Raw genomic sequence first — 175388 nt, forward strand, 5'->3', positions numbered from 1 at the left:
GCGCGCATCATGATGCGCGCAGGTCACGTGTCACCTATGTCTCCGAACACCTGTTACCCATGTCTCCGGTCTGTACATCCCGCTGAGGGGAGAGGGAACACACGGTTGTGTTGTGCTGTCGCCTTACGGCCGCGCCAGCTCCTTTTCTCCCGGCTTCACATACATCGAATTCCTCGGCTGCGCCAGCACGCGCCGCACCATCGGCTCGAAGAACGACAGCGGCAGCGTGTCGTAGTCCGTCATGAAGGCGGCACCGTCGTACTTGCGGCAGAACTCCGCGGTGCGCTCGAACAGCTCGGGCTGGCTGCGGTATTGCTCGCGCAGGTTGCGGTCCAGGCCGAGGTGATGGAAGAAGTAGTAGCCCTGGAACACGCCGTGCTTTTCCACCATCCACAGGTTCTCTGGGCTGACGAATGGCTTGAGGATGGCGGCGGCAATGTCGGGATGATTGAAGCTGCCGAGCGTATCGCCGATATCGTGCAGCAGCGCGCAGACCACGTATTCCTCGTCCTGGCCGTCGCGGTGCGCCAGTGTCGCGGTCTGCAGCGAATGCGTGAGCCGGTCCACGGGGAAGCCGCCGCAATCGCCATCGAGCAGGCGCAGGTGCGCCAGCACGCGATCCGGCAGCGCCCGCGCGAATGGCATGAATTCGGCGGAGATGGCGGCCCAGTCCTCGCGGGTGCCGTGTTCCATATGGCTGAAGGTGGCGCGTGCAGGCGCGTGGGTGTCGCTCATGCGGGTCTCCTTTGGTGGCAGCGTGCGCGATGGCCGCGCATCGTCTCGCCGTGTTTTGCAGGCATTGTGGCATCCGCAGCGGCGCTACACTGTCAAAAAGCTAACAATGTGCCGGCATATTGCGGCGCACCACCAAGCATGCTGATCCGTCCTTTCCGCCCGGAAGACCAATCCTGCGTCATTGCCTTGTGGCAGGCCTGCGGCCTGACCCGTCCGTGGAACGACCCGCAGCGTGATATCGCGCGCAAGCTGACCGAGCAGCCTGAACTGTTCCTGGTCGGCGACATCGACGGCAAACCCGTCGCCACTGCCATGGTGGGGTTCGACGGGCATCGCGGCTGGGTCTACTATCTGGCGGTACAGCCCGGCCTGCAGGGCAAGGGCTACGGGCGCATGCTGATGGCGCATGCCGAGCAGTTGCTGATCGAGCGGGGCTGCCCCAAGATCAACTTGCTGGTACGCGCAGGCAACCGCGCCGTGATCGATTTCTACGACAAGCTGGGCTATGCGCCCGATGAAGTGGTCAGCCTGGGCAAACGACTGATTCCAGATATTTAGCGGGCACGCCGGACCGACCTCAAGGAGACAACATGACTTTCCACGGAAGCTGCCACTGCGGCGCCATTGCCTTCGAAGTGGAGGCCGACAGCATCCCCAGCGTGATCCGCTGCAACTGCTCGATCTGCCGCCGGCGCGGCCACCTGCTGTGGTTCGTGCCGCGCGCGACGTTCAAGCTGGAAACGCCGGAGAGCAATGCCTCCACCTACCGCTTCAACACCATGAAGATCGCGCACCGCTTCTGCCCGGTGTGCGGCTGCGGTCCGTATGCGGACGGGCAGGACAAGGACGGCAAGCCGATGGCCGCGGTCAATGTGCGCTGCCTGGACAATGTCGACCTGGACAGCCTGAAGGTCATCGACTACGACGGACTGCACCACTGAGGCCGCCATGTTCCGCATCCTGGGCATCGACCACCTGGTACTGCGCAGCGCAGACGTTGACGCGCTGCGGCGCTTCTATGTCGAGGTGCTCGGCTGCAGTGTTGAGCGCGAGCAAACCGAGCTGGGCCTGACGCAGCTGCGCGCGGGCAGCGGACTGATCGACCTGGTCGCGCTCGACGGCCCGCTCGGCCGCGCCGGCGGCGCCGGACCGGGAGCGCAGGGCCGCAACCTGGACCATTTCTGCCTGCGCATCGACCCGTTCGATGCCGACGCGGTGCGGGCGCACCTGGCGCGGCATGGCGTGGACGCCGGCGAGGTGGCGCAGCGCTTCGGCGCCGAAGGCAAGGGACCGTCGCTCTATGTGAGCGATCCGGACGGCAACGTGGTCGAGCTCAAGGGACCGCCTGTTCCGGTGACCGCACAGTAACGTGCGTGTCCCGCGCGCGGAGTGCGCGCGGGATCGCTACAATTTCCGACTGGCCCCACGCGCCGCCGTCCATGGCGACCACCCCGCTGGGCCCGCCATGACAACAATAGAAGCCAGCTCCGACGCGGACGCCGCCAGCACCGCCCCAGACGCCAGCCCGGCACGCACCGGACCCGCGCACCCCGCCACGCCGCCGCGCCGGCTGGTCTGGATCCTCGGCCTGACCGAGACCATCTCCTGGGGCACGCTGTTCTTCGCCTTCACCGTTTTCATCGACCCCATGATCCGCAGCCTGGGCTGGTCCAAGCCCTTCCTGGCGGGCGGCTATTCGCTGGGGCTGCTGGTGTGGGCGCTGTGCTCGTTCGCGGTGGGGCGGTTGCTGGACCGCGCGCCGGCGCGCAAGGTGATGGGCGCGGGCTCGGTGCTGGCCGGGCTGGGCCTGCTGCTGTGGGCATGGACGCCGTCGCAGCCGGTGTTCCTGCTGATGTGGGTGCCGATCGGGCTGGCCATGGCGACCACGCTGTACGAGCCCGCCTTCGTGGTACTGCGCCAGGCCTATGGCGACCAGTATCAGAAGCCGATCGTGGTGGTCACGCTGATGGCCGGCTTTGCCAGCACTATCTTCGTGCCGCTGGCGCAATGGCTGGTGATCCATCTGGGCTGGCGCCCGACGCTGATCGGCTTCGCCGCGCTCAACCTGCTGGTCTGCGCGCCGCTGCACGCGCGCATGCGCTACGCGCTGCATCCCACTTATTCCGGCATGACCCCCGCCGACGGCCAGGCCGGCAGCCGCGACATTGCCCGCGCCACGCTGCGTCAGCCGGTGTTCTGGGCGGTGGTGCTGGCCTTTACCGCGACCGCGGTGGTGGCCTCGCTGCTGGGGGCGCACCTGATCCCGATGCTGACCGAAAAGGGCATGCCGGTGGCGCAGCAACTGGTGGTGGCCGCGCTGATCGGCCCGGCCCAGGTGGCGGGCCGCATGCTGATGATGCGCGCGGGGGTGCGCCACCCGGTGCGGCTGTCGCTGCCGGTCTATGCGCTGATGGGCGCCGGGCTGCTGTGCTTTGCGCTGGGGCACGGCGCCTGGCTGATGGTGGCCGCGGTGCTGTACGGCTGCGCCAACGGCGTCAACACCATGCTGCGCGCGATGGCCATGCCGGAACTGATCTCGCGCCATCACTACGCCACGCTCAACGGCCTGATGATGACGCCGGTGCTGCTGATGCAGGCCGCCGCGCCGTGGCTGGGCGCGCTGCTGTGGCGTGCCGCCGGCGGCTACTGGCTGATGCTGTGGGTGATGGTGGCGCTGGCGCTGGGCGCGCTGCTGGCCTTCGGCTACGCGCTGCACCGGCGCGGGCTGCTGCGCGTGGATGCCGCCAGCCGGTAGCGCGGCGTTGTCATACCCGCCTCGCGCCGATGCGGGACAATGACGGCTTTTGCAGGGGCACCGCCGCCCCCCCTGCCGCACCCTCCCATGCCTGAGCCGCATTCCCCGACCGCTTCCGCGCCCTTGCCGGCCACGGTGTCGCGCGCCACGCGCGGCACCATGGCGCTGTTCTTCGTCAATGGCGCCACCTTTGCCACGTGGGGCGTGCATATTCCCACGATCAAGGCACGCTTCGGCCTGTCCGACGCGATGCTGTCTCTGGCGATGCTGGCCGTGGCCGGCGGCGCCATCCTGGCGATGGGCCCGGTCGGGCGCTGGGTGGCGCGCGCGGGCAGCGCGCGGGCGTCGATGACGGGCGGGCTGCTGTTTGCGCTGGCCACGGTGGCGATCCTGGCGATGCCATCGTTCTGGCTGCTGCTGCCCGCGCTGGTGGCGTTCGGCATGGCCAATGCCGCCTTCGATGTCGCCATGAACGCACAGGCGGCCACGGTCGAGGCCAGCCGCACGCGGCCCGTGATGTCGGCGCTGCACGGCATGTTCAGCCTGGGCGGCATGGCCGGCGCGGGTGCGGGCGGCCTGGTGCTGTCACTGGACGTGGCGCCGCTGGCACATGCGGCGATGATGGCGGGCGTGACCGCGGCGGTGGCGCTGGGTACGCTGCCCGGGCTGCTGGCGGACCATCCGGTGCTGCCATCGGCGGCCCACCATCGCGACCACGCGGTGCGCGCGCTGTGGCTGCTGGGCCTGCTGGCGTTCCTGGGCCTGGTCGGCGAAGGCGCGATGTACGACTGGACCAGCGTCTATATGCGCGACGTGGCGCAGGCGCCCGATGGCTGGATCAGCCTGGGCTACGCTGCGTTCTCGGGCGGGATGGCGTGCGGACGCTTCGGCGGCGACCGCCTGCGCGCGCGCCTGGGCGACGGCGCCACGCTGACTGGCAGTGCCTGGCTGGGCTTTGGCGGCATTGCGCTGGCGCTGCTGGTGCCGCTGCCGCTAGCCGCGCTGGCAGGCTTTACGCTGATGGGGCTGGGCGCGGCCAATATGGTGCCGATCTTCTTCGTTGCCGCGTCGCGGCTGCCGGGCGTGGCGCCGGCCGAAGCAATTTCGCGCGTGGCGCGCTTTGCCTACCTGGGGCTGCTGCTGGGGCCGGTGCTGATCGGCGGGGTCGCGCACCTGGCCAACCTGCGCATCGGGCTGGCGCTGGTGGCGCTGACCATGGGCTGGATCGCGCTCGCGGGCGCGCGCTCGGCACGGCGCTACCTGCCGGCGCGCGCCGGCACGCCGGCGGCACAGGCCCCGGCCGAACGGTAACGCGCGTCAGGCCGCCGCGCGCAGCGGTGCGCCGGCGCCCAGGCCCTCGAACACGAAGCTGTCCATGGCGAGCACGCCATAGGTCACCTCATCGGCAACCCGCGACACGCTGGCCGGCGCCGGCCCTGCGCCACTGGCAGCCTGGGGACCCAAGGCCGCGCCCAGCGCCACGAAGAACGGCAGCAGGTGCTCGTCGGTCGGGTGCGCGCGGCGCGCATACGGCGCCTGGGCGCGGTAGTCGGCAATGCGGCCGGTATCGCCGCTGGCCAGGGCCTCGTCGAGGGCATCCGCCATCCAGCCGCGGAAGGCTTCCACATATGGCTCGGCCTGCGGCCCATGCTGGTCGCGCCGGCCGCCGCCAAACACTTCCTGCAGGTTGTGCGTGAAGCTGCCGGAGGCCAGCACCAGCACGCCCTCGTCGCGCAGCGGCGCCAGCGCGCGGCCGATCTCGATCTGCGTTGCGGGCGACAAGTAGGGGTTCAGCGCCAGTTGCACCACCGGCACGTCGGCATCCGGGAAGAAGTGGCGCATCGGCATCCAGGCGCCGTGGTCCAGCGGGCGTTCTTCGTCCTGGCCGACAAACCCGGCACCGGGGACCGCTGCCGCCTCGACCAGGGCCTTGACCCGCCCGGCCAGCGCCGGCGAACCCGGGGCGTCGTAGCGCAGTGCGTACAGCTCGCGCGGGAAGCCGCCGAAATCGTGCCAGGCTTCCTGGCGCTCGCGGCTGGTGACAGCCAGCGTGCTGTAGATCCAGTGCGCCGAGATCACCAGCACCGCGCGCGGGCGCCGGGTGCGCAGTTGCCCGCCCAGCGCATCGAAGGCGGCGCCGGTGGGGCCGGGATCGATGGCGAGCATCGGGGAACCGTGGGAGATGTAGAGCGAGGGAAGCATGGCAGGACCACCTTCAAACTGTTTGTGTACCTGCATCGAGTTTGGCAAAGATCCGCGCTGGGCACGGGCGCCATTTGCGGACACGTCGTGCAAAAAAGTTGAACGGCCGGGCCCAGCGTGGCGTGGCGCACACAGCGCCTCGGTCACCGGCAACGCAGCCAGGGGCGATCGGCCTATGATGCAACCGTGAGCCCCCGGCGGTGTCATCCGGCGGGGCTCCTGCAACGCCTTGATGCCACCGGCACGCCCCGCGCGCCATGTGTGGCCGGAGACTTCGGTGGTACCGCGCATCCCGCGCCGCCCCGGGCGGCACCCTCCCTTCCTGGCCCACTGGTGGCAACCGGGCGTCTACGGCAGCGTGCCCGCCGTCGCCCTGTGGATCCTGGCGCGCCTGCCGGCCGGCTTGCTGGCATCCCTGGCCGGCACGCCCGCTGCGGCAACCTGGCTGAACCATGCCGGCGACACCGTGTTCGTGACCGGCTGGGCCGCCAGTGCGCTGCTGCTGTGGCTCACGCGCCGCCGGCCGGCGCCCACCCATCCAGCCATGCCGGCTACGCCGCCCTCCCCGCCCTCCGGACCGTCGACCCGCCGCCATCCGGCCGCCTGACCGGCGCCGCGCCGATTTAAGGCGGCAGCAGTCCGATCTGAAAGATTTCGCGCGACGCTCCCTCACTATCCTGCGTCGCTAGAATGCGCGGGAGATTGCCGCACGGCAGCGCGCTGCGGCACTGACTGCACAGAGATTGTCCATGTCCGCACGCCAGCGACACCGACGGTTCCACCCCGCGCCTAGCCGCCGCTCGCGACCCCTTTGGCGGACGGCCCTGGCCGCCATAGGCGCGGCGGCGCTGCTGGCCGCCGGCGCGGCACATGCCCAGGGCGCGCCCGGACTGCGCCTGGCCGGGGCCAATGTGCAGCGGCACGCCAACGCGGTGCTGTCGCTGATGGCGTACTCGGTGGTGCCGGACCTTACCTCCAGCTCGCTGTCGATCAACAACACCAGCACCGACGATCCCGGCATCGTCATGTCGCAGCTGGGCGGCGGCTTCACCATCAGCAAGTCGTTCCCGCTCTACCTGGAAGGCGCCATCGCCTACAGCCGCTACGATCCCACCTTCGTTGCCACCAATGGCGCCGAATCCCGCGCCATCCCGACCCGCTGGAACACCTTTTCCGGCACCATCGGCGTGGGCTGGGACTTTCCGCTGACGGCCAACAAGGAACTGGTGTTCCGGCCGATCTTCAACGCCTCGCTGGGCAATGTCTCCAGCGACCTGTCAATCGGCAAGTTCGCGGTCGAGCAGGTCACCGATCGCCAGCTCAACTTCCTCGACGGCGGCAGCCTGAATGCCTACGGGCTGGGCGGCTCGGTGATGCTGGACTGGGAGCACTACCGCGAGAACTACGAGATCGACGTGGAACTGCGCTACACCAATATCCACCTGCAGAGCTTCGGCGGTACGTCCAGCGCGGTCACGGGCACGGCCACGGCGCAGACCGCCAACCTGTGGGCGCGCTGGCGGGCGCCAACCGGGATGCATGCGTTCGACCGGCCGGTACGATACGTGCTTGAGCTATCACATTCACACTACCTTGGCAGCCAGGCCGGCATCCTCGGCTTCAACTACCTGACCACGCTCGGCACCGGGCTGGAACTGGACACCAGCGCGCACGAGGTCTTTGTCACGCGGATCCGGGCGGTGCTGCGCTATGTGTTCGGCAACAACGTGTCGGGCGTCTCGCTGGGGCTGGCGGTCAGCTTCTGAGCGCGTTCACGGCGGTTCAGGGGCGGATGGAAAATTAAGGAATCGCTTAATATCACGGTTTCCCCGCCTTTCCGACGCTTCATGACCGCGACTACCGCCCCCATCCCCGACATTTCAGCCGCCACCCGACGAAAGGCGATCATCGCCGCGACCATCGGCAACGGCCTGGAATGGTTCGACTTCACCGTCTACAGCTTCTTTGCCGTCATCATCGCCAAGCTGTTCTTCCCGACCGGCGATGACCTGACCTCGTTCCTGCTGACCGTCGCCACCTTCGGTGTGGGCTTCTTCATGCGCCCGGTCGGCGCCATCGTGCTGGGCGTCTACGCCGACCGCGTGGGCCGCAAGGCGGCGCTGACGCTGACCATCTTGCTGATGGCGCTGGGCACGGCCATCATCGGGCTGGCCCCGACCTACGACCAGATCGGCCTGTGGGCACCGGCGCTGATCGTGTTGGCGCGCCTGATCCAGGGCTTCTCCGCCGGCGGCGAGGTGGGAGGCGCCACCGCCTTCCTGATCGAGCACGCGCCCGACGCCGAGCGCGGCGCCTACGCCAGCTGGCAGCAGGCCAGCCAGGGCATCTCCTTCATGCTGGGCGCGGCCATGGGCGCGCTGGTCACCAATGGCCTGTCGCCCGAGCAGATCGATGCCTGGGGCTGGCGCATCCCGTTCCTGTTCGGCCTGCTGATCGGCCCGGTCGGCATGTATATCCGCTCGCACCTGGACGAGCCGCCCGAGTTCGAGGCGCGTCAGGCCGCGCGCAAGGCCGCCAAGGTCAAGTTCTCGCCGCTCACGCAGGTGCTGCGCGACCACCCGCGCGAAGTGCTGGCCGGCCTGGGCGTGACCATCCTGTGGACGGTGTGCACCTACGTGCTGGTGTTCTATATGCCGTCGTACGCCAAGCAGCAGCTGGGCCTGCCGCTGGGCGCGACCTTCAAGTCGACCGCGCTGTGCGGCGCCATCATCCTGGTGCTGTGCCCGCTGATGGGCATGCTGTCGGACCGCATGGGCCGCAAGCGCATGCTGGGCATCGTGGCGCTGCTGATCGGCGTGCTGGCTTATCCGCTGTTCCACTGGCTCAATGTGTCGCCGAGCACGCAGACGCTGCTGCAGGTGCAGATCGTGCTGGGCATCCTGCTGGCGGCCTTCACCGGCCCGGCCCCGGCGGTGCTGGCCGAGCAGTTCCCGACCGAGGTGCGCTCCACCGGGCTGTCGCTGGCCTACAACTTCGCCGTGACCATCTTCGGCGGCTTTGCGCCGCTAATCCTGACCTGGCTGATCGAGTCGACGCAGAACAAGCTGGCGCCGGCTTACTACGTGATCGCCGCTGCCGTGGTGAGTTTTATCGCGCTGGTGTTCATGCACGACCGCACGGGCAAGAAGCTGGCCTGAGCCGTCCGCGCCAGTTCCAGGCAAGAAAGCCAGCCGCGAGGCTGGCTTTTTTGTTGCGCGCGGGCAGCCCGTCTAGCCGGCTTCGTCCTCGTCCCGGTGGATATTGATCACATGCCGAGCCTCGAAGCACAGCGGCATGCCCGGGTTCATCTCGTCGGTGCAATACGGCTGGTTATCAAGCTCGCCGGTATAAAGGCTGCCCTCGCGCCCGGTGACGATGACCCACATCCGCTCCACGTGAACCTCTTCGCTGCCCGTCTCGTCCGCGACCAGGATGCGGAAGATCAGCTTGACCAGCTGGCCGGGTGCGAGTTCATCACGCTCCTCGCGCGGCGGCATCCAGAAGGTCTCGGGATGGGCGGCGGCGATGGGCTCGGCGTCGTCGAGCTCCCATCCGTCTTCGTCCAGGGTTGTCAATCGCATGTCCATTTTCAGCCTTCCGCAATCTCTCAGGTGCGGGCATGATCGCAGCAAATGCGCCGGTCGGCGAGAGCCTGGCCGGCGTGCGGGACTTTCAACAGGGAACAGGTACCCATGACAAGCAAGAAGGAAGCAGCGGTGCGCTGCGGCTGGTGCGGCACGCTGGAGGACTATTGCCACTACCACGACACCGAGTGGGGCTTTCCGGTCGCCGACGACCGCCGGCTGTTCGAGAAGCTGTGCCTGGAAGGCTTCCAGTCCGGCCTGAGCTGGCTGACCATCCTGCGCAAGCGCGAGGCCTTCCGCAAGGCGTTTGCCAATTTCGACATCGAAAAGGTGGCGCGCTTCAGCGAGCGCGATATTGCGCGCCTGCTCGGCGACGCCGGCATCGTGCGCCACCGCGGCAAGATCGAGGCGGCCATCAACAATGCGCAGCGGGCCCGCGAACTGCTGGAGACGGAATCGTCGCTGGCCGCCTACTTCTGGCGCTTCGAGCCCGATCCGTCCAGCCGGCCCAGGGTGCTGACACCCGAGGTGCTGCGCACCATGGCGACTTCGCCGGAATCCACGGCGCTGTCAAAGGACCTGAAGAAGCGCGGCTGGCGCTTTGTCGGTCCCACCACCATGTACGCGCTGATGCAGGCGATGGGGCTGGTCAATGACCACCAGGAAGGCTGCACGACCCGGGCCGAGGTGCTGGCTGCACGCAAGGTGTTCAAGGTGCCGCGCTAGCGTTGCGTGGACGTATACCCGGCGCGCGCCAGGTATACGCCGGCGCACCAGCGCCATGGCCCGCGTAAACGTCAGGCCAATGCGAACGGCGCAACGGTCCTGTCTATGTCTTTAATATTGTTTACGTATGTAAACATAGTAGTAGTAGGTAAACCAGGCATCAGGCCGTGGATAAGTCACCTTTCTCCTTTCGGCTCAGGGACTTGCAGCAAAGATAACCACCGCGGGATAACCCTGATTCGCCGGGATAGCGTGGCAGTCACGTATACGTCAGCAGTGCGGGCGCCGCAGTTATCCGTATACGTCCCACAAGGCACCCCCAGGCGGGGCACAGCTTGTCCGGCCGGTTATCCCCAGCAACCGGCAAAGATGTCCACAGGCCGGGCTCAGGCAGCGCTGGCCTGGCTGCTCATGTATACGGGATCGACGTGCGTCATCACGTTGAGCACGTGATGGTGCTCCAGGGTGCGGCGCCGGGCTTCGACCGCGATCGCATGCCCCTGCGCCACCGTCAGCGCGGCATCGATCTCCAGGTGCACGTCAACCAGCACCTGGTCGCCCATCTTGCGGGTGCGCAGGTCGTGCAGGCCCAGCACGCCGGGCGTGCCCAGCATGGTCGCGCGGATCGCCGCGACGGTTTCCTCGTCGGCCGCGCGGTCCATCAGGTCGTTGAGCGCATCCCAGCCGAAACGCAGGCCCATGCGCGCAACCATCAGCCCGACCACGATGGCCGCCACCGGGTCGAGCATGTGGTAGCCCAGCAGGTTGCCGCCAATACCCAGCGCCACCACCAGCGACGAGGCCGCATCCGAGCGCGCATGCCAGGCATTGGCCACCAGCATGCCCGAGCGCACGCGCCGCGCCACCGCGAGCATGTAGCGGAACAGCAGTTCCTTGGACACCAGCGCGACCAGTGCCGCCCACAAGGCCACTGGCTGCACCGGCTGCAGGCTGGCCGGGTGCTGCAATTTGTCCACCGCCGCCCACAGCATGCCTGCCCCCACCGCCAGCAGCAGCGCGCCGAGTGCCAGCGACGCCGCGGTCTCGAAGCGCAGGTGGCCGTACTGGTGGTGGGCGTCCGGATCCTTGCGGCTCTGCCAGGCGGCCAGCAGCACCACGAAGTCGGACAGCAGGTCCGAGAGGGAATGCGCGGCGTCGGCGATCAGCGCCTGCGAGCCAGAGATGACACCGGCCACCGCCTGCGCGGCGGTCAGGCCGATATTGACGGCCACGCTGACCAGCGTGCTGCGCCGGCCAGCCCGGTGGCGCGCGTCGGCCTCGGCCGGGCTGGCGGCGGTGGCGTCGTCCGGAAGGCCGGCGGATGCCGGCCGCAGAGGGTTGTGTTCCGATTCCATCGGGTGACTATAGCCCAACATCCGCGACAGGCGGACCGGGCCACGGCGGCGCTGCCGTGCCGATTTCGTAACAGCGCTGGCGAAGTTCTGGTGTCGCCTTTACCGTTACACAGGACGGGAACACCCGGACACTGCAAGGAGGACCCAACGATGGCGATTCGGTCACTTGCCTCGCACAGCACATCCCAGCTGCGCCGCCTGGTCGGACAGATGCAGGCGGAAGTCGATGCATTAGAGAACCTTTCCACCCCAGACGCCGACGCGCAAAGCCGCCTTGGCTATGCCATCGGCCGCCTGCGCGACGGCATCGAGGCGGTCGAGGACGCGCTGCAGTCGCTGCGCGCGCTGCAACAGGTACGGCCCTCGGCGATGAAGGCCCGCCGGCCGACCCGGGTGGCCTAGCCTACCCGCGCCTGCACGCTGGCGCGACCCACACGGCCGGGCAAATCGCTCGCGCTCCTTGTTGTCCCCACGGGCCGGCTTACGCCGCCGGGCAATAGCGCAGCGCCTGCGACATGGCCGCGCACGCGGCCGGCACCGGGCCGATGACGGGAATCGGAAAGCGCTGGCCCAGCGCCCGGGCGGCCTCGCCCAGCGGGCCGCCGCCGATGATCACGGCTTGCGCGCCGTCGGCTCGGATGCAGGTATCGACCGCGCCCGCCAGCAGGTCTTCCTGCTGCTGCGGCGCGCCGCCCAGCGCGCGCGGATCGCCCTCGGTGAAGCGCGTGCCCGTGAACAGCTCGTCCAACCCCTGCCGGCGCACGCTGGCGCTGATCGACGCCGCCAGCCGCGGCGTGGTGGTGGCGATGCCGAAGCGCCGCCGCCCGGCTGCGGCCGCGTGCATCGAGGCTTCGCCGATACCCACCACCGGCACTGACAGCTGCGCGCGCAGGGCCTCGATGCCGGGGTCGCCGAAGGCGCCGACGATCACGCCGTCGGCACCGCCGGCCAGGCGCAGCATGTCTGCAGCGCAGATCGCCTCGGCGGCCACGGCAAGATCGTCTTCGTCGATGATCATCGGCGCGCCGCGCGTGACCGTCGCGCCGACCACGGCCGGCGGCGCGGGCATGGCCTGCGCGAACCAGGCGCGCGCGATCTCGACCATCATCTGCGTGGTGGCGCTCGACGTATTCGGGTTGATCAGCAGGATGTGGCTCATGGATGCCTCTTGAGATTCAGGAATGCCAGCGCAGGGACATCGCCAGCGGGTGGCTCGATTTCCTGTTGGCTTGCATGGGATCGAACAAGGCCCCGGCGGGCGTAGGTTGGCGGCGGCACAAGGCGCGTACGCCTGTGCCGAGGTGTCAACGATAGCGTATGGCGGCTGCCAGCGCGAGATGGCGGACAGCGCGGGCGGCAGAAACACAAAAGCCCCGGAAAGCGTTGGCTTTCCGGGGCTTTTGCGCGGGATATCTGGTGGACCGAAGGAGGATCGAACTCCCGACCTCTGCATTGCGAATCCCATTCAGGCTCACATAAGCCCATGATTCCAAAGCGAATTACACGAGGATTGTCCAACAGCATCAAGCACTTAGGCTCTTTCCGGTATGTCGAGTTATGCCGAAGTATTCGCCACTCTACCAGAAGAACTTGCGCCGTCCTTGGACAGAATTTGGACAAGATCCGCAAGCCACAAGATCGAAGAAACCTCCTTGACCGCACTTGATTACACGCAAGTATAATCACCGCACCGGACTGGCCTGTAGTCCGGTGCACGTCTTAGAGAAGTCCGTCATGGGACGAGCACCTGGAGGCCACGAAAGCGAGCATGACGGCTGCGCTTGCCTCGGAAAAAGTGTGGATATGGCAAGCAAGAGCGAAGGATATACAGCGCGGGGTAGCGCCCGTGGAGGAACGCCAAGACAGGAACTTACGAGATCTCCTGTCGCGGAAGCAAGGGGCGACTCGCGTGGTCGCCAGCCCAGCGGAAGCCGGCGTTTCGGAAAACACGACGAACAGCCGTGAGCCTAATCCTGACTCCTAGGATTGGCAAATACCGGACCACATCTCTCTCGGTTACGACCCTGGCCACAATGCAGTGACCGCGGTCGCTCAAGAGGTGTTCTGTCGTGGCCTTCGCGCATCTTACCTACCTTCAATACCTGTCACCGCTTTACCCGCCAACGCTTTCCGTACGCCAGGTGAGCGAGATTACCAGCGAGACCGAGCAAACCATTCGCAACGCGCTGAACAAGAAGCGCTATCCGATTCCGTCCTTCAAGATCGGCAGCAAGCGGGTGTTCAGCTTAGTTGAGGTAGCCACATACCTAGAGGCATTGCGCACTGCCGATCCAAGTCACCTGACAAATCAGCGTCCGAAACGAGGCCGCCCGACAAAGGTCGAAAAGCTCTTGAGGGAACGAGCGCATAGCGGCCAATCTGCGGCTGGCAGCAGTATTCACATGCAAGGGGGCGCGCGATGACCCTGACCACCGCCGTCAAGTTGCCGCCTGAACATGTTCGAGATGGCCATGCTGCCCTTCGACGCTCCCGAGATATGCGGCCACAGCAGGAGCCATTCGAAGCTCAGACGCACTGGTTCCACGTCTTCAAGACGATGATTGACAGCGGCGATGTGGCAAAAATGGGGCCGCATGCAACTACTACCTATCTCGTCATCAAAGCGCATACCAACTACGCGACAGGCCATTCGTTCCCGCAATTGGAAACCATCGCAGCAAAGGCCGGGATCTCACTCGCCCAGGTCAAACGTGAGATCAAGACATTGGAGCAGCTCGGCTACATCACTAAGTCCCGGGTTGGCCGTCGCAACGACTACCGGCTCCGTGAGAAGGTCGAGATAATTGGCGACGATGGGCGGCCGGCTGCCGTCGCGACTTGGGACTACTTGCCAAGCACCGTCAAACACGCCGTCGCCGATTTGAAGCATGTCCTTATAACTGGCGACCTGGCCGGGGCCAAGATCGTGCATATCGAACGGCTGCAACTGAACGTGAATCATCTGCATGACAATGCAACGAACTTCAACGTGCTGGAGTTCATATCCAATTTGGAGAGCTTGCCAGCCGAGCAGCGCGAGCGAATCCATTCTGCATACGCGGCCAGCAAAAAGCGGACTGAACGAAATAAACTATGAGACTTGTACACAGCTCTGCCTGAGCCGTATCAGGGTGAGCTGTGAATAAGTGAAAATCGGCTCACATAGAGCTGCTTTGCCAGTGGACGCGGCTCCCTCTGAGCCGCTAAAGAGAAAAGGTTTATCTCTATAAAGAGATCGCGAACAACCTCAGCATTGAGGGCTGGTCTAAGCGGAGCGGCCGACCTGTCAGCCGCCCTCACGGCACAAGCGCCGTGACCCTGCGGGCGCTAAGACCCGGACAAATCACGCCCGCCCAGCAAACCGGCCGGCCGCTCAGCCGGGATCGTGTGCGACCCAGCCCAGAACCGAATTCGCCAAACCACCGCCTAAGTATCGCCTGGTAGAAGGGGGCTCCTTGGGAAAGCGTAGGGGCTACGACTGCGAGTGACCAGGGCAAACTATCGTGCGCAGGCCCAAGCACGCGGGACGCTAAGCCGAGTCCAACTGCAAAAGATCTTGCTGGAAGCGCATTACTGCCATTGATCGTTGACTTGGGTTCAGGCGGCCATGCGCCCGAAGCCGCGCCCTTTGGGCGCGGTTTGCCGGTAGGGGCCGGGGCGGTAGCCCTGCCGCGTAGCGGCACCCCGTAGCCCGGCAAAGGTATGGCCGGCCTTTGAATAGGGTCGGAATCGTTGGCTTGCTTGACGATAGAGAACTATTCCACCGAAAATTCTGCGCGCTTGGGCTCGAAGGTGAAAGTTGACTCGCCCTCAGAGAGCGGTATTAAGGAACATTGCCGAAGGCCGGATACAGCAGTGAATTCCTAGCCGGCGAGTAGATGGCACCGTCCGAACGCGCCTCCAGAAGTTCTTTCTCTGCCCATCCTTGCCGCACAAGGTCGGCAATGACCTCGTCAGTGAGATCCACGCCTCCACGGCCGCCAAAAATGTCGTTCAGTGCAGCATCAAACGAGAGCGATTTTTCGATGGCCTTACGGAGCTCCGGCAAGGGGTAACCACCAATCATACGCACACCAATTTCATCATCGTCCATGCTGACGGAGAAGAAATTGCCATGAAGTCCGTAAGAGCCGCCCCATTGAATCAGGAGCTGCTGGCCGACATCAGAAATCCCGAAATCCCTTGGGTTTCCGTGCCAAGCGAGGCAAGTACAGATCCGTTCGTTCGGCTCCAACAGCCAAGCGTCACCATCAACTGTAGAGAATAGGATCAGAGGCCCATCAGCCAGAAGCTCCGGGCCTGTGACTATGGAAATAGAACGCCCAGCAAGTGCGGCATCTACTGCGCGCTGGCATTCGCCTACCAGGCTGGGTCGGGACGCCAGCCTTTCTGTTTCGCGGGCGCAAAGAGTGACATGATGCCAGTGGTCATAGCCCATCCCACGAGCAACCCGATCGAGTGCGTCGTTATGGGGAATCTTGTACTTACGTTTGGCTTTCTTTGCCGCTTGCTTGAGCTTTTCAACTGCAACGGCGGACGTCGGGATGTAACGCATCTCAGAAACTCCTTCTGTTCATGCGGAAAGCCGGTGCCCATTGCCGATTACCGCGAGAAAGGAATCTCATGGAACGGTGATAAGACGGTCATCCCTCCGGGTTCGCCAAGGATGGGCAGCGGGCGTCGACCAAGCCCTAGCGAGGATGATACTTACGGAATGGGGCCTATGCAACACAAGCAAGGGGTATGGCGCATGTCGGCTCGGGAAGACCACTCGATCTCCTTCCCCCTGTCACAACCAATCTCAGCGCGTGTCAGGGGCACGCATCGAGCCCGTTGGTACTTGTCCTACAGTTGGTGGGCACGCAGTCCGTCGAGGCGAATCCAATGCAAGATTTTCGCGGACGCGAAAATGTTGGTTGGGTAAGTCACGTGGGTATGCTGACCGAAAGGCCCTGAGCGCAGGGCCGACGTGGTCATAAGACTGCACGATACCCGTCTTATGGCAATCGAGTGCAAGGTGTGCGGGCAGGTGCGGTACCGCGGCGGAGCGCTTGAGTTAATACGCAGACGCGCGGCCGGTAAGGTCCAGCGTCTTGCGTGCCATGACGCTTCGTTTGTCACAAAAAATTCATCCGCTGCGTCACAAAAATTCCATATATGCCTAGGAGGATGGCCCTCACTTCCCTCTGAATGCTGGAGTGGGCATGACCGACACGAACATCACAACCGTGTCCGTGGGCGACGCCGATGATGCGATCTTGGTGGCGCAGTACGTTCGCATGTCCACAGAGCACCAGCGCTACTCTACCGAGAACCAGATGGTCGTCATCGCCGAATATGCAGCCAAACACGGCATGCGGATCGTGCGATCGTATCAGGACGAGGGAAAAAGCGGGCTCAACATTGAGGGCCGAGAAGGTCTTCGCTCTCTGCTGCATGATGTCCAGCAGGCAGCGATAAGTTTTTCTGCCGTGCTTGTTTACGACGTTAGCCGATGGGGGAGATTTCCTGATCCAGACGAGGCCGCCGTCTACGAGCAGACCTGCAAGCGGAACGGGATCCAAGTCATTTACTGCGCAGAGCAATTCGGGAATGACAACTCTCTGAGCTCCAACCTACTCAAGAGCTTGAAGCGAAGTATGGCTGCGGAGTACAGCCGCGAGTTGTCGGTAAAGGTGTTCGCTGGACAAAAAAACCTTGTACAACGTGGTTACCGACAAGGTGGCATACCAGGCTTCGGGCTAAGGCGCCAACTGATCGACGAAGACCACAACATCAAGGGCATTCTGGAGCGCGGCGAGAAGAAGAGCATTCAGACGGATCGAGTCATCTTAGTCCCCGGCCCATCCGAGGAGATCGAGACCATCCATCGAATCTATGCGCTCTTTCTCGAGCAGGGAATGCCAGAACGCGTAATCGCCTCGACACTAAACCGAGAGAGAAGCAGGACCGATCTTGATCGACCATGGACGCGGGGGTCGGTTCACCAGGTTCTGACCAACGAAAAGTACATCGGCAATAACGTCTACAACCGCACGTCGTTCAAACTGAAGATCAAACACCAACGAAATCCTCCGTCTGAGTGGATCCGCAAAAACGGTGCCTACGAGCCGATTGTTCCCTTGGACTGGTTCTCGCGCGTGCAGGCCATAGTCGCAGACCGGTCGCGTCATCTTGACGATGATCAAATGCTCGGGATGCTCAAACAGACCCTCGAAAAGTATGGCGCACTGTCTGGCCTGATCATCGATGAGCAAGATGGCATTCCTTCGAGCGCGGCGTACCGGAATCGGTTTGGAAGTCTCCTGCGCGCCTACAACCTGATCGGATTTTGCCCGAAACGCGATTATACGTACCTCGAAATCAACCGCGCTTTGCGGCGGCGCCATCCGGACATCATGGTGGAGATCGCTGCCGGCGTAGACGCTGCTGGTGGATGGTCAACAATCGACCCTACCACGGATCTATTGACTGTAAGCGGTGAATTCACAGCATCAGTGGTAATTGCGCGCTGCAAACCGACGTCGAGTGGCAACTATCGTTGGCGCATTCGGCTCGATACGAGCCTAACGCCGGATATCACGGTGGTAGTACGAATGGACGGCAACAATACCCGTCCCTTCGACTACTACTTGCTTCCCTCCATTGATTTTTCCGCCGAGTCAATGCCCCTTGCGGGAAGCAATGGTTTCTTCCTCGATGCCTACCAATTCGACACCCTTGATGTCTTCTACTTTCTCGCAGCACGCGTACCCGTACAGGAGGCCGCATGAATCCGTCAGGCAAGATAGTGATGATCTCGATTGAGGCGATCTCAGTTGTGAATCCGCGTGTGCGGAATAGCAAGACACATCAAGAAATCACGGACAACATCCAGCGGGTCGGTCTGAAGCGGCCGATCACAGTGAGGCGGCTTGATGGCAACGAAGACCGATATGCCCTGGTTTGCGGACAAGGCAGGCTAGAATCTTATAGGCTTCTCGGCCAACAAGAGATACCCGCGATCATTCTCGACGCTGATGAGGAGACCGGGCATGTGATGAGCATCGTTGAAAACGTGGCGCGCCGCAATCCGCGCGCCAGCGAGACCCTCTCACAAGTTGCAGCGCTGCGGCAACGCGGCTACAGCGACGCGGAGATCGGGAGGAAAATTGGGTGCACTGCGTCCTGGGTGGGAAATGTGGCCAACTTGCTTGAAAAGGGGGAGAAGCGCTTACTAGCCGCAGCGGAGGCGGGATACATTCCCCTCCATCTTGCCGTTAGCATCTCTCGCACCACTGATTCAGAGGCACAACAGCTATTGCTCGACGCTTACAACAGCGGCGAACTCAAAGGCAAGAAAGTTTCGATCATGCGTCGCATTTTAGAGCAGCGGGCGCGCAGCGGTAAGCACGGAAACAATGACATGTTCGGCCGGGCGAGCACGAAGAAGAAGCTCAGTCCGGAGGAGCTAACCAAGCTGTATCAGCGGGATGCCGAAAAGCATCGCCTCATTCAGAAGAAGGCGGAGTACACGCAAAACATGTTGCTGGTGACCTGCGAAATCTTCAAGGAACTATTCGCAACCAGCGAGTTTGTTGAGTTGCTGAAAGCCGAGAATCTGTGCAGTGTTCCGCAACCCTTGTCCGCTAGCGCACGGAACGGAGGACTACTGTAATGGACAAGGCACCAAAGCGCATTGAATGGGGTTTTGACGAAGAATGGATCGACATTCCGATGGAAGCCCTGCAACCATCGAAGCCCCTGCCTCCGACGATCAAACTCAGCGTCAAGTTTTTGCAGATTAGATCCTCGGTAGAGGCCATCGGACTGGTCGAACCATTGATTGTGATCCGACACCCTACGCTACCTGGCTGCTTCAGCATTTTGGATGGGCATCTTCGGTCAGAAGCGTTGAGAGATCTGGGCATTGAGCGAGCAAGATGCCTGATTGCCAAGGATGATGAAAGCTACACGTACAACAAGCACGTCAACCGCCTGGCTGCGATACAGGAGCACAAGATGATCGTGCGCGCCTACGAACGCGGCGTATCGGCAGAACGATTGAGCGCCGCCCTGGGGATTTCTGCAGGCGTGATCCGCGAGCGGTTCAAGATGCTCGACGGAATCTGTGACGAGGCCGTCAACTTGCTTGCAGAAAAGCCGGTCCCACGTGGTGTGTTTCCGATTCTTCGCCAAATGCAGCCCTTCCGCCAAATCGACGTCGCACACGCGATGATCAATCTCGGCAATTTCTCACTGAAGCTAGCGCTAGCCATGCTGGAAACGACGCCGCCGGATCAGCTGGCCGAAGGCTTCAAGAAGAAGGTCGAGCGAGGGGGATCGACTGAGGTAATCCAGCGTCTTGAGCGGGAGCTTGCGGCTCTTCAGGCAGACACGAGGCTCTTGGAAGACAGCTACGGCCCAGACAACCTGAAGCTTGTCGTCATCAAGACCTATATTGCAAAGCTGCTGGACAATGCCCCCGTAGTGCGGTGGTTGGCTCAATTCCATGCAGACTACCTGCAGCAATTGCAGCGCGTCGCCGAAATCAGGACCCTTTCGACAGATCCAGAGAGGTCGCCGACATAGCGTGGGCAGCTAGCTCGCCATGGCGGCATTCTGGCGTTGAGTGGAAAAAAATTGGCGGCCAAAAATATTGAGATGGAAGATTCCCCTGACTTGGAGAGCAGCATCCCCGTTGAGCGCATTGGCGCGAATGAGGGAAAGTGTAGGTAGTTGACCGCTTGCTGGTCATTCCAAGGGGGAACGGCTGATGCCTCGTGCATAGCTTGCATCCAAGACGACGCGATCTCGCGCACCCTGTCACGCCAATCTCAGCGCGTGTCAGGAGCACGCATCGAGCCCGCTGGTACTTTGTCCTATAGCCGGATGGGGGGAGCAGTCCGTCGAGGCAAATCCGAAGCAAGATTTTCGCGGACGCGAAATGTTGGTTGAGTGAGTCACGTGGGAAGGCAGTGCGATCCTGCTAATGGCTCCCGGCAATGCCTCATGATGCTTGCATCAGAAGTGCATTGCGCATGAATGGAAATGCCTTAGGACTGCCTCAAAAGTGAAGAGTTGATACCGGGAACTGAATTTTGATCTGAAGATGTCTCGAAGCAGACGTTCTTTGTACGATTTGTGTCCCGAATAGGTTCTGCGAGCGTTCTGCTTATGTTCTGTTTTTGTACGCGTTTCGTACTGTACGAACTTGGAGAAAGTCGGAGGGAGAATACTAGGGCAGGATAGGCATTTTGGTGCCAGATGTATTACATTCCGACGCCGTCACAGCGATTAGCTCATGCCGGGTGGCCAAAGTTTGGGCTGGTTGCGGCCCGCGCGGCTCTTGCGGCGTAGGCGTTCGACGACAAAGGTTAGTGCCGGTCTTGCCGCCATTCCGGGGGAGTTTCAGGTGACTGCTACAGGCTTGAACGGTGCCAACACGGCGATGTTGTGTTGGGTGTGCTTGGCTTGTACGCTTGGCCGTCGACAAAATGGAAGGATTCCATGCGAACTTACAGCGGGGAAGTTGAACCTCACCCCAACCAAGGCTGGTCCTGGCGAATTCTGGAGGAAGATACAAACGACGCCGATTGCCACAAAATCGAAGTCGCAAACAGCGGGACACTTGTTTATCCTACCGACGTCTCCGGGCAAGAGTCCGCTTATGCAGACATGGCTGAAGCACTAATAGTAGCCCCGCGCACAGACCCTTGGCCTTTCCCGCTGGCTCCATAGTGACGAGCGCTCGAATGGTCGCATCGGCGGCCGTTCGACTCGGCGAACGCTATGCGTGACGTGCATAGCGTTACGTCCCACCCCACGCGCCCTTTTTCGCTTACTCACGTAGAAGGAAGGCGGCGGATATCCGCGCAGGCGTTGGCATTGCCAAAAGGAAAGAAGAAGGCACGTGCCCAATTGCAGCTGTTTGGGTAGGCGGCGAGCGATGCTGCGTTTCGTCAGGTGACCAGAGCGGATTTAGCTGTAGATTTACCCAGTGGCCACGACGGACTGTCTGCCCAATCCAGGCACGCGATCGGAACGTTCAGCCAATTAGGACTAGCCTTCTGGGGTCGTCGTGGCTGTCAGATTTTCGCGCACGCGAAAATTTCGTGGCCTGCGGTCCACTAATAGCTCCAAGTAGTGCCTCTGAGATCAAGATGATTGCTGCGCGATAAACGAAGGACCCGTTCACAAGATGGGGCACCGCAGGGCTAGAGTTGCCTCCACGCTACAAGTGCGCCATGCGCCACGTATGATGCAGCTGGCGTCACTAGCCGCAACTTTGTAAGGCAGGGTCGCAGCCCCATCCGTTACCCCTCGACTGCTAAAATGCTTCGCCACTTTTCTTTGCTTCCAAACGGACGGAAAAGTTGCGTCTCGGCTACTCTCGAGGCCCCCACAGATGATCAAGCGAACTCATTGAAGAGAAGAATGACCCAGAAGACAACCGCCTTTGACGTGTTCGAGCGATGCGCCTTAGCAGTGCAGGCCGCGGAGTTGATCGAGTCGGTCTCTGCGAAGGACAAGGAGTTCCACTTTCAGAACTGGTTTCAGCAGCGCCTCCAGAGTCTGGACATGCATTTCGAGGGGTCAGGGCGGAATACCTACCCTGATTTCTGCTTGGTGGAACACACTGAGGGCTACGAGATCAAGGGCCTCGCATGGCCTGGCCGGGAGCGGGATTACGACTCAAACAGCCAAGTGCCGACTGGCTATCACAATGGCCGACAAATCTTCTACGTGTTCGGCCGCTATCCTGCTGACCTTTCTGGCTATGCCGACCAAGGCAACGGGCGTAGACAATACCCCGTCGTTGACCTCGTCGTATGCCATGGAGACTTCCTGAACGCTGACCACAACTATGTGCACAAAAACAAGAGCGTGAAGGGCTTTGGTACCTACGGCGACATTATGATCCGCGATCGCAAAATGTACGTCGCGCCAACGCCGTTTGCGCTGACCGAGGGTACCACGGGCCTAGCGACGCTGATTCTGCCGGAGAACTTCGGCAATGATGACCGCTACCAAGTCGTGGGTAGCCTTACGCGTGTCGAATCGGAGACACTGGTGGTCGGCTACAACTTCGACTTGCGCACAAACGAGCTGCGCGCCGAGCGCGTACCCAACCCGAGCGCGGGCACCCAACATCGCTTTGTGGCCTACCGCCTCAAGAGTCAGGCCAGCAAGGCTGTTTCAATGATTGGCGCGCCAGTGCTTCCCGACGAGAATAGCCAGCCGGAAGAAGAATGAACATCACCACCGCCAAGACTAGCCTCCTTGACGAAACTGCAGTGAAGGCGTCGAAACGGGCTCTTCTACAAGCTTTCTGGAGTGAAGCAGTAGCGCACAGCTCAAATCCGGGGAAGTGATGATAATTCCACAAGAAACAACGTGCTTTGATGCTTTCGAAGCGTGCGTGTCGGCCATACAGGTTACCGAGCTGATAGAGTCAGAAGGCGATAATGATAAGGAGTTTCATTTTCAAAATTGGGTGGAGGAACGCCTAAAAGCGCTTCCACTCAATTTTGACAAGCCGAAACGACATGCATATCCAGATTCCGAATTGCTCAGTTCGCGGAGAACTATGAAGCTAGGGGGTTAAAGACCCCCGGAAGAGATAAGACTTTCGATTCAAATAGTCACCCCCCCTCAGGATTACAAAACGGTAGAAACGTTTTTTATGTCTTCGGTCGATATCCAAAGAAAATTACGAGCTACCCGAAGATTGAAAGTGGGCGTCGTGCTGGCGGCCATTTATAGCTTTGATTTACTGACTAACGAGATTTTGACGGAACGAATCAAAAGCCCGAACGCCGGTGCAGAGCATAATTTTGTGGCATATCGTCTAAAGACACAGAGCAGCAAAACGGTTAAGATGATCAGCCAAGATCAGGTTTTTGCGGAAATGGAGCTGGAGCAGCGTAAGGCAGAGAAACAATGAGCCCAAGTCGCGATATTGCAAATAGTAATATGCCTGCGGGGTCAGCCCTTGAGACTAATTTCCCAATATTGGAAATTAGTGAATTGGCTGAGCAGGAAAGCTGGCGAAAGGAGATAAATCGCCCGATCTATCACATCCACAAGTGGTGGGCGACTCGACTCGGTTCAGTGTTTAGGGGGATCACCTTAGCGGCCCTAAGCCAGCCAGGCACGGACATTTGGGCTCAGTTCTACAAGACGCATGATTTGGCCGGAAAGGTGGTACTCGACCCCTTCATGGGTAGCGGCACCACGCTTGGCGAGGCCGTGAAGCTTGGCGCCAAGGCCGTAGGCTGCGATATCAACCCGGTCAGCACTTTCCTTGTCCGTCAAGCGTTCACACCGGCGCCGGAAGCCCAGCTTCGGGCGGCGTTCGAGCTCTTGGAGCGAGACGTGGCGCCCGAGATTCGCCGGTATTACCAGACCCGCGATCCGCTGACGGGAGAATTGATCCCCGTGCTCTACTACTTCTGGGTCAAGACCGTCACGACGCCTGATGGCGAAGTGATTCCCCTGCTATCGCGGTACGTGTTTTCTCAGGACGCCTATCCCAAGAAAAAGCCGCGAGCACAAATCGTGTGTCCGGGCTGCTGGGGTGTGCTTGAGGATCGGTACGACGCAACCGACCTCCGTTGCCCGCACTGCGGCCATCCCTTCAATCCACAGGAAGGCCCGGCCGCGGGGCAATATGTCACCACTAAGGGGGGGCAGCGCTACCGCATCAAGGACCTGCTACCCAAGGACGGCACCCCGCCCCCGCACCGGATGTACGCGATGATGGCCTTGCGTGCTGACGGCTCGAAGGCCTACCTAGCGGTGCGCGACGAGGACCTGGCCCTTTTCGAGGAAGCCCGGGAGCGGCTTGCCCGCGAAACTTTGCCGCTGCCAGAAGCCGGCGTGCGCCCAGGCCACAATACCGACCAGGCGCGCGGCTATAACTACACGCAATGGCGCGACTTTTTTAATGTGCGGCAACTGCTATGTCTCGGCCTGCTGTTGCGCGAAATCCTGCGCATCGATAACCAGGCAGTGCAGGAGCAGATGCTTTGCCTGTTTTCCAGCACCTTGGAGTTCAACAACCTTTTTTGCAGCTTCAAGGGAGAGGGCACCGGAGCCGTCCGGCATATGTTCTCGAACCACATCCTGAAACCAGAGCGCACCCCACTGGAAAATTCGGTGTGGGGGACAGACCGCAGCAGCGGGACATTCAGCAGTTTGTTCGAGTCGCGGTTGCTTCGCGCCAAGCGCTACCTCGATGAGCCTTTTGAGGTCGCCGTCAAGCGCGACGAGAACGGCAACCGTGTGGGCTCTTACAAGACGGTCGCCAGCGCCCCGATCCGTGCTCGCTGCGTTGAGGCTTGGGACGAGTTGGCAGTGGCCGAGCATGGCCTACTGATCCTCAACGGCGACAGCTCCAAGCTACCCATGCCCGCAGGGACGGTCGACGCGGTCGTGACCGATCCGCCCTACTTCGACTTCGTTCACTACTCAGAGCTAAGCGACTTCTTCTTCGCCTGGCTGTCGCCCGCGCTACGCAGCCGCTACCCGTGGATGGCCCGCGAGGACTCGTCCGACCAGGGCGAGGTACAACACAAAGATCCGCGCGTATTCTCCCGGCAGCTCGCATCGGTATTCACTGAGGCTTGCCGCGTCCTCAAGAACGACGGGGTACTGGCATTCAGCTTCCATCATTCACGCCCAGAAGGATGGGCTGCTATTTACGAAGCAATTGCGCAGGCAGGTTTGGCAGTGGTTGCTGCACACCCTGTCCATGCTGAACTCCGCGCAGCGAGTCCGAAAACAGCCGCAAAAGACCCAATCAGCCTGGATGCGATCCTAGTCTGCAAAAAACGAAGCGCTTCAACGTGGCAGAAGGAGGATCTTGAATCGCTTGTGACAAGAGCTGAAGTCATGGCTAAGCCTTTGGCGGCGGCCGGACTTCAAATCTCCGTCTCCGACCGGTTCGTGATTGCAGCATCCCAACTATTGATTGCGGTGGGGGCTGAAGCATTGAGCTATGAGGCCATTAAGGAGCGGCTGACGGCGATCCGTGCCGAGCTTGTGACTCGCGCTTCAGCGGAACCTCGCACAAAGGCGGCTTCCGCCGACGCGATATCCACCAATATTTCTACCGCACAGGAGGCCAGATATGCCGCTGCTTGAGGGCGAAGAACTGTCATTCCCTGAGGACGTTCCGTCGTCAACCGCTAAGATCGCGGATGACGTGATCAATCAGAAATATGTACGCGGTGAGATTCGGATCGTTACGGAACAAGCCCGCTATCCTCTGAGTACGATTGCTGGCATCGTTGAAAGCTCGGCTTATCGGCTTTCGCCCGAGTATCAGCGTCGGCATCGCTGGACGCGCAATCAACAATCTCGATTGATCGAATCGCTCATCATGAACGTGCCGATCCCGCCGGTCTTTCTGTACGAGTATGACTATTCCAAGTACGAAGTTATGGACGGATTGCAGCGTCTCACTGCAATTCATGCCTTCTACCGGAATGAGTTCCCGCTGATCGATCTGACGCAGTGGCCTGAGCTCAACGGACGTACATACTCGGCTCTCCCTGAGAAGGTGAGAGAAGGTATCGATCGGCGCTATCTTTCGTCAGTGATTCTGCTTAAGGAGACCGCCAATAACGAGGATGACGCTCTTCGGCTCAAGCAGATGGTCTTCGAGCGGATCAACAGTGGCGGAGCAAAACTCACGCCACAAGAAACACGAAACGCAATTTATGACGGCCCGCTGAACCGCCTATGCATACGGCTTTCCAAAAACCAGTCACTCTGTCGTCTATGGGGATTACCTCTCCCAGATGCCCAAGAGCTTGATGGCGGAAGCCCGCCCGAAGAAAGGTTGGAGAACGAAGACTTCCGTCGCATGGAGGATGTTGAGCTCGTCCTTCGCTTTTTTGCATTTCGGCAGAAACGTACATTGCACAAAAGTACTGTTCCGCTATCGACCTATCTTGACTCGTACCTCCGCCACGGCAATGGTTTTGGCCAAGATACCCTGCAAGGGCTGGAGCGCACCTTCATCGATACCATACAGTTGATCGAAGAAGTCTTTGGAGAGCGCGCATTTTGGCTCTATCGGCAAAGGCGAGATAATTGGTCCTGGCTTGAACGGCCCACCACAACTGTCTACGATTCGTTGATGGCCGTTGTCAGCAAACACCTGGACAAGACCCAATTGATACGAGATAAGGCTCAAATTCTTCAGGATCAAATTGAGTCCTTCTACAGGGACAATTACGATACTTTCGAAGGTCGCAATGTCAACCCGAGTGCGCTGGTCGCCCGCGAGAGTGCCTTGGAGAAATTTCTTGTCGACAACATTACCGCATGAAAGCAGCTCTGGCGGATTTCGAAGCGGGAGTCAGTCAACTTCTCGTATTCTTAGATCGGACAGAACGCGAACAGGGGCTGATTGGCCTGCTCAATGAGCGCAAGCGCGATCTGTCTGCCAATGAGGCCCAGCTCCTTAATCAGCTGGTGTCAACGGCCACGAACACGAAGCAATATATTTACACCGTTGCAATTGTATCAATATACGGTCTATTGGAGCGCCTGGCCGACAGTCTGGTGAGTAGTTTCGTTGTTCATTTGGGTGAACTTAGCGACCAGTTCAAGCGCTTGCCTGAAGCGATTCAGAAAAACCATTTACCATACTCTCTTGCGTTGGCCGAGGCGCTGATCAGAGATAAGTTTCGTACTGAAACCACGCACGAGAAGGTCATCGCCAATCTGCATTCGTGTTTTTCTGACGCGAAGGACTACCAACTCAACGGCTCCGCATTTTCCCTCCATCGGGGGAACCTCACACTCAATCGCATCACAGATATGCTGGCCAGTGTGGGCGTGCAACATCACCTAAGGCGGGTAGCACGAACACCGACGTTTTCTGTTTGCCTCGCTCAGCTAGAACAAGCGCGCGACATAAATGCCCTCTCGGATGAGGAATTTCGAGTATTTTTTGAACCAATCGATGACCTGGTTGAGCGACGGAACTTCGTATCGCACGGTGTCGTCTTGGTTGACGACATTGAGTCGATTGGCCTTCTCAAAGAGCGTTGCGCGTTTGTGAGCGCTTATGGAAAAGGACTTTTCGAGCTGTTGCAACATGAAGCCTTAAAGTTCAGCGCCGAAGTCGGGATAGCTGTATCGCTCGGCAAGCCCATACAGGTCTTCAACAACAAGATTGTGTGTTTCGAGATCGAGGGTCACCGTATCGCAATTGGTGATCAACTATTCGTGCTGACCTCCGATGCCATGGAGCCCGTTAGGGCTAGTGCTGTTGAGAGTCTTCAGATCGACAGAGTCAACCATCAAGAGATCGTAGCCACCGAAGCTGTCAAGATTGGCGCTCAAGTCGGTTTCCATGCAAATGATGGGCACGACTACTACTTGCTGCCTACCAACTGACGATGACCGCGTGAGCGTTGCCTTTGCGGCTCGAGCAATTTGGCGAGCAACGTGATCAGGCAAGGCGTTTCGCCAAGTCCTCCGCACGGGGATGGTAGTACCGCATGAGCATGCGAGGGTCTTTGTGTCCCGTGATCTTCGTGAGCTCGTGCAAGGGAAAGATCGAAGCCAGCCGGGAAGTGGCCTCGTGCCGTAGGTCGTGAAAGCGTAGGTCGGTCAAAAACCTGTCGTCGGGACGCTGGTTACCGGCCTTGCTCTCTTCGACGTACAGCTTTCGTGCCCTCATCACGGCTCGCTCGAACGCCCTTGTGACAGCATCGCCCCGGATTTTGAACACGAGGCCATTCCAGATCTCCGCGCTGGCTTCATCCGCGGCATTCTTCAGTTTTTGAAACACCGCAATTGCACGCGAGGAAAGGGGTACATCGCGCGAGCTGCCATTTTTGGTAGCCGGAAGGTGCGCGACACGGCGTTTGAGATCCACATTCTCCCATCGAAGTGCCACGATTTCCCCCCGGCGCATTGCGGTCTCAAGGGCAAGCGAGATAATGAGCGGTAACAACGTCGAGCCACTAGCTGCAATGACCCGCTCGAGTTCGCCCTTCTGTGGGGCCCATGGGACGTCGTCCCCGCATAGTGTATCGGCGCCGTAATCGTGGGCGGTGACGCGTCGCGTTCGCGCATTGTTCGGCTGTGGCTTTCGCACGAGCTCGACGGGATTCGAGAGGCTTTCCATGCCCCATTCCTTCCGGGCAATGTTAAATACATGCGACATTACAGCCAAGCGGCGGAGGACAGTTGCCGGCTTGCGTGTTTTCAACCAATCGTCTCGCAGCTGTGCCACATCCGCACTGCGGACTGCGGCCATAGCACGCTTTGACAAGTCGGTCCCTTTCCACACCCGAAGGACGGACGCCTCCGGCGAGGCACCTTTCTTGCCCGGAAGGATCTCCCGCTCATATCGACTTAAGACCTCAGCCAGCGTTGTATTTTCTGCCTCGGTTCGACTTACGAACATGCCTCGGTCTATCTCAGACTCGATTTGGCGTGCCCAGGCCTCGGCATCGGTCCGGGTATTAAAAGTCCTGACCTGCGGCGGAAATCCTTTGCGGGAGATCCGAGCCTGCCACTGCAGTTCACCGCGCTTGCGGAACGATGCCATTCATTGCCTTTCAATTGACTGGCCCTGAACGCCAGTTGGACAAAATTTGGACAATAAATCGAATTTCGAAAAGAAAAAGGGCCTAGCACAAGCTAAGCCCTTGATTTGATTGGTGGACCGAAGGAGGATCGAACTCCCGACCTCTGCATTGCGAACGCAGCGCTCTCCCAGCTGAGCTATCGGCCCGTGGCGGTTGATTGTAGCGTAATACGGCAGCGCCCTTCAATCCTCTGCGCGGCGCGTGACGGGGCCGCACAACATCAGGCGGCCATGCCCGGATTGCCGTCCATGCCGCGCACGCGCGGCAGGTTCAGCGGGCGGGCGCTGACTTCCCTGGTGCTGCGCAGCCACTGCGCCATCACGTCCCAGATCGGCGCGCCGCCGGCCTGGCGCGCCTCTTCGGCCACCGGGGCCCAGCCCGCCACCTTGTAGGTCTTGCCGGCTTCCAGCGGCTTGCCGGCCAGGCGCATGTCGCTGATGCGCTTGCCCATGCCGGCGGTCGGATCGATGGTGTATTGCAGCCCGCCCACGCGCACCATGTCGCCGCCCTGCTGGTAGTACGGGTCGGGATTGAACAGGTTGTCGGCCACGTCTTCCAGGATGGTCTTGATGGTCTCGCCGCTCATCTGCGTCACCGTGGTGTACGGGTAGGTGATGGCGGTCTGGTCCATCAGGTGTTCCATGGTGATGGCCTCGCCCGGCAGCAGCGTGGTGCCCCAGCGGAAGCCCGGCGAGAACGCGATCTGCGCGCCCTGGGCCTGCATCAGGCCGTCCAGGATCAGCTGGTCGAAGGTGCCGTTGAAATTGCCGCGGCGGTACAGCAGGCCGCGGTTGACGGCCAGCACTTCGCCCAGTTTTTGCTCATAGGGCGCGCGTACCTTCCTGATCAGCGCGTCCATGGCGGGGTCGGCCGGCAGGTAGTTGGCGAACACCGGCAGCAGCCGGTAGCGAAAGTCCGCGACCTTGCCGCCCTTCACGTCAAAGTCCAGCACGCCGAGGAACTTGCCGTTGGAGCCGGCATTGGTCACCAGCGTGGTGCCGCCGGCATTCTTCACCGGCACCGGCGCGGGCATGCCGTCATGGGTATGGCCGCCCAGGATGGCGTCGAGCCCGCGCACGCGCGAGGCCAGCTTCAGGTCCACGTCCATGCCGTTGTGGGACAGCAGCACCACCGCCTGCGCGCCCTTGCCGCGCGCTGCGTCGATGACCTGCTGCAGGTTCTCTTCCTGGATGCCGAAGGTCCAGTCCGGCACGAAGTAGCGCGGGTTGGCGATGGGCGTGTACGGGAACGCCTGGCCGATGATGGCCACCGGCACGCCGTTGATCTCGCGGATCACGTACGGATCGAACACCGGATCGCCGAAATCGTTGGTCTTGATGTTCTGCGCCAGGAAGGCGACCTTGCCCTTGAAGTCCTTGTCGACGATCTCCTTGACGCGGTCCGCGCCCAGGGTCATCTCCCAGTGCGGCGTCATCACGTCCACGCCCAGCGCCAGCGCGGCATCGACCATGTCCTGGCCCTTGGTCCACAGCGCGGTGGCCGAGCCTTGCCAGGTATCGCCGCCATCGAGCAGCAGGGCGCCCGGCCGGCCCGCCTTCAGCCGTTTCACCAGCGTGGCCAGGTGCGCAAACCCGCCGACCTTGCCATAGCGGCGCGCGGCCTCGTTGAAATCCAGGTAGGTGAACGCATGCGCCTGCGGCGTGCCGGGGCGGATGCCGTACTGGCGCAGCAGCGCGTCGCCGACCAGGTGCGGCGGCTTGCCGGCATAGTCGCCGATACCGAGGTTGACGTTGGGCTCGCGGAAATACACTGGCCGCAGCTGCGCATGGCAGTCGGTGAAATGCAGCAGGTGGACGTTGCCGAAGCGCGGCAGGTCGTACATGGCCTCGGCGGCCTGCGCGGCGTGCGCGTCTTGATGGGGGAACGTCATGCCGCCGGCGCCGGCAATGGCCAGCACCTGCAGGAACTCGCGTCGGTTCATGTCTCTTCCTGGAATTGACGGTGGCGGTCGGCCCTAGCGAGGGCGTCCGCCATCGCAAAACTATGGCCGCGCGTACCGCTCCAGCGCCGCCACGTCGTCTTCAAGCATTTCGCCCACTTCCTTCTGCACCACGCGGCCGCGCGCGTCGATCACGTACAGCTCCGGCAGTCCCTTGCGCTTGCCGAACACGGCCTGCAGCGCGGGCGAATCCGTCGTCGCCGGGAAGGTATAGCCGCGCTTCTTCATGTAGTCGGCAGCCTCGCGCGGATCCTTGTCGATGCTGATGGTCAGCACCTGCAGCGGCGTGCCGCGCGTGCGTTCATAAAGCTTCTGCAGGCGCGGGTTCTGCATCGCGCAGAACGGGCACCACGAGGCCCAGTATTCGACCACCAGCGGCTTGCCGGCCAGCGCGCCAGCGCTGAGGGTGCGCCCGTCGAGCGTGCGCACGTCGGACAGGCGCACGGTGTCGCCGACCTCCAGCGCTGCCGCGCCGGCTGCGGCGCCGGCCAGGCTGAAGGCCAGCAGCCAGCGCAGCAGCACGGCAGGCGCGCGCATCGGCCTTACTGGTTGACCGGCGAGGCCGGGTCGAGCAGCAGCGCCATCACGTCGCGGATCTGGGCCTCGGTCAGGATGCCCTTGTGGCCGAAGCGCGGCATGTTGGAGCAGGCGGCGTAGGCGCTGGAGTCCCAGATCTTGCCCCAGGTGTACTTGATGACTTCCTGCGAGTTGCCGCGCAGCTTGCCGTACTGGTACAGCGACGGGCCGATATTGCCGAACGAGATCTCGGCCTTGGTCATCTGGTGGCAGGCGTAGCAATTGCCGCCGTTGGTGCCGCCGACCTGGTCGGTGAACTGCATGCCGCGGCCGTTCTGGGCGACCTTTTCGCCTTCCTTCCAGTCGCCCAGCCATTTGTCTTCGGCGGGGTATTTCACCTGCTTGAGCTCGGCGGCTTCGATCTTCTTGGCAAGCTTTGCCGGCACCTTGGTGCGGTCCGGGTACTGGCTGCAGGCCTGCTGCATGCCGTCCTGGTTGAGCACGCCCTCGACCGTGACCGGCCCGCGTGACGAGAACGAGTCCTCGATCAGGTGCTTCATGTCGGCACCGCTGACGGCGGCGGGCTTGCCCTTGGGCGCGCGGGCCCTGGTGCTGTCCTGCGCGTGAGCGCCGCTTGCCAGCAGGGTGGCTAGGGCCGCGATGGCCAGTGCCTGGTGTTGTCGTTGCATGTTGTCTCTCCCGTACTGGTCAGCGCTTCATCGCCGGGCCGTCGTAGGTCCCGCCGTTGGCGTTCTTCGCCAGGAACATGGTCAGCGCGGTGATCACGTCCGAGCCATAGGCGGGTTCGGGAAAGCGCTGCTGGCGCAGGCAGTCGTACAGGCGGTGCTGCATGGTGCGGACCTCGCCCTGCGAGACGCGGTAGGCGGGCCAGGTGGTGTAGGCCGCCTGCGCGCCCTTGTCGGTCAGCAGGTTGGGCAGGTCCTGCAGCCGGATGCGCTGGCCGTCCACCGCATGGCAGGTGGCGCAGGCAAAGTCATAGGCGCCGCCGCGGTAGAAGAACATCTTCTCGCCCAGCGCATAGGTGCGCTTTTCTTCGGGATGGCCGAGCTGCACGTTCATCTTCACGCCGCGCGACTCGCCGGTCAGGTAGGCCACCAGGCGCTCGATCTCGGACGGCTTGCCCGACGACGAGAACGGGTTCTTCGTTGCCTCCTCCCTGGTCAGCCCCTGCAGCGTCATGCGGCAGTAGGCGAGCCGCTGCTCCAGGTCCATCACCTTGCTGGCGTCCTTGAAGTAGCGCGGCAGCTCGGCGTAGGCGCCCTTGGTCACGCCCGGGCCCTTGCCCAGGTCGCATTGTTCCAGCGAGGCGTTCTTCGGGCCGGCCGGCTTCTTCCACAGTTCTTCGCCGGCGGCTTCCCACAACTCGGCGGGATTGCCTTCGGCCAGCATCTGGCGGTACTTGGCGATTTCGTCGGCGGTGCTGCCCTGCGCATGCACGGCGGCAGCAGAGGCCACCGCAGCGGTGGCCGCCGCGGCCAGCGCGGCGCGCCGGGCCAGGCTTCGGATGGTGTTCATGGGGCTTCTCCTCGCGGCCTCGCACCGTGGCGGGCCGTTCTCTCTCTCTTGTTGCCGGAAGCTACGCCGCCCGGCTCAGGGCTTGATATAGGCGTAGCCTTCTTCGGCCTGCAGGCGCGCAATCTCGACCACGCCGGCCGGTACCACCTTGGCTTCCATCAACAGGCTCGATTCCGCAATCTTGCGTGCGGTCAGCGTGTTGCGGCACACGCGGAACTCCACCCCGGCCGAGGCCAGCGCGCCCACCGGGCCGTCAAAGGTGTTGCCGCGCGCATCCTTGGCGCCTTCGACCAGGAAATCGATGCCGTAGCCGAACGCCACTACCACGATCTTCGTTCCCGGCGCGCCGTTCAGGTGGTTGCGCAGGTTGCCCATCGCGCGCACCGCCTGGTCGATGCCTTCCGACAGCTGGTACACCACCTTGATGCGCCCGCCCTTGCCCGCAGCCGGCGCGGCCTGGGCCGCGGCTTTTGCCGACAGGCCGATGGCGGCCAGCGCCGCCGATGCTCGAATAAATGCTCGCCGCATGTTGTTCCTTCCCGCCGGGCCAGTCCCGGCATCCGTCCCGAACCTTAGCAGAGGACGGCGTGGCCTGCCGGCCGCGGGAACGGCTGTCAGGCGATGGTCGCTTCGTCGGTGCGCTTGTCGCTCTTGTTGTCGATCCAGGTCACTGCGACCTTGTCGCCCTTGGCGCCGCCCTTGAACTTGAAGTTCAGGAACGGGTCCTTCGACACCGCCGGGCCGAACTGGGCGCGGAACACTTCCTTGCCCTTGCACTGGGCGGTCACGGTCTGGATATGCCAGGCCGGCACGACCTTGCCGGACGCATCCTTGCGCTGGCCGGTTTCCATGTCGTGCTTCATCAGAATCTTGACGTCAACCACGCCGCCGTTTTCGGTGGCGCGTACGCGCATCGGGTCTGCCATGTGTTTCTCCTGTTGCAGTTTGGGAATCTCGATCCGGGGCGCGGCGTCAGCCGCCGCAGCCGCCCAGCGTGACCTTGATTTCCTTCGATGCCACGTACCACTTGCCGCCGGCCTTGACCGCGGCATGCACGACCGAGGTCTGGCCCATCTTCACGCGCGTGGAGACGAACGGCTCGGTGCCGGCCGGGATGATGAAGTCGGCGGCCAGCGTGTTGGGGTTCTTTTCCACCAGGATCGCGATCTGCTCGGTATCCGGGATGGTGCTGGTCACGGCCACCGGCACCACGGCGCCGTTCTCGGCGATATCGGGGGCGGTGAAGGTGATGGCGGTGCTTTTCTCGGTGCCGCTGCCGCCGAGCGCCTTGATCACGTCGGCAACGCTCTTGCCGTCAAAGGCGTTCTTGTTCCACTCGGCCGCCTGCGCCTCGCTGATCAGGCCGGTGGCGGCCATCAGCGACAGGACAGCGGTAACCCGCAGCACTTCTCGTCGTTTGGAATTCATGTTTCTGCTCTCCGGCTACTCCGTTCCAGTCGGTAAATGACCGCTTCGGGGATTCTTCTTCATGCGGCCGGTACATGGCCGGCCGCTGGTCTGTCCTGGCCGCGCGGCATTCACCGCCCGGCCTGGTGCATCGGCGGACTGCCCGCCTGGTCGGTAAGGCTTACTTGGCGGGGGCGCCAGCCAGCACCCACTCGACCACGGTCTTCAGGTCGGCGTCGCTGAGCGACGCGTTGGCGGGCATCGGCACCGGGCCCCAGACGCCCGAGCCACCGCTCTTGACCTTCTTGGTCAGCGTCGCCAGGGCGTTCTTGTCGCCCTTGTACTTGGCGGCCACTTCCTTGTAGGAAGGACCGACCAGCTTCTTGTCGACCTGGTGGCAACCCATGCAGGCGTTCTTGTTGGCGATCTCCTGTGCCTTGGCGGCATCGACCGCGTGGGCCGATGCGACGGCGCCGAGCATCAGCGCTGCGATGACAAACTGCTTCATTGTTAAGCTCTCCAAGCTCTATAAAGCCGTGGGGACGGCAAAGGCCGCTGGGCCGTACTGCAATGGCTTCGCGGCACACACTGGCCGCCGCCCGGGGGCACTGCGGTGGCCAGTCCGCTATTTTGCCTCAAGAATCCAGCCCACCATGGCCTGCACGTCCGAATCCGGGATCTGCGGCTGCGCCGGCATCGGCACGCTGCCCCATGCGCCCTGCCCGCCCGCCTTGACCTTGCGCGCCAGCGCGCCATGCGCGTCCTGGCCCTTGTACTTGCCGGCGATGTCGGCAAAGGACGGCCCAACCAGCTTGCGGTCCATCGCATGGCAGGCCATGCACTGGTACTGGCTGGTGAGCCGCGCGCCCGGCGCGGCCGGCTCCGAAGGAGCTGATGCAGCACTTTTCGATACGATATTGCCCGCGGCCACGCCGCGCACCGGGCCGAAGCTCCGCTGCTGCTGCGCCAGTTCGCCATGGGCATCGCGGGCATAGTCCGGTATCGACGAGGTAATCGCCACCGTGCCGGCGCAATCCTTCATGCAGGCCGTATTGCGCGTGTCCGGGCGGCCGCGCCCCGGCCACAGGCCGTGGCCGGTGGTCATGCCGTCGCGGTTGGGCATGCGCCGCTGGACCTCGGCGATATTGGCGTCGGACAGCGTGAAGTCGGCCGGGACGATCTCGCCCAGGTGCAGCATATAGGCGGTGACCGCGTAGACGTCGCCCACGCTCAGGCTCTTGGGGGCGTTCCACGGCATGGCGCGGTGGATGTAGTCCCACAGCGTGCTGACGGTGCTGACCTTCATCAGCGTGGTGCGGTACGGCTGGTTGCCGGTCATGCCGGCCACGCGGCCGCGCCTGATGTCTTCGGCGGTGGTGCCGCCGACCAGCGGCGTGAACACCTCGTTGGATTCGCCGAAATCGCCGTGGCACGACGCGCACTTGCCGTCCCAGACCTTCTGCCCCTGCGCCACCGTGCCGCTGCCCCTGGGCAGGCCCTGGAAGTCCGGGCGCACGTCGATGTCCCACGCGGCGACTTCGGCGGGCGTGGCGGTGCGGCCAAGCGCCGCACGCGCGTCGGCCGTGCCCGCCCACGCCGGGGCGGCGCTGACGGCTGCCAGCACCAGGGCGGCGGTCCTGAGTTCAGCCCACATGGACATTGGACACCTCGCCGCCTGCCGCCACCTGCCAGCTCTGGATGGCGTTGTTGTGGTAGATCGAGCGCGTGCCGCGCACCGCGCGCAGCTGCCCCAGCTTCGGCTGCACATAGCCGGTGTCGTCGATGGCGCGGCTTTGCAGGATGGCGGGGCCGCCGTCCCAGACCCAGTCCAGGTTGAAGCGCGTCAGGCACTTGGACAGCACCGGCGCCTCCAGCCGCGCGCTGCGCCAGTTGCGCCCGCCGTCGGTCGAGACATCGACACGCCTGATGCGCCCGCGCCCCGACCACGCCAGCCCGCTGATGTTGTAGAAGCCCTTGCCCACCAGTTGCTGTCCGCCCGAAGGCGTGGTGATGACCGACTTGCACTCCTGGATCGAGGTGTACTGGCGCAGCTTGCCGTCCGGCATCATGTCCACGTAGTGAATGGTCTCGTCCTTGGCATTCCAGGGCTGGTCGCCCAGTTCCAACCGGCGCAGCCACTTGACCCACGACACCCCCTGCACGCCTGGCACCACCAGCCGCAGCGGATAGCCGTTCTCGGGGCGCAGCATCTCGCCGTTCATGCCCCAGGCGACGATGATCTCGTCGGCCAGCTCCATCGGGATGGTGCGCGTCATCGACGAGCCATCGCCGCCTTCGGCCAGCAGGTAGCGGCCGCGGCGCAGGTCGGCGCCGGCATCGTCCAGCAGCACCCGCAGCGGCACGCCGGTGAACTCGCAGCACGACAGCATGCCATGGGTGTACTGCACCGTGGGCACGGCCACGTTGCCCCATTCCATGCCGGTGTTGGCGCCGCATTCGATGAAATGCATGCGCGACACCGCCGGCAGGCGCATCAGGTCGTCCATGGTGTAGACGCGCGGCGTGCGCACCAGGCCGTTGAGCATCAGGCGGTGGCGGGCCGGGTCGAGATCGTGCCAGCCCTGGTGGTGGCGCTCGAAATGCAGGCCGTTGGGGGTGATGATGCCGAAGAAGCCCTGCAGCGGCGCGAAGGCCACCGAAGCAGCGGAGACGCGCGTCAGGCCCGGCGATTCGCGCCGCACCAGGTTTTTCTCATGCACGGAGGGCTGCCCGTACGGGCGTGCCGCCACCGGCTGGCCGAGCGAGGTGGCCCAGGGCTGCGGCTGCAGGATGGCGGGATCGCCGTCGGCTGCCAGTGCCTGACGGCCTGCCGTGGCGGCGGCAATCCCCGCGGCCGCGCCCAGGAAGCTCTTGCGCAGGAAGTCGCGCCGCGGCGCGTCCAGGCCGTGCCGGCCGATGTCCTGCTGCAGCGATGCGCTGACGAAGTGCTCGGGCGCGGGCACGATGCGCCCGGGCCGGTTCCGTTCCTGCAAATCGGTCTCCTCCGGCGCGCTCGCCACGGTCCCATGGACCGGTCGGCGTGCCTGTTATCGGGCCGCTGCAGCGGGTGCGGCAGCGATCCGTTTACCGGAAGAGCTGAGCTAGCCTGCGGTGCGCCGCCTGCGCGCCGGGGCTTCGGGTGCCGGCTGTGCCATGAAGCGGTCGACCACGCCGGAGGGCAAGGCGCTGTCCTCCAGCCGGCTCGCCACCTGCACGCAGACCGTGCGGCACAGCTCGATCACGCTTTCGTCCGCAATGGCGTAGAACACCAGGTTCGCCTCCTTGCGGCGCGACAGCACGCCCGAGCGGTACATCGCGTTGAGATGCCGCGACACATTGGTCTGCGACGAACCCACCGTCTCGACCACCGTGCTGACCGGCTTCTCGCCATCGCACAAGGCGTGCAGGATCTTCAGCCGCGTCGGCTCCGCCAACAGGCTGAAGTAGCCCGATACCTTTTCGAATACGCGATCCAGCTCTTCCATGGCATCCAATATATTCGTATATGCGTGAATGCGCATATAGTGTTTACCCACTGATGCAGCACAGCATAAGCGCGGCGGGAGAATCAGCGGCGCGCCAGCGCCCTGCCCGCCCACAGGCGCTGGCCGAACACATTGAGCAGCAGCCCGGCCATCACCACTGCCGCGCCCGCCCACTGCGCGCCGGAAAGGTCCTCGCCCAGCAGCACATGCGCCGACACCAGCCCCACCACCGGCACCAGCAGCGTCAGCGGCGCCACCTGGCTGGCCGGGTAGCGCGTCAGCAGCCGGCCCCACATGGTGTAGCCGAACACCGTCGCCGCAAAGGCCAGGTAAGCCACGGCGAACACGGCCATGCCCGACACATGGGTGACGCTCTGCACGATGCGCGCCGGGCCCTCGACCCACAGCGACAGCAGCGCGAACGGCACGATCGGGATCAGCGCGCCCCAGATCACCAGCCCCAGCAGGTCGACCGGGCCGATCTTCTTGCTGACGATATTGCCGCTGGCCCAGCAGAACGCCGCGCACAGCGTCAGCACGAAGCCCGCCACGCTCATGCCGCCGGCGCTGCCGGCACCGGCCCCGATCAGGGCCAGCCCGCCCGCCGCCACCGCCATGCCCGCGATGTTGTGCCAGCGCACCGGCTCGCCCAGCCACAGCGCAGCAATGGCCAGCGTGAAGAAGGCCTGCGACTGCAGCACCAGCGAGGCCAGGCCGGCCGGCATGCCGACCGCCATGGCGTAGAACAGGAAAGCGAACTGGCCCAGGCTGATGGTGACGCCGTAGGCCAGCAGCAGCCGCCACGGCACGCGCGGGCGCGGCACGAAGAAGATCGCCGGGAACGCCACCAGCAGGAAGCGCAGCGCACCCAGCAGCATCGGCGGCATGTCCGCCAGGCCAACCTTGATGACGACGAAGTTGACGCCCCAGACGCAGACGATGGCGAGGGCGAGTAGACGGTCTCTGGCTTGCATGAGGAGGCTGGGGGCGCGGCCCGGCGCAGTGCCGGACAAAACCCGTAGGGTAGCAGCCCCCGGCCTTCGGGGCATGGCCCGCCCTGCACCTACCCCAGCATCTCCGCCCAGATGCCCTTGGCCCATGCCAGTGCGTAGTCGCCTTCGAGCTGGTTCGGCGCCTCCGACAGCCCGCCCGATCCCGGCACCGTGACCATGGTCTTCTGCGCCGCGTCATAGCGATGCACGCTGGCCACGTGCACCGCCTCGCGGTCGGAGGTGAAGCTGTAGCAGGTGTTGTTGTAGAGCGGCTGCGGATCGGGTGTCCGGCCCGACAGCAGTGCGACCATGGCCGCGGCCGCGACCTTGCCATGCTGGTTGGCCATATGGCCCGACTTGGGCATCAGCGGCGCGATCTGGATGGCATCGCCGATCACGTGGATATTGGCCGTGGCGCGCGACTCGAAGGTGACGAAGTCCACCTCGCACCACTTGCCATTGGCCGTGGCCAGCCCCGCCGACACCGCGATCGCACCGGCGCGCTGGGGTGGCAGCACGTTGAGCACGTCGGCACGCTCGTCGTCCTGCACATCGAACTTGAGCGTGCGCGTGGCGGGGTCCACATCCACCGCGTTGAACTGCGGCCGGTATTCCACCATGCCCGGGTACTGCGACGCCCACACCTTGCGGAACAGCCCGGCCTTGGAGGTGATGTCGGGGTTGGCGTCCAGGATCAGCACCTTGCTGCGCGGCTTGTGCTGCCTGAAGTAGTACGCCACCTGGCAGGCGCGCTCGTAGGGTCCCGGCGGGCAGCGGTACGGCGCCAGCGGGACGCTGATGGCATAGGTGCCGCCGTCCGGCATGGCCTCCAGCTGGCGGCGCAGCGCCACGGTCTGCGGGCCCGCCTTCCAGGCGTGCAGGACCTGGTCGCCGCCGGGCTGCTTCAGCCCGGGCAGCGCATCGCTCATCATTTCGACGCCGGGCGACAGCAGCAGGCGGTCGTAGGGCAGCGTGGCACCGCCTGCGAGGCGCACGGTCCGTTTGGCCGGGTCGATGGCCACGGCGGTATCGCGCACCAGGCGCACGCCGTGGCGGCGCACCAGCGCGTCGTACGGCAAGGTCAGGTCCGCCAGCTGCCGGCTGCCGCCGAGCACCAGGTTCGACAGCGGGCAGGAGATAAAGGCCGGATTGGGTTCGACCAGCGTGACCTCGATCGCTTGCCCGCTCCACTCGCGCAGGTAGCGCGCGGCGGTGGCGCCGCCGTAGCCGCCACCCACCACCACCACCCTGGCCGGCGCCGCGGCGCGTGCCGCCCGGACCCCGACCGAACCCAGTACTGCGGCGCCCGCAGCGCCCAGGAAGCTTCGTCTTTGCATGGTAGTCCCCTGCTGTCAGCGCACCGCGGCGAACCACGCCGTGATGGCCGCGATCTGGTCGTCGCTGTAGCCCTTGGCAATCTGGTGCATCACCGTGGCCGGCCGCGTGCCGGCCTTGAAGGCCTGCATCTGCGCGGCCAGTTCCGCCTGCGGGCGGCCGGCCAGCGGCGGGATCGTGCTGCCCGCCGGCGCGCGCCCGGCGGGGCCGTGGCAGCTGGTGCAGGCGGCGGCCTGGCTGCGCGCCCGCAGCGCGGCATCGGTGGCAGGGGCGGCGCTGTCTGCCGACAGCGCCGGCTGGGCGCCGCACAGCGCCGCGGCCAGCAGCGCCAGCCGCAGCAACACAGCGGGCCGGGGGAAGATTGTCATGGTCTCGCTCCGTGTGGGACCGGCGCTGGGTTCCGCTTGGGGGCGGCCGGCGTGGCTACCGTAGCACATCGGGCAGGGACCGTGTGCGGTGAAAACCGCAGAAGGACAAACGGCGTCCGCATGAGCGGACGCCGTCGGGACCGGCCCCGGAAGCTGGACCGGGCGCGTGCTCAGGGCAGGTTGCGGCCCGGCGGCAGCGTCACCGGCGAAGTCACCGGTGCGGCGACCGGGCTGGTGGTCGCGGTGGTGCCCGTGGCGGCCCCGGCCGGCGCATCGATCGGTCCGCCCACGCCCGGCACCGACTGCACCGGCGCCGGCGTACCGACACTGCCGTCGAACGACGGGTTCTGCGAGGTGGAAGCCGAGTCCAGGCGCGCGCGCTCGGTGTCGTTGACGTAGTCGAAGGCCTTGACCACCTTGGTCACGCCCGAGGCATTGCGCGCCACGTCGGTGGCGCGGTCGCCCTCGGCGGCGGTGACCACGCCCAGCAGGTAGACCACGCTCTTCTCGGTGGTGACCTTGATCGAGTTGGACGGCACGCCGTCGGCGGTCATCAGCAGGGTCTTGACCTTGCTGGTCAGGTAGGCGTCCTGGCTCTGGGTCATGAAGCCCGGCGAGCTGACGACCTCCAGCTCATTGATCACCACGCGCGCATTCTGCAGGCCACGCACATACTGCTCGACCTGCTGCTTGACGGTGTCGTTGCTGGCTTCGCCGGTCAGCAGCACTTTGCGGTTGAACACGGTCACGTTGACGCGGGCCTGGCCGCGGTAGCGCGAGTTGATGGTGTTTTCGGCCTCGAGCTGCAGGCCGCGGTCCACGGTCTGGGTGGCGGCCGGGCGGCGGTCGGTGGCCATGGCCACGCCGGTCCCCATGGCGCCGGCGATCACGGGGAAGCAGCCGGCGAGCTGGGTGGCGCAGACCAGCACGGCCGCCGCGGCCAGGCTGGCGCGGCCAAGACCGGCGGTGCGGGAAGGATGGCGCGCGCCGGCGCCGTTCCGGGGGGCTTGCGTAGTGGGCAGGTTCGTCATGCGGTCCTTGCTGTGGCTGGATGTTGGGAATGGGAGGAAGGCAGCATCAGGCTTCCCCGAGCAGTGCCTCGTCGATGCCGTCGCACAGGCAATGCAGGGTCAGCAGGTGCACTTCCTGGATGCGCGCGGTGCGCTCGCTCGGCACGCACAGGTGGATATCGAATTCATCGAGCAGGCCGGCGATGGTGCCGCCGCCCTTGCCGGTCAGCGCGACCACGGCCATCTCGCGCTGGCGCGCGGCTTCGATGGCGGCGATCACGTTGGCCGAATTGCCCGAGGTGGAAAGCGCCAGCAGGATGTCGCCGGGCTGGCCCAGCGCCTCGACCTGCTTGGAAAACACCTTGCTGAAGTCATAGTCGTTGCCGATCGCGGTCAGGATCGAGCTGTCGGTGGTCAGCGCGATCGCGGCCAGGCCGGGGCGCTCGCGCTCGAAACGCCCGACCAGTTCGGCGGCAAAGTGCTGCGCATCGGCTGCGGAGCCGCCGTTGCCGCAGGCCAGGATCTTGTTGCCGCTGGTCAGCGCGCCGACCATGCGTTCCACGGCGGCGTTGATATAGGGGGCCATCACCGCCGCGGCCTGTCGCTTGGTCTCGGCGCTGTCTAGAAACTGTTGCTGGATACTGTCGATACTCATGGCTCTGGGGGCCTTGTTGTTGCCATTGCGATCCGCGGATCGTACCTTAGGGTCTGCCGCGCATTATGAACCAGCCCCGGCGGCATCCTGGTCAAAGGCATGCTGCAGCCAGTCCAGCCGGCCGGGTTCCAGGGCCACCACGTCGAAGCGGCACGGCGGCACCTGCGCCAGCGTGGCCAGGTAGTGCGCTGCCGCCAGCAGCACGCGCCGCTGCTTGGCCGGCGTGACGCTGGCGGCCGCGCCGCCGAAGCCCCGCCCGCTGCGCTGGCGCACCTCCACGAACACCAGCGTGCCGTCCGGCGCGCGCATGACCAGGTCGATCTCGCCGCCTTTGCAGCGATAATTGCGGACCACGGGCTCCAGGCCCTGGCGCCGCAGGTGTGCCAGGGCCCGGTCCTCCGCCTGCGCACCGCGTAGCTGTGTGGATTGCAACTGCGTGGTGGATTTGAATGATGGCATCAACGGAAGTTCTCAAGCATGAGTGACTGGATCTCCCTGGCGGCCAGCCAGTCCTACCCGGCCGGCACCCTCTATGTCGTGGCCACGCCCATCGGCAACGTCGCCGACCTGTCGCTGCGCGCGCTGCATGTGCTCGGCCTGGCCGACGCCGTGGCCTGTGAAGACACCCGCAATACCGGCCAGCTGCTGTCGCGCGTGGGCCTGCAGCGGCCGCTGGTGGCCGTGCACGAGCACAACGAGCGCGAGGCCGCGGGCCGCATCGCGGCGCGCCTGGCGGCCGGCGAGCGCATCGCCTACGTCTCGGACGCCGGCACGCCGGGCATCTCCGACCCGGGTGCGCGCCTGGTCGAGGCGGTGCGCGCCGCCGGCCATCCGGTGGTGCCGCTGCCCGGCCCCAGTGCCGCGGTGGCCGCGCTGTCGGTGGCGGGCGACATGCTCGATGCCGGCGAAGGCCGCTTCACCTTTGTCGGCTTCCTGCCCAGCAAGCCCAAGGCGCGCACCGAGGCCATCGCCCGGCTGGCGGCGCTGGACCACGCCTGGGTCTGCTACGAGGCGCCGCACCGCATTGCCGACACGCTGGCAGCGCTGGCCACGGGCCTGCCAGCCGAGCGCCGGCTGCTGGTCGGGCGTGAACTGACCAAGCTGTTCGAGGACATCGCGGTGCTGCCGGTGGCGCAGGCGCCGGCCTGGCTGGCCGCCGACCCGAACCGGGCCAAGGGGGAATTCGTGCTGGTGGTGGAAGGCGCTGGCGCCGCAACTGCCGCGGATGGCTTGCCGGATGCCGAAGCCCAGCGCGTGCTGGCGCTGCTGCTGGCGGAACTGCCGGCCAAGCGCGCCGCCAAGCTGGCGGCCGCGATCACCGGCGCCGGCACCGATGCGCTCTACCAGCTGGCGCTGGCGCAGCGCGCGGGGCAGGCAGAGGACTGACGCGGTGCGCGCGTGATCCCGGGATTGGGAGGAGGAAGGTAAAGCAGAAGTGTCAGCGCGCGGCGGCATGCGGCGGCGCTGCCCTGGTCAGCGCCGTGTGCGCTTGACGGTCTTGCCGCCGGCCTTGGTCGACTTGCGCGCCTTGGCGGGCGCCAGCGAGTTGGCCAGTTCCGGCACGGATACGTCGTCGTCGCCGCTGCCGTCGCCGGCCTCGGTGCCGCCGGCATCGATCTGCGGACCCAGCGCGGCCACTTCGGTGCGCGTCAGGCGGCGGATTTCGACGTTGGTGGCGCCGCGTTCGACAAAGCCGAGGCGGCGCGCGGCGCCGTAGGACACGTCCAGTATGCGGTTGCCATGGTACGGCCCGCGGTCATTGATGCGCAGCACTGCCACCTTGTTATTGCGCAGGTTGCGCACCAGCACCCAGCTGTCGAGTGGCAGCGACGGATGGGCGGCCGTCATGGCGCGCATGTCGAAGCGTTCGCCGTTGGCGGTCTTGCGGCCGTGGAAGCCCTTGCCGTACCACGACGAAACACCGCGCTGCTCGAACGTGCCGATATCGGCGCGCAGGCCGTCCAGCGAGCTGCCGCTGCGGCCTTCGTCAGCGTCATAGCCGAACAGGTTCCAGCTGCCGCCGTCCGAGGCACGCGCGGACTTGTTGTCTGCGTCGGTGCGATCGGTCTTGCCGGCCTTACCGTTCTTTGCCGCGCGCGTGGGCACGGCGCCAGCGTTGTCGTTGCTTGCGTTGTCGCCTTCAGGGGGCGTGGCACAGGCGGCCAGCACCACGGCGCATGCGGTGCATGCGCCGAGCTTGGCGAGCCGTTGCCAGCGCTTGGCGAGAGCGGAGATCCGTAACATGGGCGGCAGTCTAACATTGAGTCTTTACGACTATCTCTTTCATTTTGTTACGAAATCTGTGCGATTTCGCACCATCGTGACCTATCTGCTCGGAATCCCGCTTGTGGCAAGGGATTCCCGCCCGAGACGGGGTTTTCGCGCAGGTAACGCATAAAGCACCCGACCTGCATCGCGGGCGGTGAATCGCCGCCCGGCGCTACAATGCTGGGCACCCGCCCGCCGTCCGTGCGGGCCAGTCCGTGGCACCCCGCCAGAAGGCGCCCGGCGCACAAGAAATCGTCCATGAAAGCCCTGCTCATTCCCGTCACGCCCTTCCAGCAAAACTGTTCGCTGCTGATCGATGAAAGCACCGGCCGCGCCGCGGTCTGCGATCCCGGCGGCGACCTGGACCGCATCCGCGCGGCGGTCAGGGAGCAAGGCGTCACGCTGGAAAAGATCTTCCTGACGCATGGCCATGTCGATCATTGCGCCGGCGCCGCGGCGCTCGCGCGCGAGCTGGACATCCCCATCGAAGGCCCGCAGCAGGACGAGCGCTTCTGGATCGAGCAGCTGCCCGAGCAGACGCGCCGCTTCGGCTTCGGCCACGCCGAGAGCTTCGAGCCAGACCGCTGGCTGGAGAACGGCGACACCGTGCAGTTCGGCAACGAGACGCTGGAGGTCTACCACTGCCCCGGCCACACACCCGGCCACGTGGTGTTCTTCTCGCGCGCCAACCGGCTGGCGGTGGTGGGCGACGTGCTGTTCGCCGGCTCGATCGGCCGCACCGACTTTCCGCGCGGCAACCACGCCGACCTGATCCGCTCGATCCGCACGCGGCTGTGGCCGCTGGGCGAGGACGTGACCTTCATCCCCGGGCACGGGCCGGTCTCCACTTTCGGCGAGGAACGCCGCAATAATCCGTTCGTGGCCGATCACCTGACCGACGTGGGCTGAGGCCGTGGCCAAGCGACAGGCGCCCGACACCCGCCCGGAGATCTACGTCAGCACCGACGTGGAAGCCGACGGCCCGATCCCGGGCCCGCATTCGATGCTGTCGTTCGCGTCCGTGGCAATGCTGGCGGACAAGACCGTGGTGGGCACGTTCTCCGCCAACCTCGAGACCCTGCCCAGCGCCGCCGGCCACCCGGTGCAGATGCAGTGGTGGCAAACCCAGCCCGAAGCCTGGAGCGCCTGCCGGCGCGACCTGCAGCGCCCCGAGGACGCCATGGTCCGCTATGTCGAATGGGTCGAGAGCCTGCCCGGCAAGCCGGTCTTCGTGGCCTTTCCGGCCGGCTTCGATTTCACCTGGATGTTCTGGTACATGATGCGGTTCGCCGGGCGCTCGCCCTTTGGCTGGGCCGCCCTCGACATCAAGACGCTGGGCTTTGCGCTGACCGGGCGCCCCTACCGCAAGACCGTCAAGGCGGCCTTCCCGGCCGCCTGGATGGATCCGCTGCCGCACACCCATGTGGCGCTGGACGATGCGCTCGAACAGGGTGCGCTGTTCTGCAACATGCTCGCTGCGCTGCGTGAGCGCGAGACCGCACTGACCAGCCTGGCGTCCGATGCCGCAGCGGACGCTAGCGAGCCCTCACCTTCGTCCGGGCAGCCCTGAACGGTTGCTGCGCCGCGGCAGCCACGGCGGCACGCCCCTTGCAGGCTTTGCGTTCGCATCTCACGCCAGCGCGCCTATAGTAGAAGCGGATATGGCGTACCGGGCGAAACGAGCCACAGACTATCCGGCGCACTTGCGCAGCCACGCCATATGCCGTTTGAGCCATGTTGCCCGGATCGCGCGGCGCCTGCCGAGGAGGTGTCGATCATGCGTTTTCATACCGACCTGCACTTGAGAGACCTGGCCGGCCGGATCCATTGGCCGCATGCCACGCGGGGTGCCACGCCCATCACCCATCGCCACACCTCCGATGAGGACGCCGAAGTCGCCAAGGCCACGCTATACGTCAGCACGGTGACGCTGGTGGTGCTACTGGTCGTGCTGGCGGCCATCGCTTTCGGTCAGGAGGCCATGCACTGGCTGGGTGTTCATTAGACGACCCGCCTGAAGCTGTTTGCCTCAAGCACCGGCCGGCCCCCACCACGTGGGGGCCGGTTTTATTTGGTGCCGTGCATGGCCTGGCTCAGGCCAGCAGCGGCGCCACGTTCTCGGGCGGCCGGCCGATCGCGGCGCGGCGGTTGCGCACCACCACCGGACGCTGCAGCAGGATCGGGTTGTCGGCCACGGCGGCCAGCAGCTCGGCCTCGGTCAGGCCGGGATCGGCCAGGCCCAGCTCGGCGTACGGCGCTTCGTTGTCGCGCAGCATCTCGCGCACCGGAACGCCCAGCATGGTGTGCAACTGGCGCAGCGTGGCCAGCGACGGCGGCTCTTTGAGGTATTCCACGATTTCCACCGGTTCGCCCAGCCGCTCGCTGGCGGCCTGGACCAGGGCGAGCGTTTCGCGCGACTTGGAGCAGCGGGGGTTGTGGTAGATGGTGATCATGGCATGGTCCTTTCTTGTCGTTGCCGTGCCCCGCCCCGGGGCGTTGGCACTAATGCGGTGCAAATCAATCCGCACTATATACAAGACACCGGCCCTCGCGCAGCATCACGCTGGTGCATGTGCCCGGCACGCATCCTGCGTTGCCCCAAGTCCTTGCATAGGGCACCATTCCCGATGACTTCCACTACCGTTTCCGCCACGACGCCGTCCGCCGGTACACGCAAACCCTTCACCCTGCGCGACGCCATACCCGCCGACGTTCCTGCCATCCACGCCATCTACGCGCACCATGTGCTGCACGGCCGCGCCTCGTTCGAGGAAACGCCGCCAAGCCTGGACGAGATGCAGCTGCGTTTTGCCGAAGTCCACCGCAAGGGCTTGCCCTACCTGGTCGCCGTGCGCGACGGCGAGGTGCTGGGCTATGCCTATGCATCGTCCTACCGCGCGCGCAGCGCCTACCGCTTTGCCATCGAGGATTCAATCTATATCGACCACCGCCGCGTCGGCGAGGGCCTGGGCCAGGCCCTGCTGGCCGAACTGGTCGCCCGCTGCGAGACCGGTCCCTGGCGCCAGATGGTCGCCGTGATCGCCTGCACCGCCGGCGGCGAAGGCGCCGGTTCGCTGGCCGTGCATGAGCGCCTGGGCTTCCGCACCGTCGGCCGGCTGGAGGCGGTGGGGTTCAAGCACGGGCAATGGATCGATACGGTGCTGATGCAGCGGATGCTGGGGGTGGGGGCGACGACGCTGCCGGCGTAGGCGGATCGACCTGCACGGCTTCAGCCAAGCCCCAAAGAACAAAAACGCCACGGATTCCTCCGTGGCGTCTTGCGCAGCAAAGCCCGGCGCCTGCCGGCGCCCAAGCCTTACTTCATCAGGTCCGACAGCGCCAGCGCCACCACCTTGGTCGCGCGGTTCAGGTCGTTCAGGCGCAGGTTCTCGTCCGAGTTATGGCCGCGGGCTTCCATCAGCGTGCGCGGGCCGGCGCCGTACAGCACGGTCGGGATGCCGCGCTTGGTGTAGTGGCGCGCGTCGGTGTAGAGCGGCACGCCTTGCACCGGGATCTCCACGCCGAACACGGATTCGGCACGGCTCTTCAGCGCGCCGATCAGCTTTTCCACGCCCGGCAGTTCCGATAGCGGCTCGGCCAGGATGATGCGCTCGACCTTCACCTCGATGCCCGGACGGTCCTTGGCGGCCTTTTCCACCACGGCGCGGATTTCGCCTTCGGCGTCGAAGCCGATTTCCTCGGGGATCATGCGGCGGTCGACGCGGAAGGTCACCAGGTCAGGCACCACGTTGGTGTTGATGCCGCCCTTGATCAGGCCGACGTTCAGCGTGGCGGTGTCGATGCCCGGCACCTTCGACTTGCGCGTGGCCAGCTCGGCGCGCAGGCCGTAGATGGCTTGCAGGATGTGGGTGGCGGCTTCGATCGCGTCCACCCCCGTATGCGGCATGGCGGCATGGCCCTGCTTGCCCTTGACCGTCACTTCGACGTGCAGGCAGCCGTTGTGCGACGAGGTGATGCCGTACGAGAAGCCGGCCGAGATGGCGTAGTCGGCCTTGCTCAGGTTGTTGTCGAGCAGGAACTTGGGACCGATGTCGCCGCCGGTTTCCTCGTCATAGGTGAACTGCAGCTCGACCGCGCCGTTGATCCTGGCGCCCTGCTTCTCGGCTTCCATCAGCGCCAGCACGGCGTAGGTGTAGGTGGCGAAGTCAGACTTGGACACCGCCACGCCGCGGCCGTACATGACCGGGCCGTGCTCGCTGTCGGCCACTTCACCGCCGTACGGGTCCTTGGTCCAGCCCAGGCCCGGGGGCACCACGTCGCCGTGGGCGTTCATGGCGATGGTCGGGCCGCCCGTGCCGAACTGCTTGCGCACGATCAGGTTGGTGGCGCTGATCATGCCGGCTGCCTTCACCAGCTCGTCCGGCACCTTGTGCGCCTCCACCGTGAAGCCCAGGCCCTCCAGCAGTTCCTTGGCGCGCTTGCCATGGGCGTCGCAGTCGCCTGCGGGGTTGTCCGAGGGCACCTTGACCAGTTCGGCCAGGAAGGCTTCCTGTTCCGGACGGTGCTGGTCGATGAACTGCGTCAGCGTGGTTTCAGTGGGGTTCATATTGTCTCGTGCGGTCATGACTTGTTCTCTCAACTACGGAGGGGTTCGGGTGGGTTCCGGGGAATCTGCGCTGGCTTACTGCGGCAGGCGGAAGTGCTCGACGAAATCGCTGAACACGCGCGCGGACAGGGCGGCGTCCTCGGCGGTCATGGTTTCGGTGGGATGGTGGCTGATGCCGCCGTTGCCGCAGCGCACGAACAGCATGGCGACGTCGGCGATGGCGGCAATGGCCATGGCGTCGTGGCCGGCGCCCGACGGCAGGTGGCGCACCGGCACGCCCTGGCGGGCAATCGCGGCGGCCCATTGCTCTTGCAGCCACGGGGCGCAGGGAACGCTCTTCGCCTCATGGGTCTTGCGCACCTGCGTGCGCACGTTGCGGCGCGCGCACACGCGCTCGATCTCGGCCAGCACGTCGTTGACGGCGGCCTCGCGCTCGGCGTCAGCGCCGGCGCGGATGTCGATGGAGAACACGGCGCGGCCCGGCACCACGTTGGCGGCGCCGTTGGGCACGTTGAACTGGCCGACCGTGCCGACCAGGCCCGGCTTGCCGCCGCAGCGCTTCTCGATATACAGGCCGATCTCGGCCCCGGCCATGGCGGCGTCGCGGCGCATGTCCATCGGCACCGTGCCGGCGTGGCCGGCCAGGCCTTCGAGCTCGACGATAAAGCGGGTGGCGCCGGAGATGGCGGTCACCACGCCCACCGGCAGGTTTTCATTGAGCAGCACCGGACCTTGTTCGATATGGACTTCGATGAAGGCCGCGACCTTGCTGGGGTCATGCTTGGCGGCGGGCAAGGCAGCGGCGTCGAAACCGGCCTCGCGCATCACTTCACGCATGGTCTTGCCGGAGTCGTCGACGTTGTCGAGCACGTTGTTGTCGAAGGTCCCGGCGATGGCGCGGCTGCCCAGCAGCGTGGCCTTGAAGCGCACGCCCTCTTCCTCGGCAAAGCCGACCACCTCGATCGCAAACGGGAAGCGCTTGCCCTGGCGGTTCCATTCGGCCACGCACGCGGTCGGCAGGATCACGCCGAGGTTGCCGTCATAGCGGCCGCCGTCGCGCACGGTGTCGAAGTGCGAACCGGTCAGCAGCGCGGGCGCGTCGGGCGTGGTGCCCTCATAGCGGCCGATCACGTTGCCGGCGGCGTCGCGCCGCACCGTCATGCCGGCCTGCTGCATCCATTCGGTCAGCTGCGCGGCGGCGCCGTGGTGGGCCTCGGTCAGGTAGGTACGGGTGAGCATGCCGGGCTGCTCGGTGTGGACGGCCAGGGCGTCGGCCCAGGCCATGATGCGCGTGCCAGTCTCTGCGGCGGACGGCGACGGATTTGCTGCCATGCGTTGTCTCCTGCTGGAAGTGCGTGAACGCCGCGGCGGGTGGTCCGGCAAGGCCCGCCGGCGTCTGCCGCAAGGCCTGCCGGCGCGGGCGTGGCGCCCGGGCCGAAGCTCTATTCTGTGCGATTCATGTTAGCACAGTGAATTCAAAAATTGCATACAAAAATGATATGCACTATATTCGCTTCCACGTTCAGACAATTTGCCGCGGACAATCCGGTCCGGACAGGCGATTGCGTGGATTCCGCCTCAACAGGGGGGCTATCCGCGAAGTGGCGCGCTCCCGACCCGGAAGCCAGCACGGAACGTAAGGCCGGCAGCCACCCGCCAGTAGAGCAGTACGGGGCCGCCGGTGATTCCTGGATCAGATGGGCCAGCCAGCGCCAGCCAATGGACAGGCGCCGGACCGGCCCGGTACGGAGACAACCATGCAGCATGCAGTTCCCTCGCAGCCCCGCCCCGGCGCCCCCCAGCCCCGTTTGCATATCCGCTTCACCCGTTCGCTGTTTGGTCAGGTGTTGATTGCCCTGGTGATTGGCACCACACTCGGCTTGGCATTCCCTGAATTCGCCGCCAAGCTCAAGCCGCTTGGCGATGCCTTTATCAAGCTGATCAAGATGCTGATCGGCCCGATCGTGTTCTGCGTGGTGGTGGCCGGCATCTGCGGCGCCGGCGAGCTGAAGAAGGTCGGCCGCGTCGGCATCAAGGCGGTGGTGTACTTCGAGATCGTCACCACCATCGCGCTGGCGCTTGGCATCCTGCTGGCCTATGTGTTCCAGCCCGGCGTCGGCATGAATGTCGACCCGCGTTCGCTCGATGCGTCGGCCATCGCCGGATTTATCGACAACGCGACCAAGGTGAAGGACCAGGGCACGGTCGACTTCCTGCTCAAGCTGATCCCCAATACCGTGTTCGGCGCCTTTGCCAACGGCGACGTGCTGCAGGTGCTGCTGGTGTCGATCCTGTTCGGCTGCGCGCTGTCGCTGGTGGGCGAGCCGGGCCGGCCGCTGGTCAGGCTGATCGACACCTTCTCGCACACGCTGTTCAAGATGATGGGCTTCATCATCAAGCTGGCGCCGCTGGGCGTGCTGGGCGCGGTGGCCTTCACCGTGGGCAAGTACGGCATCGGCTCGCTCAAGCAGCTGGGCTTCCTGGTATTCCTGTTCTACGGCGCGGTGATCATCTTCGTGCTGTTGGTGCTGGGCACGATCATGCGCGCGTGCGGCTTCTCGGTGATCAAGCTGATCCGCTACCTGCGCGCCGAGCTGCTGGTGGTGCTGGGCACGGCCTCGTCCGACAGCGTGCTGCCGCAGGTGATGAAGAAGCTGGAGTTCATGGGGATCAAGAAGTCGGTGGTGGGCCTGGTGATCCCGACCGGCTACTCGTTCAACCTCGATGCGTTCTCGATCTACCTGACGCTGGCCGCGGTCTTTATCGCGCAGGCGACCAACACGCCGCTGGCGATGGGCGACCTGCTCGGCATCCTGGCGGTGGCGCTGGTCACCTCCAAGGGCGCGCACGGCATCCCCGGCTCGGCCATCGTGATCCTGGCGGCGACGCTGTCGGCACACCCGGCGATTCCCGCCATCGGGCTGGTGCTGGTGCTGTCGGTGGACTGGTTCATCGGCATCGCGCGTGCACTGGGCAACCTGATCGGCAACTGCGTGGCGACCGTGGTGGTGGCCGCCTGGGAGAAGGATATCGACCGCGAACGGGCCCATGGCGTGCTCAACGGCACCATTGAAGCGACCGACCTGGATGCGGGTCTGGCCGCGATGGCGGAGGACGGCGTGGACGCCGGATCTCCGGTCGCCGTGCCAGGGCGGTAGTCCACTGCATCAGATGAGCTCGCCCCCGCTGGACTGCGCCTCGGGGACGATTCATCTGCCGCAGTAGACTAGAATCACGCATCTCCCCAACCGCGCAGCCCCTGCGCAAGTGCGCTGCCATGCCCGAGCATATCGATCCTGACATGACCGCCGAAGCGATCGCCGAAGACATAGTCGCGGCCATCGTTTCGCACCGCCTGCCGCCCGGCACCAAGCTGCGCGAGGAGGCCCTGGCCAGTGTCTACCGCGTCAGCCGCACCAAGGTGCGCGCGGCGCTGCTGATGCTGTCCAAGGACAAGGTCATCCAGATCGTGCCCGACAAGGGTGCCTTCGTGGCCAAGCCCAGCGCCGAGGAGGCGCGCGAGGTCTTCGCGGTGCGCCGCATCCTGGAAGCGGCGCTGGCGCGCGAGTTCGTCGCCAAGGCGACCCCGGCCGACTACAAGCGCATCGACCGCCACCTGGCGGCCGAACGCAAGGCGCTGGCTGGCAGCGATGCGCAGGTGCGCACCCGGCTGCTTGGCGACTTCCATATCGTGCTGGCCGAGGTGGTCGGCAACGGCGTGCTGACCGAGATGATGCGCGAGCTGTCGACGCGCAGCGCGGTCATCACCATGCTGTACCAGTCGCGCCGCGACGCGGCCTGCTCGTCGGACGAGCACCGCGAATTCATCGAGGCCGCCCGTGCCGGCGATGTCGAGCGGGCCGTCACGCTGATGGTGGACCACCTCGGCCACGTGGAAGGTGCGCTGCATTTCGAGGAAACCGCGCCGGTGTCGCGCGGCAAGGACCTGGTGACCGCGCTGCTCGCGTAGGCGTCTGCTTGACGTGAGTCAAAGCGGCCACTGCCGCCCGCGCGCACACTTGACCCCGCCATGAAGACGCGGGGGCGCACTTCATGAGCACTCTGCCTTCCGGCACCTCATCGTCGGAAGGCTGCCCGCACGCTGCAACGGTGTGCGGGCTTTCTTTTTTCTGAGGACTGGGTTTTGCGCTGCGGAATGGCGCCCTGTCCCGCCGCTTGGCCGCGACGCAGTCCCGCACCCGTTTTTTCCTTTCCCGCCAGCTAGTTGCAGCGCCTGGAAGGCATTCCCGGCGCCGCCATTGTTGCGTCCGCGGTGGCCGGCATTGCCGGCAATACGCGAGATCGAATCCCGGCTTCGGGTTAGGATGCCGGAGGCCCGAGCCAGAGGCCGGCGCCGCCCCCCGCAGGATCCGGGGCGGACGCACACCAGAACAGAAACATGGAGACCGTCATGCGCCATCGCGCGATACCTGCGCTGCAGCCACGCCGCCGGCGCTAGCTCTCCCCTGCATTTCGCAACGCCACGGTCCTGCCTGACGCCGGATCGCGGCCCGCATCGCCTGACCATCGATCGAGAGGACTTCCCATGCCCAGTGCCTTCCGCCCCGACGCCTTTGCCGGCAAGACCGTATTCGTCGCCGGCGCCTCCTCCGGCATCAACCTCGGCATCGCGCACGGCTTCGCGCGCGCCGGGGCGAAGCTGGCGCTGATCAGCCGCACCGCCGAGCGCATCCAGGCCGCCGCCGACACCATCACCGCGGCCGGCGGCACCGCCATCGGCATGGCCGCCGACGTGCGCGACTATGCCGCCGTGGAAGCGGCCTTCGCGCGCGCCCAGGACGAACTGGGGCCGATCGACGTGGTGATCTCCGGCGCCGCGGGCAACTTCCTCGCGCCCGTGGTCGGCATGTCCGCCAATGCCTTCAAGACTGTGGTCGATATCGACCTGCTCGGCACCTTCAACGTGTTCCGCGCCAGCTTCGACCACCTGGCCAAGCCGGGTGCGTCGCTGATCGCGATCACCGCGCCGCAGGCGGTCAACGCCATGATGTTCCAGGCCCATGCCTGCGCCGCCAAGGCCGGCATCAACATGCTGATCAAGTGCCTGGCGATGGAATGGGGCCCGGCCGGCGTGCGCGTGAACGGCATCTCGCCCGGCCCGATCGCCGACACCGAAGGCATGGCCCGGCTGGCGCCCACGGCCGAGATGGAGGCGCGCTACAAGGCCCGCCTGGCGCTGCGCGACTACGGCACCAAGGACGATATCGCCGATGCCGCGATGTACCTGAGCAGCGACAACGCGCACTACGTCACCGGCACCATCCTCGACTGCGACGGCGGCAGCAAGCTGGGCGACGCCTCCGCCGACGCGCTGAAGAAGCCGCAGTAAGTTTCCGCACCCGCACCGAACCACGACCAAGCAACAAGGAGAACCACCCATGACGGCATCCGTCCTCTATCAAGCCAGCGAAAGCGTGGCCACGCTGACCCTGAACCGCCCGGACGTGCTCAACGCGATGAACGGCGACCTGATGCGCGAGCTGCGCGAGGGCGTTGAGCGCGCCGCCGGCGACGCCGGCGTGCGCGCCGTGCTGATCACCGGCGCGGGCCGCGGCTTCTGCGCCGGCGCCGACCTGGCCGCGCGCGGCAAGGATGGCATCTCCGATTCCGGCACGCTGCTGCGCGAGCGTTACCACCCGATCATCATGGCGCTGCGCCAGATGCCCAAGCCGGTCGTCACCGCTGTCAACGGCGTGGCCGCCGGTGCCGGCATGAGCCTGGCGCTGGCGGGCGACGTGGTGCTGGCGGCCCGCTCGGCCAGCTTCCTGCAGGCATTCTCCAAGATCGGCCTGGTCCCGGACGCCGGCAGCACCTACTTCGTGCCGCGCTATGCCGGCGAGATGCGCGCCCGCGCACTGGCCATCCTGGCCGAGAAGATCGATGCCGAGGAAGCACAGCGCATCGGCCTGGTGTGGAAGGTCCACGCCGACGACGCGCTGCAGGACGAGGCCGGCAAGCTGGCCCGCCACCTGGCCACCATGCCGACCATGGCCTACGGCATGATCAAGGAAGCCCTGAACCAGAGCTTCGACAACGACCTGGCCGCGCAGCTCGAAGTGGAAGCCACGCTGCAGTCGCGCGCCAGCCGCAGCGATGACTGCAAGGAAGGCGTAGCCGCCTTCATGGAGAAGCGCAAGCCGCAGTTCAAGGGCCGTTGAGAACCCGCATCACAAGGAGCCAGCGCATGAGCGCCAGCAGCAACGAACGTATCCTCGTCACCATCGAAGACGGCGTCGCCGACGTCCGCCTGAACCGCCCCGACAAGATGAACGCGCTCGACCAGGCCATGTTCGACGCACTGATCGAGACCGGCGAGCAACTGGCGCGCATGCCCGACCTGCGCGCCGTGGTCCTGTCAGGCGAGGGCCGCGCCTTCTGCGCGGGGCTGGACATGGGCCGCATGGCGGGCATGTTGTCGGACGGTGGCGGCGAATCCCACAACGACAGCATCGGCGCGGGCCGCCTCGGCAAGCGTACCAACGGCATGTCCAATCGCCCGCAGTACGCGTGCATGGTCTGGCGCGAACTGCCGGTGCCGGTCTTCGCCGCGGTCCACGGCGTGGCTTTCGGCGGCGGGCTGCAGGTGGCGCTGGGCGCTGACGTACGCTACGTCGCGCCCGATACCAGGCTGTCGGTCATGGAAATGAAGTGGGGGCTGGTGCCCGACATGGCCGGCATGGTGCTCACGCGCGGCCTGGTGCGCCCCGACGTGCTGCGCGAGCTGATCTACAGCGCGCGCGTGCTGAGCGGCACCGAAGCCTGCGAACTGGGCCTGGGCACCTACCTCGCCGACGACCCGCGCGCCGCGGCGCTGGAAGCCGCGCGCCAGGTGGCACAGAAGAACCCGGATGCGATCCGCGCAGCCAAGCGCCTGATGGCGGTGGTGGAGCGCGGCGACAATGCCCTCATCCTGCAGGCCGAGTCCGACGAGCAGGACCGGCTGGTCGGCTCGCCCAACCAGCGCGAGGCAGTGCTGGCCAATATGCAGAAGCGCGCGCCGCGCTTCGAGCCGGCGGGCTGAAGCAAGCCGCTCAGTGGTGGTGCGCGGCTCGCCGGCGGCGCCACCACAACGCATAGACCACCACATTGACCACCAGCACCACCGCGCCGAGCCACAGCTGCACCGCGGGCGTGAGCCCGGCCGGATAGATCAGCGGCAACAGGTAGCGCTCGACAAAACCGCCGCTGTAGCCCGCCTGTCCCGCGGCCCGGCGCAGCATGTTTTCCAGCGGCGTCAGCGGGCAGATCCAGCCGGACCATTCGATCAGCACGCCCCACACCGCCGCCGGCAGGTGCAGCCATGCGACACGCGGCCAGCGCAACACCAGCAGGCCGCCCGCCACCACGAACAGGATAAACAGCCCGTGCACGATGACCACCAGGTCGGCCAGCCAGGCTGTGATCGGCATCGCGCTCGGCGGCGGCCTCAGTTGCCGCCCGCCGTGTCCATCCAGTAGCCCGGGCGCGCGAACTGCGCCTTCAGGTGCTCGATGAAGAAACGGATCTTGGCCGGCACCGGGCGCTGCTGCGGGTACACGGCAAGGATGTCGTAGGCCGGCAGCGCGTATTCGTCCAGCACCGTGATCAGCTCGCCGCTCTCCAGCTGCGGCAGGATCTCCCAGGTCGAGCGCCAGCCCAGGCCCAGGCCCTCGCCGGTCCAGCGGTGCAGCAGCTCGCCGTCGTTGCAGTCCAGGTTGCCGTTGACGCGCACGGTCACGGTCTTGCCGTTCTGGCTGAAATACCAGCCGCGCTGCTGGCCGCCCTGCAGGTTGAACGCCAGGCAGTTGTGCTGGGCCAGGTCGTCCAGCGTCTGCGGCACGCCGTACCTGGCGAAGTACGCCGGCGTGCCGCACACCACGCGCTTGTTCGAGGCCAGCTTGATCGCGACAAAGTTCGGGTCGATGGCGCCGCCGATACGGATGCCGACGTCATAGCCTTCGCGCACCAGGTCGACCACGCGGTCGGTCAGGTTGAATGAGATCTGCACTTCCGGGTTGGCCGAGAGGAACGCCGGTGCGTGCGGTGCCACGTGTTTGCGCCCGAACGCCGCCGGTGCCGAAACGATCAGGTGGCCGGTGGCCTTGTGCTTGCCTTCGGCGATCAGCATCTCGGCGCGGTCCAGGTCGGCCAGCGCCTTCTTGCACTGCTCCATGAACACCGCGCCCTGCTCGGTCACGGCGATGCGGCGCGTGGACCGGTGCAGCAGCTTGACGCCGATGCGGGCTTCCAGCGCGTTGATGCGGCGGCCGATCATCACCGGCGTCACGTTCTGCGTGAGCGCCGCGGCCGCCATGCTGCCGTGCTCCACCACGGCGATAAAGGCTTCGATTTGCTTGAGTTTGTCCATCGGATATTCGTCTCCCGGGCGCCATTGTGCGGCATCCCCGGGGATGTGGCATCCCTGCGCGGCTGATGGGCAGGATCGCGGCATCCGCATACGGCTGTGTCAGGGCCGCTGCCAGGGGCAGGTCGCGTCACCCGCAGCCGGTGCGGAATCAGGCGGCCGGAGCCGCGCGCGCCCTGACCTGCGCGTTCATCTCGGCCGCTTCGCCCAGCACATGGGCCAGCCGCCGCAGCGGCCGGCTGCATTGCACGTGCAGGTACAGGTAGCAGGCCGCGCCGGTCACCACCATCACGCCGTAGAGCCACAGCAGCGTCCCGGCCATGGCCTGCTGGCGCGGCAGTGCCGCCACCACGGCCGCGGCCGGCGCCAGTGCCAGCAGCCCTGCCAGGGTGCGCGCAGCACCTTCCCACAAGCGCAGTTGCAACACCACGCGCCGCTGGCGCGCCTGCAGCTGCGGCGGCGGGATGCGCGCCAGCCGGCGCAGCAGCGCATCCTCGGCTGCGCTGTGGCGGTCCATCTCGGCGGCCTGCCAGCGCAGCGGATGGCGCAGCCTGGCCAGCACGGTGCCGGCGCGCGTGAGTCCGGCGCCGACATAGCAGGCGGCCGACAGGGCCAGCAGCACCTCGAAGGTCCGCAGCGACCACGGCGGCACCGGGTGCTTGAGCCACAGCCGCCAGACGGCCAGGGCCACGCCGCTCAGGATGGTCGCGGCCAGCGCCGCGATAAAGCCCACCCACAGCACGCGCCCGAGGCGGCCGCCCGGCATCGGAGGGTCGGCGGCCGGCCCGGGCGGGACGGCGGCAAGCGCTTCAAGCAGTTCGTAGGTAGACGGCAGCCTGGAATACATGGTCGGCCCGGATGGCGAAGAATCCCGTCATTTTGCCGCACTGCGCTGCGGCGGCCGGCCGGCGCGGGCGCGTACCCACCGCTGCACTGCGTGCCCGCACCGTCACACCACATATCCAATTGCGTACCCCGGCGTACCCCCGCCGACCGTCCGATCTGGCTTCCAAGGCGATATTGCGTACCCCAGGTATCGAATCAACTGATCTCCCTTCTGTTTATCCCACCCCGCCTGCGGGAATAGGATCGACTCCAACGGAATTCACACCATCACTGGAGACAAGATCATGGCAAAGATGAGAGCAATCGACGCGGCAATCGCCGTGCTGGAGAAGGAAGGCGTGACCACGGCATTCGGCGTGCCGGGCGCGGCGATCAACCCGTTCTACTCGGCAATGCGCAAGTCGGGCAACATCAACCACGTGCTGGCCCGCCACGTCGAGGGCGCCTCGCACATGGCCGAAGGCTACACCCGTGCCGAGCCGGGCAACATCGGCGTCTGCGTCGGCACCTCGGGCCCCGCCGGCACCGACATGATCACCGGCCTGTACTCGGCCTGGGCCGATTCGATCCCCATCCTCTGCATTACCGGCCAGGCCCCGCGCGCCCGCCTGTACAAGGAAGACTTCCAGGCCGTCGATATCGAATCGATCGCCAAGCCCGTGACCAAGTGGGCCGTGACCGTGCGCGAGCCGGCCCTGGTGCCGCAAGTGTTCCAGCAAGCCTTCCACATCATGCGTTCGGGCCGCCCGGGTCCGGTGCTGATCGACCTGCCGTTCGACGTGCAGGTGGCCGAGATCGAATTCGATGTCGACACCTACCAGTCGCTGCAGCCGTACAAGCCGGCTGCCTCGCGCGCCCAGATCGAGAAGGCCATCTCGATGCTGAACGCGGCCGAGCGCCCGCTGATCGTGTGCGGCGGTGGCGTGATCAACGCCGACGCGGCGGATCTGCTGGTCGAGTTTGCCGAACTGGTCAACGTGCCGGTGGTGCCGACCCTGATGGGCTGGGGCGTGCTGGCCGACGACCACCCGCTGCAAGCCGGCATGGTCGGCCTGCAGACCTCGCACCGCTACGGCAACGCCACGCTGCTGGCTTCGGACTTCGTGATGGGCATCGGCAACCGCTGGGCCAACCGCCACACCGGCAGCGTCGATGTCTACACCAAGGGCCGCAAGTTCGTGCACGTCGATATCGAGCCCACCCAGATCGGCCGCGTGTTCGGCCCGGACCTGGGCATCGTGTCGGACGCCAAGGCCGCGCTGGAACTGTTCGTTGAAGTTGCCCGCGAAATGAAGATGGCCGGCCGCCTGCCGTGCCGCAAGTCGTGGGTCGCCGACGTGCAGAAGCGCCGCCGCACCATGCAGCGCAAGAGCGATTTCGACAACGTGCCGGTCAAGCCGCAGCGCGTGTACCGCGAGATGAACCAGTACTTCCCGCGCGACGTGCGTTATGTCAGCACCATCGGCCTGTCGCAGATCGCCGCGGCCCAGTTCCTGTCGGTCAACGAGCCGCGCCACTGGATCAACTGCGGCCAGGCCGGCCCGCTGGGCTGGACCATCCCGGCCGCGATCGGCGTGAAGACCGCCTCGCCGGACTCGGATGTGGTGGCGATCTCGGGCGACTACGACTTCCAGTTCATGATCGAAGAACTGGCCGTGGCCGCGCAGTTCAAGGTGCCGTACATCCACGTGGTGGTGAACAACTCCTACCTCGGCCTGATCCGCCAGGCGCAGCGCAACTTCGAGATGGACTACTGCGTGCAGCTGGCCTTCGACAACGTCAACTCGCCAGAACTGAACGGCTACGGCGTGGACCACGTCAAGGTGGTCGAGGGCCTGGGCTGCAAGGCGATCCGCGTGTTCAAGCCGGAAGACATCGCCCCGGCCTTTGCTGAAGCGCGCGACCTGATGGCCGAGTTCTCGGTGCCGGTGGTGGTCGAGGTGATCCTGGAGCGCGTGACCAATATCGCGATGGGCACCGAGATCGACAATGTCAACGAGTTCGAGCCGATCGAAGACCTCGAGGACATCGAGGAAGCGATCCTGAAGGAAGAAGTGGAAACGGCGTAAGCAGCACCATTCCAACATGGAAGCGCGGGCTACGGCCCGCGCAAATCCAGCGCCCCTGCATCACCGGTTCTGCACCGGCAGAACGACAACACAACTAAACCGGAGAGACTCATGACTAAACTTGCGGCCAACCTCACCATGCTGTTCAACGAAGTCGGTTTCCTCGACCGCTTCGAAGCCGCCGCGCGCGCGGGCTTCCGCGGCGTGGAATTCCTCTTCCCCTATGCCTTCCACGCGGACCAGATCGCTGACCGCCTGAACCGCTTCCAGCTGGACCTGGTGCTGCACAACCTGCCCGCCGGCAAGTGGGAAGCGGGCGAGCGCGGCATTGCCTGCCACCCGGACCGCGTCGGCGAGTTCCAGGACGGCGTGGGCGAGGCCATCAAGTACGCCAAGGTGCTGGGCGTGCGCCAGCTGAACTGCCTGGTCGGCATCCAGCCGCAGAACGTCAAGCGCGAGCAGGCCCAGGAAACGCTGGTGGAAAACCTGCGCTTCGCCGCCAGCGCGCTCGCCGCCGAGCATATCGACCTGCTGGTCGAGCCGATCAACACCTTCGACATCCCTGGCTTCTTCCTGTCGCGCACGCAGCAGGCGGTGGACCTGATCAACCAGGTCAATGCGCCCAACCTGTACGTGCAGTACGACATCTACCACATGCAGCGGATGGAAGGCGAGATCGCCAACACCATCAAGGCCAACCTGCCGAAGATCAAGCACGTGCAGCTGGCCGACAACCCCGGCCGCAATGAACCGGGGACCGGCGAGCTGAACTACCGCTTCCTGTTCAAGTTCCTGGACGAGATCGGCTACAACGGCTGGATCGGCTGCGAGTACAAGCCGAAGACCACCACCGAAGCCGGCCTGGGCTGGCGCGCCGAGCACGGCGTGCAGTAACGGGTTACCACCTACGCCAACCAAGACAGACTTAATCTCATTCAAGGAGACATCAACATGGCAAACCAACGCAACGTCGGCTTCATCGGCCTGGGCATCATGGGCGCACCGATGGCGGGCCACCTGCGCGCCGCCGGCCACACGCTGTTCGTGCATGACGTCAACCCGGCCCCGCAAGCGCTGGTCGATGCAGGCGTGACCGTCTGCACCAGCGCCGAGGAAGTCGCCAAGCGTGCCGACATCATCGTCATCATGGTGCCGGACACCCCGCACGTGGAAGCCGTTCTGTTCAGCGAAAAGGGCGTTGCCGCCGCGTTCAAGGCCGCCGGCAAGGAAGCCAGCCACAGCAAGATCGTGGTCGACATGAGCTCGATTTCGCCGATCGCCACCAAGGACTTCGCCGCGCGCATCAACAAGCTGGGCGCCTCGTACCTGGACGCTCCGGTGTCGGGCGGTGAAGTGGGCGCCAAGGCTGCTTCGCTGACGATCATGGTCGGCGGCCCGCAGGAAGCCTATGACCAGGTCAAGCCGCTGTTCGACCTGATGGGCAAGAACGTCACGCTGGTCGGTGGCAACGGTGACGGCCAGACCACCAAGGTGGCCAACCAGATCATCGTCGCGCTGAACATCCAGGCCGTGTCCGAAGCCCTGCTGTTCGCCTCCAAGGCTGGCGCCGATCCGGCCAAGGTGCGTCAGGCGCTGATGGGCGGCTTTGCGGCTTCGCGCATCCTGGAAGTGCACGGCGAGCGCATGGTCAAGCGCACCTTCGACCCGGGTTTCCGCATCGAACTGCACCAGAAGGACCTGAACCTGGCGCTGCAGGGTGCCAAGGCACTGGGCGTGGCACTGCCCAACACCGCCACCGCGCAGGAGCTGTTCAACACCTGCGCCGCCAACGGCCTGGGCAAGCAGGACCATTCGGCCCTGTGCCGCGCGATCGAGATCATGTCTAACCACCAGATCGCCAAGTAAGCAGCAACCACGTCGTCCCCGCCCTGCGGGGACGACTAGCTTTCCCCGTCAGCACCAGGACTTTTCATGCTCGCCACCGAACCTCAAGCCGCCCTGCTCTCGCCCCAGCGCGCCGCAGCGCATCCCGCACAGTCCGACGCGCGCGCGCTGCTGCGCGACCTGTTCGACACCGCGGTCGCTTCCGTCAGCGCCAGCCACTGCCTGCCGCCGCACCTGCCCACGCCGCCCAAGGGCCGCACGGTGGTGATCGGCGCCGGCAAGGCCGCTGCCGCGATGGCGCAGGCGGTCGAGGCGAACTGGCAAGGCGAGCTGTCGGGCCTGGTGGTGACGCGCTACGGCCATGGCGCCGATTGCCAGCGCATTGAAGTGGTCGAAGCCGCGCATCCCGTTCCCGACGAAGCCGGCCAGCGCGCCGCGCAGCGCATGGTGGAACTGGTGCAGGGCCTGACCGCCGACGACCTGGTGCTGTGCCTGATTTCCGGCGGCGGCTCCGCGCTGCTGGCCGCGCCCGCGCCGGGCCTGACGCTGGCCGACAAGCAGGCCGTGAACAAGGCGCTGCTCAAGAGCGGCGCGAGCATCGGCGAAATGAACTGCGTGCGCAAGCACCTGTCCGCGCTCAAGGGCGGACGCCTGGCGCTGCACTGCGCCCCGGCCCGCGTCGAGACCCTGCTGATTTCCGATATCCCCGGCGATGACCCGACCCTGATCGCAAGCGGTCCGACGCTGCCCGATGCGACCACCTGCGCCGACGCGCTGGCCGTCATCGCCAAGTACGGCATTGAAGTCCCCGCCAACGTGCGCGCCCACCTGGAGAGCGGCGCCGGCGAAACGCCCAAGCCCGGCGATGCGCGCTTCGAAGGCCACCGCAACGTAACGCTGGCCACCGCGCAGCAATCGCTGGAAGCCGCGGCCGCGCGTGCGCGTGAACTGGGTTACGAGGCCCACATCCTGTCCGACTGCATCGAAGGCGAAGCGCGCGAAGTGGCCGAAGTGCACGCCGCCATCGCGCGCCAGGTGGCGCAGCGCGGCCAGCCCTTCAGCAAGCCCTGCGTGATCCTGTCCGGCGGCGAGACCACCGTAACCGTGCGCGGCAAGGGCCGCGGCGGGCGCAATGCCGAGTTCCTGCTGGCGCTGGCGGTGGCGCTCGACGGCCTGGCCGGCGTGCACGCGATTGCCGGCGACACCGACGGCATCGACGGCTCCGAGGACAACGCCGGCGCGCTGCTCTCGCCCGACACCCTGACCCGCGCCGCCGCGCGCGGGCTGTCGGCGCGCGCGCACCTGGACAACAACGACGGCTACGGCTTCTTTGCCGGCGTGGGCGACCTGATCGTCACCGGCCCGACCCGCACCAACGTCAATGACTTCCGCGCCATCCTGATTGTGTAGGCCGGCAGTCGTCAGCGCAGCATCGCCGTACCGAAGCAGTCGTTCACCTGAACAGCATTACCCGGCGCGCCACGTGGCGCGCCGTCCGAGAATGGAAGAGGAGACATCATGAGACGCCAGCGCAAAGCGAAGATCGTTGCCACGCTTGGACCCGCAAGCACCGACATCGCGGTGATCCGCGAACTGTTCGAGGCGGGCGCCGACGTGTTCCGGCTGAACTTCAGCCACGGCACGCACGAAGACCACCGCGCGCGCTACGACGCCGTGCGCAAGATCGAGGCCGAAACCGGCCGCCCGATCGCGATCCTGGCCGACCTGCAGGGCCCGAAGCTGCGCATCGGCACCTTCGCCGCCGGCAAGGTCGCGGTGCGCGCGGGCGATGTGTTCGTGCTCGACAGCGATCCCACCCCGGGCGACGGCACCCGCGTCTACCTGCCGCACCCCGAACTGTTCGCCGCCGCGCAGCCGGGCCAGTCGCTGCTGATCGACGACGGCAAGGTACGCCTGTCGATCGAGGCGGTGACCACCGGCACCATCACCACGCGCGTGGTCAACAACGGCACGCTGTCCGACCGCAAGGGCGTGAACGTGCCCGACGCCGTGATCCCCATCCCCGCGCTGACCGAGAAGGACCGCAAGGACCTGGACTTCGCGCTGTCGCTGGGCGCTGACTGGATCGGCCTGTCGTTCGTGCAGCGCCCGTCCGACATCGTCGAAGCGCGCGAGATCGTCGGTACCCGTGCCGGCATCCTGTCCAAGATCGAGAAGCCGGCCGCGCTGCAGCAGCTCGAAGAGATCGTGCGCGTGTCCGATTCCGTGATGGTGGCGCGCGGCGACCTCGGCGTGGAACTGCCGCCCGAGCGCGTGCCCGGCGTGCAGAAGCGCATCCTGCGCGTGTGCCGCCAGCTGGGCAAGCCGGTGGTGATCGCCACGCAGATGCTGGAATCGATGATCGACTCGCCGGTGCCGACCCGCGCCGAAGCGTCGGACGTGGCCAGCGCCATCTATGAAGGCGCCGACGCGGTGATGCTGTCGGCCGAGTCGGCCAACGGCCGCTACCCGGTGCCGGCGGTGTCGATGATGAACCGCATCGTCACCGAGGTCGAACGCGACCCGCTGTACCGCAACCTGCTCGACGCCCAGCACGAGACCCCGCTGAACACGCGCCAGGATGCGATCTGCGCGGCGCTGCGCGAAGTCACGCAGATCATTGGCGCCGTCGCGACCGTGACCTACACGTCCTCGGGAGCCACCGCGCTGCGCGCCGCGCGCGAGCGGCCGTGCGCGCCGATCGTCAGCATCACGCCGAACCTGGAAATCGCGCGCCGCCTGGCCATTGCCTGGGGCGTCCACTCCACCGTGAGCCCGGATGTGCAGAGCGTGGATGAAATGGTCGAAGCCGCCACACGCGCGGCGGTGGCCGAAGGTTATGCCGTGCCGGGCGACCAGATCACCATCGCCGCGGGAATGCCGTTCGGGCAAGGCGGGACCACCAACCTGCTGCGCGTGGCTGAAGTTGGCGCCAGCGCGGTGGCAACCGCACCGGCTGCGCGCGAGGCTGCCTTGGCCTGACCGCGCTGCTTGCGTTCCCGTCCCGGAACGCGCGTCATGACGGAACCGGGTGCAAACCCGGTTTCTTTGTTTTGCCGCACACCGCCTGCGTTGCCCGTCTCCAGGGCGAGTGGGTGGTGTTTTTTTATTTGGGCCTGGTGTCCGGCACCGAAAACAGCAGCTGACACCGGATTGCTATACTGCTTGGCATCCTCCCACCCCGCAATTCCCCCTCCCCCCGGAGCCCCCCATGCGCCTAGATGACGAAGCCGAAAGCCAGCACGTTGAAGACCGCCGCGGCGGATTCGGCGGTGTCGGCGGCAAGACCATCGGCATCGGCACGGTCATCGTCGCGCTGGCGGCGTCCTATTTCTTCGGCATCGACCCGATGCTGATCATGCAGGGCGCCTCGGTGCTGCAGGGCTCCGGCCCGCAGCAGCAACAGCAGCAGGCGAACCGCCCGCCGGCGACGGATCAGATGACGGTGTTCACGCGCAAGGTGCTGGGCAATACCGAGCGCACCTGGCAACACATCTTTGAAACCCAGCTGAACCGCCGCTATGCGCCCCCCACGCTGGTGCTGTTCTCGGGCGCCACGCCCACGGCGTGCGGCACCGGCCAGTCGGCGATGGGCCCGTTCTACTGCCCCGGCGACCAGAAGGTCTATATCGACCTGGCCTTCTATGACGAGCTGCGCCAGCGCTTCGGCGCCAGCGGCGACTTTGCCCAGGCCTATGTGATCGCGCACGAGATCGGCCACCATGTGCAGAACCTGCTGGGCGTATCGGACAAGGTCGACGGCGCGCGCCGCCGCATGGGCGAGGCGCAGGCCAACCAGCTCTCGGTGCGCATGGAACTGCAGGCCGACTGCCTGGCGGGTGTCTGGGCCGCCACCGCACAGCGCGCCAACCAGCAGCTGCTGGAGCCCGGCGATATCGAAGAAGGCCTGAAGGCCGCCGCCGCGATCGGCGACGACCGGCTGCAGCGCCAGTCGCAGGGCTATGTCGTGCCGGAGGCCTTTACCCACGGCTCCAGCGAGCAGCGCGTGCGCTGGCTGCGCCGCGGCATCGAGTCCGGCGATATCCGCAAATGCGATACCTTCGCCTCGCGCGACCTGTAAGCGCAGGCTCCACCCCCGACGTCGGAAGGCTGCCGGCAATGTGATGTTTGCGTTGCCCGGACTTTGTTCCCTGTCTATAATCGCCGGCAAGGCCGCATTGCGACGGCCAGTCGCCGGCGTCGATCCTCACCGATCCTTCCTGCCGCAGCGCCGGGTTCTCCCCTCAGGACCCCTGCAAGCGCCGCGGTGCACGCCGGCCCCGGTCTGCGGGCCACGCGCCCCCCGACCGACAGGCGACCCGACACGCGGCCAGATCTGCACCATCAGCAACATCGGCCCGGCTTTGCCGCGACTCGACGCCTCTTGCCGCTAAGCCTTACGGCGTCTCCACACCCAAGCCGTTCCGTTCCAACCGCACCGGAGCCACGGCCGATCTTCACTTGCCGTGCGCCCGTGCCAGCCCTGACCTGACATGGCGTCGTTTTTCCTGAAGCGCCCGGCGTTTGCCTGGGTGCTGGCCATCCTGACCGTGGTAGCGGGCCTGGTGGCCCTGAACCGCATCCCCATCGCCCAGTACCCGGCGGTGGCGCCGCCCACGGTGATCATCTATGCCGATTACCCGGGTGCGTCCGCGCGCACGGTGGAGGACCGCGTCACGGCGGTGCTGGAGCAGCAGATGCACGGCATCCCCGGCCTGCTCTACCTGGATTCCAGCAGCGAGGGCGGCACCGCCACGGTGACGCTGGGCTTCCGCCAGGGCACCGACCCGCAGCTGGCGCAGGTCAACGTGCGCAACCGCGTGGCGCAGGCCGAGCCCTTGCTGCCCGAGGCGGTGCGCCGCGGCGGCGTCTATGTCGACCAGGCTAGCAGCAGCGCCTTCATGTACGTGTCGCTGGTGTCCGACAGCGGGCAGCTGGACGAGACCGCGCTGGGCGACTTTGCCGCGGGCTCGATGCTGCCGCTGCTGCGCCGCCTGCCCGGCATCGGCAAGGCCGAGCCATACGGCGCCGAGTACGCGCTGCGGATCTGGTTCGATCCCGACAAGCTGCACGCCTTCAACCTGACCACGGCCGAGGTCGAGGCCGCCATCCGCGCGCGCAACGGCAACGTGACCCCCGGCCAGCTGGGCGCCGCGCCGGCAGTGCCGGGCCAGCCGTTCCAGGCGATCGTGCGCCCGCCCGCGCCGATGAGCGATGCGCAGGCGTTCGGGCGCATCGTGGTGCGCGCGGCCACCGACGGCTCGGCCGTGCTGCTGCGCGACGTGGCGCGGGTGGAGCTGGCCGCCAGCGACTACCGCTACGGCTCCACGCTGAACACGCGCAACGCCGCGTCGATCGGGCTGAAGCTGGCCGACGGCGCCAACGTGCTGCAGACCTCGCGCACCGTGCGCGCCGCGCTCGATGCCGCCAGCAAGGGCTTCCCCGGCGACGTGCGCCATGAGATCTCTTACGACGGCGCCAGCTTCGTGCAGGCGTCGATCTCGCGCGTGGTGCTGACGCTGGTCGAAGCCACGGTGCTGGTGTTCCTGATCCTGTACCTGTTTCTGGGCAACCTGCGCGCCACGCTGATCCCGTGCATCGTGGTGCCGGTATCGCTGCTGGGCACGGTCGCGTGCCTGTATGCGCTGGGGCTGTCGCTGAACGTGATCACGCTGTTCGGCGGGGTGCTGGCGATCGGCATCCTGGTGGACGACGCCATCGTGGTGGTCGAGAACGTCGAGCGCATCATGCGCACCGACGGCGTGGGCGCGATGCAGGCCGCGGCGCGCTCGATGCGCGAGGTCTCGGGCGCGCTGGTGGCGGTGACGCTGGTGTTGTGCGCGGTGTTCGTGCCGATGGCATTCTTCGGCAGCGCGGTGGGCGTGATCTACCGGCACTTCGCGGTGACGCTGGCGGTATCGATCGCGTTCTCGCTGTTCTTTGCGCTGACGCTGGCGCCGGCCATGTGCGCCAGCCTGCTGCGCCACAGCGCGGCGCCGGCGCGCGGGCCGCTGGCCTGGTTCGATGCGCGCTTTGCCGCCTTCACCGGGCGCTATGCCGGCTGGGTGCAGGCGCTGCAACGCAGGCGGCTGCGCTGGCTGGCGGTCTACCTGGCGTTGACGCTGGCATGCGGCTACGCCTTGTGGAAGATGCCCAGCGGCTTCCTGCCGGAAGAGGATACCGGCGAGATCGTGGTCGATGTCGAGCTGCCCGCCGGCAGCACGCAGGCCGACACGCGCCGGCTGGTGGCCGGGCTGGAACAGTGGATGCGTGACCAGCACTACCCGGTGCATTCGAGCTTTGCCGTGCTGGGCTGGTCCAGCGGCGGCAGCGGCGAGCAGCGCGCCAGCCTGTTTATCGGACTGACCGACTGGAAAGCGCGCGGACGCAAGCACACGGCCCAGGCCGTGCTGGCGCGGCTGTCGGCCGGGCTGGAAACCTGGCCGGGCCGCGGCGCGGCGCAGCTGTTTGCGTACAACAGCTCGGCGCTGCCTGAACTGGGCAGCATCGGCGGCCTGGACATGCGCCTGGTGGCGCGCCAGCCGGTGGGGCGCGAGGCGCTTTTCGCCGCGCGCGACAAGCTGCTTGAGCGCGCCAGGCAGGACCCGGTGCTGGGCGAGGTGCGCGCCACCACCGGCCAGCCGGTGCCCGCGCTGGACCTGAAGATCGACTACCGCAAGGCCGAGGCCTTCGGCGTCGATGCCGATACCGTGCACCACACGCTGTCGGCCACGCTGGGCTCGCGCTATATCGATGAAGTCGCGCGCGAGGGCCGCGTGCGGCGCGTGATCCTGCAGGCCGACGCGCCCTTCCGCATGCGGCCGGACCAGCTCGCGCGCGTGCACGTGCGCAACGCACAGGGCGCGATGGTGTCGCTGGCCGCGTTCGCCTCGCTGGAATGGGGGCGCGGCGAGGTGACGCTGGAGCGCTTCGACGGCTTCAGCTCGGTGCGCATCAATGCCGAGGTCGCGCCGGGCCACACCACCGGCGCGGCCATGACGCGGCTGGCCGAACTGGTGCGCGAGCTGGGGCCGGAATACGACGTGCGCTGGACCGGGCGCGCCTTCGAACAGGAGCAGACCGGCACGCAGGCGCCGTGGCTGTTCGCGCTGTCGCTGCTGTTTATCTTCCTGTGCCTGGTGGCGCTGTATGAAAGCTGGACCCTGCCGCTGGCGGTGATCGCGATCGTGCCAACCGGCCTGATGGGCGCGGCCGCGGCGATCTGGCTGCGCGGCATGCCCAACGACGTCTACTTCAAGGTGGGCGTGGTGGTGATCATGGGGCTGGCGGCCAAGAACGCGATCCTGATCGTCGAATATGCCGAGCAGTTGCGGCGCAGCGGTGCGGGCATGGGCGCGGTGGAGGCTGCAACGCGCGCGGCGCGCCAGCGGCTGCGGCCGGTGGTGATGACCTCGCTGGCCTTTGTGCTGGGCGTGGTGCCGCTGGCGATCAGCACCGGCCCGGGCGCGGGTGCGCAACAGGCGGTCGGCACCGGCGTGCTGGGCGGCATGCTGGGTGCGACGGTGCTGGGTACGCTGGCGGTGCCGCTGCTCTATGCCGCGATCGCGCGCAGGTTGCCGCGCGCGCAGCCGGAACCCGGACACGACGCGACCGCCACGCAGCCGCCTTCGGCATGAGGGGCATGCCTGCGCGCTGACGCGGTCACGAGCCGAGGGAAGAGAAAAGCGCCTGCCTGGCGAAGAGAGAAGGAGGAGGAGGTCAGCCGGGCAGGCGGGAGAGAAAACTTGCGGCCACCGCAGTGGCCGCACGAGGTCTTTGGGAAGACCTGCGAGGATCAGACGCGATAGCCGTACAGCGAACCGTCACCCGTGCGGGAATTGTCGAGCGCACGATCGGCAATATCACCGGTAAAGGTGTGCGCACCTTCGCTGAAGGTATCGAACTTGTCCTTCTTCGAGATCTCGCCGCTGAAGCTATGCGAGCCTTCGGTGAAGCTGTCGAACTTGCCGTCGCGGCGCGAGCCTTCCGAGTACGGGTCGAAGCGGCCGGTGCGGGCTCCGTCCGTGTACGTATCGAACTTGCCTTGCTTGGCGCCGTCCGTATACACGTCGTACTTGCCGGCCTTCAGCGCATCGGCATACACATCAAACTTGCCAACCTTGCTGGCAGCGGGGGCAGCCAACGCCACAGCGGACGCGGCGACCGCCGCGAACACGAGCGCGCCGCCAAGGATACGTCTGGCGATCATTTGGGACTCCTTCAACTGATTTCGTCGTTCTTTCTTTTACGGACCGGGATGAGACTCCGGCCGCTCTGCAATCTATGTTGCGATGCGAGCACGGACTGAAGATTAGTCACAGTCCGCGCAAGCAGAAATACCGCTGCGACGAATGGTGCGTTGCGAGTCGTGAAACGTCTGGCTTGCCGATGAATGGTGTCGATGGATTGCCGGGCACACGCGGCGCGGGACGCGCCTGCGTGGCCCCGGCAGCACGCCTCAGGCCGCTGGGATTTGGCTCGGGATGCGGGTCAAAGCGTGTACTGGCCGCTGGCTTCCGGCTGGAACGCGATCCCGGTGACGCTCACCTGCTGCTCGCGGCCGTCGGGCAGCCGGTAGCTGACGGTCTGGCCGGCGCGCGCGCCCAGCAGCGCCTGGCCCACCGGCGACAGCACCGACAGGCGGCCGGCATCGAAGTCGGCCGCGTCGGGGTACACCAGCGTCCAGTTGCGCGGGGCCTGCTCGCCCGGCAGGTTGCAGACCAGGCGCGTGTTCATGGTGACCACGTCGGTCGGGATCTCTTCGGGCGCGACGATGGTGGCGCGCGCCAGCAGGCTGTCGAGCATGTCCTCAAGCTGCGCCGAGCCGGCGCGGCTGGCGATGCGCTCCAGGCGGGTCACGTCGAGTTCGGTCAGGTACAGGGTGGCGGTATTCGTTTTGGTGGCCGTCATGGCGGGTCCTCCGGCAGTCAGGTGGTTGGCGCGGCCCGGCCAGCATGGCAGGCGGCGGCGGTCGGGTCTTGCAGGTTGGCGTGCCGCGCAGCAGCGCGGACATCAAGGGATCGGCGAAAGCCTTGCGGCAATTGCCGGCAACAACGGAAACGCTGGCTCGGGCCCGGTTCGGCCCGGGCCCCGCTTATGGGAGACGAATCAGGCTGGGAACCGGGCGGAATCAGGCGGTGCGCTGATCCGGCGGGGAGAGACCGCGCGCATGGCGCGCTGGGGCAGGATGTTGGCCGTGGCGATCGCGCATGCGTGCGCGCGGCCGGTCCGCATCAGGCGGACAGGCGCATCGGGCATCGGCGTCAGGCGATCAGTCATGGTCATGCAGAAGGTTGGATAAGGGGCAGCGGATGGTTCCCTGAACAGGCGAGCCGCGTAAGTCGTTGCTCACTACATCGCTCACTGGCTGCGCTGCCCCGAACCCGTGCACCGCAGTGGTGCGATCACGGGAACAGCCATCGTAGCACAGCGATGCGCCTGCGCGCGTCACCCGTTGGCAGCAGGCCCGGCCTCGTGCGCGCCCGCATGGCATTCGCAGGCCGCGCCGGCGGCGGCCTGCTGCAGGTTCTGCAGGATGCCGCATTCACTGGCGGGCTGGTGGTGGTGGCAGGTCTCGCGCAGCGCGCGCAACTGCCCTTCCAGCGCCTCCAGCGCCACCCGCTGCGCATGGATCTGCGCGATCTGGCGGTCCAGCAGCGTATTGATGTCGTCGCAGTCCTGCGACGGATTGCGCTCGAACTCGCGCAGCCGCCGCACATCCGACAGGCCCATGCCGAGCGAGCGGCAGTGGCGCACGAAATTCAGCTGGACCAAGTGGCCGTCGTCATAGCGGCGATAGCCGTTGGCCTCGCGCCGGGGCGCGTCGAGCAGCCCTTCGCGCTCGTAGTAGCGGATGGTTTCGACGTCGCAGCCGCTGGTACGGGAGAGTTCGCCAATGCGCATGGTTTGTGATCCTGGGCAGCAAATCCCTGTAACCACTACAGGGTTAGCCCTAGTGTAGGACAGTCTGGCAACGCTTGCACCCAGCATGCTGGCGCACGTTTGCGGCAGGTGGGGAGCCCCACAGGCAATCCGTTGCACATGGTGTGCTATGCCTCACGCGGGGCGCCGGCGCCATCCCGCATCCTGTAGAATTCCTTGAACGTTTACTGACATACTGTCCTCGCGTGCGCTCAATCCGGCTCCTCCTGCTGGTCATGATGCTGGCCTTCCTGCCCCTGCCGGGCTGGACGGCTACGGTCGCGCACGACGTGGCGTCCGCCGCCGATACGCCGGCCGAGCCAACCATCGCCGATGCCGGCAGCCCAGATGCCGCCGCGGGCCAGCCATCACCGTCGTCCGAAACCGCCGAGCCGCAGCTGCAGCCCGGTGCCGATCTCGCCGAGCAGCTCCTGCCGGCGGCTCCATTGCGTCTAGCGGCCTCGTCCGGTCGCGCCGGGCCGCCGCGCTATGCCGGCGCCCCGCTGCCCGACCCGGACCTGCCGCTGCAGCCGCGTCCGCCGCGCGCCTGATGCCCCCGGCGCGGCCTTGCCCGCGCTCGCCCGTTCTTGTGTGCCGTGCCCCACGAGCGGCGCGCGCCTGCGGCTCGTCCGCGTTTTTCCGTCGTACTGCTCCACCACATACTCATGAAACGCGTATTACTTTTCCTGGCGACCAACCTCGCCGTCATGCTCGTCCTCAGCTTCACCGCCAGCGTGCTGGGCGTGAATCGCTACCTGACCGCCAACGGCCTGAACCTGGGCACCCTGCTCGCGTTCGCCGCGCTGATGGGCTTCGGCGGCGCCTTTATCTCGCTGCTGATGTCCAAGACCATCGCCAAGTGGTCCACCGGCGCGCAGGTCATTACCCACCCCAGCACCAGCACCGAGCTGTGGCTGGTGCAGACCGTCGAGAAGCTGGCGCAGCGCTCCGGCCTGCCCATGCCTGAAGTGGCCATCTACGACGGCGAACCCAACGCCTTCGCCACCGGCGCGACCAAGAACAGCTCGTTGGTGGCGGTGTCCACCGGCCTGCTGCAGTCGATGTCGCACGACGAAGTCGAAGCGGTGCTGGCGCACGAGGTGGCGCACGTGGCCAATGGCGACATGGTGACGCTGACGCTGATCCAGGGCGTGGTCAACACGTTCGTGATCTTCCTGGCGCGCGTGGTCGGCTACTTCGTCGACTCGATGTTGCGCAAGAGTGACGAGGAGTCGAGCGGGCCGGGCATCGGCTACATGGTCACGGTGGTCGTCTGCGAAATCGTGTTCGGCATCCTGGCCAGCATCATCGTGGCCTGGTTCTCGCGCCACCGCGAATTCCGCGCCGACGCCGGCGCGGCCGGCCTGATGGGTTCGCCCACGCCGATGGTGTCGGCGCTGCGCCGCCTCGGCGGCCTGGACCCGGACGGCCTGCCGCAGAACATGCAGGCGATGGGCATCGCCGGCGGCAAGTCGTGGCTGGCGCTGTTCTCGAGCCATCCGCCCATTGAGCAGCGCATTGCCGCACTGCAATCCGCGCGCTGAAGCCCGGGGCAAGCAATGCCCCCGGCGCCGCGGCCTGACACTGGCGCGGCGCCGGCTACCTGACAGGGAGTTTTCGATGCGATCGAGCGTGCTGGAACCGACAAGCCCCGTGTGGCGCGACACGCTGGCGCGATGTCGCCATGATTGCTACCACACGCCTGGCTGGCATACTGCCGCCGAGCGCAGCGACCACGGCAGCGCCGCCGCGGTACTGGTGCGTGACGGCGCCCACGAGTTGCTGGTTCCGCTGGTGCGCCGGCCCATTGCCTGCGGCAGCTGGGATGCCACCTCGGCCTATGGCTACGGCGGCCCGGTGTTGAGCACCGATGTCCCGGCCGGCTTTGCCGAGGAGGCACTGGGCGCGGCGCTCGCGTTGCTGCGCGAGTGCGGCTGCGTGTCGTGGTTTATCCGCCTGCACCCACTGCTCAATGCCGACTGGAACAGCCGCCTCGGGCTGGTGGTGGATCAGGGCGAGACGGTATCCGTCGACCTGACCAAGAGTGCCGAGCAGCTATGGCACGAAACGCAGGCGCGCCACAGGCTGGGCATCAACCGCGCCCGGCGCGCGGGCGTGAGCGCACGCCTGGACCGAGATTTCGCCATGCTGCCGCGCTTTATCGCGCTGTACAACGCGACCATGGCGCGCTTGGGCGCGTTGCCCTACTACTTCTTCGACGCGCAGTACTACCGCACCCTGGTGCGCGCGCTGGGCGACGACCTGCTGCTGTTCGTGGCCGAGGAAGACGGCTGCATGATCGGCGCGGCGCTGTTCACCGTGGCCCGGGGGACGGGCATCATGCAATATCACCTGTCCGCCTGGGACTGGGCGTACCGCCACCTCCAGCCGACCAAGACTGTGATCCATGCCGCGCGCGAATGGGGCCGCACCAACGGCCTGCACTACCTGCACCTGGGCGGCGGGCTGGGTTCGGCCAAAGACTCCCTGTATGAGTTCAAGCGCGGCTTTTCGCACGATACGCATGTGTACCGGACCCAGCGCCTGGTGGTGGACCCCGACCGGTACGTGGCGCTGTCCGGCGGCGACAAAGCCACGCTGGATGACCTGGATGGCTTCTTTCCGGCTTACCGGCGCCCGGGCGCGCGCTTCGAGCCGCCGCAGGCGGATGCCGGCGACAACGTGCCGGCGCTCGCGGCATTCAAGACCGGGACCTGAAGCCGGACTGCTGCGGCGCTAGTCGACCACCCGGCCCCGCAGCACCTTGACCTGACTGCGCTGGCTCTTGGATTCCAGCCGGCGCCGGCGCGAGGCCAGCGTCGGCCGCGTGGGCCGGCGCACGCGCGGCGGCGCGGCCACGCTGCGCACCAGTTCGTGCAGCCGCCGCACCGCTTCGTCGCGGTTCTGGTCGAGGCTGCGGAACTGCTGCGCCTTGATCACCACCACGCCGTCGCGCGTGATGCGGTGGTCGTGCAGCGCCAGCAGGCGTTCCTTGTGGTCAGGCGCGAGCGAGGAGGCATGCACGTCATAGCGCAGGTGCACGGCATTGGACACCTTGTTGATGTTCTGGCCGCCCGCACCCTGCGCCCGGATCGCCGTGATCAGGTATTCGTGATGGGGGATGACGAGGTCGTCGGTCATGGTGGGATCATAGCAAGCGCTGGTGGCACTACCGCCACGCATAGCCGATACCGACCCCGTAAGTGACCTGGTTGCGCGTACCGCGCTGGGTCACGATGGGGCTGTCGGCAGCATCGCTGGTCAGGCGCTGGCCGTAGACCATTACCCCCGTAGAGCAACGCCAGCCAGCCGGTGAACTGTTTCAGGCCCCCGCCCGGGCTATAGACAGGCAGGCCGCTCGCCGCCGAATCCGATGGGGTGACGCCGAAATAGGTGCAGTTGAAACTGCCGCTGACCCACGCCGCGCCCAGTCCGACCCCCGCATAGACCCGCGGGTGCAGCGGCACCCACAGCGAACCCGTTGCAGCGATATGCGTGCCGCCGTAGACGATGCCGGCATTGGTCATCACGTTGACGCCGCCGCCCAAGCGCCAGGGGACGCGGCCCTGGTTCAGGTATTCATAGCCGAGGTAGCCGCCGGCCTCGACCGTGGTGTCGATCTCGTGCAGGCGCGAGACCACCGGATCGTCAACGTCGTTGCGGCCCTTGCCGCCGGCAAACTCTGTGGTGGAGCCGATGCCAAGCCCGGCCATATTGGGGAGCGAGCCCGGCAGGCTCAGCGGTGCGGCGGGCACGGAGCTTGGCGCGCCGGCGAGCAACAGTGCCGCCAGCGCGCTGCGCGGCTTTGTCGAAATTGCCATGGTGGTTTCCGGGAGCGCGGCACACGGCCCGCCGCGCGAGATTGCGTGAATCGAGTGAATCTATCAGCACTGGCGCGCCACACAGCGAGGTGCGTGCAGAAAGTTTTCAGCGCGCGATTTAAGCCGCGCCGCTGTGCTGCCCCGGTGACGTAAATTGCATCCGTGACGGTACTTGCCAGGGCTAGATTATTCCGAACTAAGCAATGGGTAGTCGCCCCGCTTTGTCTTTTGTTTCGGGCGGCGCATGATAAGCCCAGCTTCGCTGATTGCCCTCGCTGTGCGGCACTATCCGTGATTTACGATGCGCAGTGTCCGCGTGCCCGCCGAAGCCTATTGGAACTTCACCATGCGCCCCAGCCTTGCCACTCTGCTCGATCGCCTCTGGGAACAAGCCGTGCGCACGCCGCAGCGCTTTGTCGTGCTGTCGTTTGCAGTTGCCTCGATGTTGCTGGTGATGCTCTCCGTCCATGGCCTCGGGCTGCTGCGCGATCACGAGATCCGGTCGCTGCAGCAGGGCCAGCAACTGCAGGTCGCCGGTATCAGTTCGGTGCTGAATGTCGAAGCCGAGCGGCTGATGAGCGTGCGCAGTTTTGCGCAGCACCTGATCCGCCTGCAGACGGGCCCGCACGCGATCGAGCCTGACCCGCCGCTGAAGGCGGCCTATGAGCACCGTAACGACGACGTCTGGGAACTCCCCGCACCGGAAGGCGATGCGGTCTTGCTCGGCGTCAGCCCCGCCCTGCTGGCGGGCCTGGAAGGCTTCTCCCGCCGCGACGGCGACCTGCTGGCGGGCCTGTACGTGGCCCGTGGCCTCAGCCAGCTCATCAGCGCCGAGCCGGTCAACCCGCTGGTGGCGCGCAAGCTGACGTACGTTTCGAACAATGGCTTCTTCGTCGCCTATCCGCCGGTGCCGCCCGCTGACGCCGCCGCCACGCTGCGGCGCGTCGCCGCCACCGGCTATATCCGCGAGCACCTGCCCGAGGCCAATCCCGACCAGGGCATGCGCTGGAACTTCGGCCCCGTGGCCGACGGCAGCGACGATATGTACTTGTCGCTGAGCGTGCCGGTCTACCTGGACCACCAGTTCCGTGGTGTGGCCATCACCGAGATCTCACAGCACAGCATGGACGCGTACCTGACCCGGACCACACCCGAAGGAGTACAGCGCTTTCTGGTCGATATCGACGGCAACCTGGTCGGTGCCAGCACCCGCGACGTCAGGCGCGGCGAGAAGCTGTCCGCCATCCTGCCTGCCTCCTGGCACGAAGCCACGGCGCGGGAAATGTTCCGGCGCGGTTCGGGCACGCTGCGCGCCGCCGACGGCAGCCGCATCATGTTCCAGCGCATCGGCAGCAGCACCCTGGCGCTGGTCGACTACTTCTCGGCCACCGACCTGCTGCTGCGCACGGCGTCGCACCTGAGCGCCGTGCTGGCCGCCAGCGCGCTGGCGCTGGCGTTGCTGATGTGGGTCACCTTGCAGGGCATCGGCAAGCTGTTCTCGCACTACCAGGCGCGCGGCGAGGCGCTGCGCGAGCTGGCCGAGACCGACGCGCTGACCGGCCTGACCAACCGCCGCGAGTTCGAGGCGCGCTTCGGCATCGAGTACGAGCACTGCCTGCGCGACAAGACGCCGATGTCGATGCTGATGATCGATATCGACCGCTTCAAGCGCATCAACGACAACTGGGGCCACGCCAGCGGCGACCGCGTGCTGCGGAAGCTGGCCGACGTGGTGCGCGCGACCGTGCGCGCCATCGACGTGCCGGCACGCGTCGGCGGCGAGGAATTCGCGCTGCTGCTGCCGCGCACATCGCTGGACGAAGCCACGCAAACCGCCGAGCGCCTGCGCAAGATCCTGGGCCAGACCGTGTGCGAGCCGGCCGCCGATGCCACTGCCAAGGGCAATATCCAGTTCACGGTATCGATCGGCGTGTCCGACATGGGAGTGGACGGCACCGACAACCTCGACACCATGCTGCAGGTGGCGGACCGCCGGCTGTACGCGGCCAAGGCGGCCGGCCGCAACCGGGTGGTCAGCGACGATCGCGTGCCGGAGCCTGCGCCGGGAATCGTCCCGGCTCCCGCCGGCACGAACTGACGGCCGGCGCATGCGCTTGCTTCAGGGCCAGCATCATGGCACGACATATCGGGAGGAAATTTGGCGCGCCCGGCTGGGATCGAACCAGCAACCCCTGCCTTCGGAGGTTTGGTGACGTACTGAAAGCTTTTTAAAATCAATGCCTTGTGCAACTCGCAACGCGCAAAACCAATCGTAATCAAGGCCAGCCCAGTTGGCTCAAGCCCAGTCAAGGTGAAATTTAGCTACAGTTTGCTGTACACCTGCCGATCTAGGGGAAGCACCGAGCACAGGCCGAAAAGAGTATAAAAATGCACTTTTGCATGAAATTTGCTTGAATTTTGTGCTGCAAGGCAATTGCTACCTGCTAGGCCATGCCGGTAGAATTCCGTCGTTTTTGCACAAAGATTGCGAACATTTGTCGTGCTATTGCTGTCTACCCATCAGATGGATTGACTTTCGCGTGTACGGTGCCTAACTTCGCTAGCAAAGAATAATTTTTTGCGCTACAGCATATGTAGGTGTACGCGCCGCAACGAGGGGAAAGTATGGACTTCAACATGGGTGTGCTCTGGCAGTCGGTAGGTGGACCAATGGCCGCGCCTCGGGACATTGTGGGCAACTTGACCCAGCAAAGGCTGGTGAAGGATGAGGTCGCATTTTCGGCAGCTCTCGACCCTGTGAGCGAGATCCTCAAGGCAAGCCTCGGTATTCTTACGATGTCTCGTGAACAACAACACGCGGTCACGGAGAACCACCGAGAAGATGCCGGACACATTTCCCAGGACTAAAGACATCCCGTCACAGTCGCCGCTTTTCTGGGTGACTCACAAGGATCGCTATCTCAGGCAGCTTCTGATCCGTGATATCGAAGAAGCGACTGGCCGCGAGTTGCTGGTGTACTTCACCGATTGCGACCGGTCCACGGCCACCATCGATCCGGCTGACGACACGTACTTGGCGGAACTGCTGAACAACCGTCAAAAGGAACCGGTCGACCTGCTGCTCGAAACGAACGGTGGCTACACGGATGCCACAGAGAAGATCTGCGCACTGCTTCGGAAAACTGCGCCGGATCTCAGAGTCATCGTTCCACGTCGTGCGAAGAGTAATGGAACTGTAATTGCCCTTTGCGGAAAATCGGTAGTGATGAGCAGCACCTCGGAGCTTGGGCCTATCGATCCGTTGGTGGGGGGCATTCCGGTCGACTTCATCCTCAAGTCCCCACCGCAGACGATCAATCCCATCCAATTGCAGGTAGCACTTACAGCACTTGCTCAAACGAAGAAGCTAGCGAAGCAGTTGCTGTCCACGGGAATGATGTCGGCCAAGCCTAACGAGATTGACCACACGATCGCGAAGCTCGCATCACGGGATCATTTCCATAGTCACGGCTCGGTCTTAGACTGTTCCGAAGCCGTGCAGCTCGGTCTCAACGTCGAAGAACTCGACGCCAAGTCAGAGCTTTGGCGCCAAATTTGGCTTCTGCGCACGATGTACTCGTATGACTGCGGTCGGAACGGCCACGCGAAGTTGTTCGAATCGAATCGGCTTAGCACGGCCGTCACTGTCACTCCGCAGGCTCCCGCGCCCGCGGCATAGCTGAGACCTGCCTGGTGGCAAGAGAATGGGGGGCAATTTCTGCCCCCCTTTTTCATTTCTTCCCGCCTTCCACCGGACGAGTCCCGCACGCAGGCTTTTCCGCGCCGTAGTCTTTGCCTAACCGTTGCGGCGGCGTGCCTCGCGTTTCAGCGCCCACGGATCCTGCGCGGCTAACGATAGATGCGGTTATATGTGTCGCGGGCAAACGTAATGATTGCCATGTTAGTTTCCCGAACGCTCTCGCGTATTTCATTTGAGTCGAGCGCCATCACATTCTTCAAGTGCCTTTGCACTTCCGGGTTGTCCCAATTCCACATTGCCGATCCAAGAACTCCCGCAAAAGCTTCGAGTCTGTCGACTTGCCCCGAGAGCACTGCGACCGCGTTCTGACATGTCGCATAGGCGTCGAACTTGAATACCTGGCCCTTTGCTGCCAGCGATCTGAGCTTTGTTCCTGCGGGACGGACGGCCTCCAACGCATCGAGCAGGCGCTTCGCCTCCTGATCCCCATCCTTCTTGATGTAAGCAATTGCACCTTTGACGGCTTTGTCATCGTCGTCACCGCTTTCCCACGGCTGCACGTGGCTCGCCATGCCGATCTTCGACATCTCCAATATCGCTATCGACCGAGGCATTTCTGCGATGTAAGCGTGCGTTGCATCAACTAACGCATCGAGAAACTCGGCCTCTCTTTTGGCTTTGTCCTGCCGCTGCCAGTTTCGGAGGGCGGAGAAGGCAATTGCCGCTGTCGCCACGGGAGCGAGGGCCTTTATAAGCTCAAGCCAGCTGATGCTCGTTATCACGTCAAAAGACCAAACCAGGATGTCACACATTGTTCGAGAGAGAGGTTGGCATCACAGGGATACAGTGTACCGGGTGCGGTTGCCTGCCTTCTTGTCTAGTCAGCCGTTCCGCCGACGCCTGACCTCACGTTTCAGCGCCCACAGGTCCTGCCTGGCCCGCTTGCTCGACCACTCATCTTCTGCCTGGCGCCGGCGCTCTTCCTCTAGGCACGGTTCCCCCTTCAATTCGCGGCGCAGCGCGCCAATCACGATATCCAGCGCCGTGGCCGTCGACGTGCCGGCGGACGCTGGGAAGCACGACAGCAGTAGGTCTGCGCGCCGGACGATGCTGTGAAGCCGCGCTATTTCCCAGAGCAGCGCGCGCACCTCAGGCGACCGGTTACGCCGATACAGCGCCCGCAGCTCGATGGCCGACAATGGCGCGGGGTAGCGCGGATCGTCGCGCTGGCCAGCAAGGTAATCAGCTACCGCCAGTCCCTGTGACGACGTGGTGTGTGTGCTTCCGGTTGCTCATGCGCGTTTTAACCAACCACTGTATATATATACAGTACAAAACAGGGGTTCGGCTAAAGTCGGTGGGGGGTCGGGAAAAAGGTAACTTTGGTAACCCGTGAACGAGAATCGACCGGAAAGCCTTGTCAGGTAAGGATTTGCGGGTTTCAGGGAAAAGGTAACATTGGGGTAACTTTAGGGTAACCAGATTACCTTTAGTCTTGGTAACTTCTACGGTTCATCATCCCTAATAAAATCAATCACTTACGAACAGGTTACCTTTTGTGTTACCTCAGATTACCTTTTGTAGGTAACCTGCTGCATCCTTATAAATCAATGAGTTAGCATTGATTTTCGGGGCAGGTTACCGAGGTTACCTTTTTCCTGACACGCCTCCGCTCCATAGCTTTCGCCGGTCCTGTAACAGGCCTGGTCAGCAGAGGCCGTCACCTGCGTGGTACCTCCTGTGTAAGACACTGCGCGAGGTGCGTAAATCTGCGTAAGTGCATGCACGGCGTAGATCACCCACGGCCCCAGTGCTGGCGCGACCGGCGAGTGGTTGCGTCGGTGCATAAAAACCACTCGATGAAGCGTCCGGGTGAGGCGGGGTCTCAACCGCGCGCCGAGGGTCCAAGGTCGGGGTTGGCAGGAAAATTCGGCGCCCGGCCCTCGGCGCCGATGCCGCTGGCAGGCGCGAGGCGGCCCATGGCGCCCCGCAAGCGCGCGCGGTGATGCGGAAGGTGACCTAGGAGGCGGAAGGGAATAGAGGCGCTAGGCGCGCCTCTATGGGGATGCTGGCACATCAACCGGCGGCCAGGTAAAGGGAGTGATACCAGTCGAGTTACTGGGGCGCGATGCCCAACACGGCCGCAATCTTTTCACGGGTGGACCTGTCAGAAGCCTGATTCGGTCTTTGGATCCGCCGCAAGGCCGGCATCTTTTCGCGCGTCTTGCAGTAACTGTCGCCCCATTGCAATCTGGTCGGACGCACCAAGTGTGGCGATTCCGGGAAATGCGAGCTTGGCGATATCGAGTTTTGATTGCGCCACAGGATCATCTTCGCTGACCTTCTCCGGGAAGACGGCGATAAACCATGCCTGAAAGACCTGCGCCTCTACGGGACCGCCCTGCCGAAGCCTGATGTAATCCTCCACCGCCAGAAACAGGATTGATGCGACGTCAGATTCGCGCAGTTCGACCGAGCTATCAGGGTTCGGATCTTGCTCGGCGTGCTTGAAGAAGTTCCGACACGGCTCGTTGATGTAGTACTTGAGCGTGTGCCCGGCCGGTAGATTTTCGCGCGTCTGCTTGGAGAAGCTCTCCACGCTGGCCCTCGTGCAGAGCACGTCGATAACCTCCCATGCGTTCGATGCCAGCGAGTACACGGAAACGGGGTCGCCGGCATCGAAGAACAGACGAATGGCAGTAATGAGTTGCCGCTTAGCAGCGTCGATTTTTGTCACGAGCATGTTCGTCTACCCGTCCACGTGAACTCGGTGGAACAGCTCGGTGATTGCCTTCTTGGCCGCCTCAGGGTCCTTTTCATGCTGGTCCGGGTTAGCGAACTTCAGCATGTAATCGGCCATCATATATGTGATCGCATTTGCCTCGGTACGGACCCACTGCGCGAGGTGAGTCACGTCCGCATAGCTGGACGGGTCGTTGTCGTCGTTCGCCGGCCAGCCGTTGTGAAGATACCAACGGTGCATGAGTTCGTTGCGGCTACCGATTAGGGTGTTTAGCCGGTCCTCCAGATCCGCGGCGATTTGCCCGCGCTGCGAGAGGAGCTTCACCACATTCGCCGTTGCATTCTTATACCGAGCCTCATCGATCATCCCGCTCGTCGCCTGAAGGTATGCGGGGTCGGTAGTCATCTTAAAGCCTTCGTGGATCGACACGAAGGCCACCTCAAACATCTGCATCGCGATCACCGCGCGCCCTATCGCTGCGTATGCCTGATCCATGCCATTCTCCCGGTAGTGAAGCTGCGCGGGAATTGTACCGGCGTACGATGCCGCCCTTGCCCTTCGCGAAACGCTATGCAAGCGCGTTCTCCGCACCCAGCGTATACGGTTCAAACCGAACTACGGTCTGCCCCAACCAGTCGTTGACTTCCATCAGCCGGTCCTGCAGCGGCTTCACCTCGTTGCGCGCAAACACCAGGGCTGCCTTGCCTGCATCACCGAACCCGCCCGTGTTATGGGGAATGATGCCCATCAGCTGCGGCGGCACGCGATGCGCGGCAAGCTGGTCATCGCGGGTCACGTTCTTGATGTTCCAGAACTCGTCCTTAGCCGCGACTTCCGACACTGGGATCAGCTGGATGCCTTCCTTCTTGCCATTGGGCGCGTACATGAACAGGTTGCGGAAATTGCCCGGCCCTTTGCTGTTCTTGAGCGCCTCGCGCAGGTTGTCGACGTCTTCCTGTTTCTGCGCGGCATCTGTCATGTACAGGATGAACCCTGCGTGACTGCCGTTCTTGTAGTAGCGCCTGCGGAACAACGTGGCTGACTCATTCAGCCAGGTCGCATTCAATGCCGACAGGTATTCGGGCAAGCCGTACACCTCCTGGTTGATGTCCGGCTCCATCAGATGAAAGATGCTGCCCGGTTTGAATTCGTGCTTGTCCTGCCAGTTCTGCACGAAGAAATACCGTGCAAGGTCCGTGCCGCGCCGCATGTATTTCGCGAGCGCTGGCTCCAATGCCATCGGCCGACCTAGCGCATTGTCGCGGCGCTCCAGATACCCGTTGCCGAACACGAGAAAGTCCTGCACCCAGCGCGCAAACGCAGTGCGCGACAGCAGCTTGTGCGGGATGAATGTCGAAACGAGGATGTTGCGCTTCACGTAGATGGGCGAGCTGTTATGCACGGCCGCGCGAAACGTACGCGCCAACCCGTCCCACGGCATCGGCGGCTCAAACCATTCGCCCACCCGCTGGCACTCGATGTAGTCGAGCAGCTCGCGACGGTCGAGCACGGCCACCGGATCGCCAAAGCTGAATGCCTCCATAGCAGCCGAAGCCGGCGCGGTCGCGGGCGGCTCGCTGGGCTGCGCCGTGTGCTGATTCACATTCGGCGCGCGGCCTCGTTTCTTACGGGTCATGAAAGCTCCATGATGCTGGTATTGGTGGTGGTAACGCCTTCGAGTGGTTCGTGTGCGATGGCGTGCATGCATGCCCACGCGAGGTCCGCGTGGCTTGTCTCTTCGGATCGGCCGGCCTGGTACGTGACACGGCCGCCAGCTGCGGTGGTGGTCTTCCTGATCGACATGAACGACGCGGCGAAGTCGGTCCAGCCCGCGTCGAACTCCAGCCGCCCCTTGCTGATCACGTCGTGCGCCTTCAGTACGAGGCCGGTCTTCACGTCGACGGAATAGGTGAAGCCCTCGGCATCGGGTCGGAACTTGATCACGAGCTGGTAGACGGCATCGCCAATGCCGGTGCGATCGATGCCGATGTACGCCACGTTGTAGCGCTCGGTCACGCGCTTGATGGCGGTTGCCTGCTCTTCGTAGTCGATGCCACGGAACTGGTGTTTCTCCAGCACGCGGAACTTGCCGCCCGGTAAGAGCGGGGGAGCCACGACCACCAGTGCTGCGCTGTCGCCGCCGCCTCCGTTCGGGTCGTACCCAACCCACACCTCACGATTGCCAAAAGGCCGCGGCGACCAGTGTCGGAAGTCTTCCCACACCTCCCAACTGTCGACCATGCCGCGCATGAGCATGGAGAGCGGGAAGACGGATGCCGTGTCATCGATGAAGCCACACATCAGCAGATTCTCGAAGTCCGCATCGCTGTACTCCAGCCGCAACTGGTCGAGGTCGAACAGGTTGCAGCCACCGGCGATGGCGTCTTCCACCGTGACGATCTGCTTCCACTGACCGTCCGCGCAGCGCCGACCGCGCTGCAGGTTCGCGTGGCTCACATCCACACGGATGTGGTCTTCCTTCTTCCGGCCGCGATTGAACAGCGCGCCAGACCAGAACGGGTACGCCTCGTGGGCGAGGCTCGAAGGCGTCGAGAAATACGTCTGCCGCCACTTCGAGTGGATGGCCATCCCGGAGGCAACCTTGCGCAGCTCTTGGAAGCGCTGAATCCAGAAGTACTCGTCCAGATACAGGTTGCCGTGATAACTCTGCGCGGTACGTGCGTTCGTGCCGAGGAAATACAGCGTCGCCCCGTTGGGCAACACCATCGGATCGCCCTTCAGCTCCACGCCGGCCGCATCCTTCGCGAACTGGATGATGTACTGCTTGAAGACGTGGGCCTGCGCCTTGCTGGCGGATAGGAAAATCTGATTGCGACCCGTGGTCAGCGCATCAATGAAGGCTTCCCGCGCGAAGTACCACGTGGCACCGATCTGGCGGCTCTTCAGGATGTTGCGGATCCGCTCGGTGAGACCCGCTTCGTACCAGGCACGCTGGTAGTCGAACATCGAATCCTTGAACGCGTCGACCATCTGCTCCAGTTCCTCTTCGCTGATCGCGTTGCGCTCGGGCTGGCGCCGTGGCCCCTTGTTCCGATTGGCTACCTTCGGGTTCAGGTCCGCTTCGTTGCCGCTGTCCTCGTAGCGGCGCACGCGTGCCAGGCGTTCGATCTGCCGACCGAGCAGGTCGATCTCCTTGAAGTCCTTCCCCTCCTTGTTCTCCTTGGCAATCAGTTGCGCCATGCGCGTTTCGAGATTCGAACCTACGCGCGTCACGGCGTCGGCCCGGTCCCACTGCTCGCGCTGCTTCCAGCTGTGGATCGTGGACGGCTTCTTGCCGAGCATCTCGGCGATGCGCGCCACGCGATAACCCTGCCAATAGAGCGCGCGCGCAATGCGACGCGGCTCCATCTCGGGGTCCAGCGAAAGCGAGGTGATGGGCGGAAGCGTAGTCATGCCGCAACGCTACCGTCCGCGCGCGCGCGTGCCACGTCGTGCGTGTTGTCACTGCCGCATGCACAACACAATTGCGTTGCCCGCGCGCGGTGGCCCGCCGAACATGGCAGCACGAACACACCACACCGAACCACCACCGAAGAGGAACCCATGGCCGGCAAGAACACGAAGTTTTTCCGCATCGCCACCGAAGGCGCGACCAGCGACGGGCGCGTGATCGATCGTCAAATGATCGTGCAGATGGCCGCCAGCTACGACCCCGCGACGTATGGCGCACGCATCAACATGGAACACATTCGCGGCTACGACCCGACGGGCCTGTTCAAGGCTTACGGCGACGTGATCGCGCTCAAGGCTGAGGAACAGGACGGCAAGATGCGCCTCTTCGCGCAGCTCGATCCCACGGCCGAGCTGGTGGCCTTCAACAAGGCACGGCAGAAGGTGTTCTGCTCGATGGAGGTGAACCCGGACTTTGCCGACACTGGCGAGGCATATCTGACCGGTCTGGCAGTGACCGACAACCCGGCAAGCCTGGGCTGCGAGATGCTGGCCTTCAGCGCCAAAGCCAAGGTCAATCCGCTGGCCGAGCGCAAACAGGATCCGCAGAACCTGTTCACCGAAGCCGTGGAAGTCACGCTCGACTTCAGCGAAGAAAAGCCTGTGGAGAAAGGTAAGGATTCGCCCAGCCTTTCGGCATCCCTCAAGCGCATCTTCTCGCGTCAGGACAAGAGCGACGCCACCAACGAAGCGAAGCACGCTGACACCAACGAAGCGGTGACGGCACTGGCCGCTGAAGTGAAGGGCATCAGCGACAACTTCAGCAAGTTGCTGACGGTCGTTGAGACCGTGGCCGGACAGGTGGACAAGCTGCAGGAGAACCAGACCACTACGAGCAAGGAATTCTCCACGCTCAAGGGCGAGCTGGAGAAGACCGAGACGTTCACGAAGCGGCCGCCTGCCACGGGCGGCAGCGGCGACGCCGCAATCAAGACCGACTGCTGAGCCGGCACCCGGACAGCGACTCCATAACCCATACCCCGGAGCCAACTCTATGCGTAACGATACCCGTCGCCTCTACACGGCGTACGAAGGCGAAATCGCCCAATTGAACGGCGTTGAACGCGTTGACCGCAAGTTCAGCGTGCAGCCGAGCGTCCAGCAGCGATTGGAAACCAAGGTGCAGGAATCCAGCGAGTTCCTGCAGCAGATCAACGTTCATGGCGTGGTCGAACAAGAAGGCGAGAAGATCGGCCTCGGCGTGTCCGGCCCGGTCGCTGGCACCACCGACACAACGGTCAAGGACCGGCAGACCAGCGATATCGCGACGCTGGACGGCCGCAAGTACCGTTGCGAGCAGACCAACTCGGACACGCACATCACCTACCAGCGCCTGGACGCGTGGGCGAAGTTCGCCGACTTCCAGACGCGCATTCGTGACGCCATCCTGCGCCGCCAAGCGCTGGACCGCATCTTGATCGGCTTTAACGGCATCGCCCGCGCCGCGACGTCCGACCGTGCAGCCAATCCGATGCTGCAAGACGTCAACAAGGGCTGGTTGCAACACCTGCGCGAAGAAGCGGCAGAGCGCGTGATGGCTGACGGCAAGGCCGCCGGCAAGATCGTGGTCGGTGGCGATGACACCGACGCCACCCGCGACTACGCGAGCCTCGACGCCCTGGTGTTCGATGTGGTCAACCACCTCATCGCCCCGTGGTACGCGGAAGATCCGGATCTTGTGGTGATCTGCGGCCGCCAGCTCCTGGCCGACAAGTATTTCCCGCTGTTGAACAAGGACCGCGACCCCACCCAGAAGATCGCTGCGGACATGATCATCAGCCAGAAGCGTATCGGCAACCTGCCGGCCGTTCGGGTGCCGTACTTCCCGCCGAATGCGTTGATGGTCACGCGCCTCGACAACCTGTCCATCTACTGGCAGGAGGGTGCACGCCGTCGCACCATCCTCGACAACGCCAAGCGTGACCGCATCGAGAACTACGAGTCGAGCAACGATGCGTACGTGATCGAAGACCTGGCCTGCGCAGCCATGGCCGAAAACATCGTGGTGCAGGAATGACGAGCCCCGCCCGCAAGCACTTCCTGCGCGCGACGGCGGCCTCGGTGGCGGCGGCTTCGGCCGCAGCCAATCCGTTGCGGCATGCCACTGGCCACGAACTGATGCTCGCGCAGCTCGCCGAGCACAAGCGCGCCTTGAAACAGATCCAGTCCATCGAACGCAAGGCCGATGCCAAGCGCAAGATGCTGCCCGAGTACTCCGATTGGGTGCAGGGCACGCTGGAGGCGGATACGGGCGTGCAGGATGAAGTGTTCATGACCGTTATGGTCTGGCACATCGATGTCGGCGACTTTGCCGGCGCCCTGCCCCTCGCGCGCTATGGCATCCGCCACGGCCTGGTCATGCCCGACCAGTATCAACGCACCACGGCTTGCCTGATCGCAGAAGAATACGCGGCGATGGCCATCAAGGCGGCCGAGGCCGGCCAGCCGGTCGACGCCCAAGCGCTGGCCGAGGTGATGCAGCTCGTGGAAGGCCAAGACATGCCAGACGAAGTGCGCGCCAAGCTCCACAAGGCGCTGGGCTATGTGGCGCTGGCTCAGGTCGACGGCCTGAAGTCGGCGGTGCAGCAGCAGACGTGCCGGCGCTTCGCACTCGACCAACTGCAACGTGCCCTGCAGCTCCACGACAAGGTGGGCGTGAAAAAGGATATCGAACGCCTGGAGCGTGACATCAAGAATGCCGGCCCCGCCGCCTCTCAGGAGGAAGGCACGGGCTGACACCGAGCGTGACCCCGCGCATCAGGCGGCACGGGGTGCCCCATGGGCGCGCCGCAAGGCCAACCCGACCGGTCACCCCGTCCACCGCCTCCACATAGCGACTGCGTACCCATGTCCTCATTCTTTGCATCCGAGCCGGCCGCATCCGGTCAGAACCTGATCGCCAACGATGGATTCTTCCCCGACATCGATGTCGACACGGCGACCGAGGCCATGCGGCAGGACGGCACTGTGACGGCCGAGCGCCTGCGGGGCGCCCTGGTCGAAGCGGCGCTGTCCGTGAACAAGGATCTGGCTGTGTGGCGGGTCGAGCAGCAGGCGGCGGGCTACGAGACGCTGGAGGCGGTGCCGGTGAGGCAGATCGACGGGAAGTCCGCGCACGTGCATCGCTACCTGCGGGCGGTCTACTGCGAGGCACGTGCCGGGCTGATCGAGCGATACCGGGACTACGACGCCACGGCGGCCGGCGACCGCAAAGCAGAGGCGCTGATGCAGGCGGTCGAGGATCTGCGGCGCGACGCGCGATGGGCCACAAGCGACATCGTGGGCCGGCCGCGCAGCACGGTGGAGCTGATCTGATGCGAGTGATAGCCATGCAGGGCGACACCGTGGATGCGATCTGTCATCGCATCTACGGCCAGACCGCCGGCATCACCGAGGCGGTTCTCGACGCAAACAGGGGCCTGGCCGATCTCGGCCCGGTTCTTCCCCACGGCACGGTCGTAGACCTGCCCGACCTACCCCAGCAGGCTGACGTGCCGCGCGTCCAGCTCTGGGACTGACCCCAAGGAATGAATCATGGCTGAACCCATCTCCGCCAGCTCGACGGCCGCCCTCGCCGTGACGGGCATCGGCGCGATCACGCTGGTGCCAGGCGTCGACGCGGCCACAGTGCTGGGCGCGTTTGCGGGCGCCGCAGTCTTTGCCCTGAACTCGGACGAGCTGACCACCGGCAAGAAGATTGCCTTCCTCATGCTGTCCATCGTGATGGGCTGGCTCGCCGCGCCGCTGGCCGCATCGCTGATCGCCCGCATCCTGCCGGCCGACACCGAAGTCAGCCACGGCGTGGGCGCGCTGGTGGCATCGGCCGTGCTCGTGAAGCTGCTGCTGGCGCTTATCCGGCTTGCCGACAACGGCGACCGCCTGGTGGCGCTCTTCCGGGGCAACAGCGACGGAGGTGCCAAGTGAAGACGCTCTACGTGTTTCAGGCGCTGCTGTGCGCCCTGATCGCCATCCGGCTGCTGTTCTTCCGCCGCAATGGCGCCGCGCATCGCCCGTGGGCCGCACGGCTTGCCTACGCCGTGATCGTCATGGCCGGCGCCGTCGCCATCGGCGTTGCGTTCGAACGGTATGAATGGGCGCTGCTGGCGCTCAACGGCATCACCGCCGTCCTCTGCATTGCCATCTATGCCGTGCGCGGCAACGTGGTCGAGCTGTTCCGCATTACCGGCCTCGATCCGGATGGTGATGGCGAGTCCCTGCTGCTGCGCGTGCTTCGGAGATCTAGCAATGACGCTACTGCGACGCGGTGACGTAGGCGCCGAGGTACGCGAGTTGCAGCGCCTGCTGCGCGTGCGTGGCGCCCGCATTGAGCTGACCGGCGCATTCGATGACGCGACTGCGGCGGCCGTTGTGGTGGTGCAGGCCCGCTACGGCCTGGTCGTAGATGGGGTGGTCGGCAACAAGACGCTGCTGGCCCTGCAGCTCGACGGGCGCAGCCCCGACCATCTCGGCGCCGAGGATCTGCGCCGGGCGGCGGCAACGCTGGACGTGAAGCTGGCCGCCGTCCGCGCGGTCAATGAAGTGGAGAGCCAAGGATCGGGATTCCTGCCTGACGGCCGGCCGGTGATCCTTTTCGAGCGCCACATCATGTACCGGCAGTTGCGCGCCGCCGGCCATGACGCGGACCAGCTCGCCCGCCAGTATCCGAACATCGTCAACCCGGTACGCGGCGGATACATGGGCAAGGCCGCGGAGCATATGCGGCTGGCGCAGGCCGCCGGGCTTGACCAGGCATGCGCGCTCGCCTCGGCGAGCTGGGGCCTGTTTCAGATCATGGGCTACCACTGGGAGCGCCTTGGCTATGCCAACGTGCATGCCTTTGCCGATGCCATGCGCAGCGGCGAATCCCAGCAGCTCGATGCCTTCGTACAGTTCATCGCGACGGACCCCGCCCTCCACAAGGCGCTGAAGGGTCTGAAGTGGGCCGCGTTTGCCTCTGGCTACAACGGCCCGGCGTACAAAGACAACCTCTACGACGTAAAGCTGGCCCGTGCCTTCACGCGGTACGAGGCCGAGGAACAGGTGCCCGCATGAATCGGCCGCTCGCTATCGCCTTGGGCACGGTCGTCACCCTGCTGGCGGCGGCCGGTGCCGGTGCCTGGTTCACCGACCGGTACCGGGAAACCGTGCGCCGTGCCGACGCATCGGAAACCATGGTGGCATCGCTGCGCGCCCAGCTCGACAGCACCGATGCGGGTGTTGTCGAAGTCACCAAGTACGTCGACCGCGTGCAGACCATCCACGTGAAGGGCGACACCATCGTCAAGGAGATTCCCCGTTATGTCACCATCGAAGCTGATGCCGCTTGTACTGTGCCTGGTGGCTTTGTCCGCCTGCACGACGCCGCCGCCACCGGTAGCGTGCTCGATTCGGATTCAGGAGACGCTGATGCGGCCCCCTCAGGGGTTCCGCTCTCTGCCGTCGCCGGCACCGTCGCCGACAACTACACCACCGGCCACATCAATGCCGCTCGGCTGACAGCGCTGCAGGACACGCTGCGCGCGCAAGGCGTGACGATCATCGGGGAGCCATCGCAATGAGAAAGCCCGTAGAGCTGCGCGCGGCGATCACCGCTGTCGTGCCGGACCTGAAGCGCAACCCGGACAAGCTGCACCTGTTCGTGGAAGAGGGCCGCGTGGTGGCCACTGGCGCGAAGACGATCTCATTCGAGTATCAGTACACGCTGACGCTGCTCGTGACGGACTTTGCGGAGAGCGCGGACACGATCACTGTGCCGGTGATGGCCTGGCTGCGTGAACACCAGCCGGAGCTGTTCACGAACCCGGACAGGCGGCCCGATGGCTTCAAGTTCGAGACCGACATCCTGAATCACAACTGCGTCGACCTGCTGATGCGGATTCCGCTGACCGAACGGGTGATCGTCAAGGTGTTCGATGGGCGCTACCAAGTGACGCATGCCCCGGAACCCGCAAACGAGTACGACGACCCGTCCGGCTGGAAGCTGCCTGCGCCGTGAACAGTCTCGAAGACCTGACGGCGTGGGCAGGTGCGTTGTTGCACAAGCTCGACGCCAGCGAACGCCGCACCCTCCTGCGTGCCGTGGCCAATGAGCTGCGGCGCCGGCAGACGGTTCGGATCGCAGAGCAGCGCAATTCCGATGGTTCTGCCTATGAGCCGCGCAAGCCGCGCCTGAGGCAACGTGCCGGCCGCGTCCGCCGCGCCATGTTCATGCGTCTGCGCACTTCCCGCTTCATGAAGGCACAGTCGGACCCAAATAGCGCGGTGGTGGTCTTCGTTGGAAGGGCCGAGCGAATTGCGGCAGTCCACCAGTTCGGCCTGCGCGACCGCGTGAACAAGGGCGGCCTCGAAGTCCAGTACGCCAAGCGCGAGCTGCTCGGCTTCGAAAAGAACGATGTCGACCGACTAGCCGACATGGTGCTAGCCCACGTGGCGTCCTGAGGTCACTGCAGACTGCAAGAGCGCCGCTTGTTGTTGCGCCTCTTCGCACAACACCATTCGAGTGACCGCCACGCGCGCGCAAGGCACGCTAGGGGGTATGGACACCGCTGAAATCCTCCGACTGATCGAGAACCTGCTGCGCACCGGCACCGTTGCCGAGATCCAGCATGGCAAGCCGCCGCGCGTTCGCATCAAATCAGGCGGCCTCGACACCGACTGGCTACCCTGGGCAGAGCGCCGCGCGGGCGGCACGCGCACATGGAGTCCGCCGACCGTTGGCGAGCAGGTGTTGCTCTTCTGCCCCAGCGGCGAGCTGCGCAACGGCATCGTGTTGTGCGGCATCCCTTCGGACGATAACGACACGCCCAGCCATAGCCCGGACGAGACGGTCACGCTGTTTCCCGATGGCGCGACGACGACCTACAACCATTCCGCCGGCACCCTGTCGCTGGCCGGCATTCAGAAGGTCATCTTGGAAGCCGCAACCAGCGTGGTGGTGAAGTGCCCGGACACCACGTTCGACGGCGACGTGACTGTAAAGGGCCTGCTCTCCTACCAGAACGGCATCGCGGGCAAAGGCGGCGCCAATGGCAACGTCATCACCGGCGACTTCAACCACGAGGACGGCAAGCTCTCGTCGAACGGCGTGGTGCTCGATGACCACGGCCACGGGGGGGTGCAGCGCGGTGGCGTCTGGACGGAGGGCACGCGATGACCTACCTCGGCCTCAACAGCGCCACCGGCCGCGCCATCAGCGATTTGGCGCACATCTGGCAATCCATCCGCGACATCATCACCACTCCGGAGGGCTCGCGCCCTATGCGGCGCACATACGGCTCCCAAGTGCCGATGCTGATCGACCAGCCCCTGAACGATGTCACGCGCCTGCGCGTCATGTCTGCTGCGGTTGCAGCCATTGTGAAATGGGAACCTCGGGTGGAGGTCAACTCCGCATCGTTCGTGATCGACGGCGAAGGCGCGATGACAGTGGATCTGGATGCTGATCGCGTCGACGGCGCCCGTGGCACACCGCTCGGCACGCTTTCCATTCCCCTGCGCGAGGCCAAGCCATGACAACGCCCATCGACCTCTCACGCCTGCCGGTGCCGGACGTAGTCGAGAACATCGACTACGAGACTATCGTTGCGGAACGCAAGGCGTACTACATCAGTCTCTACCCTGCCGACCAGCAAGCCGACGTTGCCATGACGCTGGAACTTGAATCCGAGCCGGTGGTGAAGCTGATTGAAGAGAACGCATACCGGGAGACCATCCTGCGTCAGCGCGTCAATGACGCATCGCGCGCCCGCATGCTGGCCTATGCCAAGGGCAATGATCTCGAACACGTTGCCGCCAACTACAACGTGGAACGCCTGGTGGTGACGCCCGAAGACGACACCACCGAGCCGCCCACGGCGGCGGTGATGGAAGAGGACGATTCGCTGACCGAACGCACCCAGCTCGCATTTGAAGGGCTGTCCACGGCCGGGCCGCGCGAAGGCTACAAATTTCATGCGCGTAGTGCGGACGGACGTATCGCCGACGTCAGTGCAATCAGTCCGGCGCCGTGCGAAGTGGTCATTACGGTGCTCGGTATCGATGGCGACGGCAGCGTTGGGCAGGACGTGCTGGACAACGTCGCCGTTGCGCTCTCCGATGAAGATGTCAGGCCCTTGGCGGACCGCCTGACGATCCAGTCTGCCCAGATCACGCACTACGAGATCGACGCCACCGTCTTCACAAAGACCAACGGCCCGGAGCGGGAGCCTGTATTGGCCGAGGCGGCGAAGCGGCTGGACGCCTACCGGAAGGACAGCCGCCGGCTGGGACGCGACATCGACCGCTCGGCCATCAACAGCGCGCTGTTCGCCGAGGGCGTCTCGCGCGTCGAGATACGGCTGCCTTCAGAAGATGTCGTGCTCGACGAGACGCAAGCGGCCTATTGCACCGGGGTGAACGTCGTAGATGGGGGCGCCCGTGACTAAGCTCCTGCCGCCCAACGCCACACCAGTGGAGCGGAACATCGCCACGGCCGGCGCAGCTATCGAGCGCATCCCGGTGCCCATTCGGGATCTGGGCGACGCCACGAAGTGTCCGGCGAGTGTCCTGCCCTTCCTCGCCTGGGAACGCTCTGTGGATCGCTGGGATCCGAACTGGTCAGAAGGGACCAAGCGAGCGGTGATCGACGCTTCGTTCTTCGTGCACCAGCGCAAAGGCACTATCGGGGCTATTCGCCGTGCCATAGAGCCTCTTGGTTACCTGATCCGCGTGGTGCCCTGGTACGACATGACGCCAGATGGGGCGCGCGGCACCTTCCATCTCGACGTGGGCGTGATGGATACCGGCATCACAGAAGAAATGTATGCGGAACTGGAGCGCCTGATTGACGACGCCAAGCCGCTTTCCCGACACCTGGCCGGTTTAGCCATCAGCGTCGAGACGCGCGGTGCCGTCCGCTACACCGGTGCGCCGCTTCTGGGCGACGTCATTACCGTCTACCCCTATTCCCCGGAACCAGTCGAGGTCGCGGGTGCGTCGTTCTATGCCGGCGCTGCGCACCTTATCGACACGATTACCGTCAACCATCTGTAAGCCATGGCGCAAACCTACTTCCTCCTCCCCACCGCTGAAGGCGAGGCCAAGCTCGCCAATGCTCAGGCGCTCGGCGTCGCTCTGAAATTCACGGCGATGTCCGTTGGCGATGGCAACGGCGCGCTGCCTATCCCGACCCGTGACCGCAAGACGCTCATCAATGAGCGCCGTCGCGCCGCGATTAACTCGATCACGCAAGACGCAGCGAACCAGAGCCAATTCATCGCCGAGCAGGTCATCCCCGAGACTGAGGGCGGCTGGTGGATTCGCGAGGCCGGCATCCATTCCGAAGACGGCACCCTGTGCTACTACGCAAACATCCCGGAGACTTACAAGCCCGTGCTGGCCGAAGGCTCGGCGCGCACCCAAGTCATTCGCCTGGTTTGCCTCAACACCAGCGGCGCGACCGTCGAGCTGAAGGTGGATCCGTCCATCGTTCTTGCCACCCGGTCGTACGTTGACACCCAGATCGCGAGCGAGCTAGACAAGCGCGACGCGAAGCAATCCGCGCTTGTCGCCACCACCGGCCCCCTCGCCGCTCTCTCTGGTCTGCAAACCGTCGACGCAATCGTATTGACCCCCGGTGCTCGCGTCCTGGTCAAAGACCAGTCCGCCGCGAAAGACAACGGGGTCTATGTCGCCGCCGCCGGCGCCTGGTCGCGCGCGACCGATGCGGACAGCGGCCTGGAAGTGACCGCCGGCATGCTTATCCCGATCGAGCAGGGCGCCATAAATGGCGACTCCGTCTGGCAACTGACCACCGATGGCGCAATCATCGTCGGTGCGACGCCGCTCGCATTTAAACGCGTGGGGGCCGGGTACTTCGCGCCGCTCGAATCGCCGGATTTTTCCGGTATTCCCAAGGTCGACACCGCCCCCCTCGGAACGGCTACGCGCCAGGCCGCAAGCACGGCGTTTGTCGCCGCCGCGCTTGCCGCCCTGGTCAATGCGTCGCCGGCCCAACTCGACACCCTCAACGAACTCGCCGCCGCCCTCGGCAACGACGCGAACTTCGCCGCAACCGTAACAGCCGCCCTTGCGCTCAAGGCCCCGCTGGCATCGCCAGATCTCACCGGCACGCCTACTTCAACGACGCCGGCTCAGTTTGACGTCACGAAGAAGATCGCGACGATGGAAGCCGTGAAGCGTGCTGGCCTGCAATCTTCCGCGTGGAATGTCGTTGCGGCGTCTGGCGCTATCCCGCTGGCGTATTGCGGTAGTACGATTGTTGTCGCCGCGTCGTCGGCCGTCGCGCTCACCCTTCCCGATGCGGCCGCCGTTCCGGCCGGTACGCGTCTCGAATTCCTGAGCGTTACCTCGCTGAATGCAACCCTGTCTCGCTCCGGCACAAACCTGATCTATGGCACGCCCGCAAGCGGGGTGACCTCAATTCCGCTGACCTACCTCAACGACCTGGTACTCGTCAGCAATGGCGCGAATTGGTACATCGTTGGCGGGCGTGAGGCGCTCAGGTATTCCAGCACGTTCGCTGCGTCCCTTGCGGGAAATGGCTGGGAGAAGCGTCCCAGCGGGGTTGTGGAGCAATGGGGAACAGTCTCCACGGCCGCCGGCGGCGCCACCGTCACGTTTCCGACATCCTTCCCCAACGGGGTTCTCGACGTGCTTGTTACGGCCAATGCCGCCGCAAGCGATTCGACTGTCAGCACGGGGCTATGGCAACCGTGGGGCTTCCCTGTTTATTCCTACTCGAATGGTTCGCCCGTTGGCATGACGGTCAACTGGCGCGCGCTCGGTTACTAAGGAGAGATCCGCACCATGTGGTTCTACAAACACCCCCGATTCTTTCATCCCGACATTTTCGGAGATGGGATTCCGAGCGATGCCGTAGAGGTGTCCGACGACGAGCACGAACTGCTTATGCAGGCCCAGCGGTCGCGCGGGGCCGCGATCGAGCCGGACGAAAATGGCCGGCCGATTGCAGTAGACCCCGCCCCGCCCTCTCTCGGCCAAATCCGTCTTGCGCTGTGCGCGGCAATTGACGCAGCAGCAGACGCGGCCCGCCTGGCTGTCGCCGGCGATCCGCTGCGCGCGGCCGAGTATCAGATCGCCGAGGCCGAGGCGAAGGGCTACCAGGCCGGCGGCTACGCCGGCGAATGTCCGCCTAGCGTCAAGAGTTGGGCCGACGCGAAGAACTGGACCGCGAAGCAAGCGGCCGATAACATCATCGCCGAGGCCGCTGCATGGAATGCCGCTCTCTACGCAATTCGCGACGCGCGCCTGAAGGCAAAAGAAGGCGTGCGCAATGCGCTGACGGCCGATGCCGCCGCCGCGATCGCCAACGCCGCAATCGACGGCATCAACGCCAAGGTCGCGAACCTCGGCAACGCGGCAAACTGACCATGCCGAGCGTGCGTGTCCTGTTCTCCACCACCCGGCTGCCCTTGTCGGTGGCCATTCGTGCCTTCACGTGGTCGCGCTGGTCGCATGTGGCCGTTGTCGATGGTGACAGTGTGATTGAAGCCGTGGCGCTTCACGGCGTGCGCCGCGCGCCGCTGGCCGATGCGCTTTCCCGGAGTGCAGACTTCGCGATAGCAGATCTGCCGGCGCGCGATCCACGGGCCGTGATCGACGCTGCGGCGTCCCAGCTCGGCAAGCCCTACGATTATTCGGCATTGGCCGGACTCGCACTGCGCCGGGACTGGCAGTGCGACGACGCGTGGTTCTGTTCCGAACTGGTGGCGTGGGCGTTTGATTCGGCTGGCCAGCCGCTCGTTCGGCCAGAGTTCCGCCGCCGCGTCTATCCCCAGCATCTCTGGATGCTTCCACCCGCAGAATCGTTGCGCATGTCCTTGCGCGCCTGATGTTGTGCGCCGCAGGCGTACAACATCATTCGAGAGACAGCCTCGCGCGTGCGCAGCATCCTACCGGGACGATCCCACCATCGTCAGGATCACTCCCGGAGGACTGCATGCCATCTGACTACCACCACGGCGTACGTGTCGTTGAAATCAACGAAGGCACCCGCCCCATTCGTACCATCGCGACCGCCGTGCCCGGCATCGTCTGTATCGCTGAAGACGCGGACGCGACGGTCTTTCCTCTCAACAAGCCGGTGCTGCTGACCAGCCCCATGTCGTCGCTTGGCAAGGCTGGCGACAAGGGCACCCTCGCACCGACGCTGGACGCCATCACCGACCAGGCCAACCCGCTGACCGTCGTGGTGCGCGTGGCCAAGGGCGCAACCGACGCCGAGACCACCAGCAACCTGATTGGCGGCACCGATGCCAACGGCCGATTCACCGGCATGAAGGCGCTGCTGTCGGCCAAGAACAGCCTGGGCGTCACGCCGCGCATTCTCGGCATTCCGGGCATGGACAGCCTCCCGGTGGCCACGGAGCTGGCCAGCATCGCGCAGAAGCTGCGCGCCTTCGCCTATGTGTCGGCGTTCGGCTGCGAGACCAAGGAAGAAGCGGTAGCCTACCGCGACAACTTCGGCCAGCGCGAGCTGATGACCATCTGGCCCGACTTCATCGGCTGGGACACGGTGGCTAACGCCGAGACCACCCTGTTTGCCACGGCGCGCGCGCTGGGCCTGCGTGCGAAGCTCGACAACGAAGTGGGCTGGCACAAGACGCTGTCGAATGTGGCCATCAACGGCGTGACCGGGCTATCCAAGGACGTCTTCTGGGATCTGCAGGATCCGGCCACCGACGCTGGCTACCTGAATCAGAACGACGTCACCACCCTGATCAATTTCCAAGGGTTCCGCTTCTGGGGTTCGCGCACCTGCAGCTCCGATCCGCTCTTCCAGTTCGAGAACTACACCCGCACGGCACAGGTGCTGGCGGATACGATGGCCGAGGCACACGCCTGGGCCATGGATCTGCCGATGACGCCGTCGCTCGTACGCGACATCGTGGAAGGCATCAACGGGAAGATGCGCTCGCTGACGCGGAACGGCTACCTGCTCGGCGGCTCCGCCTGGTACGACCCGGAGTTCAACCCCAAGGACTCGCTGAAGGATGGCCAGCTCGGCATCGACTACGACTACACGCCTGTGCCGCCGCTGGAAAACCTGACGCTGCGCCAGCGCATCACCGACCGATATCTCATGCAATTCGCGGAAGCCGTCAACGCGTAGGCGTGCGAGCGACCAACACCTGAAAGGGATCTGCCATGGCTATGCCACGCAAACTCAAGAACTTCAACGTCTTCCACAACGGCGAGAGCTTTGTGGGGGAAAGCGAAGAGATCACGCTGCCGAAGCTGACCCGCAAGCTCGAAGAGTACCGGGCGGGCGGCATGAACGGCCCGGTCGACATCGACCTCGGCGCCGAGAAGATGGAGCTGGAGGCCACCTACGGCGGCATCATGCGCGCCATCTTCAAGGAATGGGGCATCACCTCCGTATCGGGTGTGCTGCTGCGCTTCGCTGGCGCCTTCCAACGTGACGACGAAAGCGACACCGATTCGGTCGAGGTCATCATTCGCGGCCGTCACACCGAGCTGGACATGGGCAACGCCAAGGCAGGCGACAACAGCCAGTTCAAGGTCAAGTCGTCGGTCAGCTACTACAAGCTGACCGTCAATGGCGAAGTCTGGTGCGAGATCGACCACGTGAACTTTATCGAAGTGATCTTCGGTGTCGATCGACTGGCCGGCCAGCGCCGCGCCATGGGCCTTTAACGGGCCACACGTGGGCCGGCCTTCGGGCTGGCCCATTCATTCCTGCATACCTCTCTTCTTCCATTCCGACGCCATGACCCAACCGACCTCCACCGATATCACCCTCGACCAACCGATCAAGCGCGGCGAGCAGACCATCACGACCATCACGGTGCGCAAGCCCGGCTCGGGCGAGCTGCGCGGCTGCAGCTTGGTCGACCTGATGCGTATGGACGTGACCGCCCTGCACACCGTGCTGCCGCGCATCACCACCCCTACGCTCACCCAGCACGACGTGAGCAAGCTGGATCCGGCTGACCTGACCCAGCTGGGAACGGCGGTGACCGGTTTTTTGCTGCCGAAGTCGGCCAAGGAGGAAAACTTCCAGACCGAGTCGAGCACGCCATCGCAGACGTTGCAGTAATTTTTCACTGGCCCCCAGAGGTGATGTACGCCATGGGGGTCGCAGAGCTGATGGAGTGGCGCGAGCGCGCCTACGAACGTAGCGGATCTGACGAATGAGCACACCCCGTAACCTCAGGCTGGAAGTCGTGCTGCAGGCCGTCGACCGCATGACGCGCCCGTTCCGCGCCATCATGGGCAGCAGCTCTGACCTGGCCAAGGCAGTGAAGGCCACCCGTGACCAGCTCAAAGACCTGAACCGGGCGCAGGCCAACATCGACAGCTTCCGCAAGCTGTCCAAAGACGCCGCGATCACCGAGAACCAGTTGAGCGCCACGCAGGCGCGCGTGAAGGCACTGGCGCAGGAGATCGCGGCGGCCGACAAGCCTACTGCCGCCATGTCGCGTGCCTTCCAGACGGCAGTGCGGGAGGCACAGGCGCTCAAGCAGCGGGGCGGCGAGCTGCAGCAGAGCCTTGTGGCCGTGCGCGGACGGCTCGATGCGGCGGGCATCAGCACGACGAACCTTGGCCAGGCACAGCGCGACCTGCGCGGGCGCATCGACACCACAACGCAGGCGCTGGCCCAACAGCAGGCACAGCTCAGAGTCGTTGGCGAGCGCCACCGCGCACTTGCCGCCGCGCAATCCCAATACCAGAAGGGCATGGGCACCCGGAATGCCATGCTCAATGCCGGCGCTTCGACTGCGGCGGCTGGTGGCATTGTGCTGGCGCCCATTGCCAAGGCCGTGAAGGATTACGTCACGTTCGAGGACGCCATGCTCGGCATCGCTCGTCAGGTGGAAGGAGCGCGGGAGCCAAGCGGCAAGCTGACGGACATCTACTACGACATGGCGCGGCAGATCCGCCAGCTTGGCAAAGAGCTGCCGATCCCCACGGCACAGATCGCCGAAATGGTGACGGCCGGCGCCCGTATGGAGGTGCCCCGTAACGAGCTGATCGAGTACACCCGCACCGTGGCGATGATGGCCACAGCCTTCGATGCGGTGCCGGACGAGATCGCCGAGAGCATGGGCAAGGTCGCCAAGATCTTCCGGATCCCGACCAACGCCATCATGGGGCTGGCCGACACGATCAATTATCTGGACGACAACGCGATCAGCAAGGGCAATGACATCATCAATGTCCTGAACCGCATTTCTGGCGTGGTGTCGGGCGTGGCCATGCCGGCGAAGGATGCCGCCGCTCTGGCGTCCACGCTGCTGACGCTGGGCGAGCGCACGGAGACGGCGGGCACCGCCATCAACGCCATCGTCCAGAAGTTCGCCGCTGCCGAGAAGGGCACCAAGAAATTCCACGCGGCGGTGTCCGAGATCGGGCTGACCACCACCGAGATCCAGAAGGGCATGGCGACGAATGCCACGGGCACGCTGTTCAAGGTGATCGATGCCGTGCGCAAACTGCCGGCAGACAAGCGCATTGGCGTCATGGTCGAGCTGGTGGGCATGGAGCACTCGGACACGCTGGCCAAGCTGGTCGACAAGCCCGAAGAGTTCGACCGCCAGTTGAAGCTGGCCAACGGCACGAAGGCAGAAGGATCGATGTCGCGGGAGTTCTCCGCGCGTCAGGAGACCATCTCGGCGCGCTGGCAGCGCCTGCAGAACCAGATGTTCAACACCAGTAGCGCGGGCGGCGAAGTCCTGCGGTCAACGCTCGTCAGCCTAATGGACACCGTGGGCCGCCTGACGGACCGCTTCAATGCGTTCGCGGAGGCACATCCGCAGCTTGTGGGCTGGCTCATCAAGGGCGCTGCTGCGGTGGGCGTGCTGCTGACGGTGATGGGCGGCCTGACGCTGGCGCTCGCGGCCGTCTTCGGCCCGATGGTGATTGCCCGCTACGGCATGGCCATGCTCGGAATTCAGCTCGGTGGAGGTGTGGGCATCGTCGCGCGCCTGGCCGGCGCCTTCAACTTCCTAATGACCGCTTTCAGCTTCGTGGGGCGCGTCTTCCTGCTGAATCCCATCGGCCTGGCGGTGACTGCCATAGGTGTAGCGGCGTTCCTGCTGATCAAGTATTGGGATCCCATCCGCAACTTTTTCACCGGCCTGTGGGCACAGGTGACGACAGCGTTTCAGGGTGGGCTGGGCGGCATCCTGTCGCTGATTGCCAACTGGTCGCTGATGGGCGCCCTCTACAACATCGTCGCGCCGGTGCTGCGCTGGTTCGGCTCCGACCTGCCGGAGAAATTCAGCGAGTTTGGCGCCAACCTGCTGCAGGGGCTGGTGAACGGCATCACGAGCCGGGTGGGCGCCGTGCGCGAGGCCATCGTGTCCGTGGGCGACAGCGTCGTCGGGTGGTTCAAGGAGAAGCTCGGCATCCACTCGCCAAGCCGGGTATTCGCCGAGCTGGGCGGGTACACCATGAGCGGGCTGGAACAGGGCCTTGCGCAGAACCAGCGCGGCCCGCTCGACGTGGTGTCGAAGGTGGCCAGCTCCATGGCGGGCATCGGTGCGGGCATTGCCATCGGCACCGGCTCGGCTGCGGCCGGCGTCAGCATCGACAGCCGTCCGCCCATCTCAGCCGCCTCCCGCGCGGGTGGCGCTCCGATGGCTGCGCCCGCCGCCCCTATCGTCATCAACATTCACCCGCCGGCCGGTGCGGACGAGCAGCTGATCGCCCGCCTGGTCGCCGAGCGCATCGAGCGGCTGGAGGCACAGAAGAGCGCCCGTGGCCGGTCGCGGCTTACCGATAAGGATTGACCCATGATGATGGCCCTCGGGCTGTTCGTCTTCGCACTGGAGACGGCGCCCTATCAGGAGTTCCAGCAGCAGATTGGCTGGCGCCACCCGTCGAACAACCGGGTGGGCAAACGCCCATCGCGGCAGTTCACCGGACCCGACGACGAGACCGTCACGCTATCCGGCGTGCTGCTGCCGGAAATCAGCGGCGGCGACAACACCATCGAGGTACTACGCGTGATGGGCAACCTCGGGCTGTCCTATGTGCTGATCGAGGGCACCGGACACTACTACGGCATGTTCGAGATCGACTCGCTGTCGGTGACCCGTACCCTTTTCTTCAAGGACGGCAAGGCGCGCCGCATTGAGTTCTCGCTGAAGCTGACACGCGTGGACAGCACGCTCGAGCAGATTATTGGCGAGGCGGTCATGAACCTGGCTTCCACTGTCGTTTCCAGCATCCTCTGAACGCCATGGAATTATCCACCGTCTTGGAGTCCATCGTCAGCAAGGCCGCCGTGCCCATGTATCGACTGCGGCAAGGCCCGAAGGACATCACCAACCGCTTCGCTGGCCGGCTCATTTCTCTGACGCTCACCGACAACCGGGGCTTCGAGGCAGACCAGCTCGATATCGAGTTGGACGATGCAGACGGCATGCTTGCGCTGCCTGACAAGGGGACCACACTCTCGCTCGGAATCGGCTGGCAGGACACGGGCGTGGTCGACAAGGGCCAGTACAAGGTTGACGAACTGGAGCACTCTGGGCCGCCCGACAGGCTGACCATCCGTGCGCGCAGCGTTGACCTGGCCAGCGGCATGTCCACCCGTAAGGAGCGCTCATTCCGTGGCCAGACAATTGGGGCCATCGTCGGAGGCATCGCGGCCAAGAATGCGCTGACGCACGTGGTGTCACCCTCGCTGCTTGGGCTGGTGATCGACCACATCGACCAGACGGGGGAGTCCGATGCCAACTTCCTGACTCGCCTGGCAAAGGACCACGATGCTATCGCCACGGTGAAGGGTGGAAGACTCCTGTTCATCAAGACGGGGGGCGCACAGAGCGCAACGGGGATCAAGCTGCCCACGGTGGAGATCACGCGCGCCAGTGGCGACATCCACAGCTTCCTGATCGCCGACCGGGAGAATTACAACGGCGTGAAGGCGTACTACCAGGACGCACGGCGCGCGGTGAAGGGCGAGGTGGTGATTGATGCGTCCAACGCGGTGAAGGTGGTCACCAAGCCGGCGCCGACGAAGAAGCGCAAGAAGGGGCAGAAGAAGACGGTGGCCGATGTGATGGCCAACCCCAATCCGGACAACGTGAAGGTGTTGCGCCACACCTATGCGTCGAAGACCAACGCGGAGCGTGCGGCGCGTGCGGAATGGCAGCGAATCCAGCGCGGTGTGGCATCGTTCCGCATGACGCTCGCTCGCGGCCGTGCGGAGCTGTTTCCCGAGCTGCCTGCAGTCGTGCGTGGCTGGAAACCTCAGATCGACAGTACGCGCTGGATCATTACCCGCGTCACGCACAACCTGTCGGACCACGGCTACACCACGACGCTGGAGCTGGAGATCAAGCCTTCGGAGCTGACCGACTAGACACGCAATGCTGTTGTGGGTGCAGTATGGACAACACGTAGGGAGTGCGCGGCTCGCGCGCGCACGGCATCATGGTCTGGCTCCATGACGTATGACGCGCACATCGCGCATCGGAAGGAATGGGGGCCTCGCAAGGGGCACGCCGGTTAGTTACCGGCACCGGAGAAAAAGACGCGGCGACGTGGTCGGTGTTGGAGCACTGGCCCCGCCCCGTTCCAGCAGAAGCAGCCTGCCAGTTCGGCCAGGGCCGCGCCACCTCGCGAGGCGCCGGCATCCTAGCACATCGCTGGAAGAGCAAGAAAATGCAGGAAATCCGCTGCGGCAGCTGCAACCGTAAGCTTGGCATGGGCGAGTACGTTCGCCTGGCCATCAAGTGCCCACGATGCGGCACGATGAACCAACTGAGGGCCGAGCGCCCCACACCAGAAAGCCCGCGAGCTTCGTGTACTGGAGATGCCATCCATGAACCCGACCGCCAACGCGCCGGCTCAACTCGACTGCCTGTATCGCAGCAACGCACTGGACATGCTGCGCGGCCTGCCTGACAAGTCCGTCGACCTGTTCTTCACGGATCCGCCCTATTCGTCGGGCGGGCTGCATGCAAGCACCCGCGCGCAGTCACCCGGCAGCAAATACATTGGTGGCGACGTGAAGACCGTCTATCCCGAGTTCCACCACGACAACAAGGACCAGCGTTCATGGACGTTCTGGTGCATGAGCTGGCTGGGTGAAGCGTTCCGGGCCACGAAGGATAGCGGCCAGCTCGTCTGCTTTGTGGACTGGCGCCAGCTCCCCAGCCTAACCGATGCCATTCAGGGCGCCGGCTTCATCTGGCGCAGCATCGCCGTGTGGGACAAGATGTCCGGCGGCGCGCGGCCCCGTAAGGGCGGGTTCTCGCAGCAGGCGGAATTCATGGTGTGGGCAACGAAGGGCGCTGTACCGACCGATCACAAGGTGCATCTGCCCGGTGTGTTTGCCGAGCGACTGCCACGCCCGAAGCGCCATATGACTGAGAAGCCGATGGGGCTGGCACGCGAAGTGGTACGCCTGGTGCCGCCGGGGAGCGTGGTGTGCGACCCGTTCGCCGGTTCCGGGACGTTTCTTGTCGCCGCGAAAGAGGCCGGCCACCACTGGATCGGCTGCGAGCTGGAGCCCAGCTATCACGAGGCTGCCAATGATCGCCTCGCGACGGGCACGCCAGTGGCAGCCTGATTGAAGCCCGGCACCAGCGGTCGAAGCATTGCCGGTGCCAGTCCACGTTGTCCTGACCGGGTGGTCCACCTGCGCGCCAAGATTGCGCGCCGGAGAGCAGAACTAGTCGACCTGCCTTTGGCCCAAGGGCTAACGTGGCGCCCCACTGTAGCCTCCAACTATGTGGCCGTCAGCGGCTCGACAGTAATGAAGAAGATTCCTAGACCCGGCGTTGCCGTGTATCGAATGCGAAGCCCGTCACGTTCCAGCACCACGGGTTCTGGGTCGTCTTTGTTCTTTTTGATATTGGCTCCTAACTGGGCAGTTGCATTCCCCACCCAGTTCAATGCTGTGTCTTTGCCACCTTGCTTTCCCCAGTCGGGAAATGTGTTCGCCAGAATAGTCGCTGCCAGAAGGCCCGTCTCAACAGCCGAAACCTTGTCATCTTTTGCGAGCCCGAACATTAGCGTGTAGCGATTTAAGTCGGTTTTCTCGCCGATAGTCTCCAGGACCAGATACTTGCTGAGCTTCACGTTCTCGCGCGGTGTCCCATCCCTCAACGGCGTGGACGTTCGCTCGATGGCCGCAATGCTTCCCAACACTGCGGATGTGCTTCGGCCAATGGTCGGCACAGCGGCCGTTGTGGGGGGCCTACTATCGCTTGATTGCGCTGAGGGCTTCTGGTCTTCAGCAGGTGCTTTTGATTTCTCGCTTGGACTACCAATGCACTGGCCGAGAATGCTAACGGCAATGAGTACTACTGCGATGCCCGCGACGATCTCTTTAACCTTCTTCTTCCCTCTGGCGCCACAATGTGGGCACGCGTTCGCCTTGTCCGAAATCTCTCTATTGCATTCGCTGCAGTTGACCAAAGCCATTTCGATTGTTCCTGTTGTTGTATTTAACGACCAGCTCAAGGTCGGCGTTTTCCAGCACTACCCAAATTCCGCGCCGGCTGCCATGCAGCGCCTCCATCTGATGACTGAGATGCGTCGCACTCGTAGATTGCATTGTCTGGCATGCGGATAACACTACCGATGGAATGCGTCTTGCCATCTTGATGGCATACCCGTGAAGGTTTCGCGATTGCGCTTGGCAGGAACGCATAGACGGAATATGCACCGCAAGCAAGAATCAGCACAGCGCCGATAGCGGTAGCGCGGAGAACACGAATCGACTTCTGTAACTGGTCGAGACGGTGATGAATCGCATCAACTGGCCGAGGAGCGTGTTCGCTTTGTTGCTCAACACGTGGGCCACTGGATCGCTGTCCCCGCTCCTCCGCGATCCAGTTGTCGAGCATGGCCATGACCGGCTTAAATTGCTCGCAAGGTAGGTCGACGATTTTCTGTATGCCGAAGTCGGTCAGAACAATCGAATACACATCGAGTTGGCTCTCGATACTAGCGGCATCCATCACCTCCTTCACCTTCGCGTTGATGCGTCTGCGCTGAAGGTCAGTGATCGTCCTGATAGGTGGCGCTGGTTGACCCGTGCTGATGGTGATTACGTTGCTGAGCTGGCTAGACGCCTTCGCACCTTTGTGTACGACGTTCCCTGCAACTACCTGGCCGACATCCCCTTCAATTGCGACTTCTTTTCCGTTCATTGGTCCGTCAAAAATTGTTGCTTCACGACAAGATTTAGCGACCCCTACATTCCCGAAACGGCGGGCGTCATAGCGCCACACTCTCTCGACTAAACCCGATGCAGATTTCTCGGGTTATTCCTTCTTCTTTTTCCGACCCATGTTGATTGTGAAGGGCTGGGTCACCGTGAGATCACCTTCAACATACTGCCCAACCTCGCCCTTGATCCGTACGCTCGACGTAGGCTGGTCTTGCATCCCGCTGATCAACGCCAGTACTCCGGCGCGGCCGCGAGCATCGAGCTTGCGAAAACCGCAGAGCACCAGTTCCTCGTCAGGTGGCAACTCTGTACCGGATCGGCGGCCCGTCACGACGTACAACACGTCGACGCCGGTCTGATGCCAGTTTGCTAGAGCAGCAATACCCGGTTCGCGATCCCCCGCTTCGTAGTTCGAATATGTCCGAATGGCTACGCCGCCGCGCTGGGCCATGACTGCCTGCGAAAGCCCCAGCCGAATTCGTTCCTCGGCGAGCCTTTCACCGAAATGCACATTCATGCCTTTTATCCTTGACTATCTGCACGAACGTGCAGATAATTCTGTTGTGCAACGCTAACTCACACAAGTATATCCGCCATGATCCAAGCCAAAGCGCCTCGGACCCGCTCCCCTCGTGGGGTTCTCAGCGACAAACCGGTGTGCGTTCGCCTGCTCCCAGCAGAGCGGCAGAAGCTGGAACGTCTCGCAATCACGGAGAACCGTTCCGTGTCGAGCCTGGCCCGCCTGGTGCTGCTTGAGGGCCTTGCCGTCTACGAAAGCCGCTCGTCCTGAGCGTCGTCACCATTCACATTTCAGTCGAGGACCGCATGTATCCCGATCCGAAACGAGTGCGCGACAACCGCATGGTGCTGCGCTTCAACGACTACGAGTTCGACCTCATCACCGCCCTGGCCAACTACCAGGGCGAGCAGCCCGCCACCCTGCTGCGCCAGATGATCTTCCGTGAAGCCGAAGAGCTTCTGGCGCTGGGTTCGAATGTAGAGACGCGTAGCGCCTGAACAAAGTCACTTTTGAGCTGCCGAGAAGATGCCGGACATCGAAATCCAACTGACCGAGCAAATAGAGGCAGTGCTGGAAGAAGTGCGCCAGCAGCAAGGTCTGGCAACGATAGAACAGGCCGCCGAATGGCTGGTCAAGACCCGAATCCGGCGCGCTGCTGAGCGCATGACGGGCAAACGCCGTGCTTTTAAATTGGTTGTACCTCCGGGGAAATCGCTGTGAAACTGACCTGCCCACATTGCGAATCGCGCATGAAGATCCGCACCAGCCGCGTGGTGTCTCTGCTCTCCAAAGAGAGCTACTGGCAATGCCCCAGCGTTGACTGTGCCTATACCTGCAAGGCCATCACTTCTGTCATCACCACCATCGCGCCGAGCATGAAGCCGAACCCGCAGGCATACCTGCCGGTCGCCCGCCAGCGTGCGTCCGCCGTGGATGACAGGCAGCTGGACCTGCTGAAGACCTGATCTAGGTCTCTCCCCCCTCACCCCTGCTGATTCACACCGACGCGCCCCGTTTGCCGGGCGTGCGGGATTCCTTTTGCCTGAAGATTCATGAACCCAACCCGTAGCGACAACACGGATGCCATCCTGCGCGAGGCTGCGAGCCGCTTGCTCCGTGACTACAACTTCAAGGCGAAGCGTGGCGGCGAGAAGCTGGAGAACGGCGTATGCCCGTCCTGCGGCAAGAAAACGCTGTGGGCCTATGGCGAAGCGCCGTGGGTGGTGCGCTGCAACCGCCTGAACCATTGCGGCGCCGAGCTGCACATCAAGGATCTGTACCCGGATCTTTTCGAGAGCTGGTCGGACCGCTTCAAGCCAACGCCCGAGAACCCGAAGGCATCCGCCGACGCATACATGCGCGACTCGCGCGGCTTCGACCTTGCCAAGGTGCGCGACTGGTACACGCAGGAGAGCTACTACAGCCACGAGCTGCAGATCGGCAGCGCCACGGTTCGCTTCCAGCTCGCGACAGGTATCTATTGGGAACGCATCATCGACCAGGCGCATCGCTTCGGTGATCGCAAGGCGACGTTTCACGGTGGCTACGGCGGCATGTGGTGGCAACCACCGGGCAGCAGCTTCACCGAGGTGGCAGAGCTGTGGATTGTCGAAGGCATCTTCGACAACATTGCCCTCGTGCATCACGGCATCGCCGCAGCGTCGGCCATGTCCTGCAACAACTATCCGGGTCTTGCGCTGCGCGGCCTTGCCGAGCAATGCGCCGCCAATGGCAAGCAACGGCCGAAGCTGGTGTGGGCGCTCGACGGCGACAAGGCTGGTATCCGGTATGGCAAGCAATGGTTGAAGCGTTCCCGCGAAGAAGGCTGGGAAGCCTCCATCGCGGTGCCGAAACAGGTCGGTGCCAAGAAGCGCGATTGGAACGACCTGCACCAGCTCGGCAAGCTGTCCGACCACGACATCGGTGATTACCGCTATCTCGGCGACCTGATTGCGGCGCCCACCCCGGCAGAGAAGGCGCGCCTGATCTACGGCCGCACCAGCATGAGCCAGTTTGCGTTCGACTTCGAGAGCAAGCTGTACTGGTTCAAGGTGGATCTGGACGCGCTGACGAAGGAAATGGACGCGGTGCGCCACGCCCACCCCGACATGGACGAGGGTGACATCCGTGATGAAGCCATGCTCAAGGCGGGCACCATTACAAACATCGCCACCTGCCTGCCCAGCGTCCTGTACTACCAGGCGAACGCGGCGACCGACGAAGCCTGGTACTACTTCCGCGTGGCATTCCCGCACGATTCGGAGCCGGCCAAGAACACCTTCACCAGTTCGCAGATCGCATCGGCTGGCGAGTTCAAGAAGCGCCTCCTCGCAGTCGCACCGGGTGCGTTCTATACGGGCTCCAACGGCCAACTCGATGCGTATCTGAAGGAGCAGATGCACCGCATCAAGAGCGTGCAAACCATCGATTTCGTGGGCTATTCGAAGGAGCACGGCTGCTACGTCTATGCCGATGTCGCGGTCAAGGACGGCAAGCTCTATTCCCTGAATGACGAAGACTTCTTCGACGTTGGCCGCCTGTCCATCAAGACCATCGGCGGATCCGCCGGTCTGGCCATCAACACGGACCTGAAGAGTCTGAACTACGACTGGCTGGAACTGCTGTGGCGGGCGTTCGGCGCCAAGGCCATCGTGGCGCTCGCATTTTGGCTGGGCAGCCTGTTCGCCGAGCAGATCCGCGAGGGCGAGGGCATCAAACAGAAGAGCTTTCCCTTCCTTGAAGTGGTGGGTGAACCCGGCGCGGGTAAATCCACGTTGATCGAGTTCCTGTGGAAGCTGTGCGGCCGTCGCGACTATGAAGGCTTCGACCCGTCGAAGTCATCTCTTGCGGCCCGTGCGCGGAACTTTGCGCAGGTGTCGAACCTGCCGGTGGTCTTGATCGAGGGTGACCGTGGCGAAGACGGCGCCAAAGTGAAGGGCTTCGACTGGAACGAGCTCAAGACCGCCTACAACGGCCGCAGCACACGGGCGCGTGGTGTCAAGAACGGCGGTAACGAGACCTACGAGCCGCCCTTCCGCGGCAGTGTGGTCATCAGCCAGAACGCCGAGGTGAACGCCAGCGACGCAGTGCTGCAGCGGATCGTGCATCTGTACTTCGACCGCGCCGGCCAGAGCCCGGAAACCTTCGCCGCAGCACGTGCGCTGGAACAGATGGCGGCCGAAGACGTGTCCGGGTTCCTGCTGTCCGCCATCCTCAAAGAGAAGGACATTCTGGCGCGCTTCGTAGAGCGCATGGCCCACTACCAGGGCGTGCTGGCTGCCAATCCCGAAGTGAAGCACCAGCGCCTGGTGAAGAACCACGCGCAGGTGATGGCCCTGGTCGATTGCCTGCCCATTGTCGTACCCCTGCCGCGCGACTACCGTGACGCCGCACAGGCGCAAATCGTGCGCATGGCGGTGGAGCGCCAGCAAGCCATCGGCGCCGATCACCCGCTCGTGCAGGAATTCTGGGAGCTGTACGACCACATCGAGTCCGCCGAGGACGATCTCGCGGTGCTCAACCACGCTCGCGGCGGTGGCGTCATCGCCATCAGCCTGCGCCATTTCGAACAGGTGGCGAATGACCGCCGCCTGAACCTTCCCCCGCTGACCGACCTGAAGCGCGTGCTCAAGACCTCGCGTGCACGCAAGTTCATCGATCTGCGGGTGGTCAACAGCGCGATCAACGCGCGTTTCAACGCCGAGCATACACACGCCCCGAAGCGCCCCGACACCATCAAGTGTTGGGTCTTCGAGGACCGCTCGGGCAACACAGGAGCGTGAGCATGTCCAGTATCGAGACCTACATCCATAAGGCTGTGTCCGTTGAGGTGAAGCCCGTGCGCTATCGGGTAACTGCACCTGGTGATGGGCCTGTCCACACGTGGGCCGCGCAGCGGCTTGTAGTGAAAGCAGATGACGGCACCGTGTACGAGCTTTGCCTCTATCTCGAAGAAGGCAGCAAGAGCCTTGCAGAAGGTGAGGTGGTGTGCCTGCCCAGCCCGGAAGAATTGAAAGGGAGCGAGTCATGATGGCCTTCCTTGTCTGCATCGTGTCACACGACGGCGTGCGCACGGAATTCACGGCGCTGGCACGCACGCGTCTGGATGCCCAGCTCGACGCACTGGATGGCCTGCTCGAATCGCCGCGCTTCTGCAGCGCCCACGCCATTGGGAGGGCCGCTTGATGTATGCCCTACTCAACCTCTGGATGGTCGCTGCCGCCGTCGTGTCGGTCTACCTATTCAATGCCGGCCCGCACCGCGCGCGCTGGGCCGCGTTGATCGGTCTGTCGGGCCAGCCTGCGTGGCTGTACCTGACGACCGCCACCAGCGAACCCGGCATGTTTGTGGTGAGCGTGTTCTTCACGTTGTGCTACGGCCGTGGCGTGTGGGACGGCTTCATTCGCCGTGAGGGTCGCCATGGCTAAGCCCATCGTCACGGATGCGCAATTGCGTCACACGCACCGCGCGCTGCGCATCGCCACCCCGTTCGACGCCATGTCGGAGATGCTGCGCGCCGCAGTTGCGGCTGCAGCTCGCGCCATGGCCGCTCGGGACCAATCCCGGTCGCATACCCCTTCCGTTGACCGGAAGCGCCGCGCCGCTGGCGACTTCGAAGACTGAGCCAAACCATGCAACACGAAGTGACTTTCAAGATCGACACCAACAAGCTGCCGCACTACACGGACGAGCACATTTCCTCGCTTTGGCACATCGCCCAGGCGAATCCAGCACCTATCCGTGACCGCGCTGCCGGCGAACTGGCCGAGCACATCGGCCGCGAAATCATCCGTCGCTGGCTGCGGTGGGCCGGCGCGCCCCTGTGGAATCACCAAGGCCGTCACTACTACTCCGTTGCGCTTGCCGATCTGAGAGCGGCCGGCACGACGCAAGACAACGCCGAAACACCGAGCAACAACGCCAGCGAGGTGCAGTGATGCCAGCCAGCAAACACCGCAAGAACCGCCCCACCCACAAGCCACACGAGAAATGCCTGCCCTCGTGCTACCGGTTCAGCAGCAAAGCCGAGACAGATCTGCAGCTCGTGCCGCATATCGAGCTGAGCAAGATCCTCGACGGAACCGCCACCGAAGCAGCGTGGCACACCCTCGCCTTCCGCATCAATGTCGGGCAGGTGGTCGCCACCCTGTACTTCGCCGATAACCACGCACTGCGCGACGCCATGTACGCAGCTGTGATTGCCATTGCCGAGGTCGGCAAGCGGTTCCGTGCGCGTGGTCGCATGGGCGTCAACGGTGATGAGTTCCGCACCATCGGCCAGGCGCTCAACCTGACCGACGACTTGCAGCAAGCCTGCACGCGGCGCCAGTTACTGGTGGCCACGCTACGGGTGAACAGCAAAGCAGCAGTCAGCGGCCCCGTGGCTGCCGGCGACATCCTGAACATCCAGTGAGCAGCATGACCATGACCACCGATTCCCTGCCTGTCTCGCCCTACGCCGAGCGCGTCGCGCAGATCATCTGCAACGGCCTCTATCCTGAGGAAGCGGCCAAAGGATCCATCCTTGCCGACTTCCCGGCGACAACACGTCAGAACCTGCTGACGATTGCCGAGGCCATTCTTGTCGAAGGGCCGCGCGTGGAGCACCCCGCGCTGGAGTACGCCTGGTGGGTGTCCGGCTCGCCCGTGCTGGACGATCTGGCACCAGCGCAACTGCTCGCCGGCCAACCGCTCGATACGTCGACGGGTGCGCCCATCCAAGTCGAGGTGCACCAGGCCGCGCATCTCGAAAAGCCTTGGCGAGCGCGGCTGTCGATGCTGATCTATGCGCTGCATTGGGCCGACCCCAGCAAGGTGATGGCATGACCCAGCGCGAGTACAACGGCCGCGTGGCGGCGCCGCATATCCCCCTCGGCGATGCAGCGGTGGCTGCCGCCTTCTGGCGCGACAAGGAATGGAAGACGTGGGCCGTCGACATCGTGGCCGGCCCGACGAAGAAGCCGACTTACTGCGCGACGTGGTATGCCCGCGCACGCTCTGGGGAGACAGCGATTGCGTGCGTGCAGCGCAATCTGATCAGCCGCCCGCCCCGAGGTGCGCGATTCACTGCCCGCCTCGCTGGTCCGCGCGAGCTGGGCTGCATCCCGACCCCGCGAACACCGACCACGGAGGGCGCATGATGGGACGACGCGAACAGCGGGTGGCGCTTGGCTGCATGACGGCATTGGCGGCGGCGTGTTCTCTGGTTGCCGCGTGGCTGTCGGCGGCCGGCGCCTGGAATCGGTTTGGCACGCTGAGCGAGCGGGCGCTGACCGCTGCGGTGGCCGTCCTGTTGACGCTGGCGGTCCACCAGCTGCCCGCTGCGCTGGCCACGGGCAGGCGCATGCCGGTCGCCGGCTGGGCGCTATGGTGCGCATGCCTGGCCTCCGTGGTGTGGGGCCATCTGGCCTTCTTCGCGGCGGCCAATGGCCACGCCGGCGATGCACGCGCACAACGCCAGATCGAGGCCGCCGCGTCGATGCCGATGGAGGCGCGGGCGGTAGCGCGGCCGCTCGCCGTGGTCAGTGCCGAACGGGCCACGGTGCGCGGCGATATCGCGCGGCTGCAGGCCGCGGCCGCCAACTGCCGCAATTGCCCGCTCGGGGCGGCGCGGATCACCGCGCTGCAGCAACGGGCCGAGGCGCTCGACGTGGAGGAACAGGAAGCGCGCCGGGCCATCCGGCAGGACGAGAGCGTCCGTGCCGCTGCGCTGAGCCATGCGGCGGGCGTCGACCAGGCCCGACTCGATCCGGCCGCGCGCCTGTTTGCCGCCGCTACCGGTGCGCACGCTGAAACGGTGCTGCTGGTCACCCAGCTGGTCGCGGTGATCTGCCTGGAACTGGTGGGGTGCGTGCTGTGGCTGCGCGTCGCATCACTGCGTGCCACTACCTGCGCGCCAGCGTTACCCGCCAGCCCGCTGCGGGCGGGGGCCGTGACTACGCGGCGCGATACGAGTAACGAAGCCAGTAGCGGCGCCAGTCCTGCGGATGACGATCAGGTGGCGGCGGCGGTACGGCGCGGCGAACTCAAGCCGACCGTCGCGGCCATCCGCCAGTTTGTCGGGTGCTCGCAGGCCCGCGCGATGACTATCCGCCGTCGCTTACTGGCGACGGGGATCGAGCCGGACGCGCCGGGAGGTGCCGCATGACGGTGCATTCCGCCACATCGGTCGCGGCCCCCAGCTCGGTCGGCCTGGTGGACGCGGCCGCGCTGCTCGGGGCGCACCCGGAGACGGTGCGGCTCAAGGCCAAGGCCGGGGAGTTACCCGGCCGCAAGGTCGGCAAACGCTGGATGTTCTCAACGATTGCCCTGGAGCGTTACCTCGCCGGACAATGGATCCCGCGAGTTGTGCAAGGCGACCAGGCAAAGGAAGGTGAGCCATGTCGCTCTTCAAACGCAAAGGTAGCAACAACTGGTATTACAAGCTGTACCCCCCGGGCGGCGGGCCTCCGGTACAAGGAAGCACTGGCACCGTCGACCAAAAGCAGGCGCAGGAGCTGCACGACCGCCTGAAGGTGGATCTGTGGAATCAGGCCAAGCTGGGGGCGCGGCCCCGCTACACGTGGAACGATGCCGTGGTGCGCTATGTCGAGGACCGGGCCGGCTTGGCCAGTCTGGAAACCAGCAAGATTCACCTGCGCTGGCTCGACGCGCACCTGAGCGGCGTGGAGCTGGGCCGGATCGACCGCGACCGCGTGGATGCGATTGCCCGGGCCAAACGGGCGGAGCGCCGCACGGTACGGACAAGGCAGGGCCTCAAGGAGCTGGAAGGCACGGTGAGCGCCGGCACCGTCCGGCGCGTGATCGGCGTGCTGACGGCGGTGCTCAATGCTGCGGTGGAGTGTGGGTGGCTGGACAGCGTGCCCAAGCGCAAACGCTCCAAGGTGGCCAGCAAGCGGATCCGCTGGCTGACCGCCGCCGAGGCCGAGCGCTTGCTGGCCGAGCTGCCCGAGCATTTGGCGGACATGGCCCGCTTCAGCCTCGAAACGGGGCTGCGGCGGGCCAACGTGACCGGGCTGCAGTGGTCACAGGTGGATCTGGCGCGGCGCGTGGCGTGGATCCATCCTGACCAGGCGAAGGCGCGTAAGGCCATCACGGTGCCGCTGTCGGACACGGCGGTGGCCGTGCTGCGCCGGCAGCTACCGAAGAAGCGCGAGGCCGAGCACGTCGCGGCGGTGTTCGTCTACCGGGGCAAGCCGGTGCATCAGACGAGCACGGCCGCGTGGGGCAAGGCGCTGGACCGCGCGCGGATCCGGGACTTCCGCTGGCACGATCTGCGGCACACCTGGGCGAGCTGGCACGTGCAGCGCGGCACGCCGCTACAGGTGCTCAAGGAGCTGGGCGGCTGGGAAACGATGGAGATGGTGCAGCGGTATGCGCACCTGTCGGCGGACCATTTGGCGCAGTGGGTGGCGCCGCTGACGGAGATGCCGGCACCGAAGTTAGCTGCAGTTTAGCTACAGTCGCCCTTCGCGGCGGTGGTGGGAAAAGCGGGAAACCCTTGTGGGGATTGGCGCGCCCGGCTGGGATCGAACCAGCAACCCCTGCCTTCGGAGGGCAGTACTCTATCCATTGAGCTACGGGCGCACAGGACGGTTTTGCAACCGGTTTGTGGGTACAGCGGTTGCGGCGGGCGAGTGCCGCCGCAGGAAAGTCGCATAGGATACCGCGTTTGCCCCGTGCCGTCCATGCGGGCCCGCCAGGGGCTTCAGGGAACGTCTCGCAACCGCCGCTTTTTGGCACTGGCGGGGGGCCTTTGGCGCTATAATCGCCAGCTATTTGCGTCAAATCGTGCCCGCCACACCGCCGATGCAATGAGTCGACCGGGGTCAAGGCCGCGCGGCTTGTTGTCGGCGACAATCAGGCCCGGTCCGGGAGACAGTCCGCAGCGCGCAAATAGCAACAGACCCAAGTCAGGCAAGGGCCGCAGCCAGCACGGGCGGCCCGGATGGGGCCGGACAGCGGTCAGCGAGTGACCAAGACCGGGCCAGAATAAGCAAGCCGAGCGTAAGCGGCCAGAAGGTTTCCTGCAAAACTGAGAGTTCTGTATGAGCGACGTCCACAACGAACACGACGAACACGAGTCTCCCATCAAAACCCCGAAGCAGCTGATCGCAGTTGTGATCGCGGCTTTCCTGGTGCCGATCATCGTGATCATTCTGCTGGTCAACTTTGTCGGACACGGCTCGACTGAAAGCGCCGGCGCCGCCACCACGGCGGAAGCCGTCAACGACCGCATCAAGCCGGTCGCCTCGCTCGAAATCAAGGATCCCAATGCGCCGCGCGTCTTCAAGACGGGCGAGCAGGTCTACAAGGAAATCTGCGCCGCGTGCCACGCCACCGGCGCAGCGGGTGCACCCAAGTACGCCAACGCTGGCGACTGGACCGCGCGCATCGGCCAGGGCTTTGACGGCCTGATGAAGTCGGTGATAAACGGCAAGGGCGCGATGGCCGCGCGCGCCGGCACCACGCCGGACGACTACGCCGACTACGAACTGGCCCGTGCCGTGGTCTACATGGCCGACGCCGGCGGCGCCAAGTTCCCGGAACCGGCTGCCCCGGCTGCCGCCGCGCCGGCGACCGCCGCAGCCCCTGATGCCGCCGCCGGTCCGGCCGCCGCTGCTGCGCCGGCCGCCTCGGCCGACGTGGGCAAGAAGGTCTACGAGCAGGTCTGCGCCGCCTGCCACGCCGCCGGCGTGGCAGGTGCGCCCAAGTTCGGCGACAAGGCCGCCTGGGCGCCGCGCCTGAAGGAAGGCATGGACGCGGTCCACAACTTTGCGCTCAAGGGCAAGGGCGTGATGCCGCCCAAGGGTGGCTACGCCGGCCCGGACGCGGACGTGATCGCCGCTTCGGACTACATGGCCAACGCCGCCAAGTAAGTCCGCCTGCTGCAAACGAAAAGCCCGCGCATATTGCGCGGGCTTTTTTTCGTCCGTACCGCCTGCGCGGCCGCTACACCACGCGCGAGTACCGCGCCCGCGGCACGAAGCGCACCGGCTGCGCGCCATCGTTGGCGGCAACGGCCTGGGCACCGGTGTCCGCGGGCCGCGCGGCGTCCTCGCGCAGGTAGTGGTCGAACACCATCGCCACGCGCCGCACCAACAACCGGCCCAGCGGCGTCACGGTGATGCGTTCCGGCGTGCATTGCACCAGCCCGTCCGCGCCCAGTGCAGCAAGGTCGGCCAGTTCCGGCGCAAAGGCCGTGCCGAAGCGGATGCCGTGGCGCGCTTCCAGCGCCGGGATATCGAGCACCCCATTGCACATCAGGTCGCCGATGATCTCGCGCCGCAGGTGGTCGTCGACGCTCATCGCCACGCCGCGCGCCAGCGGCAGGCGGCCGTGGTCGAGCGCGCCGTAGTACTCGTCCAGCGTGCGCGCATTTTGCACGTAGCGCCCCGCGATCGCGCCGATCGCGGAAATGCCGAGCCCGACCTGGTCGTAGCCGGCGTGCGTTGAGTAACCCTGGAAGTTGCGCTGCAGCCGCCCTTCGCGCTGGGCCACGGCGAGGTCGTCGTCGGGCAGCGCGAAATGGTCCATGCCGATATAAACGTAGCCCTCGGCGGTCAGCCGCTCGATGGTGGAGACCAGGATGTCGAGCTTCTCGCCGGCGGGCGGCAAGGCGTTTTCGTCGATGCGGCGTTGCGGCTTGAACACATGCGGCAGGTGCGCGTAGCTATAGACCGAGAGCCGGTCGGGACGCAGCGCCAGCACCTGCTCGATGGTGCGGCCAAAGCGCGCCGCGGTCTGGTGCGGCAGGCCGTAGATCAGGTCCAGGCTGACCGAGCGGAAACCCAGCGTGCGTGCGGCATCCACCACGGCGCGGGTCTCTTCGAACGGCTGGATGCGATGGATGGCCTGCTGGACCTCGGGATCGAAATCCTGCACGCCCAGGCTGACGCGGTTGAAGCCCAGCTCGGCCAGCAGCGCAATGCGGGCGTGGTCGACGCGGCGCGGATCGATCTCGATCGAATGCTCGCCCTCGGCCGCCAGCTCGAAATGCTCATGCAGCAGCGCCATCACGCGGCGCATCTCGCCGGGGTCGAGGAAGGTCGGCGTGCCCCCGCCCCAGTGCGACTGCAGCACCTGGCGGCGCGGCCCGAGCCGGTCTGCCACCAGCGCCATCTCGCGGCCCAGGTAGTTGACGTAGCGGGCGCTGCGGCCATGGTCGCGCGTGATGATCTTGTTGCAGCCGCAGTAGTAGCAGATGTTCTCGCAGAACGGGATATGCAGGTACAGCGACAGCGGCGCCGGCGCGTCGGCGCGGCAGGCGGCGAGTGCGTCGTGGTACAGCGACAGGTCGGGCCCGTTGCGGAAGCGGTCGGCCGTCGGGTACGAGGTATAGCGCGGGCCGTTGCCGTCGATGCGGCCGGCCAGCGCGCGGAAGTCGGACAGTGCGCGGCGGTCGGGCGCAGGGAAAGTCATGGCAGACGGGATCATGGGGGCGCGGGGGTATGGGTGTATGACGGCCCATCGTAGGGCCGCACCGCCGCTGGCGCGTTGACCGCCGTCAAGCGCGGGCATTGGACCTGCGGGCGGCGGGCGTCACATTGGTGTCATGTGTGGCGGATACGCTGCGCGCCACCGCCGGCCCGCGCGTCACCTGCCCCTGCAATGCCAACTCCCGACCAGACATCAACGCATCCGCCGTACCCACCGCTGCGCAGCCACCTGGCAGCACCGGCCCGGCACCGGCGCCGCCTGCTTGCCGCCGCCGGCGCGGCCCTGGCCCTGCCCGCCTGGCCAGCTCTGTCGCAGACGCAGGCGCGCCGCACGGTCGTGGTCGGCCACCTGCTCGACCGCGGCGGCGCGCAAGCCGACCTTGCGCGCGACTACCTGGCCGGGGCCAAGGTCATGTTCGATGCTGTCAACGCCGGCAACGGCCCGGTGCGCATCGCGCACGTGGTCCGTGACGCCGATCCCGACCCGCGCCGCGCGCTGGCGCAGGCGGTGTCGCTGGCCGATACCGAACGCGCCGAGCTGCTGTTCGGCCCGGGCGACCGGCTGTTGCCGGCGCTGGCGGCATCGGCCGAGCTGGGCCGGCGCGGCGTGCAGATCGTGGCGCCGCTGTCGGGGCTTGCGCTGGCGGCCGACAACGTCTGGTTCACCCGTGCCGACTACCAGGCCGAACTGGACGCGGCGGTACGCCAGCTGCGCAGCTACGGCCTGACCAGCATCGCGCTGGCCCTGGCGCCGGACTTCGCCGCCCCGTCGCTGGCCCGGCTGGAGGCGCAGACCGGGACGCGCGCGGTGCCGCTCGACGCCAATCCCGAGGCCGCCGCCCGGCGCATCGCCGCCACCCGCCCGGGCGCGGTGATCGTGGCGGGCGATACCCTTGCCTACGCCGGGCTGGGCCGCGCGCTGGCGGTGCAGGGCTGGTACGGTTTCCTGGTCGGGCTGTCGTCGGTCAGCGCCACCGCCGCGCGCGAGATCCTGGGCGCTGGCTACAACGGCGGCATGGTGCTGACCCAGGTCGCGCCCGGGCCGCAACAGGCAACGCTGCGGGTGGTGAAGGAACACGTGGCGCGCATGAAGCAATACCTGGATGAGCCGCCGTCGCCGGCCACGCTGGCTGGCTATATCGGCGCGGCATGGCTGGCGCGCGCGCTGGCCGGCCTGCGCGGCAGCGGCGCGGCCGAGATGCGGCGGGCACTGCAGGGGCGCGTGGACGTGGGCGATTTCCCGCTCGACTTCACGCACGGGCAGCGCGGCTCGCAGTACGTCACGCTGGCGGCGTCAGCCGCGCGGTAGGGACAGGCGCGCGCGCAGGCCGCCTTCGGGGCGGTTGCTCAGGGTCAGCTCGCCGCCATGGCGCGCGGCAATGTCGACCGCGATCGACAACCCCATGCCGACCCCGCCGGTGGCGCGGCTGCGCGAGGATTCGACGCGGTCGAACGGCGCGAGCAGCACAGCCGCCATACTAGGCATGCCTGCACCCCGCGTCTTGTCAGCCTGGTAGGCCTTTGTATCGGGACTGTAGCGCCCGTTCAGCCCGGGGCTGTCTTGCCGCCGTTTCCCAGCAGTGCCTTGAGCGCGCCGAGCCGGTCCTTGGGGCTCATCGCCGGGGTTTCATCCACCGGCGCAGGCGCCTCCTCCAGCTTCATCTCGCCGATAAAGCGCGAAGGCTGGCACGAGTAGGTCTCTCGCGCGCGCTTGCGCTTCTTGCACCAGCTGACATGCAGGCTGCGCTGGGCGCGGGTGATGCCGACATACATCAATCGCCGCTCTTCCTCGATCTTCTCGTCGCTCATGTCCTCGTCTTCGCGGCAGTGCGGCAGGATGCCCTCCTCCACGCCGACCAGGAACACGTGCGGATACTCCAGCCCCTTGGACGCATGCAGCGTGGACAGCCGCACCGCGTCGGGATCTTCCTCGCGGCCTTCCAGCATGCTCATCAGCGCCACGGTCTGGGTCAGCTCCAGCAGGTTCTTGCCTTCGCTGCCGAGGCCGTCGGCATTGTCGAAGCCGGTGGCTTCCTCGCCCTCGGCGCCTTCGGGCTTGGTGCCCTTGCGCTTGAGCCAGTCGAGGAATTCCAGCGTATTGGTCCAGCGCGACTGCGCCTGCCGTTCGTCGAAGCTGTCGTACAGGTAGGCCTCGTAGTGGATCCCTTCCATCAGGTCGTCCAGCACCACGGTGGCGGGATCCTTGGCCGCGCGGTCGGCCAGCCGTACCATCGATTCGCAGAACACGCGCAGCGGCTCCAGCTGGCGCGGCTGCAGCTTGCCTTCGATGCCGCCCATCATCGCGGCCTCGAACAGCGACACCTTGGCCTGTCCGGCAAAGGTGCCCAGCGCTTCCAGCGTGGTGTTGCCCACGCCGCGGCGCGGCGTGGTGATGGCGCGGATAAAGGCGGGATCGTCATCGGGGTTGGCAATCAGGCGCAGATAGGCGCAGATGTCCTTGATCTCGGCCTTGTCGAAGAAGCTCTGGCCGCCCGACAGCACATAGGGAATCCGTTCGCGCCGCAGGATCTGCTCAAACAGCCGCGCCTGGTGGTTGCCGCGATACAGGATGGCGTAGTCGCGGAACTGCGCGCGGCGCTCGAACTTGTGCGCGGACAGGCGGAACACCACCGACTCGGCCTCGTGCTCCTCGTCGTTCATCGGGTGGATGGCGATGGGGTCGCCCATGCCGTGCTCGCTCCACAGCTTCTTGTCGAACAGCTTGGGGTTGTTGGCGATGACCGCGTTGGCGGCTTCCAGGATGCGCACCGTGGAGCGGTAGTTCTGCTCCAGCTTGATCACCTTCAGGTCCGGGAAGTCGGTCTGCAACCCGCGCAGGTTGTCCAGCGTGGCGCCGCGCCAGCCATAGATGGCCTGGTCGTCGTCGCCGACCGCGGTGAAGGCCGGCGCGCGCAGGTGCGAGCCGCCTGCCAGCAGCTTCAGCAACTGGTACTGGCAGGCGTTGGTGTCCTGGTATTCGTCGACCAGGAAGTAGCGCAGGCGGTTCTGCCACTTGAGTTGCACCGTTTCATTGCGCGCGAACAGCTCGGCGGGCAGGCGGATCAGGTCGTCGAAATCCACCGCCTGGTAGGCGTGCAGCGTGGCCACGTAGTTGCGGTAGACCAGCGCGGCCTGGTGCTCGTCGGCATTGGCGGCCTGCGCGATCGCTGCCTCCGGATCGACCATGCCGTTCTTCCACAGCGAGATCGTGCCCTGCACGCCGCGGATCAGCTTCTTGTCGGTGGTGCCGAGCTGCTCCTGGATCAGGCCGAAGCAGTCGTCCGAATCCATGATCGAAAACTGCGGCTTCAGGCCCACGTGCTCGGCCTCCATGCGCAGGATCTGCACCCCGAGCGAGTGGAAGGTACAGACCGTCAGCTGTTTGAGCGGGATGCGCTTGCCCTCGCGCGTGGTCTTGCCCTCCATCAGCTTGCCGATGCGCTCCTGCATCTCCTTGGCGGCCTTGTTGGTAAAGGTGACGGCGGCGATATGGCGCGGCTCGAAGCCCTTGTCCTCGATCAGATGCGCGATCTTCTGCGTGATCACCCGGGTCTTGCCGGAGCCCGCCCCGGCCAGCACCAGGCAAGGGCCGTCCAGGTAGCGGACGGCTTCGGATTGGGCGGAGTTCAGGCCATGGGTCATGCGTGGGATGCGGTTGGAGGCAGGGAAATCGGCAGGAACAGCGGCAGGCCAGGCGGGACACGCCAGCACCCAAAAAACGGGCATGGCAGCAAAGCTGCCGATGTTAACACGCTGGCCGCGGCAGGTCAGTCAGCGCAAACCGCGTTGACACGGCCGGTTGTGTCACCGGCGTAACACTTCGTAAAGGCCGGAGCCAATCGCGCAACCAAACGCTCTAACTAGTATGTCCCCTGGCCTGCGTGGCGGGGTTGACATGCTTGAATCATCACATCGGAGCCAATAATGAAAACCCTGCAGACTTTGACCAAGGTGACCCTGATCGGCGTGACCGTCGCGGCCTTTGCCGGTTGCGCGGATATGACCCCGAAGCAGCGTAATACCGCCATTGGCGCGGGCGCGGGCGCCGTGGGCGGCGCCATCCTCACCGACGGTAGCGCGCTGGGTACGCTGGGTGGCGCGGCCGTGGGCGGCGTGATCGGTAACGTTGTCACCGACGACAAGAAGAAGTAAGCCAGACCACCGCAGCGACAGGTACGGCAGGCTCCCCTGGCCGGTTTGACAAAGGCCGGGGCCTCCCGTACATTGCGCGCATCCGACCGGGAGAGCGCGCATCGCCTGCGCCGCCGAAGGGGTATCACCCGAAAACTCTCAGGCACCACGGACCGATCGGATCGGCATGCAATATGCACACAATGCATGCCGAACTCTGGAGAGCGGCACCCGCCATTCGTGGCGAGCGTGCCCACCGAAGGGGCGCACGAGGAAGGGGTCCGGCAGGATCCGCCTTGTAATCTCTCAGGTATCGAGGACAGAGGGGTCATCCGCCGCAGCGGATTGCCACGCCACATTCAGGCGCGGCGAGCGTTGCGGCGGATGGCCCTTTTTTGTTTTCGCCAACCGAGACTGCCCCAGAGGATTCCATGACGCTCCAGGCCACGCCCCTCAACGCCATCCACCGCGCCCTCGGCGCCCGCATGGTTGATTTCGGCGGCTGGGACATGCCGGTCAACTACGGCTCCCAGATCGAAGAACACAATGCCGTGCGCACCGACGCCGGCATGTTCGACGTGTCGCACATGTGCGTGGTCGACCTCGCCGGCGCCAATACCCGCAGCTTCCTGCGCGGCCTGCTGGCCAACAATGTCGACAAGCTGCAGACCCCGGGCAAGGCGCTCTACTCCTGCATGCTGGATGAGAAAGGCGGCGTGATCGACGACCTGATCGTCTACTTCTTTGCCGAGGACCGCTTCCGCCTGGTCGTCAACGCCAGCACCGCGCTGGGCGACATCGAATGGATCCGCGCGCGCAATGCCGCCACCGGCAGCGATGTGACCATCACGCCGCGCCGCGACGATGTTGCGCCTGCAGGCGCGCAGCCTCTGGCCATCGTCGCCGTGCAGGGGCCCAACGCCCGCGCCAGGGTGTGGAGCACCTTCCCCTCGACCCAGCCTTCGGACACGCTCAAGCCCTTCAACGCCGCCGTGGTCCAGGACCCGGCCATCGGCGAGATCATGGTGGCGCGCACCGGCTACACCGGCGAAGACGGCTTCGAACTGGTGGTGCCGGCCGAGAACGTCGCCGCCGTCTGGGAAAAGCTGAACGCCGCCGGCGTGCGCCCCGCAGGCCTGGGCGCGCGCGACACGCTGCGCCTGGAAGCCGGCATGAACCTGTACGGCCAGGATATGGATATCAACACCTCGCCGCTGGATGCGGGCCTGGCCTGGACGGTGGACCTGCAGAGCGAGCGTGACTTCACCGGCAAGGCGGCACTGGCCGCGGCCGGTTCGCGCCAGCAATTCCTCGGCCTGATCCTGCGTGACAAGGGCGGCGTCCTGCGCGCCCACCAGAAAGTGATCACGCCGGCCGGTGACGGTGAAATCACCAGCGGCACCTTCAGCCCGTCGCTGTCCCAGTCCATCGCCTTTGCCCGCCTGCCCAAGGATGTCGCCGTGGGCGATACCGTGCAGGTGGAGATCCGCGACCGCAAACTCAACACGACTGTGGTTAAACTGCCGTTTGTGCGTAATGGCAAGGCACTCGTGAGCTGAGGCTCACCCAACGGTCGCCCTCGCCTGCCGGCAGCTTCGCCGGGCAGGCATCACCCAACAAGAAACAAATCTGTATCCGGAGAACCTTCATGAATTTCCCCGCTGACCTCAAGTACACCGAGTCGCATGAGTGGGTACGCGTCGAAGCCGACGGCACGCTCACCATCGGCATCACCGACCACGCGCAGGACGCGCTGGGCGACATCGTCTTCCTGGAACTGCCCGAAGTGGGCAAGTCGGTCGGTGCCGGCGATGCGCTGGCAGTGGTGGAATCGGTAAAGGCCGCTTCCGACATCTACGCCCCCGTGGCCGGCGAAGTGATCGCCGTCAACGAGGCCGCCACGGCTGCCCCGGAGAGCGTCAACGCCGACGCCTTCGACGCGTGGCTGTTCAAGCTCAAGCCGGCCAACGGCGACGACGTCAACGGCCTGATGTCGGCCGACGCCTACAAGGCCAGCGTCGGCGCCTGACGCCGGCCGCGCCGGTCCATGGTTGGACCGGCCACTGCAGACTGACGCGCGCCGTCCCGGCTGACCACCGGCCGGCGCGCACCTCACGAGGTTCTTGCCAATGAACGCCCCGCTTCCCATGAACGCCGCCCAAGTGAACCGGCCCACGCTGGCCGAACTGGAGGCGCGCGACGCCTTCGCCGCCCGCCATATCGGCCCCGATACCCCCGAACAGCAGCACATGCTGAAGGTGCTGGGCTATGACAGCCGCGCCGCGCTGATCGACGCCGTCATCCCCGCCGCCATCCGCCGCCGCGACGGCATGCCGATGGGCGAGTTCACCGAGCCGCTGAGCGAGGAAGCCGCGCTGTCAAGGCTGCGCGGGCTGGCTGGCAAGAACAGGGTGCTGAAGAGCTTTATCGGCCAGGGCTACTACAACACCGTCACGCCCGGCGTCATCCTGCGCAATATCTTCGAGAACCCGGCCTGGTACACCGCCTACACGCCCTACCAGCCGGAGATCTCGCAGGGCCGCCTGGAAGCGATGCTGAACTTCCAGCAGATGGTCACCGACCTGACCGGGCTGGATATCGCCAATGCGTCGATGCTGGATGAAGGCACTGCCGCGGCCGAAGCCATGACACTGCTGCAGCGCGTGAACAAGCACGATTCGAACACCTTCTACGTGGCCGACGACGTGCTGCCGCAGACGCTGGAAGTGGTACGCACGCGCGCGCTGCCGATGGGCATCGAGGTCAAGGTCGGCCCCGCCGCCGATGCCGCCGCGGCCAACGCCTTCGGCGTGCTGCTGCAGTACCCGGGCGTGAACGGCGACGTCAACGACTACCGCGCCATCGCCGACGCCGTGCACGCCGCCGGCGGCCTGGTGGTGGCTGCCGCCGACCTGCTGGCGCTGACGCTGATCGCCGCGCCGGGCGAATGGGGCGCCGATGTGGCCGTGGGCAACTCGCAGCGCTTCGGCGTGCCGCTGGGCTTCGGCGGCCCGCACGCCGGCTATATGGCGGTGAAGGACGCGTTCAAGCGCTCGATGCCGGGCCGGCTGGTGGGCGTGACCATCGATGCGCAGGGCAACAAGGCCTACCGCCTGGCCCTGCAGACGCGCGAGCAGCATATCCGCCGCGAGAAGGCCACCTCGAATATCTGTACCGCGCAGGTGCTGCTGGCCGTGATGGCGTCGATGTATGCGGTCTACCATGGCCCGCAGGGCCTGAAGCGCATCGCGCAGCGCGTGCATCGCCTGACCGCGACGCTGGCCGCCGGCCTGGAAAAGCTCGGCTTCGCGCGCACCAACGCCAGCTTCTTCGATACGCTGACGCTGGAAACCGGCTTCAACACCGATGCCATCCATGCCGCGGCCACCGCGCGCGGCATCAACCTGCGCCATATCAGCGCCACGCGCGTCGGCATCTCGCTGGACGAGACTGCCACCCGTGCCGACGTGGTCGCGCTGTGGGAAGTCTTCACGCAAGGCAAGCCGCTGCCCGCGGAAGTGGACTTCGACAAGCTCGAAGCTGTCGTGCAGGACGCGTTCCCGGCGGAACTGGCACGCACCAGCGAATACCTGACCCACCCGGTGTTCAACACGCACCACGCCGAACACGAGATGCTGCGCTACCTGCGCATGCTGGCCGACAAGGACCTGGCGCTGGACCGCACCATGATCCCGCTGGGCTCGTGCACGATGAAGCTGAACGCCACCAGCGAGATGATCCCGGTGACCTGGCCCGAATTCAGCCAGATCCACCCGTTCGCGCCGCTGGACCAGACCGTGGGCTACCGCGAGATGATCGACCAGCTCGAGGCCATGCTGTGCGCCGCCACCGGCTACGCCGCGGTCAGCCTGCAGCCCAACGCCGGCTCGCAGGGCGAGTACGCGGGCCTGCTGATCATCCATGCCTACCACGCCAGCCGCGGCGAAAGCCATCGCGACATCTGCCTGATCCCGTCGTCCGCACACGGCACCAACCCGGCTTCGGCGCAGATGGCCGGCATGAAGGTGGTGGTGGTGGCCTGCGACGAGGACGGCAACGTCGACCTGCAAGACCTGGCGAAGAAGGCCGAGCAGCACAGCAAGAACCTGGCGGCGATCATGATCACCTACCCGTCCACGCACGGCGTGTTCGAGCAGGGCGTGCAGCAGATCTGCGAGATCGTGCACCAGCACGGCGGCCAGGTGTACGTGGACGGCGCCAACATGAACGCGATGGTCGGCACCGCCGCGCCGGGCCAGTTCGGCGGCGACGTGTCGCACCTGAACCTGCACAAGACCTTCTGCATCCCGCACGGCGGCGGCGGCCCGGGCGTGGGCCCGGTCGCAGTCGGCGCGCACCTGGCTGACTTCCTGCCCAACCAGGACAGCGTCGGCTATCGCCGCGACGACCGCGGCATCGGCGGCGTTTCGGCGGCGCCGTTCGGCTCGGCCAGCATCCTGCCGATCTCGTGGATGTATATCGCGATGATGGGTTCGGCCGGCCTGACCGCCGCCACCGAGAATGCGATCCTGGCCGCCAACTATGTCGCCAAGCGCCTGGCGCCGTACTACCCGGTGCTGTACACCGGCCAGCACGACCTGGTTGCGCACGAGTGCATCCTGGACCTGCGCCCGCTGCAGAAGGACACCGGCATCAGCAATGAAGACGTGGCCAAGCGCCTGATGGACTACGGCTTCCACGCCCCGACCATGAGCTTCCCGGTGCCGGGCACGCTGATGATCGAGCCGACCGAGAGCGAGGCACTGCACGAGCTGGACCGCTTTATCGACGCGATGATCGCGATCCGCCAGGAAATCGGCCGCGTCGCCGACGGCACCTTCGACCGCGACGACAACCCGCTCAAGCACGCGCCGCACACGGCCGCGGTGGTGACCGCCGACGAGTGGACCCACAAGTACACGCGCGAGGAAGCCGCGTACCCGGTGGCATCGCTGCGCACGCAGAAGTACTGGCCGCCGGTCGGCCGTGCCGACAACGTGTATGGTGACCGCAACCTGTTCTGCGCCTGCGTGCCGGTCAGCGACTACGTGGTGGACTGAGGCGTAGCGCCGCCGCAGCCGCGGCGGCCCGCCAACGAACTATGCTCGAGATGACGGGCATCGCGGTGTCGCGGTGCCCGCCGCAGCCACGCCAACCGACCAAGAAGAGCCTCTTCAGGGCCATCCCATTGCTGGAGACATTCCGTGGCAGTCAGCGTCTTTGATCTGTTCAAGGTGGGCATCGGCCCGTCGAGCTCGCATACCGTAGGCCCGATGCGCGCTGCGCTGATGTTCGCGCAGGGGCTTGAGCGCGACGGCCTGCTGCCGCAGGTGGCGAGCGTGCGTGCCGAGCTCTATGGCTCGCTGGGCGCCACCGGCAAGGGCCACGGCACCGACAAGGGCGTGATCCTCGGCCTGATGGGGGAAGCCCCCGACACCATCGATCCCGATTCGATCGACACGCGCCTGGCCGCGCTGCGCGCGGGCCGCGAGCTGTCGCTGCTGGGCCAGCATGTCGTGCCCTTTGTCGAGAAGGAGCACATCGCCTTCTACCGGCGCGAAGCGATGGCCGAGCATCCCAACGGCATGAAGTTCCATGCCTTCGACGCCAGCGGCGCATCGCTGCGCGAGGCGCGCTACCTGTCAGTCGGCGGCGGCTTCGTCGTGACCGCGGGCGCACCCAATACGCAGGTGCTCAATGCCGCGCAGCAACTTCCGCACCCGTTCCGCAGCGGCAAGGACATGCTGGAGATGGCCACCGCCAGCGGCAAGAGCATTGCGCGGCTGATGATGGAAAACGAGCTGACCTGGCGCAGCGAGGCGGAAGTCACCAGCGGCCTGCTGCATATCTGGGATGTGATGCAGGCGTGCGTGGCGCGCGGCTGCCGCACCGACGGCGAGCTGCCGGGGCCGTTCAGGGTCAAGCGCCGTGCGCCGGAACTGTTCCGCAGCCTGACCGAGCGCGCCGAGCGCACGCTGTCGGACCCGCTCTCGGTGATGGACTGGGTCAACCTGTACGCCATTGCCGTCAATGAAGAGAATGCCGCCGGCGGGCGCGTGGTCACCGCGCCGACCAACGGCGCCGCGGGCATTATCCCGGCGGTGCTGCACTACTACGACCGCTTCGTGCCGGGTGCCAGCAAGCAAGGCGTGGTCGACTTCCTGCTGACCGCGGGCGCGATCGGGCTGCTGTACAAGCTCAATGCGTCGATTTCCGGCGCCGAGGTCGGTTGCCAGGGCGAAGTCGGCGTGGCCTGCTCGATGGCCGCCGGCGCGCTCGCGGCGGTGCAGGGCGGCAGCCCGGCGCAGGTCGAGAACGCGGCCGAGATCGGCATGGAGCACAACCTCGGGCTGACCTGCGACCCGGTTGGCGGACTGGTGCAGATCCCGTGTATCGAGCGCAACGCAATGGCCTCGGTCAAGGCGGTCAACGCGGCGCGCATGGCCTTGCGCGGCGACGGCACGCACTACGTATCGCTCGATTCGGTGATCAAGACCATGCGCGAGACCGGTGCCGACATGAAGACCAAGTACAAGGAGACGGCGCGCGGCGGGCTGGCGGTGAATATCGTGGAATGCTAATGTCCGCGCGCAGCGCGGCGTATCATGGCGGCGTTCCCCGAACGAAAAACAAGAGGGCAGCCATGCAGACCTTCCACCAGCTGTTCGACGAAACCTCGTCCACCTTCACCTACCTGCTGATCGACGCCGCCACCGGGGACGCGCTGCTGATCGACCCGGTCGACCACCAGCTGGAACGCGACCTGGCGCTGCTGAAGTCAACCGGCGCGCGGCTGGCGTGGGTCATCGAGACCCATGCCCATGCCGACCACATCACCTCGGCCGGCCACCTTGCGCTGCAGACCGGCGCGCACACTGCGGCGCCGTCCGGCTGCGATATCAAGCCCGCGCAGAAGCAGCTGATCGACGGCGACACTGTCGCCTTCGGCAAGCAGGTGCTGCGCGCCATCCATACGCCCGGGCACACCGCCGGCAGCATGAGCTACCTGTGGGAAGAACCCACGCCCGACGGCATCGTGCGCCGCGTCTTCACCGGCGATGCCCTGCTGATCGACGGCTGCGGCCGCACCGACTTCCAGTCGGGCGACGCCGGCACGCTCTACGACAGCCTGACCAGGAAGCTGTTTGCGCTGCCCGACGACACGCAGGTCTATCCGGCCCACGACTACAAGGGCCGCACCTCGTCCACCATCGGCCAGGAGCGCGCCCACAACAGCCGCGTCGCCGGCCGCACGCGCGAAGAGTTCATCGAGATGATGCGCAACCTGAACCTGCCGCGCCCGAAGCTGATCGATGTCGCCGTGCCGGCCAACCAGCGCCTGGGCCTGCGCGACGGTGAAAGCGTGCCGCACGGCGCCTGAGGTTTTCCTAACGTTAGGAGTCTTTGCATGTCCACATACACCGCTGAAGTCCTGTGGCAACGCGACGGGCAGGATTTCGCCGGCAACCGCTACAGCCGCAGGCATGTGCTGCGCTTTGACGGCGGCGCAGAAATTCCGGGATCGTCGTCGCCCCATGTGGTGCCGCTGCCGATGTCGGATGCGAGCGCGGTCGATCCCGAGGAGATGTTCATCGCCTCGCTGTCCAGCTGCCACATGCTGTGGTTCCTGTCGCTGGCGGCGAAGCAACGCTTTGTCGTCGACCGCTACCTGGATGCGGCCACTGGTGTGATGGCAAGGAACGCGGACGGGCAGATGGCGATGACCGTGGTGACGCTACGCCCTCAGGTGACGTTTGGCGGCGAGCGCGAGCCCACGCGCGAAGAACTCGATGCCCTGCACCACGCCGCGCATGGCGCCTGCTTTATCGCCAACTCGGTCAGGACCGAGGTGCGCTGCGAACCGGTGTTCGCCGGCGCCTGAGCGCGTTGCCATGCCTGCCATCGTCCCGGCACCGGCGCCAGCGCAGCTGGTGCCGCCGCGGACTGAATCGGTTCGCCGCAGGGTGCTGCGCTGGCTCGGTGCGGGACTGGTCCTGCTTGCCGGAATCAGCATGATGCAGGATCACTTCCTCTACTTCCCCGACAAGGCCTCGGTCGACGACATGGTCTCGCCCGGGTTGCGCGCCTGGCCGGGGCCGCAGGACTTTCGCGGCCTTGTCGCCGAACCGGCCGGACCGGCGCGCGCCACCGCCATGGTCTTTCACGGCAATGCCGGGCACGCCGGGCATCGCGGCTACTACGCCAGCGCGCTGACGAAGCTGGGCATTCGCGTGATCCTGGCCGAGTACCCGGCCTACGGCCCGCGCACCGGCGCACTCGGCGAGCGCAGCTTCGTGGCAGACGCGGAACAATCGATTGCGCTGGCCCGGCGCCAGTTCGGCGGCCCGCTGCTGCTGGTCGGCGAGTCGCTGGGAGCGGGCGTGGCCGCAGCGGCCGCGGCGCGCCAGCGCGAGAGCGTCGCCGGCGTGCTGCTGATCACGCCGTGGGACAAGCTTGCGCATATTGCCTCGCATCACTATCCCTGGCTGCCGGCCGGCTGGGTGCTGCGCGACCGCTACGAAAGTGCGGCCAACCTGGAAGGCTTCGGCCGCCCGGTGATGGTCGCGGTCGCCGAACGCGACACCATCGTGCCGGCACGCTTCGGCCGGGCGCTCTATGCGTCGCTGGGCGAACCGCGGCGGCTCGCGGTGATCGGCGGCGCCGGGCATAACGACTGGGCCGGGCATGTCGATACGGCCTGGTGGCAGGAAGCGGTCGCGTTCCTGCTGTCCCCGCCACCCACTACAAACAAATAACATCGGGCCGTCAAAACGCTGATTTGACTTACCCCTGCGTGCCGCAAATACTGGCCTTCACAGAACGGCTCGCCACTTGCGCACCGGTCGGTGCGTCCAGCGTTGCGTAGCCGACATCCGTGGGGGAACATCATCATGAAGCAATGCCAGCATCGCAAGCTGTACCGTGGCCTCGGCGTACTGGCCGCGGCGATCGCGCTGACCCCGGCGCTGATCCCTGCCCAGGCCATGGCGCAGAACAAGCCCATGGCCTATCCGGCCAAGGGCCAGAGCCAGCAACAGCAGGCCAGCGACGACGGCGCGTGCTACAGCTGGGCCAAGCAGCAGACCGGCGTGGATCCGGCACAGGCCGCCAACGCCCCGCCGCCGGCCCAGGCGCAGAGCGGCCAGCGCGTGCGGGGTGCCGCGGGCGGCGCCGCGGCCGGTGCCGTGGTGGGCGCGATGGCAGGCGATGCCGGCAAGGGTGCGGCGGTCGGCGCTGCAGCGGGTACGGTGGGGGGCGGCGTGGCGCACCGGCAGTCGCGCCGCCAGGCGAACGCGGCCAACCAGCAGGCGGCGGCCAATACCAGCCAGGCGATGGGCTCGTACTACCAGGCCTGGGGCGCCTGCATGCAGGGGCGCGGCTACAGCGTCAAATAAGACAAGGGGCAGCCTGGCGCAGGCTCAGGCAGCCCACCGGTCACACGCCTTGCGCACCGTTTCACGCTGGCTGCGCGCATCGGCATCGACCTGGCGCAGCCACTCGGCGTCGCCGTCGCGGCGCTCGGCCAGCGCGCGGATATTGGCCAGCGCCTCCAGCGAGCCGAGTGCCTCGGCGTGCGGCACCAGCGCGTCGCAGATCGACAGGATGTGGTCGGCGATCGGCATGCGCGTCAGTTCGTTGGGATGCACGTACTCCCCCTCCAGCCCGAAACGGCAGGCCTGGAAGCGGTTGAAGGTGTACACCAGGTAATCGTCTTCCTGCGGCATGAAGGGGCGCGACAGCAGCAGGTAGCGCGCCAGCATCTGGATATAGGCGGCGATATCGCAGGCGCGCTGCACCGTCAGCGGCGTGTCCATCACGCGGACCTCGATGGTGCCGAACTCCGGCTTGGGCCGGATATCCCAGTAGAAGTCCTTCATGCTCTCGATCACGCCGGTATTGCGCATCTTCTCGAAATACGCGGTGAAGGCGTCCCACGTCAGCAGGAACGGCGCCCGCCCGCTCATCGGGAAGGCCGCGACCGAATTCAGCCGCGCCGAGGCAAAGCCGGTATCCACGCCCTGCACATAGGGCGAGGATGCCGCCAGCGCCACAAAGTGCGGCACATAGCGGCCGATGGCATGCAGCAGGAACAGCGATTCGTCGGCGCTGGGGCAGCCGATATGCACGTGCTGGCCGAACACGGTGAACTGCTTGGCCAGGTAGCCGTACAGCTCTGAGATGTACTGGTAGCGCGGCGAATCCGAGATGGTGCGGTCGGCCCACTGCTGGAACGGGTGGGTGCCGCCGCCGGCAATGCCCAGGTTCAGCGAGCGCGAGGCCGCCACCATCAGGTCGCGCATCACGGTCAGCTCTTCCAGCGCCTGCTGGTAGCTGTGGCAGATCCCGGTGCTGATCTCGATCATCGACGGGCTGATCTCCGGCTTGATGTCGCCGGCATGCTCGGCGCCCTTGAGCGCGCGCAGCAGGTCGGGCGCGAACGGGGCCAGGTCATAGTCATGCCGGTTGACCAGCTGCAGCTCCAGCTCCACGCCGAAGGTCAGCGCCTCTGAGTGCTTGAACGTTTCGAGCGACATCAGCGCCCTCCTCCATTGGCCCGGATGTCGACGCGGACTTCGCCTGCGTAGCGCAGCGCCCAGGCCGCGATCACCGGACCGAAAAGTTGTTCGATGGCCAGCGCGCACAGGATGATGGCCGCCAGCGGCTGGCCGGTACCGGGGTAGAGCCGCGCCACGTCATGCATCAGCAGGTAGGCCAGGCCCGACATCGGCGCCAGCGCCAGCCCCAGCGCCATGCACTGGCGCAGGCTCAGGCCCGAGAACGAGCCCAGCGACACCACGCCCGCCAGCTTGGCCACATGGCGCAGCACCACCAGCGCGATGGCGTAGACGCCGCCCACGGCCCAGTCCTGTGCCGTCAGCGGCAGGCCCAGCGAGACCACCATCACGATGATCAGCAGGCTGCCGGCGCTGCCGAAATGCGGCGGCCACACATGCGGCTGGTTGTCCTGGTGCTTGAACACGACACCGGCCAGCATCAGCGTCAGCGGCATCGACAATTTTAGTACCCGGGTCAGCGCCAGCGTGAACAGCACCAGGCCCACCAGCACCAGGAAGCTGTAGTGGTCGTCGGCCGACATGCGGTCATAGATGGCATGACCGAGCTTGCCCACCACCCACGCCAGCAGGCACGAGCCCACCAGCAGGTACAGCGGATGCAGCAGCGCCGCGCCCAGGTTGCCGTATTCCGAATGCAGCCAGCCGGTGGCGACCTGCACGATGGCGGCGGCGTAGATGCTGTTGAGCGCGGCCATCGCCATCAGGCGCTCGGTGACCTGGCCGTCGGCGCGCAACTCATTCTTGAGCTGCAGCACGATGGTGGGCGAGGTGCTGACCGCGATGCCGCCGGCCAGGATCGCCACGCCGGGCGAGGCGCCGATCCATTGCAGCACCGCCGCCACCAGGCCCCAGGTCAGCAGGCTTTCAAAGGCACTGGTCAGCAGCAGCCAGCGGTTGGCGCGCAGCCAGGTCAGCGAGAGGCGATGCCCGAGTTCGAACAAGGCCAGTGCCAGCGCCATATCGATCAGGATACGGGTCTGGTTGATCATGTTCTCGTCGACGATGCCGCGCCCCAGCATGCCGGCGCAAAGCCCCGCCGCGGCATACCCGACGATGCGCGGGCAGCGCAGCCAGCGCCGGCTCAGTTCACCGGCCAGGCCGGCGCCGACCAGCGCCAGCCCGACCCAGAACAGGCCGCCGGGCGCGAGCGGGAGGCTTGGAAAAAGTTGGCTCAGTCCATTCATGGCGACATGGTAATGTAAGCACTTCACAATCCATGTCAGTGATTGTCCGACACCGCACAAAACACGCGCACAACTTCTGTCATCTGCACGTAAAAACGCCATCTCCAGATGGTGTTTTTTACATCCCTTACATGTTCAGACCGTTCGCCGGACCGGAGCGACGTTTCAGACGCCCCAGACTTTCCACATCGGCCGGGTTGCCTTGAGCGCGGCCTCCACCTGTGCGCACAAAGTGCGCGTCGAGCCCTGCGCGGCCCCGCGGGCACGGGCCTTTTCGAAATACCCCAGCGCGGTTTCACGCTGGTCCAAGCCAAGCGCCGATTGCACCGCGCGCAGGTACACCTCTGCATCCCAGTCGTCACGCACGGCGAAGGCGGCGACAAAGTCGGCCAGCGCGGCATCGTGGCGCCGCGCTGCGTGGTGGACCAGCCCGCGCTGCACGCGCGGGCCGGCCTGGTCCAGCGGATCGCCCTCGGTCAGCGCCACGGCCTGTTCGAACAGCGGCAGCGCGCGCTCGGGCTCGCCCGCGTCGCGCCAGACCTGGCCGAAGCGGTTGTACAGCCAGGCGTCCTCGACCAGCAGCGCGCGGCGCTGCTGGGCCTCGATCTCGGCCAGGGCATCGGTGCGGTCGTGCTCGTCCATGCCGGCCAACTGCGCCTGCAGCAGCGCGGCAAAGTGCGCGCGCGCATGCGCCATCGGGTGCGCGGCCTCGCTGCGGGCTTCCACCGGCAGCGCGTCCAGCCGGGCATCCATATGCATCATCGCGGCACGGGCGGCCTCGGTCGGCTCGGCGCCGCCCATGGCCTTCCAGGCCGCGATCATGCGGCTGAAGGCCCAGGTCACGTCGGCCGGGTTGCGCTCCAGCGGGTAGCGGTTGAGCACCTCGCCGGCCAGCTCGGCCACTTTCTGGTGCTGGCCGGCGTCGGCGTGGCAGTCGAGCAGGTCGATCCAGTGATCGATGAACTCGCTGGCGGCCATGCCCTGCTGGTGCAGCGCGATGCGCGCGTCCACGTGCGCGGCGTCGGCCGGCAGGCTGCGCGACAGCAGCCGGCACAGCAGCGAATAGACATGCGGGTCGGCATTGCCGCCGTGCGCCGCGGCATCGCCCTGGCCGGTGGCGAAATACTGGTCGAAGCGCGCCACGCCGGCACGGCCGGCCTGCACCAGCACCGGCCGCAGCGCGGCCTCGGCGGCCGGCACCTCGTCGATGAACTCGCCCAGCGCCATGGCGGCGCGGTAGTAGCCGGCACCGTCGTCGGACTGGTCGGTCAGCGTAAAGCGCAGCCACGGCTCGCGATCGGCCGGCTGGGTGCTGTCGGCGCGCTGCGCCAGCTGGTGGCGCCAGGCCAGTTCGCGTACCTGGCTCTGCGGGTCGGGCACCTGGCGCAGGTAGACCGCCAGGTCGTCCAGTGCCCCCTGGACGTCGCCCACGCCGTGGCGCAGCGGTGCACGCAGGCGGCGCGCCTCGGGGTGGTCAGGGTGCTCGGCCAGCACACGGGCGGCCTGGTCGGCGGCCACGGCGTCACCGGCTGCGGGATCGAGCTCCAGCAGATGCGGGTTGTCCAGGGCCACGCGGCCCAGGCAGACGCGCATCAGGGGCTCCACCGGCACGCCAGCGGCCTCGGCCCGGGCGATGTAGTCCGTCACCAGCGGTGCGATGTCATCTGCGCCCAGGTCGGGATTGCGGACCATCAGGTCATGCCAGTAGCGTGCCGCGGCGGCCATGTCGCCCATGCGCAGGGCGGCCAGGCCGGCGTGGAAATGCGCGGCCCATTCGCCCGTCAGCAGGCCGCTGCGCTGCGCGGCCTCATGCAGCCACGGGCGCGCCTCGGCATCGCGGCCCAGGCTCATCAGCATGGCGCCGTAGCGGTGCGCGATCACCCCGCGCGAGGCCCGGCGGTGCGGCGGCTGCAGCGGCAGCGTGTCAAGCCGCGCCAGCGCCTCGTCCAGCACCGCCAGCGCGGCGTTGGCGTCACCGTTGTCAAAGTGCAGCCGCGCCCGCAGCGTGACGAAATCAACCACCTCGGGGCGGGCCTGCGACAGCTGGTCGGCAATCTGCAGGGCTTCGGTGAAGCGCCCCTGGTTGGCTAGCCCGATGGCGTGGTCGTAGCTGGCTTCCTGCTCGGACACGTACTGCTCCTATGGATTGAAAAAATGTGCGAGTGCGGGATTATGCGCCAATGGGGGAGATACGGAATTGTTTGGGAGGCTTGCCGCCAAGCGCCCAAAAGAAAAAACGCCACCCAAAGGCAGCGTTCTCCCATAGCCAAAACCAGCCAGCAGCTTACTTCCCGCCAACCGTCTCCAGCACCGTCCACTTGCCGCCAACCACCTTATAGACAGTGATACCACCATCCTTCAGGTCGCCGCGCGCGTCATACGCCAGCGTCTTGGTGGTCACGCCCTGCATATTGGTAGCAGCCAGCACCGGCAGGTAGCGCGCCGGGTCGGTCGAGCCGGCCTTGACCATGGCCGACATCATCGCGGTGGCGCCATCGTAGGCGTACGGCGAGTAGGTCTGCACCTTCGAGCCAAAGCGCTTCTCGTACTTCTTCTCATACGTGGAGCCGCCAGGCATCTGGTCCAGCGGCAGGCCGGCCAGCGACACCACGGTGCCTTCGGCGGCCGGGCCGGCGAGCTTCAGGAAGTTGTCGGTCTTGGACATTTCGCCCGACACCAGCGGGGCCTTCATGCCCAGTTCCTTGACCTGCTTGGCCATCGGCGCGGACTGGGTCTCGGCGCCGCCGTAGAAGATGATGTCCGGGTTGCTGCGCTTGATGTTGGTCAGCACGGCCTTGAAGTCCACCGCCTTGTCGTTGGTGAACTCGCGGCGCACGATCTTGCCGCCGGCAGCCTTGGCGGCCTTCTCGAACTCGTCGGCCAGGCCCTGGCCGTAGGCGGTGCGGTCATCGACGATGGCGATGTTCTTCGCGCCCAGCTTCTTCACCACGAAGGCGCCGATCACCGAACCCTGCTGGGTGTCGGAGGTCATCATGCGGAAGGTGGTCTTGAAGCCTTGCTTGGTGTATTCCGGCGCGGTCGCCATGGCGATCTGCGGAATGCCGGCGCGGTTGTAGACCATCGACGCCGGGATGGTGGTGCCCGAGTTGAAGTGGCCAAGCATGCCCTGGATGCCGTTATCCACCAGCTTCTGCGCCACCACCGAGCCAGTCTTCGGATCGGCCTGGTCGTCTTCGGAGACCAGCACGAACTTGACTTCCTTGCCGCCGATCTTGGGCTTGGTGGCGTTCATGTCCTCGATCGCGAGGACGATGCCGTTCTGCATGTCCTTGCCGTACTGCGCCTGGCCGCCGGTCATCGGGCCGGCAAAGCCCAGCTTGATTTCCTGGGCCTGCGCGAACGCGGCGGAGGCGGCGGTCAGGCCAGCCAGGGTCAGGGCAACGGTCATTGCCGTCTTGTGGAATGTCGAGCTCATCAGATCTCCTTGGGTCCCAAATGGTGCCGATGTGGTGCCGTTGCCGGCAGTTATAGCGGTGCAGCCTGGCAGTGCCGCACCTTGCTTCAATACGCAACGGGGCGGGATCGCCGCCACCGCTGCGTGCTTCGACATGACGAGGTCCGAGGGTTGCCTCAGCCGATCGTCATCAAACTGGCATTGCCGCCCGCGGCTGCGGTGTTGACCGAAAGCGAGCGCTCGATCAACAGACGGTCGAGCGCGATATTCGGTTCACCTTGCGCCAGGCCCTGCACGCCGATGATCGGACCGGGGCGCACCGCCACCTGCTCGCACACCGTGCGCAGCTGGTCGGAATCTCCGTGGTGCAGCACCGCATCGATAGCGATGTCCGCCGCGGTCCAGTCGGCCACCATGCGGACGCGCGATTGTACGCCCTTAGGCAGGCGCGCAAACAGCCCCCGGCTGACAGGGTTTTCCGGCCATACGGCGTCTGCGCCGACGGTCAGCACGGCGCCCAGCTGCAGCGCCAGGTCGGCCTCCTGCGTGGCCAGGCACAGCACGTGCTCGCGCGGCAGCAGGGTGTAAGTGTTGCGCTCGCCGGTGGGGCCGGGCAGCGTCACGGTCAGGCCCGAGGGCGAGGCCTCGGCCAGGCGCTCGCAGGCGGCGGCTGCCGCCGGCAGCTCGGCACTGGCCCAGGCCTGGAAGGCCGCTGCGGCCTCGTCGCGCAGCGTGGCCGCCTCGGCGCCGCCGCCTGCTTCCGATGCGCGCACGCTGCGTACCACCGCATCCTGCGGGCAGACCGACAGCAGGCGGTGCAGGTACAGCGGGCCGCCCGCCTTCGGGCCGGTGCCCGACAGGCCTTCGCCGCCAAAGGGCTGCACGCCCACCACGGCGCCAACGATATTGCGGTTGACATACAGGTTGCCCACATGGGCACGGCTGACGATGTGCGAGATGGTCTCGTCGATGCGGGTATGGATGCCCAGCGTCAGGCCATAGCCGGTGGCGTTGATCTGGCTGACCATGGTGTCCAGCGCCGCGCGCGGGAAGCGCACCACGTGCAGCACCGGGCCGAACACCTCGCGCTTGAGTTCCTCGATGCTGTCCAGTTCGATCAGCGTCGGCGGCACGAAGGTGCCGTTGCGGCAGCTGGCGCCCTGCGCGGCGTTGGGGTCGGCCTGGTGGACACGGCGGCCCTTGGCGCGCATGGCATCGACATGGCGCACGATATTGCCGCGCGCTTCGTCGTCGATCACCGGGCCGACGTCGGTCGAGAGCCGGTCCGGGTTGGCCATGTTCAGTTCCTGCATGGCGCCCTTGAGCATTTCCAGCACGCGGTCGGCGACGTCTTCCTGCAGGCACAGCACGCGCAGCGCCGAGCAGCGCTGGCCGGCCGAATCGAAAGCGGAGCTGAGGACATCGCCCACCACCTGTTCAGCCAGCGCCGACGAGTCGACGATCATCGCGTTCTGTCCGCCGGTCTCCGCGATCAGCGGGATCGGGCGGCCGGCGGCGTCGAGGCGGCCGGCGACGTTGCGCTGCAGGATGCGCGCGACTTCGGTCGAGCCGGTGAACATCACACCCTTGACGCGGGCATCGCCGACCAGCGCGGCGCCCACGGTCTCGCCGCGGCCCGGCAGCAGCTGCACCGCGCCGGCCGGAACGCCGGCTTCGCGCAGCAGGCGCACGGCGGCGGCGGCGATCAGCGGGGTCTGCTCGGCGGGCTTGGCCAGCACCGGGTTGCCGGCGGCCAGCGCCGCGGCCACCTGGCCGGTGAAGATCGCCAGCGGGAAGTTCCACGGGCTGATGCAGACCACCGGGCCCAGCGGGCGGTGGGTCTCGTTGTCGAAGCTGCGGCGCACCTCGGCGGCGTAGTAGCGCAGGAAGTCCACGGCTTCGCGCACTTCGGCGATGGCGTTGGAGAAAGTCTTGCCGGCCTCGCGCATGATGATGCCCATCAGCGACTGCATCTGGGCTTCCATCAGGTCGGCGGCGCGCTCCAGCGCGGCCGCGCGCACGTCCGGCGGCGTCGCCTGCCAGATCGGCGCAGCGTTGATGGCGGCCTGCAGCGCGGCGTCGACCTCGGCCTGGCCGGCTTCGGTGACATGGCCCACCACATCGCGGTGGTCGGCCGGGTTCAGCACCGGCGTGGTGATGGCGTCGGCTGCGCGCGGTACCTCGGCGCCGAGCAGCGGCTCGGCCACGAAGCGCTCGCTGGTGCCTGCCAGCAGCGCCGACGACAGCGACGCCAGGCGATGCTCGTTCGCGAGATCGATGCCGGCCGAATTGGGGCGGCTCTTGCCGTACAGCGTGCGCGGCGACGGGATGCGCGGGTGCGGCAGGCCCAGCACGCCTTCTTCGCGGTGCATGGCCTCGACCACGGCGACCGGGTCGGCCACCAGCTCGTCCAGCGAGATGGTGTCGTCGGCGATGCGGTTCACGAACGAGGTATTGGCGCCGTTCTCCAGCAGGCGGCGCACCAGGTAGGCCAGCAGCGTTTCATGCGTGCCGACCGGCGCGTAGATGCGGCACGGGCGGTTGAACTTGCCGTCCGCGGTGGCGCCAACCACCTGGTCGTACAGCGGCTCGCCCATGCCGTGCAGGCACTGGAACTCATACTGGCCGGGATAGTAGCTGTGGCCGGCGATCTGGTAGATGGCCGACAGCGTATGCGCATTGTGCGTGGCGAACTGCGGGTAGATCGCGTCCGGCACCGACAGCAGCTTGCGCGCGCAGGCGATGTACGACACGTCGGTGTAGACCTTGCGCGTGTAGACCGGGTAGCCCTCCAGCCCGTCGACCTGGGCGCGCTTGATCTCGCTGTCCCAGTAGGCGCCCTTGACCAGGCGGATCATCAGGCGGTGGCGGCTGCGGCGGGCCAGGTCGATCAGGTAGTCGATCACGAACGGGCAGCGCTTCTGGTAGCCCTGCACCACGAAGCCGATGCCGTTCCAGCCGGCCAGCTCGGGCTCGAAGCACAGACGCTCCAGCAGGTCCAGCGAGATCTCCAGGCGGTCGGCTTCCTCGGCGTCGATATTGATGCCGATGTCGTACTGGCGTGCCAGCAGCGTCAGCGACTTCAGGCGCTCGTACAGCTCGCCCACCACGCGCTCATGCTGCGCGCGGCTGTAGCGCGGGTGCAGCGCCGACAGCTTGATCGAGATGCCCGGGCCCTCATAGATGCCGCGCCCGCGCGAGGCCTGGCCGATGGCATGGATGGCCTGCTCGTACGAGGCCAGGTAGCGCTGCGCGTCGGCCTCGGTCATGGCGGCCTCGCCCAGCATGTCGTAGGAGTAGCGGAAGCCTTCGGCCTCGTACTTGCGCGCGTTGGCCAGCGCCTCGGAAATGGTCTCGCCGGTGACGAACTGCTCGCCCATCAGGCGCATCGCCATGTCCACGCCTTTGCGGATCAGCGGCTCACCGCCCTTGCCGATGATGCGCGTGAGCGCCTTGGTCAGGCCCGATTCAGTATGGGTGGCGACCAGCTTGCCGGTCAGCAGCAGGCCCCAGGTGGCGGCGTTGACGAACAGCGACGGGCTCTGGCCCAGGTGCGACTGCCAGTTGGCGCCGCTGATCTTGTCGCGGATCAGCGCGTCGCGGGTGGCCTTGTCGGGGATGCGCAGCAGGGCCTCGGCCAGGCACATCAGCGCCACGCCCTCCTGCGACGACAGCGAGAATTCCTGGATCAGGCCCTGCACCAGGCCCTCGCGGCCGCTGCCGACCTTCTGCTCGCGCAGCCGCGTGGCCAGGGTCTTGGCCATCTTGATGGCGGCCTCGCCTTGCTGCTGCGGCAGGCGCGCCTGCTCCAGCAGCACCGGTACGCAATCGGCTTCCGGGCGGCGATAGGCAGAGGTAATGGCAGCACGCAGCACCGATTGCGGCTGGATGCTTTGGGCGAACTCCAGGAATGGCTGCGGCGCATCGCCATGGACCAGCTCGGCTCCGTCGGCGCCATCCGCGTCGGCGCTACCGGCGGCGCCGGTCTCGTGCGGCAGGTGGCCGCGCTCGATCTGCTCGAGGTAGGTGAAGATAGCCTGCTTGATCAGCCAGTGCGGCGTGCGGTCGATGGATTGGGCAACGCGCTTGAGGCGGTCGCGCGAGGCGTCGTCGAGCTTGACGCCGAGAGTGGTGGTGGCCATGCGGGCATTTCTCCGAAAGACTGGAGCCGCCGCCGGTGCTACCTCGTCCATGCCGGCAGGCACGGGCGCGCGACCGGCCGCAGCCTGTGAGCTGGCGCGATCTTACTCCCGAAAATCACCAAGGTGCAACCAAGTGCAACCCTATCGAAAACCCTAATATCAGGGTTGCACCCTTCACTGCCACGCCAGCTGGCTCAGATCCGCAACGGATCGATCTCAAGCTGCCAGCGCACCCCTTTTGCCTCCGTCCCCACATCTGCGAAAGTCTGCACCCACTCAGCCACAAAGCGTTGCAGCACCGGCCGCGAGGTGGCCTCAACCAGCATCTGCGCACGCTCCCGGTTGAAGATGCGCACCATCGACATCGGCACCGGATCGTGCAGTTGCACCTCGGCCGCCAGCTCGCAGGTTTTAGCATGCCGGCGCGCCACTTCCAGGAACCGCAGCGCGCGCTCCAGCTGGCCGTGGTCGGCAGTTACCAGCACCTGGTAGCAGAACGGGGGCAACCCGGCCTGGCGCCGCTCGCGCAACTGGCTGGCCGCGAATCCATCATAGTCGTGGCGCGTCAGCGCCTGCAATGCCGGGGTGTCCGGGTAGCGCGTCTGGATCAGCACCTCGCCGGGCAGGCCGGCCCGCCCTGCCCGGCCGGCGACCTGCATCAGCGAGGCGAACAGGTGCTCGGCGGCGCGGAAGTCGTGGCTGAACATGGCCGCGTCCGGATGGACGATGCCGACCAGGGTCACGCGCTGGAAGTCGTGCCCCTTGGCCACCATCTGCGTGCCCACCAGGATGTCGACTTCACCGGCATGGACCTCGTCGAACATGGCCTGCGCGCTGCCCTTGCGGCGCGTGGAATCTGCGTCGATGCGGGCGATGCGGGCCTGCGGGAAGCGGGTCGCCAATGCCTCTTCGATACGCTGCGTGCCGCGCCCCAGCGGCGCGATGTCGACGTTGCCGCAGTCCGGGCAGTGGTGCGGCACCGGCGCCTCCAGGCCACAGTGGTGGCAGCGCAGGCGCCGCTCGGGGCGGTGCAGCACCAGGTAGGCCGAGCAGCGCGCGCAGCCCGACAGCCAGCCGCAGCTGTCACAGGCAACCACCGGCGCGTAGCCGCGGCGGTTCAGGAACAGCAGGCTCTGCTCGCCGCGCGCCAGGCGCGCGTCGATGGCTTCCAGCAGCGGCACCGACAAGCCTTCGAACAGCGCGCGCTGGCGCTGGCGCTCGTGGTTCAGGTCGACCAGGCGCACCGTCGGCAGGGTCGCTTCGGCCTGGGCGCGCTCGCGCAGCACCAGCTTGCGGTAAGTGCCCTGCCCGGCCCGCCACCAGGTCTCCATCGACGGCGTGGCCGAACCCAGCACCACGGCAATGCCGCGCTGCTTGGCGCGCCACACCGCCAGGTCGCGCGCGGAGTAGCGCAGCCCTTCCTGCTGCTTGTAGGAAGTGTCGTGTTCCTCGTCGACCACGATCAGCGCCAGCGCCGGCAGCGAGGCCATCACCGCCATGCGCGTGCCCAGCACGATGCGGGCCTCGCCGCGGTGCGCGGCCAGCCACTGCAGGCTGCGCTCCTGGTCAGCCAGGCCGCTGTGCAGCACCGCCAGCGGCAGGTGCGGGAAGCGTGCGGCGATGCGGGCCTGCAGTTGCGGGGTCAGGTTGATTTCAGGCACAAGCATCAGCACCTGGGCTTGGGGATCGCGTTCGAGCAGCGCCTGCATCGCATGCAGGTAGACCTCGGTCTTGCCGCTGCCGGTCACCCCGTGCAGCAGGAACGGCGCGAAGCCCTCGGCCTCGGCAATCGCCTGCACCGCGGCGCGCTGCTCGTCGTGCAGCGGCGGCGCGGCCGATGGCGGCTGTGCGGGGTCGGTCGGCAGCAGGGGGCGCGCGGTGCGGCTGGCCTCGACCCAGCCGGCGGCCTGCCATTCGGCCAGCCGGGCAGGTGCCGCCGCGCACAGCACGCGGGCGTCGGCCAGCGTCAGCGGCTCGGCCGCGGCGGCGCGCTCGGCCAGCGCCTGCACCAGCGCGCGCACGCTGCGTGCGCGTGGCGGCACGGCAGCCAGCAAGGCCTCTGCATGCCCGGGCAGCAGGCGGTATTCGTCGGTGCGGGCACGCTGGGCCAGGCCTGGCCAGCCCTCGGGCTCGCGCAAGGCCGGCGGCAAGGCCGGCAGCATCACTTCGCCCAGGCGGCGCTGGTAGTAGCGCGCGGCAAAGGCGGCCAACCCGATCCAGTCGGGCTGCAGCGGCGGCAGCCAGTCCAGGCGCTGCGCCACCGGGCGCAGCCGGTCGGCGGGCACATCGGAGCTGTCGGCGTACGCCACCGCCACGCCGACCATGCTGCGGCGGCCGAACGGCACCACCACCAGGTCACCCGGGGCGACCTCTGGCGTGGCGAGATAGTCGAAGCAGTCGTCGGCGGGGGTGTCCAGCGCGACCCTTATGACTGGCTGCGCGGCGGCTGACGGCATCACGGCGCCCATCGCCGTGCTGCCCCCGACCAGCGGAAGCGCGCCGCTAGCTGGCGCCATGCGGCCCTTCCTGGTGCACCGCCTTTGCGCAACCTTTGTGCAACGGGCGCCTGGCGCAATAAGAGTGGAAATCTAGTGTGCGGCGCAACATCAACTTAAAGTAAAACTTCAAATGTGGCCCTAAGTCGATGATAGATGACTGGTTTTCCACTAATTCCACCGCCCCTGTGGATAACTTTGTTGAAAAGTCGCACTGGCTGGCCGGGAAGCCCCGCGAAACAAGGGATCCACCGGCATCGGGCCTTCCTTTGCAATTCTTCCAAATCCTTAAAAATCAAGGGCTTGCAAACATCCCCCGGATAGGTTAGGGAATAACCCTGTCCCGCACTGCGGCAAACCTATCGGTGTGCATAAGTCAAGTACCGCCAGTCAAGTCCGAGCACCTTTTTGGCGAATGCTGGCGAAAAAGTTAACTTGACAGGGTCCGGCGGCGCGGCTCCCGCAGCACTGGGTACGGCGGCGCGCCGGTGCGCTGCAGCGCAGGGCACCGCAGCAGCAGCCAGACCGGCCGCATACTGTCATCGTCACTTCTGCTCGGCGCGCAGCTTGCGGCTGTGGCGATGCACTTCCTCCACCAGCACCGAGACGTTCTCCGGCGGCGTGAACTGCGAGATGCCGTGGCCCAGGTTGAACACGTGGCCATCACTGCCCCCGGCGGCGGCATAGCTGTCCAGCACGCCGCGCACCTGCTCGCGGATCGCGGCCTCAGGGGCGAACAGCACGGTCGGGTCGATATTGCCCTGCAGCGCCACGCGCCCGCCGGTGCGACGGCGCGCTTCGGCCAGGTTGACGGTCCAGTCCAGCCCGATCGCGTCGGCGCCGGTGTCAGCCAGCGCCTCGAGCCACAGGCCGCCGCCCTTGGTAAAGACGATCGCGGGCACCTGCTGGCCATCGTGCTCGCGCTTCAGGCCGGCCAGCACGCGGCGCATATAGGCCAGCGAGAATGCCTGGTACATGCCGTCGGCAAGCGCCCCGCCCCAGGTGTCGAAAATCATCACGGCCTGCGCGCCGGCTTCGATCTGGGCATTCAGGTATGCCGTCACCGCCTGGGCGTTGATCTCGAGAATGCGGTGCATCAGGTCCGGGCGGCCGTACATCATCGCCTTGACCGTGCGGAAGTCGTCCGAGCCGCCGCCTTCGACCATGTAGCAGGCCAGCGTCCAGGGGCTGCCGGAGAAGCCGATCAGCGGCACGCGCTGGCGGCCGTCCTGGACCAGTGCGCGGCGGATCTCGCTTACCGCGTCAAAGACATACTGCAGCGACGCCATGTCCGGCACGGCCAGTTTCTGCACGTCGGCTTCGGTGCGCAGCGGATGGGCAAAGCGCGGGCCCTCGCCCTGCGCGAACGACAGGCCCAGGCCCATCGCGTCGGGCACGGTCAGGATGTCGGAAAAGAGAATCGCCGCGTCCAGCGGATAGCGGTCCAGCGGCTGCAGTGTCACTTCCGTGGCGTAGGCCGGGTTCTTGGCCAGCCCGAGGAAGCTGCCGGCGCGGGCGCGCGTGGCGTTGTACTCGGGCAGGTAGCGGCCCGCCTGGCGCATCAGCCACAGCGGCGTGTAGTCGGTCGGCTGGCGGCGCAGCGCGCGCAGGAAGGTATCGTTCTGCAGTGCGGTCATGGTCATCCTCGTAAGACCGCCATTCTAAGGGATGGCTGCGGCTGGATGCCGCTCAGACGTCGTCGATCATCCCGGCGAAGGCCGCTGCGGCACGCCGCATCCATTCGCGCGCGCGTTCGGCATCGGGCTGCAACCGTGCGAAGCCGTGGGTCATGCCACTGGCCTCGATGGTGACCACCGGGGCGTCGTGGCGCACCAGGAAGTCGGCATAGGCCAGGCCGTCGTCGCGCAGCACGTCGTGCGCGGCCACCATCAGCACGGTGGCGGGCGGGCGCACCGGCGGCGCGGCCATCAGGTGCACGCGGGGGTCGGGGTGGGCGGCGCCCTGCGCCAGGGCCTCGGCGCCGATGAACTGGGTCCAGAACCAGGCCATCTCATCACGCGTCAGGCCGGGACCGTCGGCAAAGGCGCGGTAGCTTTCGGTGCTGAGCACTGGTGCCGTCACCGGATAGACCAGCAGCTGCGCATCGACCTGCACCGCGCCGCCGCCGTTGAGCTGCTGCGCTGCCTGCGCCGCCAGGTGGCCGCCGGCGCTGTCGCCCGCCACGGCCAGGAAATCGGTCGCCAGCCCGAGTGCCTGGCGTTGCCCGGCGAACCACTGCACCGCCTCGGCAGCATCGTCGCAGGGAGCCGGGAACGCGTGCTCGGGAGCGAGGCGGTAGTCGACGCTGGCCACCGCGCAGCCCGTGTCGGCCGCGAGCAACGCTGCAACCGTATGGTGCGTCTGCGGCGAGCCAATCACCCAGCCGCCACCGTGGAAGTAGACCACCAGCCGCGGCGCGGTCTCGCCGGCCGGGCGGAACAGCCTGGCGTCCAGCGAGCGGCCGGGGAGTGCAAGCTCCAGGTCCTGCACTGTGATGCCTGGCGGATCCGGCAACAGCGACGCCGCCGCGATCTCGGCAAAACGGGCCCGCTGCGCGGGAATGTCGGCCGGCGCGGGCGCATTGGTGTAGCGCCCTGCCAGGCGGCGGTAATAGGCAAGCAGTTGCGGATCGATGGCCATGATTGGCGGCTGAAGGGAAAGCGAAAAGTAGAAGCGGCGCCTGACGGGAATCAGTCCAGCCCGAGCTGGCGCGTCAGCTCGACCTTGCTGCAGCAATCCTGCACCGCCAGCAGGCCGGCATCAGAAGCACGGCGCACGGCCTGGTCGTTGACGATGCCCAACTGCAGCCAGACCCCCTGCGCGCCAATGGCGATGGCCTCATCGACCACGCCCGGCGTTTCCTCGGCACGGCGGAAGATGTCGACCCACGCGATGGGGCTGCCTGCCGCCGTGGCCGCGTCGGCGGCTTCGCGCAGCGTGGCGTGGCAGGTCTCGCCCAGAATGCGCTCGCCGGCGTGGCGCGGATTGACCGGCACGATCCGGAAGCCGTGGTCCTGCAGGAATTCCGCAACCTCATGGCTTGGACGCTCCGGGCGGTCGGACAGGCCGACCACGGCCACGGTCTTCATCGCCAGCATGGCTTGTATGGCTTGCTGCATTTCAGGACGCATCGCATCTCCGGGTGGACAAGGGCCCGCGGACATGCAAAAACGCAACGCGAAGGCCACAGGCGTCCTGAATCGTAACCGGAATTGTCACGCAGAGATTGGTGGGGGAACGAACACGGAAATCGTGGCGTTAAAGATAAGACAACGGCATGTTTTATCGGCTAACGTGACGTGAACGCGTGAAAATATGCCGAACACGCCAGATCCTGATGCGTCAAGCTTTCAACTTCTTGCAAAACGATACATTTTGTTACTGCCATGCCGGGGAGTTTCCCCCACAATACATTGACACACCCGGTGTCCGGCGTGTGGCGCCCCGGTAAATAAGGCTGTGCAGACTTAAAGGGGTGTGGTGAAGAAAGCCTTTTTAAAGCGTTTCTGGCAGTAACCCGATTTTCCGATCCAGCAGATCGCCGCTGGACCGGAGCACCAGGCAGACCTTTGCAGCGCGTGGCCTTTGCGGCCTCTGGTCGGATATTGGATATCCGTTGCGCCTTGATTGTCGACCTGGACCGAACCCGTTCCTTCGAATTGACCCCTCGAAGGGATTTTCCCGTCCGCGCGGAGCCTCCCCGGCCCGCGCGCTTTTTTTTGTCCAGGCGGGATAAAAGCATATCGCCACGCCAAAGAAAAAGGCAGCCGCATGGCTGCCTTTTTTCATTGTCGCGCCAGAAAAACAACAGCGCGACAAGCCACTAATTGCTTACTTCTTACGACGCAGGCGGGCGATGGCAGCCAGTTGGGCAGCCGCCACGGCGAGCTCGCTCTGAGCGCGTGCCAGATCCAGATCGCTGCTCTGGTTCTGCATCAGCTCTTCGGCAGCACGCTTGGCTTCCTGCGCCTTGGCTTCGTCCAGGTCGCCACCGCGGATAGCGGTGTCGGCCAGCACCGTGACGTGCTTGGGCTGGACTTCGAGAATGCCGCCGGCAACGAACACGAACTCTTCGCTGCCGTCTTCCTTCTCGATCCGCACCGCACCCGGCTGGATGCGCGTGATCAGCGGCGTGTGGCCCGGCAGAATGCCCAGCTCACCCGACTCGCCCGGCAGCGCAACGAACTTCGCCTGGCCGGAGAAGATCGACGCTTCCGCGCTGACGACGTCTACAAGAATGGTTGCCATATCAGATCCTTTCTCCAATCGCTTCGCTCAGACGGCCGGACGCGCAAGGCGGCCGGCCATCACTCCCACCGCCAGGCGGGAGTGACGAGCAAGGCTTACTGGAGCTTCTTGGCCTTTTCGAAGGCTTCGTCGATCGAGCCGACCATGTAGAACGCCTGCTCGGGCAGGTGATCGCACTCGCCGTCCACCAGCATCTTGAAGCCGCGGATGGTTTCCTTCAGCGGCACGTACTTGCCCGGCGAACCCGTGAACACTTCCGCCACGTGGAACGGCTGCGACAGGAAACGCTGGATCTTACGGGCGCGGTTCACGGCCAGCTTGTCTTCCGGCGACAGTTCGTCCATGCCCAGAATCGCGATGATGTCGCGCAGTTCCTTGTAGCGCTGCAGGGTCTGCTGAACACGGCGGGCCACTTCGTAGTGTTCCGTGCCGACGACCTGCGGGTCGAGCTGGCGCGAGGTCGAATCCAGCGGATCCACTGCCGGGTAGATACCCAGCGCAGCGATGTCACGCGACAGCACCACGGTCGAGTCCAGGTGCAGGAAGGTGGTTGCCGGCGACGGGTCGGTCAAGTCATCCGCAGGCACGTACACGGCCTGGATCGACGTGATCGAGCCGGTCTTGGTCGACGTGATACGTTCCTGCAGCTTGCCCATTTCTTCAGCCAGCGTCGGCTGGTAGCCCACGGCCGAAGGCATACGGCCCAGCAGTGCGGACACTTCGGTACCGGCCAGCGTGTAGCGGTAGATGTTGTCCACGAAGAACAGGATGTCACGGCCTTCGTCACGGAAGCGCTCGGCCATGGTCAGGCCGGTCAGCGCCACGCGCAGACGGTTGCCCGGCGGCTCGTTCATCTGGCCGAACACCATGGCCACCTTGTCGAGCACGTTCGAGTCCTTCATTTCGTGGTAGAAGTCGTTCCCTTCACGGGTACGCTCGCCCACGCCGGCGAACACCGACAGACCGCTGTGCTGCTTGGCGATGTTGTTGATGAGCTCCATCATGTTGACGGTCTTGCCCACGCCGGCGCCACCGAACAGGCCCACCTTGCCGCCCTTTGCGAACGGGCAGACCAGGTCAATCACCTTGATGCCGGTTTCCAGCAGGTCAACCGACGGCGACAGTTCATCGAACTTCGGGGCCTTCTGGTGAATCGCGCGCAGCTCGTCCGAAGCGATCGGGCCGGCTTCGTCGATCGGGCGACCCAGCACGTCCATGATGCGGCCCAGCGTGCCGTGACCGACCGGCACCGAAATCGGGGCGCCGGTGCTCTTCACTTCCATGCCGCGGCGCAGACCGTCCGACGAGCCCAGGGCGATGGTACGCACCACGCCGTCACCGAGCTGTTGCTGGACTTCGAAGGTCAGGCCCTTTTCGGCGAACGAGGCGTCGCCGGAGTCTTCCAGCACGAGCGCGTCGTACACCTTCGGCATTGCGTCACGGGGGAACTCGATGTCCACCACGGCGCCAATACACTGCACAATATTTCCGATACTCATTTCGTATCTCCGATAGCTTGAATTCGTGACGCCTTAGACCGCAGCTGCGCCGCTGACGATTTCCGACAGTTCCTTGGTAATCGCGGCCTGACGGGTCTTGTTGTAGACCAGTTGCAGTTCGCCGATCACGTTCTTGGCGTTGTCGGACGCAGCCTTCATGGCCACCATGCGCGCCGATTGCTCGGACGCCATGTTCTCGGCCACGGCCTGGTACACCAGCGCCTCGACGTAGCGGACGAGCAGCTCTTCCACTACGGTCTGGGCGTCGGGCTCGTAGATGTAATCCCACGAGTAGGCGCGCTTCTCTTCTTCGGTCTGAACCAGCTTGTCGGCGGCGAGCGGCAGCAGCTGCTCGACCATCGGTTCCTGCTTCATCGTATTGATGAACTTGGTGTACGCCAGGTACACCGCGTCGACCTCACCATTGGTGAAGGCATCGAGCTGGACCTTGATCGCGCCGATCAGCTTTTCCAGATGCGGGGTGTCACCGAGGTGCACCACGTGCGAGATCACCTTGGCACCGACGCGGCCCAGGAACTGCATGCCCTTGGTGCCGATGGCGGTGGCTTGCACGTCCACGCCGCGGCCCTGCAGGGTCTTCAGTTCATTGGTGACGGCACGCAACACGTTCGTGTTCAGGCCGCCGCACAGCCCCTTGTCGGTCGTGACCACGATCATGCCGACGCGCTTGACTTCGCGTTCCTGCATGAACGGGTGCTTGAACTCGGGGTTGGCCGTAGCCAGGTGCGCGGCAATGTTGCGCACCTTCTCGGCGTAGGGACGGGCACTGCGCATCCGCTCCTGCGCCTTGCGCATCTTGGACGCGGCGACCATCTCCATCGCCTTGGTGATCTTGCGCGTGTTCTGCACGCTCTTGATCTTGGTTCGAATCTCTTTCGTTCCGGCCATATCTTCCTCTCCATCCGAACCAGCGCCGCGCCGGCGTGAGCCAGGCGCGGCGGCGGTGTCGTGGAATCACGCGGTTAGAACGCGGCGGACTTCTTGAAATCCTCGACAGCGGCACGCAGGGCGGCTTCATCTTCCTTCGAGAGCTGCTTGGTCTCTTCGATGCGGTTGATGAGATCTGCGTACTTGGTCTTCAGATGGTCGTGCAGGCCCTTCTCGAACGGCAGAATGTCCTTCACTTCCACGTTGTCGAGGAAGCCGTTGTTGGCGGCGAACAGCGACGCGGCCAGCTGCCACACTTGCAGCGGCTGGTATTGCGGCTGCTTGAGCAGTTCGGTCACGCGGCGGCCGCGCTCGAGCTGCTTGCGGGTGGCATCGTCCAGGTCCGAGGCGAACTGCGCGAACGCAGCCAGCTCACGATACTGGGCCAGGTCGGTACGGATACCGCCGGACAGGTTCTTCACCACCTTGGTCTGGGCTGCACCACCGACACGCGACACCGAGATACCGGCATTGATAGCGGGGCGGATACCAGCGTTGAACAGGTCGGTTTCCAGGAAGATCTGGCCGTCCGTGATCGAGATCACGTTGGTCGGCACGAACGCGGACACGTCGCCGGCCTGCGTTTCGATCACCGGCAGCGCGGTCAGCGAACCGGTCTTGCCCTTGACGGCGCCGTTGGTGAACTTCTCGACGTAGTCGGCGTTCACGCGGGCAGCACGCTCCAGCAGGCGCGAGTGCAGGTAGAACACGTCGCCCGGGTAGGCTTCGCGGCCCGGCGGGCGGCGCAGCAGCAGCGACACCTGGCGGTAGGCCCAGGCTTGCTTGGTCAGGTCGTCATAGACGATCAGCGCGTCTTCGCCGCGGTCGCGGAAGTACTCGCCCATGGTGCAGCCGGCGTACGGTGCCAGGTACTGCATGGCGGCCGAGTCCGAAGCGGCGGCGGCCACGACGACGGTGTATTCCATCGCGCCGTGCTCTTCCAGCTTGCGCACCACGTTGGCGATCGTCGAAGCCTTCTGGCCGACTGCCACGTACACGCAGAAGACGCCCTTGCCCTTCTGGTTGATGATGGCGTCGACAGCGACAGCGGTCTTGCCGGTCTGGCGGTCGCCAATGATCAGCTCACGCTGGCCACGGCCGATCGGCACCATCGCGTCGATCGACTTCAGGCCGGTCTGCACCGGCTGGCTCACCGACTGACGCGCGATCACGCCCGGGGCGACCTTCTCGATCACGTCCGTTTCCTTGGCGTTGATCGGGCCCTTGCCGTCGATCGGCTGGCCCAGCGTGTTGACCACGCGGCCCAGCAGTTCCTTGCCCACCGGCACTTCCAGAATGCGGCCGGTGCACTTCACCGTGTCGCCTTCGGAAATATGTTCGTACTCACCCAGCACCACGGCGCCGACCGAGTCGCGCTCGAGGTTCAGCGCGAGGCCGAAGGTGTTGCCGGGAAATTCCAGCATCTCGCCCTGCATCACGCCGGACAGGCCATGCACGCGGCAGATGCCATCGGTCACGGAGATCACCGTGCCGGTATTGCGCACTTCAGCTTCAGCGCCAAGGCCCGAGATGCGGGACTTGATCAGCTCGCTGATTTCTGAGGGGTTCAGTTGCATCACAATGCTCCTAATTCTTCAATCCGTCGGCCGGTGCGGTCAGGCGGTCAGCGTGGCTTGCATGGCAGCCAGGCGCGAACGCACGGAGGTGTCGAGCACTTCGTCGCCGACCTTGACGCTCACGCCGCCGATCAGGGACGGGTCCACCGCCACCTGCGCGTACAGCTTGCGGCCGAACTTGCGTTCGAGTGCAGCGACCAGGTCGTTCAACTGCGAACCTTCCAGCGGGAATGCGCTGGTGATCTCGACATCCGACGACCCTTCGCGGGCGTTCTTGAGCACATGGAACTGCTCGGCGATTTCCGGCATCACCGTCAGGCGGCCGTTATCCACCAGCAGCTTGACGAAGCGGCGAGCCTCGTCATTCAGCGGGGACTTCAGCACCGACAGGAACAGTTCGGCCAGCTTGTCGCCGGGAACGTTCGGATCGCCGGCTACCGCCTTCATGTCGGGATTGGCAGCAACCTGCCCCATCTCCAACACCAGCTCGGACCATGCACCCAGGTTGCCTGCGCTCGATTCACTGGCGACGCGGAACAGCGCCTCAGCGTAGGGACGGGCAATGGTTGCGGTTTCAGCCATGATTAGAGCTCAGCCTTGAGTTGATTGAGCAGGTCGGTGTGGACCTGCGCGTTCACTTCACGCTTGAGGATCTGCTCGGCACCCTTGACGGCCAGCACGGCAACCTGGTCACGCAGTGCTTCGCGTGCGCGGGTAACCTGCTGTTCTGCTTCGGCCTTGGCCTGGGCAATGATGCGTGCGGCTTCTGCCTGGGCGTTTTGCTTGATCTCGTCTGCCGTCAGCTGGGCGCGCTTCTCGGCGTCAGCGACGCGTTGTGCACCCTCGGTGCGGGCTTCGGCCATAGCCTGGTCCACACGCTTGTTGGCGAGTTCGAGCTCGGCCTTGCCCTTCTCGGCAGCGGCGAGGCCATCGGCGATCTTCTTTGCGCGTTCGTCGAGCGCCTTCACCAGCGGCGGCCAAATGAATTTGGCAACAACCCACCACAGGATGAAGAACACGACCATCTGCGCAAAAAACGTTGCGTTCAGATTCATGGTGTGTTCCTTTCGGTAATCAAACTACAGATAAATGCACAAAAGGCGGCCAGGCTGGTGGCCCGCGCCGCCCGTCAGCATCATGCAGACCGAAAAGAATTACTTGATGACAGCCAGCAGCGGGTTGGCGAAGGCGAACAGCATTGCAACGCCCACGCCGATCAGGAATGCCGCGTCGATCAGGCCAGCCAGCAGGAACATCTTGGTTTGCAGCGGGTTCATCAGCTCGGGCTGACGTGCGCAGGCTTCGATGTACTTGCCACCCATCAGGGCGATACCCAGGCAGGCGCCGATAGCGCCCAGGCCGATGATGATGCCGATACCGATGGCGGTCAGACCCTGGATGTTGGCGAGAAATTCTTGCATGACGACTCCTTTAATTTAGAGAGACTTAGAACCAAAAAACCAAAAAACCAAAAACCGAAAATCAGTGGTGATCGTGAGCCTGGCCGATGTACACCAGCGTCAGCATCATGAAGATGAAGGCCTGGAGCAGGACGATCAGGATGTGGAAGATCGCCCATACCGCGCCGGCCAGCACGTGGCCGACAAAGCCCAGCGCGGACAGGTCGGCGCCGAACGTCCAGATCGAACCCAGCAGCGCGATCAGCAGGAACACGAGTTCGCCGGCGTACATGTTGCCGAACAATCGCATGCCGAGCGAAACGGCCTTGGCCAGGAATTCGATCAGGTTCAGGACCAGGTTGAACGGGGCCAGGTACCACTTGGCGCCGAACGGGGCCGAGAACAGTTCGTGCATGAAGCCGCCCGTGCCCTTGATCTTGAAGCTGTAGTAGATCATCAGCACCAGCACCGAGCACGACATGCCCAGCGTGCCGTTCAGGTCGGCCGTGGCCACTGCGCGGTGGTGGGGGATGTGCAGGTGGAAGATGCCGAGGACTTGATTCAGGCCATTGACCCAGTCCACCGGGATCAGGTCGATCGCGTTCATCATGGTGATCCAGCAGAACACCATCAGCGCCAGCGGCGCGATCCACGAACGGTCGCCGTGGATGATGCCCTTGGCCTGGTCGTCGACCATCTCGACGATCATCTCGACGAAGGCCTGGAAGCGGCCCGGCACGCCGGCGGTGACGCGGCGCGCGGCAGCGTACAGGAACAGCACGGCGATGGCGCCGCACAGCACGGACCAGAACACCGTGTCGTAGTTGAGCACGGAGAAATCGACCACCGACGCTTGCTTGCCGCCGACCGAGTTCAAGTTCTGCAAGTGTTCGGCGATATAGCCGGAGGGTGTCAGCGCGTGTTCGGCGCCTTGGGTAGCATCAGACATGTCGATACGAACGGTATATTGCGAAATCTTCGGGCCGCGCGCCGCCACTGTCTGGCCAACGCCCGGTACGCAACTTGCATTGCCTTCGGCAGATTCGCCGGTCACCGCAATGCAAGCGGGGTCCAACCTTGGCCGTGTCCGGTGTCACCACTGTGAAACCGGCACGGCAAATCTTGATATTCCGTCTTGGTGCCCCACTTCCGGATGAAGCACCGTCTTCGAGCGGCTGGCCTAGCGGATCACCAGAGCCACCACCAAATATGTCTTTAGCGCCAGCAGGAACGTGACCAGCATCGGCACCCAACGCAGATCCCGGTACAGCACCACCACCAGCACCAGCAGAGCTGCCGTGCCAAAGACCTTGATCGCCTCGCCCAGGACCAGTCCGCCGACCGAAGCCCGGTCGCGCGCCAGCCACAGGCGGAACGCGAAGAACCCGCTCGGCACGAAGCACACCATGCCGCCGAACAGCGCCGACCAGCCATACGGGCCGGCCTCGTTCGCGAACAGCGCCCAGCACAGCGCCGACAGCAGGGTGACCATCACCTGCGCCAGGACAACCTTGCCCGGGGTCATGCGCGAAGGGCGCAACGCGCGCTCACCAAACAGCGTCACCGCCTCGGCGTGCGACAGCGGATCGACAGCCTCTTCCTCACGGTCTGCGCCTTCTTTCCAGTCGTCCCAGTCATCTTCCTGACGGGACCCGGCGCCTCGCTGCTGACGGTCTTGAACCACTACTGCTCGCCTTATTCCAGGCCGGAACTTTTCGGCCCGACCAGAATTCAAACCGCCCGATTTTAAGGGGAACTACTGATTCGCGTCAATCTGCTTACATTTAGCTTGCAGCGCGTTGCGCACAACGGTTGCCATCACGAAGCCATGATGGCTTCACAAAAATTGCGCAGCAATAATGTTTGACGTAATTGGATTGCGCAGCGAACCCTGCGCATGATGAGGGATTACCGGGTACGCCGTACGTATACCGGTCCCGGGAGCGGACACTGCAGCGTACACGCAACAGTCATCGCCGCAATGGCCGTTAATCGCACCGAATTGCGCACGCGAAGTTACGCGCGCCTTGGCATCCTGCCTCAGGCGACCTTCTGCTTTTCAGTCGATTCGCGCAGCCGCACGAGCACGCCTTCAAGCGCGTCGTTGTCGCTGAAGTGGATGGTGAGCTGGCCCTTGCCGCGCGCGCCCAGCTTGATCTGCACATCGAGGCCCAGCGCATCGGACAGTTCTTCTTCCAGCCGTGCCACGTCGCGCACGTTGTTGGCGCCCTTCTGCTTGAGCGACTTCAGGTCGAACGGCTTGAGCGTGGACGCCACCAGCTTTTCGGTCTCGCGCACCGACAGCCGCTTGTTCACGATCTGGTTGGCCAGCGTGATCTGGTTGGCGCCGTCCACCGCCAGCAGCGCGCGCGCGTGGCCCATGTCGAGGTCGCCCGCCATCAGCATGGTCTGCACCGGCGCGGCCAGGTTCAGCAGGCGCAGCAGGTTCGACACCGCGCTGCGCGAACGGCCGACCGACTCGGCCGCCTGCTCATGCGTGAAACTGAACTCGCGGATCAGCCGCATGATGCCCTGCGCTTCTTCCAGCGGATTCAGGTCTTCGCGCTGGATGTTCTCGATCAGCGCCATCGCGGCCGCGGCTTCATCGGCCACGTCCTTCACCAGCACCGGCACCTTGTCCAGGCCCGCGAGCTTGGATGCGCGGAAGCGCCGCTCGCCCGCGATGATTTCATAGCGGTCCGGCTCGGCCACGCGGCGCACCAGGATCGGCTGCATCAGGCCCTGCGCGCGGATGCTGGCGGCCAGTTCCTGCAGCGCGCCTTCATCCATGCGCGTGCGCGGCTGGTACTTGCCCGGCTGCAACTGGTTCAGGCGCAGCACGGTGGGCGCACCCTCCTGCTTCACCGATTCAACGATTTCGGCCGGCCCGCCCAGCAACGCTTCAAGGCCGCGGCCCAGGCCCTTTTTCTTTGCAGTGCTCATGCTTGCCCTCTCCTTCAGCCCAGCTGCCTGACGCGCGCGATCATCTCGGCGCCGAAATCCAGGTACGCCTTGGCGCCCTTCGATGACGGATCGAACGCGACGCCCGGCATGCCATAGGACGGTGCCTCGGCCAGCCGCACATTGCGCGGGATCAGGGTCTTGAAGACCTTTTCACCGAAGTGCGATTCCAGCTGCGCCGACACCTGCTGCTGCAGCGTGACGCGCGGATCGAACATGACGCGCAGCAGGCCGATCACCTGCAGGTCGCGGTTCAGGTTGGCATGCACCTGCTTGATGGTGTTGACCAGGTCCGACAGCCCTTCCAGCGCGAAATACTCGCACTGCATCGGCACGATCACGCCATGCGCGGCGCACAGGCCGTTCAGCGTCAGCAGCGACAGCGACGGCGGGCAGTCGATCAGCACGAAGTCATATTCGTCATTGACCTCTGCGATGGCCTGCCTGAGGCGGCGCTCGCGCTGGTCCAGCTCGACCAGTTCCACTTCCGCGCCGGCCAGTTCGCGGTTGGCGGGCAGCACATCGTACCTGCCGGTCTCGGAACGCTGGCGCGCCTGCTTGATGCTGGCCAGGCCGACCAGCACCTGGTACACGCTGTGCTCCAGCGCCTGCTTGTCAATGCCCGAACCCATCGAGGCATTGCCCTGCGGGTCCAGGTCGACCAGCAGCACGCGCTGGTCCTGCGCGGCCAGGCCGGCGGCGAGGTTCACCGTGGTGGTGGTCTTGCCTACCCCGCCCTTCTGGTTTGCGATCACGAATACCTTGGCCATAAGCTACTGAGGCTCCTGCTTCAATTCATCCGGCCAGCGCGGGGCTGGCAGTTCGCGGCGCTGCACGCAGCGCCGCGGCGTACGTCATGCGTGGGCGCTTGCGCGCCGCGACAGCACCACCAGGTGGCGCTCGGCATCCAGCCCGGGCACGGTGATGCGGGGCACCGCATCGACCTGCCATTGCGCCATCAGCCCGGCAGCTTCCATGCGGTCCAGCTCGGCCTGTGGATAAAGCCCCTTCATGGCGATCAGCTTGCCGTGCGGTGCAAGGAGCTGGCCCGACAGGTTCACGAAATCAGTCAGTTCCGCAAACGCGCGCGAGGTGATCACAGCAAAGCCGCTGGCATCGTCGAGCTTCTCCACCGGCCCCCAATGCGCCGCGGCATTGGAAAGCCCGAGTTGCGCACGGCACTGGGTCAGGAAGGCGGTCTTCTTCTGCACGATGTCCACCATCAGCACCGACACGTCGGGACAGGCGATGGCGAGCGGCAGGCCGGGCATGCCGCCGCCCGAGCCCACGTCCAATACCCTGCCCCGCGCCGGCGTGCCTACCTCTGCGGCGCGCGCGGCTTTGGCCAGTGCCGGCACAGCGGCGAGCGAGTCCAGCATGTGATGCGTAAGCATCTCATCGGGGTGGCGGATTGCGGTCAGGTTGTAGACGCCGTTCCACTTGCGCAGCAGCGCCAGGTAGGCAAACAAGGTGTCGATCCGGGCCGGCGCCAGCGCCAGCCCGATCTCGGCCAGACCGGCTTCAAGGCGACGACGCTGCGTGGCATCGTCGGTCATGGTGTGTCGCGGACCGGGCACTCAGGCAGCCTCTTCAGAGTTGCTGGAAGGCGCGGCCGACTCAGCGCGCGTGCGCCCCAGCCCCTTCTTCTTCAGGTGCACCAGCAGCAGCGAGATCGCGGCCGGCGTCACGCCGGAAATGCGCGAGGCCTGGCCCAGCGTTTCCGGACGATGCTGGTTCAGCTTCTGGCTGACCTCGAAGCCCAGGCCACGCACTTCGGTGTAGTCCAGCCCTTCCGGCAGGCGCGTCGACTCGTTGGCTTCCAGCTTGTCGACCTCCGCCGCCTGGCGGGCGATATAGCCGTGGTACTTGATGCCGATCTCGATCTGCTCGCGGATCTGCTCTGCCAGCATCGGCTCGGCGTCCAGCGGCGTTTCCGGGCCATGTCGGCCGCCCTGCAGCGCCATCAGTGCTTCATAGCGGACTTCCGGCCGGCGCAGCAGGTCGGCCAGGCTGTACTCGCGCTCGATCGGCTTGCCCAGCAGCGGCACGGCATCTTCCGCTGGCAGCATGGCCGGGTTGACCCAGGTACTCTTCAGGCGCTCTGTTTCACGTGAAACAGCATCGCGCTTGCGGTTGAAGGCATCCCAGCGTGCATCGTCGACCACGCCCAGTTCACGGCCGACCTCAGTCAGACGCATATCGGCATTGTCTTCCCGCAAGCTCAGGCGGAACTCCGCGCGGCTGGTGAACATGCGGTACGGCTCGGTCACACCGCGGGTAATCAGGTCGTCGACCAGCACGCCCAGGTAGGCCTGGTCACGGCGCGGCGTCCACGCATCGCGTTCACGCACATAGCAGCCAGCGTTGATGCCGGCCAGCAGGCCCTGCGCGGCGGCTTCTTCATAACCGGTGGTGCCATTGATCTGTCCCGCAAAGAACAGGCCGCGGATGGCCTTGCTCTCCAGCGAAGCCTTCAGCCCGCGCGGATCGAAGTAGTCATACTCGATCGCATAGCCGGGGCGCAGGATATGCGCGTTCTCCATGCCGCGGATCGAGTGCACCAGTTCCAGCTGCACGTCGAACGGCAGGCTGGTCGAGATCCCGTTGGGGTAGAACTCGTTGGTGGTCAGGCCTTCGGGCTCCAGGAAGATCTGGTGGCTTTCCTTGCTGGCAAAGCGATGGATCTTGTCCTCGATGCTGGGGCAGTAGCGCGGCCCTACCCCTTCGATCACGCCGGTGTACATCGGTGAGCGGTCCAGCCCGCCACGGATGATGTCGTGGGTGCGGCTATTGGTATGGGTGATCCAGCACGGCAGCTGTTGCGGGTGTTGCTCCGGGCGCCCCAGGAAGGAGAACACCGGCACCGGATCCAGGTCGCCAGGCTGCTCTTCCATCACCGAGAAATCGATGGTGCGGCCGTCAATACGCGGCGGCGTGCCGGTCTTCAGGCGGCCTTGCGGCAGCTTCAGGTCCTTCAGGCGCGCCGACAGCGACACCGCTGCCGGGTCGCCGGCGCGGCCGCCGGTGTAGTTATCCAGCCCGACGTGGATCTTGCCGTCCAGGAAGGTGCCGGCAGTCAGCACCACCGCGCGGGCGCGGAAGGCGATGCCCACCTGCGTCATGGCGCCGACGACGCGGTCGCCCTCCACCATCAGGTCGTCTACGGCCTGCTGGAACAGCATCAGGTTCGGCTGGTTCTCCAGTCTTGTACGGATGGCCTTACGGTACAGCACGCGGTCCGCCTGGGCGCGCGTTGCGCGCACCGCCGGGCCCTTGCTGGAGTTGAGGATGCGGAACTGGATGCCGGACTCGTCCGTGGCGGCGGCCATGGCACCACCCATGGCGTCCACTTCCTTGACCAGGTGCCCCTTGCCGATGCCCCCGATGGACGGGTTGCAGCTCATCTGACCCAGCGTCTCGATGTTGTGAGTCAGCAGCAGCGTCTGGCAGCCCATACGGGCCGCGGCGAGTGCAGCTTCAGTGCCGGCATGACCACCGCCGACGACGATGACATCGAATTCTTTTGGGTAAAGCATGGGACACCTCCTCCGGGAGGCTGGCGGGAAAATACGGGAATGCGAAATTATAGCGGCAATCGACTAGCCGCTTTCCGGCGGTAACCATGTTTCACGTGAAACATGGCGTTGGCGATACCCGGCGAGTCGCTCGAAAGCGACGTTATGTTCCACGTGAAACAAAAAGCCGAGCACATGGCCCGGCCGGATGTTTCACGTGGAACAAGCGTCTCAGAGCTGCGCGCGGATATACCCCGCAACCTGCCCGGTCAGCTTGCCAAGATTGCGCTGCAAGGTGGCGAACCCGGCATTGCGCTCGCGGCTCACCTCGTCCATATACAGCGGCCGCCGGATCTCGATCTGCAGGCTATTGCGCCGCTCGGCCGGCCGGCCGATCTGCGCGATCAGCTGCACGCCCTTGTACGGGTCGTTGCGCGCCACCGTGTAACCCATGCCGCGCAGTTCCCTTGCGACCAGGTCGACCAGCCCCGGCTCGCAGGTGGTGCCGTCCCGGTCGCCGAGCACAAAGTCCGCCAGCGGGTGCGGGCTAGCGATCTTGAGCCGCTCGTAGGCGTTATTGGGCATGGAGTGCAGGTTCAGGTGCCAGAGCGCGCCAAAGCGCTGGTGAGCACCCTCCACGGCCTCGGCCAACGCCGCATGGTACGGCCGGTAGTAGCGGTCGATACGGGCCTGCACTTCCGCCACGGACAGGCGGCGGTCATAGATCGGCGTGCTGGCGTCGACCCGGCTCCAGATCAGGCCGTAGCCCAGCTGCGTCTTCGGCCCCGGGGCCAGTGCCGTCGGCCAAGTGCCGTCGAGCTGGGCCGGATCGATGTCGTCGGGCATCCGGTTCGGGTCGATATAGACCCGCGGGAAGGTGGCCGCCAGCAGCGTACCGCCTGCTGCGGGCACGGCCTCCCACAGGGCATCGACGTGCGTGTCCTCCCCCCCGCGCAGACGCGCGGCAGGAATCGCCGCGCCGAAGTCGGCCGGGTACGCGGTGCCGCTGTGCGGCGAGTCACACACCAGCGGTAGCGCCTCCCCTTCCGGCAAGCGCACGATGACCGGCGGCAGTGCGGCGGCCAGGTGATTCGCTTCAGCCATGCGTCAGTCCAGTTGGATGTTGGCGGCCTTGGCGACGCGGGCATAGCGCGCAATGGCCTGCTGGATCTGGGCCTTGAACTGCTCCGGCGTGGTCGGCACCAACGTGCCGCCGGACTCCTCCACCTTGCGCTTGAATTCAGGGTTCTGCATGGCCTTGAGGATGGCCTGGTTCAGCCTTGCCACGATGGCGGGCGGCGTGCCCGCGGGCGCGACGATGCCGAACCAGCCGCCGTCGCCCATCTCCTTGTAGCCCAATTCCGCATAGGTGGGCACGTTTGGCAACTGCGGCGAGCGCGTGGCGCCCAGCACCGCCAGCGCGCGCAGGCGGCCCGACTTCACATGAGGCAGCGCCGAGGCCAGGTTGTCCGAGATCGCATTGACCTGCCCTGCCACCGCATCATTGAGCCCAAGGCCGGCACCCTTGTACGGCACGTGCAGCAACTCGATCTTCGCCAGCATCTGGAAGTTCTCAAGATTTACGTGGCCGAGGGTCCCTGTGCCCGGCGAGGCAACCGAATACTTGCCCGGATTGGCCTTGGCTAAGGCAATGAATTCCTGCATGGTTTTCGCCGGCACGCTCGGATGCACCGTGAATACGCTCGGCATCGACACCACGTTGGTGATCGGGGCAAAGTCCTTGATCGGGTCGTACTTGAGTTTCGGGAATACGGCGGGGTTGGAGCCGTGCGTGCTGACCGTGGCCATGCCGATGGTGTAGCCATCGGGCGCGGCGTTGGCCACCTGCTCCATGCCCAGCGAGCCGCCGGCGCCGCCCTTGTTCTCGACCACGATCGACTGGCCCAGCTCGCGGCCGGCAAACTCTGCCACCAGGCGCGCCGACAGGTCGGTGGAGCCGCCCGCAGCGAACGGCACGATCAGGCGGATCGGGCGCGTCGGGTAATTGGCTTGCGCGAACGCGTTGCCGGCAAAGGCCAGCGTGGCAGCGGCGGCGGTACCGGACAGCAGCAGCTGGCGGCGGGACATCCTGGCTCGGATCATGGGGTTTCTCCTGTTGGTTTTGTGCATGAACCGGACGAGTGTCAGCCGTTTACCGGGCGGGCACAAACGACTATATTGCACGTTTGCATTACCAAAGATCATCCTGCAGCGGTCGCTCCGGCAGCCGTCCCGCCCTTACTCCCCTCCCCCGCCATGCGGCTGCATTCCCCATCGATGTCCGAGTTGCACGCCTTTGCCACCGCGGCACGGCTGGGCAGCTTTACGCGTGCGGCGGACGAACTGTGCGTGACCCAGGGTGCCATCAGCCGTGCCATCGCGCGGCTGGAAGCGCATTTCGGGCAGCCGCTGCTACAGCGCAATGCCCACCGGCTGGTACTGACCGATGCCGGCCGGAAATTGCTTGAGGCCGTGGCCGAGCCGCTGGCCACGATCGAGCATGCCAGCGCCGCCCTGCGCGCCGGTGACCGCCGGCACCACCTGACGCTGTCCGTCGTGCCCACGCTGGCCAGCGTCTGGCTGGTGCCGCGCCTGCCGGACTTCCATCGCCGCCATCCGGAAATCCGGCTGGACTTCGTCCCGTACCAGCGCGACGAGGATCTCTCCGGCCCCTCCCCCGACGCCGCCATCCTGGCGGGTGAAGCCGGCAAGTGGCCCGGCCTGCAGGCCGACTATGTGGTGGGACGTGAAATGGTGCCGGTCTGCCATCCGGACCGCGCCCGGGCACGGCGCGAGGCCGGCCACTGGCAGTCTCCCGCGGAGCTGCTGGACGAGCCTCTGCTCTACCACACCACCGCGCCGGCGAACTGGCAAAACTGGCTGCAGGCCGCCGGCGTACCCAACGCTGCGCCAAGGTTATCCACAGCATTCGACCAGGTCTCGATCCTGATCCAGGCGGTGCGCGCCGACATTGGCGTCGCCGTGCTGCAGCGCTGCCTGGTGCGCGACGAAATTGCCGCCGGACGCGTAACGGCGCCGTTTGACCTGCCAATTACGCTGCAACGGGGCTATTTCCTGTGTGCGCCGAAGGAACGGCGCGATCATCCGGCGCTGACATGCTTCCGTGATTGGCTGCTGGAGACCGCAGCGAAGGATACAGGCAGCGGCATCGACACTTTATTCACTGGATGACTTACAGAACAAAAATCTTGTATAAATACATTCATCCTGCAGATAAATTTCCTCAAATTATTATCTAGATAGATAATATTTGATAAATTTGATTACCAAAAATCACTCCAATGGATATTGGCGTGCCTACATCAGCGCGCCGGTAGCGACATCAGTCCGAAGCGCCTCTGAATTGGGTTATCCCCAAAGTTATTCACACCACCAATAGAGAAGGGCCTGCTTCCGCAGGCCCTCATTCCTCTGGCGAAAACCGGGCAGATCAAGCCGCCTTTTTTGCCAATCCAAGATAGGTTTCGATCACCTTCGGGTTCGCAGCCAGCTCGTCGGCCGGTCCTTCCATCGCCATATCGCCGGTTTCGATCACATAGCCGTAGTCCGCCACCTGCAACGCGGCGCGCGCGTTCTGCTCGATCAGCAGCGTAGCCACGCCGGTCTGGCGCAGGTTGCTGATGATGTGGAAGATCTCCTTCACGATCAGCGGCGCCAGGCCAAGGCTGGGCTCGTCCAGCATCAGCAACTGCGGCTTGGCCATCAGCGCGCGCCCCACCGCCAGCATCTGGCGCTCGCCCCCGGAGAGCGTGCCGGCGTCCTGGCGGGCGCGCTCGCGCAGGCGCGGGAACAGGTCGTAGACCACGTCCATCTGGTCCAGGTAGTTCTTCTCGCCGGCGCGCTTGCGGCGGAAGGCGCCCAGCTGCAGGTTGTCCTCCACCGTCATCGACGCAAACAGCTCGCGCTTCTCCGGCACCAGGCACATGCCGCGCGCAACGCGCCCCTCCACCGGGATGCCGGCCATGTCGTGGCCGAGGTAGCTGACCGAGCCGCTCGACGACCCCGTCACCGGCAGCGCACCCATGATCGCATTGAGCATGGTCGACTTGCCGGCACCGTTGGGGCCGATCACCGTGACGATCTTGCCGGCCTCCACCTTCAGGTTGGTGCCGTGCACCGCTTCCACCTTGCCGTAGCGGACGTGGAGGTCCTTCACTTCGAGAATCAGGCTCATGTCCGGTCCTTACTCCACGCCACCCAGATAGGCTTCCAGCACCGCGGGGTTCTTCTGCACTTCCTCGGGCACGCCCTCGGCAATGCGCGTGCCGAATTCCATCACCACCAGCCGGTCGGTCAGGTTCATCACGAAATCCATGTCGTGCTCGACCAGCAGCACGCTCATGCCCTCGCCCTTGAGCTTGCGCAGCAGTTCGGCCAGGGCCTGCTTCTCCTTGTAGCGCAGGCCCGCTGCCGGCTCGTCGAGCAACAGCAGCGCGGGGTCGCAGCAAAGCGCACGCGCGATTTCAAGAATCCGCTGCTGGCCCAGCGCGAGGCTGCCGGCTTCCATGTACATGCAATCGGCCAGGCCCACGCGTTCAAGCTGGCGCTTCGCTTCGAACAGCAGCCTCTCTTCCTCGGCCTTGTTCAAGCGCAGGATCGCGGCAGAGACGCCGCCCTGGGCGCGGAAATCACCGCGCAGGTGCGCGCCGATGGCCACGTTTTCCAGCACCGTCATGGTCGGCAGCAGGTGCACGTGCTGGAAGGTGCGGCCGATGCCGCGCTTGACGATCTCGCGCGACGGCAGGCCCGAGATCACTTCACCGCGGTAACGCACCTCCCCGCGCGTGACCGGCAGCACGCCCGTCACCAGGTTGAAGGTGGTGGACTTGCCCGCGCCATTGGGACCGATCAGCCCGATGATCTCGCCCGCGCGCACCTGGAAGCTGACATCGTTCACCGCCACCAGCCCGCCGAACTCCTTGCGCGCAGCGCGCACATCCAGGATCAGGTCGCCGGCCTCGGGCTTCTGGCGCACGGCCAGGGCCTCGGCCTGCGCCGGCGCCAGCACCGGCGGCCCCGAAGGCACCAGACGCCGCAGGAACGGCCAGATGCCATCGCGCGCGTATTGCAGCAGCAATACCAGCAGCACGCCGAAGACGATGATCTCGAAGTTGCCGTTGGCACCGAGCAGCTTGGGCAGCACGCCCTGCAGCACATCCTTCAGGATGGTCAGGATGCCCGCGCCCAGCACCGCGCCCCACACATGGCCCACGCCGCCGACCACGGCCATGAACAGGTACTCGATGCCGTAGTTCAGGCCGAACGGCGTCGGGTTCACCGCGCGCTGCAGGTGCGCGTACAGGAAGCCCGACACGCACGCCAGGACCGCCGCCACCACGAAGATCACCACCTTCATCCACGCGGTGTTCACGCCCATGGCCTCGGCCATCACGCCGCCGCCCTTGAGCGCGCGGATGGCGCGGCCCGGGCGCGAGTTCAGCAGGTTCTGCATCGCCAGCACGGCCAGCAGCACCACCGCCCAGATCAGGTAGAACATCGAGCGGCCCGACTGCAGCTCGATGCCGAAGAACGACAGCACCGGGATTCCGTTCAGGCCGTCATACTTGCCCAGGAACTCCAGGTTGCCGAACAGGAAGAACAGCGACAGGCCCCAGGCAATGGTCGCCAGCGGCAGGTAGTGGCCGGACATGCGCATCGTGATCAGCCCGATCACATAGGCCGATGCCATCGTGATCACCAGCCCCACCATCAGCCCGAACCAGGGCGACAGCCCGAACTGCGTGGTCAGGTAGGCCGTGCTGTACGCGCCCAGCCCCACGAACGCGGCCTGCCCGAACGAGGTCATGCCGCCCACCCCGGTCAGCAGCACCAGCCCGATCGCCACGATGCTGTACAGGCCGATGTAGTTGCCCAGCGTGATCCAGAACTCCGGCGTCGGCAGCGCCGGCAGCAACACCAGCACCACAATGAAAGCCAGCACCAGGACCCGGTTGCGGTTCAGCCGCGCACGGCTGCCTGCCTCGGCACTGGCCACCCGCGCCTGCTTGTCGGTCAGCATGGTCATGGCTTATTCCTCCTCCTCGACATGCTTGCTCGTCAGCGAGCGCCACAGCAGCACCGGAATGATCAGTGTGAAGACGATGACCTCCTTGAACGCGCTGGCCCAGAAGGACGAATAGGATTCAAGCAGGCCCACCAGCAGCGCACCGAGCGCCGCCACGGGGTAGCTCACCAGCCCGCCGACGATGGCGCCGACAAAGCCCTTCAGGCCCACCAGGAAGCCCGACTCGTAGTACACGGTGGTCAGCGGCGCGATCAGGATGCCGCACAGCGCGCCCATCGCCGCGGCCAGCGTGAACGACAGGCGCCCCGCCTGCGTGGTGCCGATGCCGACCAGGCGCGCGCCCAGCCGGTTCACCGCGGTCGCGCGCAGCGCCTTGCCCTGCAGCGTGCGCTCGAAATAGAAGTACAGCGCCCCGATCAGCAGCGCCGACACGCCCACGATCCACAGGCTCTGGCCCGAGATGCTGAGCGCGCCCACGTCGAAGCGCGCATCCGAGAACGCATTGGTGCGCGAGCCCTCCGCGCCGAACATCACCAGGCCCAGCCCCACCAGCGCAAAGTGCACGCCGACCGAGACGATCAGCAGCACCAGCGTGCTGGCCTCGGCCAGTGGCTGGTAGGCCAGCCGGTACAGCATCGGCCCCAGCGGGATGATGATCAGCAGCGTCAGCGCGATCTGCGCCAGCATCGGCAGCGGCTGCGCGCCATACTGCTGCGCCAGCCAGTGCACCGCGAGCGGGAACACCAGGTATTTGCCGGCCAGCACCGCCAGCCGCTGGCCCAGCGTGCGGCGCAACTCGGCGCTGCGCAGCACCGTGACGGTTTCATAGACGAAGGTCAGCGCCCCCATCGCCAGCAGCAGCCAGCTGGTCTGCGGCGCGTGACCGGCCTGCATCGCCGCCAGCGTCAGCGCGCCGTAGGCAACAAACTCCCCTTGCGGGATGAAGATGACCCGGGTCACCGAGAACACCAGCACCAGGGCCAGTGCCAGCAGCGCGTAGATCGCGCCCGAGGTGATGCCGTCCTGGGCCAGGATGGCAGCGATTGATAAGTCCATTGTCTCCCCGTCTTTTGGAAATACCTGCCTGCATCATATGGGGGCCGACAGGGTGCTGTGCGCTTTGGGATTTACGCAATAGTAAACGGATTGCCTAATGTAGAAATACAGGCAAGCCCTAACGAGAGGTCTGTATGGGGGCGTTTCGCATTGTTGCCATGCGGTTGGATGTCGCTCTCTTGGCAGGCGTGGCGCTTCGCGCAGCGCCCAATGACCGTCAGCGCATTTTGGGCCTGCGCAGCAGCCGTAGGCGTCCCCGCGATGCTGTCGGCAGCAGGCGGCCTACGCCCTGCATGGGGATCGTTCAATAGTGGGCTAACGCAGGCACTGGCACACACTCACGTGGCGTAGCAGGGTCGAACGGGCACCCACGCCCAAACGGCAAGCACCACCGCTCGAACCACCAACGCCGTGGAATTGATTGCCAGCCGCACAGACGACGCGTTTTTGGTTACTTTTTGTCGCTCGGACAAAAAGTGACTCGCCGGCTACGCCGGCGAAACAGCAGCGCTTGGCAAGCGCGACACCCAACCGCATGGCGCCACGCCGCCCCCAACCTTCACTTAGTCAGCAACTTCCACTTCCCATCAACAATCTGCACCATCACCCGCGCCCGCTGATCAAAGCCAAGGTGGTCGGTAGCACTCATGTTCATGATCCCATGCGAAACCGGCAGGTTCTTGGTCTGCTCCATCGCATCCCGCAACGCCTTGCGAAATTCCTTGGTACCCGGCTGGCCCTTCTTCAGCGCCTCAGGGATGGCATGCTGCAGGATCAGCCCCGCATCCCAGGCATGACCGCCGAAGGTCGAGACCTGGCCGCCGAAGGCCTTCTCGTAAGAAGTCTTGTAGGACATGGCCGGCTTCTTCACCGGATTGCTGTCCGGCAATTGCTCAGCCACCAGCAGCGGCCCGGCCGGCAGGAACGTGCCTTCGCAATCCTTGCCGCACACGCGCAGGAAGTCGGCATTGGCCACGCCGTGGGTCTGGTAGATCTTGCCCTTGAAACCACGCTCCTTGAGCGTCTTGGCCGGCAGCGCCGCGGGCGTACCCGAGCCTGCGATCAGCACGGCGTCGGCATTGGCGCTCATCATCTTCAGCACCTGGCCGGTGACCGAGGTATCGGTACGGGCAAAGCGCTCGTTGGCGACCACCTTGATCTTGCGCAGCTCCGCCACCTTGGCGAACTCCTGCGCCCAGCTGTCGCCATAGGCATCCGCGAAGCCGATGAATGCCACCGTCTTCACGTTGTTGTTGGTCATGTGCTCGGCAATGGCGGTCGCCATGTGCGAGTCATTCTGCGGCGTCTTGAAGACCCAGGCGCGCTTGGCATCCATCGGCTCGATGATGCGCGCCGAGGCGGCCATGGTGATCATCGGCGTATCGTTCTCGGCCACCACGTCTACCATCGCCAGCGAGTTCGGCGTCACGGTGGAACCCACCACCACGTCGACCTTGTCTTCGCTGATCAGCTTGCGGGTGTTCTTGACCGCGGTGGTGGTGTCGGAGGCATCGTCCAGCACGATGTACTCGATCTTCTTGCCCGCGATTTCCTTGGGCATCAGCGTGAAGGTGTTCTTCTCCGGAATACCCAGCGATGCCGCCGGACCCGTGGCCGACACCGTCACCCCGACCTTGACCTGTGCCTGGGCTGCACCGGCAACCAGGCTCGCCGCAGCGATTGCCAGCAGGCTGGCGCGCTTGAAATCCATCTTGTCTCCTCGGTTCCTGAAACGGAAAGGCATCCGTCCGGCGTCCACCGGCGGATGCCCGTTTTTGTCGACCCCTCGGGTCTGACGCAGGCACATCGCCGGCACCTGCGCTACAGCCAGGAACGACGCCAGGCCGCTCCCCAGTTTCCCCGTCCGCACCACTCCCCCGGATCGGCGCGCTCCGGCTATTCACCGACCGCGCGGTCGGGAATTCGGATCGAGTCTAGCACAGCGACTTGGCGCGAAAAGGGAGGATTAACCCGCATCGCAAGCGCCGCCCGGCTTCGCCGTCAGCGCAGGAACGCGTCCCAGGCGGTCTTCAGGATCAGCGCGCTCACCACCACGATAAACACCTTGCGCACGAAGGCGCTGCCGTGGCGCAGGGCCAGCTTGCTGCCTACCTGGCTGCCGGCGATGTTGGCCACCGCCATCACCAGGCCCAGCTGCCACCAGATATGGCCCTTGCTGGCCAGCAACAGCAGCGCCGCCAGGTTGGTGGCAAGGTTGACCACCTTGGTCGAGGCCGCCGCGTGCAGGAAGTCATAGCCGAACACCCGCACGAACGCGATCATCAGGAAGCTGCCGGTGCCCGGACCGAACACGCCGTCATAGAAGCCGATGGCGGCGCCGGCCAGCAGCGCCGCGATGCGCTCGCGCGACCCCGACAGCGTCGGCGCGTGTTCCGTACCCAGGTCCTTCTTGGCCACGGTGTAGACCAGCAACACCACCAGCACGAACGGCAGCGCCTTGCGCAGCGGCTCGGCCGGAATCTTGGTCAGCGCCCAGGCACCGGCCATCGAGAAGATAAGGGCCGCCACCACCGCGGGCGCGGTCGCGCCCCAGTAGATGCGCACGCTGCGGCCGTAGCGCAGCGCCGCGTTGGCGGTGCCCGCGATCGAGCCCATCTTGTTGGTACCCAGCAGCGTGGCCGGCGCGACATTGGGATAGGCCGAGAACATCGCCGGGATTTGTACCAGGCCGCCGCCGCCGGCGACCGCGTCGATCAGGCCGGCGAGAAAGGCGGCAACCGCCAGGAATGCGAATTCCGTCATTGCAGGAAGCAGGGAAGCGAAAAGGAAAGGATCGGAGGAGATCGGTGCGGGCGGGCCGGCGCGCTGCCAGGCGGTATCAGTTCAGCCCAGCGCCTTGGCCACAGGCACCAGGCTGCGGTGCCACATGCCGTTGCCATGCGGGCTGAAGCCCGGCGGCGCGCCGCCTTGCCCTGCCACCAGCCGCGGCGCCAGCAGCGCATGGCGGATACCGTGCGCACGGCCCCAGTCGGCCAGCGTGGCGCAGCAGGCCTCAAGGCAGGCGCGGCGGGACCCGCCGTCCAGCCCGGGCCGTACCCACCACTCGATGCCGCAGGCAGCCAGCCCGGCAAGCTCCAGGCTCGGGAGCAGCGCCACCGGCAGGCACGCCAGCAGATCGTGCGGAGCCTGCGCGTCGTTCACCAGGAGGCAGATGCCGCGCCCGGACTGGGCCAGCAGCTCGTCCAGCATCAGCCGGCGCGCGCGCGCGGCGGGCACCGGCAGTGGCTGCACCGTAGCCAGCCAGGCTTCCAGCGTCACTGCATCGGCGCCCAGCCCGAGGCGTACCAAGCCCTGCGGCGCAGGTGTGTCGGGAAGATCCGGAACGGCTGGGGAGTGGGGGGAATCAGGTGCGGCAGGCATGGCGGGCAATGAGAGCGCCCGCATTGTCGCATGTGGCGGGTAGCCAGGTGATGCCGGTGCAGCCTGGATGCCCCATGATGGGGCGAAAGCGCCACAGGAGCGATTGGGAGGCCCAAATGAAAAAAGCGTTGCCGAGGATCACCCGGCAACGCCCTTTATTTATAACGCTGCTACCCGACACCGGGTGCGCGCCTGTCGTCTCCTCGCTTCCGCCTCCATTTAACCTGCGAAAACCGTATATGGAATGTAACGAAGCGGTGCATCGAGGACAAGCTAGAAAAAACCCTAGCCCCAGAATCGGGCATGTCGACCCGCGGTCACTCGTGCCGGGTTACTCCCGCTTGCCCGAGTGGCCCCCGAAGCGCGCCAGCAGCTCGCCCATGATGCCACGGCGGAAAGTCAGCACGCAGATCACGAAGATCACGCCGGTCACCATCGTCACCGACTCGCCCAGCGTGCCGAACCAGGAGATGCCGGTGACCGACGCCAGGAAGTTGCCGATGTCGCCGAGCTTGTTCTCCAGCGCGACCACCACGAAGGCACCGACAATCGGGCCCGACAATGTGCCCAGGCCGCCGACCAGCGTCATCAGGATGACCGAGCCCGACATCGACCAGTGCACGTCGGTCAGCGTCCCGAAGCCCAGCACCAGCGCCTTGATCGAGCCGGCCAGCCCCGACAGCGCCGCCGACAGCACGAAGGCGGTCAGCTTGAAGCGGTCGACGTCATAGCCCAGCGAGACCGCGCGCGGCTCGTTCTCCTTGATCGCCTTCAGGATCTGGCCGAACGGCGAATGCACCGTGCGCACAATCAGCGCAAAGGCGGCCACAATGATCGCCAGCGCCACGTAGTACAGCGTCAGGTCGTCCGACAGCGGCAGCACCCCGAACAGCTTGCCGCGCGGGATGCCCTGCAAGCCGTCCTCGCCACCGGTGAACGGCGCCTGCAGGCAGATAAAGAACAGCATCTGCGCCAGCGCCAGCGTGATCATCGAGAAGTAGATGCCCTGCCGGCGGATGGCCAGCGAGCCCACCACGTAGCCGATCAGCGCGCCCGCACCGGTGCCCAGGATCAGGCCGATTTCCGGGGTCACGCCCCAGACCTTCATGGCATGGCCGGCGGCATAGCCAGCGCCGCCGAAGAAGGCCGCATGGCCGAACGACAGCAGCCCGGTATAGCCGATCAGCAGGTTGAAGGCGCACGCAAACAACGCGAAGCACAGCACCTTGAGCACGAACACCGGATACGCGCCGGCCAGCGGCGCGGCCACCAGTGCCAGCAGCAGCAATCCGTACAACAGTTTCTTCTGCACGCCTTGTCCCTTTCCTGCGTTGCCCGCGTTGGCCGCCACCGTGGATGGCGTCGATGATGTGGAGGGTACGCTCATCACTTCTCCTTCCCGAACAGCCCGGCCGGGCGCAGCAACAGCACGATCACCATGATGAAGAACACCACGGTCGACGATGCTTCAGGATAGAACACCTTGGTCAGGCCCTCGATCACGCCCAGCCCCAGGCCGGTCAGGATCGAACCCATGATCGAACCCATGCCGCCGATCACCACCACCGCGAACACGATGATGATCAGGTTCTGCCCCATCAGCGGCGAGATCTGGATCACCGGCGCGGCCAGCACCCCGGCAAACGCGGCCAGCGCCACGCCGAAGCCGTAGGTCAGCGTCACCATCAGCGGCACGTTGACGCCGAAGGCCTCGACCATCTTGGGGTTCTCGGTGCCGGCGCGCAGGTAGGCGCCCAGCTTGGTCTTCTCGATCACGTACCAGGTGGCAAAGCACACCACCAGCGACGCCACCACGACCCACGCGCGGTAGTTGGGCAGGATCATGAAGCCCAGGTCGGTCGCGCCCTGCAGCGCATCCGGCGTCGAGTACGGCAGCCCGGAGACGCCGTAGATCGAGCGGAAGATGCCCTCGATCACCAGCGTGATGCCCAGCGTCAGCAGCAGGCCGTAGATATGGTCGAGCTTGTAGATCCAGCGCAGCATGGTCTTCTCGATCACCACGCCCAGCGCGGCAACGACCAGCGGCGACAGCAGCAGCATGATCCAGTAGTTCAGCCCGGCGTACTCCATGCCCATCCAGGCCAGCACCGCACCGAGCATGAAGAGCGCGCCGTGCGCGAAATTGATGACGTTGAGCAGGCCGAAGATAACCGCCAGGCCCAGGCTCAGCATCGCATAGAAGGCGCCGTTGACCAGCCCCAGCAATAGCTGGGAAAGCATGGCCGGCAAGGGGATTCCGAAGATGTCCATCGCGGAGTGCCGTTGATACCGCCGTTGTATGACGGGGATTGCTGCGGTTGGTGCCAGGTAATGCGAACGCTGCGGCGAACACCGCAGCAAAGAACCGCGTCCGATGCCGGCGGCACGCAGGTGGCGCGCCGCCGGCGGATCTCACATCAGCTTACTTCTTCAGCATTGCGCACTTCGACTCGGCCACCGTGGTGAAGGCCTGGTCGCCCGGGATGGTCGCGACCACCTTCAGGTAGTCCCACGGCTTCTTCGACTCTGCCGCGGTCTTCACCTGCATCAGGTACATGTCGTGGATGCCACGACCGTCCTGGCGGATATAGCCCTTGGTGTAGAAGTCGTTGATCTTCATCTTCTTCAACTCGGCCATGACCTTGTCCGGATCGTCGGTCTTCGCTGCTTCCACCGCCTTCAGGTAGGTGCTGGCCGCCGAGTAGTCCGCCGCCTGCAGGCTGCTCGGCATCTTCTTCATCTTGCCGAAGAAGCGGTTGGCGAACTTGCGGGTGTCGTCGTTCATGTCCCAGTACCAGCTGTCGGTCATCAGCAGGCCTTCGGTGTTCTTCAGCCCGAGGCTGTGCACATCGTTGATGAACATCAGCAGGCCGGCGATCTTCATCGACTTGGTGATGCCGAATTCCTTGGCCGCCTTGATCGAGTTGATGGTGTCGCCGCCGGCGTTGGCCAGGCCCAGGATCTGCGCCTTGGACGACTGCGCCTGCAGCAGGAACGACGAGAAGTCCGATGCCGACAGCGGATGGCGCACCTGGCCCGCCACCGTGCCGCCGTTGGCCTTGACCACGGCCGCGGTGTCGCTTTCCAGAGAATGGCCGAAGGCGTAGTCGGCGGTCAGGAAGAACCACGACTTGCCGCCCTGCTTGACCACCGCGCTGCCGGTGCCCTTGGCCAGCGCCACCGTGTCATAGGCGTAGTGCACCGTGTACGGCGAGCACTCTTCGTTGGTCAGGCGCGCGGTGCCGGCACCGATGTTGATGTAGACGCGCTTCTTCTCCGAGGCCACCTTGTTCATGGCCAGCGCGGTGCCGGAGTTGGTGCCGCCCAGCAGCATGTCCAGGCCCTGCTGGTCCATCCATTCGCGTGCCTTCGAGGCGGCGATGTCGGCCTTGTTCTGGTGGTCAGCGGAGACGATCTCGATCGGCTTGCCCAGCACCTTGCCGCCGCGGTCCTCGACCGCCATCTTGATGGCTTCCAGGCCGCCGGGGCCGTCGATGTCGGCGTACAGGCCCGACATGTCGGTGATATAGCCGATCTTCACAGTGTCGCCGGACACCTGGGCAACGGCGCTGAAGGAAACCGCACCCATGGCAATGGCCGCCATCGCGGCCGCGAGCCGAGTCTTTTTCATGTCTATGTCTCCTGATTTGCGGCGGCGTGCGCGCCACCCGTTCCTGCCAAACATCAACCCATGATCCGTGCGGATCAGACCCCGAGCAGTTCGTGCAGCACCGGCATCTTGGCTTCCAGCTCATTGGCTGCGAAGCGCTCGACGATGCTGCCATGCTCCATCACGTAGAAGCGGTCGGCCAGCGGCGCGGCGAAGCGGAAGTTCTGCTCCACCAT

The 175388-nt window shown here is 65.4% G+C and carries 177 protein-coding genes, 2 tRNA genes, 2 pseudogenes and 2 riboswitches; of the genes and pseudogenes, 98 read left to right on the forward strand and 83 right to left on the reverse strand.

The features are described 5' to 3' along the window. Positions 1–123 precede the first annotated feature (123 nt). On the reverse strand, positions 124–735 hold the full coding sequence (locus tag AC3WVS_RS19715) for an HD domain-containing protein (protein WP_492319995.1): 612 nt from the start codon (positions 733–735) through the stop codon (positions 124–126). A gap of 138 nt (positions 736–873) precedes the next feature. Between AC3WVS_RS19715 and AC3WVS_RS19720 the strand changes: the two genes are divergently transcribed. From AC3WVS_RS19720 to AC3WVS_RS19740, 5 genes are all read left to right on the forward strand, one after another. Continuing rightward, positions 874–1293 carry a GNAT family acetyltransferase gene (locus tag AC3WVS_RS19720; RefSeq protein ID WP_492319996.1) on the forward strand — a complete coding sequence of 140 codons (420 nt, stop codon included), beginning with the start codon at positions 874–876 and terminating at the stop codon, positions 1291–1293. Between the two features lie 32 nt (positions 1294–1325). Beyond that, positions 1326–1676 (forward strand): GFA family protein, encoded by a 351-nt coding sequence (locus AC3WVS_RS19725; RefSeq protein ID WP_013958300.1) that lies wholly within the window; start codon positions 1326–1328, stop codon positions 1674–1676. A gap of 7 nt (positions 1677–1683) precedes the next feature. After that, entirely contained in the window at positions 1684–2103 is a 420-nt protein-coding gene (locus AC3WVS_RS19730; protein ID WP_492319997.1) for a VOC family protein, read from the forward strand. 97 nt (positions 2104–2200) lie between these two features. Continuing rightward, complete coding sequence (locus tag AC3WVS_RS19735; protein ID WP_492319998.1) at positions 2201–3490, forward strand: MFS transporter; 1290 nt, start codon at positions 2201–2203, stop codon at positions 3488–3490. Positions 3491–3577: 87 nt separating this feature from the next. Continuing rightward, complete coding sequence (locus AC3WVS_RS19740) at positions 3578–4801, forward strand: MFS transporter (RefSeq protein ID WP_492319999.1); 1224 nt, start codon at positions 3578–3580, stop codon at positions 4799–4801. A 6-nt stretch (positions 4802–4807) separates the two neighbouring features. Here AC3WVS_RS19740 and AC3WVS_RS19745 read toward each other — a convergent pair whose 3' ends face one another. Beyond that, positions 4808–5692 carry a DODA-type extradiol aromatic ring-opening family dioxygenase gene (locus AC3WVS_RS19745; RefSeq protein ID WP_492320000.1) on the reverse strand — a complete coding sequence of 295 codons (885 nt, stop codon included), beginning with the start codon at positions 5690–5692 and terminating at the stop codon, positions 4808–4810. Between the two features lie 232 nt (positions 5693–5924). On the opposite strand from AC3WVS_RS19745, the gene AC3WVS_RS19750 reads away from it, so the two are divergent. The 3 genes from AC3WVS_RS19750 (at position 5925) to AC3WVS_RS19760 (ending at position 8850) form a co-directional block, all read left to right on the forward strand. Continuing rightward, a complete protein-coding gene (locus AC3WVS_RS19750; RefSeq protein WP_492320001.1) occupies positions 5925–6299 on the forward strand; it encodes a hypothetical protein in 375 nt (124 codons plus the stop codon). Between the two features lie 142 nt (positions 6300–6441). Continuing rightward, on the forward strand, positions 6442–7458 hold the full coding sequence (locus tag AC3WVS_RS19755; protein ID WP_492320002.1) for a hypothetical protein: 1017 nt from the start codon (positions 6442–6444) through the stop codon (positions 7456–7458). An 81-nt stretch (positions 7459–7539) separates the two neighbouring features. Further along, positions 7540–8850: an MFS transporter gene (locus AC3WVS_RS19760; RefSeq protein WP_492320003.1), complete on the forward strand. Its 1311-nt coding sequence runs from the start codon at positions 7540–7542 to the stop codon at positions 8848–8850. A 72-nt stretch (positions 8851–8922) separates the two neighbouring features. Here the strand turns inward: AC3WVS_RS19760 and AC3WVS_RS19765 are convergent, their stop codons facing one another. Then, entirely contained in the window at positions 8923–9279 is a 357-nt protein-coding gene (locus AC3WVS_RS19765; RefSeq protein ID WP_492320004.1) for a DUF2314 domain-containing protein, read from the reverse strand. Between the two features lie 105 nt (positions 9280–9384). Between AC3WVS_RS19765 and AC3WVS_RS19770 the strand changes: the two genes are divergently transcribed. Then, a complete protein-coding gene (locus AC3WVS_RS19770; protein WP_492320005.1) occupies positions 9385–10002 on the forward strand; it encodes a DNA-3-methyladenine glycosylase I in 618 nt (205 codons plus the stop codon). Positions 10003–10388: 386 nt separating this feature from the next. Here the strand turns inward: AC3WVS_RS19770 and AC3WVS_RS19775 are convergent, their stop codons facing one another. Further along, the gene (locus AC3WVS_RS19775) at positions 10389–11357 is read right to left on the reverse strand and encodes a cation diffusion facilitator family transporter (protein WP_492320006.1); all 969 of its coding nucleotides are present in this window, start codon (positions 11355–11357) and stop codon (positions 10389–10391) included. A gap of 150 nt (positions 11358–11507) precedes the next feature. Between AC3WVS_RS19775 and AC3WVS_RS19780 the strand changes: the two genes are divergently transcribed. Then, positions 11508–11759, forward strand: a complete 252-nt coding sequence (locus tag AC3WVS_RS19780; protein WP_010813430.1) for a hypothetical protein — start codon at positions 11508–11510, stop codon at positions 11757–11759. Between the two features lie 79 nt (positions 11760–11838). On the opposite strand, the gene AC3WVS_RS19785 is transcribed toward AC3WVS_RS19780, so the two are convergent. Next, positions 11839–12516 (reverse strand): aspartate/glutamate racemase family protein, encoded by a 678-nt coding sequence (locus tag AC3WVS_RS19785; protein WP_492320007.1) that lies wholly within the window; start codon positions 12514–12516, stop codon positions 11839–11841. A gap of 910 nt (positions 12517–13426) precedes the next feature. Between AC3WVS_RS19785 and AC3WVS_RS19790 the strand changes: the two genes are divergently transcribed. Then, positions 13427–13780 (forward strand): helix-turn-helix domain-containing protein, encoded by a 354-nt coding sequence (locus tag AC3WVS_RS19790; RefSeq protein WP_492320008.1) that lies wholly within the window; start codon positions 13427–13429, stop codon positions 13778–13780. After that, entirely contained in the window at positions 13777–14454 is a 678-nt protein-coding gene (locus AC3WVS_RS19795) for a helix-turn-helix domain-containing protein (RefSeq protein ID WP_492320009.1), read from the forward strand. The genes AC3WVS_RS19790 and AC3WVS_RS19795 overlap by 4 nt, the downstream gene beginning before the upstream one ends. Before the next feature lie 726 nt (positions 14455–15180). On the opposite strand, the gene AC3WVS_RS19800 is transcribed toward AC3WVS_RS19795, so the two are convergent. Then, positions 15181–15912, reverse strand: coding sequence for a hypothetical protein (locus AC3WVS_RS19800; RefSeq protein WP_492320010.1), 732 nt, complete (start codon positions 15910–15912; stop codon positions 15181–15183). Between the two features lie 649 nt (positions 15913–16561). On the opposite strand from AC3WVS_RS19800, the gene AC3WVS_RS19805 reads away from it, so the two are divergent. The 8 genes from AC3WVS_RS19805 to AC3WVS_RS19840 all read left to right on the forward strand — a co-directional run bounded on the left by AC3WVS_RS19805 (position 16562) and on the right by AC3WVS_RS19840 (position 27752). Next, positions 16562–18130 (forward strand): recombinase family protein, encoded by a 1569-nt coding sequence (locus AC3WVS_RS19805; protein WP_492320011.1) that lies wholly within the window; start codon positions 16562–16564, stop codon positions 18128–18130. Next, on the forward strand, positions 18127–19014 hold the full coding sequence (locus AC3WVS_RS19810; protein ID WP_492320012.1) for a plasmid partitioning protein RepB C-terminal domain-containing protein: 888 nt from the start codon (positions 18127–18129) through the stop codon (positions 19012–19014). Before AC3WVS_RS19805 ends, AC3WVS_RS19810 begins: the two co-directional genes overlap by 4 nt. Next, positions 19014–19928, forward strand: a complete 915-nt coding sequence (locus AC3WVS_RS19815; protein ID WP_492320013.1) for a plasmid partitioning protein RepB C-terminal domain-containing protein — start codon at positions 19014–19016, stop codon at positions 19926–19928. Before AC3WVS_RS19810 ends, AC3WVS_RS19815 begins: the two co-directional genes overlap by 1 nt. Before the next feature lie 1845 nt (positions 19929–21773). Further along, the gene (locus AC3WVS_RS19820; RefSeq protein ID WP_492320014.1) at positions 21774–22592 is read left to right on the forward strand and encodes a hypothetical protein; all 819 of its coding nucleotides are present in this window, start codon (positions 21774–21776) and stop codon (positions 22590–22592) included. A gap of 430 nt (positions 22593–23022) precedes the next feature. Further along, positions 23023–23283, forward strand: coding sequence for a hypothetical protein (locus AC3WVS_RS19825; RefSeq protein ID WP_492320015.1), 261 nt, complete (start codon positions 23023–23025; stop codon positions 23281–23283). After that, positions 23280–25484, forward strand: coding sequence for a DNA methyltransferase (locus tag AC3WVS_RS19830; protein ID WP_492320016.1), 2205 nt, complete (start codon positions 23280–23282; stop codon positions 25482–25484). Before AC3WVS_RS19825 ends, AC3WVS_RS19830 begins: the two co-directional genes overlap by 4 nt. Next, positions 25471–26676 (forward strand): GmrSD restriction endonuclease domain-containing protein, encoded by a 1206-nt coding sequence (locus AC3WVS_RS19835; protein ID WP_492320017.1) that lies wholly within the window; start codon positions 25471–25473, stop codon positions 26674–26676. The genes AC3WVS_RS19830 and AC3WVS_RS19835 overlap by 14 nt, the downstream gene beginning before the upstream one ends. Beyond that, positions 26673–27752 (forward strand): HEPN domain-containing protein, encoded by a 1080-nt coding sequence (locus tag AC3WVS_RS19840; RefSeq protein ID WP_492320018.1) that lies wholly within the window; start codon positions 26673–26675, stop codon positions 27750–27752. The genes AC3WVS_RS19835 and AC3WVS_RS19840 overlap by 4 nt, the downstream gene beginning before the upstream one ends. 55 nt (positions 27753–27807) lie before the next feature. On the opposite strand, the gene AC3WVS_RS19845 is transcribed toward AC3WVS_RS19840, so the two are convergent. From AC3WVS_RS19845 to AC3WVS_RS19935, 19 genes are all read right to left on the reverse strand, one after another. Then, positions 27808–28914: an integrase gene (locus AC3WVS_RS19845; protein WP_492320019.1), complete on the reverse strand. Its 1107-nt coding sequence runs from the start codon at positions 28912–28914 to the stop codon at positions 27808–27810. Positions 28915–29024: 110 nt separating this feature from the next. Next, positions 29025–29100: transfer RNA gene (locus AC3WVS_RS19850), tRNA-Ala, on the reverse strand. A gap of 74 nt (positions 29101–29174) precedes the next feature. Then, positions 29175–30896 carry a thiosulfohydrolase SoxB gene (gene soxB, locus AC3WVS_RS19855; RefSeq protein ID WP_492320020.1) on the reverse strand — a complete coding sequence of 574 codons (1722 nt, stop codon included), beginning with the start codon at positions 30894–30896 and terminating at the stop codon, positions 29175–29177. Between the two features lie 60 nt (positions 30897–30956). Next, on the reverse strand, positions 30957–31451 hold the full coding sequence (locus AC3WVS_RS19860; RefSeq protein ID WP_492320021.1) for a TlpA family protein disulfide reductase: 495 nt from the start codon (positions 31449–31451) through the stop codon (positions 30957–30959). 5 nt (positions 31452–31456) lie between these two features. Then, complete coding sequence (gene soxX, locus AC3WVS_RS19865; RefSeq protein ID WP_492320022.1) at positions 31457–32119, reverse strand: sulfur oxidation c-type cytochrome SoxX; 663 nt, start codon at positions 32117–32119, stop codon at positions 31457–31459. A 19-nt stretch (positions 32120–32138) separates the two neighbouring features. Continuing rightward, positions 32139–32966, reverse strand: coding sequence for a sulfur oxidation c-type cytochrome SoxA (gene soxA, locus AC3WVS_RS19870; protein WP_492320023.1), 828 nt, complete (start codon positions 32964–32966; stop codon positions 32139–32141). Between the two features lie 75 nt (positions 32967–33041). Then, positions 33042–33494 (reverse strand): DsrE family protein, encoded by a 453-nt coding sequence (locus tag AC3WVS_RS19875; protein ID WP_010812116.1) that lies wholly within the window; start codon positions 33492–33494, stop codon positions 33042–33044. An 86-nt stretch (positions 33495–33580) separates the two neighbouring features. Then, positions 33581–33892, reverse strand: a complete 312-nt coding sequence (gene soxZ / locus AC3WVS_RS19880; protein ID WP_492320024.1) for a thiosulfate oxidation carrier complex protein SoxZ — start codon at positions 33890–33892, stop codon at positions 33581–33583. A 46-nt stretch (positions 33893–33938) separates the two neighbouring features. Further along, positions 33939–34394, reverse strand: coding sequence for a thiosulfate oxidation carrier protein SoxY (gene soxY / locus AC3WVS_RS19885; RefSeq protein ID WP_010812118.1), 456 nt, complete (start codon positions 34392–34394; stop codon positions 33939–33941). 160 nt (positions 34395–34554) lie between these two features. Further along, positions 34555–34881: a c-type cytochrome gene (locus tag AC3WVS_RS19890; protein ID WP_492320025.1), complete on the reverse strand. Its 327-nt coding sequence runs from the start codon at positions 34879–34881 to the stop codon at positions 34555–34557. Positions 34882–34998: 117 nt separating this feature from the next. Beyond that, a complete protein-coding gene (locus tag AC3WVS_RS19895) occupies positions 34999–36033 on the reverse strand; it encodes a c-type cytochrome (protein WP_492320026.1) in 1035 nt (344 codons plus the stop codon). Next, positions 36017–37366 (reverse strand): sulfite dehydrogenase, encoded by a 1350-nt coding sequence (gene soxC / locus AC3WVS_RS19900; RefSeq protein ID WP_492320027.1) that lies wholly within the window; start codon positions 37364–37366, stop codon positions 36017–36019. The genes AC3WVS_RS19895 and soxC overlap by 17 nt, the downstream gene beginning before the upstream one ends. A gap of 108 nt (positions 37367–37474) precedes the next feature. Beyond that, a complete protein-coding gene (locus AC3WVS_RS19905) occupies positions 37475–37894 on the reverse strand; it encodes an ArsR/SmtB family transcription factor (RefSeq protein ID WP_011616199.1) in 420 nt (139 codons plus the stop codon). Positions 37895–37941: 47 nt separating this feature from the next. Beyond that, positions 37942–38832 (reverse strand): O-acetylserine/cysteine exporter, encoded by an 891-nt coding sequence (locus tag AC3WVS_RS19910; protein ID WP_010812123.1) that lies wholly within the window; start codon positions 38830–38832, stop codon positions 37942–37944. Between the two features lie 89 nt (positions 38833–38921). Further along, positions 38922–40187, reverse strand: a complete 1266-nt coding sequence (locus AC3WVS_RS19915; RefSeq protein ID WP_492320028.1) for an FCSD flavin-binding domain-containing protein — start codon at positions 40185–40187, stop codon at positions 38922–38924. A 15-nt stretch (positions 40188–40202) separates the two neighbouring features. Next, the gene (locus AC3WVS_RS19920) at positions 40203–40553 is read right to left on the reverse strand and encodes a c-type cytochrome (RefSeq protein WP_010812125.1); all 351 of its coding nucleotides are present in this window, start codon (positions 40551–40553) and stop codon (positions 40203–40205) included. Between the two features lie 170 nt (positions 40554–40723). Beyond that, positions 40724–41584 carry a BON domain-containing protein gene (locus tag AC3WVS_RS19925; RefSeq protein WP_492320029.1) on the reverse strand — a complete coding sequence of 287 codons (861 nt, stop codon included), beginning with the start codon at positions 41582–41584 and terminating at the stop codon, positions 40724–40726. A 46-nt stretch (positions 41585–41630) separates the two neighbouring features. Beyond that, complete coding sequence (locus tag AC3WVS_RS19930; protein ID WP_492320030.1) at positions 41631–42218, reverse strand: phosphoheptose isomerase; 588 nt, start codon at positions 42216–42218, stop codon at positions 41631–41633. Between the two features lie 63 nt (positions 42219–42281). Continuing rightward, positions 42282–42677: a YraN family protein gene (locus AC3WVS_RS19935; protein ID WP_492320031.1), complete on the reverse strand. Its 396-nt coding sequence runs from the start codon at positions 42675–42677 to the stop codon at positions 42282–42284. Between the two features lie 18 nt (positions 42678–42695). On the opposite strand from AC3WVS_RS19935, the gene rsmI reads away from it, so the two are divergent. After that, positions 42696–43604, forward strand: coding sequence for a 16S rRNA (cytidine(1402)-2'-O)-methyltransferase (rsmI, locus tag AC3WVS_RS19940; protein WP_492320032.1), 909 nt, complete (start codon positions 42696–42698; stop codon positions 43602–43604). Positions 43605–43691: 87 nt separating this feature from the next. On the opposite strand, the gene AC3WVS_RS19945 is transcribed toward rsmI, so the two are convergent. Next, a complete protein-coding gene (locus tag AC3WVS_RS19945) occupies positions 43692–44462 on the reverse strand; it encodes a septal ring lytic transglycosylase RlpA family protein (RefSeq protein WP_492320033.1) in 771 nt (256 codons plus the stop codon). Between the two features lie 282 nt (positions 44463–44744). On the opposite strand from AC3WVS_RS19945, the gene AC3WVS_RS19950 reads away from it, so the two are divergent. The 3 genes from AC3WVS_RS19950 to AC3WVS_RS19960 all read left to right on the forward strand — a co-directional run bounded on the left by AC3WVS_RS19950 (position 44745) and on the right by AC3WVS_RS19960 (position 46491). Beyond that, positions 44745–45395, forward strand: a complete 651-nt coding sequence (locus AC3WVS_RS19950) for an MBL fold metallo-hydrolase (protein ID WP_492320034.1) — start codon at positions 44745–44747, stop codon at positions 45393–45395. A gap of 4 nt (positions 45396–45399) precedes the next feature. Continuing rightward, complete coding sequence (locus AC3WVS_RS19955) at positions 45400–46056, forward strand: exonuclease (protein ID WP_492320035.1); 657 nt, start codon at positions 45400–45402, stop codon at positions 46054–46056. Positions 46057–46263: 207 nt separating this feature from the next. Beyond that, positions 46264–46491, forward strand: coding sequence for a hypothetical protein (locus AC3WVS_RS19960; RefSeq protein ID WP_010812133.1), 228 nt, complete (start codon positions 46264–46266; stop codon positions 46489–46491). A gap of 88 nt (positions 46492–46579) precedes the next feature. On the opposite strand, the gene arsC is transcribed toward AC3WVS_RS19960, so the two are convergent. Beyond that, the gene (arsC, locus tag AC3WVS_RS19965) at positions 46580–46939 is read right to left on the reverse strand and encodes an arsenate reductase (glutaredoxin) (RefSeq protein ID WP_035816098.1); all 360 of its coding nucleotides are present in this window, start codon (positions 46937–46939) and stop codon (positions 46580–46582) included. A gap of 174 nt (positions 46940–47113) precedes the next feature. On the opposite strand from arsC, the gene AC3WVS_RS19970 reads away from it, so the two are divergent. Further along, positions 47114–47695: a GNAT family N-acetyltransferase gene (locus AC3WVS_RS19970; RefSeq protein ID WP_492320036.1), complete on the forward strand. Its 582-nt coding sequence runs from the start codon at positions 47114–47116 to the stop codon at positions 47693–47695. A 107-nt stretch (positions 47696–47802) separates the two neighbouring features. Here AC3WVS_RS19970 and AC3WVS_RS19975 read toward each other — a convergent pair whose 3' ends face one another. Continuing rightward, positions 47803–49071: a M20/M25/M40 family metallo-hydrolase gene (locus AC3WVS_RS19975; protein ID WP_010812137.1), complete on the reverse strand. Its 1269-nt coding sequence runs from the start codon at positions 49069–49071 to the stop codon at positions 47803–47805. Between the two features lie 57 nt (positions 49072–49128). Continuing rightward, positions 49129–50385 (reverse strand): allantoate amidohydrolase, encoded by a 1257-nt coding sequence (locus tag AC3WVS_RS19980; protein ID WP_492320037.1) that lies wholly within the window; start codon positions 50383–50385, stop codon positions 49129–49131. A 425-nt stretch (positions 50386–50810) separates the two neighbouring features. Here AC3WVS_RS19980 and AC3WVS_RS19985 point away from each other — a divergent pair, with 425 nt between their 5' ends. The 5 genes from AC3WVS_RS19985 (at position 50811) to AC3WVS_RS20005 (ending at position 56095) form a co-directional block, all read left to right on the forward strand. Next, positions 50811–52211 carry a C4-dicarboxylate transporter DctA gene (locus AC3WVS_RS19985; protein WP_492320038.1) on the forward strand — a complete coding sequence of 467 codons (1401 nt, stop codon included), beginning with the start codon at positions 50811–50813 and terminating at the stop codon, positions 52209–52211. A 119-nt stretch (positions 52212–52330) separates the two neighbouring features. Continuing rightward, positions 52331–53023, forward strand: coding sequence for a GntR family transcriptional regulator (locus AC3WVS_RS19990; protein WP_492320039.1), 693 nt, complete (start codon positions 52331–52333; stop codon positions 53021–53023). A gap of 576 nt (positions 53024–53599) precedes the next feature. Further along, the gene (locus AC3WVS_RS19995; RefSeq protein ID WP_492320040.1) at positions 53600–54403 is read left to right on the forward strand and encodes an SDR family oxidoreductase; all 804 of its coding nucleotides are present in this window, start codon (positions 53600–53602) and stop codon (positions 54401–54403) included. 49 nt (positions 54404–54452) lie between these two features. Next, positions 54453–55232, forward strand: a complete 780-nt coding sequence (locus AC3WVS_RS20000) for an enoyl-CoA hydratase-related protein (RefSeq protein ID WP_492320041.1) — start codon at positions 54453–54455, stop codon at positions 55230–55232. Between the two features lie 26 nt (positions 55233–55258). Beyond that, positions 55259–56095, forward strand: a complete 837-nt coding sequence (locus tag AC3WVS_RS20005) for a crotonase/enoyl-CoA hydratase family protein (RefSeq protein WP_492320042.1) — start codon at positions 55259–55261, stop codon at positions 56093–56095. A 10-nt stretch (positions 56096–56105) separates the two neighbouring features. Here AC3WVS_RS20005 and AC3WVS_RS20010 read toward each other — a convergent pair whose 3' ends face one another. The 3 genes from AC3WVS_RS20010 to AC3WVS_RS20020 all read right to left on the reverse strand — a co-directional run bounded on the left by AC3WVS_RS20010 (position 56106) and on the right by AC3WVS_RS20020 (position 58265). Then, positions 56106–56483: a DUF2784 domain-containing protein gene (locus AC3WVS_RS20010; RefSeq protein WP_492320043.1), complete on the reverse strand. Its 378-nt coding sequence runs from the start codon at positions 56481–56483 to the stop codon at positions 56106–56108. Between the two features lie 17 nt (positions 56484–56500). After that, positions 56501–57421: a LysR family transcriptional regulator gene (locus tag AC3WVS_RS20015; RefSeq protein ID WP_010812145.1), complete on the reverse strand. Its 921-nt coding sequence runs from the start codon at positions 57419–57421 to the stop codon at positions 56501–56503. Positions 57422–57569: 148 nt separating this feature from the next. After that, the gene (locus tag AC3WVS_RS20020) at positions 57570–58265 is read right to left on the reverse strand and encodes a hypothetical protein (RefSeq protein ID WP_492320044.1); all 696 of its coding nucleotides are present in this window, start codon (positions 58263–58265) and stop codon (positions 57570–57572) included. 283 nt (positions 58266–58548) lie between these two features. Between AC3WVS_RS20020 and gcl the strand changes: the two genes are divergently transcribed. The 7 genes from gcl (at position 58549) to AC3WVS_RS20055 (ending at position 69815) form a co-directional block, all read left to right on the forward strand. Beyond that, on the forward strand, positions 58549–60333 hold the full coding sequence (gene gcl / locus AC3WVS_RS20025) for a glyoxylate carboligase (protein ID WP_010812147.1): 1785 nt from the start codon (positions 58549–58551) through the stop codon (positions 60331–60333). 111 nt (positions 60334–60444) lie between these two features. Continuing rightward, on the forward strand, positions 60445–61227 hold the full coding sequence (hyi, locus tag AC3WVS_RS20030) for a hydroxypyruvate isomerase (RefSeq protein WP_010812148.1): 783 nt from the start codon (positions 60445–60447) through the stop codon (positions 61225–61227). Positions 61228–61284: 57 nt separating this feature from the next. Then, positions 61285–62199: a 2-hydroxy-3-oxopropionate reductase gene (gene glxR, locus AC3WVS_RS20035; RefSeq protein WP_010812149.1), complete on the forward strand. Its 915-nt coding sequence runs from the start codon at positions 61285–61287 to the stop codon at positions 62197–62199. 66 nt (positions 62200–62265) lie between these two features. Then, complete coding sequence (locus AC3WVS_RS20040) at positions 62266–63588, forward strand: glycerate kinase type-2 family protein (RefSeq protein WP_492311651.1); 1323 nt, start codon at positions 62266–62268, stop codon at positions 63586–63588. A 108-nt stretch (positions 63589–63696) separates the two neighbouring features. Continuing rightward, entirely contained in the window at positions 63697–65160 is a 1464-nt protein-coding gene (gene pyk, locus AC3WVS_RS20045; RefSeq protein WP_011616210.1) for a pyruvate kinase, read from the forward strand. 229 nt (positions 65161–65389) lie between these two features. After that, entirely contained in the window at positions 65390–66259 is an 870-nt protein-coding gene (gene ypfJ / locus AC3WVS_RS20050) for a KPN_02809 family neutral zinc metallopeptidase (RefSeq protein WP_492320045.1), read from the forward strand. Between the two features lie 412 nt (positions 66260–66671). After that, positions 66672–69815 (forward strand): efflux RND transporter permease subunit, encoded by a 3144-nt coding sequence (locus AC3WVS_RS20055; protein ID WP_492320046.1) that lies wholly within the window; start codon positions 66672–66674, stop codon positions 69813–69815. Positions 69816–69973: 158 nt separating this feature from the next. On the opposite strand, the gene AC3WVS_RS20060 is transcribed toward AC3WVS_RS20055, so the two are convergent. The 3 genes from AC3WVS_RS20060 to AC3WVS_RS20070 all read right to left on the reverse strand — a co-directional run bounded on the left by AC3WVS_RS20060 (position 69974) and on the right by AC3WVS_RS20070 (position 72081). Continuing rightward, positions 69974–70387 (reverse strand): hypothetical protein, encoded by a 414-nt coding sequence (locus tag AC3WVS_RS20060; RefSeq protein ID WP_010812154.1) that lies wholly within the window; start codon positions 70385–70387, stop codon positions 69974–69976. 281 nt (positions 70388–70668) lie between these two features. After that, the gene (rnk, locus tag AC3WVS_RS20065) at positions 70669–71088 is read right to left on the reverse strand and encodes a nucleoside diphosphate kinase regulator (protein ID WP_492320047.1); all 420 of its coding nucleotides are present in this window, start codon (positions 71086–71088) and stop codon (positions 70669–70671) included. 537 nt (positions 71089–71625) lie between these two features. Then, the gene (locus tag AC3WVS_RS20070; protein ID WP_010812157.1) at positions 71626–72081 is read right to left on the reverse strand and encodes a Cd(II)/Pb(II)-responsive transcriptional regulator; all 456 of its coding nucleotides are present in this window, start codon (positions 72079–72081) and stop codon (positions 71626–71628) included. Positions 72082–72335: 254 nt separating this feature from the next. On the opposite strand from AC3WVS_RS20070, the gene AC3WVS_RS20075 reads away from it, so the two are divergent. The 3 genes from AC3WVS_RS20075 to AC3WVS_RS20085 all read left to right on the forward strand — a co-directional run bounded on the left by AC3WVS_RS20075 (position 72336) and on the right by AC3WVS_RS20085 (position 74817). Further along, positions 72336–72650: a hypothetical protein gene (locus AC3WVS_RS20075; RefSeq protein ID WP_492320048.1), complete on the forward strand. Its 315-nt coding sequence runs from the start codon at positions 72336–72338 to the stop codon at positions 72648–72650. A 114-nt stretch (positions 72651–72764) separates the two neighbouring features. After that, the gene (gene htpX, locus AC3WVS_RS20080; protein ID WP_492320049.1) at positions 72765–73643 is read left to right on the forward strand and encodes a protease HtpX; all 879 of its coding nucleotides are present in this window, start codon (positions 72765–72767) and stop codon (positions 73641–73643) included. An 88-nt stretch (positions 73644–73731) separates the two neighbouring features. Further along, positions 73732–74817: a GNAT family N-acetyltransferase gene (locus AC3WVS_RS20085; protein ID WP_492320050.1), complete on the forward strand. Its 1086-nt coding sequence runs from the start codon at positions 73732–73734 to the stop codon at positions 74815–74817. Positions 74818–74835: 18 nt separating this feature from the next. Here AC3WVS_RS20085 and arfB read toward each other — a convergent pair whose 3' ends face one another. Then, a complete protein-coding gene (gene arfB, locus AC3WVS_RS20090; RefSeq protein ID WP_492320051.1) occupies positions 74836–75240 on the reverse strand; it encodes an alternative ribosome rescue aminoacyl-tRNA hydrolase ArfB in 405 nt (134 codons plus the stop codon). Continuing rightward, positions 75237–75920, reverse strand: a complete 684-nt coding sequence (locus AC3WVS_RS20095; RefSeq protein WP_492320052.1) for a MipA/OmpV family protein — start codon at positions 75918–75920, stop codon at positions 75237–75239. Before AC3WVS_RS20095 ends, arfB begins: the two co-directional genes overlap by 4 nt. A 346-nt stretch (positions 75921–76266) precedes the next feature. Between AC3WVS_RS20095 and AC3WVS_RS20100 the strand changes: the two genes are divergently transcribed. From AC3WVS_RS20100 to AC3WVS_RS20110, 3 genes are all read left to right on the forward strand, one after another. Continuing rightward, a complete protein-coding gene (locus AC3WVS_RS20100; RefSeq protein ID WP_492320053.1) occupies positions 76267–78018 on the forward strand; it encodes a diguanylate cyclase in 1752 nt (583 codons plus the stop codon). Positions 78019–78545: 527 nt separating this feature from the next. Further along, positions 78546–78788, forward strand: a complete 243-nt coding sequence (locus tag AC3WVS_RS20105; RefSeq protein ID WP_492320054.1) for a hypothetical protein — start codon at positions 78546–78548, stop codon at positions 78786–78788. Then, complete coding sequence (locus AC3WVS_RS20110; RefSeq protein ID WP_492320055.1) at positions 78763–79599, forward strand: SDH family Clp fold serine proteinase; 837 nt, start codon at positions 78763–78765, stop codon at positions 79597–79599. Before AC3WVS_RS20105 ends, AC3WVS_RS20110 begins: the two co-directional genes overlap by 26 nt. Before the next feature lie 170 nt (positions 79600–79769). Here AC3WVS_RS20110 and AC3WVS_RS20115 read toward each other — a convergent pair whose 3' ends face one another. The 5 genes from AC3WVS_RS20115 to AC3WVS_RS20135 form a co-directional block, all read right to left on the reverse strand. Next, positions 79770–80432, reverse strand: coding sequence for a hypothetical protein (locus AC3WVS_RS20115; protein WP_492320056.1), 663 nt, complete (start codon positions 80430–80432; stop codon positions 79770–79772). Positions 80433–81787: 1355 nt separating this feature from the next. Continuing rightward, positions 81788–82363 (reverse strand): hypothetical protein, encoded by a 576-nt coding sequence (locus AC3WVS_RS20120; protein WP_492320057.1) that lies wholly within the window; start codon positions 82361–82363, stop codon positions 81788–81790. A 6-nt stretch (positions 82364–82369) separates the two neighbouring features. Further along, entirely contained in the window at positions 82370–82858 is a 489-nt protein-coding gene (locus AC3WVS_RS20125; protein WP_492320058.1) for a hypothetical protein, read from the reverse strand. Between the two features lie 73 nt (positions 82859–82931). Further along, positions 82932–83999 carry a phage portal protein gene (locus AC3WVS_RS20130; protein ID WP_492320059.1) on the reverse strand — a complete coding sequence of 356 codons (1068 nt, stop codon included), beginning with the start codon at positions 83997–83999 and terminating at the stop codon, positions 82932–82934. Further along, entirely contained in the window at positions 83996–85777 is a 1782-nt protein-coding gene (locus tag AC3WVS_RS20135; protein WP_492320060.1) for a terminase ATPase subunit family protein, read from the reverse strand. The genes AC3WVS_RS20130 and AC3WVS_RS20135 overlap by 4 nt, the downstream gene beginning before the upstream one ends. Positions 85778–85927: 150 nt before the next feature. On the opposite strand from AC3WVS_RS20135, the gene AC3WVS_RS20140 reads away from it, so the two are divergent. The 27 genes from AC3WVS_RS20140 (at position 85928) to AC3WVS_RS20270 (ending at position 105401) form a co-directional block, all read left to right on the forward strand. Then, positions 85928–86779, forward strand: a complete 852-nt coding sequence (locus AC3WVS_RS20140) for a GPO family capsid scaffolding protein (RefSeq protein ID WP_492320133.1) — start codon at positions 85928–85930, stop codon at positions 86777–86779. A gap of 49 nt (positions 86780–86828) precedes the next feature. Further along, on the forward strand, positions 86829–87851 hold the full coding sequence (locus tag AC3WVS_RS20145; protein WP_492320061.1) for a phage major capsid protein, P2 family: 1023 nt from the start codon (positions 86829–86831) through the stop codon (positions 87849–87851). Continuing rightward, a complete protein-coding gene (locus AC3WVS_RS20150) occupies positions 87848–88570 on the forward strand; it encodes a phage terminase small subunit (RefSeq protein WP_492320062.1) in 723 nt (240 codons plus the stop codon). Before AC3WVS_RS20145 ends, AC3WVS_RS20150 begins: the two co-directional genes overlap by 4 nt. 111 nt (positions 88571–88681) lie before the next feature. Then, entirely contained in the window at positions 88682–89149 is a 468-nt protein-coding gene (locus tag AC3WVS_RS20155) for a head completion/stabilization protein (protein WP_492320063.1), read from the forward strand. Then, positions 89149–89352, forward strand: coding sequence for a tail protein X (locus AC3WVS_RS20160; RefSeq protein ID WP_492320064.1), 204 nt, complete (start codon positions 89149–89151; stop codon positions 89350–89352). The genes AC3WVS_RS20155 and AC3WVS_RS20160 overlap by 1 nt, the downstream gene beginning before the upstream one ends. Positions 89353–89368: 16 nt before the next feature. Next, a complete protein-coding gene (locus AC3WVS_RS20165) occupies positions 89369–89758 on the forward strand; it encodes a putative holin (protein WP_492320065.1) in 390 nt (129 codons plus the stop codon). Then, the gene (locus AC3WVS_RS20170) at positions 89755–90102 is read left to right on the forward strand and encodes a phage holin family protein (RefSeq protein ID WP_492320066.1); all 348 of its coding nucleotides are present in this window, start codon (positions 89755–89757) and stop codon (positions 90100–90102) included. Before AC3WVS_RS20165 ends, AC3WVS_RS20170 begins: the two co-directional genes overlap by 4 nt. Continuing rightward, entirely contained in the window at positions 90080–90886 is an 807-nt protein-coding gene (locus AC3WVS_RS20175; RefSeq protein ID WP_492320067.1) for an N-acetylmuramidase domain-containing protein, read from the forward strand. The genes AC3WVS_RS20170 and AC3WVS_RS20175 overlap by 23 nt, the downstream gene beginning before the upstream one ends. Beyond that, positions 90883–91392 (forward strand): hypothetical protein, encoded by a 510-nt coding sequence (locus AC3WVS_RS20180; RefSeq protein ID WP_492320068.1) that lies wholly within the window; start codon positions 90883–90885, stop codon positions 91390–91392. The genes AC3WVS_RS20175 and AC3WVS_RS20180 overlap by 4 nt, the downstream gene beginning before the upstream one ends. After that, positions 91389–91829, forward strand: a complete 441-nt coding sequence (locus AC3WVS_RS20185; RefSeq protein WP_492320069.1) for a phage tail protein — start codon at positions 91389–91391, stop codon at positions 91827–91829. The genes AC3WVS_RS20180 and AC3WVS_RS20185 overlap by 4 nt, the downstream gene beginning before the upstream one ends. Then, the gene (locus tag AC3WVS_RS20190; RefSeq protein ID WP_492320070.1) at positions 91826–92272 is read left to right on the forward strand and encodes a phage virion morphogenesis protein; all 447 of its coding nucleotides are present in this window, start codon (positions 91826–91828) and stop codon (positions 92270–92272) included. Before AC3WVS_RS20185 ends, AC3WVS_RS20190 begins: the two co-directional genes overlap by 4 nt. Before the next feature lie 97 nt (positions 92273–92369). Further along, the gene (locus AC3WVS_RS20195; protein ID WP_492320071.1) at positions 92370–92987 is read left to right on the forward strand and encodes a phage baseplate assembly protein V; all 618 of its coding nucleotides are present in this window, start codon (positions 92370–92372) and stop codon (positions 92985–92987) included. Continuing rightward, on the forward strand, positions 92984–93346 hold the full coding sequence (locus AC3WVS_RS20200; RefSeq protein ID WP_492320072.1) for a GPW/gp25 family protein: 363 nt from the start codon (positions 92984–92986) through the stop codon (positions 93344–93346). The genes AC3WVS_RS20195 and AC3WVS_RS20200 overlap by 4 nt, the downstream gene beginning before the upstream one ends. Next, positions 93343–94257 (forward strand): baseplate J/gp47 family protein, encoded by a 915-nt coding sequence (locus tag AC3WVS_RS20205; protein WP_492320073.1) that lies wholly within the window; start codon positions 93343–93345, stop codon positions 94255–94257. The genes AC3WVS_RS20200 and AC3WVS_RS20205 overlap by 4 nt, the downstream gene beginning before the upstream one ends. Next, positions 94250–94864: a phage tail protein I gene (locus AC3WVS_RS20210; RefSeq protein WP_492320074.1), complete on the forward strand. Its 615-nt coding sequence runs from the start codon at positions 94250–94252 to the stop codon at positions 94862–94864. Before AC3WVS_RS20205 ends, AC3WVS_RS20210 begins: the two co-directional genes overlap by 8 nt. A gap of 3 nt (positions 94865–94867) precedes the next feature. After that, complete coding sequence (locus AC3WVS_RS20215; RefSeq protein ID WP_492320075.1) at positions 94868–96625, forward strand: phage tail protein; 1758 nt, start codon at positions 94868–94870, stop codon at positions 96623–96625. A 15-nt stretch (positions 96626–96640) separates the two neighbouring features. Then, complete coding sequence (locus tag AC3WVS_RS20220; RefSeq protein WP_492320076.1) at positions 96641–97222, forward strand: hypothetical protein; 582 nt, start codon at positions 96641–96643, stop codon at positions 97220–97222. Positions 97223–97224: 2 nt separating this feature from the next. Next, entirely contained in the window at positions 97225–97686 is a 462-nt protein-coding gene (locus AC3WVS_RS20225) for a YiiX/YebB-like N1pC/P60 family cysteine hydrolase (RefSeq protein WP_492320077.1), read from the forward strand. Positions 97687–97793: 107 nt separating this feature from the next. Beyond that, entirely contained in the window at positions 97794–98966 is a 1173-nt protein-coding gene (locus AC3WVS_RS20230; RefSeq protein ID WP_492320078.1) for a phage tail sheath protein, read from the forward strand. Between the two features lie 35 nt (positions 98967–99001). Further along, on the forward strand, positions 99002–99511 hold the full coding sequence (locus AC3WVS_RS20235; protein ID WP_492320079.1) for a phage major tail tube protein: 510 nt from the start codon (positions 99002–99004) through the stop codon (positions 99509–99511). Between the two features lie 73 nt (positions 99512–99584). Further along, the gene (locus AC3WVS_RS20240) at positions 99585–99914 is read left to right on the forward strand and encodes a phage tail assembly protein (RefSeq protein ID WP_492320080.1); all 330 of its coding nucleotides are present in this window, start codon (positions 99585–99587) and stop codon (positions 99912–99914) included. A 32-nt stretch (positions 99915–99946) separates the two neighbouring features. After that, a complete protein-coding gene (locus tag AC3WVS_RS20245; protein ID WP_455154977.1) occupies positions 99947–100012 on the forward strand; it encodes a GpE family phage tail protein in 66 nt (21 codons plus the stop codon). Next, positions 100009–102609, forward strand: coding sequence for a phage tail tape measure protein (locus tag AC3WVS_RS20250; protein ID WP_492320081.1), 2601 nt, complete (start codon positions 100009–100011; stop codon positions 102607–102609). Before AC3WVS_RS20245 ends, AC3WVS_RS20250 begins: the two co-directional genes overlap by 4 nt. 3 nt (positions 102610–102612) lie before the next feature. Next, complete coding sequence (locus AC3WVS_RS20255) at positions 102613–103056, forward strand: phage tail protein (protein WP_492320082.1); 444 nt, start codon at positions 102613–102615, stop codon at positions 103054–103056. Continuing rightward, complete coding sequence (locus AC3WVS_RS20260) at positions 103053–104189, forward strand: phage late control D family protein (protein ID WP_492320134.1); 1137 nt, start codon at positions 103053–103055, stop codon at positions 104187–104189. The genes AC3WVS_RS20255 and AC3WVS_RS20260 overlap by 4 nt, the downstream gene beginning before the upstream one ends. Positions 104190–104533: 344 nt before the next feature. Next, complete coding sequence (locus tag AC3WVS_RS20265) at positions 104534–104734, forward strand: Com family DNA-binding transcriptional regulator (RefSeq protein WP_492320135.1); 201 nt, start codon at positions 104534–104536, stop codon at positions 104732–104734. Beyond that, complete coding sequence (locus tag AC3WVS_RS20270) at positions 104652–105401, forward strand: DNA-methyltransferase (protein WP_492320083.1); 750 nt, start codon at positions 104652–104654, stop codon at positions 105399–105401. The genes AC3WVS_RS20265 and AC3WVS_RS20270 overlap by 83 nt, the downstream gene beginning before the upstream one ends. 158 nt (positions 105402–105559) lie before the next feature. On the opposite strand, the gene AC3WVS_RS20275 is transcribed toward AC3WVS_RS20270, so the two are convergent. The 3 genes from AC3WVS_RS20275 to AC3WVS_RS20285 form a co-directional block, all read right to left on the reverse strand. Further along, the gene (locus AC3WVS_RS20275; protein WP_492320084.1) at positions 105560–106258 is read right to left on the reverse strand and encodes a zinc ribbon domain-containing protein; all 699 of its coding nucleotides are present in this window, start codon (positions 106256–106258) and stop codon (positions 105560–105562) included. Positions 106259–106293: 35 nt separating this feature from the next. Next, positions 106294–106989 (reverse strand): hypothetical protein, encoded by a 696-nt coding sequence (locus AC3WVS_RS20280; RefSeq protein WP_492320085.1) that lies wholly within the window; start codon positions 106987–106989, stop codon positions 106294–106296. Positions 106990–107103: 114 nt separating this feature from the next. Continuing rightward, positions 107104–107526 carry a helix-turn-helix domain-containing protein gene (locus tag AC3WVS_RS20285; protein ID WP_492320086.1) on the reverse strand — a complete coding sequence of 141 codons (423 nt, stop codon included), beginning with the start codon at positions 107524–107526 and terminating at the stop codon, positions 107104–107106. Positions 107527–107604: 78 nt separating this feature from the next. Between AC3WVS_RS20285 and AC3WVS_RS20290 the strand changes: the two genes are divergently transcribed. The 16 genes from AC3WVS_RS20290 to AC3WVS_RS20365 all read left to right on the forward strand — a co-directional run bounded on the left by AC3WVS_RS20290 (position 107605) and on the right by AC3WVS_RS20365 (position 115985). Further along, positions 107605–107799 (forward strand): hypothetical protein, encoded by a 195-nt coding sequence (locus AC3WVS_RS20290; protein ID WP_492320087.1) that lies wholly within the window; start codon positions 107605–107607, stop codon positions 107797–107799. 35 nt (positions 107800–107834) lie between these two features. After that, entirely contained in the window at positions 107835–108026 is a 192-nt protein-coding gene (locus tag AC3WVS_RS20295; protein WP_150981365.1) for a hypothetical protein, read from the forward strand. A gap of 28 nt (positions 108027–108054) precedes the next feature. Next, on the forward strand, positions 108055–108249 hold the full coding sequence (locus AC3WVS_RS20300; protein WP_492320088.1) for a hypothetical protein: 195 nt from the start codon (positions 108055–108057) through the stop codon (positions 108247–108249). Further along, complete coding sequence (locus tag AC3WVS_RS20305; RefSeq protein ID WP_492320089.1) at positions 108246–108494, forward strand: Ogr/Delta-like zinc finger protein; 249 nt, start codon at positions 108246–108248, stop codon at positions 108492–108494. Before AC3WVS_RS20300 ends, AC3WVS_RS20305 begins: the two co-directional genes overlap by 4 nt. An 87-nt stretch (positions 108495–108581) precedes the next feature. After that, positions 108582–111311, forward strand: coding sequence for a toprim domain-containing protein (locus AC3WVS_RS20310; protein WP_492320090.1), 2730 nt, complete (start codon positions 108582–108584; stop codon positions 111309–111311). A gap of 2 nt (positions 111312–111313) precedes the next feature. After that, positions 111314–111559 (forward strand): hypothetical protein, encoded by a 246-nt coding sequence (locus tag AC3WVS_RS20315; protein WP_492320091.1) that lies wholly within the window; start codon positions 111314–111316, stop codon positions 111557–111559. After that, the gene (locus tag AC3WVS_RS20320) at positions 111556–111714 is read left to right on the forward strand and encodes a hypothetical protein (RefSeq protein ID WP_492320092.1); all 159 of its coding nucleotides are present in this window, start codon (positions 111556–111558) and stop codon (positions 111712–111714) included. Before AC3WVS_RS20315 ends, AC3WVS_RS20320 begins: the two co-directional genes overlap by 4 nt. Beyond that, positions 111714–111956 carry a hypothetical protein gene (locus AC3WVS_RS20325; protein WP_492320093.1) on the forward strand — a complete coding sequence of 81 codons (243 nt, stop codon included), beginning with the start codon at positions 111714–111716 and terminating at the stop codon, positions 111954–111956. The genes AC3WVS_RS20320 and AC3WVS_RS20325 overlap by 1 nt, the downstream gene beginning before the upstream one ends. Then, positions 111949–112152: a hypothetical protein gene (locus AC3WVS_RS20330; RefSeq protein ID WP_492320094.1), complete on the forward strand. Its 204-nt coding sequence runs from the start codon at positions 111949–111951 to the stop codon at positions 112150–112152. The genes AC3WVS_RS20325 and AC3WVS_RS20330 overlap by 8 nt, the downstream gene beginning before the upstream one ends. Positions 112153–112160: 8 nt before the next feature. After that, positions 112161–112466, forward strand: a complete 306-nt coding sequence (locus AC3WVS_RS20335) for a hypothetical protein (RefSeq protein WP_492320095.1) — start codon at positions 112161–112163, stop codon at positions 112464–112466. Further along, positions 112466–112942 carry a hypothetical protein gene (locus AC3WVS_RS20340; RefSeq protein ID WP_492320096.1) on the forward strand — a complete coding sequence of 159 codons (477 nt, stop codon included), beginning with the start codon at positions 112466–112468 and terminating at the stop codon, positions 112940–112942. Before AC3WVS_RS20335 ends, AC3WVS_RS20340 begins: the two co-directional genes overlap by 1 nt. A gap of 11 nt (positions 112943–112953) precedes the next feature. Next, positions 112954–113355, forward strand: coding sequence for a hypothetical protein (locus tag AC3WVS_RS20345; protein WP_492320097.1), 402 nt, complete (start codon positions 112954–112956; stop codon positions 113353–113355). Continuing rightward, positions 113352–113669: a hypothetical protein gene (locus AC3WVS_RS20350; protein ID WP_492320098.1), complete on the forward strand. Its 318-nt coding sequence runs from the start codon at positions 113352–113354 to the stop codon at positions 113667–113669. The genes AC3WVS_RS20345 and AC3WVS_RS20350 overlap by 4 nt, the downstream gene beginning before the upstream one ends. Further along, on the forward strand, positions 113666–114676 hold the full coding sequence (locus AC3WVS_RS20355) for a hypothetical protein (protein WP_492320099.1): 1011 nt from the start codon (positions 113666–113668) through the stop codon (positions 114674–114676). The genes AC3WVS_RS20350 and AC3WVS_RS20355 overlap by 4 nt, the downstream gene beginning before the upstream one ends. Then, positions 114673–115041 carry a helix-turn-helix domain-containing protein gene (locus AC3WVS_RS20360; protein ID WP_492320100.1) on the forward strand — a complete coding sequence of 123 codons (369 nt, stop codon included), beginning with the start codon at positions 114673–114675 and terminating at the stop codon, positions 115039–115041. Before AC3WVS_RS20355 ends, AC3WVS_RS20360 begins: the two co-directional genes overlap by 4 nt. Continuing rightward, entirely contained in the window at positions 114954–115985 is a 1032-nt protein-coding gene (locus tag AC3WVS_RS20365) for a tyrosine-type recombinase/integrase (protein ID WP_492320136.1), read from the forward strand. Before AC3WVS_RS20360 ends, AC3WVS_RS20365 begins: the two co-directional genes overlap by 88 nt. A 54-nt stretch (positions 115986–116039) precedes the next feature. Here the strand turns inward: AC3WVS_RS20365 and AC3WVS_RS20370 are convergent. Next, positions 116040–116115 (reverse strand) — tRNA-Arg (locus tag AC3WVS_RS20370). 461 nt (positions 116116–116576) lie between these two features. Here AC3WVS_RS20370 and AC3WVS_RS20375 point away from each other — a divergent pair. Beyond that, complete coding sequence (locus AC3WVS_RS20375) at positions 116577–117407, forward strand: c-type cytochrome (RefSeq protein WP_492320101.1); 831 nt, start codon at positions 116577–116579, stop codon at positions 117405–117407. A 73-nt stretch (positions 117408–117480) separates the two neighbouring features. On the opposite strand, the gene hemN is transcribed toward AC3WVS_RS20375, so the two are convergent. After that, complete coding sequence (gene hemN, locus AC3WVS_RS20380; RefSeq protein ID WP_492320102.1) at positions 117481–118965, reverse strand: oxygen-independent coproporphyrinogen III oxidase; 1485 nt, start codon at positions 118963–118965, stop codon at positions 117481–117483. 174 nt (positions 118966–119139) lie between these two features. Between hemN and AC3WVS_RS20385 the strand changes: the two genes are divergently transcribed. Continuing rightward, positions 119140–120276: an ABC transporter substrate-binding protein gene (locus tag AC3WVS_RS20385; protein WP_492320103.1), complete on the forward strand. Its 1137-nt coding sequence runs from the start codon at positions 119140–119142 to the stop codon at positions 120274–120276. Here AC3WVS_RS20385 and AC3WVS_RS20390 read toward each other — a convergent pair. Continuing rightward, positions 120262–120432: pseudogene (locus tag AC3WVS_RS20390) on the reverse strand (ATP-binding protein); the annotation flags it as partial. The gene AC3WVS_RS20385 and the pseudogene AC3WVS_RS20390 sit on opposite strands and share 15 nt — an antisense overlap. 80 nt (positions 120433–120512) lie before the next feature. Then, complete coding sequence (locus tag AC3WVS_RS20395; RefSeq protein WP_492320104.1) at positions 120513–122609, reverse strand: UvrD-helicase domain-containing protein; 2097 nt, start codon at positions 122607–122609, stop codon at positions 120513–120515. A gap of 282 nt (positions 122610–122891) precedes the next feature. On the opposite strand from AC3WVS_RS20395, the gene AC3WVS_RS20400 reads away from it, so the two are divergent. The 9 genes from AC3WVS_RS20400 to AC3WVS_RS20440 all read left to right on the forward strand — a co-directional run bounded on the left by AC3WVS_RS20400 (position 122892) and on the right by AC3WVS_RS20440 (position 132493). Next, positions 122892–123119 carry a YMGG-like glycine zipper-containing protein gene (locus AC3WVS_RS20400; RefSeq protein ID WP_010812167.1) on the forward strand — a complete coding sequence of 76 codons (228 nt, stop codon included), beginning with the start codon at positions 122892–122894 and terminating at the stop codon, positions 123117–123119. Between the two features lie 77 nt (positions 123120–123196). Next, positions 123197–123284: riboswitch (glycine riboswitch) on the forward strand. A gap of 21 nt (positions 123285–123305) precedes the next feature. Next, a riboswitch (glycine riboswitch) is annotated at positions 123306–123431 on the forward strand. A 98-nt stretch (positions 123432–123529) separates the two neighbouring features. Next, entirely contained in the window at positions 123530–124657 is a 1128-nt protein-coding gene (gcvT, locus tag AC3WVS_RS20405) for a glycine cleavage system aminomethyltransferase GcvT (protein WP_492320105.1), read from the forward strand. Between the two features lie 89 nt (positions 124658–124746). Beyond that, positions 124747–125127, forward strand: coding sequence for a glycine cleavage system protein GcvH (gene gcvH, locus AC3WVS_RS20410; protein ID WP_010812169.1), 381 nt, complete (start codon positions 124747–124749; stop codon positions 125125–125127). 100 nt (positions 125128–125227) lie between these two features. Further along, positions 125228–128158 carry an aminomethyl-transferring glycine dehydrogenase gene (gene gcvP, locus AC3WVS_RS20415; protein ID WP_492320106.1) on the forward strand — a complete coding sequence of 977 codons (2931 nt, stop codon included), beginning with the start codon at positions 125228–125230 and terminating at the stop codon, positions 128156–128158. Positions 128159–128302: 144 nt separating this feature from the next. After that, complete coding sequence (locus AC3WVS_RS20420; RefSeq protein WP_492320107.1) at positions 128303–129679, forward strand: L-serine ammonia-lyase; 1377 nt, start codon at positions 128303–128305, stop codon at positions 129677–129679. A 62-nt stretch (positions 129680–129741) separates the two neighbouring features. After that, complete coding sequence (locus AC3WVS_RS20425; RefSeq protein ID WP_316151865.1) at positions 129742–130479, forward strand: MBL fold metallo-hydrolase; 738 nt, start codon at positions 129742–129744, stop codon at positions 130477–130479. A 27-nt stretch (positions 130480–130506) separates the two neighbouring features. After that, complete coding sequence (locus AC3WVS_RS20430) at positions 130507–130980, forward strand: OsmC family protein (protein WP_492320108.1); 474 nt, start codon at positions 130507–130509, stop codon at positions 130978–130980. A gap of 10 nt (positions 130981–130990) precedes the next feature. Next, positions 130991–131854, forward strand: coding sequence for an alpha/beta hydrolase (locus AC3WVS_RS20435; RefSeq protein WP_492320109.1), 864 nt, complete (start codon positions 130991–130993; stop codon positions 131852–131854). A 135-nt stretch (positions 131855–131989) separates the two neighbouring features. Beyond that, entirely contained in the window at positions 131990–132493 is a 504-nt protein-coding gene (locus AC3WVS_RS20440) for a glycine zipper domain-containing protein (protein ID WP_492320110.1), read from the forward strand. 24 nt (positions 132494–132517) lie between these two features. Here the strand turns inward: AC3WVS_RS20440 and AC3WVS_RS20445 are convergent, their stop codons facing one another. From AC3WVS_RS20445 to AC3WVS_RS20560, 24 genes are all read right to left on the reverse strand, one after another. Continuing rightward, entirely contained in the window at positions 132518–133633 is a 1116-nt protein-coding gene (locus AC3WVS_RS20445) for a YbdK family carboxylate-amine ligase (RefSeq protein ID WP_492320111.1), read from the reverse strand. Beyond that, a complete protein-coding gene (locus AC3WVS_RS20450) occupies positions 133633–134859 on the reverse strand; it encodes a cation:proton antiporter (protein WP_010812177.1) in 1227 nt (408 codons plus the stop codon). The genes AC3WVS_RS20445 and AC3WVS_RS20450 overlap by 1 nt, the downstream gene beginning before the upstream one ends. Before the next feature lie 165 nt (positions 134860–135024). Next, positions 135025–136989, reverse strand: coding sequence for a tetratricopeptide repeat protein (locus AC3WVS_RS20455; protein WP_492320112.1), 1965 nt, complete (start codon positions 136987–136989; stop codon positions 135025–135027). Between the two features lie 154 nt (positions 136990–137143). Continuing rightward, entirely contained in the window at positions 137144–138295 is a 1152-nt protein-coding gene (locus AC3WVS_RS20460; protein WP_010812179.1) for a branched-chain amino acid ABC transporter substrate-binding protein, read from the reverse strand. 155 nt (positions 138296–138450) lie between these two features. Continuing rightward, the gene (putA, locus tag AC3WVS_RS20465) at positions 138451–142416 is read right to left on the reverse strand and encodes a trifunctional transcriptional regulator/proline dehydrogenase/L-glutamate gamma-semialdehyde dehydrogenase (RefSeq protein ID WP_492320113.1); all 3966 of its coding nucleotides are present in this window, start codon (positions 142414–142416) and stop codon (positions 138451–138453) included. 194 nt (positions 142417–142610) lie between these two features. Continuing rightward, the gene (locus AC3WVS_RS20470; RefSeq protein ID WP_492320114.1) at positions 142611–144932 is read right to left on the reverse strand and encodes a primosomal protein N'; all 2322 of its coding nucleotides are present in this window, start codon (positions 144930–144932) and stop codon (positions 142611–142613) included. Positions 144933–145456: 524 nt separating this feature from the next. Then, entirely contained in the window at positions 145457–146548 is a 1092-nt protein-coding gene (gene hemE / locus AC3WVS_RS20475; protein WP_492320115.1) for a uroporphyrinogen decarboxylase, read from the reverse strand. A gap of 52 nt (positions 146549–146600) precedes the next feature. Further along, positions 146601–147551 (reverse strand): alpha/beta hydrolase, encoded by a 951-nt coding sequence (locus AC3WVS_RS20480; protein ID WP_492320116.1) that lies wholly within the window; start codon positions 147549–147551, stop codon positions 146601–146603. A 50-nt stretch (positions 147552–147601) separates the two neighbouring features. After that, entirely contained in the window at positions 147602–148042 is a 441-nt protein-coding gene (locus AC3WVS_RS20485; protein ID WP_492320117.1) for a CoA-binding protein, read from the reverse strand. Between the two features lie 700 nt (positions 148043–148742). Beyond that, positions 148743–149159, reverse strand: coding sequence for a F0F1 ATP synthase subunit epsilon (locus AC3WVS_RS20490; RefSeq protein ID WP_010811262.1), 417 nt, complete (start codon positions 149157–149159; stop codon positions 148743–148745). A gap of 95 nt (positions 149160–149254) precedes the next feature. Further along, entirely contained in the window at positions 149255–150658 is a 1404-nt protein-coding gene (gene atpD, locus AC3WVS_RS20495; protein WP_010811263.1) for a F0F1 ATP synthase subunit beta, read from the reverse strand. A gap of 33 nt (positions 150659–150691) precedes the next feature. Then, a complete protein-coding gene (gene atpG, locus AC3WVS_RS20500) occupies positions 150692–151567 on the reverse strand; it encodes a F0F1 ATP synthase subunit gamma (RefSeq protein WP_010811264.1) in 876 nt (291 codons plus the stop codon). A gap of 74 nt (positions 151568–151641) precedes the next feature. Next, positions 151642–153183, reverse strand: coding sequence for a F0F1 ATP synthase subunit alpha (atpA, locus tag AC3WVS_RS20505; protein ID WP_010811265.1), 1542 nt, complete (start codon positions 153181–153183; stop codon positions 151642–151644). A 39-nt stretch (positions 153184–153222) separates the two neighbouring features. Beyond that, on the reverse strand, positions 153223–153765 hold the full coding sequence (locus tag AC3WVS_RS20510; protein ID WP_492320118.1) for a F0F1 ATP synthase subunit delta: 543 nt from the start codon (positions 153763–153765) through the stop codon (positions 153223–153225). Positions 153766–153767: 2 nt separating this feature from the next. Further along, complete coding sequence (locus AC3WVS_RS20515) at positions 153768–154238, reverse strand: F0F1 ATP synthase subunit B (RefSeq protein ID WP_010811267.1); 471 nt, start codon at positions 154236–154238, stop codon at positions 153768–153770. A 99-nt stretch (positions 154239–154337) separates the two neighbouring features. Continuing rightward, entirely contained in the window at positions 154338–154604 is a 267-nt protein-coding gene (atpE, locus tag AC3WVS_RS20520; protein WP_010811268.1) for a F0F1 ATP synthase subunit C, read from the reverse strand. A gap of 61 nt (positions 154605–154665) precedes the next feature. Then, positions 154666–155532 carry a F0F1 ATP synthase subunit A gene (gene atpB, locus AC3WVS_RS20525; protein ID WP_492320119.1) on the reverse strand — a complete coding sequence of 289 codons (867 nt, stop codon included), beginning with the start codon at positions 155530–155532 and terminating at the stop codon, positions 154666–154668. A gap of 231 nt (positions 155533–155763) precedes the next feature. Beyond that, positions 155764–156267: an ATP synthase subunit I gene (locus AC3WVS_RS20530; protein WP_492320120.1), complete on the reverse strand. Its 504-nt coding sequence runs from the start codon at positions 156265–156267 to the stop codon at positions 155764–155766. Positions 156268–156623: 356 nt separating this feature from the next. Continuing rightward, complete coding sequence (locus AC3WVS_RS20535) at positions 156624–157526, reverse strand: ParB/RepB/Spo0J family partition protein (RefSeq protein ID WP_492320121.1); 903 nt, start codon at positions 157524–157526, stop codon at positions 156624–156626. Positions 157527–157540: 14 nt separating this feature from the next. Next, entirely contained in the window at positions 157541–158314 is a 774-nt protein-coding gene (locus AC3WVS_RS20540; protein ID WP_010811272.1) for a ParA family protein, read from the reverse strand. Between the two features lie 84 nt (positions 158315–158398). Further along, positions 158399–159100 (reverse strand): 16S rRNA (guanine(527)-N(7))-methyltransferase RsmG, encoded by a 702-nt coding sequence (gene rsmG / locus AC3WVS_RS20545; protein ID WP_492320122.1) that lies wholly within the window; start codon positions 159098–159100, stop codon positions 158399–158401. Positions 159101–159121: 21 nt separating this feature from the next. Next, a complete protein-coding gene (gene mnmG / locus AC3WVS_RS20550) occupies positions 159122–161080 on the reverse strand; it encodes a tRNA uridine-5-carboxymethylaminomethyl(34) synthesis enzyme MnmG (RefSeq protein WP_492320123.1) in 1959 nt (652 codons plus the stop codon). Between the two features lie 210 nt (positions 161081–161290). Further along, on the reverse strand, positions 161291–162163 hold the full coding sequence (locus tag AC3WVS_RS20555; protein ID WP_492320124.1) for an N-formylglutamate amidohydrolase: 873 nt from the start codon (positions 162161–162163) through the stop codon (positions 161291–161293). A 3-nt stretch (positions 162164–162166) separates the two neighbouring features. Next, positions 162167–163162 carry a tripartite tricarboxylate transporter substrate binding protein BugE gene (locus tag AC3WVS_RS20560; protein ID WP_492320125.1) on the reverse strand — a complete coding sequence of 332 codons (996 nt, stop codon included), beginning with the start codon at positions 163160–163162 and terminating at the stop codon, positions 162167–162169. 153 nt (positions 163163–163315) lie between these two features. On the opposite strand from AC3WVS_RS20560, the gene AC3WVS_RS20565 reads away from it, so the two are divergent. Beyond that, on the forward strand, positions 163316–164251 hold the full coding sequence (locus tag AC3WVS_RS20565; protein WP_492320126.1) for a LysR substrate-binding domain-containing protein: 936 nt from the start codon (positions 163316–163318) through the stop codon (positions 164249–164251). 259 nt (positions 164252–164510) lie between these two features. On the opposite strand, the gene AC3WVS_RS20570 is transcribed toward AC3WVS_RS20565, so the two are convergent. The 10 genes and pseudogenes from AC3WVS_RS20570 to AC3WVS_RS20615 all read right to left on the reverse strand — a co-directional run. Further along, positions 164511–165254, reverse strand: a complete 744-nt coding sequence (locus tag AC3WVS_RS20570) for an ABC transporter ATP-binding protein (RefSeq protein WP_492320127.1) — start codon at positions 165252–165254, stop codon at positions 164511–164513. Positions 165255–165263: 9 nt separating this feature from the next. Next, a complete protein-coding gene (locus AC3WVS_RS20575) occupies positions 165264–167105 on the reverse strand; it encodes a branched-chain amino acid ABC transporter ATP-binding protein/permease (RefSeq protein WP_492320128.1) in 1842 nt (613 codons plus the stop codon). A gap of 3 nt (positions 167106–167108) precedes the next feature. Beyond that, a complete protein-coding gene (locus AC3WVS_RS20580; RefSeq protein WP_058698082.1) occupies positions 167109–168161 on the reverse strand; it encodes a branched-chain amino acid ABC transporter permease in 1053 nt (350 codons plus the stop codon). A gap of 559 nt (positions 168162–168720) precedes the next feature. Further along, positions 168721–169872: an ABC transporter substrate-binding protein gene (locus tag AC3WVS_RS20585; RefSeq protein WP_010811281.1), complete on the reverse strand. Its 1152-nt coding sequence runs from the start codon at positions 169870–169872 to the stop codon at positions 168721–168723. Between the two features lie 290 nt (positions 169873–170162). After that, complete coding sequence (locus AC3WVS_RS20590) at positions 170163–170924, reverse strand: sulfite exporter TauE/SafE family protein (protein ID WP_492320129.1); 762 nt, start codon at positions 170922–170924, stop codon at positions 170163–170165. 81 nt (positions 170925–171005) lie between these two features. Continuing rightward, positions 171006–171470 (reverse strand): hypothetical protein, encoded by a 465-nt coding sequence (locus AC3WVS_RS20595; protein ID WP_492320130.1) that lies wholly within the window; start codon positions 171468–171470, stop codon positions 171006–171008. 403 nt (positions 171471–171873) lie between these two features. Next, on the reverse strand, positions 171874–172929 hold the full coding sequence (locus AC3WVS_RS20600; protein WP_492320131.1) for a branched-chain amino acid ABC transporter permease: 1056 nt from the start codon (positions 172927–172929) through the stop codon (positions 171874–171876). After that, positions 172929–173813, reverse strand: a complete 885-nt coding sequence (locus AC3WVS_RS20605; RefSeq protein WP_414224838.1) for a branched-chain amino acid ABC transporter permease — start codon at positions 173811–173813, stop codon at positions 172929–172931. Before AC3WVS_RS20605 ends, AC3WVS_RS20600 begins: the two co-directional genes overlap by 1 nt. 151 nt (positions 173814–173964) lie before the next feature. Then, a complete protein-coding gene (locus tag AC3WVS_RS20610) occupies positions 173965–175173 on the reverse strand; it encodes an ABC transporter substrate-binding protein (RefSeq protein WP_492320132.1) in 1209 nt (402 codons plus the stop codon). A gap of 74 nt (positions 175174–175247) precedes the next feature. Next, positions 175248–175388, reverse strand: a pseudogene (locus AC3WVS_RS20615) (ABC transporter ATP-binding protein); the annotation flags it as partial.

The sequence above is a fragment of the Cupriavidus sp. CPT47-8839-RL05A genome (assembly GCF_058792255.1).

What these genes read in the sequence shown, in the direction of transcription:
- AC3WVS_RS19715 (WP_492319995.1), bottom strand. Translation starts at nt 735, where the DNA reads ATGAGCGACACCCACGCGCCTGCACGCGCCACCTTCAGCCATATGGAA.
- AC3WVS_RS19720 (WP_492319996.1), top strand. Translation starts at nt 874, where the DNA reads ATGCTGATCCGTCCTTTCCGCCCGGAAGACCAATCCTGCGTCATTGCC.
- AC3WVS_RS19725 (WP_013958300.1), top strand. Translation starts at nt 1,326, where the DNA reads ATGACTTTCCACGGAAGCTGCCACTGCGGCGCCATTGCCTTCGAAGTG.
- AC3WVS_RS19730 (WP_492319997.1), top strand. Translation starts at nt 1,684, where the DNA reads ATGTTCCGCATCCTGGGCATCGACCACCTGGTACTGCGCAGCGCAGAC.
- AC3WVS_RS19735 (WP_492319998.1), top strand. Translation starts at nt 2,201, where the DNA reads ATGACAACAATAGAAGCCAGCTCCGACGCGGACGCCGCCAGCACCGCC.
- AC3WVS_RS19740 (WP_492319999.1), top strand. Translation starts at nt 3,578, where the DNA reads ATGCCTGAGCCGCATTCCCCGACCGCTTCCGCGCCCTTGCCGGCCACG.
- AC3WVS_RS19745 (WP_492320000.1), bottom strand. Translation starts at nt 5,692, where the DNA reads ATGCTTCCCTCGCTCTACATCTCCCACGGTTCCCCGATGCTCGCCATC.
- AC3WVS_RS19750 (WP_492320001.1), top strand. Translation starts at nt 5,925, where the DNA reads ATGCCACCGGCACGCCCCGCGCGCCATGTGTGGCCGGAGACTTCGGTG.
- AC3WVS_RS19755 (WP_492320002.1), top strand. Translation starts at nt 6,442, where the DNA reads ATGTCCGCACGCCAGCGACACCGACGGTTCCACCCCGCGCCTAGCCGC.
- AC3WVS_RS19760 (WP_492320003.1), top strand. Translation starts at nt 7,540, where the DNA reads ATGACCGCGACTACCGCCCCCATCCCCGACATTTCAGCCGCCACCCGA.
- AC3WVS_RS19765 (WP_492320004.1), bottom strand. Translation starts at nt 9,279, where the DNA reads ATGGACATGCGATTGACAACCCTGGACGAAGACGGATGGGAGCTCGAC.
- AC3WVS_RS19770 (WP_492320005.1), top strand. Translation starts at nt 9,385, where the DNA reads ATGACAAGCAAGAAGGAAGCAGCGGTGCGCTGCGGCTGGTGCGGCACG.
- AC3WVS_RS19775 (WP_492320006.1), bottom strand. Translation starts at nt 11,357, where the DNA reads ATGGAATCGGAACACAACCCTCTGCGGCCGGCATCCGCCGGCCTTCCG.
- AC3WVS_RS19780 (WP_010813430.1), top strand. Translation starts at nt 11,508, where the DNA reads ATGGCGATTCGGTCACTTGCCTCGCACAGCACATCCCAGCTGCGCCGC.
- AC3WVS_RS19785 (WP_492320007.1), bottom strand. Translation starts at nt 12,516, where the DNA reads ATGAGCCACATCCTGCTGATCAACCCGAATACGTCGAGCGCCACCACG.
- AC3WVS_RS19795 (WP_492320009.1), top strand. Translation starts at nt 13,777, where the DNA reads ATGACCCTGACCACCGCCGTCAAGTTGCCGCCTGAACATGTTCGAGAT.
- AC3WVS_RS19800 (WP_492320010.1), bottom strand. Translation starts at nt 15,912, where the DNA reads ATGCGTTACATCCCGACGTCCGCCGTTGCAGTTGAAAAGCTCAAGCAA.
- AC3WVS_RS19805 (WP_492320011.1), top strand. Translation starts at nt 16,562, where the DNA reads ATGACCGACACGAACATCACAACCGTGTCCGTGGGCGACGCCGATGAT.
- AC3WVS_RS19810 (WP_492320012.1), top strand. Translation starts at nt 18,127, where the DNA reads ATGAATCCGTCAGGCAAGATAGTGATGATCTCGATTGAGGCGATCTCA.
- AC3WVS_RS19815 (WP_492320013.1), top strand. Translation starts at nt 19,014, where the DNA reads ATGGACAAGGCACCAAAGCGCATTGAATGGGGTTTTGACGAAGAATGG.
- AC3WVS_RS19820 (WP_492320014.1), top strand. Translation starts at nt 21,774, where the DNA reads ATGACCCAGAAGACAACCGCCTTTGACGTGTTCGAGCGATGCGCCTTA.
- AC3WVS_RS19825 (WP_492320015.1), top strand. Translation starts at nt 23,023, where the DNA reads ATGTCTTCGGTCGATATCCAAAGAAAATTACGAGCTACCCGAAGATTG.
- AC3WVS_RS19830 (WP_492320016.1), top strand. Translation starts at nt 23,280, where the DNA reads ATGAGCCCAAGTCGCGATATTGCAAATAGTAATATGCCTGCGGGGTCA.
- AC3WVS_RS19835 (WP_492320017.1), top strand. Translation starts at nt 25,471, where the DNA reads ATGCCGCTGCTTGAGGGCGAAGAACTGTCATTCCCTGAGGACGTTCCG.
- AC3WVS_RS19840 (WP_492320018.1), top strand. Translation starts at nt 26,673, where the DNA reads ATGAAAGCAGCTCTGGCGGATTTCGAAGCGGGAGTCAGTCAACTTCTC.
- AC3WVS_RS19845 (WP_492320019.1), bottom strand. Translation starts at nt 28,914, where the DNA reads ATGGCATCGTTCCGCAAGCGCGGTGAACTGCAGTGGCAGGCTCGGATC.
- soxB (WP_492320020.1), bottom strand. Translation starts at nt 30,896, where the DNA reads ATGAACCGACGCGAGTTCCTGCAGGTGCTGGCCATTGCCGGCGCCGGC.
- AC3WVS_RS19860 (WP_492320021.1), bottom strand. Translation starts at nt 31,451, where the DNA reads ATGCGCGCGCCTGCCGTGCTGCTGCGCTGGCTGCTGGCCTTCAGCCTG.
- soxX (WP_492320022.1), bottom strand. Translation starts at nt 32,119, where the DNA reads ATGCAACGACAACACCAGGCACTGGCCATCGCGGCCCTAGCCACCCTG.
- soxA (WP_492320023.1), bottom strand. Translation starts at nt 32,966, where the DNA reads ATGAACACCATCCGAAGCCTGGCCCGGCGCGCCGCGCTGGCCGCGGCG.
- AC3WVS_RS19875 (WP_010812116.1), bottom strand. Translation starts at nt 33,494, where the DNA reads ATGCGGCGAGCATTTATTCGAGCATCGGCGGCGCTGGCCGCCATCGGC.
- soxZ (WP_492320024.1), bottom strand. Translation starts at nt 33,892, where the DNA reads ATGGCAGACCCGATGCGCGTACGCGCCACCGAAAACGGCGGCGTGGTT.
- soxY (WP_010812118.1), bottom strand. Translation starts at nt 34,394, where the DNA reads ATGAATTCCAAACGACGAGAAGTGCTGCGGGTTACCGCTGTCCTGTCG.
- AC3WVS_RS19890 (WP_492320025.1), bottom strand. Translation starts at nt 34,881, where the DNA reads ATGAAGCAGTTTGTCATCGCAGCGCTGATGCTCGGCGCCGTCGCATCG.
- AC3WVS_RS19895 (WP_492320026.1), bottom strand. Translation starts at nt 36,033, where the DNA reads ATGTCCATGTGGGCTGAACTCAGGACCGCCGCCCTGGTGCTGGCAGCC.
- AC3WVS_RS19905 (WP_011616199.1), bottom strand. Translation starts at nt 37,894, where the DNA reads ATGCGCATTCACGCATATACGAATATATTGGATGCCATGGAAGAGCTG.
- AC3WVS_RS19910 (WP_010812123.1), bottom strand. Translation starts at nt 38,832, where the DNA reads ATGCAAGCCAGAGACCGTCTACTCGCCCTCGCCATCGTCTGCGTCTGG.
- AC3WVS_RS19915 (WP_492320028.1), bottom strand. Translation starts at nt 40,187, where the DNA reads ATGCAAAGACGAAGCTTCCTGGGCGCTGCGGGCGCCGCAGTACTGGGT.
- AC3WVS_RS19920 (WP_010812125.1), bottom strand. Translation starts at nt 40,553, where the DNA reads ATGACAATCTTCCCCCGGCCCGCTGTGTTGCTGCGGCTGGCGCTGCTG.
- AC3WVS_RS19925 (WP_492320029.1), bottom strand. Translation starts at nt 41,584, where the DNA reads ATGACGAACCTGCCCACTACGCAAGCCCCCCGGAACGGCGCCGGCGCG.
- AC3WVS_RS19930 (WP_492320030.1), bottom strand. Translation starts at nt 42,218, where the DNA reads ATGAGTATCGACAGTATCCAGCAACAGTTTCTAGACAGCGCCGAGACC.
- AC3WVS_RS19935 (WP_492320031.1), bottom strand. Translation starts at nt 42,677, where the DNA reads ATGCCATCATTCAAATCCACCACGCAGTTGCAATCCACACAGCTACGC.
- rsmI (WP_492320032.1), top strand. Translation starts at nt 42,696, where the DNA reads ATGAGTGACTGGATCTCCCTGGCGGCCAGCCAGTCCTACCCGGCCGGC.
- AC3WVS_RS19945 (WP_492320033.1), bottom strand. Translation starts at nt 44,462, where the DNA reads ATGTTACGGATCTCCGCTCTCGCCAAGCGCTGGCAACGGCTCGCCAAG.
- AC3WVS_RS19950 (WP_492320034.1), top strand. Translation starts at nt 44,745, where the DNA reads ATGAAAGCCCTGCTCATTCCCGTCACGCCCTTCCAGCAAAACTGTTCG.
- AC3WVS_RS19960 (WP_010812133.1), top strand. Translation starts at nt 46,264, where the DNA reads ATGCGTTTTCATACCGACCTGCACTTGAGAGACCTGGCCGGCCGGATC.
- arsC (WP_035816098.1), bottom strand. Translation starts at nt 46,939, where the DNA reads ATGATCACCATCTACCACAACCCCCGCTGCTCCAAGTCGCGCGAAACG.
- AC3WVS_RS19970 (WP_492320036.1), top strand. Translation starts at nt 47,114, where the DNA reads ATGACTTCCACTACCGTTTCCGCCACGACGCCGTCCGCCGGTACACGC.
- AC3WVS_RS19975 (WP_010812137.1), bottom strand. Translation starts at nt 49,071, where the DNA reads ATGACCGCACGAGACAATATGAACCCCACTGAAACCACGCTGACGCAG.
- AC3WVS_RS19980 (WP_492320037.1), bottom strand. Translation starts at nt 50,385, where the DNA reads ATGGCAGCAAATCCGTCGCCGTCCGCCGCAGAGACTGGCACGCGCATC.
- AC3WVS_RS19985 (WP_492320038.1), top strand. Translation starts at nt 50,811, where the DNA reads ATGCAGCATGCAGTTCCCTCGCAGCCCCGCCCCGGCGCCCCCCAGCCC.
- AC3WVS_RS19990 (WP_492320039.1), top strand. Translation starts at nt 52,331, where the DNA reads ATGCCCGAGCATATCGATCCTGACATGACCGCCGAAGCGATCGCCGAA.
- AC3WVS_RS19995 (WP_492320040.1), top strand. Translation starts at nt 53,600, where the DNA reads ATGCCCAGTGCCTTCCGCCCCGACGCCTTTGCCGGCAAGACCGTATTC.
- AC3WVS_RS20000 (WP_492320041.1), top strand. Translation starts at nt 54,453, where the DNA reads ATGACGGCATCCGTCCTCTATCAAGCCAGCGAAAGCGTGGCCACGCTG.
- AC3WVS_RS20005 (WP_492320042.1), top strand. Translation starts at nt 55,259, where the DNA reads ATGAGCGCCAGCAGCAACGAACGTATCCTCGTCACCATCGAAGACGGC.
- AC3WVS_RS20010 (WP_492320043.1), bottom strand. Translation starts at nt 56,483, where the DNA reads ATGCCGATCACAGCCTGGCTGGCCGACCTGGTGGTCATCGTGCACGGG.
- AC3WVS_RS20015 (WP_010812145.1), bottom strand. Translation starts at nt 57,421, where the DNA reads ATGGACAAACTCAAGCAAATCGAAGCCTTTATCGCCGTGGTGGAGCAC.
- AC3WVS_RS20020 (WP_492320044.1), bottom strand. Translation starts at nt 58,265, where the DNA reads ATGTATTCCAGGCTGCCGTCTACCTACGAACTGCTTGAAGCGCTTGCC.
- gcl (WP_010812147.1), top strand. Translation starts at nt 58,549, where the DNA reads ATGGCAAAGATGAGAGCAATCGACGCGGCAATCGCCGTGCTGGAGAAG.
- hyi (WP_010812148.1), top strand. Translation starts at nt 60,445, where the DNA reads ATGACTAAACTTGCGGCCAACCTCACCATGCTGTTCAACGAAGTCGGT.
- glxR (WP_010812149.1), top strand. Translation starts at nt 61,285, where the DNA reads ATGGCAAACCAACGCAACGTCGGCTTCATCGGCCTGGGCATCATGGGC.
- AC3WVS_RS20040 (WP_492311651.1), top strand. Translation starts at nt 62,266, where the DNA reads ATGCTCGCCACCGAACCTCAAGCCGCCCTGCTCTCGCCCCAGCGCGCC.
- pyk (WP_011616210.1), top strand. Translation starts at nt 63,697, where the DNA reads ATGAGACGCCAGCGCAAAGCGAAGATCGTTGCCACGCTTGGACCCGCA.
- ypfJ (WP_492320045.1), top strand. Translation starts at nt 65,390, where the DNA reads ATGCGCCTAGATGACGAAGCCGAAAGCCAGCACGTTGAAGACCGCCGC.
- AC3WVS_RS20055 (WP_492320046.1), top strand. Translation starts at nt 66,672, where the DNA reads ATGGCGTCGTTTTTCCTGAAGCGCCCGGCGTTTGCCTGGGTGCTGGCC.
- AC3WVS_RS20060 (WP_010812154.1), bottom strand. Translation starts at nt 70,387, where the DNA reads ATGATCGCCAGACGTATCCTTGGCGGCGCGCTCGTGTTCGCGGCGGTC.
- rnk (WP_492320047.1), bottom strand. Translation starts at nt 71,088, where the DNA reads ATGACGGCCACCAAAACGAATACCGCCACCCTGTACCTGACCGAACTC.
- AC3WVS_RS20070 (WP_010812157.1), bottom strand. Translation starts at nt 72,081, where the DNA reads ATGCGCATTGGCGAACTCTCCCGTACCAGCGGCTGCGACGTCGAAACC.
- AC3WVS_RS20075 (WP_492320048.1), top strand. Translation starts at nt 72,336, where the DNA reads ATGATGCTGGCCTTCCTGCCCCTGCCGGGCTGGACGGCTACGGTCGCG.
- htpX (WP_492320049.1), top strand. Translation starts at nt 72,765, where the DNA reads ATGAAACGCGTATTACTTTTCCTGGCGACCAACCTCGCCGTCATGCTC.
- arfB (WP_492320051.1), bottom strand. Translation starts at nt 75,240, where the DNA reads ATGACCGACGACCTCGTCATCCCCCATCACGAATACCTGATCACGGCG.
- AC3WVS_RS20095 (WP_492320052.1), bottom strand. Translation starts at nt 75,920, where the DNA reads ATGGCAATTTCGACAAAGCCGCGCAGCGCGCTGGCGGCACTGTTGCTC.
- AC3WVS_RS20100 (WP_492320053.1), top strand. Translation starts at nt 76,267, where the DNA reads ATGCGCCCCAGCCTTGCCACTCTGCTCGATCGCCTCTGGGAACAAGCC.
- AC3WVS_RS20105 (WP_492320054.1), top strand. Translation starts at nt 78,546, where the DNA reads ATGGACTTCAACATGGGTGTGCTCTGGCAGTCGGTAGGTGGACCAATG.
- AC3WVS_RS20110 (WP_492320055.1), top strand. Translation starts at nt 78,763, where the DNA reads ATGCCGGACACATTTCCCAGGACTAAAGACATCCCGTCACAGTCGCCG.
- AC3WVS_RS20115 (WP_492320056.1), bottom strand. Translation starts at nt 80,432, where the DNA reads ATGTGTGACATCCTGGTTTGGTCTTTTGACGTGATAACGAGCATCAGC.
- AC3WVS_RS20120 (WP_492320057.1), bottom strand. Translation starts at nt 82,363, where the DNA reads ATGCTCGTGACAAAAATCGACGCTGCTAAGCGGCAACTCATTACTGCC.
- AC3WVS_RS20125 (WP_492320058.1), bottom strand. Translation starts at nt 82,858, where the DNA reads ATGGATCAGGCATACGCAGCGATAGGGCGCGCGGTGATCGCGATGCAG.
- AC3WVS_RS20130 (WP_492320059.1), bottom strand. Translation starts at nt 83,999, where the DNA reads ATGACCCGTAAGAAACGAGGCCGCGCGCCGAATGTGAATCAGCACACG.
- AC3WVS_RS20135 (WP_492320060.1), bottom strand. Translation starts at nt 85,777, where the DNA reads ATGACTACGCTTCCGCCCATCACCTCGCTTTCGCTGGACCCCGAGATG.
- AC3WVS_RS20140 (WP_492320133.1), top strand. Translation starts at nt 85,928, where the DNA reads ATGGCCGGCAAGAACACGAAGTTTTTCCGCATCGCCACCGAAGGCGCG.
- AC3WVS_RS20145 (WP_492320061.1), top strand. Translation starts at nt 86,829, where the DNA reads ATGCGTAACGATACCCGTCGCCTCTACACGGCGTACGAAGGCGAAATC.
- AC3WVS_RS20150 (WP_492320062.1), top strand. Translation starts at nt 87,848, where the DNA reads ATGACGAGCCCCGCCCGCAAGCACTTCCTGCGCGCGACGGCGGCCTCG.
- AC3WVS_RS20155 (WP_492320063.1), top strand. Translation starts at nt 88,682, where the DNA reads ATGTCCTCATTCTTTGCATCCGAGCCGGCCGCATCCGGTCAGAACCTG.
- AC3WVS_RS20160 (WP_492320064.1), top strand. Translation starts at nt 89,149, where the DNA reads ATGCGAGTGATAGCCATGCAGGGCGACACCGTGGATGCGATCTGTCAT.
- AC3WVS_RS20165 (WP_492320065.1), top strand. Translation starts at nt 89,369, where the DNA reads ATGGCTGAACCCATCTCCGCCAGCTCGACGGCCGCCCTCGCCGTGACG.
- AC3WVS_RS20175 (WP_492320067.1), top strand. Translation starts at nt 90,080, where the DNA reads ATGACGCTACTGCGACGCGGTGACGTAGGCGCCGAGGTACGCGAGTTG.
- AC3WVS_RS20180 (WP_492320068.1), top strand. Translation starts at nt 90,883, where the DNA reads ATGAATCGGCCGCTCGCTATCGCCTTGGGCACGGTCGTCACCCTGCTG.
- AC3WVS_RS20185 (WP_492320069.1), top strand. Translation starts at nt 91,389, where the DNA reads ATGAGAAAGCCCGTAGAGCTGCGCGCGGCGATCACCGCTGTCGTGCCG.
- AC3WVS_RS20195 (WP_492320071.1), top strand. Translation starts at nt 92,370, where the DNA reads ATGGACACCGCTGAAATCCTCCGACTGATCGAGAACCTGCTGCGCACC.
- AC3WVS_RS20200 (WP_492320072.1), top strand. Translation starts at nt 92,984, where the DNA reads ATGACCTACCTCGGCCTCAACAGCGCCACCGGCCGCGCCATCAGCGAT.
- AC3WVS_RS20205 (WP_492320073.1), top strand. Translation starts at nt 93,343, where the DNA reads ATGACAACGCCCATCGACCTCTCACGCCTGCCGGTGCCGGACGTAGTC.
- AC3WVS_RS20215 (WP_492320075.1), top strand. Translation starts at nt 94,868, where the DNA reads ATGGCGCAAACCTACTTCCTCCTCCCCACCGCTGAAGGCGAGGCCAAG.
- AC3WVS_RS20220 (WP_492320076.1), top strand. Translation starts at nt 96,641, where the DNA reads ATGTGGTTCTACAAACACCCCCGATTCTTTCATCCCGACATTTTCGGA.
- AC3WVS_RS20225 (WP_492320077.1), top strand. Translation starts at nt 97,225, where the DNA reads ATGCCGAGCGTGCGTGTCCTGTTCTCCACCACCCGGCTGCCCTTGTCG.
- AC3WVS_RS20230 (WP_492320078.1), top strand. Translation starts at nt 97,794, where the DNA reads ATGCCATCTGACTACCACCACGGCGTACGTGTCGTTGAAATCAACGAA.
- AC3WVS_RS20235 (WP_492320079.1), top strand. Translation starts at nt 99,002, where the DNA reads ATGGCTATGCCACGCAAACTCAAGAACTTCAACGTCTTCCACAACGGC.
- AC3WVS_RS20240 (WP_492320080.1), top strand. Translation starts at nt 99,585, where the DNA reads ATGACCCAACCGACCTCCACCGATATCACCCTCGACCAACCGATCAAG.
- AC3WVS_RS20250 (WP_492320081.1), top strand. Translation starts at nt 100,009, where the DNA reads ATGAGCACACCCCGTAACCTCAGGCTGGAAGTCGTGCTGCAGGCCGTC.
- AC3WVS_RS20255 (WP_492320082.1), top strand. Translation starts at nt 102,613, where the DNA reads ATGATGATGGCCCTCGGGCTGTTCGTCTTCGCACTGGAGACGGCGCCC.
- AC3WVS_RS20265 (WP_492320135.1), top strand. Translation starts at nt 104,534, where the DNA reads ATGGGCGAGTACGTTCGCCTGGCCATCAAGTGCCCACGATGCGGCACG.
- AC3WVS_RS20270 (WP_492320083.1), top strand. Translation starts at nt 104,652, where the DNA reads ATGAACCCGACCGCCAACGCGCCGGCTCAACTCGACTGCCTGTATCGC.
- AC3WVS_RS20275 (WP_492320084.1), bottom strand. Translation starts at nt 106,258, where the DNA reads ATGGCTTTGGTCAACTGCAGCGAATGCAATAGAGAGATTTCGGACAAG.
- AC3WVS_RS20280 (WP_492320085.1), bottom strand. Translation starts at nt 106,989, where the DNA reads ATGAACGGAAAAGAAGTCGCAATTGAAGGGGATGTCGGCCAGGTAGTT.
- AC3WVS_RS20285 (WP_492320086.1), bottom strand. Translation starts at nt 107,526, where the DNA reads ATGAATGTGCATTTCGGTGAAAGGCTCGCCGAGGAACGAATTCGGCTG.
- AC3WVS_RS20290 (WP_492320087.1), top strand. Translation starts at nt 107,605, where the DNA reads ATGATCCAAGCCAAAGCGCCTCGGACCCGCTCCCCTCGTGGGGTTCTC.
- AC3WVS_RS20295 (WP_150981365.1), top strand. Translation starts at nt 107,835, where the DNA reads ATGTATCCCGATCCGAAACGAGTGCGCGACAACCGCATGGTGCTGCGC.
- AC3WVS_RS20300 (WP_492320088.1), top strand. Translation starts at nt 108,055, where the DNA reads ATGCCGGACATCGAAATCCAACTGACCGAGCAAATAGAGGCAGTGCTG.
- AC3WVS_RS20310 (WP_492320090.1), top strand. Translation starts at nt 108,582, where the DNA reads ATGAACCCAACCCGTAGCGACAACACGGATGCCATCCTGCGCGAGGCT.
- AC3WVS_RS20315 (WP_492320091.1), top strand. Translation starts at nt 111,314, where the DNA reads ATGTCCAGTATCGAGACCTACATCCATAAGGCTGTGTCCGTTGAGGTG.
- AC3WVS_RS20320 (WP_492320092.1), top strand. Translation starts at nt 111,556, where the DNA reads ATGATGGCCTTCCTTGTCTGCATCGTGTCACACGACGGCGTGCGCACG.
- AC3WVS_RS20325 (WP_492320093.1), top strand. Translation starts at nt 111,714, where the DNA reads ATGTATGCCCTACTCAACCTCTGGATGGTCGCTGCCGCCGTCGTGTCG.
- AC3WVS_RS20330 (WP_492320094.1), top strand. Translation starts at nt 111,949, where the DNA reads ATGGCTAAGCCCATCGTCACGGATGCGCAATTGCGTCACACGCACCGC.
- AC3WVS_RS20335 (WP_492320095.1), top strand. Translation starts at nt 112,161, where the DNA reads ATGCAACACGAAGTGACTTTCAAGATCGACACCAACAAGCTGCCGCAC.
- AC3WVS_RS20340 (WP_492320096.1), top strand. Translation starts at nt 112,466, where the DNA reads ATGCCAGCCAGCAAACACCGCAAGAACCGCCCCACCCACAAGCCACAC.
- AC3WVS_RS20345 (WP_492320097.1), top strand. Translation starts at nt 112,954, where the DNA reads ATGACCACCGATTCCCTGCCTGTCTCGCCCTACGCCGAGCGCGTCGCG.
- AC3WVS_RS20350 (WP_492320098.1), top strand. Translation starts at nt 113,352, where the DNA reads ATGACCCAGCGCGAGTACAACGGCCGCGTGGCGGCGCCGCATATCCCC.
- AC3WVS_RS20355 (WP_492320099.1), top strand. Translation starts at nt 113,666, where the DNA reads ATGATGGGACGACGCGAACAGCGGGTGGCGCTTGGCTGCATGACGGCA.
- AC3WVS_RS20360 (WP_492320100.1), top strand. Translation starts at nt 114,673, where the DNA reads ATGACGGTGCATTCCGCCACATCGGTCGCGGCCCCCAGCTCGGTCGGC.
- AC3WVS_RS20375 (WP_492320101.1), top strand. Translation starts at nt 116,577, where the DNA reads ATGAGCGACGTCCACAACGAACACGACGAACACGAGTCTCCCATCAAA.
- hemN (WP_492320102.1), bottom strand. Translation starts at nt 118,965, where the DNA reads ATGATCCCGTCTGCCATGACTTTCCCTGCGCCCGACCGCCGCGCACTG.
- AC3WVS_RS20385 (WP_492320103.1), top strand. Translation starts at nt 119,140, where the DNA reads ATGCCAACTCCCGACCAGACATCAACGCATCCGCCGTACCCACCGCTG.
- AC3WVS_RS20395 (WP_492320104.1), bottom strand. Translation starts at nt 122,609, where the DNA reads ATGACCCATGGCCTGAACTCCGCCCAATCCGAAGCCGTCCGCTACCTG.
- AC3WVS_RS20400 (WP_010812167.1), top strand. Translation starts at nt 122,892, where the DNA reads ATGAAAACCCTGCAGACTTTGACCAAGGTGACCCTGATCGGCGTGACC.
- gcvT (WP_492320105.1), top strand. Translation starts at nt 123,530, where the DNA reads ATGACGCTCCAGGCCACGCCCCTCAACGCCATCCACCGCGCCCTCGGC.
- gcvH (WP_010812169.1), top strand. Translation starts at nt 124,747, where the DNA reads ATGAATTTCCCCGCTGACCTCAAGTACACCGAGTCGCATGAGTGGGTA.
- gcvP (WP_492320106.1), top strand. Translation starts at nt 125,228, where the DNA reads ATGAACGCCCCGCTTCCCATGAACGCCGCCCAAGTGAACCGGCCCACG.
- AC3WVS_RS20425 (WP_316151865.1), top strand. Translation starts at nt 129,742, where the DNA reads ATGCAGACCTTCCACCAGCTGTTCGACGAAACCTCGTCCACCTTCACC.
- AC3WVS_RS20430 (WP_492320108.1), top strand. Translation starts at nt 130,507, where the DNA reads ATGTCCACATACACCGCTGAAGTCCTGTGGCAACGCGACGGGCAGGAT.
- AC3WVS_RS20435 (WP_492320109.1), top strand. Translation starts at nt 130,991, where the DNA reads ATGCCTGCCATCGTCCCGGCACCGGCGCCAGCGCAGCTGGTGCCGCCG.
- AC3WVS_RS20440 (WP_492320110.1), top strand. Translation starts at nt 131,990, where the DNA reads ATGAAGCAATGCCAGCATCGCAAGCTGTACCGTGGCCTCGGCGTACTG.
- AC3WVS_RS20445 (WP_492320111.1), bottom strand. Translation starts at nt 133,633, where the DNA reads ATGTCGCTCGAAACGTTCAAGCACTCAGAGGCGCTGACCTTCGGCGTG.
- AC3WVS_RS20450 (WP_010812177.1), bottom strand. Translation starts at nt 134,859, where the DNA reads ATGAATGGACTGAGCCAACTTTTTCCAAGCCTCCCGCTCGCGCCCGGC.
- AC3WVS_RS20460 (WP_010812179.1), bottom strand. Translation starts at nt 138,295, where the DNA reads ATGAGCTCGACATTCCACAAGACGGCAATGACCGTTGCCCTGACCCTG.
- putA (WP_492320113.1), bottom strand. Translation starts at nt 142,416, where the DNA reads ATGGCCACCACCACTCTCGGCGTCAAGCTCGACGACGCCTCGCGCGAC.
- AC3WVS_RS20470 (WP_492320114.1), bottom strand. Translation starts at nt 144,932, where the DNA reads ATGGCGCCAGCTAGCGGCGCGCTTCCGCTGGTCGGGGGCAGCACGGCG.
- hemE (WP_492320115.1), bottom strand. Translation starts at nt 146,548, where the DNA reads ATGACCGCACTGCAGAACGATACCTTCCTGCGCGCGCTGCGCCGCCAG.
- AC3WVS_RS20480 (WP_492320116.1), bottom strand. Translation starts at nt 147,551, where the DNA reads ATGGCCATCGATCCGCAACTGCTTGCCTATTACCGCCGCCTGGCAGGG.
- AC3WVS_RS20485 (WP_492320117.1), bottom strand. Translation starts at nt 148,042, where the DNA reads ATGCGTCCTGAAATGCAGCAAGCCATACAAGCCATGCTGGCGATGAAG.
- AC3WVS_RS20490 (WP_010811262.1), bottom strand. Translation starts at nt 149,159, where the DNA reads ATGGCAACCATTCTTGTAGACGTCGTCAGCGCGGAAGCGTCGATCTTC.
- atpD (WP_010811263.1), bottom strand. Translation starts at nt 150,658, where the DNA reads ATGAGTATCGGAAATATTGTGCAGTGTATTGGCGCCGTGGTGGACATC.
- atpG (WP_010811264.1), bottom strand. Translation starts at nt 151,567, where the DNA reads ATGGCCGGAACGAAAGAGATTCGAACCAAGATCAAGAGCGTGCAGAAC.
- atpA (WP_010811265.1), bottom strand. Translation starts at nt 153,183, where the DNA reads ATGCAACTGAACCCCTCAGAAATCAGCGAGCTGATCAAGTCCCGCATC.
- AC3WVS_RS20510 (WP_492320118.1), bottom strand. Translation starts at nt 153,765, where the DNA reads ATGGCTGAAACCGCAACCATTGCCCGTCCCTACGCTGAGGCGCTGTTC.
- AC3WVS_RS20515 (WP_010811267.1), bottom strand. Translation starts at nt 154,238, where the DNA reads ATGAATCTGAACGCAACGTTTTTTGCGCAGATGGTCGTGTTCTTCATC.
- atpE (WP_010811268.1), bottom strand. Translation starts at nt 154,604, where the DNA reads ATGCAAGAATTTCTCGCCAACATCCAGGGTCTGACCGCCATCGGTATC.
- atpB (WP_492320119.1), bottom strand. Translation starts at nt 155,532, where the DNA reads ATGTCTGATGCTACCCAAGGCGCCGAACACGCGCTGACACCCTCCGGC.
- AC3WVS_RS20535 (WP_492320121.1), bottom strand. Translation starts at nt 157,526, where the DNA reads ATGAGCACTGCAAAGAAAAAGGGCCTGGGCCGCGGCCTTGAAGCGTTG.
- AC3WVS_RS20540 (WP_010811272.1), bottom strand. Translation starts at nt 158,314, where the DNA reads ATGGCCAAGGTATTCGTGATCGCAAACCAGAAGGGCGGGGTAGGCAAG.
- rsmG (WP_492320122.1), bottom strand. Translation starts at nt 159,100, where the DNA reads ATGACCGACGATGCCACGCAGCGTCGTCGCCTTGAAGCCGGTCTGGCC.
- mnmG (WP_492320123.1), bottom strand. Translation starts at nt 161,080, where the DNA reads ATGCTTTACCCAAAAGAATTCGATGTCATCGTCGTCGGCGGTGGTCAT.
- AC3WVS_RS20555 (WP_492320124.1), bottom strand. Translation starts at nt 162,163, where the DNA reads ATGGCTGAAGCGAATCACCTGGCCGCCGCACTGCCGCCGGTCATCGTG.
- AC3WVS_RS20560 (WP_492320125.1), bottom strand. Translation starts at nt 163,162, where the DNA reads ATGATCCGAGCCAGGATGTCCCGCCGCCAGCTGCTGCTGTCCGGTACC.
- AC3WVS_RS20565 (WP_492320126.1), top strand. Translation starts at nt 163,316, where the DNA reads ATGCGGCTGCATTCCCCATCGATGTCCGAGTTGCACGCCTTTGCCACC.
- AC3WVS_RS20570 (WP_492320127.1), bottom strand. Translation starts at nt 165,254, where the DNA reads ATGAGCCTGATTCTCGAAGTGAAGGACCTCCACGTCCGCTACGGCAAG.
- AC3WVS_RS20575 (WP_492320128.1), bottom strand. Translation starts at nt 167,105, where the DNA reads ATGACCATGCTGACCGACAAGCAGGCGCGGGTGGCCAGTGCCGAGGCA.
- AC3WVS_RS20580 (WP_058698082.1), bottom strand. Translation starts at nt 168,161, where the DNA reads ATGGACTTATCAATCGCTGCCATCCTGGCCCAGGACGGCATCACCTCG.
- AC3WVS_RS20585 (WP_010811281.1), bottom strand. Translation starts at nt 169,872, where the DNA reads ATGGATTTCAAGCGCGCCAGCCTGCTGGCAATCGCTGCGGCGAGCCTG.
- AC3WVS_RS20590 (WP_492320129.1), bottom strand. Translation starts at nt 170,924, where the DNA reads ATGACGGAATTCGCATTCCTGGCGGTTGCCGCCTTTCTCGCCGGCCTG.
- AC3WVS_RS20600 (WP_492320131.1), bottom strand. Translation starts at nt 172,929, where the DNA reads ATGAGCGTACCCTCCACATCATCGACGCCATCCACGGTGGCGGCCAAC.
- AC3WVS_RS20605 (WP_414224838.1), bottom strand. Translation starts at nt 173,813, where the DNA reads ATGGACATCTTCGGAATCCCCTTGCCGGCCATGCTTTCCCAGCTATTG.
- AC3WVS_RS20610 (WP_492320132.1), bottom strand. Translation starts at nt 175,173, where the DNA reads ATGAAAAAGACTCGGCTCGCGGCCGCGATGGCGGCCATTGCCATGGGT.